This window comes from Exiguobacterium sp. Leaf187 (genome assembly GCF_001423925.1).
In the GTDB taxonomy this organism is placed as follows: Bacteria; Bacillota; Bacilli; order Exiguobacteriales; family Exiguobacteriaceae; genus Exiguobacterium_A; species Exiguobacterium_A indicum.
This window is the reverse complement of sequence record NZ_LMPR01000009.1, coordinates 878,033-1,108,718: the sequence shown is the minus strand read 5'-3', so window position 1 is coordinate 1,108,718 and position 230,686 is coordinate 878,033. Positions and strand designations below refer to the sequence as shown.

238 protein-coding genes, 1 pseudogene and 1 riboswitch (1 of these 240 only partly in view) are annotated in these 230,686 nt (G+C 47.3%); of the genes and pseudogenes, 221 read left to right on the top strand and 18 right to left on the bottom strand.

Annotation, left to right across the window (positions count from 1 at the left end; all coding sequences use genetic code 11):
* Positions 1-1,315: the 5' portion of an aminotransferase class I/II-fold pyridoxal phosphate-dependent enzyme gene (locus tag ASF99_RS10090; RefSeq protein WP_035396697.1), read on the bottom strand. The gene continues 173 nt to the left of window position 1, outside the view; 1,315 of the gene's 1,488 nt are visible here — the first part of the coding sequence; it begins with the start codon at positions 1,313-1,315; the stop codon falls past the left edge of the window.
* A 132-nt stretch (positions 1,316-1,447) separates the two neighbouring features.
* Between ASF99_RS10090 and ASF99_RS10085 the strand changes: the two genes are divergently transcribed.
* The 3 genes from ASF99_RS10085 to ASF99_RS10075 all read left to right on the top strand — a co-directional run bounded on the left by ASF99_RS10085 (position 1,448) and on the right by ASF99_RS10075 (position 3,101).
* Entirely contained in the window at positions 1,448-1,720 is a 273-nt protein-coding gene (locus tag ASF99_RS10085) for a UPF0223 family protein (RefSeq protein ID WP_023468846.1), read from the top strand.
* A 282-nt stretch (positions 1,721-2,002) separates the two neighbouring features.
* Positions 2,003-2,191, top strand: coding sequence for a hypothetical protein (locus tag ASF99_RS10080; RefSeq protein ID WP_023468845.1), 189 nt, complete (start codon positions 2,003-2,005; stop codon positions 2,189-2,191).
* A gap of 124 nt (positions 2,192-2,315) precedes the next feature.
* Positions 2,316-3,101 (top strand): inositol monophosphatase family protein, encoded by a 786-nt coding sequence (locus ASF99_RS10075; protein ID WP_035396699.1) that lies wholly within the window; start codon positions 2,316-2,318, stop codon positions 3,099-3,101.
* Between the two features lie 41 nt (positions 3,102-3,142).
* Here the strand turns inward: ASF99_RS10075 and ASF99_RS17375 are convergent, their stop codons facing one another.
* Complete coding sequence (locus ASF99_RS17375; RefSeq protein ID WP_158581850.1) at positions 3,143-3,313, bottom strand: DUF5325 family protein; 171 nt, start codon at positions 3,311-3,313, stop codon at positions 3,143-3,145.
* A 185-nt stretch (positions 3,314-3,498) separates the two neighbouring features.
* Between ASF99_RS17375 and typA the strand changes: the two genes are divergently transcribed.
* The 3 genes from typA to ASF99_RS10060 all read left to right on the top strand — a co-directional run bounded on the left by typA (position 3,499) and on the right by ASF99_RS10060 (position 6,945).
* Positions 3,499-5,346, top strand: coding sequence for a translational GTPase TypA (typA, locus tag ASF99_RS10070; RefSeq protein WP_023468842.1), 1,848 nt, complete (start codon positions 3,499-3,501; stop codon positions 5,344-5,346).
* A gap of 26 nt (positions 5,347-5,372) precedes the next feature.
* Positions 5,373-5,726: a YlaH-like family protein gene (locus ASF99_RS10065; protein WP_023468841.1), complete on the top strand. Its 354-nt coding sequence runs from the start codon at positions 5,373-5,375 to the stop codon at positions 5,724-5,726.
* A 121-nt stretch (positions 5,727-5,847) separates the two neighbouring features.
* On the top strand, positions 5,848-6,945 hold the full coding sequence (locus ASF99_RS10060) for a PQQ-dependent sugar dehydrogenase (RefSeq protein WP_058713752.1): 1,098 nt from the start codon (positions 5,848-5,850) through the stop codon (positions 6,943-6,945).
* Between the two features lie 43 nt (positions 6,946-6,988).
* Here ASF99_RS10060 and ASF99_RS10055 read toward each other — a convergent pair whose 3' ends face one another.
* Positions 6,989-7,192, bottom strand: a complete 204-nt coding sequence (locus tag ASF99_RS10055; RefSeq protein ID WP_029342171.1) for a YlaI family protein — start codon at positions 7,190-7,192, stop codon at positions 6,989-6,991.
* A gap of 117 nt (positions 7,193-7,309) precedes the next feature.
* On the opposite strand from ASF99_RS10055, the gene ASF99_RS10050 reads away from it, so the two are divergent.
* Complete coding sequence (locus tag ASF99_RS10050; protein WP_023468838.1) at positions 7,310-7,762, top strand: hypothetical protein; 453 nt, start codon at positions 7,310-7,312, stop codon at positions 7,760-7,762.
* 40 nt (positions 7,763-7,802) lie between these two features.
* Entirely contained in the window at positions 7,803-9,119 is a 1,317-nt protein-coding gene (locus ASF99_RS10045) for a PhoH family protein (RefSeq protein WP_023468837.1), read from the top strand.
* Positions 9,120-9,158: 39 nt separating this feature from the next.
* Here the strand turns inward: ASF99_RS10045 and ASF99_RS10040 are convergent, their stop codons facing one another.
* Positions 9,159-9,620 (bottom strand): hypothetical protein, encoded by a 462-nt coding sequence (locus tag ASF99_RS10040; RefSeq protein WP_023468836.1) that lies wholly within the window; start codon positions 9,618-9,620, stop codon positions 9,159-9,161.
* Between the two features lie 123 nt (positions 9,621-9,743).
* Between ASF99_RS10040 and ASF99_RS10035 the strand changes: the two genes are divergently transcribed.
* The 4 genes from ASF99_RS10035 to ASF99_RS10020 all read left to right on the top strand — a co-directional run bounded on the left by ASF99_RS10035 (position 9,744) and on the right by ASF99_RS10020 (position 16,222).
* Complete coding sequence (locus ASF99_RS10035; protein WP_023468835.1) at positions 9,744-10,022, top strand: YlaN family protein; 279 nt, start codon at positions 9,744-9,746, stop codon at positions 10,020-10,022.
* A 70-nt stretch (positions 10,023-10,092) separates the two neighbouring features.
* Entirely contained in the window at positions 10,093-11,364 is a 1,272-nt protein-coding gene (locus ASF99_RS10030; RefSeq protein ID WP_055968672.1) for an FtsW/RodA/SpoVE family cell cycle protein, read from the top strand.
* The gene (locus ASF99_RS10025; RefSeq protein WP_055968671.1) at positions 11,357-14,791 is read left to right on the top strand and encodes a pyruvate carboxylase; all 3,435 of its coding nucleotides are present in this window, start codon (positions 11,357-11,359) and stop codon (positions 14,789-14,791) included. Before ASF99_RS10030 ends, ASF99_RS10025 begins: the two co-directional genes overlap by 8 nt.
* A gap of 75 nt (positions 14,792-14,866) precedes the next feature.
* Positions 14,867-16,222 carry a cryptochrome/photolyase family protein gene (locus tag ASF99_RS10020; RefSeq protein WP_023468832.1) on the top strand — a complete coding sequence of 452 codons (1,356 nt, stop codon included), beginning with the start codon at positions 14,867-14,869 and terminating at the stop codon, positions 16,220-16,222.
* A 46-nt stretch (positions 16,223-16,268) separates the two neighbouring features.
* Here the strand turns inward: ASF99_RS10020 and ASF99_RS10015 are convergent, their stop codons facing one another.
* Positions 16,269-17,162: a COX15/CtaA family protein gene (locus ASF99_RS10015; protein WP_023468831.1), complete on the bottom strand. Its 894-nt coding sequence runs from the start codon at positions 17,160-17,162 to the stop codon at positions 16,269-16,271.
* Positions 17,163-17,487: 325 nt separating this feature from the next.
* Between ASF99_RS10015 and cyoE the strand changes: the two genes are divergently transcribed.
* The 9 genes from cyoE (at position 17,488) to ASF99_RS09970 (ending at position 24,781) form a co-directional block, all read left to right on the top strand.
* A complete protein-coding gene (gene cyoE, locus ASF99_RS10010) occupies positions 17,488-18,420 on the top strand; it encodes a heme o synthase (protein ID WP_023468830.1) in 933 nt (310 codons plus the stop codon).
* 64 nt (positions 18,421-18,484) lie between these two features.
* Positions 18,485-19,516 (top strand): cytochrome c oxidase subunit II, encoded by a 1,032-nt coding sequence (gene coxB, locus ASF99_RS10005; protein ID WP_023468829.1) that lies wholly within the window; start codon positions 18,485-18,487, stop codon positions 19,514-19,516.
* Between the two features lie 35 nt (positions 19,517-19,551).
* A complete protein-coding gene (gene ctaD, locus ASF99_RS10000) occupies positions 19,552-21,420 on the top strand; it encodes a cytochrome c oxidase subunit I (RefSeq protein WP_029342162.1) in 1,869 nt (622 codons plus the stop codon).
* Between the two features lies 1 nt (position 21,421).
* Complete coding sequence (locus ASF99_RS09995) at positions 21,422-22,051, top strand: cytochrome c oxidase subunit 3 (RefSeq protein WP_023468827.1); 630 nt, start codon at positions 21,422-21,424, stop codon at positions 22,049-22,051.
* A gap of 1 nt (position 22,052) precedes the next feature.
* Positions 22,053-22,382, top strand: a complete 330-nt coding sequence (locus tag ASF99_RS09990) for a cytochrome C oxidase subunit IV family protein (RefSeq protein ID WP_023468826.1) — start codon at positions 22,053-22,055, stop codon at positions 22,380-22,382.
* 131 nt (positions 22,383-22,513) lie between these two features.
* Positions 22,514-23,419: a cytochrome c oxidase assembly factor CtaG gene (gene ctaG, locus ASF99_RS09985; RefSeq protein WP_023468825.1), complete on the top strand. Its 906-nt coding sequence runs from the start codon at positions 22,514-22,516 to the stop codon at positions 23,417-23,419.
* Positions 23,420-23,437: 18 nt separating this feature from the next.
* Positions 23,438-23,899, top strand: coding sequence for a DUF420 domain-containing protein (locus tag ASF99_RS09980; RefSeq protein WP_023468824.1), 462 nt, complete (start codon positions 23,438-23,440; stop codon positions 23,897-23,899).
* Between the two features lie 12 nt (positions 23,900-23,911).
* Entirely contained in the window at positions 23,912-24,517 is a 606-nt protein-coding gene (locus ASF99_RS09975) for an SCO family protein (protein WP_023468823.1), read from the top strand.
* A gap of 6 nt (positions 24,518-24,523) precedes the next feature.
* Complete coding sequence (locus tag ASF99_RS09970; RefSeq protein ID WP_023468822.1) at positions 24,524-24,781, top strand: hypothetical protein; 258 nt, start codon at positions 24,524-24,526, stop codon at positions 24,779-24,781.
* 146 nt (positions 24,782-24,927) lie between these two features.
* Here the strand turns inward: ASF99_RS09970 and ASF99_RS09965 are convergent, their stop codons facing one another.
* Both ASF99_RS09965 and ASF99_RS09960 read right to left on the bottom strand, forming a co-directional pair.
* Positions 24,928-25,278: a YugN family protein gene (locus tag ASF99_RS09965; RefSeq protein ID WP_023468821.1), complete on the bottom strand. Its 351-nt coding sequence runs from the start codon at positions 25,276-25,278 to the stop codon at positions 24,928-24,930.
* Between the two features lie 110 nt (positions 25,279-25,388).
* Entirely contained in the window at positions 25,389-26,156 is a 768-nt protein-coding gene (locus tag ASF99_RS09960) for an ATP-grasp domain-containing protein (RefSeq protein WP_231681737.1), read from the bottom strand.
* A 74-nt stretch (positions 26,157-26,230) separates the two neighbouring features.
* Between ASF99_RS09960 and ASF99_RS09955 the strand changes: the two genes are divergently transcribed.
* The 5 genes from ASF99_RS09955 to ASF99_RS09935 are packed head-to-tail and all read left to right on the top strand — an operon-like array spanning position 26,231 to position 29,094.
* On the top strand, positions 26,231-26,698 hold the full coding sequence (locus tag ASF99_RS09955) for a YlbF family regulator (protein WP_217448912.1): 468 nt from the start codon (positions 26,231-26,233) through the stop codon (positions 26,696-26,698).
* A gap of 24 nt (positions 26,699-26,722) precedes the next feature.
* Positions 26,723-26,980: a YlbG family protein gene (locus ASF99_RS09950; protein WP_023468818.1), complete on the top strand. Its 258-nt coding sequence runs from the start codon at positions 26,723-26,725 to the stop codon at positions 26,978-26,980.
* Between the two features lie 46 nt (positions 26,981-27,026).
* A complete protein-coding gene (rsmD, locus tag ASF99_RS09945; RefSeq protein WP_074668417.1) occupies positions 27,027-27,608 on the top strand; it encodes a 16S rRNA (guanine(966)-N(2))-methyltransferase RsmD in 582 nt (193 codons plus the stop codon).
* Positions 27,605-28,096, top strand: a complete 492-nt coding sequence (coaD, locus tag ASF99_RS09940) for a pantetheine-phosphate adenylyltransferase (protein ID WP_023468816.1) — start codon at positions 27,605-27,607, stop codon at positions 28,094-28,096. Before rsmD ends, coaD begins: the two co-directional genes overlap by 4 nt.
* The gene (locus ASF99_RS09935; RefSeq protein ID WP_023468815.1) at positions 28,096-29,094 is read left to right on the top strand and encodes a SepM family pheromone-processing serine protease; all 999 of its coding nucleotides are present in this window, start codon (positions 28,096-28,098) and stop codon (positions 29,092-29,094) included. The genes coaD and ASF99_RS09935 overlap by 1 nt, the downstream gene beginning before the upstream one ends.
* Here the strand turns inward: ASF99_RS09935 and ASF99_RS09930 are convergent.
* Positions 29,067-30,218, bottom strand: coding sequence for a tRNA(Met) cytidine acetate ligase (locus ASF99_RS09930; RefSeq protein WP_023468814.1), 1,152 nt, complete (start codon positions 30,216-30,218; stop codon positions 29,067-29,069). The two genes, ASF99_RS09935 and ASF99_RS09930, sit on opposite strands and share 28 nt — an antisense overlap.
* 156 nt (positions 30,219-30,374) lie before the next feature.
* Between ASF99_RS09930 and ASF99_RS09925 the strand changes: the two genes are divergently transcribed.
* The 35 genes from ASF99_RS09925 (at position 30,375) to ASF99_RS09755 (ending at position 66,782) form a co-directional block, all read left to right on the top strand.
* A complete protein-coding gene (locus ASF99_RS09925; RefSeq protein WP_023468813.1) occupies positions 30,375-30,899 on the top strand; it encodes a YceD family protein in 525 nt (174 codons plus the stop codon).
* Positions 30,900-30,945: 46 nt separating this feature from the next.
* On the top strand, positions 30,946-31,119 hold the full coding sequence (rpmF, locus tag ASF99_RS09920; RefSeq protein WP_012370841.1) for a 50S ribosomal protein L32: 174 nt from the start codon (positions 30,946-30,948) through the stop codon (positions 31,117-31,119).
* Positions 31,120-31,203: 84 nt separating this feature from the next.
* A complete protein-coding gene (locus ASF99_RS09915) occupies positions 31,204-32,013 on the top strand; it encodes a ketopantoate reductase family protein (protein ID WP_055968669.1) in 810 nt (269 codons plus the stop codon).
* The gene (locus ASF99_RS09910) at positions 32,010-32,366 is read left to right on the top strand and encodes a DUF3397 domain-containing protein (RefSeq protein WP_023468811.1); all 357 of its coding nucleotides are present in this window, start codon (positions 32,010-32,012) and stop codon (positions 32,364-32,366) included. The genes ASF99_RS09915 and ASF99_RS09910 overlap by 4 nt, the downstream gene beginning before the upstream one ends.
* A 29-nt stretch (positions 32,367-32,395) precedes the next feature.
* Entirely contained in the window at positions 32,396-33,958 is a 1,563-nt protein-coding gene (bshC, locus tag ASF99_RS09905) for a bacillithiol biosynthesis cysteine-adding enzyme BshC (RefSeq protein WP_055968667.1), read from the top strand.
* Positions 33,959-34,119: 161 nt separating this feature from the next.
* Entirely contained in the window at positions 34,120-35,058 is a 939-nt protein-coding gene (gene rsmH, locus ASF99_RS09900; RefSeq protein ID WP_035396712.1) for a 16S rRNA (cytosine(1402)-N(4))-methyltransferase RsmH, read from the top strand.
* Positions 35,059-35,071: 13 nt separating this feature from the next.
* On the top strand, positions 35,072-35,458 hold the full coding sequence (ftsL, locus tag ASF99_RS09895; RefSeq protein ID WP_055968664.1) for a cell division protein FtsL: 387 nt from the start codon (positions 35,072-35,074) through the stop codon (positions 35,456-35,458).
* A complete protein-coding gene (locus ASF99_RS09890) occupies positions 35,455-37,593 on the top strand; it encodes a penicillin-binding protein (RefSeq protein ID WP_055968662.1) in 2,139 nt (712 codons plus the stop codon). The genes ftsL and ASF99_RS09890 overlap by 4 nt, the downstream gene beginning before the upstream one ends.
* 108 nt (positions 37,594-37,701) lie before the next feature.
* Positions 37,702-39,021: a UDP-N-acetylmuramoyl-tripeptide--D-alanyl-D-alanine ligase gene (locus tag ASF99_RS09885; RefSeq protein ID WP_074668418.1), complete on the top strand. Its 1,320-nt coding sequence runs from the start codon at positions 37,702-37,704 to the stop codon at positions 39,019-39,021.
* Between the two features lie 22 nt (positions 39,022-39,043).
* Positions 39,044-40,006: a phospho-N-acetylmuramoyl-pentapeptide-transferase gene (gene mraY, locus ASF99_RS09880; RefSeq protein ID WP_023468805.1), complete on the top strand. Its 963-nt coding sequence runs from the start codon at positions 39,044-39,046 to the stop codon at positions 40,004-40,006.
* Positions 40,007-40,039: 33 nt separating this feature from the next.
* Entirely contained in the window at positions 40,040-41,386 is a 1,347-nt protein-coding gene (gene murD, locus ASF99_RS09875) for a UDP-N-acetylmuramoyl-L-alanine--D-glutamate ligase (protein WP_035396893.1), read from the top strand.
* A complete protein-coding gene (murG, locus tag ASF99_RS09870; RefSeq protein WP_035396718.1) occupies positions 41,383-42,477 on the top strand; it encodes an undecaprenyldiphospho-muramoylpentapeptide beta-N-acetylglucosaminyltransferase in 1,095 nt (364 codons plus the stop codon). Before murD ends, murG begins: the two co-directional genes overlap by 4 nt.
* Positions 42,478-42,538: 61 nt before the next feature.
* Complete coding sequence (locus ASF99_RS09865) at positions 42,539-43,318, top strand: cell division protein FtsQ/DivIB (RefSeq protein ID WP_023468802.1); 780 nt, start codon at positions 42,539-42,541, stop codon at positions 43,316-43,318.
* Positions 43,319-43,547: 229 nt separating this feature from the next.
* A complete protein-coding gene (gene ftsA / locus ASF99_RS09860; protein WP_023468801.1) occupies positions 43,548-44,852 on the top strand; it encodes a cell division protein FtsA in 1,305 nt (434 codons plus the stop codon).
* A 47-nt stretch (positions 44,853-44,899) separates the two neighbouring features.
* Positions 44,900-46,054 carry a cell division protein FtsZ gene (gene ftsZ, locus ASF99_RS09855; RefSeq protein ID WP_023468800.1) on the top strand — a complete coding sequence of 385 codons (1,155 nt, stop codon included), beginning with the start codon at positions 44,900-44,902 and terminating at the stop codon, positions 46,052-46,054.
* Between the two features lie 84 nt (positions 46,055-46,138).
* Positions 46,139-46,915, top strand: coding sequence for a peptidoglycan editing factor PgeF (pgeF, locus tag ASF99_RS09850; RefSeq protein WP_023468799.1), 777 nt, complete (start codon positions 46,139-46,141; stop codon positions 46,913-46,915).
* Complete coding sequence (locus ASF99_RS09845) at positions 46,902-47,573, top strand: YggS family pyridoxal phosphate-dependent enzyme (protein WP_055968660.1); 672 nt, start codon at positions 46,902-46,904, stop codon at positions 47,571-47,573. The genes pgeF and ASF99_RS09845 overlap by 14 nt, the downstream gene beginning before the upstream one ends.
* A gap of 193 nt (positions 47,574-47,766) precedes the next feature.
* The gene (locus ASF99_RS09840; protein WP_231496839.1) at positions 47,767-48,093 is read left to right on the top strand and encodes a cell division protein SepF; all 327 of its coding nucleotides are present in this window, start codon (positions 47,767-47,769) and stop codon (positions 48,091-48,093) included.
* Positions 48,094-48,095: 2 nt separating this feature from the next.
* Positions 48,096-48,371 (top strand): YggT family protein, encoded by a 276-nt coding sequence (locus ASF99_RS09835; RefSeq protein ID WP_023468796.1) that lies wholly within the window; start codon positions 48,096-48,098, stop codon positions 48,369-48,371.
* Positions 48,368-49,138: a YlmH family RNA-binding protein gene (locus ASF99_RS09830; protein WP_023468795.1), complete on the top strand. Its 771-nt coding sequence runs from the start codon at positions 48,368-48,370 to the stop codon at positions 49,136-49,138. The genes ASF99_RS09835 and ASF99_RS09830 overlap by 4 nt, the downstream gene beginning before the upstream one ends.
* Before the next feature lie 25 nt (positions 49,139-49,163).
* On the top strand, positions 49,164-49,685 hold the full coding sequence (locus tag ASF99_RS09825; RefSeq protein ID WP_023468794.1) for a DivIVA domain-containing protein: 522 nt from the start codon (positions 49,164-49,166) through the stop codon (positions 49,683-49,685).
* 299 nt (positions 49,686-49,984) lie between these two features.
* The gene (gene ileS, locus ASF99_RS09820; RefSeq protein WP_055968659.1) at positions 49,985-52,720 is read left to right on the top strand and encodes an isoleucine--tRNA ligase; all 2,736 of its coding nucleotides are present in this window, start codon (positions 49,985-49,987) and stop codon (positions 52,718-52,720) included.
* 72 nt (positions 52,721-52,792) lie between these two features.
* On the top strand, positions 52,793-53,269 hold the full coding sequence (lspA, locus tag ASF99_RS09815; RefSeq protein WP_023468792.1) for a signal peptidase II: 477 nt from the start codon (positions 52,793-52,795) through the stop codon (positions 53,267-53,269).
* Positions 53,266-54,189 (top strand): RluA family pseudouridine synthase, encoded by a 924-nt coding sequence (locus ASF99_RS09810; RefSeq protein WP_035396726.1) that lies wholly within the window; start codon positions 53,266-53,268, stop codon positions 54,187-54,189. The genes lspA and ASF99_RS09810 overlap by 4 nt, the downstream gene beginning before the upstream one ends.
* 248 nt (positions 54,190-54,437) lie before the next feature.
* Positions 54,438-54,968, top strand: coding sequence for a bifunctional pyr operon transcriptional regulator/uracil phosphoribosyltransferase PyrR (pyrR, locus tag ASF99_RS09805; protein WP_035396895.1), 531 nt, complete (start codon positions 54,438-54,440; stop codon positions 54,966-54,968).
* Between the two features lie 51 nt (positions 54,969-55,019).
* Positions 55,020-56,333, top strand: coding sequence for a uracil-xanthine permease family protein (locus ASF99_RS09800; RefSeq protein ID WP_050677526.1), 1,314 nt, complete (start codon positions 55,020-55,022; stop codon positions 56,331-56,333).
* Positions 56,334-56,456: 123 nt separating this feature from the next.
* Positions 56,457-57,392: an aspartate carbamoyltransferase catalytic subunit gene (locus ASF99_RS09795; RefSeq protein WP_023468788.1), complete on the top strand. Its 936-nt coding sequence runs from the start codon at positions 56,457-56,459 to the stop codon at positions 57,390-57,392.
* Positions 57,376-58,647 carry a dihydroorotase gene (locus ASF99_RS09790; RefSeq protein ID WP_055968657.1) on the top strand — a complete coding sequence of 424 codons (1,272 nt, stop codon included), beginning with the start codon at positions 57,376-57,378 and terminating at the stop codon, positions 58,645-58,647. The genes ASF99_RS09795 and ASF99_RS09790 overlap by 17 nt, the downstream gene beginning before the upstream one ends.
* Positions 58,640-59,728 (top strand): carbamoyl phosphate synthase small subunit, encoded by a 1,089-nt coding sequence (locus ASF99_RS09785; protein ID WP_055968655.1) that lies wholly within the window; start codon positions 58,640-58,642, stop codon positions 59,726-59,728. Before ASF99_RS09790 ends, ASF99_RS09785 begins: the two co-directional genes overlap by 8 nt.
* On the top strand, positions 59,721-62,930 hold the full coding sequence (gene carB, locus ASF99_RS09780) for a carbamoyl-phosphate synthase large subunit (RefSeq protein ID WP_055968653.1): 3,210 nt from the start codon (positions 59,721-59,723) through the stop codon (positions 62,928-62,930). Before ASF99_RS09785 ends, carB begins: the two co-directional genes overlap by 8 nt.
* The gene (locus ASF99_RS09775) at positions 62,927-63,658 is read left to right on the top strand and encodes an iron-sulfur cluster-binding protein (RefSeq protein WP_023468784.1); all 732 of its coding nucleotides are present in this window, start codon (positions 62,927-62,929) and stop codon (positions 63,656-63,658) included. The genes carB and ASF99_RS09775 overlap by 4 nt, the downstream gene beginning before the upstream one ends.
* Positions 63,655-64,587, top strand: coding sequence for a dihydroorotate dehydrogenase (locus ASF99_RS09770; protein ID WP_023468783.1), 933 nt, complete (start codon positions 63,655-63,657; stop codon positions 64,585-64,587). Before ASF99_RS09775 ends, ASF99_RS09770 begins: the two co-directional genes overlap by 4 nt.
* Positions 64,562-65,263, top strand: coding sequence for an orotidine-5'-phosphate decarboxylase (gene pyrF, locus ASF99_RS09765; RefSeq protein WP_035396734.1), 702 nt, complete (start codon positions 64,562-64,564; stop codon positions 65,261-65,263). Before ASF99_RS09770 ends, pyrF begins: the two co-directional genes overlap by 26 nt.
* Entirely contained in the window at positions 65,257-65,892 is a 636-nt protein-coding gene (gene pyrE / locus ASF99_RS09760) for an orotate phosphoribosyltransferase (protein WP_074668419.1), read from the top strand. The genes pyrF and pyrE overlap by 7 nt, the downstream gene beginning before the upstream one ends.
* A gap of 80 nt (positions 65,893-65,972) precedes the next feature.
* Positions 65,973-66,782, top strand: a complete 810-nt coding sequence (locus tag ASF99_RS09755) for a GNAT family N-acetyltransferase (RefSeq protein WP_023468780.1) — start codon at positions 65,973-65,975, stop codon at positions 66,780-66,782.
* Positions 66,783-66,890: 108 nt separating this feature from the next.
* On the opposite strand, the gene ASF99_RS09750 is transcribed toward ASF99_RS09755, so the two are convergent.
* A complete protein-coding gene (locus ASF99_RS09750; RefSeq protein ID WP_055968652.1) occupies positions 66,891-67,862 on the bottom strand; it encodes a zinc-binding dehydrogenase in 972 nt (323 codons plus the stop codon).
* A gap of 2 nt (positions 67,863-67,864) precedes the next feature.
* Complete coding sequence (locus ASF99_RS09745) at positions 67,865-68,356, bottom strand: lactoylglutathione lyase family protein (protein WP_023468778.1); 492 nt, start codon at positions 68,354-68,356, stop codon at positions 67,865-67,867.
* A 104-nt stretch (positions 68,357-68,460) separates the two neighbouring features.
* Here ASF99_RS09745 and ASF99_RS09740 point away from each other — a divergent pair, with 104 nt between their 5' ends.
* The 4 genes from ASF99_RS09740 (at position 68,461) to ASF99_RS09725 (ending at position 71,478) form a co-directional block, all read left to right on the top strand.
* The gene (locus ASF99_RS09740; RefSeq protein ID WP_023468777.1) at positions 68,461-68,775 is read left to right on the top strand and encodes a winged helix-turn-helix transcriptional regulator; all 315 of its coding nucleotides are present in this window, start codon (positions 68,461-68,463) and stop codon (positions 68,773-68,775) included.
* A 19-nt stretch (positions 68,776-68,794) separates the two neighbouring features.
* On the top strand, positions 68,795-69,484 hold the full coding sequence (locus ASF99_RS09735) for a metal-dependent hydrolase (protein WP_023468776.1): 690 nt from the start codon (positions 68,795-68,797) through the stop codon (positions 69,482-69,484).
* Positions 69,485-69,667: 183 nt separating this feature from the next.
* Positions 69,668-70,570 carry a DUF4097 family beta strand repeat-containing protein gene (locus tag ASF99_RS09730; RefSeq protein ID WP_023468774.1) on the top strand — a complete coding sequence of 301 codons (903 nt, stop codon included), beginning with the start codon at positions 69,668-69,670 and terminating at the stop codon, positions 70,568-70,570.
* On the top strand, positions 70,567-71,478 hold the full coding sequence (locus ASF99_RS09725; protein ID WP_023468773.1) for an FUSC family protein: 912 nt from the start codon (positions 70,567-70,569) through the stop codon (positions 71,476-71,478). The genes ASF99_RS09730 and ASF99_RS09725 overlap by 4 nt, the downstream gene beginning before the upstream one ends.
* Before the next feature lie 63 nt (positions 71,479-71,541).
* Here ASF99_RS09725 and ASF99_RS09720 read toward each other — a convergent pair whose 3' ends face one another.
* Positions 71,542-73,233, bottom strand: coding sequence for an Rqc2 family fibronectin-binding protein (locus ASF99_RS09720; protein WP_035396742.1), 1,692 nt, complete (start codon positions 73,231-73,233; stop codon positions 71,542-71,544).
* A gap of 168 nt (positions 73,234-73,401) precedes the next feature.
* Here ASF99_RS09720 and gmk point away from each other — a divergent pair, with 168 nt between their 5' ends.
* The 13 genes and pseudogenes from gmk to ASF99_RS09660 all read left to right on the top strand — a co-directional run bounded on the left by gmk (position 73,402) and on the right by ASF99_RS09660 (position 86,150).
* Entirely contained in the window at positions 73,402-74,019 is a 618-nt protein-coding gene (gene gmk, locus ASF99_RS09715; protein WP_174316772.1) for a guanylate kinase, read from the top strand.
* Between the two features lies 1 nt (position 74,020).
* The gene (rpoZ, locus tag ASF99_RS09710) at positions 74,021-74,224 is read left to right on the top strand and encodes a DNA-directed RNA polymerase subunit omega (protein WP_023468770.1); all 204 of its coding nucleotides are present in this window, start codon (positions 74,021-74,023) and stop codon (positions 74,222-74,224) included.
* 56 nt (positions 74,225-74,280) lie between these two features.
* Positions 74,281-75,471 (top strand): bifunctional phosphopantothenoylcysteine decarboxylase/phosphopantothenate--cysteine ligase CoaBC, encoded by a 1,191-nt coding sequence (gene coaBC, locus ASF99_RS09705; protein WP_023468769.1) that lies wholly within the window; start codon positions 74,281-74,283, stop codon positions 75,469-75,471.
* Positions 75,468-77,792, top strand: a complete 2,325-nt coding sequence (priA, locus tag ASF99_RS09700; RefSeq protein ID WP_055968650.1) for a primosomal protein N' — start codon at positions 75,468-75,470, stop codon at positions 77,790-77,792. Before coaBC ends, priA begins: the two co-directional genes overlap by 4 nt.
* Positions 77,793-77,801: 9 nt before the next feature.
* Positions 77,802-78,191, top strand: a pseudogene (gene def, locus ASF99_RS17610) (peptide deformylase); the annotation flags it as partial.
* 72 nt (positions 78,192-78,263) lie between these two features.
* Positions 78,264-79,184 carry a methionyl-tRNA formyltransferase gene (fmt, locus tag ASF99_RS09695; RefSeq protein ID WP_035396898.1) on the top strand — a complete coding sequence of 307 codons (921 nt, stop codon included), beginning with the start codon at positions 78,264-78,266 and terminating at the stop codon, positions 79,182-79,184.
* Entirely contained in the window at positions 79,181-80,512 is a 1,332-nt protein-coding gene (gene rsmB, locus ASF99_RS09690) for a 16S rRNA (cytosine(967)-C(5))-methyltransferase RsmB (protein ID WP_055968648.1), read from the top strand. Before fmt ends, rsmB begins: the two co-directional genes overlap by 4 nt.
* Positions 80,513-80,530: 18 nt before the next feature.
* A complete protein-coding gene (locus tag ASF99_RS09685) occupies positions 80,531-81,265 on the top strand; it encodes a Stp1/IreP family PP2C-type Ser/Thr phosphatase (protein WP_035396748.1) in 735 nt (244 codons plus the stop codon).
* Between the two features lie 2 nt (positions 81,266-81,267).
* Positions 81,268-83,202, top strand: coding sequence for a Stk1 family PASTA domain-containing Ser/Thr kinase (gene pknB / locus ASF99_RS09680; RefSeq protein ID WP_055968647.1), 1,935 nt, complete (start codon positions 81,268-81,270; stop codon positions 83,200-83,202).
* Between the two features lie 25 nt (positions 83,203-83,227).
* Positions 83,228-84,133 (top strand): ribosome small subunit-dependent GTPase A, encoded by a 906-nt coding sequence (gene rsgA, locus ASF99_RS09675; RefSeq protein WP_023468763.1) that lies wholly within the window; start codon positions 83,228-83,230, stop codon positions 84,131-84,133.
* A 2-nt stretch (positions 84,134-84,135) separates the two neighbouring features.
* Complete coding sequence (gene rpe / locus ASF99_RS09670; protein WP_029342106.1) at positions 84,136-84,792, top strand: ribulose-phosphate 3-epimerase; 657 nt, start codon at positions 84,136-84,138, stop codon at positions 84,790-84,792.
* A 22-nt stretch (positions 84,793-84,814) separates the two neighbouring features.
* Positions 84,815-84,924, top strand: a riboswitch (TPP riboswitch).
* Positions 84,925-84,985: 61 nt separating this feature from the next.
* Complete coding sequence (thiT, locus tag ASF99_RS09665; RefSeq protein ID WP_023468761.1) at positions 84,986-85,546, top strand: energy-coupled thiamine transporter ThiT; 561 nt, start codon at positions 84,986-84,988, stop codon at positions 85,544-85,546.
* A 1-nt stretch (position 85,547) separates the two neighbouring features.
* Entirely contained in the window at positions 85,548-86,150 is a 603-nt protein-coding gene (locus tag ASF99_RS09660; protein ID WP_035396754.1) for a thiamine diphosphokinase, read from the top strand.
* Positions 86,151-86,204: 54 nt separating this feature from the next.
* Here ASF99_RS09660 and ASF99_RS09655 read toward each other — a convergent pair whose 3' ends face one another.
* Together ASF99_RS09655 and rpmB are read right to left on the bottom strand one after the other, a co-directional pair.
* Positions 86,205-87,608: an amino acid permease gene (locus tag ASF99_RS09655; protein WP_023468759.1), complete on the bottom strand. Its 1,404-nt coding sequence runs from the start codon at positions 87,606-87,608 to the stop codon at positions 86,205-86,207.
* Between the two features lie 140 nt (positions 87,609-87,748).
* Complete coding sequence (gene rpmB / locus ASF99_RS09650) at positions 87,749-87,937, bottom strand: 50S ribosomal protein L28 (protein WP_023468758.1); 189 nt, start codon at positions 87,935-87,937, stop codon at positions 87,749-87,751.
* 283 nt (positions 87,938-88,220) lie between these two features.
* Here rpmB and ASF99_RS09645 point away from each other — a divergent pair, with 283 nt between their 5' ends.
* The 11 genes from ASF99_RS09645 to rnc all read left to right on the top strand — a co-directional run bounded on the left by ASF99_RS09645 (position 88,221) and on the right by rnc (position 98,409).
* On the top strand, positions 88,221-88,583 hold the full coding sequence (locus ASF99_RS09645; protein ID WP_023468757.1) for an Asp23/Gls24 family envelope stress response protein: 363 nt from the start codon (positions 88,221-88,223) through the stop codon (positions 88,581-88,583).
* A 25-nt stretch (positions 88,584-88,608) separates the two neighbouring features.
* A complete protein-coding gene (locus tag ASF99_RS09640) occupies positions 88,609-90,282 on the top strand; it encodes a DAK2 domain-containing protein (RefSeq protein WP_369815311.1) in 1,674 nt (557 codons plus the stop codon).
* 100 nt (positions 90,283-90,382) lie between these two features.
* Positions 90,383-91,045: an L-serine ammonia-lyase, iron-sulfur-dependent subunit beta gene (gene sdaAB / locus ASF99_RS09635; protein ID WP_023468755.1), complete on the top strand. Its 663-nt coding sequence runs from the start codon at positions 90,383-90,385 to the stop codon at positions 91,043-91,045.
* A 4-nt stretch (positions 91,046-91,049) separates the two neighbouring features.
* On the top strand, positions 91,050-91,946 hold the full coding sequence (gene sdaAA / locus ASF99_RS09630) for an L-serine ammonia-lyase, iron-sulfur-dependent, subunit alpha (protein WP_023468754.1): 897 nt from the start codon (positions 91,050-91,052) through the stop codon (positions 91,944-91,946).
* Positions 91,930-93,960, top strand: a complete 2,031-nt coding sequence (gene recG, locus ASF99_RS09625) for an ATP-dependent DNA helicase RecG (RefSeq protein WP_035396758.1) — start codon at positions 91,930-91,932, stop codon at positions 93,958-93,960. The genes sdaAA and recG overlap by 17 nt, the downstream gene beginning before the upstream one ends.
* Positions 93,961-94,045: 85 nt before the next feature.
* Positions 94,046-94,615, top strand: a complete 570-nt coding sequence (gene fapR / locus ASF99_RS09620) for a transcription factor FapR (RefSeq protein ID WP_023468752.1) — start codon at positions 94,046-94,048, stop codon at positions 94,613-94,615.
* A complete protein-coding gene (gene plsX / locus ASF99_RS09615) occupies positions 94,612-95,607 on the top strand; it encodes a phosphate acyltransferase PlsX (protein WP_055968645.1) in 996 nt (331 codons plus the stop codon). The genes fapR and plsX overlap by 4 nt, the downstream gene beginning before the upstream one ends.
* 16 nt (positions 95,608-95,623) lie before the next feature.
* The gene (gene fabD / locus ASF99_RS09610) at positions 95,624-96,544 is read left to right on the top strand and encodes an ACP S-malonyltransferase (RefSeq protein ID WP_035396761.1); all 921 of its coding nucleotides are present in this window, start codon (positions 95,624-95,626) and stop codon (positions 96,542-96,544) included.
* Positions 96,541-97,272, top strand: coding sequence for a 3-oxoacyl-[acyl-carrier-protein] reductase (fabG, locus tag ASF99_RS09605; protein WP_035396763.1), 732 nt, complete (start codon positions 96,541-96,543; stop codon positions 97,270-97,272). The genes fabD and fabG overlap by 4 nt, the downstream gene beginning before the upstream one ends.
* Before the next feature lie 70 nt (positions 97,273-97,342).
* Complete coding sequence (gene acpP / locus ASF99_RS09600) at positions 97,343-97,582, top strand: acyl carrier protein (protein WP_029342095.1); 240 nt, start codon at positions 97,343-97,345, stop codon at positions 97,580-97,582.
* Positions 97,583-97,638: 56 nt separating this feature from the next.
* Complete coding sequence (gene rnc, locus ASF99_RS09595; RefSeq protein WP_023468747.1) at positions 97,639-98,409, top strand: ribonuclease III; 771 nt, start codon at positions 97,639-97,641, stop codon at positions 98,407-98,409.
* 70 nt (positions 98,410-98,479) lie between these two features.
* Here the strand turns inward: rnc and ASF99_RS09590 are convergent, their stop codons facing one another.
* Positions 98,480-98,680: a DUF1128 family protein gene (locus tag ASF99_RS09590; RefSeq protein ID WP_023468746.1), complete on the bottom strand. Its 201-nt coding sequence runs from the start codon at positions 98,678-98,680 to the stop codon at positions 98,480-98,482.
* 126 nt (positions 98,681-98,806) lie between these two features.
* Here ASF99_RS09590 and smc point away from each other — a divergent pair, with 126 nt between their 5' ends.
* The 85 genes from smc to ASF99_RS09165 all read left to right on the top strand — a co-directional run bounded on the left by smc (position 98,807) and on the right by ASF99_RS09165 (position 185,025).
* Positions 98,807-102,370, top strand: coding sequence for a chromosome segregation protein SMC (smc, locus tag ASF99_RS09585; protein ID WP_055968643.1), 3,564 nt, complete (start codon positions 98,807-98,809; stop codon positions 102,368-102,370).
* The gene (gene ftsY, locus ASF99_RS09580; RefSeq protein WP_023468744.1) at positions 102,367-103,371 is read left to right on the top strand and encodes a signal recognition particle-docking protein FtsY; all 1,005 of its coding nucleotides are present in this window, start codon (positions 102,367-102,369) and stop codon (positions 103,369-103,371) included. Before smc ends, ftsY begins: the two co-directional genes overlap by 4 nt.
* A gap of 99 nt (positions 103,372-103,470) precedes the next feature.
* On the top strand, positions 103,471-103,791 hold the full coding sequence (locus ASF99_RS09575) for a putative DNA-binding protein (protein WP_023468743.1): 321 nt from the start codon (positions 103,471-103,473) through the stop codon (positions 103,789-103,791).
* 12 nt (positions 103,792-103,803) lie between these two features.
* Positions 103,804-105,153 carry a signal recognition particle protein gene (gene ffh / locus ASF99_RS09570; RefSeq protein WP_023468742.1) on the top strand — a complete coding sequence of 450 codons (1,350 nt, stop codon included), beginning with the start codon at positions 103,804-103,806 and terminating at the stop codon, positions 105,151-105,153.
* Positions 105,154-105,246: 93 nt separating this feature from the next.
* A complete protein-coding gene (gene rpsP, locus ASF99_RS09565; RefSeq protein WP_023468741.1) occupies positions 105,247-105,522 on the top strand; it encodes a 30S ribosomal protein S16 in 276 nt (91 codons plus the stop codon).
* A 62-nt stretch (positions 105,523-105,584) separates the two neighbouring features.
* Positions 105,585-106,094 (top strand): ribosome maturation factor RimM, encoded by a 510-nt coding sequence (rimM, locus tag ASF99_RS09560; RefSeq protein ID WP_023468740.1) that lies wholly within the window; start codon positions 105,585-105,587, stop codon positions 106,092-106,094.
* Positions 106,091-106,819: a tRNA (guanosine(37)-N1)-methyltransferase TrmD gene (gene trmD, locus ASF99_RS09555; RefSeq protein WP_023468739.1), complete on the top strand. Its 729-nt coding sequence runs from the start codon at positions 106,091-106,093 to the stop codon at positions 106,817-106,819. Before rimM ends, trmD begins: the two co-directional genes overlap by 4 nt.
* Positions 106,820-106,931: 112 nt before the next feature.
* On the top strand, positions 106,932-107,285 hold the full coding sequence (rplS, locus tag ASF99_RS09550; protein WP_023468738.1) for a 50S ribosomal protein L19: 354 nt from the start codon (positions 106,932-106,934) through the stop codon (positions 107,283-107,285).
* Positions 107,286-107,389: 104 nt separating this feature from the next.
* Complete coding sequence (lepB, locus tag ASF99_RS09545; RefSeq protein WP_023468737.1) at positions 107,390-107,929, top strand: signal peptidase I; 540 nt, start codon at positions 107,390-107,392, stop codon at positions 107,927-107,929.
* A 147-nt stretch (positions 107,930-108,076) separates the two neighbouring features.
* Entirely contained in the window at positions 108,077-108,940 is an 864-nt protein-coding gene (gene ylqF / locus ASF99_RS09540) for a ribosome biogenesis GTPase YlqF (protein WP_035396901.1), read from the top strand.
* Between the two features lie 51 nt (positions 108,941-108,991).
* Positions 108,992-109,744: a ribonuclease HII gene (locus ASF99_RS09535; RefSeq protein WP_023468735.1), complete on the top strand. Its 753-nt coding sequence runs from the start codon at positions 108,992-108,994 to the stop codon at positions 109,742-109,744.
* 12 nt (positions 109,745-109,756) lie between these two features.
* Positions 109,757-110,623 carry a flagellar hook-length control protein FliK gene (locus ASF99_RS09530; RefSeq protein WP_023468734.1) on the top strand — a complete coding sequence of 289 codons (867 nt, stop codon included), beginning with the start codon at positions 109,757-109,759 and terminating at the stop codon, positions 110,621-110,623.
* Positions 110,620-110,880, top strand: a complete 261-nt coding sequence (locus ASF99_RS09525; RefSeq protein WP_055968641.1) for an EscU/YscU/HrcU family type III secretion system export apparatus switch protein — start codon at positions 110,620-110,622, stop codon at positions 110,878-110,880. Before ASF99_RS09530 ends, ASF99_RS09525 begins: the two co-directional genes overlap by 4 nt.
* 87 nt (positions 110,881-110,967) lie before the next feature.
* A complete protein-coding gene (sucC, locus tag ASF99_RS09520; protein ID WP_023468732.1) occupies positions 110,968-112,128 on the top strand; it encodes an ADP-forming succinate--CoA ligase subunit beta in 1,161 nt (386 codons plus the stop codon).
* Between the two features lie 13 nt (positions 112,129-112,141).
* A complete protein-coding gene (sucD, locus tag ASF99_RS09515; RefSeq protein WP_023468731.1) occupies positions 112,142-113,059 on the top strand; it encodes a succinate--CoA ligase subunit alpha in 918 nt (305 codons plus the stop codon).
* Positions 113,060-113,142: 83 nt separating this feature from the next.
* On the top strand, positions 113,143-113,970 hold the full coding sequence (gene dprA / locus ASF99_RS09510; RefSeq protein ID WP_055968639.1) for a DNA-processing protein DprA: 828 nt from the start codon (positions 113,143-113,145) through the stop codon (positions 113,968-113,970).
* A gap of 47 nt (positions 113,971-114,017) precedes the next feature.
* Entirely contained in the window at positions 114,018-116,114 is a 2,097-nt protein-coding gene (topA, locus tag ASF99_RS09505) for a type I DNA topoisomerase (protein WP_029342082.1), read from the top strand.
* Between the two features lie 3 nt (positions 116,115-116,117).
* On the top strand, positions 116,118-117,422 hold the full coding sequence (trmFO, locus tag ASF99_RS09500) for an FADH(2)-oxidizing methylenetetrahydrofolate--tRNA-(uracil(54)-C(5))-methyltransferase TrmFO (RefSeq protein ID WP_023468729.1): 1,305 nt from the start codon (positions 116,118-116,120) through the stop codon (positions 117,420-117,422).
* A 145-nt stretch (positions 117,423-117,567) separates the two neighbouring features.
* A complete protein-coding gene (locus ASF99_RS09495; protein WP_231496840.1) occupies positions 117,568-118,473 on the top strand; it encodes a tyrosine recombinase XerC in 906 nt (301 codons plus the stop codon).
* Between the two features lie 14 nt (positions 118,474-118,487).
* Entirely contained in the window at positions 118,488-119,039 is a 552-nt protein-coding gene (gene hslV / locus ASF99_RS09490; RefSeq protein ID WP_023468727.1) for an ATP-dependent protease subunit HslV, read from the top strand.
* Complete coding sequence (hslU, locus tag ASF99_RS09485) at positions 119,032-120,405, top strand: ATP-dependent protease ATPase subunit HslU (protein WP_023468726.1); 1,374 nt, start codon at positions 119,032-119,034, stop codon at positions 120,403-120,405. The genes hslV and hslU overlap by 8 nt, the downstream gene beginning before the upstream one ends.
* A gap of 16 nt (positions 120,406-120,421) precedes the next feature.
* Positions 120,422-121,201: a GTP-sensing pleiotropic transcriptional regulator CodY gene (gene codY, locus ASF99_RS09480; RefSeq protein ID WP_023468725.1), complete on the top strand. Its 780-nt coding sequence runs from the start codon at positions 120,422-120,424 to the stop codon at positions 121,199-121,201.
* A 604-nt stretch (positions 121,202-121,805) separates the two neighbouring features.
* On the top strand, positions 121,806-122,168 hold the full coding sequence (gene flgB, locus ASF99_RS09475; RefSeq protein ID WP_023468724.1) for a flagellar basal body rod protein FlgB: 363 nt from the start codon (positions 121,806-121,808) through the stop codon (positions 122,166-122,168).
* 2 nt (positions 122,169-122,170) lie between these two features.
* On the top strand, positions 122,171-122,569 hold the full coding sequence (flgC, locus tag ASF99_RS09470; protein WP_023468723.1) for a flagellar basal body rod protein FlgC: 399 nt from the start codon (positions 122,171-122,173) through the stop codon (positions 122,567-122,569).
* Positions 122,570-122,592: 23 nt separating this feature from the next.
* Complete coding sequence (gene fliE / locus ASF99_RS09465; protein WP_035396905.1) at positions 122,593-122,880, top strand: flagellar hook-basal body complex protein FliE; 288 nt, start codon at positions 122,593-122,595, stop codon at positions 122,878-122,880.
* 28 nt (positions 122,881-122,908) lie between these two features.
* Positions 122,909-124,480, top strand: a complete 1,572-nt coding sequence (gene fliF, locus ASF99_RS09460; RefSeq protein ID WP_023468721.1) for a flagellar basal-body MS-ring/collar protein FliF — start codon at positions 122,909-122,911, stop codon at positions 124,478-124,480.
* 4 nt (positions 124,481-124,484) lie between these two features.
* Entirely contained in the window at positions 124,485-125,492 is a 1,008-nt protein-coding gene (fliG, locus tag ASF99_RS09455; RefSeq protein WP_023468720.1) for a flagellar motor switch protein FliG, read from the top strand.
* On the top strand, positions 125,485-126,210 hold the full coding sequence (locus ASF99_RS09450; protein ID WP_023468719.1) for a FliH/SctL family protein: 726 nt from the start codon (positions 125,485-125,487) through the stop codon (positions 126,208-126,210). Before fliG ends, ASF99_RS09450 begins: the two co-directional genes overlap by 8 nt.
* On the top strand, positions 126,203-127,516 hold the full coding sequence (gene fliI / locus ASF99_RS09445; RefSeq protein WP_035396772.1) for a flagellar protein export ATPase FliI: 1,314 nt from the start codon (positions 126,203-126,205) through the stop codon (positions 127,514-127,516). Before ASF99_RS09450 ends, fliI begins: the two co-directional genes overlap by 8 nt.
* A gap of 11 nt (positions 127,517-127,527) precedes the next feature.
* Complete coding sequence (locus ASF99_RS09440; RefSeq protein WP_023468717.1) at positions 127,528-127,962, top strand: flagellar export protein FliJ; 435 nt, start codon at positions 127,528-127,530, stop codon at positions 127,960-127,962.
* Positions 127,959-128,510, top strand: coding sequence for a MotE family protein (locus tag ASF99_RS09435; RefSeq protein WP_023468716.1), 552 nt, complete (start codon positions 127,959-127,961; stop codon positions 128,508-128,510). The genes ASF99_RS09440 and ASF99_RS09435 overlap by 4 nt, the downstream gene beginning before the upstream one ends.
* Before the next feature lie 10 nt (positions 128,511-128,520).
* On the top strand, positions 128,521-129,657 hold the full coding sequence (locus ASF99_RS09430; protein WP_055968637.1) for a flagellar hook-length control protein FliK: 1,137 nt from the start codon (positions 128,521-128,523) through the stop codon (positions 129,655-129,657).
* Positions 129,641-130,096 (top strand): flagellar hook assembly protein FlgD, encoded by a 456-nt coding sequence (gene flgD / locus ASF99_RS09425; protein ID WP_023468714.1) that lies wholly within the window; start codon positions 129,641-129,643, stop codon positions 130,094-130,096. Before ASF99_RS09430 ends, flgD begins: the two co-directional genes overlap by 17 nt.
* Positions 130,096-130,965: a flagellar basal body rod protein FlgG gene (flgG, locus tag ASF99_RS09420; RefSeq protein ID WP_023468713.1), complete on the top strand. Its 870-nt coding sequence runs from the start codon at positions 130,096-130,098 to the stop codon at positions 130,963-130,965. The genes flgD and flgG overlap by 1 nt, the downstream gene beginning before the upstream one ends.
* A complete protein-coding gene (locus ASF99_RS09415; protein WP_023468712.1) occupies positions 130,962-131,201 on the top strand; it encodes a flagellar FlbD family protein in 240 nt (79 codons plus the stop codon). The genes flgG and ASF99_RS09415 overlap by 4 nt, the downstream gene beginning before the upstream one ends.
* Positions 131,173-131,625, top strand: coding sequence for a flagellar basal body-associated FliL family protein (locus ASF99_RS09410; RefSeq protein WP_023468711.1), 453 nt, complete (start codon positions 131,173-131,175; stop codon positions 131,623-131,625). Before ASF99_RS09415 ends, ASF99_RS09410 begins: the two co-directional genes overlap by 29 nt.
* A 9-nt stretch (positions 131,626-131,634) precedes the next feature.
* Entirely contained in the window at positions 131,635-132,618 is a 984-nt protein-coding gene (fliM, locus tag ASF99_RS09405; protein ID WP_023468710.1) for a flagellar motor switch protein FliM, read from the top strand.
* A 1-nt stretch (position 132,619) separates the two neighbouring features.
* Entirely contained in the window at positions 132,620-133,750 is a 1,131-nt protein-coding gene (gene fliY, locus ASF99_RS09400) for a flagellar motor switch phosphatase FliY (RefSeq protein WP_035396775.1), read from the top strand.
* Between the two features lie 14 nt (positions 133,751-133,764).
* Entirely contained in the window at positions 133,765-134,130 is a 366-nt protein-coding gene (locus ASF99_RS09395) for a response regulator (protein ID WP_023468708.1), read from the top strand.
* The gene (locus ASF99_RS09390) at positions 134,127-134,618 is read left to right on the top strand and encodes a flagellar biosynthetic protein FliO (protein ID WP_023468707.1); all 492 of its coding nucleotides are present in this window, start codon (positions 134,127-134,129) and stop codon (positions 134,616-134,618) included. The genes ASF99_RS09395 and ASF99_RS09390 overlap by 4 nt, the downstream gene beginning before the upstream one ends.
* The gene (gene fliP / locus ASF99_RS09385; protein ID WP_023468706.1) at positions 134,615-135,283 is read left to right on the top strand and encodes a flagellar type III secretion system pore protein FliP; all 669 of its coding nucleotides are present in this window, start codon (positions 134,615-134,617) and stop codon (positions 135,281-135,283) included. Before ASF99_RS09390 ends, fliP begins: the two co-directional genes overlap by 4 nt.
* Before the next feature lie 12 nt (positions 135,284-135,295).
* Positions 135,296-135,568 (top strand): flagellar biosynthesis protein FliQ, encoded by a 273-nt coding sequence (gene fliQ / locus ASF99_RS09380; protein WP_023468705.1) that lies wholly within the window; start codon positions 135,296-135,298, stop codon positions 135,566-135,568.
* Complete coding sequence (gene fliR / locus ASF99_RS09375; RefSeq protein ID WP_023468704.1) at positions 135,565-136,332, top strand: flagellar biosynthetic protein FliR; 768 nt, start codon at positions 135,565-135,567, stop codon at positions 136,330-136,332. Before fliQ ends, fliR begins: the two co-directional genes overlap by 4 nt.
* 4 nt (positions 136,333-136,336) lie before the next feature.
* Entirely contained in the window at positions 136,337-137,428 is a 1,092-nt protein-coding gene (flhB, locus tag ASF99_RS09370) for a flagellar biosynthesis protein FlhB (protein ID WP_023468703.1), read from the top strand.
* A gap of 14 nt (positions 137,429-137,442) precedes the next feature.
* Positions 137,443-139,467, top strand: coding sequence for a flagellar biosynthesis protein FlhA (flhA, locus tag ASF99_RS09365; protein ID WP_023468702.1), 2,025 nt, complete (start codon positions 137,443-137,445; stop codon positions 139,465-139,467).
* A gap of 3 nt (positions 139,468-139,470) precedes the next feature.
* Positions 139,471-140,523, top strand: a complete 1,053-nt coding sequence (locus ASF99_RS09360; RefSeq protein ID WP_055968635.1) for a GTP-binding protein — start codon at positions 139,471-139,473, stop codon at positions 140,521-140,523.
* The gene (locus tag ASF99_RS09355; protein ID WP_035396779.1) at positions 140,520-141,374 is read left to right on the top strand and encodes a MinD/ParA family protein; all 855 of its coding nucleotides are present in this window, start codon (positions 140,520-140,522) and stop codon (positions 141,372-141,374) included. The genes ASF99_RS09360 and ASF99_RS09355 overlap by 4 nt, the downstream gene beginning before the upstream one ends.
* A gap of 26 nt (positions 141,375-141,400) precedes the next feature.
* The gene (locus ASF99_RS09350; RefSeq protein WP_023468699.1) at positions 141,401-143,398 is read left to right on the top strand and encodes a chemotaxis protein CheA; all 1,998 of its coding nucleotides are present in this window, start codon (positions 141,401-141,403) and stop codon (positions 143,396-143,398) included.
* An 11-nt stretch (positions 143,399-143,409) separates the two neighbouring features.
* Positions 143,410-143,838 carry a chemotaxis protein CheW gene (locus tag ASF99_RS09345; protein WP_023468698.1) on the top strand — a complete coding sequence of 143 codons (429 nt, stop codon included), beginning with the start codon at positions 143,410-143,412 and terminating at the stop codon, positions 143,836-143,838.
* Positions 143,831-144,439, top strand: coding sequence for a chemotaxis protein CheC (locus ASF99_RS09340; protein ID WP_023468697.1), 609 nt, complete (start codon positions 143,831-143,833; stop codon positions 144,437-144,439). The genes ASF99_RS09345 and ASF99_RS09340 overlap by 8 nt, the downstream gene beginning before the upstream one ends.
* The gene (locus ASF99_RS09335; RefSeq protein WP_023468696.1) at positions 144,432-144,914 is read left to right on the top strand and encodes a chemotaxis protein CheD; all 483 of its coding nucleotides are present in this window, start codon (positions 144,432-144,434) and stop codon (positions 144,912-144,914) included. The genes ASF99_RS09340 and ASF99_RS09335 overlap by 8 nt, the downstream gene beginning before the upstream one ends.
* 13 nt (positions 144,915-144,927) lie before the next feature.
* On the top strand, positions 144,928-145,701 hold the full coding sequence (locus ASF99_RS09330) for a FliA/WhiG family RNA polymerase sigma factor (RefSeq protein WP_023468695.1): 774 nt from the start codon (positions 144,928-144,930) through the stop codon (positions 145,699-145,701).
* Between the two features lie 13 nt (positions 145,702-145,714).
* Entirely contained in the window at positions 145,715-146,176 is a 462-nt protein-coding gene (locus ASF99_RS09325; RefSeq protein WP_055968633.1) for a hypothetical protein, read from the top strand.
* A gap of 129 nt (positions 146,177-146,305) precedes the next feature.
* Entirely contained in the window at positions 146,306-147,040 is a 735-nt protein-coding gene (gene rpsB, locus ASF99_RS09320; RefSeq protein ID WP_012370721.1) for a 30S ribosomal protein S2, read from the top strand.
* Between the two features lie 82 nt (positions 147,041-147,122).
* Positions 147,123-148,004, top strand: a complete 882-nt coding sequence (tsf, locus tag ASF99_RS09315; protein WP_023468693.1) for a translation elongation factor Ts — start codon at positions 147,123-147,125, stop codon at positions 148,002-148,004.
* 111 nt (positions 148,005-148,115) lie between these two features.
* Entirely contained in the window at positions 148,116-148,835 is a 720-nt protein-coding gene (pyrH, locus tag ASF99_RS09310; RefSeq protein WP_023468692.1) for a UMP kinase, read from the top strand.
* A 1-nt stretch (position 148,836) separates the two neighbouring features.
* Positions 148,837-149,394 (top strand): ribosome recycling factor, encoded by a 558-nt coding sequence (frr, locus tag ASF99_RS09305; protein WP_023468691.1) that lies wholly within the window; start codon positions 148,837-148,839, stop codon positions 149,392-149,394.
* 79 nt (positions 149,395-149,473) lie between these two features.
* Positions 149,474-150,214, top strand: coding sequence for an isoprenyl transferase (locus ASF99_RS09300; protein WP_023468690.1), 741 nt, complete (start codon positions 149,474-149,476; stop codon positions 150,212-150,214).
* Between the two features lie 19 nt (positions 150,215-150,233).
* Positions 150,234-151,034, top strand: a complete 801-nt coding sequence (locus ASF99_RS09295) for a phosphatidate cytidylyltransferase (protein ID WP_023468689.1) — start codon at positions 150,234-150,236, stop codon at positions 151,032-151,034.
* Positions 151,035-151,048: 14 nt separating this feature from the next.
* Positions 151,049-152,203, top strand: a complete 1,155-nt coding sequence (locus ASF99_RS09290) for a 1-deoxy-D-xylulose-5-phosphate reductoisomerase (protein WP_055968631.1) — start codon at positions 151,049-151,051, stop codon at positions 152,201-152,203.
* A 14-nt stretch (positions 152,204-152,217) separates the two neighbouring features.
* Entirely contained in the window at positions 152,218-153,459 is a 1,242-nt protein-coding gene (rseP, locus tag ASF99_RS09285; protein ID WP_023468687.1) for an RIP metalloprotease RseP, read from the top strand.
* A gap of 34 nt (positions 153,460-153,493) precedes the next feature.
* Positions 153,494-155,194, top strand: coding sequence for a proline--tRNA ligase (locus ASF99_RS09280; protein WP_023468686.1), 1,701 nt, complete (start codon positions 153,494-153,496; stop codon positions 155,192-155,194).
* Between the two features lie 147 nt (positions 155,195-155,341).
* Positions 155,342-159,613, top strand: coding sequence for a PolC-type DNA polymerase III (locus ASF99_RS09275; RefSeq protein ID WP_200934663.1), 4,272 nt, complete (start codon positions 155,342-155,344; stop codon positions 159,611-159,613).
* Positions 159,614-159,742: 129 nt separating this feature from the next.
* Entirely contained in the window at positions 159,743-160,210 is a 468-nt protein-coding gene (gene rimP, locus ASF99_RS09270) for a ribosome maturation factor RimP (protein WP_023468684.1), read from the top strand.
* 17 nt (positions 160,211-160,227) lie between these two features.
* Positions 160,228-161,337: a transcription termination factor NusA gene (gene nusA, locus ASF99_RS09265; protein WP_023468683.1), complete on the top strand. Its 1,110-nt coding sequence runs from the start codon at positions 160,228-160,230 to the stop codon at positions 161,335-161,337.
* A gap of 3 nt (positions 161,338-161,340) precedes the next feature.
* Positions 161,341-161,610, top strand: a complete 270-nt coding sequence (gene rnpM, locus ASF99_RS09260; RefSeq protein ID WP_023468682.1) for an RNase P modulator RnpM — start codon at positions 161,341-161,343, stop codon at positions 161,608-161,610.
* Positions 161,603-161,905, top strand: a complete 303-nt coding sequence (locus ASF99_RS09255; protein ID WP_023468681.1) for a YlxQ family RNA-binding protein — start codon at positions 161,603-161,605, stop codon at positions 161,903-161,905. Before rnpM ends, ASF99_RS09255 begins: the two co-directional genes overlap by 8 nt.
* A gap of 15 nt (positions 161,906-161,920) precedes the next feature.
* Positions 161,921-164,092, top strand: a complete 2,172-nt coding sequence (gene infB / locus ASF99_RS09250; protein ID WP_023468680.1) for a translation initiation factor IF-2 — start codon at positions 161,921-161,923, stop codon at positions 164,090-164,092.
* A 39-nt stretch (positions 164,093-164,131) separates the two neighbouring features.
* On the top strand, positions 164,132-164,473 hold the full coding sequence (rbfA, locus tag ASF99_RS09245) for a 30S ribosome-binding factor RbfA (RefSeq protein WP_023468679.1): 342 nt from the start codon (positions 164,132-164,134) through the stop codon (positions 164,471-164,473).
* 50 nt (positions 164,474-164,523) lie between these two features.
* Positions 164,524-165,432 (top strand): tRNA pseudouridine(55) synthase TruB, encoded by a 909-nt coding sequence (gene truB / locus ASF99_RS09240; protein WP_055968629.1) that lies wholly within the window; start codon positions 164,524-164,526, stop codon positions 165,430-165,432.
* A 16-nt stretch (positions 165,433-165,448) separates the two neighbouring features.
* Positions 165,449-166,378, top strand: a complete 930-nt coding sequence (locus ASF99_RS09235) for a bifunctional riboflavin kinase/FAD synthetase (RefSeq protein WP_055968627.1) — start codon at positions 165,449-165,451, stop codon at positions 166,376-166,378.
* Between the two features lie 123 nt (positions 166,379-166,501).
* Positions 166,502-166,771, top strand: a complete 270-nt coding sequence (rpsO, locus tag ASF99_RS09230) for a 30S ribosomal protein S15 (protein WP_023468676.1) — start codon at positions 166,502-166,504, stop codon at positions 166,769-166,771.
* Between the two features lie 138 nt (positions 166,772-166,909).
* Entirely contained in the window at positions 166,910-169,129 is a 2,220-nt protein-coding gene (gene pnp, locus ASF99_RS09225) for a polyribonucleotide nucleotidyltransferase (protein ID WP_035396793.1), read from the top strand.
* A gap of 74 nt (positions 169,130-169,203) precedes the next feature.
* Positions 169,204-170,436, top strand: coding sequence for a M16 family metallopeptidase (locus ASF99_RS09220; protein WP_023468674.1), 1,233 nt, complete (start codon positions 169,204-169,206; stop codon positions 170,434-170,436).
* 59 nt (positions 170,437-170,495) lie between these two features.
* Complete coding sequence (locus tag ASF99_RS09215) at positions 170,496-171,959, top strand: UDP-N-acetylmuramoyl-L-alanyl-D-glutamate--2,6-diaminopimelate ligase (RefSeq protein WP_023468673.1); 1,464 nt, start codon at positions 170,496-170,498, stop codon at positions 171,957-171,959.
* A complete protein-coding gene (locus tag ASF99_RS09210; RefSeq protein WP_029342035.1) occupies positions 171,956-173,215 on the top strand; it encodes a lipid II:glycine glycyltransferase FemX in 1,260 nt (419 codons plus the stop codon). Before ASF99_RS09215 ends, ASF99_RS09210 begins: the two co-directional genes overlap by 4 nt.
* Complete coding sequence (locus ASF99_RS09205) at positions 173,215-173,877, top strand: M15 family metallopeptidase (protein ID WP_023468671.1); 663 nt, start codon at positions 173,215-173,217, stop codon at positions 173,875-173,877. The genes ASF99_RS09210 and ASF99_RS09205 overlap by 1 nt, the downstream gene beginning before the upstream one ends.
* Positions 173,878-174,030: 153 nt before the next feature.
* A complete protein-coding gene (locus ASF99_RS09200; RefSeq protein ID WP_023468670.1) occupies positions 174,031-175,695 on the top strand; it encodes a ribonuclease J in 1,665 nt (554 codons plus the stop codon).
* 68 nt (positions 175,696-175,763) lie between these two features.
* The gene (locus tag ASF99_RS09195; RefSeq protein ID WP_055968625.1) at positions 175,764-177,911 is read left to right on the top strand and encodes a DNA translocase FtsK; all 2,148 of its coding nucleotides are present in this window, start codon (positions 175,764-175,766) and stop codon (positions 177,909-177,911) included.
* A gap of 333 nt (positions 177,912-178,244) precedes the next feature.
* A complete protein-coding gene (locus ASF99_RS09190) occupies positions 178,245-179,258 on the top strand; it encodes a BMP family lipoprotein (RefSeq protein WP_055968623.1) in 1,014 nt (337 codons plus the stop codon).
* Between the two features lie 222 nt (positions 179,259-179,480).
* Positions 179,481-180,200, top strand: a complete 720-nt coding sequence (locus ASF99_RS09185; protein WP_023468666.1) for a GntR family transcriptional regulator — start codon at positions 179,481-179,483, stop codon at positions 180,198-180,200.
* 129 nt (positions 180,201-180,329) lie between these two features.
* Positions 180,330-181,403, top strand: coding sequence for a BMP family lipoprotein (locus tag ASF99_RS09180; protein ID WP_055968621.1), 1,074 nt, complete (start codon positions 180,330-180,332; stop codon positions 181,401-181,403).
* Positions 181,404-181,469: 66 nt separating this feature from the next.
* On the top strand, positions 181,470-182,999 hold the full coding sequence (locus ASF99_RS09175; RefSeq protein ID WP_029342029.1) for an ABC transporter ATP-binding protein: 1,530 nt from the start codon (positions 181,470-181,472) through the stop codon (positions 182,997-182,999).
* On the top strand, positions 182,996-184,066 hold the full coding sequence (locus tag ASF99_RS09170) for an ABC transporter permease (RefSeq protein WP_029342028.1): 1,071 nt from the start codon (positions 182,996-182,998) through the stop codon (positions 184,064-184,066). Before ASF99_RS09175 ends, ASF99_RS09170 begins: the two co-directional genes overlap by 4 nt.
* Complete coding sequence (locus tag ASF99_RS09165) at positions 184,066-185,025, top strand: ABC transporter permease (RefSeq protein WP_035396804.1); 960 nt, start codon at positions 184,066-184,068, stop codon at positions 185,023-185,025. Before ASF99_RS09170 ends, ASF99_RS09165 begins: the two co-directional genes overlap by 1 nt.
* A 130-nt stretch (positions 185,026-185,155) precedes the next feature.
* Here ASF99_RS09165 and ASF99_RS09160 read toward each other — a convergent pair whose 3' ends face one another.
* Positions 185,156-185,404 (bottom strand): ferredoxin, encoded by a 249-nt coding sequence (locus ASF99_RS09160; RefSeq protein WP_023468661.1) that lies wholly within the window; start codon positions 185,402-185,404, stop codon positions 185,156-185,158.
* 230 nt (positions 185,405-185,634) lie between these two features.
* On the opposite strand from ASF99_RS09160, the gene ASF99_RS09155 reads away from it, so the two are divergent.
* The 8 genes from ASF99_RS09155 (at position 185,635) to ASF99_RS09120 (ending at position 193,525) form a co-directional block, all read left to right on the top strand.
* The gene (locus ASF99_RS09155; protein ID WP_055968619.1) at positions 185,635-186,657 is read left to right on the top strand and encodes a helix-turn-helix domain-containing protein; all 1,023 of its coding nucleotides are present in this window, start codon (positions 185,635-185,637) and stop codon (positions 186,655-186,657) included.
* Positions 186,657-188,087 carry a RecQ family ATP-dependent DNA helicase gene (locus ASF99_RS09150; protein ID WP_075642530.1) on the top strand — a complete coding sequence of 477 codons (1,431 nt, stop codon included), beginning with the start codon at positions 186,657-186,659 and terminating at the stop codon, positions 188,085-188,087. The genes ASF99_RS09155 and ASF99_RS09150 overlap by 1 nt, the downstream gene beginning before the upstream one ends.
* Positions 188,088-188,130: 43 nt before the next feature.
* Positions 188,131-188,325 carry a hypothetical protein gene (locus ASF99_RS09145; RefSeq protein ID WP_023468658.1) on the top strand — a complete coding sequence of 65 codons (195 nt, stop codon included), beginning with the start codon at positions 188,131-188,133 and terminating at the stop codon, positions 188,323-188,325.
* 71 nt (positions 188,326-188,396) lie between these two features.
* Entirely contained in the window at positions 188,397-189,281 is an 885-nt protein-coding gene (locus tag ASF99_RS09140; RefSeq protein ID WP_023468657.1) for a MerR family transcriptional regulator, read from the top strand.
* Between the two features lie 58 nt (positions 189,282-189,339).
* A complete protein-coding gene (locus ASF99_RS09135) occupies positions 189,340-189,930 on the top strand; it encodes an adaptor protein MecA (protein ID WP_023468656.1) in 591 nt (196 codons plus the stop codon).
* 139 nt (positions 189,931-190,069) lie between these two features.
* Positions 190,070-191,014: a D-alanine--D-alanine ligase gene (locus ASF99_RS09130; protein WP_023468655.1), complete on the top strand. Its 945-nt coding sequence runs from the start codon at positions 190,070-190,072 to the stop codon at positions 191,012-191,014.
* Positions 191,015-191,148: 134 nt separating this feature from the next.
* Positions 191,149-192,414 (top strand): Glu/Leu/Phe/Val family dehydrogenase, encoded by a 1,266-nt coding sequence (locus ASF99_RS09125; RefSeq protein ID WP_023468654.1) that lies wholly within the window; start codon positions 191,149-191,151, stop codon positions 192,412-192,414.
* A 121-nt stretch (positions 192,415-192,535) separates the two neighbouring features.
* Positions 192,536-193,525, top strand: coding sequence for a YpdA family putative bacillithiol disulfide reductase (locus ASF99_RS09120; protein ID WP_023468653.1), 990 nt, complete (start codon positions 192,536-192,538; stop codon positions 193,523-193,525).
* 52 nt (positions 193,526-193,577) lie between these two features.
* On the opposite strand, the gene ASF99_RS09115 is transcribed toward ASF99_RS09120, so the two are convergent.
* On the bottom strand, positions 193,578-194,546 hold the full coding sequence (locus ASF99_RS09115) for an asparaginase (RefSeq protein WP_023468652.1): 969 nt from the start codon (positions 194,544-194,546) through the stop codon (positions 193,578-193,580).
* A gap of 168 nt (positions 194,547-194,714) precedes the next feature.
* Between ASF99_RS09115 and prsW the strand changes: the two genes are divergently transcribed.
* The 26 genes from prsW (at position 194,715) to ASF99_RS08990 (ending at position 215,782) form a co-directional block, all read left to right on the top strand.
* On the top strand, positions 194,715-195,392 hold the full coding sequence (gene prsW / locus ASF99_RS09110; protein ID WP_055968615.1) for a glutamic-type intramembrane protease PrsW: 678 nt from the start codon (positions 194,715-194,717) through the stop codon (positions 195,390-195,392).
* 19 nt (positions 195,393-195,411) lie between these two features.
* Complete coding sequence (locus tag ASF99_RS09105) at positions 195,412-196,068, top strand: flagellar brake protein (RefSeq protein WP_023468650.1); 657 nt, start codon at positions 195,412-195,414, stop codon at positions 196,066-196,068.
* 76 nt (positions 196,069-196,144) lie between these two features.
* Positions 196,145-196,819, top strand: a complete 675-nt coding sequence (gene cmk / locus ASF99_RS09100; RefSeq protein WP_023468649.1) for a (d)CMP kinase — start codon at positions 196,145-196,147, stop codon at positions 196,817-196,819.
* On the top strand, positions 196,816-197,415 hold the full coding sequence (locus ASF99_RS09095; protein ID WP_023468648.1) for a lysophospholipid acyltransferase family protein: 600 nt from the start codon (positions 196,816-196,818) through the stop codon (positions 197,413-197,415). The genes cmk and ASF99_RS09095 overlap by 4 nt, the downstream gene beginning before the upstream one ends.
* 102 nt (positions 197,416-197,517) lie before the next feature.
* Positions 197,518-198,651: a 30S ribosomal protein S1 gene (gene rpsA, locus ASF99_RS09090; protein ID WP_055968613.1), complete on the top strand. Its 1,134-nt coding sequence runs from the start codon at positions 197,518-197,520 to the stop codon at positions 198,649-198,651.
* A 123-nt stretch (positions 198,652-198,774) separates the two neighbouring features.
* Positions 198,775-200,085, top strand: coding sequence for a ribosome biogenesis GTPase Der (gene der, locus ASF99_RS09085; RefSeq protein WP_023468646.1), 1,311 nt, complete (start codon positions 198,775-198,777; stop codon positions 200,083-200,085).
* A 14-nt stretch (positions 200,086-200,099) separates the two neighbouring features.
* Positions 200,100-201,125, top strand: a complete 1,026-nt coding sequence (locus ASF99_RS09080) for an NAD(P)H-dependent glycerol-3-phosphate dehydrogenase (RefSeq protein WP_023468645.1) — start codon at positions 200,100-200,102, stop codon at positions 201,123-201,125.
* A gap of 39 nt (positions 201,126-201,164) precedes the next feature.
* Positions 201,165-201,341, top strand: a complete 177-nt coding sequence (locus ASF99_RS17100; protein WP_023468644.1) for a DUF2768 domain-containing protein — start codon at positions 201,165-201,167, stop codon at positions 201,339-201,341.
* Positions 201,338-202,072, top strand: coding sequence for a hypothetical protein (locus ASF99_RS09075; protein ID WP_035396816.1), 735 nt, complete (start codon positions 201,338-201,340; stop codon positions 202,070-202,072). The genes ASF99_RS17100 and ASF99_RS09075 overlap by 4 nt, the downstream gene beginning before the upstream one ends.
* A gap of 85 nt (positions 202,073-202,157) precedes the next feature.
* On the top strand, positions 202,158-202,430 hold the full coding sequence (locus tag ASF99_RS09070; RefSeq protein ID WP_012370671.1) for an HU family DNA-binding protein: 273 nt from the start codon (positions 202,158-202,160) through the stop codon (positions 202,428-202,430).
* 140 nt (positions 202,431-202,570) lie between these two features.
* Entirely contained in the window at positions 202,571-203,149 is a 579-nt protein-coding gene (locus ASF99_RS09065; RefSeq protein WP_023468642.1) for a heptaprenyl diphosphate synthase component 1, read from the top strand.
* 22 nt (positions 203,150-203,171) lie between these two features.
* Positions 203,172-203,879: a demethylmenaquinone methyltransferase gene (locus ASF99_RS09060; RefSeq protein WP_023468641.1), complete on the top strand. Its 708-nt coding sequence runs from the start codon at positions 203,172-203,174 to the stop codon at positions 203,877-203,879.
* A gap of 1 nt (position 203,880) precedes the next feature.
* On the top strand, positions 203,881-204,843 hold the full coding sequence (locus tag ASF99_RS09055; protein WP_023468640.1) for a polyprenyl synthetase family protein: 963 nt from the start codon (positions 203,881-203,883) through the stop codon (positions 204,841-204,843).
* A 93-nt stretch (positions 204,844-204,936) separates the two neighbouring features.
* Complete coding sequence (ndk, locus tag ASF99_RS09050; protein ID WP_023468639.1) at positions 204,937-205,353, top strand: nucleoside-diphosphate kinase; 417 nt, start codon at positions 204,937-204,939, stop codon at positions 205,351-205,353.
* Positions 205,354-205,545: 192 nt separating this feature from the next.
* Entirely contained in the window at positions 205,546-206,322 is a 777-nt protein-coding gene (locus tag ASF99_RS09045) for a CheR family methyltransferase (RefSeq protein WP_023468638.1), read from the top strand.
* A gap of 19 nt (positions 206,323-206,341) precedes the next feature.
* Entirely contained in the window at positions 206,342-207,496 is a 1,155-nt protein-coding gene (aroC, locus tag ASF99_RS09040; protein ID WP_035396818.1) for a chorismate synthase, read from the top strand.
* Positions 207,493-208,554 (top strand): 3-dehydroquinate synthase, encoded by a 1,062-nt coding sequence (aroB, locus tag ASF99_RS09035; RefSeq protein ID WP_055968611.1) that lies wholly within the window; start codon positions 207,493-207,495, stop codon positions 208,552-208,554. The genes aroC and aroB overlap by 4 nt, the downstream gene beginning before the upstream one ends.
* Positions 208,545-209,801 carry a 3-phosphoshikimate 1-carboxyvinyltransferase gene (aroA, locus tag ASF99_RS09030; protein ID WP_055968609.1) on the top strand — a complete coding sequence of 419 codons (1,257 nt, stop codon included), beginning with the start codon at positions 208,545-208,547 and terminating at the stop codon, positions 209,799-209,801. The genes aroB and aroA overlap by 10 nt, the downstream gene beginning before the upstream one ends.
* An 11-nt stretch (positions 209,802-209,812) precedes the next feature.
* Positions 209,813-211,099 carry a tetratricopeptide repeat protein gene (locus ASF99_RS09025; protein WP_235515915.1) on the top strand — a complete coding sequence of 429 codons (1,287 nt, stop codon included), beginning with the start codon at positions 209,813-209,815 and terminating at the stop codon, positions 211,097-211,099.
* 28 nt (positions 211,100-211,127) lie between these two features.
* Positions 211,128-211,658 carry a ReoY family proteolytic degradation factor gene (locus ASF99_RS09020; RefSeq protein ID WP_029342003.1) on the top strand — a complete coding sequence of 177 codons (531 nt, stop codon included), beginning with the start codon at positions 211,128-211,130 and terminating at the stop codon, positions 211,656-211,658.
* Between the two features lie 181 nt (positions 211,659-211,839).
* Positions 211,840-212,280 (top strand): DUF2487 family protein, encoded by a 441-nt coding sequence (locus tag ASF99_RS09015; protein WP_023468632.1) that lies wholly within the window; start codon positions 211,840-211,842, stop codon positions 212,278-212,280.
* 104 nt (positions 212,281-212,384) lie between these two features.
* Positions 212,385-212,891 carry a ubiquinol-cytochrome c reductase iron-sulfur subunit gene (locus ASF99_RS09010; RefSeq protein WP_035396830.1) on the top strand — a complete coding sequence of 169 codons (507 nt, stop codon included), beginning with the start codon at positions 212,385-212,387 and terminating at the stop codon, positions 212,889-212,891.
* 3 nt (positions 212,892-212,894) lie between these two features.
* Positions 212,895-213,566 carry a menaquinol-cytochrome c reductase cytochrome b subunit gene (gene qcrB / locus ASF99_RS09005; RefSeq protein ID WP_012370658.1) on the top strand — a complete coding sequence of 224 codons (672 nt, stop codon included), beginning with the start codon at positions 212,895-212,897 and terminating at the stop codon, positions 213,564-213,566.
* Between the two features lie 40 nt (positions 213,567-213,606).
* Positions 213,607-214,398, top strand: coding sequence for a menaquinol-cytochrome c reductase cytochrome b/c subunit (locus tag ASF99_RS09000; protein WP_055968607.1), 792 nt, complete (start codon positions 213,607-213,609; stop codon positions 214,396-214,398).
* A gap of 54 nt (positions 214,399-214,452) precedes the next feature.
* Positions 214,453-215,055, top strand: a complete 603-nt coding sequence (locus ASF99_RS08995) for a DUF1405 domain-containing protein (RefSeq protein WP_055968605.1) — start codon at positions 214,453-214,455, stop codon at positions 215,053-215,055.
* 46 nt (positions 215,056-215,101) lie between these two features.
* Positions 215,102-215,782: a zinc metallopeptidase gene (locus ASF99_RS08990; protein WP_023468628.1), complete on the top strand. Its 681-nt coding sequence runs from the start codon at positions 215,102-215,104 to the stop codon at positions 215,780-215,782.
* Between the two features lie 42 nt (positions 215,783-215,824).
* Here ASF99_RS08990 and ASF99_RS08985 read toward each other — a convergent pair whose 3' ends face one another.
* Positions 215,825-216,712, bottom strand: coding sequence for a YitT family protein (locus ASF99_RS08985; RefSeq protein ID WP_023468627.1), 888 nt, complete (start codon positions 216,710-216,712; stop codon positions 215,825-215,827).
* Positions 216,713-216,882: 170 nt separating this feature from the next.
* Here ASF99_RS08985 and bshA point away from each other — a divergent pair, with 170 nt between their 5' ends.
* From bshA to nth, 13 genes are all read left to right on the top strand, one after another.
* Positions 216,883-218,025, top strand: coding sequence for an N-acetyl-alpha-D-glucosaminyl L-malate synthase BshA (bshA, locus tag ASF99_RS08980; protein WP_055968603.1), 1,143 nt, complete (start codon positions 216,883-216,885; stop codon positions 218,023-218,025).
* A complete protein-coding gene (locus ASF99_RS08975; protein ID WP_235515908.1) occupies positions 218,012-219,145 on the top strand; it encodes a CCA tRNA nucleotidyltransferase in 1,134 nt (377 codons plus the stop codon). The genes bshA and ASF99_RS08975 overlap by 14 nt, the downstream gene beginning before the upstream one ends.
* Positions 219,115-220,086: a biotin--[acetyl-CoA-carboxylase] ligase gene (locus ASF99_RS08970; RefSeq protein ID WP_023468624.1), complete on the top strand. Its 972-nt coding sequence runs from the start codon at positions 219,115-219,117 to the stop codon at positions 220,084-220,086. The genes ASF99_RS08975 and ASF99_RS08970 overlap by 31 nt, the downstream gene beginning before the upstream one ends.
* Before the next feature lie 248 nt (positions 220,087-220,334).
* Positions 220,335-221,174 (top strand): 3-methyl-2-oxobutanoate hydroxymethyltransferase, encoded by an 840-nt coding sequence (panB, locus tag ASF99_RS08965; RefSeq protein ID WP_023468623.1) that lies wholly within the window; start codon positions 220,335-220,337, stop codon positions 221,172-221,174.
* The gene (panC, locus tag ASF99_RS08960; RefSeq protein ID WP_023468622.1) at positions 221,171-222,001 is read left to right on the top strand and encodes a pantoate--beta-alanine ligase; all 831 of its coding nucleotides are present in this window, start codon (positions 221,171-221,173) and stop codon (positions 221,999-222,001) included. Before panB ends, panC begins: the two co-directional genes overlap by 4 nt.
* A gap of 2 nt (positions 222,002-222,003) precedes the next feature.
* Complete coding sequence (gene panD / locus ASF99_RS08955) at positions 222,004-222,387, top strand: aspartate 1-decarboxylase (protein ID WP_029341994.1); 384 nt, start codon at positions 222,004-222,006, stop codon at positions 222,385-222,387.
* A gap of 105 nt (positions 222,388-222,492) precedes the next feature.
* Positions 222,493-225,306 carry an ATP-dependent DNA helicase DinG gene (gene dinG, locus ASF99_RS08950; protein WP_041255512.1) on the top strand — a complete coding sequence of 938 codons (2,814 nt, stop codon included), beginning with the start codon at positions 222,493-222,495 and terminating at the stop codon, positions 225,304-225,306.
* Positions 225,307-225,368: 62 nt separating this feature from the next.
* A complete protein-coding gene (locus ASF99_RS17095; protein WP_012370646.1) occupies positions 225,369-225,539 on the top strand; it encodes a YpmA family protein in 171 nt (56 codons plus the stop codon).
* Positions 225,536-226,003, top strand: a complete 468-nt coding sequence (locus ASF99_RS08945) for a hypothetical protein (protein ID WP_023468619.1) — start codon at positions 225,536-225,538, stop codon at positions 226,001-226,003. The genes ASF99_RS17095 and ASF99_RS08945 overlap by 4 nt, the downstream gene beginning before the upstream one ends.
* A gap of 14 nt (positions 226,004-226,017) precedes the next feature.
* Positions 226,018-227,199, top strand: coding sequence for a pyridoxal phosphate-dependent aminotransferase (locus tag ASF99_RS08940; protein ID WP_055968601.1), 1,182 nt, complete (start codon positions 226,018-226,020; stop codon positions 227,197-227,199).
* Between the two features lie 29 nt (positions 227,200-227,228).
* A complete protein-coding gene (gene asnS / locus ASF99_RS08935) occupies positions 227,229-228,518 on the top strand; it encodes an asparagine--tRNA ligase (RefSeq protein ID WP_174316766.1) in 1,290 nt (429 codons plus the stop codon).
* A 75-nt stretch (positions 228,519-228,593) separates the two neighbouring features.
* Complete coding sequence (locus ASF99_RS08930) at positions 228,594-229,172, top strand: DnaD domain-containing protein (RefSeq protein ID WP_023468616.1); 579 nt, start codon at positions 228,594-228,596, stop codon at positions 229,170-229,172.
* Between the two features lie 4 nt (positions 229,173-229,176).
* The gene (gene nth / locus ASF99_RS08925; protein WP_023468615.1) at positions 229,177-229,833 is read left to right on the top strand and encodes an endonuclease III; all 657 of its coding nucleotides are present in this window, start codon (positions 229,177-229,179) and stop codon (positions 229,831-229,833) included.
* Between the two features lie 39 nt (positions 229,834-229,872).
* On the opposite strand, the gene ASF99_RS08920 is transcribed toward nth, so the two are convergent.
* The coding region (locus ASF99_RS08920; RefSeq protein ID WP_235515907.1) for a DUF3800 domain-containing protein at positions 229,873-230,686 on the bottom strand (814 nt) is incomplete at its 5' end.

Here is a 230,686-nt window from a genome sequence, read left to right as displayed (position 1 = left end):
ATTCAGCCGAAATCCGCCCAACCGCATCGATCAACGGAATCGTCTCTGTCTCTTCATAGAATGCATCACGAGGACTGAGAGCGAGCGCTGGGATGTCTGGAAGAACAATCGAATGATCAGTCGTCTCGGCGGCATTATTTTGATAACGTGCGACAAGTAATGACATCGCATGTAAAAAGGCATCAATCGTCTCTTCTGAGTCGCCAGACGTGATGATGACGAGAATGTTGTTCAAATCAGAAAGTTCAACTTCGATCCGGTGTTCTTCACGTAAGAACTCTTCGACGAGGTGACCAGAAATGCCAAGCCCTTTGACGGAAACAAGCACTTTCGTTGGATCAAAGGCGAACGTCGCACTCGAATGAAGATCGGATTCACCGAAAACAGCGAGATAAGGAAGCTTCGCTAATCCAAAGCGCATCCGTGTCGCAAGTTCAAGTGCCCGACGATTCATCGCTTCACCGTTGATCGCAAGATGACGCCGAGCGCAGTCAAGAGAAGCGAGCAACAGGTAAGATGTCGATGTCGTCGTCAACATCGAGAGCACTGCTTGAACTTTATCTGGAGAGACAAGTCCGCGACGAACGTTCAGGACAGAGCTTCCTGTAAGTGAGCCACCGAGTTTATGCACGCTGGTTGCGGCAAGATCAGCTCCTGCTTGCATCGCAGACAACGGCATATCTTCGTGGAAGGCGATATGGACGCCGTGTGCTTCGTCGACGAGTACCGGAATACCTTTACTATGGGAAAGCTTGACGATGCTTTCTAAGTCACCAGCAACGCCGAAATAGGTCGGGTTGATGACGAGTACTGCTTTTGTATCGGGATGAAGTGCAAGGGCACGTTCTACCGCGCTTGGTGTGATGCCGTGCGCGATTCCGAATGTCTCATCGAATTCAGGGTGAATGAAAATCGGATGCGCACCAGAAAGAACGATAGCTGACATCACCGATTTATGCACGTTCCGAGGAACGAGAATTTTATCATCAGGTCCGACGACACTCATGATCATCGCCATGATGGCCGTTGAAGTTCCTTGTACGGAAAAGAACGTTTCGTCGGCGTGGAAGGCTTGAGCTGCCAATTGATGAGCTTCCTTAATGATTGCCTTTGGATGATGGAGATCATCAAGGGGAGCGATATTGATTAAATCGATATCGAGCGCATTCTGACCGATGAACGATCGAAAGGCTGGATCCATTCCCTGACCATTTTTATGACCGGGAATATGAAATTGAATTGGTTGACGTTTCGCATGCGCGAGTAGCGCATCGAATAAAGGTGTATCGAGCTGTGTTAAGCTTTTTGTTTGCACCAGATTTCCCCCCTTAAAACCGAATAAAAATACAATCAAACAAGCTAACTATAACAAGTTTTCGGACGGTTGCAACTGTTTTATGCTTCTTTTCCGTGTAAAATAGAAAAGTGCAGAAAGGAAGTGGGAATGATGGCATTGAATTATCCGCTCAATTCCGATTGGTCGACTGAAGAAATCGTGAAAGTCATCGACTTCTTTAATTTAGTCGAGCAAGCGTATGAGACAGGTGTTGAACGACAACGGTTGCTCGAAGCGTATCGTGAATTCAAGCAAATCGTCACCTCGAAATCCGAGGAAAAACAGTGGGATCAGTTTTATATGGAAGAGACTGGTTGCTCGAGTTATCGGACGATGCAACAAGCGAAACGTCAGGAAGAACCGATTGTTCGTATGAAGAAATAATTGGATCATGAAGATAAGACTCCTATGCGATCGCGTAGGAGTCTTATCTTTTAATCCGACTGGAAATGTGCGGGAAATGATCAACATTTGTTTAAAGTGGAAAGGAAGCGGCTATATACTACATACAAGACGTTGACCTTACAAATATGTGAAACTGTATTTTTTAAAATTAGATGCTTTACATCTAAGTTGAATCGTACTATTATAGATTCAATCCACTAATAAGTCGCAATTGTCTGACAAATTAAACCTCTGTTTATCCCGCGAAGGAGTGTGGTTACTGTGAAACAAGTGATAGAAGCATACAAGAGAAAAGATGCAGAAAAACGCATTCCTGTATTGCGTCTCGAAATCGATTATGAGCTTGCTACATTACACGATGCGATGGTGGCAAGTGACGCAGAAGCTGTTGGCGCAAGTAAAGAGCGCCTCGAAAAATATCGTCAAGAGATGGTACGTCTTGAAGCTTGATTTCAACGTTCCAATCTCTACCTTATAATAAAATATCAACTCTTCAACCAGCGAACTGTTCGCTGGTTTTCTTTTTTTGTTACTATAGAAGAAGCTGGAAACAACGATGAAGGAGTGAACTCAAATGCAGATTGAGTTGGATGCGATAGATTTGATCAAACGAGCGGGAAAGTACATTCGCGAAAAAATTGATGGTTCGTATCACGTCGAACAAAAAACCGGAAAAAGCGATTTAGTGACAGAGATTGATCAAGCCGTCGAGGATTTATTGATTCAAGGTATTTTAGATCGCTATCCGAATCATCATATTTATGGGGAAGAAGGGCGAATCGCTCGACCTGATACACTCGAAGGCACGATCTGGTTCGTTGATCCGATTGATGGAACGATGAACTTTATCCGTCAAAAACGAATGTTTGCCATCTCGATCGCGATTATGGTGGATGGTGAGTTACGCTATGGATTCGTCTACGATGTCATGGCGGACGAGTTGTTCCATGTCATCAAAGGGCATGGTGCTTATCAAAACGGCATACGATTACCACAAATCGAGGAGCGGAGTGTTAAAGAAGCAATCATCTGTATGAACGCGACCTGGGTGACACCAAATCGTCGAATCAATACGGATCGTCTTGCACCACTCGTACGACACGCGGTAGGTGTACGAGCAATCGGTGCAGCATCACTCGAACTCGCATGGACAGCTGCAGGGCGTGTTGACGGGTATATCACAATGCGTAATATGCCTTGGGATTACGCAGCCGGTCAGTTGTTGATTGAAGAGGTCGGTGGGCGTGTCGGAACGATCACAGGTGAATCGATGTCATTTCTCGAACAAACGAGTGTGCTAGCAGGGAGCCAGACGTTCGTTGAAGATGTGTTGACATTCGTACAAACACAAGAGGATTGAAAAAAGGTTTCTTTCGTCTTGAACGAAAGGAACCTTTTTGCTCATGCTTGTTTTCGTAAACGTGCTTTTAAGACGAACCCAGCACCCATCGTAACAATCATCAAGATGACAGAGGCGATCGTCATCGGGACGTTTTGTTCCGCGATGAAGATGCCGATGGCTGCCATGGATCCTACGGCAAGCATGGCGAGTAATAAAAATAGCAGGCGCATGTTCTTTTCCCCCTCTACCCGTGAGTACGTTAACAGTGTAGCGTGAATGAAGGATAATGAAAAGGCTTTCGGACTGATGTCGAATCTTAGTCATTGCCAATTAGGACTCTACCTGTGCTATACTCTTAAAGTTGACCGAAAGTATGATAAGATTTATTTAAATGAATAGAAAGAGGTACACACCTATGACAACATTAGTACGAAATGATTTACGCAACGTTGCGATCATCGCCCACGTTGACCATGGTAAAACAACATTAGTCGATGAGCTTTTAAAACAGTCTGGTACGTTCCGTACGAACGAACAAGTCGAAGAACGCGCAATGGACTCAAATGACATCGAGCGGGAACGTGGAATCACGATTCTTGCGAAAAACACTGCAATTGATTACAAGAACACACGCATCAACATCGTTGATACGCCAGGACACGCCGATTTCGGTGGAGAAGTTGAGCGGATCATGCGTATGGTTGATGGCGTTATCCTCGTTGTCGATGCACGTGAAGGCTGTATGCCACAAACACGTTTCGTTTTGAAAAAAGCACTCGAGCAAGGACTTCAACCAATCGTCGTCGTCAACAAAATTGACAAACCGATGGTCCGTCCTCTTGAAGTCGTCGACGAAGTCGTTGATCTCTTGATCGACCTCGGAGCTGACGAAGATCAACTCGAATTCCCAGTCGTTTATGCATCGGCAGTCAACGGCTCAAGTTCATTTGAACCTGAATTAGAGAAACAAGAAGATACAATCACAAACGTTCTTGATTTAATTCTTGAGCACACACCAGCGCCTGTCGATAACACAATGGAGCCGCTTCAGTTCCAAGTGACGATGCTTGACTATGATAACTACCTCGGACGGATCGGTGTCGGTCGTGTCTTCCGTGGAGAAATCAAAGTTGGTGATAGCGTTTCGCTTTCAAAACTTGATGGTTCAACGAAGAACTTCCGTGTTACGAAGTTGTTCGGTTACTTCGGCCTAAAACGTGTCGAAATCGAAACAGCAAAAGCTGGAGATTTGATTGCGATCGCTGGTATGGAAGATATCAACGTCGGTGAGACGGTTTGCCCGACTTCACACGTTGATCCACTCCCATTATTACGTATCGATGAGCCAACGCTTCAAATGACATTCATCGTCAACAACTCGCCATTCGCTGGTCGTGAAGGGGATCTCGTTACTTCACGTAAAATCGAAGAGCGTCTTGAAAAAGAACTCGAAACAGACGTTTCACTTCGCATCGAAAACACAGACTCACCGGACCGCTGGATCGTTTCTGGTCGTGGGGAACTTCACCTCGGGATCTTGATCGAAAACATGCGCCGTGAAGGATACGAAATTCAAGTATCGAAACCGCAAGTAATCATCAAAGAAGAAGAAGGCGTCAAAGTCGAGCCATTCGAACGCGTCGTCATCGATACACCAGAAGAGTACACAGGTTCTGTCATGGAATCGATCGGTCTCCGCAAAGGTGAATTGACGAACATGCAAACAATGGACAACGGTCAAACAAAAATGGAATTCATCGTTCCTTCACGTGGTTTGATCGGTTACCGTAACGAATTCCTTTCTGCTACACGCGGATACGGAATCATGAACCACACATTCGAAGAATACCGTCCGTTCATCCAAGCGGATATTGGTGGACGTCGTAGTGGAGTTATGGTCTCGATCGAAACAGGTAAAGCAACTGCTTACGCGATCTCAGCTCTTGAAGACCGCGGAACGATCTTCATCGAGCCTGGTATTGAAGTATACGAAGGTATGATCATCGGCGAATGTAACCGTGATGTCGATCTCGCTGTCAACGTCGTTAAAGCAAAACAATTAACGAACATGCGTGCATCTGCAAAAGATTCAACGAACGTTCTTAAACGTCCACGTGTCTTCTCACTTGAAGAGTCGTTGACATTCTTGAACGAAGATGAGTACTGTGAAATCACACCACAATCGGTTCGTCTCCGTAAACAAGTCTTGAATAAGAACGAACGTGAAAAGCAAGAAAAACGTCGTCGTCTAGGTAAAGATTAAGTCTTGAACGAATAGGGGGACTGGCAATGAATGCACAAGCTGCCGTTGCTTCTGATTTCTCGAAATACGATATTCCGTTCATCGCGAAACTTCTCGGTATCGGAAGTGATCCGAATAACATCGAAGCGGGATTTTATCCTTTAATGATCACTGTCGTCATCTTGACACTTGTCGTCTTTAAGTTAGGATTTGCTAAGGAACTAGCATGGTGGAAATCACTGATCGTCTATCTCTTGCTCGCCGTCTTCTCGGCAGCATTGACGCTTGTCTTCTGGACATGGCCGATTCCTGAAGTACTCTTAGCGATGGTCTTCGTACTTGGTATTTATCGCTTCCGGATGTGGATGGTCAAGCGTGAACGTGAACGGACAGCTTCTTGACGGAAGCATGTCATGAATCAAAAGAACGAATCTCTTCGGAGGTTCGTTCTTTTTTTGAGCCAATTCAGATGCATGATTTAAAGCGTAGCGGGAACTAGAATACTAAAAGGGGGAGAAAACATTGAAGATCAAGTATGTCATATCACCCCTCCTGTTAGCGGGTATTCTGATGGGTTGTACACAAACGTCAGAAGAATCGTCAACAGAGGAAACGAATCAGACGACACAAGAAAACAATCAACAGGATTCAGGTGATCAAGAAGCGACGCAATCATCTCAAGCACAAGAAGGTGTCGTATTTAAAGAACTAAACGCTCCGTGGAATATTGTCCGAGAAGGAGAGGTATTTTACATCACGGAACGAGAAGGAACGATTGTCAAAGGAGAAAAAGATGATTATGAACGGATGCGCCTTCAGCTGAAAGAGGATGTCCTCGCTGAAGGAGAAGGTGGATTGCTTGGGATGGTACTTGATCCTGATTTTAAGGACAATCAGACAGCATACGTCTACCATACGTACGCCAAACAAGGACAAGCGACGAATCGCGTCATTGCGATAAAAGAAGAGGGTGATCAGTGGACGGAAGAACGTGTCTTACTCGATGATATTCCCGGAGCGACGATTCATAACGGGGGACGACTGGAGTGGGGACCTGAGGGCGCACTCTACGTCACAGCAGGAGACGCAGCAAATCCCGAACTAGCGCAAGACATTGATTCATTGGCAGGAAAGATTTTACGCATCACATCTGAAGGGAAACCGTTCGAGGGGAATCAAAAAGGATATGTCTACAGTCTCGGTCACCGGAATCCACAAGGACTTGTTTTCGTCGATGATCAACTGTATGCAAGCGAACATGGGCAAAGTGGGCACGATGAAATCAACCGAATCGAACAAAAGAATTATGGATGGCCGACGATTGAAGGGAAAGAACAAGCAGATGGACTGGTGACGCCGTGGTATGAAGTAGGAGAACAATCTGTTGCACCAAGTGGAGTTGCAACGGCAGAGAATACACTTTATTTTGCAACACTTGTCGGACAACGATTACAAACCATCGATCTAGAGACGAAGCAAGTCAAGACGATCGTCGAAAATCAAGGTCGGATTCGAGATGTCTGGATTGACGAGACATCGATTTACTATATTACAAATAATACGGACGGAAGAGGGAATCCATCGGCAGATGATGATCGACTCGTTCGAATCAATCGATGAACAACAAAAGGTCTGTCAGGGAATTTCCCCGCAGACCTTTTATTTACCAGTGTTTTCGTTTCGTTTCCCAAGTCGGGTATAAATGAAATTGTCCAGAAGCGTGGCGTTCAAGTGTCCGTTCTTCTACGCGTGATCGACACTCATCACAAATGTGGACACGAACAGGTTTATTGCGTAATCGCTTCGCCGTGAAGGACCAATCATCAATCGTTTCACGCTTATCGCAAATCGTACATTTCACTCGCATGCCAGGTCCTCCCTTTTTTTCTTAGTATATCATATTAGAAGATTATTCAGATGTAAAAAAGGGAAACGAGAAGTATATCTCGAAATATCATCACTAAGTCGTAGAGGGGGTGATGTCATGGCAAATAAAGTTGAACAACAGCTCAACTCAGATCAATTAGAAGCACTATCGCAATTACCACTTGTTTTTTTGATTACGCATGATCAATCCAAACATTGGCCCATCACACACGCAATCAGTTGGGTACATGCGACGGATTCGCAAACGGTTCGTTTTACAATCGAAGCAGATTCTCATCTCGTTAAAACATTACGAGAACATCCGGTCTTCACATTGATCTTTTTTGCAGATCAGTCGACGTACAGCTTAACGTGTACGGACGTCAAGGCGTTTACGCCGCAAGAAGACCTTCCGTTGCCACTCGCTTTTTATGAGGGACGCGTTGAGGAGGTACGTGACATCTTGTTTTACGGAGCAGCGGTCACACAACGACCAACTATCGAAAAAACATACGATGAACAGGCAGCTGAACGGTTGGATCAACTCGTTCATCGCATCCTAAAGGCGTAACATTCATCACAAACTCGACTCTAAAGGGGCGAACGATGGAATGAAAAAAATATACGTACTTGATACTAATGTCATGCTTCACGATCCACTTTCTCTTTTCCAATTCCAGGAGCACGACGTCGTCATACCAGCGATCGTACTAGAAGAACTAGATGGAAAAAAACGCAACATGGATGAGGTTGGACGTAATGCACGAGAAACAGCTCGCATTTTAGACCAATTACGAGAAACGGGTCAGCTTCATGCGGGAGTGCCACTCGGAAATGGCGGTATTCTTCGCGTCGATATTGGGGACTCCATTCATGAAGGTTCGCCGTTTACGCATGAATCGAACGATAATAAGATCATTGAACTGGCGTGGTCGATTCATCAGGAACAACAAACCGAAGCGACCCCACGAGATGTCATTCTCGTCTCAAAAGATATCTTAGTCCGTGTCAAAGCGGATGCGTATGGATTAGTCGCTGAAGATTATATGACAGATCATATCGCTGATTTGACCGGTCTTTATACAGGATTCATCGAAGTGACCGTCGATCAGGAATATATTGATGCCTTCTATCAGGACAAACGGCTTTCGGTGGATGTCTTGCCAGAAAAAGTGCAACCGAATGAGTTCGTCATCTTAAAAAGTAACATGTCGAAAGCTTCAGCCATCGCCGTCGTTGATCAGAACCTGCCGATCATTCGGGCACTTTCGATCGATGTCGACCAAGTCTGGGGCGTCATTCCACGAAACGTCCAACAACGGATGGCATTTGAGTTATTATTACGTGACGATGTACCACTTGTGACACTCGTTGGTAAGGCAGGTACCGGAAAAACGTTACTTGCACTCGCTGCGGGTCTCCTGCAAGTGGAAGACGAGCATAAATATAAAAAACTGGTCGTTGCTCGTCCGGTCGTACCGATGGGAAACGATATCGGCTACTTGCCGGGTGAAATGGAAGAGAAGCTTCGTCCGTGGATGCAACCCATCTACGATAACCTTGAACACCTTTTCAATACGGGATCGGGAGACGAACTAGGTAACATTCTCGCCGGAATGAAGACGATTCAACTGGAAGCTTTAACGTATATCCGGGGACGCAGTATGCCGGGACAATTCATCATCATCGATGAAGCGCAGAATTTGACGAAACATGAAGTCAAGACGATTTTGACACGTGTCGGTGAAAACTCGAAAATCGTGTTAGTCGGGGATCCACAACAGATTGATCATCCGTATCTAGATGAGTATTCCAATGGTTTATCCTACGCCGTAGAACGACTTAAAAATGAGAAGATGACGGGACACGTCAAACTCGTCAAAGGGGAGCGCTCGAACTTGGCGCGCCTCGCAGCCGATTTACTATGAAAAAACGTGGTGCGTCTATTCAGGCGCACCACGTTTTCCTTATATGACGGTAACCGTATGAACGGATTTGACGATCCGTTGTCCGTGTAACAGATGAACGGGTCCATCTGCTAATACTTTGCCGTCTTGTGAGAACTGCAGATACACTTCGTCGAGTTGCTCAAGTGGAAGTTCAACCGTTTCTTCGCCTTCAAAACGAATGGCAATCGCATCTGGTAAAAGTTCGGCATTCCGGATGAACGGTGCAAGCGCCATGGCGAATGACCCTTGAAGCGCGGCTTCTTTTTCAGCACGTGTCATCGGACGATTGTGATCCGTACGACTGCCTTCCATGATGCCTTTATCCCACGCAGCCCCCATTTTCGCGTAGTACGCTTCTTGTTCACTTGTGTCGGCTGGTTGACCGATTTTCTCGATTTCCACCTTTCGTTCATCAAAGATCCAGACTGTCGGATCAATCGTCAACTGATGCCGTACTTTACCGTTAATCGGAAAAATCATTTGTTCTACCCCCTAAATGTGTAAGTCCAACAAATCCATTATACCGAAACGTTGAATTGTTGGCGAAAGTAAGGTAAAGTTTAGCTATAACAGGAACGCGTCATTTGATGAGGAGGGATTGGATTGTCAACTGAAATCGAGACAGTTCATCGCCAGCGCGCTCTTGAGCTACTAGAAGCGGATGCACAAAAAATCCGCCGGTTGATCGAGGTCCAGCTTGCGAATTTAACGATGCCACAATGTCCTCTTTACGAGGAAGTATTGGATACACAAATGTTCGGATTATCCCGTCAGATTGATTTTGCGGTACGTCTTGAACTGATTGATGCGGGTGAGGGGAAACAATTACTCGAATCACTTGAACAGCAATTATCTGATTTACATGATGCGGAGACGTGCTGATTTTCTACTCAAACGTGAAATGCGGCGTTTGGGTATTTTTTTTTAGAAAATGAAAAAAGGACGTGTACATATGTTAGCGAAGTTTAAAGAAAAACGAGCATTTTTTGACTATGGTCTCTTCTTTACGATGCTCATCCTCATGGCGATCAGTACGGTCATGGTCTATAGTGCGAGCGTGTGGAACGGTGGGGATTATGCGAATACGTCCTTCTTTGAGAAGCAGTTGATGTTTGATGCGATGGCGATCGCCTTGTTCCTTTTCGTTTCGCAAGTAAATCATGAGGTGTTCCGTGGACCGGTTATTCGCTTACTCCTGTACGCGATTACATGGTTGATGTTGATGGCAACGTTGTTTTCGGCTCCACTCAATGGTGCTCGTGCATGGCTGAACTTCGGTATCTTCTTGATTCAACCGATCGAGCTCTGTAAATTCGTCCTCGTCGTCGGACTTGCGAGTTATTTTGATCAAAAGCACAAAGGGAAGATGGACGGCGTGATTGGGATCGTCCACCACTTCATCCATCGTCAAATCAAAGCGACGTCTCCAGGCCGAAGAATTTTACTTAGTTTCTCGGACTGGATTTTGATTCCGATGGTTGTGTTACTGGCACCATACGCAATCATCATTCGCATGCAACCGGATGACGGCGGATTGTTCATTCTGTTGCTCATCACGGCGATGATTTTATTCGCAGTTGGATTACCGAGTGGTTACATCATGTTATGTGTCATCACCGTACCAATCATCTTCATGTATGCCTGGAACAACTTTTCGGATAATCAGATGCAACGGATTCAGGCAAGTTTGAATCCCTTCCTTGACGCAGAAGGTAAGGGATATCAGCTCATCAACTCCGTCATATCGATTGCACACGGGGGATTATTCGGAGTAGGTCTCGGGAATAGCTTTCAGAAGTATGGTTATTTGCCTGAACCTGAAACTGACTACATCATGTCGATCATCTCGGAGGAACTTGGATTCGTCGGTGTCCTCGTCGTGCTTGGTCTACTGTTCTACTTGATGATTCAAGGGGCGATTATCGCTAACCGGTGTGTTTCTATTTATTCGAGTATGCTTGCGCTTGGGATTTCAGGTATTATCTTCATTCAGACATGTATCAATATCGCGGCGATGTCTGGTCTCTTTCCAGGAACCGGCGTCACCTTGCCATTCATCAGTTACGGTGGGTCATCGTTACTCGTCATGAGTACGATGCTTGGTGTAATGGCGAACATTTCCATGCAAAACAAATATCGAGTGGCTTATCAGAAAGAAGTGCGGACTGCACGTTCGATGAGTGCCACAAGCTCATTAACTAAAGGGGGAGCATCAGTTGACTAAAATCCAGAAGATTCTCGTAGCAAACCGTGGGGAGATTGCGATTCGCGTTTTCCGTGCAGCGACAGAACTCGGTATTCGTACCGTTGCCATTTATTCGCGAGAGGACATGGGTTCTCTTCATCGCTATAAAGCCGATGAAGCGTACCGGATCGGAGAAGGGAAAAAACCGATCGAAGCCTATCTCGATATTGAAGATATCATCGCAACAGCGAAAAAAGCCGAATGTGATGCAATCCATCCTGGTTATGGATTCCTCTCTGAGAATATTGAGCTAGCCAAACGTTGTCGTGAAGAAGGAATCATCTTCATCGGACCGCAAGAAGAGCATCTGTATAAGTTCGGGGATAAAGTACGGGCACGAACGACAGCGATTGAGGCCGGTCTTCCTGTCATTCCAGGAACGGATGGTCCGATCTCATCCATTGATGAAGCATATGCGTTCGCAAAAGAAGCAGGCTATCCACTCATGGTCAAAGCATCGCTTGGCGGTGGTGGACGCGGTATGCGTGTCGTCCGGACAGAAGAAGAGCTCCCAGACATGATCGAACGTGCGAAATCTGAAGCCTTAAAAGCGTTTGGTTCGGATGAGATTTACGTCGAAAAATTAATTGAACGACCAAAACATATCGAAGTTCAAATCATCGGTGACGCCCATGGGAACATCATTCATTTGTTTGAACGTGATTGTTCCGTACAGCGTCGTCACCAAAAAGTCGTCGAAGTGGCGCCGTGTGTGACGCTATCAGACGAAGGTCGACAAAAGATTTGTGACGCAGCCGTCACGTTGATGAAACATGTCGGATACGAAAATGCGGGTACGGTCGAATTTCTCGTGACACAAGATGAATCGTTCTACTTCATCGAGGTCAACCCACGTGTCCAAGTCGAGCACACGATTACGGAGATGATCACAGGCGTTGATATCGTCCAGACACAAATCCGTGTTGCTGAAGGCGAATCGTTACATAGCGACCTCGTTGGTATTCCGCAACAAGAAGACATTAAGATGCTTGGTTTTGCGATCCAAAGCCGAATCACGTCAGAAGATCCGGAAAACGGCTTCTTGCCGGATACAGGGAAAATTAAAGCCTATCGTTCACCAGGTGGTTTTGGTGTACGTCTCGATGGTGGAAATGCTTATGTTGGAGCGGAAATCTCACCATATTATGACTCGTTGCTTGTTAAAATCTCGACGCATGGTTTGACATACGACCAAGCCGTCGCGAAGATGCGTCGAAATTTAAGTGAATTCCGAATCCGTGGAATCAAGACAAATATTCCATTCTTGAGCAACGTCTTGAAGCACCATGCGTTCGTCAGCGGGGATTACAACACATCATTCATTGATGATACACAAGAATTATTCATTTTCCCGAAACGTCAAGACCGTGGAACGAAACTTTTGACGTACATCGGAGAGGTTTCCGTCAATGGATTCCCGGGAATCGGAAAATTGGACAAGCCGCTTGCACGCGACGTCCGGATTCCGAAAAATCTCCCGACAGACTATATACCAGGTGCAAAAGCGATTCTCGATGCGGAAGGTCCAGAAGCCGTCGCAAAATGGTTGGCAGCTCAGGAGAACGTTTTGTTGACAGATACGACATTCCGTGATGCCCATCAGTCGCTCCTTGCGACGCGGATGCGGACGAAGGATCTCGTTGCAATCGCCGAAGCGGAAGCGAAACTGCTACCTGAACTGTTCTCTGTCGAAGCATGGGGAGGCGCGACATTTGATGTCGCCTACCGATTCTTATCGGAGGATCCATGGGTTCGTCTGATGAAATTACGTGAAAAGATGCCGAACGTCCTCATTCAAATGTTGCTTCGTGGTGCGAACGGCGTTGGTTACAAAAACTATCCGGACAATGTCATTCACACGTTCGTTAAGGAAGCGGCGCAGGCAGGAGTCGACGTTTTCCGAATCTTCGATAGCTTGAACAACCCGGAGTCAATCCAACTTGCGATCGATGCGGTCTTGCCGACAGGTAAAATCGCGGAAGCAGCTGTCTGTTACACAGGGGATCTATTCGATGCGAATCGACCGAAATATCACCTGCCGTATTACGTCAATCTGGGGAAACAACTGGAAGAAAGCGGCGCTCATATCATTGCCATCAAGGATATGGCGGGTCTCTTGAAACCGGAAGCAGCCTATGCGCTCGTATCAGCACTTAAAGATGCGGTATCGCTACCGATCCATCTCCACACACACGATGCGAGTGGGAACGGGATTTATACGTATGCGCGTGCGATCGATGCAGGTGTCGACGTCGTAGACGTCGCCGCATCAAGCATGTCGGGACTGACGAGTCAGCCAGCGGGTGGTAGCTTGATTCATGCCTTAAGTGGTCATCCACGTCAACCGCTCGTATCAGCACAGAAGTTTGAACAGATTTCGGATTATTGGCAGGACGTGCGTCATCTGTATCAAGCATTCGAACTCGATATGATCGCACCGAATCCAACGGTCTACGACCATGAGATGCCGGGTGGACAGTATTCGAACTTACAGCAACAAGCAAAAGCGGTTGGACTTGCGGATCGTTGGTCTGAAGTCAAAGAGATGTATGCGCGTGTCAATATGCTGTTTGGCGATATCGTCAAAGTCACACCATCGTCAAAAGTCGTTGGAGACATGGCACTCTTCATGGTTCAACATCATCTGACGGAAGAGGATGTCTTGCACCGTGCAAGTGGACTTGATTTCCCGGATTCAGTCGTCGAACTGATGAAAGGGGAGCTCGGAACACCACCGGATGGTTTCCCGCAAGACGTTCAACAGGCTATTCTCAAGGGAGCTGCTCCGCTGACAGAACGTCCAGGTAAGATGATGGAACCACTCAATTTTGATGCGATCAAACATGAGTTGTTCGAAAAACTTGAACGTCCCGTTACAGAATTTGATGCACTCGCTTACGCGCTCTATCCAAAAGTCTTCATGGACTACAGTTCGTATGTCGCGCGATATGGCGATATCTCTGTTCTTGATACGAATACGTTCTTCCATGGAATGCGTCTAGGGGAGACGATCGAGGTTGAAATCGAACGAGGCAAGACACTCTACCTTAAGTTGATTCAAATCGGTCAGCCAGACGATCATGGTATGCGGACGATCTATTATGAGATGAATGGTGTTCCTCGTGAAGTCGAAGTCAAAGACATCAGTATTAAGGAAAGTTCATCAAGTCGTCCAAAAGCAGATCGAAGCAATGCGAAACAAATCGGTGCATCAATGCCGGGGAGCGTGCTGAAGGTGCTCGTCGAGACGGGTACACGTGTCCGTAAAGGAGAGCAACTCCTCGTCACGGAAGCGATGAAGATGGAAACGACGATCCAAGCACCGGAAGACGGTGAAATCAAAGCCGTCCACGTCAAGGAAGGCGAAGCCATCGCGAGTCAAGACTTACTGATTGAATTCGTATAAGGTCACAAGGAAAAACAGGCGCACGCTCGGCGGGCTGCCTGTTTTTCATTCAATACGTAGTGGGAGAGGATACGATTGAACATTATTTGTTGGGTACGAAGTGATTTTCGATTACAAGATAACCACATGTTGGCACGTGCTGTTGAATTACTAAATGAAAATCCGAAGGCGGCGGTCGAGTTCGTCTTTTGGCTCAATCCGGATTACATCGGAGAATATGAAGCACGGCAACAATATTTCTTCCAAGCGCTCGAGATGTTTTCTGATGCCTGCAAAGAGAAAGAGATGCCAATCCGTTTCATCGAAGGCGATGAACAGGCTTTCTTAGACGCAACTGGTGATGCGGACGTTTTGTTATTTAATGCGGAATATGTCGAACCATTTAAGACGCGAGATGAAAAAATCATTAAAAAGCGTAAAGATCGTCAGACGGAGCGACTACTAGACCGGCATCTTCTTCATCCACATGACATTAAAAAGCAAGATGGAAAGTTCTATAAAGTATTCACGCCATATAAGAATGCATTCATGAAAAAAGACATTCCTGCACCATACGAAGTCAAATGGCAAACGCTGCGGGATCATTATCAAAAGCGTCAGCACGATAATAGTTTCATCAACGCTTATTTTAAAAAGGCAGAGTCGGAAGCTGTCTTCTATCCAGGTGAAAAGCAGGCGAAACAACGCTTGAAGAAATTCATCGAACAATCGCTTGAAGATTACGAAGAGAACCGTGATTTTCCTGCTGTCGACGGTACGAGTTTACTTTCTCGCTATTTACGGACTGGAGAAATCAGCATTCGGACCGTCTATGCGGCTGTTCAGGAGGCAAAAGAATCAAAAGGGAAACAGACCTTCATCACCGAACTCATCTGGCGTGAATTCTATTACATGATTTTAATGCATTTCCCGGAATCAAAACGACAAGCCGTCAATACGCAATATCGGGAAATCGAATGGGAGAAAGATGAAGAGGGCTTCAAGGCGTGGTGTGAAGGCAAGACGGGCTATCCGATCGTTGATGCAGCGATGCGGCAATTGAATCAAACAGGGTGGATGCATAATCGTCTACGGATGATCGTCGCTTCTTTCCTGACAAAAGACTTGTTGGTCGATTGGCAGAAAGGCGAACGATATTTCCAGCAGAAACTCGTTGATTACGAAGCGGCATCAAACATCGGGGGTTGGCAATGGGCAGCATCAGTCGGAACGGATGCCGTCCCGTACTTCCGCGTCTTCAATCCGACGACTCAATCGAAGAAGTTCGATAAGGATGGAGCGTTCATTCGAAAGTATGTCACGGAAATCAAGGATTTATCAAAGCAGTATATTCATGAACCGACTGCTGAGCAACGCAAGGATTATGGCTATCCAGAACCAATCGTCGCACATGACGAAGCGCGAAAGCGTGCGATTGCTCGATTCAAATAATGAAAAAAGGATGTCCCTCAAGTGAGGAACATCCTTTTTTATGACCTTATTGAAGACGACTATTTGCCTTACGCGTTCGGAATGCATGGTACGTCAAGTAAGATAAGACCCCGAAGTAACATGTGATCAAGAAGGCGTGGAGTAACGGCACATACGTTGCATGTCCACCAAGAACGATCCAAGCCCCAGTGGCGACTTGGCACGAGATGAAGAACGTCGCGAACGCCATACCAATCGTTGTCGTCCGATGCTTTAAGCGAATCGCAACGACATGGACGAATAAGGTGAACAGGAACAGTAATCCTGCCATGATTCGGTGAATCATCTGCACCCACGCTTCGAACGTCATGGAAGGTTGAGAACAGACAGGCCAACCAACGCAAGCATATGTAGCCCCGACGTGGCGTACGTAAGCACCCGTATAAACGACGATCAGCGTATAGATGAGTAGACCGTACAAGAGCTTCCGTAAGAATGCTGGGACAGATTCCCTGAATTCCTGACCCGGACGCTCCATGATCAACAGTGTCAAAATCAATAGCGAAGCAAAGGAAATCAAAGAGATTCCGAAATGTAACGCCATGACGAGGTCTGATTGTTGCCAAACGACTGCTCCAGCACCGACGATCGATTGAATCAACATGAAGATGAAAGCAAGAAACGCAAAGATCTTCGTATCTAATCGATCCTTGAAGGCAACGAGCGTCCAGAGACATAAGGCAATGATTAAGAGTCCAACGACTCCAGTCACAGCGCGGTGACTATATTCAATCATCGTTTCAACACTTGGGTTCGTCGGAATGAGTTCCCCGTGACAGAGTGGCCAATCCGTTCCGCAACCATCTCCCGAATCCGTTTTTGTGACTGTCCCACCCATCAGTAAGACGATCATCATCGTAAACGTGACGAAGGCTGAAAACATCGAAAGTTTTCGATTCAAGATTTGGACACCACCTTTCTAAAAAAATACGAAATACATGGATTTCCATAGGTCTAGTATCGCATAAAAAGTACTGAAAGGGTTGCAATCTTTTAGAACAACGCTATTCTAGTATTAGGTAAATATGGTGAACTGTGATGAAAATCACATAGATTTCACATTTTGTTCATTATGTCGAAAGTATTTTCATACGTCACGGTCCTCGATATGTGGTATCTTTTATAGAGAAAAGGGCGTTTCGTGGCATGTCTGTGTTATTTCTGTGAAGAAATTACGTGAAGCTTAGGTGCTAAACGGAAGCAGACGGTGAAAAGGAGGGAACAGCATGGCGAAAGTTACTGGAGAGGCACTGGATATGGCGATCGAGCAAGCAGATCAGCCGACATTCAAGGACTATATTACCCTAGCAAAAATGGGGATTGTTCGTGCCAATCTGATTACGGTCTTCGCGGGGTATGTCGTAGCAGCATCGTACATAACGGATGATGTCCTGTTGTACTTGTGGCAAACCAAGTGGATGTTACTGTGGACGCTTCTCGGGAGTGGATTGGTCATTGCCGGAAGTTGCTACCTCAATAACTACATTGACCGGGACATCGATTACAAGATGGAACGGACGATGGGAAGACCAAGCGTTACTGGGAAGATGGATGGACAGCGGATACTCGCACTAGGACTCGGTATTCTTGCGACCGGTACGGTATTGTTGTTGATCGTCAACCATGTGGCGGCAGTGTTCGGATTGATCGGATCATTCGTTTACGTCGTGATTTATACGATGTGGTTAAAGCGGACGCACACGATCAATACAGTCGTAGGTGGTATATCAGGAGCTGTGCCACCAATCATTGGATTTGCGGCAGTCACTCCGACGCTTCACATTGATGCGTGGATTTTATTCCTCATCATGTTCGTGTGGCAACCACCACATTTCCTTGCACTCGCGATGCGACGGACAGAGGAGTATCGGGCAGCAGGTATCCCGATGTTACCTGTCGTAAACGGATTCGCGATCACGAAACGACAAATTGTATGGTGGATTGCAGTACTCATTCCATCATCACTCCTCTTAGCACACTATGGCATCATCTACATGATCGTCATGGCATTGCTCGGTGGATATTGGCTCTATATGGGACTGAAAGGTCTGAAGATCCAAGATGAACAAGCCGAAATCAAATGGGCGTCGAAGATGTTCTTCTTCTCACTGTTTTATTTCACGGCTTGGATCGTGACGGTCGTACTCGTTTCTCTCTAAAACGATTTGACATAATTCACGTACACCATTACGAAAGACAAAATTGGGGACAAAGAAAGTGGGGATGGTTGTGAAAAAATCAGTAAAAATGCTCTTCCGGCTTCTTCCAATCGGCTTGATGGCACTCATGTTATCAGGTTGTGGAATTCCGGAATTGTCTGCGCTACAGCCTCGCGGAGAAGGCGCTGAGATGCAACTTGAGATCATCAAGCTTAGCTTGTGGGTCATGTTGTTCGTCCTTGCGATCGTAGCCGTCATTTATATTTACGTACTTATGAAATTCCGTCGTAAATCAGGTGATAACACGGTTCCGAAGCAAGTCGAAGGGAACCATACGCTTGAAATCATCTGGACAGTCATTCCGATTCTTCTTTTGATCGTTCTTGCAATTCCGACGATCAAAACAACGGTTGAACTCGCAGATGCAAAAGAAGCGAAGAAAAACGAACAAATCAACGTTACAGCAAACCTCTACTGGTGGGAGTTCGAATACCCAGACAAAGGTGTTTCGACAGGACAAGAACTTGTCATCCCAGTCGGTAAACGTGTTGCTGTTAACTTGACGTCTAAAGACGTCATTCACTCATTCTGGGTACCAGCTCTTTCTGGTAAAACAGATACGAACCCAGGTCTTGAGAACGAAATGTGGTTACAAGCAAAAGAAGCAGGCACTTACTACGGTAAATGTGCCGAGTTGTGTGGTCCTTCTCACGCATTGATGGACTTCAAAGTCGTTGCACTTGAACAAGAGGACTACGACAACTGGTTGAAAGATATGAAAGCTGCGAAAGAAGCAGAGACGAAGCAGCTTGATAAAAAGAATGAAAAGAACTGGACGACTGGCGAGAAAGTCTATGCCCAGAACTGTCTCAGCTGTCATGGTGGCGGGAAAGTCGCACCTAGCTTGACGAACTTCGGTGATCGTCAACGTATCGCGGGTTACCTCGACCATGATAAAGAAAACCTCGAAAAATGGATTCGCGATCCTCAAAAAGAGAAACAAGGTACAAAAATGCCTGGATTCTCTGAAGATCAGATCAGCGATGAAGAATTGAGCGAATTGGCAGATTATCTATTGGACAAAAAGCTCCAATAATTTTTTAAGGGGGAATCATAGTGGGGACACATACTATGGGTATGCCGCAGAAAAAAAGCGGCATCATGGACTGGCTAACGACAGTCGACCATAAGAAAATCGGGATTCTCTACATCATGTCTGGATTGTTCTTCCTTCTAGTCGGTGGCGTAGAAGCCCTAATGATTCGTTTTCAATTGATTAAACCGATGAACGATTTCGTCAGCGGTGAACTCTTTAACCAATTGATCACGATGCACGGTACGACGATGATCTTCTTGGCAGCGATGCCGATGTTGATCGGATACATGAACGCAGCAGTACCGCTTCAAATCGGGGCACGTGACGTTGCGTTCCCATTCTTGAATGCACTTGGTTTCTGGTTGTTCTTCTTCGGTGGAGTCTTGTTGAACCTTTCTTGGTTCTTCGGCGCTGCACCGAACGCAGGGTGGACTGCATACGCACCACTCTCGACGGTACCTGAGTCTCTCGGTGTAGACTTCTACGCGTTGGGTCTTCAGATTTCTGGTTTCGGTACACTTATGGGGGGGATTAACTTCCTCGTTACGATTTTGAACATGCGTGCACCAGGTATGAAACTGATGCGGATGCCGCTCTTCACATGGACAGCATTCGTTGCTTCTGCCTTGATCGTTTTCGCATTCCCACCACTTACGGTTGGATTGTTCCTCTTGACGTTCGAGCGACTCTTCGGAGCGCATTTCTTCGACCCGGCAGCGGGCGGGAACATCGTCATCTGGGAACACCTCTTCTGGATCTTCGGTCACCCGGAAGTTTATATCTTGATCTTACCGGCATTCGGTATTTTCTCTGAAATCATTCCTACATTTGCTCGTAAGCGTCTCTTCGGTTACACGACGATGGTCTTTGCGACGATGTTGATCGGTTTCCTCGGATTCATGGTTTGGGTCCACCACATGTTCACAGTTGGTCTCGGTCCAGTCGCAAACGCGATCTTCGCCGTAGCTACGATGGCGATTGCTGTACCGACAGGGGTCAAGATCTTCAACTGGCTCTTTACGCTATGGGGCGGTAAGTTGACGTTCCCAGTCGCAATGCTTTACTCGGTCGCGTTCATTCCATCATTCCTTGTTGGTGGTATGACAGGGGTTATGCTTTCTGTTGCACCTGCCGATTACCAGTACCATGACAGTTACTTCGTAGTAGCTCACTTCCACTACGTTATCGTTGGTGGGGTTGTCTTCGGTCTCTTCGCAGGTCTTTACTACTGGTTCCCACTCATGTTCGGGAAACAGCTCAACGAATTCTGGGGAAAAATTCAATTCTGGTTGTTCTTCATCGGCTTCCACTTGACGTTCTTCCCGCAACATATTCTTGGTCTTACAGGTATGCCACGTCGTGTCTTCACGTACTTGCCAAACCAAGGCTGGGAAACAATGAACTTACTTTCATCAATTGGGGCAGCCTTCATGGGTGTGTCGACGATCGTTCTCGTCATTTCGATTGCAGCAGCATTGATGTCAAAAGAATATGTAAAACGCGACGTCTGGGGAGATGGACGTACACTTGAGTGGACACTTCCAGTTCCAACTCCAGAGTATAACTTCGCTCAAATCCCACTCGTCAAAGGTTTGGATACGTATTGGCTCGAAAAAATGGCAGGAAACAAAACAGTTTCTGTATCGGAAGAAGTCGGCGATATCCACATGCCGAATAACACGATCTTGCCATTCGTCATGTCAGTCGGTCTATTCCTTGCAGGTCTCGGATTTATTCTTCGCCTAGACTATGGAACTGTTGGTCTCGTCGTTGCCTTGATTGGTCTTGCGATGACATTGATCGCGATGTTCTTCCGTTCTTGGATTGACGATGAAGGATACTACATCCCGAAATCAGTCGTCGAAGAAGATCTACGCCTTGAAGCAGAAAAGGAGGCGAAGTAAGATGGGTCATCATTCAGTACCGAATAACCCGATCACGGGTATTCCGGATCATGTTGAAAAAGCGACACTTGAGGGTAAGAATAAATATGTAGCCTTCTGGTTCTTCCTTGGAGGAGAGACGACTTTGTTCGCCTCTCTCTTCGGGACATACATCGGTCTCCATAACTCCGGTGCAAAAGAAGGATTACGCAGTTATGACATCTTTGAAATGGGTCTCGTCTTCATCATGACGATGCTTCTCTTGACGAGTTCATTAACAAGCGTTCTTGCAATGATGGCAATGAAACGTAATGATGTGAAAAAGATGAAGCTTTGGCTCATCATCACATTGCTTCTCGGTCTTGGATTCTTAAGTGGTGAGATTTATGAGTTTAATCACTACTACCACATCGGTCATACGTTCACGTCGAGTGCATTTGGTTCTGCCTTCTACACTCTCGTCGGTTTCCACGGTGCGCACGTCTTGTTCGGTCTTCTCTGGATCTCAACATTGCTCATCCGGAACTGGAACCGTGGCATCACGGTCGTGAATGCGCCGAAGTACTATGTTTCAAGTCTTTACTGGCACTTCATTGACGTCGTCTGGGTCTTTATCTTCTCAGTCGTCTACCTCATGGGGATGGTGAAATAAGATGGAAAAACACGAACCGCAACTTACGCGCAATCAAATCGAGCTTGAGATGAAAGCAGAACGTGGTCGTGAGACACAACTGCAACTCATCAGTTTCGCACTCATGATTTTCTTGACACTCATCGCTTTCGGTGCTGTCATGGCTGATCTCATGCCGCACTGGGCAGCTGGTGGTTTCTTGATCATCATGGCAATCGTTCAGGTTTACCTTCAGCTTTACATGTTCATGCATATGAACAACAAAGGCAACACATGGATCAAAGTCATGATGGGTCTCGGTGTATTCGTCGCCTTGACGATCGTTGCGACGCTTCGTCTGTTGATCTGGTAAGAAATGTGACCATTCTGCTAACGTTTAGCAGGATGGTCTTTTATTTTGGAATCGTTTTATGAGAAACCTTTACAATGAAATAGGGGAACGGTAATCTTAGTTTGTAAGAGAAAGGAACGGGGTGAAAAAATATGTTAGGCAATTTAAGGGGAGCACTTTCGCAATTCGAATGGACTGTCTTATGGAGTCCGTATTATGCGTTGATACTCGTTGGATTGTATATCCTATATGCTGTCGTGACAGAAAAGTTGCGTCGTCCGGATGAGCCGGAAACAACGCTTGGGCAAAAGTTTTCGATGCTCGCGGCATTGATCGTTTTTTACATCGGTTTTGGAAGTCCGTTAGACCTGCTAGCACATATCACGTTCTCAGCACATATGCTGCAGATGGTATTCGTCTATATGGTCGCACCGCCGCTCTTGTTGATTGCGATACCAGAGTGGCTTTATAAGCGCTTGTTCGATACACCGTATCTTGGAAGAATTCTTCGCTTCTTCATCAAGCCGTTGATTGCACTTGTCGTCTTTAATGCCTTGTTTACGTTCTATCACATGCCATTTATTTTTGATTATGTCTTGACGAACTATACCGTTCACCGTCTGTTCCACGGAACATTGATTTTCTTGAGTATGACGATGTGGTATCCGATCATCGCACCGGTCAATGAGGCGGACAGCCTTTCTGACCTGAAGAAGATGGTCTACATCGTAGCGAATGGTGTGTTGTTGACACCAGCCTGTGCCTTCATGATCTTCAGTCAAAGTTTTCAGTATCAAGCGTATCAGGATCCAGCTACGTTCGCGAAAGTACTCGCTTACTGTATGCCGAACAATGATTTAAGCGGATTGAACCTGGAACGATTGCTCGGAACGACAGATGACTTATTAGAGGACCAACGCTTTGGTGGTGTCCTCATGAAGCTCGGTCAAGAACTCGTGTATGGTCTATTCTTCGGACTGACCTTCTTTACATGGGTGCGCCGTTCAAAAAGTACTGCCGTGGATGAAGGCATGTCCTTCACACCAAAAGCGGATTAAATTGGAGGAAGTTGGAACATGAGTTATTTGCCGTTGATTTGTGTGTCGCTGATTGTCATCAGTGCGATTTTCGTAGCGATTGGCTGGTTTTTGATCGCCCAAACGCGTCGTAACATGAAAGCTCACCAAACCGTGATGACGATTGCAGCTGCACTCGCTTTATTATTCTTCATCATGTATGCCTTGCGGACGATTCTGCTCGGTAACACAGCCTTTGGCGGTCCAGAGTCCGTCAAAGCTTACTACACAGGATTCTTGATCTTCCACATTCTTCTTGCGACATCTGGTGGGGTGCTCGGTTTGATGGCACTCTATCACGCGTATAAGAAGAACTTTGCACGTCACCGTAAAATCGGACCGGTTGCCTCAATCGTTTGGTTTTTGACAGCCATTACTGGTGTGATCGTGTATTGCTTACTATATGTCGTCTACGATCCGGGTGAGACGACGAACGTATTCCGGGCGATCTGGAGTCATTAAGGGGGAGCCAACTTGAAAAAGAATAGTTACTTGACGGTCGCTGCCGTCGTCCTTATCTTAGTTGCGGCAGCCGGGGGATATTATTATTTCTTCATGAAAGAAAAGTTACCTGTCATCGCTGAACCGACACCATTTGAATTAACGAATGCCGTAGACGGAAAATCATTCAATTCGGAAGACGGAAAAGTCAAAGTGTTGACGTTCTTCTACTCGAACTGTCCTGATATTTGTCCGTTGACGTTAAATGATTACCGTAAGCTTGAGAAGAAGCTTCGGAGCGAAGAATTGTACGGAAGTGACGTCGAACTCGTCGCAGTGACGGTTGATCCAAAAGTGGATACACCGAAAGTCTTGAAAAAGTATGCTTCGAACTTTGAAGCAGATGCCAAAGGGTGGAGAGTATTGACGGGAGATCCAGTCGTCATCGATCGTTTGACACGTCAGTTGAATTTCTATTACTCGAAGGCTGAGAGCGGCTTGGTGACACACGGAACACAAATGTTCATTTTGGACCGTGAGAATAAAGTACGGGCGATTTCGTCTATGGCGAAGACACCGGATGAACCGGTCGACTTAGAAGAGGTCATGTCTTCGGTCACACAATTAGCAAAGGAGTGAAGGTAGATGACTTATGAAGAGTACATGCAAGGAGATGTTACCGTCTCTATTCAAGCCATCGAGGAATTACTTGCTTGTGCGATCGAGGATTATGGAATCCATCACTCCCGGATCAAACGGATGGACCGGGAAGAGATTGCATTTAGCGTAAAGGTCAATGCACCGGCAACGTCACTTCACGCACTTTATCTTCATGTACGCGAGCAGCTTGGGATTCAGCTCGGAGACGATGTCGTATCTTATGTACAATTCGTCGCGCGTTAAAAGCGATTTCGCGTGTATTAAAGAATAACAATCAGGTGGACAGAACAGCTAATGATTTCGTGGATGATGCGAGGTCGTTAGCTTTTTTGTTTGGCATGAAAAACAAAAAAATAGAGGCTCCTCATTGGAACCTCTACGTGTGGATCTTATTTTTCGAGTGTTTCGAGCAATGCTGCTAAACGACGTTCGCAGTCTTTGACGATTTCCGGAGGGAACGTCTCATCATACTCGACACCGTGTGGATAGTAATGTTTACCGAGAAGTGGTGTCATCATACGAACGACAGCATGGCGGTCTTCAATCTCGCCTTGGATCGCATAGACAGGAACACGCAGGTAGAATACTTCACCTGTTGATTGTTTTTCATATTTCATGTCGTACATCGCGCGTTCGTAATCCCACTGTCCTTCACGAACGAAGCGGTGATGTTCCATGATTGTTTCGAGAAGACCGAACTTCAGTTCCTTGCCTTCGATGCCATATTGTTCAAACTTCATGTTTGAATCCCCCTATACCCCAGTTTGCTAGTAGATACTAGTCTTTCCAAACTATCATACCATAATGAATGAAACGATGACGTAAAAGATGTGAAGTCATTTTGAAGAATTCATGAACTTCCATATTTTCGTTCGACATATTCAAGAATCGTATCCGGTGCGTGGATACCAAGGTGATTGAGACCTTCCCCACCGAAGAAGACATTGAACTCAAGAACGTACCACTGTCCGTCACGGATGATGAGATCAAAACCAGCGTGATCGATATCGAGCTGTTTCGCGAGAGCGAGCACGAAGTCGATCGCTCCTTGTGGCACATCATCAAAATCAAGGACACCACCTTGAGCGACGTTATTTAAGAACTGAGCACCACCGACGCGCCAGTACGCAGCAAGAACTTGATCGCCGACGACGACGACACGTAAGTCCTTCTCATTCGGAATGTACTCCTGAATGTAGAACGTCTCGTGTGTATCCGTGTATTTCTTCCAGTCTGTTTCATTTTTGATGAGATGGACACCTTGTCCCATGGAGCTACGGACTGTCTTCGCAACGAACGGAAACGAAAATTCACGTAAGACACGTTCGACGGTGAATTCATTTTTTCCATAGATGCCGGTTCGAGGGATGTTATCCGGAATGACGGTTTGAAAAATCCGCGTCATCTCGATCTTGTCATGACCTAAGTGGAACGTAGCAGCCGACGGGAAAATCGGTTTTTTCATTCCGTAGATGATTGAGTGGATTTGCCAGTATTCCGGGAACAGGACGACATCCGCCTGTTCGATTTTTTTCAAGGAATCAAAGTGATAATCTGATTTGGCATGTTCCGTCTTGATTCCAATCGTCCGGAACATATTAAAAGAGAGCAGTTGCATAAAGTTCATTCCTTCCTTCTGAACAAATTATACACAATTCAACAGGCTAGGAGGGAGAGAAATGTTATGATAAGATGGTAAAGTTAAGGAGGAGATTCGTTGTGATATATACCGATAAGACGATTGACCTCATCAACGCAGCGGAAGACCTCATTCGATCTCTCGCTCAAAGTGAAACGGGGCAAGCATATAGATGTGCGAAACAAGCACAGCAAGAGTCAACAGAGGCACAGGCTGTCATTCGCGATTTTCATCAAGTCAAGGAGGACTACGAACTCGTACAGCGATTCGGACGGTATCATCCTGACTATCAGACGATCACGAAAAGGGTCCATGAAGTCAAACGGCGACTTGATTTACAAGAGGAAGTCGCGCAGTTTAAAAAGGCGGAAAAACAACTCGAGACGTTACTCGGACAAATCAGTCTGAAGCTCGCTGGAGAAGTATCACCGCAAATTAAAGTACCGACGGGAAATCCTTTCTTCGATCAAGGATGCGCTGGAGGTTGTTCGACCGGTGGCAGCTGTAGCTGTAGCGGATAACGAAGGTGAAGGGGGTAGGCTGGCGTGATCAAGGAACGAGTGGGACTCATCGTCTATGTCAATGCGATGAAAGCATCCCGTCAATTACGCCGTTACGGGAACGTCTACTTTACGTCTAAACGTGAACGATACGTTCATCTGTATGTCGATTTAGATCAGCATGAACAGGTGATGGAAGTCATTTCGACTCTCCCGTTCGTCGAATCGATCAAACGTTCAGAACGACCGTTCATCACGGAGACGTTCGCGAACAAAAAAGGTAAAATGCCAGAAGAAGCATAATCCATGGAGCGATGAGGACATCCTCGTCGCTTCTTTGTTGAAAGGAATGAAGGAAATGCGAGTCATTTCAGGGGAACGGAAAGGTACACGATTAAAAGCAGTGCCAGGGGATCAAACACGACCGACGACGGATAAGGTAAAAGAATCCTTATTCAACGTCATCGGTCCTTATTTCAACGGAGGACGAGCACTGGATCTGTTTGCGGGGAGCGGTGGTCTTGGGATTGAATCTCTTTCAAGAGGATGCGATGAGGCGGTGTTCGTCGACCAACACCATAAAGCGATCCAAACGATCCAAGATAATTTACGAACGACGCGCTATACGGACCAAGCACGTGTTTTAAAAAAAGATGTAGCGATCGCTTTAACGGAACTCGCATCTGAAGAGCCGTTTAAGTTGATTTATCTAGACCCTCCCTATGCAAAAGAGCGATTGACGGAACATGTCACGTACATAGAGCAACACAATATGTTGACGGACAATGGTGTCATCGTCTGTGAACATGACTCAGCGGTTGAATTACCGGACCAGATCGGACGACTAGAAGTCGTGCGTCGACTTCGTTATTCCGCTGTCATTTCGATTACATTGTACGAATTCATGGAAGCGGAGGAAGACCACGAATGAAACGAATCGCCATTTGCCCAGGTAGCTTTGATCCGATCACGAACGGACATTTAGACATCATCGAGCGTGCCGTTCCGATTTTTGATGAGATCATCGTTGCCGTACTGAATAATTCTTCGAAGCAACCACTCTTTTCTGTCCAGGAACGGATGGAGTTAATTGCCGATGTGACATCGCACCTACCTCAAATCAAGGTGGATTCCTTTAATGGTCTACTGGTCGATTATGCGGCAGAAGTTGGAGCAACCGCGATCGTACGCGGTTTACGAGCAGTTTCGGATTTTGAATACGAAATGCAAGTCGCTTCTATCAACAAGAAGATGAACGATCAAATCGAGACACTATTCATGATGACGAATAATCAGTATTCCTTCTTGAGTTCTTCGATCGTCAAGGAAGCTGCCAAATATGGTGCTTCCGTTGCCGATCTCGTACCGCCTTCCGTCGAAGAGGCGCTACGTCAGAAATATGCGAAAGGAGAACTGTGATGAAAGCTTGGAAACCTGCCTTAGCAGCGATCATCGCTGCCTTGATCGTATTTTTCTTACCACTTCCTTATTTCATCTCCTATCCGGGTGACGCGACGTCGACGGAAGATTTGATTGAAGTATCTGGAGGCGACAAGGAACCGGGAGATTTGATGATGCTGACGATCGCACAACGTCGGGCAACGCCTTACTTTCTCATTGAAAGCTTATTTCTACCGTTCTCCGAAACATCGAGTGTAAGTGATTATCTGTACGACGGCGAGTCGGACGCGCAGTATGAAACGCGTCAGAAGCTGTATATGGAAGAAGCACAACATAACGCAACAATCGAAGCGTATGAATTAGCGGATCAAAAGGTCGATGTCGATTTCGAAGGGGTCTACGTCTCCGGCGTCATTCCCGGTGGTCCAGCCGAAGGGAAACTGAAGGCAGGGGATCGGATTACAAGTGTTGACGGAAAACCGATTACGTCATTTGAAGGTTTCATGAAGACGATTCAAGCAAAAAAAGCCAAAACAGCTGTTCCGATTCAGTTCACGCGTAAATCGGAAGACAAGAAGACGACGATTCGAGTGGATCAGTTATCTAAAGAGGTCAAGCGAGTCGGGCTCGGCATTTACGAACCGCTCCCGATCTCGAACGTGAAGACGGATCCTGAGATCGAGTTTCAGGTCGAAGACGTCGGGGGACCTTCTGCAGGAATGATGTTCACTCTTGAAATCTATGATCAATTGACGCCGGGAGATTTGGCGAAAGGGCATAAAATCGCCGGCACAGGAACCATTGAAGAAGGTGGCAAGGTGGGACCAATCGGTGGAGCGTGGCAAAAGGTGGTCGCTGCAGACGAGGCAGAAGCAGAAATCATGTTCGTACCAGCAGGAGAGAACTACAAAGAAGCAAAACCATCCATCAAAAAACTCGGAACGAACATGAAGCTCGTTCCGATCAAGACAGTCGAAGATGCGATTGATTATTTAGAAGAACTTCCAGCGAAATAAGGAAAGCGACGGTGTTCAAGCAACGCGTCGTAGCGAGCCAATGGCAGTGCATATGCAGCTGTCACTTGGCTTTCTTTCGTTAGCCAAGGATGACTCGTGAAGGTGCTGAATACGGCAGTCCGCGTTTTGATGGTTTTGAGTGCCTGTCGTCCTCGTTCTGAAAAGGCGAGGGGACGAACGAAATCAACATGGTCGTAATCGATCCGTGCGACCTCCTCTGCCGTCGTTGAGGTCAATAGATAGATCAAGGCACGCTGCAGGCTCGTCCGCGTATAACGGCGTGTTTTGACGTAATTCAGAAAGGTGTCGAACGTCGTTGCTTGTTTAGCCCCTTCGATGAGTCGTGGTGCTAACGAAGCGTCGATCCCAGCGATTCGCATCAACTCGGGTACTGGAGTCGTTAGTAGACGTTGTCGAATCCATGGATAATAATGCGAGAAGTTGGCGAAAGAGGCACTTGCTAAGACGTCTTCGGTCTGTTCAGGAAGTGCAAGCAGCTGACCGTGTGTCTGATGATGGGCGCGTATCGCGGTGGCGCTCATGATGTCCCCGGTGGATAAGTCGTGGTAGCCACTTCCAATCCGTTTCGTCGTGTGGAGCGATAGGGTATTTGCGGCGCGAGCGTAATAATAGCCAAGCGTATTGTTCGGTTGTGTCAAATCAAGCGTCTGTGAGACGCTCCTGAATGCTTGACTGGCGGCGTGAGCAGAAGAGAGGCCCGCTGATAATCCATCGTGTAACGCTTGCTTGTATGCAGGTGTCTCTTCGATCTGTTCCGCTGCCGCATGCAGAAAAGGTTCGATGTCTCCACACTCGCTTCCAAACGAAAGCGACTGACAGCCGATTGTCTCGGCAATCGTCACACCACCGAGTGCAAAGCGATCAGCACGCTGGACAGCAAAATAGAAGGGAAGTTCAAGAACGAGATCGATGGCACCGCTCGCGACGGCTGCCTGAGCACGTGTCCATTTATCCGTAAAGGCGGGCTCACCACGCTGCATGAACGTCCCGCTCATGATGGCGACGATGACGTCGGCATCCGTTTCCCGTCGTGCTGTTGTCGCTTGATAATAGTGTCCGTTATGAAACGGATTGTACTCTGAAATGATAGCTGTCATCCTCATGAAAACTTTCTCCTTTGCAAACCGAATTAAGTGCGGTAATATGGATAAAGACGTCCAAAAGTGTTCGTTCTCTAGCGATTTCAGTGTAAAGAAAAAACATTGACAAAACAAGATGTCCTCTCTATAATTCATATTGTTGCAATTGAGGTGATTCGGATGAAATGGTCCCTGATGCAATTGAATAAATTGCGCAATCTGGGTCAACTTCAGGTTAACGAGACGATCGAGCTCAATGAGCTAGTCGCCCTCCATCCGGATATCCGGGCGGTGCAACCTGTGCACGTTCGTGCAAATGCATCGTTTACATCGAATCAATTAATATTCAATCTTCGGATTACCGGCGAAATGACGCTTCCGGATGCCCGGACGCTAAATGACGTCGCTTATCCATTCGAGATTGAATCCATCGAGCCATTCCTGCTCGAGGTCGATGCTGTTTCGAACGAAGCAGATGACATCAACGTGCCGATCGGGAATACGGTCGATCTTCGACCGCTCGTGCAAGAATTGATTTTACTTCATGTGCCAGTGCAAGTGCATGGGGATGATGAAGAGAATCAGTTGGTTGAGGGGGAAGGCTGGACGATTCTTTCTGAAGAAGATCCAGAGGAAACCGAACCAAAAATCGATCCGCGACTCGCGGGTCTCGCTCAGTTCTTTAAAAAAGATCAGGATTCCTGATTTCTGAAGTAAAGGCGAGTGTATTTTTTCAAGGAGGTGGACAACGATGGCAGTACCATTCCGCAGAACGTCGAAAACACGCAAACGTCTTCGCCGTACTCATTTCAAACTCCGTGTACCAGGTATGGTCGAGTGCCCAAACTGTGGTGAAATGAAACTTTCACACCGCGTTTGTAAAGCATGTGGCTCGTACAAAGGTAAAGAAATCGTCAGCAAATAAGCTGATTGATCGGTATAAAAGCGACCTTCGAATCGAGAAATCGGTTTTAAGGTCGCTTTTTTCATGAAAGGGGATAGGAAATAGATGAATGTTGGAATCATTGGCGCGGGTGCCATCGGGTTATTGCTTGCCTCTTATTTATCGGAAGATCATGCAGTCACGCTTTATGTGCGACAAGAACAAGAGGAGGAACGACCAATCATTCGCGATGGACAAGCGAGTCGTCTCGTACGGATCCAGAAGATTGATCGGCTCGAGTCAGAAGACTTGGTGTTTGTCGCGACAAAGTCGTATGATATAAAAAGTGTGATTCCATTCCTTAAACGGCTGACGTGTCCCGTCATGTTCCTGCAAAATGGAATGGATCATTTGAAATGGAAAGAGCAATTGCCGCATGTCTTATTTGGTGTCGTCGAACATGGTGCCATGCGTACTGCACCGTTTGAAGTCCAGCATACTGGAAAAGGACGCATCCGCTACGGGAATCAAGAGGTAGCGAACTTGTCGTCAAAGCAGCTGTGCTTTGAACTTGAGTCAGATATGGAAGCCGTTTTATTGACGAAGCTGTTCATCAACGTCGTCATCAATCCAGTGACGGCTTATTACGGTGTTGAGAATGGATCCTTATTAGAGATGCCTTATCGAGAAGAAGCCCGTCAATTATTTGACGAAATGCGGACGATTTTCCCGCACCATGACATTACTTATTCCGAAATCGAGCGGATCATGAAGAATACGAGCAAAAATCGTTCTTCCATGTTACGAGATCTTGAGTATGGACGACGAACGGAAGTAGAACCGATACTTGGATACGCATTACGTCAGGCGACGACTGCGACGCCACGTTTATCTTTTTATTATGAACAGATCAAACAGAGGGAGGGTCCGCAGTGACAGTCTTCATCATTTTTCCTTTATTCAGCCTGATTGCGTTGTATCTCGTCTTTCTACTTCTATTTCGGAAACATGGGAAGGCCGTTCGATTTGCACTCGACTTTGGAACATTCATCGTTCTGTATGCGATTCATGTTGCATTGATTGCCTTGACCGGAACAAATTACTTAGGGTGGATCGTCATCGTCGTATTGTTGGTGTTTGCGTTGAATGCACTCTGGCAACGAATTCGTCAACTTGATGTTGATTTGAGACAAATGATTCGCCACAGTTGGCGGATCATCATCTTGCTGGCATTACCTGTCCATTTCATACTGTTCGTACTCGGTATTCGTCAACTGTTCATCAGCTGACCAGTTAGGTAAGAAAGAAGGGATTTTGTTTGAAGGTACAACCATTTGAAGCCTTATACGATGATAACTCGTTGATGCATCGTGCTTCACGAGAAGAATTCTTAACATATGTCGACCACTTTGGAGAGAGTGGTTTAGCGTCGAGGAGCCGTTTGCTTGAAGAACGTCACTATCCGCATCTTGCGGCACTGACAGACGAACTCGAACGTCAAAATCCGAACATGACGGAGCGTTTGCGGGAGCGTGTCGCGAAGCTTCGTACGGGTGAAGCTCAAGTTGTCATTACAGGGCAACAAACGGGTATCTTTGGCGGACCATTATATGCCATCTATAAATTGTTGACCTGTCTTAAGGTCGCGAAGCAGGCGGAAACGACACTTGGGCGACCTGTCGTTCCGATTTTTTGGCTCGCGACCGAAGATCACGATTTTGATGAGATTAACCATGTTTACGTTCCGACAGCGGATTATCAAACGCGTAAAATCGCTGTCACACCTTCAGAATCGATTGCCCACTCGGTCAGTCGGCTCTCTTTTGATCAAGCAGCACTTCTTGAAATCATCGAAGAGGCATTCCGAGCAATGCCAGAAACGGTTCATACGAAACAATTAGTTGCGCGCCTGAAGCAACTCGTTGAAGCGTGTACATCGTATGGGATGTTTTTCTCACAATTGATCGGTGAATTGATCGATTTTGATGTCGTCTTCTTTGATGCGGATACACATTCTGTCCGTGAACTCGAGATTCCGTTCTTTGAACGGTTGATTCAAGACAATGCGGAATTTAGACGAGCATTGACGGATGGTATTTCACAGACACAAGAGTTACCGGATACATTCTTGAACGAGGAAGCGGCGCATCTTTTCGTCGATGATCACGGTCGTCAGTTGCTGTATCCGACAGCAGAGGGATTCGAGACAAAACAAGGAAAGCAATATACGGAGCTTGAATTGATCGCGTTGCTGTACGCCAGTCCGGAACGTTTCTCCAACAGTGTCGTCACACGTCCATTGATGCAGGATTACCTGTTCCCGACGCTTGCCTATATCGGGGGTCCGGGGGAGTTAGCATACTGGACACGCTTACGACCGCTCTTTCATCACCTGAATTGGACGATGCCGTTATTGATTCCCCGCATGGGTGGGTTACTCGTGCGCCGTAGCGATGAAAAGCGTCTTGCTAAACTTGAGGTGTCGCTCGAAGAAATCGTCCGATCAGGCGTACCGATTCCGCTCTATTCAGAAGAGAAGATGACAGGACGTATGCAGACGGCAGCGATGCTAAAAGACAGTTTCGTCTCGGAATTCCTCTCGCTCGAACAGAATCTACTGCGGACATCGAGTAAGAGTGAGAAGGTCAAGAAACAGCTCGATCAAGCAATTGCTAGTCTACTGGCAGAAGATCGACGTCAGTTTGACCGACAGACACGGCAATATAAAGAGACGGCTTATCATCTTCTTCCTGATGGAGCGCCACAAGAGCGGATTCATTCTGTCCTCCCGTGGTTGAATCACCATGGTCTTGATTTTGTTCGGGACTTAAGAACAGCCTATGAAGCGAATACGAGTGATCAACTGAAGATTTTCCTTTAAACCTGCTGAAACTAGCAGGTTTTTTTAGTTTTTTAGCGAAAATTACACAAAAGTTAAATAAATCAAGGAAACTGTCTCATTTTCGTAACGTTTTCACGAGAGAATGTGATACATTGAAAAAGAGTAACGTCCTTCAAGGACAGTGAAAGGTGAGGCAGGACATGTTTGAGCATGAAACAGTATTGAAATGGGAGTCGATTGAAGGACTCGCGATTAAACCCGACGGTATTTACGTCGATTGTACATTAGGTGGAGCAGGACACAGCGAAGAGATCGTCAAGCAACTGACGACAGGTCATCTGTACGCATTTGATCAAGATGATGTCGCCCTCGCTCATGCAGCAGAACGTCTCGCGGCGTATGAAGGTCGCTTTACTTTAATAAAGAGTAATTTTGCTTATCTGAAAGAGCAGTTAGCAGCACATGGCGTCGAGAAAGTGGACGGCATCCTATTCGATCTCGGTGTCTCTTCACCACAATTAGACGAAGGGGAACGGGGATTTAGTTACAATCACGACGCACGTCTCGACATGCGCATGGATCAATCTTCTCCACTTTCTGCCTACGAAGTCGTCAATGAGTGGTCGTACAATGATCTCGTACGTATCTTCTTTACATACGGGGAAGAGAAATTCTCGAAACAGATTGCGCGTAAAATCGAAAAAGCGCGGGAAGAGCGACCGATCGAGACGACATTTGAACTCGTCGAATTGATCAAGGATGCGATTCCGGCACCAGCACGACGTAAAGGTGGTCACCCTGCGAAACGGACTTTCCAAGCAATCCGGATCGCTGTCAATGATGAACTGAACGTCTTTGATCGTGCGGTACACCAAGCCATTGATTTATTACGGGTCGGTGGACGTCTATGTGTCATTACGTTCCATTCACTTGAAGATCGCATGTGTAAACAAGCAATCAAAGAAAAATCATCACTACCCGAGCTTCCACCGGGGTTACCGATGATTCCAGTCGAAATGGAGCCGGAACTCCGACTCGTCACACGCAAGCCGATTACGGCGGGTGTTGAAGAGCTCGATGATAACCGTCGCGCCCGATCGGCAAAATTACGAGTTGCTGAAAAAATGAAAGAAACTTGAGAGGAGCATTCCAATGGCAGAACCACTTCGTAAATCGGTCCAAACGGTTCAACCCGTTCGTCAACAACCTGTTCAGGAACCACGAAAGACGGAAGATATCGCGCGTCGCGTCGTCGTCCGTCCGAAGTATCGCTTGTATCCCTTTGAAAAATTCTTATACAGCGCGATGATTGGTGGTCTTGTGTTATTTGGGAGTTTGACGATCAGTACGCATAACGAAGCGTATAATGTGAGCCGTGATTTAGCGAAAGAGAACCAAGTCACACAATCACTCAAAAAAGAAAACGAACGTTTACAACTAGAGGTCACGAACTTAAGCTCTCCGGAACGGATTTATAAGATTGCAAAAGAACAGGGTCTTGATATGCGTAAAGGGAACATCAAGGTGATTCCTAAATGAATCCACTGAAAAAATCCCGTTGGAGAGTAGCCTTTATCATGGTGATATTTGCTACTCTCTTTTTTGTGTTCATTGGTCGATTTTTATACTTGGCGACAACAAAACAATTCCATGGGGAAGACATGATCGCCTATGCTGAGAAAAAGCGATGGGAGTCTCAGGAGACGCTCGGGGCAGAACGCGGTGAAATTTTCGACCGACTCGGTTCACCGATCGCGATCAATGTTCCATCCTATCATTTGATTGGTATTTACCGACTAGGTGGCGTCAAAGATCCGGACGAGACGATCGTCGATTTTAAAAAGACGGCTGAAGGTCTTGCACCGATTCTTGGGATGACGACGAAGGAACTGGAGACCTATTTGATTGAGAACAAAGATCGTTCGCAAATCGAATTCGGAAAAAAAGGAAATGATTTGACGCTCGATCAAAAAGAGAAGATCGATAAGTTGAAACTTCCTGGAATCCGGATGATTGAAGAGCCGAAACGATATTACCCGAATGGTATCTTCTTGTCCGATACACTTGGATTCGTCCAAAAGATCACCGAGGAGAATGGTCGTGTCGCGTTACAGGGACAAATGGGGATCGAAAAACAGTATGACGATGCCTTAAGCGAATCTTACGGGGCACGTGTCTTCGAGAAAGATCGGAGCGGTAATCCGTTGATCCAAGGCTCGTCGCGTGTCTCGAATGAACCGAAGGACGGGTCAAACCTGTACTTGACGATCGATCACCGCATTCAACAGTCGCTAGAGAAACAAATGCAAAAAATGTACAACACGTACAAACCGAAAAATGCGACAGGGATCGTCATGGATGCGAAAACCGGTGAAATCCTTGCCATGGCGGATCGTCCATCGTTCAACCCGAACTTACGTGACATGAAAGATTTCACGAATTTTGCCGTCTCGTCACGCTTCGAACCCGGTTCGACGATGAAAATCTTTACGCTCGCAGCGGCGATTGATGCGGGAGTGTTCCGTCCGAATGAGATGTATAAATCGGGTAGTTATAACTACAAAGGAACGGTCATCAAGGATTATAACGATGTCGGTTGGGGAACTATTCCGATGATTGAAGGAGTCTATCACTCCTCGAACGTCATGTTCTCGAAGTTGACAGCAGAAAAACTTGGGATCGAGCGTTATAAAGAATACTTTAAGAAGTTTCATTTTGACCAACGAACGGGTATAGACATCTCGGGAGAAGTAAACAGTCAATCTGACTTGTCGAAACCATTGAATGCGCTCATTACGTCATGGGGACAATCGACTGCGGTCACGCCGATGCAATTGCTTCAAGGGGCAACGGCAATTGCTGGTGACGGCGAGATGGTCAAACCGCATATCATCCAAAAAGCGGACCATACGGATAAAGCACCGTACCGGGCGAAAACAGAGGTCGTTGGTAAGCCGATTTCGGCAGAGGCGGCAAAAGCGACGCGGGATGCACTTGACGGTGTCGTCAATAGTAAAATCGGAACCGGGCAAATGTATAAGTTGAAAGACTACCGTGTCATCGGGAAGACCGGTACAGCTCAAATTTCTGAGAATGGGAAATACATTCAAGGACAATTCATTCACTCGTTCATCGGTATGGCGCCAAAAGATGATCCGGAATTGATCATGTACATCGCAGTCGATCGTCCTTCGAAAAGTGAATCGTCTGTTTCAGGACCACTCATCATGAGTCCGGTGTTCAAGAGTGTCATGAACACAGCATTGCAATACCGGAGCATTCAACCGGAAACGCAAAAGGACTCGGTGGATGTCAAAGCGGAAATTACGCCAAGCTACATCAAGAAGAGTGCCCGACAAGCGACGGATTTAGCAAAAGAACAAGAGGCTGTTCCAATCATCCTAGGCGATGGTGCTGAAGTCGTTTCGCAGATTCCGTCTCGTGGTCAAGAATTCGTCAGCGGAGAGCGTGTCTTGCTGAAGACAGCAAATACGTTCAAAATGCCGGATTTGACGGGGTGGTCGCAGCGAGACGTCAAAAAACTCGTCAGCTTGTATGACTTGAAGCTTGATGTCATTGGTAAAGGTTTTGTAACCAAACAATCAGCTCGAACTGGTACACTAGTGAGGGAAAATGGAAAGTTAACGGTCGAACTAGCTGAACCTAAAGAATAACGGTGGGGCAAATTTCCTGATTTCTACAGGAAGACGAGGACGAACAGGAGTCATTCGTTGACTTTTGCATTCGTCCTCTTTTGCTGTCATCAAATGGAGGTATATATCATGTTAACAATTACGCAACTCGCTGAATGGTTGCATCTCGATGTGAAAGATGATCGTATCGTTCGTCATTTTGCAACGGATTCACGCGCACAACTTGAAGACGGTCTCTATGTTCCGATTCAAGGAGCACGCGTTGATGGTCATCGATTCCTTGAAGGTGCAAAAAACCAAGGAGCGATCGTCACCTTATGGAAGAAAGGCATTGATCGACCAGACATCGATATCGTCTTTTTAGAAGTCGATGAACCATTGGTTGCCCTGCAACACATCGCAAAACGATACTTAATGCAGATTGCGCCGAAAATCGTCGCCATCACTGGATCAAATGGGAAGACATCGACGAAGGACATGGTCGAGAGCGTACTCAAGACGACGTTTAAGACACATAAGACACAAGGAAACTTCAATTCGGATATCGGAATGCCGTTAACGATTCTCATGATGCCAGCTGATACGGAAGTCGCTGTGCTTGAGATGGGAATGAACGGGTTTGGCGATATTGAATTCCTATCGAATCTAGCTGAGCCAGATATCGCACTCGTCACGAACATCGGCGAATCGCATGCGGAGCAAGTCGGTGGACGCAGTGGCATCGCCAAAGCGAAGCTTGAGATTCAATCCGGACTCAAACCAGGTGGTCATTTATTCGTTGATGGTGACGAACCACTTCTCGCAGAAGTCGAAGCGGAGAAGATCGGCTATCAAATCGGAAATACGTACCGGATCGAAACGAAGGAAGCAACGTTCTTTGGAACGGCCTTTACTTACGATGGCACCGCTTTTCACCTACCAGTGCTAGGGAAACACCAAGTCCGAAATGCAGCATACGCGATTGCGACAGCACGTGCACTTGGCGTGACGGACGCCCGGATTCAAGAAGGGTTCGATGCGGTTGAATTGACACCGATGCGGATGGAACGATTACTCTTTGAAGAGACTGCGGTCATCAATGATGCGTATAACGCGAGTCCGACATCAATGAATGCAGCGATTGAGACGGTCACTGCGTTGGAAGGGTATACGACACGCGTTCTCGTCCTCGGCGATATGTATGAATTAGGGGACCAAGAACGCTTATTACATGCCTCGGTCGGAAAGCGGATTGCGTTACCTGTCTCGCATGCTATCCTAGTAGGGGAGAAAGGCGCGTGGATTGCTGAAGGAATCAGCGACCCGTCTGTTCAAATCCAATTCGCGACAACCGTCGAGGATGCTGCAAAACGATTGCGCCCATTGCTCGGAGAACGAACAATCGTCTTATTGAAAGCGTCACGTGGGATGGCGCTTGAACGGATATTAACCTATCTGAACGAAAACTAATTTTTGAAAAAGGGTGTCTGCTATGATCACATTATTCATCAGTCTTATTCTTGCATTTCTTGTTGTATTACTCGTCATGCCAAAAGCGATTCCGTTTCTACACCAATTGAAGTTCGGTCAGGAAATTCGGGAAGAAGGACCGCAATGGCATCAGGTCAAATCCGGAACACCGACGATGGGTGGAATCGTCATTCTTGTCGCGATGATCGTCAGCGTTCTCGGTGCAGTCGTCATGGGCGATCTATCGACGACACAATTATCGTTACTGTTTTTAACACTTGCGTATGGCGTTATCGGCTTCATTGATGATTACATCAAAGTCGTCAAGAAACGTAACCTTGGTCTGAATTCAAAACAAAAATTACTTGGACAAATCGTCGTCGGATTGTTATTTGTCTGGTTGAGTGGTGGATTTACAAGTGACGCGACGTATCTATCGATTCCATTTACCGATTTTGAGCTTGATTTCGGTATCGTCTATCCGTTTGTTGCCTTGTTCTGGTTAGTTGGTTTCTCAAATGCAGTCAACTTGACGGATGGATTGGACGGTCTCGTATCATTTACAGCGATTCCAACATTCTTGTTCTTCGGATTATACAGTTGGTTTATCGCAGATGAAGTAGGCGCTGCTTGTTTTGCTTTCTCAGCGGTCGGTGCCTTGATCGGATTCCTATTATTCAATGCGCACCCAGCGAAGATCTTCATGGGAGATACAGGGTCACTTGCACTTGGAGCTGCACTAGCAGGTCTATCGATTGTCTTAAAACTGGAATTACTACTCGTCTTAATCGGTATCGTTTTCGTTGTCGAGACATTATCAGTCATTCTACAAGTCATCTCCTTTAAGACGACAGGAAAACGAATTTTCAAAATGAGCCCAATTCACCACCACTTCGAAATGGTCGGTTGGAGCGAATGGCGGATCGTCGGTACATTCGCAGGAATCAGCTGTTTGATGGCATTCATCGCCTATCTATTCGTGTAATAAAAAAGAAGAGAGAAAGTGAGCGATTCAACAATGGAACAACGACAATGGAATGATCAAAAAGTGCTCGTTCTCGGAACGGCGAAAAGTGGAATCGCAGCAGCTCGGTATTTAGCGAGTGTTGGTGCAGAAGTAACGGTCAATGACGGGAAAACGCCGTCCGAGAGTGATCAAGCGACGCTTGCATCACTCGATGTTAAGACGGTCTACGGTGAGCACCCGCTCACACTACTCGATGACATCGATTTGATCGTCAAGAATCCAGGAATTCCGTATCACATCGATCTGCTACAAGAAGCCTTACGACGCGACATTCCGGTTTGGACAGAAGTAGAACTAGCGTATCAAGCAACCGATGCGACGTGGATTGCCATCACAGGATCGAACGGGAAAACGACGACGACGACGCTGGTCCATGAGTTGTTGAAAACCGGTACGCGGCGTGTACATTTGGCAGGAAACATTGGATTCCCGGCAATTGAAATCGCATGTCAGGCGAAACAGGACGATATCATCGTCATTGAATTATCAAGTTTTCAATTGATGGGGATCGAGCAGTTCCGACCATATACGGCAGCATTTTTGAATTTATCACCAGCACATCTGGATTATCATGGTGATTTTGAATCGTATGGCGAAGCGAAAGCCCGGATCTTTAAGAACATGAAAGAAACGGATCGTCTTGTCTTGAATGCCGATGATGCGTCCGTCAATGCACTCGGAAAGACAGCTGAAGTAACGCCACTCTTGTTCTCTCGTCGTCAATCGGCGTATGCAGAAATCATGAACGATACGTTGACAATCAATGGGACGAGTATCTTACCTGTTAGTGAACTAGCTCTCGGTGGTGGGCATAATGTCGAGAACGTTCTCGCAGCCTTAACACTCGTCGAACCGTTTAACTTAGCATTATCTGACGTTCAACATGTTCTACGGACGTTTGGTGGTGTAGAGCACCGGACACAGTTCGTCGGTGAAATTGCTGGTCGAAAAGTTTACAACGACTCAAAAGCGACGAATAATGTGGCAACAGAAGCGGCGTTGTCTGGATTTACGGCACCCATCATCTGGTTATGTGGCGGACTCGAGCGTGGAGCGGATTTGACACCGTTACTCGATGCAATGAAGCATGTCAAACATGTAATCGGACTTGGTGAGACGGGTCATCGATTCGGAACGCTTGCGTCAGAAAATGGCTATGCGTCAACCGTCGTTGAGGCGATGGATGAAGCCGTGAAAGTAGCGTTTGAAGTGTCACGACCCGGCGACATCATTCTTCTGTCACCAGCATCTGCAAGTTGGGATCAATACAAGACATATGAAGAGCGCGGCGATCATTTCGTTCGTGCCGTACATGAAGTAGGAGGAACAACAGTATGAAAATCGTCGTCTCTGGAGGCGGTACAGGCGGTCACATCTATCCGGCACTCGCTATGATCCGGGAGCTCGAACAACGCATGCCGTGTGAGGTCCTCTATATCGGAACAGAAAATGGTCTCGAGGCGGATATCGTTCGTCGTGCGGGAATTCCATTTGAATCGATTGAGATTTCTGGCATCCGTCGTTCCTTGTCGTTCGAAAACGTCAAGACTGGTATCCGGTTCGTCAAGAGCGTCCGGCGTGTTCGTCGACTACTGCGTCAGTTCCAACCGGATATCGTCGTCGGTACAGGTGGGTTCGTTTGTGGACCGGTATTGTATACGGCTGCAAAAATGGGTTTCAAGACACTCGTTCATGAACAAAACAGTCTACCTGGTATCACGAATAAATTTTTAGCTCGGTATGTGGATCGTGTTGCACTCTCTTTTAAAGGGTCTGGACATCACTTCGGTAAGAATGAAGCGAAGACGGTTTTAATCGGAAATCCGCGTGCTTCTGAAGTGGCAGAGCTCAACATCAATCCGCTTGAAGAGCGACAACGTTTCGGTTTTGAGGAAGGACGTCCTCTCGTCGTCATCTATGGCGGTAGTCGTGGCGCACCTGCAATCAACGAAGCAGTCGTCGATATGATGCCAAAGGTCGAGCAAGCAGGCTGGTCGCTCCTCTTCGTTACTGGTCAAATTCATTACGATACGATTATGTCACGCGTTGGTTCCTTACCAGAACGCATTCAACTTCGCCCATTCGTATATGATTTACCGAACATCTTAAAAGCAAGTCAACTCGTCATTTCACGTTCGGGAGCAAGCACATTGGCAGAACTGACGACACTCGGCTTACCGAGTGTGCTCATCCCGAGTCCTTACGTGACGGAAAATCACCAAGAGGTCAATGCCTCATCACTCGTCGAGACAGGTGCGAGTCTATTGATTCGTGAACAAGAGCTAACGGGTGATCGGTTGTTTGAGGCATGCGAAAAAGCGTTAGCACAACAACAAATGATGTCTGAAGCGGCGCTTGCGCTCGGTATGCCGAACGCTTCACGGGACTTAGTTGATGAATTGTTACGACTGACAGGACAAAAAAACTAAACTATTGCAGGAAAAGACCGATAGGGAAATGAATTGTTACGTTATAGAGGGGGAATGAGACGTGAGGGAACGGAGAGCGGTTGGACGACCACAAGAGGACGAGAACGTCCGCAGCCTCGAGGATAAGATACCTTATATCCGTGAACAACGTCGCAAAAAAGCCAACCGGAGGCTCATCTATGTCCTGATTCTGATTGGTCTATTGGTCGGTGTCGTTTTTTATCTACAGTCGAGTTATTCTCGGGTCGCTCGATTTGATATTGATGGTAATCTTAATGTCAAAACATCAGATATCTTGAAGGCATCAGGAGTTAAGGTGAATGAGACACACGCCTTTAATCTATCAGAGGAAGACATTCTTGAACGAATCGAGAGGGTTCCAGGCATTCAGGAAGCAACGATGCAAAAACAGTTTTTGCATCAATATCGCGTGACGGTGACGGAAGAGAAAGAGATCGCTTACGCAAAGGATAAACCAGGAGACCGGATCGTACTGGCGGACGGAACGATCATTCCCGGAAAGTCGAAGGAAGAATTGTTCGATGCACCAATTCTGACTGGATTTACGGATCAATCATTAAATCGGTTGACGAAGGAACTCGTTAAGATCGAGCCGAAAGTACGTAGTCGGATCTCTGAAATCGTCGCAAACGATAAGACGGACAAGGGTGGTCTGAAATTATTCATGACGGATGGGAATACGGTGTTACTCAGTACATCATCCTTTTCAAATTCCTTGAATGAATACGTAAAGGTCATTTCTGCCTTACCAAAAGGAAAGACGGGAACGATTACAATTGATGGCGGTATCTATTTCAAGCCATATAAAGGAAAAAAATAGAAGATTCGTAAAGGGCTGACGAATAAAAAAACAAACGTGTGTTTTCATTCGTCGACCTTTGTTCGAATCGTCATCAAATCGTAATCTATTCGAACGCTAAGACGGGCAATAACTTCTTTTCGTAAGTATTTATATAGTGTAGACTTAAACGAGAAGAAGCCTGACTCATTCCTAGAATATAATTAGGAATAAAAAGGATTAGTATTATGAAAGTGGAGGTGTCACTCCCATGGAAACGAAAGGTACGATTGCCGCGCTCGACATTGGGACATCGGAGGTGAAACTCATCGTCGGTGAACTACTTGGTGGAACGCTGAACGTTCTTGCTGAAGGTTCTGCACCATCCGCGGGTGTTAAACGAGGTGTCATCGTTGACATCGATCAAACGGTACAAGCCATTAAACAAGCGGTTACGGAAGTGGAACGTACACTTGGTGAACCAATTGGTGAAGTATATGTCGCTATTTCCGGTGAACACATTCAAGTGAAGGATTGCCAAGGGATGACATCGATCAAAGGTGAGGACAATGAAATCACGGATGATGACGTGAAAGACGTTCTGCATTCTGCGATGGTCATGCGAATTCCGAACGAACTCAGTGTCGTCGATGTCTTGCCGAAGACCTTTACGGTCGATCAGCAAACAGAAATCACTGATCCGAGAGGAATGATCGGTTATCGTCTCGAAGTAACAGGGAAGCTCATCATCGGAGCGAAGACGATCCTACATAGCATTAAACGTTCCATTGAACGGGCTGGTTTAGAGCTTGCTGGATATGTGCTGGAGAGTTTAGCGGTATCTAGAATCGCAGCATCGATTGATGAACTCGAACTCGGTGTCGGAATCATCGATATCGGTCATGAGACGACGACACTTTCCATCTACGAAAAGAATGATCTCGTCTACTCGACGACGTTGCCATACGGTGGTGATCATCTGACACGTGATTTGACGTACAAGATGAATTGTAAATATCAAGACGCGAAACTTGCTAAAGAAGAATATGGTGTTGCGCTTGAAGCACTCGGGGATCCGGAAGAGAAAGTTTCCTACGTCACGATCAACGGCGAACATCGTTTCGAACCACAATCAGAGATTGGATTCGTTTTAGAAGCACGACTTGAGGAAATCTTCGAGATGATTCAAAAACGAATGACGCAAGCAGGATACGCTCACATGAATAGTGGCTTAATCTTATGTGGGGGAAGTTCTTCATTACCGGGAATCGATCAGCTCGGAAAACGAATCTTCAAGCAGAGCGTCAATGTCTATCAACCTGCTAGTCTTGGTATTCGTCATCCGAAGTATGCCGTCGCAGCCGGTATGTTACGTTATGTGCTCTCAAGAAGCGCCGTATCGAAATCAGGTTTCGACCGGGCGGAAGAGAAGGAAGCCGTAGCGCACGGACATGAACAGGATGCACTGCTCATGAACGAACAGACGTCACCTACGCGAAACGAACGGCCAACACGTGAACAGCCTCCGAAAGAGAAAAAGTCATTCAGTAGTTTCTTTGAGAAATTCTTTGGTTAATGCCTACAAAAAATCCAATGAGTAAAAAATATTAGGGGGCCCTTTTTATGTTGCATTTTGATGAAATGATGGACCAAGTAGCAAAAATCAAGGTCATCGGTGTAGGTGGTGGCGGTTCGAACGCCGTCAACCGAATGATTGAACACGGTGTCCAAGGCGTAGAATTCATCGCAGTAAACACGGACGCGCAGGCATTGAACATGTCACAAGCTGACGTAAAACTACAACTCGGTGCTAAATTGACACGTGGTCTCGGTGCGGGTGCCAATCCGGAAATCGGTAAAAAAGCGGCGGAAGAGAGCCGTGAGCAATTAACAGAAATCCTTTCAGGCGCTGACATGGTCTTCGTCACAGCTGGGATGGGTGGCGGAACTGGTACAGGAGCTGCTCCTGTCATCGCGGAGATTTCAAAAGAAATCGGTGCATTGACAGTCGGCGTCGTCACAAAACCATTTATGTTCGAAGGACGTAAACGTATGCAACATGCTGTTTCAGGTGTCCAGAACTTCAAAGAAAAAGTCGATACGTTGATCGTCATTCCGAACGATAAGTTACTTGAAATCGTTGATCGGAACACACCAATGCTTGAAGCGTTCAAAGAAGCAGATAACGTCTTGCGTCAAGGTGTACAAGGTATCACTGACTTGATCGCCGTACCTGGTCTGATCAACCTCGACTTCGCCGATGTGAAGACGATCATGACGGAAAAAGGTTCTGCTTTAATGGGTGTCGGTGTCGCGACAGGCGAACACCGCGCGACGGAAGCAGCGAAAAAAGCGATTTCGAGTCCGTTGCTTGAGACCTCGATCGAAGGCGCGAAAGGTGTTCTGATGAACATTACAGGTAGTGCGAACCTTAGCTTGTACGAAGTGACGGAAGCCGCACAAATCGTTCAGAGTGCAGCTGATGAGGAAGTCAACTTGATCTTTGGTTCTGTCATCAACGATAACCTAGAAGATGAAATCATCGTTACAGTCATCGCGACGGAATTCGAAAACGAACCACTCGATTTCGAAATTCCATCCGCTCAAGAAATGATGAAGAATTTATTGAAGAAAAAACAAGCGACTCCACCACCAACAGAGGAGTCAAAACCACAAGTCGAAGAGACACCTGTCAGCTCGAATCCCGAACCGGCTAAAGAGCCAGATGTCGAAGAAACGATGGACATCCCATCTTTCCTTCGCCGGAATAATCGTTGATCGATGTTCCAGTGACACGACTGCTAAACGATGAGGTGTCGCGAAAGCGGCGCCTCTTTTTTTAAAATCAAAGGAGGCATGAACATGTTTGGACAATGGATCAAATGGGATACACCGACAGGTACCGTACGTGCCGCCTTTACGACGAAGTTCGCTGCCCCTCATGAAAACGGAAATTTAGGGTTACATGTCAACGATGATCGCGACGGTGTCATCCAGAATCGACAAGTCATCGCACGTCAGCTTGATCTCTCGCTCGAGAACTCGATTTGGGCACAGCAAGTTCACGGAAATCACGTCGAACAGGTGACGACACTTGACTCCGGGCGCGGTGCTTTGGATTACGAAACAGCGATTCCGGGTACAGATGGATTGGTGACGACCGATTCGAATGTCTTATTGATGATGCTCTTCGCTGACTGTGTGCCGCTTGTCTTCTGTGATCCGACGACAGGAATCATCGCGAATACGCATGCCGGCTGGCGCGGAACCGTTGGCAATATCGTCGAGGAAACAGTCAAGCAAATGGAACGTGCGGGTGCGAGTCGTTCATCGATTCAAATGGTCATTGGTCCATCGATTCGTGATTGTTGTTACGAAGTCGATCAACCGGTCATCGATGCAATCGATGCGCTTGAACTCGATGAGTCTCCTTACATACGCAAGGAAGATGGAAAAGCGATGTTATCGCTACAAAAAACGAATGCTGCGCTAGCTGAGCGTTGTGGAGTCGGTGATGTCCTTGACTCAGGTCTATGTACACACTGTCAGGCGGAAGATTACTTCTCTTATCGCCACGGTGACCACGGTGGGCGCTTTGCAAGTTTGATCGTAAAGGAGTCATTGGATGTCAATTCTTGATAATGTACAAGAAGTTACAAAACGAATGGAACAAGCGAGTGAAAAGAGTCCTTCTGAAAAGCAGGTACAGTTGATTGGTGTGACGAAATCAGTCTCAAGTCAAGTTGCTTCTGAATTATTAGCAGCTGGCGTGACCCATCTCGGAGAAAATCGTCCGGACGGATTGCTTGAAAAACAGGCAGAGCTCGGACGAACTGCTTGTACGTGGCACTTCATTGGTACACTACAAACGCGTAAAGTTCGTCAAATCATCGATGCCATTGACGTGTTGCATTCCCTTGACCGTCTTCATTTGGCGGAAGAGATCAATAAACGAACAGACCGAATCATTGATTGTTTCATCCAAGTCAACGTTTCTGGGGAAGAATCGAAGCAAGGCATCGCGCCTGAGGATGTACCATCGTTCTTACACGAAATCGGTCAATATCCCGCGATTCGTGTCATCGGACTGATGACGATGGCACCGTTGACGGAAGATACGGCGCGTATCCGTGAGGTATTCCGTTCATTAAAAACATTGCAAGAAGAGGTCAAGGCGAAAAAATTGTCGTATGCTCCATGTACGGAGTTATCTATGGGAATGTCATCGGATTTTGAAATCGCCATCGAAGAAGGGGCGACGTTCGTCCGAATCGGGACGACGCTCGTTCACACCTAAACGAGAAGAAGGGAGAATGGATATGGGTTTTAAATCAAAAATGCAAAATCTATTTCTCGGCAACAGCGACGATTTAGATGAACTTGAATATGAAAATGATGCTACAATAAATAAAGGTAGAGGTGCTTCACAACAAGAGTATGAAGAGTATTACGAGGAATCTACCCCAAGTGTTACTCAAAAGGAGGACAGCGTGAGACAATCGAATATCGTGCCGCTTCATGCGACGAAAAAAACGAAATCGCAAGTCATCTTGAGTGAACCACGTGTCTTCAACGAAGCCCAGGAAATCGGGGAACATCTTCGTCAGAACCGTGCTGTCATCGTCAATATGCAGCGTATGTCAAAAGATCAATCACGACAGATGATTAATTTCTTATCTGGTGTCGTCTTCGCTCTCGATGGAACGATTACGACGATCAGTCAGAATACCCTCCTCTGTGTTCCGAACAACGTCGAGTTAGCTGGTAGCATCTCGAATCTTCTTGGAGAAGATGATATTAATCATAAGGGGTGGTAAGTATGGATTCTCAAGTGATGTACGCAATTGGTCGTACATTAAGTACGTTATTACAGTATTACAGTTACGTCATGATCGTTTATATCCTGCTTTCGTGGTTCCCGAATGCCCGTGATTCTAAATTCGGACAAGTGCTCGCGATGTTAGTCGAGCCATTCCTAGCGCCCTTCCGTCGTATCATCCCGCCTATCGGGGGCATGCTGGATATCTCGCCGATTGTAGCCTTCCTCGTCTTGAACTTGGCTCAATCGGGTATCCGAGCAATCTTTTTAGTATGAGCGTATACGATCATTATCGTGGAAGCGAGCGGGAATTCGTCGATTCAGTCTTGAACTGGATTGATCATGTGGAAGCGACCTATACGTTCAAATTAACGGATTTCCTAGATCCACGTGAACAACAAATCACACAAGAACTCGTCGGTTCGAAATGCGCCCTCTTTTTTGAGGGCGGTTTCGAAGGCGCTGAACGTAAACGGGCAATCCTCGCACCAGATTATTATGAATACAACGCGGATGACTTTGACATTTCCATCTATCGCATTCATTATCCTACTAAATTCGTTGAACTTTCTCATCGTCAAGTCACCGGTACATTATTGAACGTCGGATTGAAACGAGCCAAATTCGGCGACGTCATCATTCAGGATCAAGTACAGTTTGCCGTCGCGGACGAAGTCGCGACCTATATCGAAGCAAACGTCGAACGAGCAGGGAAGACGAAGATTCGTCTTTCGCGCGTAGACGCAGAAGATCGCTTGAAAGTGAAGGATCAAGAGTGGGAAGAGACACTTGGGTTTGTCAGCTCACTTCGGTTCGATACGGTCGTGAGTGAAATTCTCGGCTTCTCACGTCAAAAAGCACAGGCGCTCATTAAACAGGGTGAGAGTAAAGTGAATTATAAAGTAGTGGATGATTCGAGCTTCATGCTAGAAGAAGGCGACTTACTTTCCTTGCGTGGAACAGGACGCGTCAAGTTGATTGCAATCCTCGGATCAACGAAACGTGATCGAATCAAACTACAATACGGTATTTTAAAAGGATAAGATAAATGCGGAGGAGGAATTCATCATGCCATTAACGCCACTCGATATTCATAATAAGGAGTTCACACGAAAGTTTCGCGGCTATGACGAAGATGAAGTGAACGAATTCCTAGATCAAGTCATCAAGGATTTTGAATTGTTGTTACGTGAGAACCGTCAACAACAAGAAGTCATCCAAAACATGCAAGCGCGTGTCGACTACTTCAGTTCGATGGAAGAAACGTTGAATAAATCGATCATCGTTGCACAGGAAGCGGCTGAAGAAGTCAAAGCCAATGCTTCAAAAGAAGCGAGCTTGATCCTAAAGCAAGCAGAACGTGAAGCAGAGCAGTTGCAAGATGCGGCGCAACGCCGGGCACAACGGACAGACTTCGAAGTCGAGCAAATGCGCAAAAAAATCGAACTCTATCGTAATCGATTCAAAGTATTGATCGATGCGCAGATGGAATTATTGACGAGCCATGACTGGGATGCGTTTGATTTCTCTTCTCGTGGAGCGCTTGACGATGTTCCAGCAGTTGCGTATAATGACGACGATGTCGTATAAATAAAATCAATGACAAGGACACGTCGCATCTTGGACGGTTGACAGCGAATCGGGGGAATGGTGGAAGCCCGAGCAACGAAAAAGATGAGGTATCCCCTTGGAGTGCAAGACTGAACGTTCGCTGAACAGTAAGTCATGCCGGCTCACTCCCGTTATCGAGTTCTTAAGCGGTCCTGCGTCGTCAAAATGGCGAGCAGGATTAGTAGGGTGGTACCGCGAGTTCAGCCAAGCTCGTCCCTATCTCAGGGATGAGCTTGGCTTTTTTTGTACTTTTAAAGCGAAAGGTGAGAGATGGTCAGATGGATTACAAAGAAACCTTATTGATGATGAAAACGGAGTTTTTAATGCGAGGCAACTTGCCAAAACGTGAACCAGATATGCAAGCACGATGGGAAGAGATGAATCTCTACGCTGCGGTCCAGGAAAAGAATGCTGGAAAGCCAACGTTCATCCTCCACGATGGTCCTCCGTATGCGAATGGTGACATCCACATGGGTCACGGATTAAACAAAGTCTTAAAAGACATCATCGTCCGCTACAAATCGATGAATGGCTTCCAGTCTCCATACGTGCCTGGTTGGGACACACACGGATTACCGATTGAAACAGCACTTCAAAAAGCCGGTGTTGATCGTAAATCGATGACGGTCGCAGAATTCCGTGAATTATGTGCGAAATATGCGCTGGAACAAGTCGATCACCAACGCGAACAATTCAAACGTCTCGGCGTTCTCGGTGACTATGACAACCCATACATCACTCTTCAACCAGAATTTGAAGCAGCTCAAATTCGTTTATTCGGCGATATGGCGAACAAAGGCTATATCTACAAAGGGAAGAAACCGGTCTATTGGTCACCGTCTTCTGAATCGGCATTAGCTGAAGCAGAAATCGAATATCAAGATAAACGGTCAGCTGCCATCTATGTCGCGTTCCAAGTCATGGACGGAAAAAACATCTTAGAGCCGACGGATCATTTCGTCATCTGGACGACGACACCATGGACGATTCCAGCGAACCTCGGAATCTCTGTCAGTGCGGAACTGACATATGCGCGGATCGAGTATCAAGGAAAAGGCTATATCGTAGCGGAAACACTCGTTCCTGAAGTCATCGAAGCACTCGGATGGGAAGACGCAACAGTCGGACGTATCTTTAATGGTGCGGACTTCGAATACATGAAAGCAAAACATCCATTGTACGACCGTGAATCACTCGTCATGCTTGGCGATCACGTTACAGCGGAAGCGACAGGTGTCGTGCATACGGCTCCAGGTCACGGGGAAGATGACTTCCGTATCGGTCAAGCGTACGGTCTTGACGTTCTTTGCCCAGTCGACGATAAAGGGGTCATGACAGCAGAAGCGCCTGGATTCGAAGGCATGTTCTATGAGGATGCGAACAAAGAAATCGGTCTTGCACTCGAAGAAGCAGGCGCTCTCTTAAAACTGTCGTTCATCAAACACTCGTATCCACACGACTGGCGGACGAAAAAACCGGTCATCTTCCGGGCAACGCCACAGTGGTTCGCTTCAATCAAAGACTTCCGTGCGGAAATCCTTGATGAGATCAAAGGTGTCCAGTGGGTACCAGAGTGGGGAGAAACACGTCTCCACAACATGTTCAAAGACCGCGGCGACTGGGTCATCTCACGTCAACGTGCTTGGGGCGTTCCGCTTCCAATCTTCTATGCTGAAGATGGAACAGAAATCGTCACACCAGAAACGATTGATCATATCGCGAATTTATTTGCAGCTCACGGATCAAATGTCTGGTATGAGCGCGAAGCAGTCGACTTGCTTCCTGAAGGATTCACACATCCAGCAAGCCCGAACGGTATCTTCAAAAAGGAAACTGACATCATGGATGTCTGGTTCGATTCTGGTTCATCACATGCCGGTGTCCTTGCGACACGTCCTGAATTGACACGTCCAGCGGATCTCTATCTTGAAGGATCTGACCAATATCGTGGTTGGTTCAACTCGTCGCTATCGACAGCCGTCGCAACGACAGGAAAAGCACCATACAAAGCGGTCGTCAGTCACGGATTCGTTCTGGATGGTCAAGGTCGCAAGATGTCGAAATCGATCGGTAACACGATTGCACCGATTCAAGTCATGCAACAATTTGGAGCAGAGATCCTTCGCTTGTGGGTGGCATCAGTCGATTATCAAGCTGATGTCCGAGCATCGATGGATAACTTCAAACAAGTCTCAGAATCATATCGTAAAATCCGGAACACGGTTCGTTTCCTCCTCGGAAACTTGGATCAATTCGATCCTGCGACGCACCGCGTCGCATTTGAAGACTTACCAGAGTCAGATCGTTTCATGCGGACGAAACTGGACCAACTTGTTGGAAAAGTAAAAGCGGCTTATGATGCGTACGACTTCATGTCGGTCTATCAATTGCTCCATAACTTCTGTGTCCTTGATTTGTCGTCGTTCTACCTCGATTACACGAAAGATATCCTGTATATCGAAAAAGCAGACGCGACATCGCGTCGTGCGGTTCAGACGGTCATGTATGATACAGTCGTTGCCTTGTTGCAATTGATGGCACCTGTCTTGCCACACACAGCAGACGAAGCATGGGAATTCGTACCAGCTGTTGAAACGAAGAGTATCTTCCTGACAGACCTTCCGAAAACGGTCGAAGTCTCAGAAGAAGGACTTGCCCTCATCGAGAAATGGAACGCGTTCCTGACATTCCGCGATGATGTCTTAAAAGCACTCGAGGAAGCGCGCGTTGAGAAACTCGTCGGTAAGACACTCGAAGCGAAACTCTTGCTTGCACCGAAGGAAGAGACGAAAGCCTTGCTCGGAACAATCGATCATCTTGAGCAGTTACTCCAAGTCTCACAACTCGAATTCGTTGAAACGGCGGATAAGATGTATGAGACGACCGGCATCACGGTTCAAAAAGCTGACGGTGAAAAATGTGAACGTTGTTGGACATATTCGACGGAACTCGGACAAGATCCGGCTCATCCGACTCTTTGCCCACGTTGTACTGAAGTCGTCAATTCTTTATAATGATACAAAGGGAGGGGCGACTGCGACTTCGCAGGACGCCCCTCATTATTTTTGGATGCGGAGGACAATAGGATGTGGCTTTACTTAGGGATTGCTGCTTTACTCGTTGGAATCGACCAGTTGACGAAATGGATTGTCGTTCAAAATATGACGATCGGTCAAGCCATCACGGTCATTCCGGATTTCTTTTATCTCAACTCGTATCGGAATCGAGGCGCTGCGTGGGGCATGCTCGAAGGTAAATTCGGCTTTTTCTTCATCGTTACGGTCGTCGTCGTCATTGGATTGATTTACTTCCTCTACAAGGAAGGCACGAAAAATAAGGTATTTGCTTGGAGCATCGCGTTATTGCTCAGTGGTGCGATCGGAAATTTCATTGATCGAATGGCACGAGGAGAAGTCGTTGATTTCTTCCACTTCTTCCCGTTCGGCTATAATTTTCCGATCTTTAATGTCGCAGACGTCTGTTTGACGTTTGGTGTCATCACGATGCTAATTAGCGTCATGTTCGAAGAACGGTTGACTAAGAAAGGAACGATGGATAAATGAATGAAGTAGAAACATGGTCCGTGCAAGCGGATGGAGCGACAGGGCGCATTGATAAATGGCTCGCAGAACAAAACGATTGGTCGCGTTCGCAAGTACAGGAATGGTTGAAAGCGGGGCGCGTCGAAGTCGACGGTCGTGTCGTCAAACCGAACTATAAATTATCGGGAACGGAATCGATTGAGGTCCATATCCCGGAAGCAGTGGAACTCGAAATCTTGCCGGAAGACATCCCACTTGATGTCGTCTATGAAGATTCGGACGTCATCGTCGTCAACAAACCAAAAGGGATGGTCGTCCACCCGGCGGCAGGGCATGTCTCAGGAACGCTCGTCAACGCCTTATTACACCACTGTCAAGATCTCTCAGGCATCAATGGCGTCAAACGTCCAGGAATCGTTCACCGAATCGATAAGGATACGTCAGGTCTGTTGATGGTCGCTAAGAACGACTTAGCGCATGAATCACTTGCACATCAATTGAAAGAGAAGACGACGGAGCGTCTTTATATCGCGCTCGTACACGGTGAAATCCCGCACGAACTCGGAACGATTGAAGCGCCAATCGGACGCGATAAGAACGACCGTCAACGGATGACGGTAACGGATAAGAATTCAAAGTCTGCCGTGACCCATTTCCGTGTTCTTGATCGGTACGAGGGCTTTACGGTCGTTGAATGTAAACTTGAAACAGGACGGACGCACCAAATCCGTGTCCACATGCGTTATATCGGTTTCCCGCTTGCTGGTGACCCGAAATATGGTCCACGCAAGACGATGAAAATGAACGGTCAAGCCTTGCATGCTGCGGTTCTCGGTTTCGAACACCCACGGACAGGTGAGTGGATGCGGTTTGAAGCACCGCTCCCAGAAGAGATGACATTTGAAATCGGTCAATTGAAAAAACTTGAATTAGAGTCTTGACGTTTTTCTAATAAAACGGTAGAGTATCACCTAGAGAGCGATGCGAGACATCCTCTACTGACACTTCGGTCGTCCGAGTGACGATCCTACCTAACTAGTATCACCTTTAATCGAGTCCGGAGAGGCTGCGAAAGGGAGAACCTACCACGATTGTGTGTAGGCATGCATACATGACGTATGCCATGATTCTGTCTTCGATGACCTTCTGCGGATTTCCGCAGAAGGTCTTTTGTATGAAAGGAGAAAACATGAAACCAGCCGTCATCTTAGATGAAGCCGCGATCGGACGTGCACTGACACGGATCGCCCATGAAATCATCGAACGTAACAAAGGAATTCATGATTTGATGATTGTCGGAATCAAGACGCGAGGCGAGACACTCGCTCGTCGACTTGCGAAGCGCATCGAACAAATCGAAGGAAAACCGGTCTTACTCGGTGTCGTCGACATCTCAATGTACCGGGATGACTTGTCGAAACGAAGTTTAGAACCAGAAATCAAAGGTTCTGATTTACCGGAAGACATCACCGGGAAAATCGTCGTCCTCGTTGACGACGTGCTCTACACAGGTCGCACCGTTCGCGCCGCGATGGATGCGCTCGTCGATCACGGAAGACCGAGTATGATTCAACTTGCTGTCCTCGTCGACCGCGGACATCGGGAGTTACCGATTCGACCAGATTTCATCGGTAAGAACGTCCCGACATCCCGCGAGGAACAAGTCGTCGTCGCGCTCGCCGAAGTCGATGAAGCCGATCAAGTATTCATTAAACGCTAAAATTCAAAACCTTTAAGGTGGTCCAGAGAGACCAGAAAGGGAGTCATCCATATGGCAAAACATGCCGCAGTACTTGATGTACAAGAAGTACCTACTCACCCTCTAAACTGGCTGATGCTCAGCTTACAACACGTCTTCGCGATGTTTGGTGCGACCGTGCTCGTCCCGCTCTTAACGGGACTCAACACATCGGTCGCGCTCGTCGCAAGCGGAGTCGGCACACTGATTTTCCTCGCCGTCACCCGCTTCAAAGTACCCACATATCTTGGTTCGAGTTTTGCCTACATCGCCCCAATCATCGCCGTCAGTGAGCGGTGGGGTGTCGAGGATGCCTTAATCGGCGGAATGGTCGCTGGACTCGTCTACGGACTCGTCTCACTCCTCATCCGCTACACGGGAGCTGCTTGGTTGCTTCGCTTACTCCCGCCGGTCGTCATCGGACCGGTCATCATGGTTATCGGTTTATCGCTCGCCCCGACCGCTGTCAACATGGCGATGAACGGAGCGGATGGTAAGTACAACGGACTGTACTTCCTCGTTGCGATGGTCACACTCGGCGTCACACTCCTTGCGATGACGTACTTAAAAGGAATGTGGAGTACGATTCCGATTTTGTTCGGGATCACAGTTGGTTATCTCGTTGCGGCATCGGTCGGAATCATTGATTTCACACCACTCCAACAAGCAACGTTCTTCCACGTGCCGGACTTCACGATTCCGTTCTTGAATTACACACCATCGTGGAATACAGCCGCGTTGCTTCTGATTGTTCCCGTGACGCTCGTCACACTGACGGAGCACATTGGCGAACAAAAAGTGACATCACGGATCATCGGGCGCGAGACGCTCCTCGATCCAGGGATGCACCGGACCGTACTGGGTGACGGGATCGCGAAGACAGTCGCTTCGATGCTTGGCGGACCACCGGTTACGACGTATGGTGAGAACAACGGTGTCATGTCGATCACTCGTGTCTACAGTGTCTACGTCCTCGGTGGTGCGGCGGTTCTTGCGATCAGCTTCGGATTCCTCGGATATGTCGAAGGATTCATCAAGACGATTCCGACACCGGTCATGGGTGGAATCAGTATCCTCTTGTTCGGAGTCATCGCGTCGAATGGTCTCCGGACGCTGACGGAAAGTAAGATCGATCTTGCCGATAAACGAAATCTGACGATTACAGCCGTCATTCTCGTCACAGGTATCGGAGGCGCGGCGCTCAAAATCGGCAACTTCTCTCTCGAAGGAATGGCACTAGCGACGATTCTTGGAATCATCCTGAATCTAGTTCTTCCGAAAACGACAGAGCAGGTCGAAGAAACAACGGAAACCTCTACAACTCAATCGGTAGCTAACAACTTTTAAGACGTTCCGAGAGAACGATAAAGTGAAGGCCATGAAAAGATGCAGGGAATCACTCTGCCTTCTTTCGGCGCACCTTCACTTAGAAGGTGCGCCTTTTTCATGACCTGAAGAGGAGTGAATGATATGAAGACGATCCTAAAAACCCGGCATTTCGTCAACCTAGAAAGTTTATCCACGACAGAAATCAATTCTTTGATTGAACGCAGTCTCGCTTTTAAACGAGGCGAGCCAGCACCAGATTTTTCCGGTAAGACACTCGTCAATCTGTTCTTTGAAAACTCGACGCGGACACGCTCTTCCTTTGAGATGGCAGAGCATCGTCTGAATATGCATCTACTGCCGTTCGAAACGGCGACTTCCTCCGTGCAAAAAGGAGAAACGTTACGCGATACATGCAAGACACTCGAAGCAATCGGCGCAGATGCTTTGGTCATTCGTCACGGAGCAACCGGATATTACGAAGAACTGATGCAGACGCTCAATATTCCGATCATCAATGCGGGAGATGGGAGCGGTCAACATCCGTCTCAGTCCTTACTCGATTTGATGACGATGGTCGAAACGTATGGAACGGTCGAAGGAAAAGTCGTCGTCATCTGTGGGGACTTACAACATAGTCGCGTCGCCCGATCGAACGCTGACATCTTAAAACGACTCGGTGCCATCGTCTATGGATCAGGACCTATTGAGTGGTACGACCCTGCGATGGGCATACCGTATCTTCCGATGGATGAAGCCGTCGAGCAGTGCGACATCTTGATGTTACTGCGTGTCCAGCACGAACGGCATGACGGGACGACGCGATTTGATCCAGCAGTCTACCACACAACGCACGGATTGACAGATGAGCGGATGAACCGTCTGAAGCATTCCGCGATCGTGCTTCATCCGGCACCGGTCAATCGGGGAGTCGAGATTGCCGACGAACTGGTCGAACATCCGCGATCGCGGATTTTTGAACAGATGAAAAACGGTGTCTTTGCACGGATGGCGATTCTGGAATGGTGCTTTTCAACGAAATCAATCAAAGGAGACGATGCAGATGACAACACGAATTGAGAATGCGAGATGGTACGAGGCGGGACAAGTTCGAACGGGAGATATTCGGATTGAAGCCGGGAAAATCACGGATTTAGCAGCAACACCGCAAGCGAATGAAACGGTCATTGATGCGTCCGGCTTATTCGTCGCACCAGGATTCGTTGACATCCATGTCCACCTGCGGGAACCGGGTGGCGAACATAAGGAGACGATTGCGACCGGCACGGCAGCGGCGGCAGCGGGTGGATTCACGACGATTTGTCCGATGCCGAACACGCGCCCCGTACCAGACGATCGTCAAACACTTGATGCGTTGTTCCAAAAGATTGAAGAGACGGCGTCCGTTCGGGTTTTGCCTTACGCGGCGATTTCAAAAAATCAACTCGGACAAGAACTCGTCGCGTTCGACCAATTAACAGATGCCGTCGCGTTCACGGATGACGGTGTCGGCGTCCAGACGGCAGCAGTCATGCGGACAGCGATGCAACAAGCGGCACGGCTCGGGAAAACGATTGTTGCCCACTGCGAAGATGATTCGTTAAAAGCAGGATGTGTGCATGAGGGAAACTACAGTCGACGGGAAGGACTACAAGGTATTCCGTCGCTTGCTGAGAGCATCCACATCGCACGTGATGTCCTGATTGCAGAAGAAACCGGCTGTCATTATCACGTTTGTCATGTCTCGACGAAGGAATCGGTCCGTGTCATCCGTGACGCGAAACGAGCAGGGATCCGGGTGACGGCAGAAGTCACACCGCACCATCTGGTATTGATCGATGAAGACATACCGAATCAGGACCCGAACTTTAAAATGAATCCTCCCTTGCGGAGTGAAGCAGATCGCCAAGCATTGCTCGAGGGGTTAGCGGACGGAACGATTGATTGCATCGCGACTGATCACGCTCCCCATGCGGCAGAAGAGAAGGCACTCGGTATCGAACGCGCCCCGTTCGGCATCACAGGGTTCGAGACGGCCTTCCCACTCCTCTATACGAAGCTCGTCGCTGAAGGAGAGATGACACTTGAGACACTGATCCGGAATTTGACGGACAAGGCAGCAGCCATCTTTGAACTTCCTTACGGGAGACTCGAAGTGGGGGCGGAAGCAGATTTGGTTTTGCTTGATCTAGAAACGGAGCGTACCGTATCACCGGAACGATTCCGTTCAAAAGGCAAGAACACACCGTTCGCAGGAGAACGGTTAAAAGGATTCCCGGTCATGACGCTCGTCAAGGGAGAAATCGTATTCAAGGAGGACACAGCACATGCGTAAACGGACACTGATACTAGAAGATGGGATGACGTTTGAAGGAACGGCGTTTGGCTCAGATACGACAACAACAGGAGAGGTCGTCTTCCAGACCGGAATGACAGGGTATCAGGAAATGTTATCGGATCCATCTTACTGCGATCAGATGATCGTGTTGACGAACCCGTTGATCGGAAACTACGGGATTAACCGAGAAGATTATGAGACGACGCGTCCGCTCGCTAAAGCACTGATTGTACGTGAACATTGTCAGACGCCGTCGAATTTCCGGAGTGAGATGTCGCTCGATGCAGCACTTCAAGATCTTGATATTCCAGGATTAAGTGGAATCGATACACGTCAATTGACACGGCATATCCGTTCGAAAGGTGTCATGCGTGGACGACTCGTTGATGGTGAGTTCGATTTAGCAGCAGAACTGGCTCATCTTCAAAATGCACCTATCGAGACGGATCAAGTCAAGCGAGCCTCAACGGAACGAGCGTACATCATTCCGGGTGCTGGACCGCGAATCGTTCTCGTCGATTTCGGTGCGAAGCTCGGAATCGTCCGCGAACTCGTCAAACGCGGCTGTGAAGTCGTCGTCGTGCCCTACGACGTCAGTGCAACGGAAGTCTTACGCTATCGTCCGGACGGTGTAATGCTATCGAACGGACCAGGGAATCCAAAGGATGTCCCAACGGCGATTCCGATGATTCAAGAATTGACGGGAAAAGTCGTCATCTTCGGCATCTGTCTCGGTCATCAGCTGATTGCACTAGCGCACGGGGCGGATACGTTCAAGCTCCCATTTGGTCACCGAGGGGCGAATCATCCAGTCCAAGATATCCGGACAGGTCGCGTCGATATCACGTCGCAAAACCACGGGTATGCCGTTGACGAACAGTCCTTACACGATACCGTGCTTGAAGTGACGCATCTTGCGATCAACGACGGAACGGTCGAAGGAATCCGTCATACAACAGCAGCGGTCTTCTCCGTCCAGTACCATCCGGAAGCATCACCTGGTCCAATGGATGCGAACGGTCTATTCCAACAGTTTTTAGAAGAAATCACGAAACAACAGGAGGTCTCTCATGCCTAAACGTCAAGATATCCAGAAAATTCTCGTTATCGGGTCCGGTCCTATCGTGATCGGACAAGCAGCTGAATTCGACTACGCTGGAACACAAGCGTGTCAAGCCTTGAAGGAAGAAGGATATGAAGTCATCCTCGTCAACTCGAACCCAGCAACGATCATGACGGATCCAACGGTCGCTGATCGTGTCTACATCGAGCCCCTCCAAGCAGAGTTCGTCTCACGGATCATCCGCAAGGAACGTCCGGATGCCTTGCTTGCGACACTCGGAGGTCAAACGGGTCTGAACTTGGCTGTCGAACTGGATCGTCTCGGTGTCCTTGCTGAGTATGGTGTCGAGTTACTCGGTACGAAATTGTCAGCAATCGAAGAGGCAGAAGATCGTGATTTGTTCCGTCAACTGATGTTTAAACGCGGGCATGGTGTGCCGGACAGTGAAATCGTGCATACGCTTGAAGAGGCACAACAATTCCGGCAACAGATCGGTTTACCGATCATCATCCGTCCGGCGTATACGCTTGGAGGAACGGGCGGTGGAATCGCCAACACACCAGAAGAGTTCACGCGAATCGTCGAAGGGGGACTCAAGGCAAGTCCGGCAACACAAGTACTTCTAGAAAAATCAATTGCCGGGATGAAGGAAGTTGAGTTCGAAGTCATGCGCGATGCGACGAATCAGGCGATCATCGTCTGTGCGATGGAAAACTTCGATCCCGTCGGTGTTCATACTGGAGACTCGATCGTCTTCGCTCCGACACAAACGCTATCGGATCGCGATTATCAATTGCTACGAAACGTCTCGCTCGATATCATTCGTGCACTCGGGATCGAAGGTGGATGTAACATCCAGTTCGCACTGGATCCGACGAGCTTCGACTACTATGTTATCGAAGTCAATCCACGTGTCTCACGCTCGTCCGCACTCGCGTCAAAAGCGACGGGTTATCCAATCGCAAAACTGGCTGCGAAGATTGCCGTCGGGTATGCCTTGTCCGAATTAAAGAACCCGATCACCGAGACAAGTTTTGCTTCCTTCGAACCGGCACTCGATTATGTCGTCGCCAAGATTCCGCGCTGGCCGTTCGATAAATTCGAAACGGCAGACCGGACACTCGGCACACAGATGAAAGCAACTGGTGAGGTCATGGCAATGGGACGGACGATGGAAGAGGCCTTACTAAAAGCCGTTCGTTCGCTCGAGATCGGTACAGCGGATCTGTATATGCCACGCTTCATCGAAATGGCAGACGATGCCTTACAACAAGCGATTCGCCAAGCGACGGACGATCGACTCTTCGCCTTGTACGCGGGCTTCGTCCGCGGTTACAGCGTCGAACAGATTCATGACTGGACGGCGATTGATCGCCTGTTCCTTGAAAAGTTGCACCATATTTGGCAGCTCGAGCAATCGGTCGCAGCTGGTTTGACACCTGAACTACTCCTGCATGTGAAGCGGTATGGATTCAGTGACCCGATGCTCGCCCGGATCACCGGACAAACGGAAACGGAGATTCGCCGGATGCGTGAAGCCCAAGCGATTCACCCGGTCTATAAGATGGTCGATACGTGTGCGGCAGAGTTCGCATCCGACACGCCGTACTACTACGGGACATACGAACGCGAAAATGAAGCGATCGCGACGAACCGTTCTTCGATTCTCGTCCTAGGATCGGGACCGATCCGGATTGGTCAAGGCGTTGAGTTCGATTATGCGACAGTCCATTCGATTCAAGCGATTCGTCAAGCCGGCTACGAAGCAATCATCGTCAACAACAATCCGGAAACGGTGTCGACCGACTTCTCGATCTCCGATCGGCTTTACTTTGAACCACTGACGACGGAGGACGTCCTGGAAGTCATCCGAAATGAACGTCCGCTCGGTGTCATCGTCCAGTTCGGTGGACAGACAGCGATCAACTTAGCCGAGTCATTAGCAGCAGAAGGTGTAAAAATCCTCGGGACATCGCTTGAGGATCTCGACCGGGCTGAGGACCGGAAACAGTTCGAAGCAGCATTGACGGCGCTCGACATTCCACAGCCACCGGGTAAAACGGCCGTGACAGTCGAAGAAGCGGTCACGGCAGCGGCGTCACTCGGTTACCCGGTTCTCGTTCGTCCATCGTACGTCCTCGGCGGTCGGGCAATGGAAATCGTCTATGCTCAAGAAGAACTGGAACATTATATGAAACACGCGGTCATCGCTTCACCGGAACGACCGGTCCTCGTTGACCGCTATCTGACAGGAATCGAACTCGAGGTCGACGCAATCTGCGACGGAACGGATGTCGTCATTCCAGGCATCATGGAGCACATCGAACGTGCCGGTGTTCACTCGGGTGACTCGATTGGTGTCTATCCGCCACAACGTGTCTCCCAAGACATCAAGGACCGGATCGTCGACTACACGACACGGATTGCGAAAGCATTCGGCATCAAAGGCTTACTCAACATCCAGTTCGTCTACGCGGACGGCGCTCTCTATGTCCTTGAAGTCAATCCGCGTGCTAGCCGGACGGTGCCATTCATCTCGAAAGTGACGGGACTTCCGGTCGCGCGTCTCGCAACGGACATCATTCTCGGTGAGACACTCGCTTCTTATGGATTAACAAGTGGTGTCCTACCGGAAGAACCACTCGTCTCGGTCAAAGTACCGGTCTTCTCATTTGCGAAGCTTAAAGAAGTTGATCCGACACTCGGACCGGAAATGAAATCAACCGGTGAAGTCATCGGAACGGACCGGACGCTCGAAAAAGCGCTCTATAAAGGGTTGCTCGCATCAGGGATGGCGATTCCAGAGCACGGTCGTGTCCTCTTGACAGTCGCAGATCCAGATAAAGCAGAAATGACGGATCTCGCACGACGCTTTGCCTCACTTGGATTCACGTTACTTGCAACGGAAGGAACGGCAGCGTACTTGACGGAGCAAGGATTACCGGTCCAGACGGTCGGCAAAATCGACTCGTCTTCCGAATCGATGCTCGACGTGATTGAAAAAGGGGAAATCGAATACGTCATCAATACGATGAGTCGGGACTCGCAAGTCACGAAAGATGGCTTCATCATTCGCCGGGCAGCAGCCGAGAATCAAGTCGTCTGTCTGACATCACTCGATACGGCGGAAGCAATTCTACGTGTCATCGAAAGTCGCTCATTTGAAGCCAGTGCGATCCAAGCCTTCACACATGAAAAGAAAGTGGTGATCCAATGAAGCAACTCTTGACGGTCGTCTCTCGACGAACGGTAGCTCAAGGTGCGACAGAACTCGTCTGTCGCCTTGAGCAACCTCAGGTCATCGCGCCAGGGCGATTCATGCATCTTCGCGTCGGGCCACTCTTACGCCGACCGATCTCGATTGCCCGGGTCGACCATGATTTGATCACGTTTCTCTTTAAAGAAATCGGACAAGGAACAGCAGAACTGGCTTCTTTGCGTCCGGATGATACGATCGATGCCCTCGGACCGCTTGGAAACGGGTTTCCGATTGCTGCTATCCATCCAACTCAACGCGTCGTCCTCGTTGGTGGGGGGATCGGTGTACCACCGCTGTATGAGACGATGCGCCAACTTGTCGCCCGGGGTGTGACATGTGAAGCGATTCTAGGATTCGATACGGCAACAAGTGTTTTTTACGAAGCGGAATTCCAAGCGCTCGGTAAGACGACGGTCACGACCGTCGATGGGACGCATGGTATAGCAGGATTCGTCACGGCTGCCTTACATCCGGAAAGCTACGATGTCCTACTCGCCTGCGGACCGGAACCGATGCTGAAGTCACTACAGCAACAACCGATTGAACATAAGTATCTGTCGATCGAAAACCGAATGGGGTGCGGGATCGGAGCATGCTTTGCCTGTGTCTGTCAAACACCGACGGGCGGGTACGTCAAGACGTGTTCCGATGGTCCAGTCTTTCGGGCAGAGGAGGTCGTACTATGACGGAACGATTGCGTGTCGAGTTGCCGGGACTCTCTTTAAAAAATCCGATCATGCCGGCATCCGGATGTTTTGGGTTCGGTGAGGAATATGCGAAGTTGTATGATTTATCAGAGCTTGGGGCGATCATGATTAAAGCAGCGACGGGTGAAGAACGCTACGGAAACCCGACGCCGCGTGTCGCAGAGAGTGGGATGGGGATGTTGAATGCAATCGGTCTCCAAAACCCGGGTGTCGATGGCATCCTAACGAATAAGATGCCTTTCCTCGAGACGTTCGATACGGCGATCATCGCCAATGTCGCGGGTTCGACACCGGAAGAATATGAGCTCGTCGCAGAGAAAATGAGTCAGCATCCTGGCATTCATGCACTGGAATTAAATATTTCTTGTCCGAACGTCAAATCGGGTGGAATTCAATTCGGAACGGATCCGTCGCTTGCTGCTGAATTGACACGACGTGTCAAACGGGTCTCGACTAAACCAGTCTACGTCAAATTATCACCGAATGTCACCTCGATCGTTGAGATGGCACGTGCCGTCGAAGCAGCTGGTGCAGATGGTCTGACGATGATCAATACACTCGTTGGGATGCGAATCGATGTCCGGACGGGGCAGCCGATCCTTGCCAATCGGATTGGTGGATTATCCGGTCCATCGATCAAACCGGTTGCGATTCGGATGATTCATGATGTCGCGCAAGCCGTTTCGATCCCGATCATTGGCATGGGTGGCGTGATGGAGGTCGATGATGTCCTCGAAATGATTTACGCTGGAGCTTCGGCTGTTGCCGTCGGTACCGCAAACTTCGTCAATCCATACATCTGTCAAGAATTGATTCAGCAGTTACCGGAACGCATGGACGAACTTGGTATTGATCATATTTTAGACATCAGGGGGAAAGCATATGAATCAACTTTACATCGCGCTTGATTTTCCGACCGAAGCAGAAGTCTTTTCGTTTCTCGAACGGTTCGAAGCGACAAGACCAGCTGTGAAAGTCGGGATGGAATTGTTTTATGCAGCAGGCGGAACCTTCGTCCGAAAACTCGTCGAGCGCGGACATGCGGTGTTCCTCGATGTCAAAGTCCACGACATTCCAGAAACGGCACGTCGGACGATGCGTATCATCGGACAATTAGACGTCGAACTGACGAACGTCCATGTTGCTGGTGGGAAAGAGATGATGATCGCAGCCCGAGAAGGACTGCGTGAGACGAACGCTGAGACACAACTGATTGGCGTGACTCAGTTGACATCGACGGATGAAGCGATGTTACGCGATTTAAAGATTGAAGGAGTGATGCCGGCAGTCGTTCGTGAATATGCGCAACTCGCAGAAGCAGCAGGACTAGATGGTATCGTCTGTTCAGCACTCGATCTTCCGGAACTAGTTTCAGCTTGTCGGACAGATTTTCGATTCGTCACACCCGGCATTCGTCCGACGAACAGTCAAGCGGATGATCAAAAGCGGGTCGCGACCGTTCTTGACGCTCGTCAAAATGGAGCGACGGATTTAGTGATCGGTCGTCCGATTACGCGTGCAGAACATCCAGAACAGGTCTATCTGATGTTACTTGAACAATGGAAGGGGCAATTCTCATGGTAAATCCAATCGCTAGTGCGTTACTCCGTATTGAAGCCGTCACCTTATCGCCAAACGATCCATACACATGGGCAAGTGGACTTCGTTCACCGATTTATTGTGATAATCGTTTGACGCTCTCGTACCCAGAAGTTCGTTCCTTGATTGCAGATGCACTCGCTGAGAAAGTGAAGGGACTTGCAGTCGATGTGATTGCTGGAACTGCGACGGCAGGTATTCCACACGCAGCATTCGTCGCGGAACGACTAGGATTACCGATGGTCTACGTACGTAGTGGCAACAAGAAACACGGTAAAGGGAATCAAATCGAAGGTGTCATTCAACCTGGACAACGTGTCGTCGTCATCGAAGACTTATTATCGACGGGGATGTCTGCAATCGAAGCGGCGCAAGCTCTGCAAGCGAAGGGAGCAAATGTCATTCGCATTCAAGCGATCTTCTCGTACGGGATGGAGCGCTTGTCAAACAATCTCCGCGACGCAAAGATCGAAGCGGATGCATTACTGACGTTCGAAGCGTTACTCGAAACCGCACAACAACAAGGTGATATTACTATAGAAGAGCAAAAACAGTTGGCGGATTGGTCGAAAGATCCAGTCGCTTGGAGCGAACGTTTTACAGCGAATGTCTAAAATCGATAGATTCCGTCGGACGACCTACGATTTCTAGTGAATGTTTTGGTACACTAGAAAAATAAAGGAGGTCGTCGACTATGGTGACGCATTATCGTGATTATGAACAGTTCAAAAAGGTCGTCCTCCCGTTTTTGCTTGAACGTCCGGATACCCATCAGTTGATTCTTGGCATATTAGAACGTGGGGATGAACCGCTCTTGATGGCAACGGCACAAGAAGACGATCATCGTCTCGTCATATTGCAAACGATACCGGAGCAAGCCATCGTCGCAGGTGATGTGTTCTCGCAAGAAGGAATCCGAAAGCTCGCGCGAATTCTTGATAGTCCAGGATTCGTCGGAGAACAGGCCATCTTAGCGCCGCTTTTACTCCCACATTCCATGTATGAGGTACATATGGAACAAGGGATGTATGCACTGACAGAGGTCGAGATGCCGCTTGTTCCGGAAAACGTCGTCTTCCGACCGATTTCGGACGATGAAAGACAACAAGCCTTAGCATTTGCGTCCGGATTTTTACATGAAGTTGAAACGCGACCTTCTGAGCGACAGCTTACGCAACTCCATCAGTCGATGACGCGCCACATCCAGCAAGGAAGCTTGTTCGGACTGTTTCGTGGAGATATGCTTGTCGCGATGGCGGCAGCAACGCGTCCGACGCAAACTGGGATTACGATTTCTTACGTCTATACGCCGAAAGAACTGCGTGGAAATGGGTATGCCTCTTATCTCGTCGCCAAACTATCTGAACATCTACTAAAGTCTTATCCGGTCGTGACGCTCTACACCGATTGGTCGAACCAGACAGCGAATAAGATCTATCAGCATGTCGGTTTCGAGTTAGTCGGGCGATCCTTACATATCAAGAAACAAGAGCGCTATCGATGAATATCGAGCCACTTGTTTCTTGGACATGTCTAGACATTGATATGTACAACAACAGCCGATCATCCTGTTATCTAAGGACGATCGGCTGTTTCATGTCAAACTGAGAAATCAATTGAATGTAGCGATGATTTTACCACGGACATGGCGTTCAGATAGACGTTGCAATCCTTTGACGATGTCCGCTGCTGGAATCTCTTCTGTGACGAGTGGATCTAGTTCTTTTGCTGCGACGAGTTTTAATAACTCGCTTGCCATATGACCGAGGTTTCGGATGGCACGGTCATCTTCGCTTGCATAAGCAGCCGCGAGTGCTACTTCATGGATCGAAGGGGAGAGCGTGAACGGCTTGACGACCGACTGATCGGGACCACCGGCGATGAAGGCAAGTTGCCCCGAGAAGGCAAGACGTCCGAGATCCGCTGTTGCTTCATCTCGACCGACCGTATTAAAAATCAAGTCAGCGCCGCGACCATTCGTCCAATCGCGGATGACATCCGTGACATTTTCTTTTTTGTAGTCGATTGCAAGATCGGCACCGAGTCGCTTGACCCACTCGTGGTTTTCCGTCGAAGCAGTCGTTGCGACTGAAAGACCCAGGCGTTTTGCGAGTTGAATGCCGATGCCACCAACACCACCTGCACCAGCATGAATGAGGATCGTCTCTTTTCCTGTCGTGTTCATCTTCTGAATGATGGCTTCATAGGCCGTCATGCCTGCGCAAAGAATCGCAGCGGCTTCAGCGAATGAGATGTCTTCCGGAATCAGGGCGAGGGCACGTGTATCGACGAGTGCATATTCAGCAAAAGCACCATCGCGTTGCAGGTTCGTATGAATTGCTACGCGATCGCCGATTTTCACTTCTGCGCCGGGTCCGATTTGTTCGACGACACCAGCTAGATCGACGCCTGGAATATGCGGGAACGTCCAAGCTGGATTGTTAGTCGCCTTATAGTCGACGGGATTCAGTGCGACGGTCTTGACGCGAATCAAAGCTTGACCTTCTCCTGGCGTCGGCGTCTCGACCTCTTCAAATGTCCATTGACCAATGGCTGTACCTGAGTGATTTAACCATGCTTTCATGTTTAATACGCTCCTTCCGAATACGTGAGTTCATACGAGTGAGAGTAGATTTCGACGAGGTTACCGAATGGATCCTCACAGTAGACCATTCGATACGGCTTGTCTCCCGGATAGTATTCGCGGATTGGCATCCGTTGTTTGCCACCATGGGCAACGATTTTTTCGACGAGTCCTTCGACGTCTGGATCTTGAATCGCATAATGGAAGATGCCTGTTTTCCAGAATTCGAAGTTATTTTCGGGTTGTTCATTGTTCGGGAACTCGAACAACTCGATGCCGATGCGGTCACCCGTCGCCATGTGAGCAATCCGGAACTTGTTCCATCCTGCACCAAAAACATCCGTACACATGACACCGATGGCAGAGTCATCTTCGAGGACATCAGACGGTTCCATGATGATATACCACCCCATCACCTCTTGATAAAAACGGACGGCTTCGTCGAGATTCGGTACAGAAAGACCGATGTGCGAAAAATTACGTGGATACGTCATGCTTAACACTCCTTTTGCAAAATGATTTACGCATACTCTAACTTACGCTACACTCGATTGCATAGTACGCACTTTGAAGTAACTACTGTGGAGGAGAGAACAACATGTCGACAGAACAATTTCCGGTCAATCGGGCGCTCGCCATCATCGGCGGAAAATGGCGTCCACAATTATATTGCACGTTAGAGAACGGTCCGAAACGTTTTTTAGAGTTACAACGTGCCATTCCCGGGATTTCTCGGAAAGTCTTGACGGATCAATTAAAAGAACTCGAACGTCTCGGAATGATCGAGCGGATTGAGTATGATGAAGCCGTCTTACATGTCGAATACAAATTGACAGAAGCGGCATTTACACTGCAACCAGCCATGAAAGGTTTATGTGCATGGGGGGAAGGGAATCAATTATCCGAATCCTAATCGAGAGGCAGTGAATTAGATGAAGCTAACTTATCATGGACAGTCAACAGTAACGATTGAAACGAATGGTCACCATCTCGTCATCGATCCATTCTTTAGTGGTAATGAAAAAGCGACGACGAATCCAGATGACGTCAAGGCAGATTTTATTTTGTTAACCCATGCCCATGCCGATCATATGCTGGATGCAGAGCGAATCGCGAAAGCCACGGGAGCAACAATCATTGCTACGCATGAACTGGCGACGTATCTGAGTTTCAAAGGACTCAACGTTCATCCGATGAATCTCGGCGGACAGTTTGAATTCCCGTTCGGTAAAGTGAAGATGACACAGGCGTTCCATTCATCAAGTATCATCGATGAGGAAAAACAGACGATTACGTATATGGGGATGCCAGCTGGATTCTTGCTGACAATCGAAGGCAAAGAAATCTATCATGCAGGCGATACGGCACTGTTCGGGGATTTAGCCCTTTATGGCGCTCATCACGAAATCGATTTAGCCTTCTTACCAATCGGTGATAACTTCACGATGGGTCCGGATGATGCGTTGATCGCTGCAGATATGTTGCAAGCGAAAGCCGTCGTACCAATCCACTACGATACATTTGATTTAATCAAACAAGATGCGAACGCCTTCTGTGAAAAGATTGAAGCGCAAGGTCAAACGGGCCATCCACTCGCGATTGGCGAGTCACTCGAATTATAATCCGTTCTTAAGCAAAGGAGAGGAACCGTCATGGTTCCTCTCCTTTTTGTCGCCGTTTTTCTGACTTCCTTCCTTCTTCCGCCCGATGGCGAAACGGTGAACTTCTTCTATGATAAGAAAGGGGCTGTTGACAGCCGATTCGGATATTCGGAATAATGGAAGACATGAGATGGAGGGGCTGACATGGAAGAACATAATAGTAGGAGTGTGCGAAAACGAAAACAATCGTCGTTCACACGCTTAAAAAATAAACAAAAACAAAAGATGGATGCACGATTGAACCGGATTGGAGAAAAAGGACCAGTGAAACGGCCAATCTACTTATACGGTGGTGTCATTCTCGGACTTGTCGTCATCTATTCGATCACATTGCTCGTCTCAACGGAATTGTTATCGCGCGGCGAGTCATTTAAGACGACGAATCGCTATAAATCTCTCGCCATCGAGGCGCCGCACGCAACGGTACAATTCGTTCGAAGCACAGACGGAAACGTCCAAATCAAACTCGTCGATAGTGCGTCGAGTGGGAAGCGACTGAAAATCAGTACATCGACGAATACGGTGACGGTGACAGGACGAGATGGTTGGCTGTCTCGACTTGGCAATCGTCCGAGCGAGAAAACAGCAGACTATACGATTCAAGTAGGATTACCAAGTTATATGAACCGTGTTGATGTCGATGCCGGTACACTGAAAGGGATGGGCATCTACGCAAAAACGATCGAGATGGATGGAGAAGCGATGAGTCTCGATAAAGTAAAAGGTGATGAGATTACACTGAATGCAACACGTGCGATTTCCGTCAAGGAAATGGACGCCGTACATGCGCAGGTGACAGGCGAGAGTGTCTCGCTGGCAGACTATATGGCGAAGTTGAGTCTTGACGTCACGACGATTGACGGCGCGACGAAATTGAAGCCAGATAAATCAGCCGGTACGATTACGATCGACACGGGAGGCGATATTAAAGCCTCTGATCGATATACGAAACAAAAGAATAAGGATGAGACGATTTATGAACTGTCGAAACAAGAAAAACCGGAAGTGACAGTCAATAGTGAAGTCGGGCAGGTGACGCTCGAGTGAAATTAAAGTTTCGGATTGGACTTCGAACGATTAAGACTGGCATCGCGGTAGCTCTTGCACTCAGCATCTCTTGGTATGTATTTGATATTTATTCAGGAATGGGGGCTGTCGCAGCCATCGTTGCGATGCAACCGACAATCCATCGTTCATTTAAAATCGTCTTTAATCGAATTTTCGGAACGGTACTCGGACTAATGTGTGGACTCGCCATCGTTGCGACACTTGGTGCCAATCCGCTGACGATCGGACTCGCCGTCGTCGTCTCACTCGTCCTCAATTCGATGATTGGACGAACGGATATGTCGACGTTCGCTGCCTTTGCGATCGTCTTGATGTTCGAGAGCCCGACCGCCGACTATGTCCACTATGCCTTATCACGATCGTTGCTGACTGTCGTCGGTGTGTTATCTGCCGTTCTCGTCAACTACATCGTCTTCCCACCACATTATGAAGACCGCTTGCTATTACTCGTCAAAAAAACGACGCAACAGTTGATGGAAGATTGGCGAACCCTTGTGCAAGATGATGGACGCTTGCTTGCCGTCCGTAAACAAATCCTCAAACATGAGGAAATGATGCTGATGCTTCAAGAGGATCAAAAATATCCATTGGTGGCAAGCGGTCAAAGTGAAGCGTTCATTCGACTGAAGGAGCTTGTCGATCTTGAAGACAAGTTGCTCGTCTTGCTTGAAAGCATTGCTAGTCACCGGGATATCCCGATGACAGAAGAACAGGAAAAGACGCTCGGTCAGGAAATTGATTTCTTACTCAGCCATCATTACGATGTCATCTTCTCCCACGAACGAAAACAGGCGATGTTCTCATTCGATCAAGAATTAAGCGAAGCGAAGGATATCATCCATGGGCATTTGCTTGATTACCGGGAACAGTTAGAAAAAATGAAGTGAAGATGAAAAAGCGCTGTTTCTCCTAAGTAACATTTAGGAAAAACAGCGCTTTTTTGTGTAGCGTCATTGACGTAAGGATTGGACGACATCTGGATCAGGTGTGACGTAAAGAGTTGTTTGATCCGTGTAGATGACGAATCCGGGCTTTGCACCACTCGGTTTTTTGACATAACGTAGTTCCGTGAAGTCGACCGGGACTTGGCTCGACTCACGTGCTTTCGAGAAATAAGCCGCGACGATCGCTGCTTCCTTCAACGTCGTCTCGTCCGGTGCATCACTTTGAATGATGACGTGCGATCCCGGGATATCCTTCGTGTGTAACCACGTATCGGACCTGCGTCCGAACTTGAACGTCGCGTAATCATTTTGTTTATTGTTCTTTCCTACGAAGAATGGAAGACCAGTCGAAGAACGGTATGCTTCGAGTTGTGGGAGCTGCGGTTTCTTTTTCTTCTTTTGTCGTTCGCGCAGATAACCTTCTTCGACGAGTTCCTCGCGCATTTCCCGGATGTCTTCTGGGGATGCGACATCGAGTTGCGCAAGTAAGCCTTCGAAGTACGCAATCTCAGCTTGGTTCTTCTCGAGCTGACGCGCGACTTCGACTTTGGCGGTTTTTAATTTGTTGTACCGTTTGTAGTAGCGCTGCGCGTTCTCATTCGGTGAAAAGCGAGGATCGAGCGAAATCGTTATCTCAGCGCCGTCTGGGTCATAGTAATCGACGACTGTCGCTTCCTTCATCCCGCGTTCGAGCTGATACAGATAGGTCGTCAGTAATTCCCCTTTATGTTTCCACTCATCCATCCGTAACGTCGCTTCTAAATCTTTTTCGAGTTTCGAGCGTTTTAGAATATTTTTATCATATTCACTTTTGATGAACCGTTCGAGATCGGCTGCTTGTTGTTTGACGCGATCGCGGTTCGCCTTTTGATGGAAGAAGGCGTCGAGGACTTGACCACTCGTCTCGAACGTCTTCTCATCGATGATGGATCCTTCCGTCAAGCGGATAGGGGCGAAACGTTCCTTCCCGCCATCCATCCGTTGCAACACATAAGGACCATCGAGTTCCTTCAGGACTTCTTGAAAGGCAGACGCGAGAGTCGTCCGGTTGGCTAGACCTGCTCGCGAGACGATCTCTTTTGCGATTTGCGGGGACAGACCACTGAAGAGACCAAGTAACTGACGATCGAGCTTCCCAGCGTTCCAGTCAATCCGGTGAAGCGCCTTTTCGATATCTCCTGTGAGCGGATCAACTTTATCCTGTGCCGGCGGAAGCTGGTATGTCATCCCTGGCATGATCGTCCGGAAGGTATTTTGACTGAGTGGTAAGTGTTTGATCGCATCGAGGATCTTATCTTGTCCATCGGTCAAAATGATGTTCGAGTGACGTCCCATCAATTCGATATAGATTTTTTTCGCTTCCTCATCGCCAAGTTCGTTCCGGGAGCGGACGCGCAAGACGATGATCCGGTCGCGTTCGAGTTGTTCGATTGACTCGATGAACCCGCCTTCGACATGTTTACGGAGCATCATACAGAAGAGTGGGGGTTCACTCGGGTTGCTGACCGCTTCCGACGTAATGTGCATTCGTGCATACATGGCATTCGCAGAGGCGAGCAATAATACGTTTTTTCGCTCGGCCCGGACCTGGAATACTAAATCCAATGTATACGGTTGGTATACCTTATTGATCCGTCCTCCGACGAGCGGTTGGAGTTCTTCGACGACGCGTGTCGTCATCAATCCGTCAAAAGCCATACGATTACCTTCTTTCTTGATTTCGTTCTCACTTTCTAAAGGTAACAGAAATGGCATCGTTATGGTATGATAAAGCAGTCGAGCTAAAAAAGATGACTTGCGAACTTCCCGTCTCTACTGCTAATATGAAACAATGTGAAGTTTGTGAGATGGAGGGGTTTTGAAGTGATTTTCAAAGAGCGTGGCTTATTACTCGTATTATCAGGTCCAAGTGGTGTCGGAAAGGGAACGGTCTGTCGTGCCTTGCGCGAAGATCAGGATAACGATCTGCATTACTCGGTATCCTGTACGACGCGCCAACCGCGTGAAGGAGAAGTAGATGGTGTCCACTATTTCTTTAAATCGCGTGAAGAATTCGAAGAGATGATTGCGAACAATCAACTCTTGGAATATGCTGAATTCGTAGGGAATTATTATGGAACGCCTGTCGAATGGGTAAACCAGATCCTAGATGAAGGAAAAGACGTCATTCTCGAAATCGAAGTTCAAGGGGCCATGCAGGTCAAAGAACATTTTCCGGAAGCTGTCTTCTTATTCCTTGCACCTCCAAGCCTCCAAGAATTGCGGAACCGCCTCGTAGGGCGTGGAACGGAATCGGAGGAAGTCATCAAGCAACGTCTTCTCGTCGCTAAGGAAGAGATCGAGATGATGGATGCGTATGACTATGTCGTGACGAACGACGAAATTCATAAAGCCTGTGATCGAATTCAAGCGATCGTCACAGCGGAACATTGCAGTCGGGAACGTGTCGCGTCCCTATATAAAAAAGCCATGGAGGTTAAGTGATATGTTATATCCATCAGTTGATAAGCTTCAAAAGAAAGTGCCATCGAAATATACGATCGTTACAGTTGCCGCTAAGCGTGCGCGTCAAATCCAAGACGGGAAACGCGTGAGAGTCACGAACCCAAAATCGCATAAACCGGTCGGGAAAGCTTTAGAAGAGCTTTATTTCGAAGAAGTATCCGTCACGAACCAACCGCAAGACTAATTTTGAAGCAGCCACTTGTCATCGTGGCTGTTTTTTTCAATAAGGAGGACACCTACATGTTAACCAACCGAAACATTCTACTGTGTGTCGGCGGTGGAATCGCTTCCTATAAATCAGCAGCACTCGCTTCAAAACTCGTCCAAGCAGGCGCACACGTTCAAGTCGCGATGACGCGTAATGCGCAACAATTCGTCGGTAAGACGACGTTTGAAGCACTGACGCGAAAAGCGGTCTATGATGACGTCTTCATCGAGCATGATCCGTCAAAAATCGCCCATATCGATTTAGCGGACGAAGCGGACTTGATCGTCGTCGCACCAGCGACCGCGAACTTGATTGCAAAACTCGCGCACGGGATCGCAGATGACTTCATTACGACGACGATCCTTGCAGCAACGTGTCCCGTCATCGTCGCACCGGCGATGAATGTCAACATGCTCGAACATCCGGCGACTGTCCGCAATATCGAACAACTCAAGCAGGATGGTGTCCAGGTGATTGCACCGGGAGTCGGAAATCTCGCATGTGGTTGGGTCGGAAAAGGTCGTTTACCGGAACCAGAAGATTTGGTCGCAACACTCTCAACGTTCTTTGAAGAAAAATATCTAGCTGGGCGAAAAGTTTTGATCAGTGCAGGTCCGACCGTTGAACGGATTGACCCGGTTCGTTATTTGACGAATGATTCTTCAGGGAAAACTGGAATTGCGCTAGCAGAGGCGGCACGAGACGCAGGAGCAGATGTCACGCTCGTCCATGGTCCCCTTCGGATCGGATTACCGACCGGGATGGCGACGATTGCTGTTGAATCAGGGGAAGAGATGCTTGAAGCCATGTTACGTGACTATGAGACGCAAGACATCGTCATCATGTCCGCTGCCGTAGCTGACTATCGACCGTCTGTCCAGTACGATCAGAAGCAGAAGAAAATTCACGGACCATTGCGGATTGAACTCGAGGAGACGACGGATATTCTGAAGACGCTCGGTGAGCAGAAACAACATCAGGTATTAGTTGGATTTGCAGCGGAGACGACGGACGTCGAGACGTTCGCGAAACAGAAACTCGTCCGAAAGAAGGCGGATTTCATTGTCGCGAATGATGTCTCTCGTTCTGACATCGGATTTGTCAGCGACGAAAATGAGGTCGTCGTCTTCGGGAAGAATGATTCCGTCACGCGATACGATCAACAATTGAAATCGACGCTCGCTAAAGCGCTCATGCGCCAATTTGCGGAGGCATTGGCATGATAGCTGAAGTCATCGTCGATGTCGCAGCGGCCACTGTCGATCGTCCATTTGATTATGCCGTGCCGGAACTTTGGCAGGAGCTGATCGTTCCCGGGATGCGCGTCGAGGTTCCGTTCGGTCCACGTGCGTTGCTTGGGATCGTCGTCGGGACGAAAGCCACATCTGATCTGACGAACGTCAAATCGATCGTTCGTGTCTTAGATGAGACGCCGACCTATACGCAGGAATTACTCGAGCTGTCGGCTTATCTATCAGAAACGACATTGTGTTTTCAGGCGACGGCACTGCTTGCGATGCTGCCGGCTGCCTTGAAGGTGAGTTATGATAAACTGGTCATAGTCGAGTCGGGCCCACTTCGGGCATATCATGGTAAGAAAATGAGTCAATTACCAACGGAAGTCCAACAAATCATCTTAACAGCGGCGAAACAAGCTGACGTGACGCTTCAACCGGTCATTCGTGAGAAAAAGACGTCTAAGACGGATAAACGGATTCGTCTCCTCGAGGAACAGGCAACTTTTACGAAACAAGCGAGCCAACAAGTGGCACTTTACTCGTATATCCAAGAATTTCCGAATGCGCTTTGGAGTGAAATCAAGCAGGCGACAGGCGCAACGAGCGCAACATTGAACGCCCTCGAGAAAAAGGGCATCATTGAAGTCGAGACGATTGATGTACGGCGAAATCCTTACGAGCATCTCGTCCAAGACATCTTTGTGCCGTCTTCTTTGACGGAAAAGCAACAGGAAGCCGTCTCGGCGATAACAGCTGAAGCGGAGACCGGAACGTTTTTGTTACATGGCGTAACAGGAAGCGGTAAGACAGAAGTCTATCTTGAATCGATTCATGCACAACTCGAACGCGGTAGACAAGCGATCTTGCTCGTCCCTGAAATCAGTCTGACACCGATGATGGTCAAACGGTTCAAACGTCGTTTCGGAGAACGGGTCGCTGTCTTGCATAGCGGTCTATCGCTCGGAGAAAAGTATGATGAGTGGCGCAAAATCGCACAAGGTGAGGTTGATGTCGTCGTCGGTGCACGATCCGCCGTGTTCGCACCGCTGACGAATATCGGAATCATCATTCTCGATGAAGAACATGAAACAACCTATAAACAAGAAGAGAATCCGCGCTATCATACGCGTGATGTCGCAAAATGGCGTGCGGCCTATCATCGATGTCCTGTCGTGCTCGGAAGCGCGACGCCGTTACTCGAGACATATGCGCGGGCACAAAAAGGGGTCTATCGTTACTTACCGCTTCGTGAACGATTCGGTGGAGAACTGCCTCCGGTCGACATCGTTGATATGCGTAAGGAACTTGAACGGGGCAATCGGACTCCGTTCAGCCTCGCGCTCATCGAAGGCATCAAAGAACGAATCGAGCGTGGGGAACAGACGGTATTACTTTTGAACCGTCGTGGATACACGACCTTCGTCTTATGTCGGGATTGCGGGGAGACGCTTCAATGTCCGCATTGTGCCGTCAATTTAACGTATCATCAACATGAAAATCGCTTAAAGTGCCACTATTGTGGATTTGAGGCAGCGATGCCGAAAACTTGTCCGTCCTGTGAATCGACGAAGATTCGTCAGTTCGGAACGGGGACACAAAAGATCGAGGAAGAGTTGGCGCATTTGATTCCGGAAGCGCGCATTATCCGGATGGATCAAGATACGACGTCTCGTAAAGGCGCACACGAGAAGTTACTCGATGCCTTCGAGCGTAAGGAAGGAAACATTCTTCTCGGGACACAGATGATCGCAAAAGGTCTCGACTTTCCAAATGTCACGCTCGTTGGGGTGCTCGCTGCCGATGCGACGCTCGGTATTCCGGATTTTCGGGCAAGTGAGCGAACATTTCAGTTGATCACGCAAGTGTCGGGTCGTGCCGGGCGGGGGCAACTCGCCGGACAGTCGATCATCCAGACCTATAATCCGGAACACTACGTCATTCAGACGGCAAAACAGCATGATTTCGAAACGTTCTATAAGCGGGAGATGCAGTTGCGCAAACTCGGGGGACACCCTCCATTCTGGTTCCTTGGTCTGATCACGGTCTCGGCGGCACATCCACTTGAAGCACAAGCAGAAGCGCAACAAATCGCTTCCGAGCTGCGGGCTTTCGAATCGGAGGATTTAGTCGTCAATGGACCGTTCGATGCGCCACTTGCTCGACTGAAGAATATGTACCGACAACAGGTCTTAATTAAACATAAAGGGCAGGAAGATGTCCGGACACATCTTCGTGATATCTTAGCCCGTCGTCAAAAGTCAAAAACACAAGTCGCGATCGACTTGAATCCATTTGTATTCATGTGAGGTGTCTGTATGTATAAAGTAGTAGAAGTACCCAACGATGTATTACGACAGGTGTGTGAACCTGTCACGAAGTTCGATAAAAAACTTGGTAAGATGATCGACCGGATGTTCGATACGATGTATGAATATGATGGTGTCGGCTTAGCGGCACCGCAAATCAATCAACCGATCCGTGTTGCGGTCGTCCATACGGATGATGAGACCGGACCGATCGAGCTGATCAATCCGGAAATCATCGAAGCCGACGGTTCACAAATCGATGACGAAGGATGCCTCAGCATGCCCGGCATCTTTGGTCCTGTCGAACGGTTCGACCGCATCGTCGTCAAGTCGCAGGATCGACTCGGACGAACGGTCAAAATCAAAGCAAACGGCTTTTTTGCACGTGCCATCCAGCATGAGATGGATCATTTAGACGGTGTCCTGTTCACGGATAAACTCGTCGAGCAAGAAAAACCGCGCGTCGTCTTCATGGGGACGCCTGAGTTTGCGGCAGGAACACTGCGTGAAGTGATCGATGCCGGATATGACGTCGTCGGTGTCGTCTCACAACCCGATAAGCCGGTCGGACGAAAACGGGAAGTCAAACCGACACCAGTGAAACTCGTCGCGATGGAGCACGATATTCCTGTGTTGCAACCGAAACGGATTCGCGAGGATTATCAAGATGTTCTCGATTTAAAACCAGATCTCATCATCACGGCAGCTTACGGTCAGATCGTACCGACGGTGATTTTGGAAGCACCACGTTTTGGGGCGATCAATGTCCATGCGTCACTCTTACCGAAATATCGTGGCGGTGCACCGATTCATCAAGCAATCATCGATGGTGAAAAAGAGACAGGCGTGACGATCATGTACATGGTCGATCGATTGGATGCCGGTGATATGTTGTCAAAAATCATCGTTCCGATTGAAGAGAACGATACAGTTGGAACGATGTTTGAAAAATTAGCGGACGCAGGAGCGCGTCTGTTGCTTGAGACGTTACCGCGTTTGTTCGCAGGTGAATTGACACCGGAAGCACAAGTCGAGGCAGAAGCGACGTTTGCACCGAATATCTCACGTGAACGGGAACGGCTTGATTTTACGTTACCGGGTGAGACACTCTATGATCAAATCCGAGGAATGAATCCTTTCCCAAGTACGTACACGATGCTTGGTGATGATCGATTGAAAGTCTTTTTCGCGACGAAAGTCAAAGGAACGGGACGACCAGGTGAAATCATTGCTTTAGAGGCGGATGGTCCCGTCATCGCGACAGGTTCGGAAACAGCGTTGAAGCTGATCGACTTACAGCCGTCCGGAAAAAAACGGATGGATGGTGCCACGTTCATGCGCGGGATCGGTCAATCGCTTGAACTCGGACAACAAGTAGGTGAGAACGCATGAACGTACGTGACGCAGCAGTAGCGACACTAATGAAAATTGGTCAAGGTGGTGCCTTCTCGACAATCACAGTTCACCAGATGCTTGAAAAGCGTGCTATCTCAGCAACGGATGTCGGCTTGTTCACAGAACTCGTCTACGGGACGCTCAGTCGTGAATTGACACTGGATTATATTTTGGAGCCGTATCTAGCGAAACAGAAAAAACTTGATCCGTTCATGCGTCCATTATTACGGATGAGTGTGTATCAATTGTTTTATCTTGATCGTGTACCGGATCATGCCGTCATCCATGAAGCTGTCGAGATTGCTAAAAAACGTGGGAAAGTCCACGTCTCGAAAGTCGTCAACGGAGTGCTCCGGAATGTATTACGGGCGGGAATGCCCCATTTCTCTGAGATTGAGCCTGTTGCAAAACGAATCAGCATCGAAACGAGTCATCCGCAGTGGCTCGTCGAACGCTGGATTGAACTGTTTGGTCCGGAAGAAACGCTTCAAATCTGTCAATTGAATAACACACCTGCACCGGTCACGGTTCGCATCAATCGGACGAAGACGACGCGAGAGGAAGCGATCGAGCTTCTACTCGACCAAGGTGTGACGGCAAAACCATCTACGGTCGCGCCAGATGGTCTCGAAATCGAACGAGGAAGCGTTCAAAAAACGGATCTGATTGACCGTGGGTATCTTTCTCTGCAGGATGAGAGCTCAATGCTCGTCGCCCGTGCACTCGGTGCAGAAACATCTGATCATGTACTTGACAGCTGTGCCGCACCTGGTGGGAAAGCGATGCATATTGCTGAAGGTTTGACGACGGGAACACTACAGGCACTTGATCTTCATCCACATAAGATTAAATTGATTGAACAGCAAGCGACACGATTAGGTCTTACGACTGTTCAAGCAGAAGCGTTAGATGCTCGTAAAGCAGGAGACCGCTTTGAAGTAGAATCGTTTGATCGGATTCTTGTCGACGCACCTTGTTCAGGACTCGGTGTCATTCGAAGAAAACCAGATATCAAATGGACGAAACGCCCGGAACAACTCGAGCAACTCCCGAAAATTCAACGAGATATTCTGACATCTGTCTTACCACTCGTTAAAAAGGGTGGAACCTTTGTCTATTCGACTTGTACGATTGATCCGACCGAGAACGAGGATCAGACAGCGTTCATTCTCGATCAAGGATTTGAATTTGATACATCCTTTGCGGCACGGATGCCGGAATCCGTGCGACATCTGATTGGGGATCGAGCAGAACTCAAGTTGTTACCGACGACAGTCGGAACGGACGGCTTCTATATTGCCGCGTTTAAAAAACGAGAAGATTGACACGAACGGAGGACTGTCATGGAGTTAGCTCACCTTTCGACTACTGGGAAAGTCAGGACTAAAAATGAGGATACGGTATTACTCGTCGGGAACGCTGAACGTGGTCTTGCCGTCGTTGCGGACGGTATGGGAGGTCATGCTGCTGGCGATATCGCAAGTGCAATTGTTCGCGAGGTATTTGAAGCATCCTTTTCACTCATGCCAAATCGTCCGATGGAATTGTCTGAATGGATAGAACAACGTGTAGCCGAGGCAAATGCCCGGATTCTTCAGTTTTCAAAAGAAGAGCAACTTGCCATCGTCGGAACGACCATTGCCTGCGTATGCTGGGTCGAGGAGTTGCTCGTCATCGGTCATGTTGGGGATAGCAGAGTCTATGCCCTTGAAGGTACGGCGTTAAAACAATTGACGGATGATCATTCTTACGTCAACATGTTACGACAAATGGGGGAACTTTCGGATGAGGAAGTCGAAAATCATCCACGTAAGAATGTCATCACACGGTCGGTCGGCTCGAACGAAACAGTCGAAGTCGACATTCAAGTCAGAGATGCTCCAGACTATGACCTCGTCCTCGTCTGTAGTGACGGGTTGACCGATGAAGTGCCAGATGATGTCATCGAACAGATCATCTTACAGGATGAGCCGCTTGATGAGATCGTTGGACGATTGGTGAAAGAAGCGAATGCTCGAGGAGGCGCGGATAACATTACGATTGCCGCCATCCGGTTCAAAGAAAGAAAGAGGGTCTGAATATGCGATACGGAGATCGATTAAATGACCGCTACCGCATAGAACGGCTAGTTGGAAGTGGCGGGATGGCGAATGTCTATCAAGCCTATGATGAGATTTTAAAGCGTCATGTTGCCATTAAGATTTTACGGACTGAATTTTCGCATGACGAACAGTTCATTCGTCGATTCGAACGTGAAGCGCATGCTGCTACCAGCTTGAATCATCCAAACATCGTTGCCGTCTATGATGTAGGCGAAGAAGATGCCATCTATTACATCGTCATGGAGTATATCGATGGTATGACATTAAAAACATTTTGTGAAAATCAAGCATTACCTGTGCCGCAGGCCGTCGATATCATCGCTCAAATTTGTGATGCGATTGATCACGCCCATGCACACCGGATCATCCATCGCGATATCAAACCGCAAAACATGTTGATTCGAGAAGATGGTACCGTCAAAGTAACGGATTTCGGAATCGCTGTGGCGATGTCGAATGCGACGCTGACGCATACGATGTCCGTTCTTGGGTCCGTCCATTACTTTTCACCGGAACAAGCAAAAGGTAAATTTGCGGATGAGAAGTCGGATATCTATTCGCTTGGTGCTGTCTTATACGAACTCGTCACAGGACAAGTCCCATTCGAAGGTGATTCACCGGTTGCGATCGCTTTAAAGCATCTGCAAGATACACCGCGTCGCCCATCCGTCTTGAATCCGAAAGTGCCGCAAGCACTCGAGAACTGTATCATGCAGGCGCTTGCAAAAGCACCGCATGACCGTCAACAGTCCGTCGCAGCGTTTAAGGTAGATATGGTGACGGCGTTGTCTGACGAACGGGCAAATGAAAGCATCCGTGGCGCAGAAGAGGATGAGATGGAAAAGACAATGGTTTTATCACCTGTCCAAGTGCCAGAAGAATCAAAAGCGGAACTAGAATCACCCGCCGTCGCAACTGTTCAACCGAAAACACCGGAAAAGAAAAAGAAAAAACGCTGGTGGATCATCCTCTTGTTACTCCTTTTACTGGGTGGGGCGGCTACGACGTTCGCGATGTGGCCGGATCCAACGGTCACCGTACCATCTGTCGTCAAGACGGATGGAGACGATGCGGAAACGAAGCTTGAGAAACTTGGATTTATCGTCGAGACAACGGAACGGAGTAGCGATACGGTCGAAGAAGGCGATGTCATCAGTCAAACGCCTCGTGAAAAAGCACAGGTCAAGAAGGGCTCGACAGTCAATTTGGTCGTTTCTACTGGTAGTGCTCCGGTTGAGGTACCGGATGTGACGGATGAAGCTGAAAAAGAAGCAATTGCAACGCTAAAAGAAGCAGGATTCGCAAAAGTCGAAGTCGAGCGAGAGAAGTCGGATGAGATCGATCGAGGAAATGTGATTCGACAGTCAATTTCTGCTGGAACGGAGGTCATTGCGAAAGAACAAACGATTACGATTACTGTATCTGAGGGGACGTCTTCTTTCGAGTTGAAGGATTTGACGAATTTATCGAGTGATGAAGCAAAAGCTTATCTCGATAAAGTAGGATTAGACGGAACGTTCGAACAAGAATTTTCTAGCGATGTCAAACTCGATCAAGTCATCCGTCAGTTCCCGCAAGCTGGCGCACAAGTCGAGCCGAACGACTCCGTGACGGTCTTCATCTCTAAAGGTGAGGAAGAAAAAACAGTGACGGCGACGTTCCCTGAAAAGGTCGTCTATGATGCTGTTAGTGAAGATGAAGAAGAGGCTCCGCCGAAACAAGTCATCCGAATCGAGACGGAAGACGCGAAAGGGAAGCGGACCGTCATCGAGGAATCAATTGATCAAGATGAGACATTCGACGTGCCATTAACGATTGATCCGGGTGAAGAAGGCAAAATTACGATCTATAAAGACGATACGGTGTATCGTTCAAAAACCATCACGTACAATCAAGCAAAAGACGCACAATGAATGTGATAAAAAAGGAGTGCATAGGATGACGGAACAACGCATCGAAGAGAATCGAGAAGGAACGATCATACGCCTGCAGGGCGGCTTTTATGATGTCATGACACCAGAAGGAGAAGTTCGTTCACGAGCAAGAGGAAATTTCCGAAAACGCGGCATCAGTCCAGTCGTCGGAGATGAAGTCGTGCTTCATATCGAAAGTGAGACCGGGTACATTCTCGAAGTGAAGGAGCGGGACAACTTTTTAGTACGCCCGCCTGTCGCGAATATCGATCAAGCGTTGCTTGTCGTCTCGGCGGCAGAACCTGATTTTTCAGCGCATCTACTCGACCGATTTCTCGTCTTGATCGAAGCGAAGGAAATCCAACCCGTCATCCTGTTAACGAAGATGGATTTACTTGACGAAGTCAAAGGACCGGCTGTCCGAGAGGCGATTGCCGCTTACCGGAAGATTGGGTATACGGTCATCGAGACATCAAGTGAGACGTTGACGGGTGTTGAGCAAGTCCGTCCGTTACTTGCTGGAAAAACGAGCGTTCTCGCCGGACAATCCGGTGTCGGGAAAAGTTCATTGCTCAATGCACTGGAGCCCTCTCTTGATTTAGAAACAAGTGCGATCTCGAAATCACTCGGACGCGGACGTCATACGACGCGCCACGTCACATTAATGCCGCTTGCCGAAGGATTGATTGCCGATACGCCAGGTTTCTCGAACCTCGATTTTCCGTATGATATGGAAATCGAGGATGTACGGTGGAGTTTTCCTGAATTCGTCGCTGTACAAGATGATTGTAAATACCGAGGTTGCTTGCATTTGAATGAACCCGGTTGTGCCGTCAAGGAAGCCGTCGAAGCCCAAGAAATCATGTCCTCTCGTTATGAGAACTATGGTATGTTTATAGACGAAATCAAGAATCGAGCCCGGAGGTATTGAAGATGATTAAAATTGCACCATCTATCTTATCAGCAGATTTTGCGAATCTTGAGCGTGATGTCAAAGCAGTCGAAGCAGCAGGCGCGGACTATATCCATTTTGATGTCATGGACGGTCAGTTCGTACCGAACATCTCATTTGGATTACCTGTGCTTAGCAGCTTACGTCAAAAGACGGATATGATTCTCGATGTCCATTTGATGATCGACCAGCCAGAACGTTTCGTTGAAGATTTCGTCAAGGCAGGGGCTGACATCGTGACGTTCCACGTCGAAGCGACGAATCATGTCCATCGTGTCTTGCAACAAATCAAAGCAGCGGGCGCAAAGGCAGGAGTCGTCTTGAATCCCCATACGCCATTATCAACGATTGAACACGTCCTTGAGGATGTCGATATGGTTTTATTGATGACGGTCAATCCGGGCTTCGGTGGACAAGCCTTCATCGAGCGTGTCATGCCGAAACTCGCAGCACTTGCGCAAATGAAAGCAGATCGTGGTCTGACATTTGAAATTGAGATTGACGGTGGCGTCAATCCGGAAACGGCAAAGCTTTGCATCGATAACGGTGCGAACGTTCTCGTCGCAGGGTCAGCAATCTACAATGCACCAGATTATGCGGAAGCGATCACTAGCATTCGTCAAGGGGCTGCCGTATAATAAGAACGAGAAAACGAAATATGATGACCGCAAGGGGTGTCGCTTGAAAAGCGGCTGAGAGGAGTCTTTTAGACTTTAACCCTTCGAACCTGTTCCGTTCAAACGGACGTAGGGATGTGGCGCACGCAGGCAGTACGGCGTTCGTCGTACTGCCTTTTTGCGTCCTCTCGTACAATGAAGGAGGAAAAATAGCATGAAACGGTTACAAATGATGATGGAAATTGCCATCTTCGCCAGTCTCGGAGTCGTCTTTGATTTACTGATTCCATTCAAAATGCCACAAGGAGGCTCAATCAGCTTAGCGATGTTACCGATCTTCGTCATGGCATTTCGCCACGGTGTCGTTGGAGGGGTCGTTACGGGAGCGCTTGTCGGTACGATTCAATTGATGTTCGCTCCACAAGTCTTGACGATCGTTCAACCGATGCTTGACTATACGATTGCGTATGGTGTCGTCGGATTAAGTGGTCTGTTCGCGCGTCAAGTCAGACTAGCCGCGCGCAATGGACAAAAGAAAAGCTTGATGGCGTTCGTTCTCCTGGCGACGTTATTAGGCGCAGGACTCCGTTATATCTGTCATGTCATCAGTGGAATCGTCTTTTTTGCCGAGTATGCCGAAGGTCCAGTCGTACCGTATTCATTGATTTATAACGCGACATACATGGTACCGTCTTACGTTCTTTGTGGTGTCGTTGCGGGTCTTTTATTCACGACTGCGCCACGCTTACTACGTTATTCGGCACGAGGCGTCTGAGATGCGGGCGATTCTCGTCTGTGCCGGTCCGCGAGAAGAAGCGCCGGATTTACGGACGTTTTGTCAGCCAGGTGATTTTATCGTCGGTGTTGACGGTGGTGTTCAGACGATTGAATCGTTTGGGCTGACATGCGACCTGACGATTGGTGATTTTGATTCGCTTGGTTATGTACCAGAAGGGGCAATCGTTCATCCGGCCGAGAAAGATGAAACGGATCTCGAACTGGCACTTCGTACAGTCTCAGAGAAGAAACAGTTTGAGGATACCTTCATTATCGGGGCGACAGGTGGGCGGCTCGACATGACCGTCCAAAATGTATATTTATTGAAGCGATACCCAGAGGCACGACTCGTGACGAAACGAGAAGAGGTACGATACTTGGCTGAGGGAACGTATGCAGTCGAAGCAGGGAGCTATTATTATCTTTCGTTCATTCCACTCGTACCATCGACTTTAAGCTTATCCGGAGTCAAATATCCACTTGATGCACATCCAGTACCGGTCGGAGGTTCCTTGACCGTCAGTAATGAATGGTGTGCGTCAGAAGCGAAGGTAGAGCTCCATCAAGGAGAACTATTGATGATGCGGACGCTTAAGGAATAGCGCAATCATAGGAAAGAGGCCGTGGATGACTCCGCGACCTCTTTTTGTGTGAAATTATTCTTCGAGTTGAGAAGGGGCGACACGGATGTCGCTTTGAGCGGATAGATGTTTTCCTTTGACGAAGAGATGATAACTTCCCCACATGACAAGGAAGAAAGGAACACCAATGTATAGAGCGATTCGTTGATCCGCTTGAAACGCAAGACTGACGAGGACGACGACGTTAAGTGTCAACGAAATCAGTGGTAACACCGGATAGAGTGGTGTCTTGAATTTCAGTTCGGATACATCGTGTCCGTTTCGGACGAACTGACGACGAAATGCAAGCTGAGAAGCAGAGATCGAAATCCAGCCGACTTGAGCCCCGAGTCCGGCTAAGGACAAGAGCCAAATGAAGACGGTATCTTCTGCGAAAAATGCGGTCAGAAGCGATAACATCGCGAACATCATCGTAAAGAGTAAAGCACGCATTGGCACACCACGTGCATTGACGTAAGATAATTTCTTTGAAATCATCCCTTCTTGCGCCATTGCCCATAACATCCGAGTCGCCGCATATAATCCGGAGTTTCCGACGGATAATAGTGCCGTCAAGACGACGATATTCATCAAATCAGCAGCGTACGGAATGCCGATCGCATCAAAGACCATGATGAACGGACTGCTGACTCCGCCAGCCGTCTCATACGGAATTAATGCACCAACGATCGTAATCGATAAGACGAAGAAGATGAACGTCCGCCAGACTGTATTGCGGATCGCTTTTGGAATCGATTTTTCTGGCGTGTCGGACTCCCCAGCCGCAACACCGATCAATTCCGTTCCTTGGAAGGCGAAGTTGACGGCGATCATCGTCGTCAAGACACCAAGAATCCCGTTTGGAAACCAACCGCTTGCCGTAAAGTTAGCGAATAACGATGTTGGGCGATCTGCTTCCATCGGTAACCAGCCGAACCAAGCAGCGCCACCTAAAATGATGAAGAATAGGATCGCGAGGACCTTCAAACTCGAGAACCAGAATTCAGCTTCACCGAATGCTTTGGCGGAGACGGCATTCAGACCGAACAGCAAGACCGTAAAGGCGGTACACCAGACGACGACGGGTACATTCGGAAACCAGCGGTCCATTAAACTGCCGGCAGCTGTGATTTCGAGTGCCACCGTCACGGCCCAGCCGAGCCAATAAATCCAACCGACGGCAAAGCCGATCCCTGGTCCGATGAAGCGGGTCGTATAGGTCTGAAATGACCCCGAGACCGGCAGATAGACCGCTAATTCCCCTAGACATAACATTGTCAGATACATGATGGTCCCACCCACGATGTAACTGAGGACCGCCCCGAGAGGTCCTGCTTGTGAAATCGTTAATCCTGACCCTAAAAATAAGCCTGTTCCGATGATTCCGCCAAGTGAAATCATGAACAGATGTCGACTCGTCATCTCTCGTTTGAGTTGCATGATGACTTCCCCCAATTCTGACAAAATAAAGTACGTTCCTATTGTAAGCGTTTTCAATAAAAGCGACAATTAGTTTATGAGAAAAATAAATGAGGGCATAAAAAAACCGGAAGGGAAGATTCCCATCCGGTGGTTGCGCCTTATACGCGTTCGACTTTACCTGATTTAAGAGCTCGAGCTGAAACCCAAACCTTTTTCGGCTTACCGTCGACGAGGATACGTACTTTTTGTACGTTGACTCCCCAAGTACGTTTTGTTTTGTTCAATGCGTGTGAACGGTTGTTACCCGACTTTGGCGATTTCCCAGTAACGTAGCATTTACGTGCCATGCGTTCCGCCTCCTTTTATGTTGTTTTGCGTTCGTCCTAATAGACACTTTGCTATCTTAGCATGGTGTCAGGGCGGTTGCAACATAAAAAAAGTAGCTGACAAGAAAAAAACTTGACAGACAACCTCGAAATTTAAAATAATGGATGAGGATGATGGTAAAAGTTCATTTGACCGCTACTATTTTTCACTTATTCATTGTATAGTCAGTACGGCGACTTTTCAATAGTAGGTCCTTATAGTAGAATTATGAGAAGAATACAATATTCAAAGGGGGCTACTCAGGTGGCGATCGAGATGAAAACGACCTATGGAAAGATTGATGTAGATAATGATGTCGTCGCGCAACTTGCGGGCGGCGCGGCAATGGAATGTTTTGGTGTCGTTGGTATGGCATCCCAGTCTCAAATCAAGGATGGTCTTGCTGAACTCTTAAAACGTGAGAACTTTGCACGCGGTGTCATCGTTCGACAGGCTTCAGAGCAGGTCCATATCGATATGCATATCATCGTAAGTTATGGAACGAAAATCTCAGAGGTGGCGAATAACGTACAGAGTCGCGTGAAATACACGCTCAGTCAGGCACTAGGTCTTGACGTGACATCTGTGAACATCTTTGTCCAAGGAGTCCGCTTGACGAATGTCTAAGGCGGGAATAGAGGAGGAAACTTTAGTGAGTGTAGATCGTTTAACAGGAGCGCAGTTAGTCAAGATGATTCAAAATGGCGCGGCGAATCTCTATCAAAATGCAGATTTCGTCGATTCATTGAACGTCTTCCCTGTGCCAGATGGTGATACGGGAACGAACATGAATTTGACGATGACTTCAGGTGCAAAAGAAGCAGGTAAATCAACTTCGGATTCTGTATCGGAAGTCGCAAACGTCTTCGCACGTGGATTATTGATGGGGGCGCGCGGAAACTCTGGCGTCATCTTAAGCCAATTGTTCCGTGGATTCTCGAAATCAATCGAAGGCAAAACAACGATTGATACGAAGGAATTCGCAGATGCGTTACAAAAAGGTGTCGATACTGCATACAAAGCAGTCATGAAACCCGTTGAAGGAACAATCTTGACGGTTGCCCGTGAAACAGCTGTCGCTGCTATCGCACAATCTGAGACGACGACGGATTTCTTAGAGTTGATGCGTCAACTCGTCGAAGCTTCGAAAGTATCGCTCGACGGTACACCAGAACTTCTTCCGGTATTAAAAGAAGTAGGCGTCGTTGACTCTGGTGGTCAAGGTCTCGTCTGTATCTATGAAGGATTCCTCGCAACACTCGAAGGAAAAGAACTCGACAAGCCGCATGCACCTGTCATGGAAGCACTCGTCGAAGCAGAGCATCATAAAACGGCTCAAAGCTTCATGTCGACAGAAGAAATCCATTACGGTTACTGCACGGAAATCATGGTTCGTTTCCAAGATGACAAGCTTGCGAATGCACCGTTCAGCGAAGAAGACTTCCGGAACGAATTAGCGGAATTCGGTGATTCGTTGCTCGTCGTAGCGGATGAAGAACTCCTTAAAGTTCACGTCCACGTTGAAACACCAGGAGAAGTCATCACAAAAGGACAACGTTTCGGTGAACTCGTCGCTGTTAAGATTGAAAACATGCGTCAACAACACTCGACGATCCTTGAAGAAGAAGGTGCGAACCAAGTCACTCCAGTCGCTGCACCGAAGGCAAAAGCGAAAGCAGCCCTCGTGACAGTCGCAATGGGTGAAGGAATCAGCGAACTCTTTAAATCACTCGGTGTCAGTGTCGTCATCGAAGGCGGACAAACGATGAACCCGTCGACGGAAGATATCGTTAAGGCGATCGAGGATGCACACGCTGAACACGTTTATGTCTATCCAAACAACTCAAACATCATCATGGCCGCTGAACAAGCAGCATCTGTTGCGAATTGTGGTGTGACGGTCGTGAAATCAAAAACAGTTCCACAAGGTTTAGCAGCAACAATCGTCTATAATCCAGAAGCGACTGTCGAAGAGAACGAAGCGCACATGGCAGATGCGATTGCAGCCGTTAAGTCGGGACAAGTCACATATGCCGTACGTGATACGAACATCGATGGTGTAGAAATCAAGAAGGACGACCATATGGCGATTGCTGAAAAACAAATCGTCGCTACGGACGCTTCAAGTCTTGGTGCAGTCAAGAAACTCGTCGATACACTCGTCACTGAGGACGACGAAATCATCACGGTTCTTTACGGTGAAGGCGTCTCGACAGAAGAAGTTGACGCACTCGTCGCGTACATCGAATCGGTCAATCCGGATGCTGAAGTGGAAGTCCACGACGGCAAACAACCACTTTATTCGTACATTTTAAGCGTCGAATAAAACCATCATACTGAAAAAGGGCGACTAGCCTTTTCACGAATCCCACCATCTGCGATAATAGAGGTGGGATTTCGTTTGTTTCATAGAGAGGGGAAAAGAAATGAAATATCGTAGCGTCTTTGACATCATCGGACCAGTCATGGTTGGTCCATCGAGCTCGCATACAGCAGGGGCTGCACGGATTGGATTGATGGCGGGTAAATTATTCGGGGAAACGCCTACTGTCATCCACATCACGTTTTACGGTTCATTCGCGGATACGTATCGTGGACATGGAACGGATGTCGCCATCATCGGCGGTGTTCTCGGATACGATACGTTTGACGACCGGATTCCACAATCGATCGATATCGCGAAGTCGAAAGGGATTGAGATTCATTTCGAGACGAGTGAAGCGTTGACGGATCATCCGAATACGGCTCGTGTCCATTTGACGAATGGAGTAGAAGAGTTTGAATTGGTTGGTATTTCAATTGGTGGGGGAACGATTGAAATCACGGAATTAAATGGTGTACCGCTTCGTTTGTCCGGTGGGGGGCCGGCACTCGTCGTCTTGCACCATGACCGCTTTGGTGCGATTGCAGCCGTGACGAGCATTTTGGCTGATTACGAAATCAACATCGGGCATATGGAAGTGTCACGGCATGAAAAAGGAAAACAAGCACTCATGGCAATTGAGATTGATGACCGGATAACGGCAGAAGTGTTGGAAGAAATCGATCGGTTACCTCAAGTCGAGCGTGCCGTCATGATGGGAGAGTGAAGACATGTTTAAATCCGTAAAAGAACTCGTCGCCATCGCGACGGAACGAAATATTCCGATTTCGGAAGTCATGATCGAGCAAGAGATGACGGTTCGTCATTTAGAGCGAGATGAAGTCTATGCGATGATGGAACGAAACCTACAAGTGATGGAAGAAGCAGTCGCTCGTTCACTTGATGGTGACGGTGTCCAGTCGGTGACAGGACTGACCGGTGGGGATGCTGTCTTGCTTCAACGATACCGTGCTTCAGGTAAAGGTTTGTCAGGAGATTTGCTACTTGATGCCGTCAGTAAAGCAATCGGAACGAATGAAGTCAATGCTGCGATGGGAAAAATTTGTGCGACACCAACGGCAGGGAGTGCCGGCGTCGTACCAGGTACACTATTTGCTGTCAAAGATCGGTTAAACCCAACGCGTGAACAGATGTTACGCTTCTTGTTCACATCCGGTGCGTTTGGTTTCGTCGTCGCGAACAATGCATCGATTTCTGGAGCGGCTGGTGGCTGTCAAGCAGAAGTCGGTTCGGCAACAGCGATGGCAGCAGCTGCCATCGTTGAGATGGCGGGCGGAACACCGGATCAGTCAGCGCATGCTTTTGCGATCGCGCTGAAGAACATGCTTGGACTCGTCTGTGATCCTGTTGCAGGACTCGTCGAAGTGCCATGCGTGAAACGCAATGCGATGGGTGGGGCGAATGCTGTTGTCGCTGCCGACATGGCACTCGCTGGAATCACGTCACGGATTCCGTGTGATGAAGTCATCTCAGCCATGCATGAGATTGGTCAGATGATGCCGTCTGCGCTTCGCGAGACAGCAAAAGGTGGACTCGCGAATACGCCGACGGGTCGCTGGCTCGAAGCGAAAATCTTCGGAGAGTTATCGAATGAATCCATCACGTGACGTCAAGACATTAAAAGGTGTCGGACGGGATTTAGCGAAAAAACTAGAAGAGATGAATATTCTCACCGTTGCGGACGTGCTCGAGCACGTCCCGTTTCGTTATGACGACTTCGTGACGGGAAGTCTAACGGAAGCAATCCATGAGGATAAAGTCAAGTTCACGGGTCAAGTCCAGTCTGAACCACTTGTGCGCTATTACGGCAAAGGAAAAAATCGTTTAACGTTCCGTTTGCTCGTTGAAGAACGGTATAGTGTGACCGTAACGATGTTCAACCGGGCATTCTACAAAGACCAATTGCAACTTGGAGCAGAAGTGACGGTCAGTGGCAAGTGGGATTTACACCGGATGACGATCTCTGCGACGGAATTGCAATTCGGGGCAATCGAAGGCGAATTGACACCCGTTTACTCGCTCCGGGGTGACATGCGGATGAAGACATTCCGACGCGTCGTCGACTTGGCGTTCAAGGAGACTGAGGCATTAGCTGAACGAATCCCGGATAGCATCCGGAAGACGTATCGGTTGCAAGACCGGATGACGATGTTGAAGTCGCTTCATTTCCCAACGAATCGACAAGAGTTAACGGCTGCTCGTCGCAGTTATGTCTACGAGGAGTGCCTCTATTTCCAACTGAAATTACAGGCGTTACGTCTTGGACGACGGAAAGGTCAAGGGATTGCCTTGCCTTTACATGAAACGGATATTGCCAATTTCATCAAGAGCCTGCCGTTTCCGCTGACAGGTGCACAGCAACGTGTGACAAAAGAGATTCTAGACGACATCGGTCGCGGCGAACGAATGAATCGGTTGTTGCAAGGAGATGTCGGAAGCGGAAAGACCGTCATCGCAGCCATCGCCTTGTTCGCGACGGTTCGTGCCGGAAAACAAGGTGCCTTGATGGTGCCGACCGAAATTTTAGCGGAACAGCATGCAGCGTCGCTGGCCCCATTGCTTGAACCACTTGGGATCCGAGTCGGTTTACTGACGAGTTCCGTTAAAGGGAAAGCGCGTGCACACTTGCTCGAAGCTCTTGTAACAGGAGAGATCGACGTCTTAGTCGGAACACATGCGCTGATTCAAGACACCGTCCAGTTCAAGGCATTACACCTCGTCATCACCGATGAACAACATCGCTTCGGTGTCGAACAACGGAAGCGGTTGCGCGCGAAAGCTGAACAGGCAGATGTATTATATATGACAGCGACACCGATTCCGCGTACGCTTGCGATATCGGTCTTTGGAGATATGGATGTTTCGATCATCGATGAGATGCCGGCGGGACGAAAGGAAATCGAGACCTACTGGGCGAAACCGCAACAGATGGAACGCGTTTTCGGATTCGTCGAGAAAGAATTGTCGCAAGGTCGACAAGCCTACGTCATCACGCCATTGATCGAGGAATCCGAATCACTCGAAGTTCAAAATGCGATCGAATTACATGCGACATTGACCGAGCGGTTCAAGCCCTATCATGTCGGTTTGATGCATGGGCGCTTGACTTCTTCAGAAAAAGACGAGGTCATGCAGGCATTCAAGGAGAATACTGTTCAAATCCTTGTTTCAACGACGGTCGTCGAGGTCGGCGTGAACGTTCCGAACGCATCGATCATCGTCATTCATGATGCAGAACGCTTCGGTCTTGCGCAATTACACCAATTAAGAGGACGCGTTGGTCGAGGCGATGCCCAGTCTTACTGTATTCTAATCGCCGATCCCTCTTCCGATACGGGAAAAGAACGGATCAAGACGATGACGGAGACGAACGATGGCTTCAAGCTAGCGGAAAAGGATTTAAAACTGCGCGGAGCCGGAAATTTCTTCGGTACCGAACAAAGTGGATTACCGCGCTTCGTCTTGACCGATCCGGCGCTCGATATACAAGTCATGGAAACTGCGCGACAAGATGCAGTCCGATTACTGCGATCGGACGCCTTTTGGCAAGCGCCGGAATACGATGTCTTGCGTGACTATATCGAACGACAAGGGCTACTTGAAGGAGAAAGAATCGAATAATACTTGAAAGTGAACAACAAGGGATATATACTACTATTAGTACCAGGTAATAATAGTGGTCATCCTTCTTGTGGGAGGAACATACATGCGGGTACCTAAAAAAGAGAGACAACAAGAATTATTACAGACGATCGAGCAAAATCCGTTCATCACGGATGAAGCGCTGGCGACACGATTCCGTGTCAGTATTCAGACGATTCGTCTCGACCGGATGGAATTAAAGATTCCGGAATTACGGGAGCGAATTAAACACGTCGCGACCGAACGGCTGGATGATGTGCGTACGTTGACTGAAAATGAAGTCATTGGTGATATGATTGACCTGAAACTCGATACATCTGCGATCTCGATCCTTGAGATTTTGCCGGAACATGCGTTTAGTCGGAATGCAATCGCCCGCGGACATATTTTGTTCGCGCAGGCAAACTCGCTTGCGATTGCGCTCATCGACGATGAACTCGCGTTGACGACACGTGCGAACGTTCAGTTCACACGCTCCGTTCATGTCGGAGAACGCGTCGTTGCGAAGGCGTTCGTCAGTTCCCATCGTCAAGATGGGCGTTCTGACATCACGGTGGAGAGTTATGTCGGTGAAGAATGTGTCTTTATCGGTGAGTTCACAGTGTATCGAAGTAGTAAGGAGGAATCGAAATGATTTTAGCAGTTGACGCTATGGGGGGCGATCACGCACCCCGTGCCATCGTAGAAGGGGTCGTTGCCTATTTGGCAGAACGTCCAAACGAAGACATCGATATCCGACTAGTCGGAGATGAGTTGAAATTACGCTCATACACAATCGAGGATCCGCGCGTGACGATCGTCCACGCGGCATCCGTCATCACCGGAGAAGACGAACCGGTACGTGCGATTCGCCGCAAGAAAGATAGCTCACTCGTTGTGGCTGCAAACCTGGTGAAATCAGGAGAGGCAGATGCCTTGATTTCAGCAGGCAACACGGGAGCGCTCATGACTGCCGGATTGTTCGTCATCGGTCGAATCGAAGGAGTTGACCGTCCTGCACTGGCCCCGACTTTCCCGACACGTAATGGGAAAGGTGTCGTCATCTTAGATGTTGGCGCCAACCCGGATGCGAAGGCAGAGCATCTGCTCGATTATGCCATCATGGGGTCTGTCTACGCAGAACAAGTTCGCGGCATCACACGTCCAAAAGTCGGACTCTTGAATATCGGATCAGAAGCCGGTAAAGGGAATGCACTGACGAAGGAAACGTATCCGCTACTTGAGACAGCACCGATTCATTTCGTTGGGAACGTCGAGGCGAGAGAAGCGATGAGCGGTGACGTCGATGTCATCGTCACGGAAGGTTTTGCCGGCAATACGTTACTTAAAAGTACTGAAGGGGCAGCCAGTATGATCATGGGTGTCATGAAGGAACAATTCATGAGCTCGTGGACATCAAAGCTCGCCGCTCTCGTACTGAAACCGAAGTTGAAAAAAATGAAGCAGTTGCTCGCCTATGAAGAATATGGCGGTGCTGGACTATTCGGGATTGCGGCTCCGGTCATCAAGGCGCATGGTTCAAGTAATGCTTACGCATTCAGCCGAGCGCTCGTTCAAGCGGAAAAGATGGTCGAACAAGAAGTCGTTGCCAAAATCGTTCAAGCGAAGGCAACAAAAGCACGTTAAGAAGGAGTGAGACGAGATGGGGAAAACAGTTTGGATGTTTCCGGGACAAGGGTCACAAACGCCTGGAATGGGACAGACGCTCATCACGCAAGACGAGACACGCCAAGCACTCGCTGACCTCGGAACGCGAATTGGTCTGGATCTGACGACGCTGATGACGACAGGGACGAAGGATGAATTGAAAGCAACAGATATCGCTCAACCAGCCATCGTCGCACACAGTGCATTACTCGCACAGCAGTACGCAGCACAAGGACATACACCTGATTTCGTACTCGGACACAGTGTTGGAGAATATAGCGCGCTCGTCGCAGCTTCTGTCATCACACCGTCTGAAGCCGTCTATCTCGTCCGCGAACGCGGAAAACTCATGAATCAAGTCACGGGTGGAACGATGGCGGCGGTCATCGGCATGAATGATGTCGAGGCAGCCCATCACGCGGTCGAATCGATTGCGGCGACGGGAGAAATCGTTCAAATCGCCAACTACAACTGTCCTGGGCAATTCGTCATCTCCGGACAAATCGCAGCGGTCGAATCCGCTACAGCGAAGTTAAAAGAGCTCGGAGCAAAACGTGTCTTACCGCTTGATGTATCAGGTGCGTTCCATTCGTCACTCATGACACCATTCGCACCACGATTCGAAGACATTCTCGTCTCGTCACCGTTTGAAGCGGCGAAGACGAAATTCATCTCGAACGTCGACAGTGCGTTCCATGATCAACCAGACGAATTGATTCGTTTGCTCGTTCAGCAGCTCTACTCACCGGTTCGATTCGAATCATGCGTTGAGCGTCTGATCGAAGAAGGTGCGGATACATTCATCGAGTTTGGTCCATCATCTCCGTTGAGCGGTCTCGTGAAACGAATCAAAAAAGATGCGAAGATCATCAGCATCACGACACTTGAGCAATTGGAAGCGGAGGGAATTCGTTGAGTAAAGTAGCACTCGTCACTGGCGCGTCACGCGGCATCGGAGCTGCCATCGCGAAGCGATTGGCAACAGATGGTTTCCGTGTCGTCGTCAACTATGCAGGAAGCACGGACAAGGCGGAAGCAGTCGTCCGTGAAATCAAGGAAGCAGGCGGAGAGGCACTCGCGATTCAAGCGAATGTCGCTGAAGCAGATGCTGTCAAACAGATGATCAAACAGACGATCGACACGTTCGGTCAACTGGATTGTGTCGTCAATAATGCCGGCATCACGCGTGATGGTTTGCTGATGCGCATGAAGGAAGCGGATTTCGATGCTGTCATCGATACGAATCTGAAAGGTGCGTTTCTCGTCACGCAAGCTGCGACACGTCCATTGTTAAAAACAAGCGGTCGTATCATCAACATCGCATCAGTCGTCGGTATTTCCGGAAATCCAGGGCAAGCGAACTATGTCGCAGCGAAAGCGGGTCTGATCGGGCTGACGAAATCCGTCGCACGTGAACTCGCGAGTAAAGGTGTCACAGTCAATGCCATCTGTCCAGGCTTCATCGAGACGGACATGACGGATGAATTGACGGAAGAACAGCGGAACCTGTCACTCGGGCAAATTCCGTTGAAACGCTTCGGTCAAACGGACGATATCGCTTCACTCGTCAGTTTCATCGCTTCAGATGAAGCGCGATACATCACAGGACAAACTCTTGCCGTCGATGGCGGCATGACGATGTAACACAACTAACGGTAGTACTTTGCCAAATCGGCAATCATCTTATATACTCAACTCATGGAGGGATTTTAAAATGACAAAAGAACAAATCTTAGTAGACGTACAAGAAGCAATCGCAGAAAAATTAGGAAAAGAACAAAGTGAAATCACACTTGATAAATCGTTCAAAGACGACCTCGGTGCTGACTCTCTCGAAGTCATGGAACTCGTCATGGACTTAGAAGACAAGTTCGAAATCACGATCGAAGATGAGCAAGCAGAAAACTTGAAGACTGTCGGCGATGTCGTCAACTACATCGAAACACAAGTCTGATCATTGAAGCTGACCCACCGCAATTTGCGGTGGGCTTTAGCTGTTTAGGAGGAACTATGACGAATCAAAAAGGACGTCGTGTCCGAAAAGGACCCTATGTAAAACGACGCAAGGATGCTCGGACGCTCGCTCAAATCGAGCAGAAATTCGAAGCGTTACAAGAGCGCCTGAATATTACGTTTTCTAATGTCGAGCTATTAAAACAAGCCTTCACGCACTCTTCGTTCGTCAATGAACAACGCGAGTCTGAAGGGGATAACGAACGCCTAGAATTTTTAGGGGACGCTGTCTTAGAGTTGACGGTGTCACGCTATCTATTCGAACACTACCCGGAACGTTCCGAGGGGGAATTAACGAAATTGCGAGCGGCAATCGTCTGTGAACCGTCACTCGTCCAATTTGCGAATCACTATCAGTTTTCCGATATGATTCTGTTAGGTAAGGGGGAAGAACTGACCGGTGGTCGGAATCGTCCAGCCTTACTTGCGGATGTCTTCGAATCCTTCATTGGCGCCTTGTATCTTGACCAAGGCATCGAAGCAGCCGAACGATTCCTCGCCGAAGCGGTTTTTCCGAAAGTGGCGACAGGCTTTTTTGAAGAACAGACAGATTTCAAGAGTCAATTGCAGGAAGCGATTCAACGTGTCGGCTTAGGTGTCATCGAGTATGAAATCATCGAGGAGCGCGGTCCGGCGCATAGTCGGGAATTCATCTCGCGTGTCCAAGTCGCGGATGAGCTGGAAGGGATCGGGACAGGCCGATCGAAAAAAGAGGCAGAGCAACAGGCAGCAAAACAAGCCTTACTTGAATTAAAGAAACAGTTTTAAGCAACAAAAGGCCGACCATCTCTCGAATGCGTGAGAGATGATCGGCCTTTATCGTGTGAAGTTCGCTTGATTAGACAGTCTTAAGGGATTTCAGTTCGTCGACGATCGCGTCGACCTCTGCCAGTGATAACGAGTCGCGCATCATGACGAACTCATAAATCTCTTTTAAGTCCTCATTTTTTGAACCGTCGAATTGTTCTGCTTTAATGACCCCTTTGTTGATGATGTTCAATTTATCTAAGATCGCTTCAATCATTTGTTCAATCGTCATCGTGTTATTCGCTCCTCTTCTTCTTGTTTCGCGTGATACTACCTTAAAACCTATCATGTTGCTAGCGTTTCGGCTATGGTAAACTGAAAGAAATTCAAAAGAAATTTAAACATACGGGTGATCAAGATGTACTTAAAACGAATTGAAATCAATGGCTTCAAATCATTTGCCAGTCGAACTGAACTAGAATTCCTTCCGGGTGTCACGGCAGTCGTCGGACCGAACGGAAGTGGGAAATCAAATATATCGGATGCTGTCCGTTGGGTACTCGGAGAACAATCTGCGAAGTCACTTCGTGGGGCGAAGATGGAAGACGTCATTTTTGCCGGCAGTCTGTCTGAACACCGGAAACAATTTGCCGAGGTGACGCTCGTCTTAGACAACGAGTCGGGAACGGTTGCGTTGCCGTATCAGGAAATCAGCGTCACGCGGCGTGTCAGCCGCAACGGAGACAGCGATTATTTTTTAAATAAAAAACCATGTCGCCTGAAGGATGTTCTTGATCTGTTCATGGACACAGGCTTGTCGCGAGATGCTTTTGCAATCATCGGACAAGGTCGTGTTGAACAAGTCATCTCCGGTAAACCGGAAGAACGTCGTGCTGTCATCGAGGAAGCAGCAGGCGTCTTAAAGTATCGTCATCGCAAGAAGCAAGCCGAGCGGAAATTAAGTGATACGGAAGCGAATCTATCACGTGTCGATGATATTTTATATGAACTCGGCGGACGAATCGAGCCGTTACGTGAACAAGCGGCGCTCGCGAAAGAGTATCTCGTCGCTCGAGAACGGCATGATGTCCTCGAGCGTGGTATCTTAGCGCATGAAATCACGACGTATCAGACGGAGCTCGAAACATTGGCGCGTGACATCGCACAATGTGAAGAACGCCTTGCGTCTCAAAAGACGACTTACGAAGAGACCGTCGTGTCCCGAGAGAATCAAGAATCGGCGCTTGAAGAAGAACGACAACAAGAAAACGCGTTGCAGGAGCAACTTCGACATGTCTCGACGCGATTGGTTGAGATCCAAGGTGCCCTTAACCTAGCGAAAGAGCGTGAAAAACACGGGACCGAGACGAAAGAGCGACTCGAACAAGAGGTTGCCGTCGTCGAAGAACGCGTCAAGGAACTGGAACTTGAACTGACCGCTTTACAGGAACGCCAAGCAGAAGTCGATCAGGAAGCAAAACGGATCACGGCTGAGCGAGAACGAGCCGATCAAGCGCTGACACAAACCGATCGTGATTTTGATAAGGAAGCCGAAGTATTACGTTCGGAAGCCTTTGAAGTGGCGAGTCGATTAGCTGCGACGAATAATGCCTATAATCGGGCGAAGCAAGATCTCATGCAGGCAGAAGAACAACAACGTTCATTTACGGCGGACAGCGGTACGAAACAATCGACGCGTCGTCAACTCGAGGAAGACGTCGCTCGACTAGAGGCGGATGTCGCTTCGATCCGGACGAAGTTGGACCAAGCAACGGAAGAAGAGACGACGGCACTTGCAGCACGAAATGAACAACAACATGCGTTACGCCAAGTCGAACAGTCCGTTGCGGATTTAGAGCGACGTCGGCATAAGACGGAAGACCGAATTGAATTCCTTGAATCCGTCAAAGCCGACTATAGCGGTTATTTCGGTGCTGTGAAGACGATTTTAAAACAACGAGATCAGCACCCAGGTATCCACGGAGCGGTCGCGGAGTTGATTTCGGTTCCGGCGCGCTTTGAAGCGGCAATCGAGACAGCGCTTGGTGGTGCGATGCAAAACATCGTCGTTGATACCGATGCGACAGGACGTCGTCTGATCCAGGAGCTTCGGCGGTTAAATGCCGGTCGAGCGACGTTCATGCCGCTCGCCTCACTCCAAGCACGCGAAGTCAATCGTTCAGTACGAGAACAAGTCGGTGGAATGTCTGGGTTCGTCGGGATCGCAAGTGATCTCGTGACGACAGACGAGACGTTGACGAAATTAAAGATGAACTTGCTCGGTACGACACTCGTCGTCGAGTCACTTGAACAGGCGAACCAAATCGCCCGTTCGACAGGACATCGCTATCGTCTCGTCACGCTCGAAGGAGATGTCGTCAACGTCGGCGGTACGATGACCGGCGGAAGTCGGAAAAAAGGTACACCACTGTTCAGTCAATCGCGCGAACTTGACGAGTTAAAAGAGGGACTGACGCGCGGACAAGCGGTCATTCGGGAGCAGATGCGCCGCTTGGAAGATCTGAGAGCGGCGATCCAGACTCTTGATGCTACGGCTCGGACACGGACAGAAACGATTCAAGCATTACATGGGCAACTCGAACAATCGCGCGATACGTTAGCAGATGCGAACCGTCATCTCGCTGTCATGACGTCTGAATTGTCGGTTGAAGATCGACAGATGGCACGTGTACTCGAACAAGAACAGGAAGCACGTCGGATCATCGAGACGTCGGAAGTCGAGATCGCAAAATGGACGGAGCGTCAAACAGAGCTCAGACAAGCCTTAGATCGTCTTAAGGATGCGCAAGCCCGTGGTGCCGTCACGATGGACGAACTGAAGAAGGAACAAGCGGAAGCAGTTCTCGAAGAGCGGACGATCCAAATGAAACAAGCGCAGCTTTCGCAAGAGATCGAACGCCTGACGGAACAGGTCAGTCACGCGAAGCTTGAACGTGGTCATAAACGCCGTGACTTGCGTCATGTCCTTGAAGGATTCGACGAAGCGAAGATTGATGCCTTGCACGCGGAACAGCGTGAACAGGAACAGGAACAACAACGGGTCGAGACCGAACTCGCCGCGATCGGACAACGGATTCAAGTACAAGCAGAATCCCTGCGCTTGATCCGGATCCGCGAAGCGAAAACGAAGGACGATCAACAAACGACGAAACAGGCACTCGAGCAACTACGACTCTCGCAAGGGAAAACGAGCACGCGTCTTGAGACAAGACAAGAAATGCTGGAAGAGATGGGATTACTGCTCGAACTGATTGCACCACTTGATCTATCGTATGAAGAGGCAAAAGAGGAAATTCATCTGCTCAAACGCCAACTCGAAGAAATCGGCATCGTCAACATCGGTGCGATTGAGGAATTCGCAGAGGTAGATGAACGGTTTACGTTCCTATCCGCGCAACGGGATGATCTCGTCGCTGCTAAAACCGATCTCTATGGCGTCATCGAAGAGATGGACCGAGAAGTCATTCGATTGTTCCGTCAAACGTATGATGCTGTCCGAGAACACTTCCGGGAAACATTCCGCGAGTTATTCGGGGGCGGTGAAGCCGATCTAGTCCTCGTTGACCCGAGTGATCTGTTGACGAGTGGAATTGATATCGTTGCGAAACCGCCTGGTAAGAAGCTGCAGAATTTGTCGCTCTTGTCCGGTGGAGAGCGTGCCTTGACAGCAATCGCCTTATTATTTGCGATTCTAAAGACACGTCCTGTCCCGTTCTGTGTCCTCGATGAGGTCGAGGCGGCGCTTGACGAAGCGAACGTCGCGCGATTCGGCGAGTTCGTCCATCAGCTAGCACGCGAGACACAGTTCGTCATCATCACCCATCGGAAAGGAACGATGGAGGCGGCAGATGTCCTTTACGGCGTCACGATGCAGCAAAACGGGATATCTGAAGTGTTATCCGTTAAACTAGAAGAGGCACGACGTACATTAAGTGAAGAACCAAAGGAGATTAAACGATGAGTTTCTTTAAAAAACTGAAAGACCGCTTGACGACTTCGACACAAGAAGTCACGACTAAATTTACGGAAGGCTTGACGAAGACACGCGACGGATTAGCGAGTGCCGTCAATGATCTCGTCTACCGCTTCCGTGAAGTCGATGAAGACTTTTTCGAAGAGTTAGAAGAAGTGTTGATCCAAGCCGACGTCGGTGTGACGACGACGATGGATTTGGTCGAGGAACTAAAGACAGAAGTCAAACGACGTAACGTCAAGGATCCAAAACAAGTCCGGGATGTCCTCGTTGAAGTCGTCGCGAACATGTTAGTCGAAGAAGAAGAGACAGCCCTTGATCTTGATCATGAGCTGAATGTCATCCTCTTCGTTGGTGTCAACGGGGTCGGTAAGACGACGACGATCGGAAAACTTGCGAACCGCTTAAAACAAGAAGGCAAGAGCGTCATGTTAGCAGCGGGGGATACGTTCCGGGCTGGTGCGATCGATCAACTGCAAGTCTGGGGCGAACGCTCCGGTGTACCGGTCATTCGTCAAGGCGAAGGCTCCGATCCGGCTGCTGTCGTTTATGACGCCGTCCAAGCAGCGAAAGCACGTAAGGTCGACGTCCTGATTTGTGATACGGCAGGACGCCTACAAAACAAGGTCAATTTGATGAACGAGCTCGAAAAGGTCAAACGCGTCATCGAACGTGAAATTCCTGGTGCACCCCATGAAGTATTGTTGGCGCTTGACGCGACAACAGGGCAAAACGCGATGGTGCAGGCAAAAGCCTTCAAACAAGCGACGAACGTCAGCGGAATCGTCTTGACGAAGCTTGATGGCACAGCAAAAGGCGGGATTGTTCTTGCGATCAAGAACGAGCTGAATCTACCGGTGAAGTTCGTGGGTCTCGGTGAAAAGATCGATGATTTACAACCATTTGACGCAGAACAATTCGTATATGGACTGTTCGGCGATGTCTTTGAAGAAAAAGAAAACGTCGACACGGAAGAAAGCGCGGAATAAGCGACGTTTCATGTAAAGAAAAAAACTTGACAACACACTGTGAGGGCTGTACTATACTATCTGTAAAGGAATTTCACTTAACATTGCGGAGGTGCTCAAATGACACTTGATAAAACGAACCGGATGAATTATCTGATTGACTTTTATCAGGAGCTTTTGACGCCAAAACAACGGAATTACATGTCACTCTATTACTTAGATGACTTTTCCTTAGGTGAGATCGCCGATGAGTTTGAAGTCAGCCGACAAGCAGTCTACGACAACATAAAACGCACGGAAGCCATGCTCGAGCAGTATGAAGAACGACTATCGCTGTTCAAGAAACACGAACGGCGAAAGCAGTTACTCGATCAGCTGAAGCAATGCGACCTTCCGGGTGAAGCCCTAGTGATCATTGAGACATTGGAGCAATTAGAGTAGGAGGCATTCTTAATGGCATTCGAAGGATTATCGGAACGGCTTCAAGCCAGTCTCGCTAAAATGCGAGGTAAAGGTAAGATTTCTGAAGCAGACGTCAAAGAGATGATGCGCGAAGTTCGCTTAGCGCTACTCGAAGCCGACGTCAACTTCAAGGTCGTCAAACAATTCGTAAATGATGTAAAGGAACGCGCCGTCGGACAGGATGTCATGACGTCTTTGACGCCAGGACAACAAGTCGTCAAAATCGTCCACGATGAATTGACGAATCTGATGGGTGCAGAAGTGTCACCATTGACGCTTGCGAACCGTCCTCCGACCGTCATCATGATGACCGGTCTGCAAGGGGCAGGTAAAACAACGACAACGGGTAAACTTGCCAATCATTTACGTAAAAAACATAATCGTAGTCCTTTGCTTGTTGCGGCGGATATTTATCGTCCGGCAGCAATCAAACAATTAGAGACACTCGGAAAACAATTGGAGTTACCGGTCTTCTCGATGGGAGATCAGGTTAGTCCACAAGAAATCGTTACCGGTGCACTCGATTATGCAAAAGAGCATCATCACGATATCGTGTTGATCGATACGGCAGGTCGCTTACACGTCGATGAGGAACTGATGCAGGAACTCGTTGATGTTAAGGAGATCGCCAAACCGCATGAAATCTTCCTTGTCGTCGATTCGATGACGGGTCAGGATGCCGTCAACGTCGCAGAGAGCTTCAACGAGAAGCTTGGCGTAACGGGAGTCGTTCTGACGAAGCTCGACGGAGATACGCGAGGTGGTGCAGCACTCTCCATCAAGGCAGTCACCGGAGCACCGATTAAGTTCGTCGGTCTTGGAGAGAAGCTCGATGCCATCGAACCATTCTATCCCGAGCGGATGGCGTCTCGGATTCTAGGCATGGGAGACATGCTGACACTGATTGAAAAAGCAGAGTCACAAATGGACGCTACGCGTGCCAAAGAGTTAGAAAGCAAAATGCGCGATGCATCGTTTACATTCGATGATTTCATCGAGCAGTTGCAGCAAGTGAAACAGATGGGTCCACTGGACGAACTGTTGGGAATGATCCCTGGGGCAGGTAAAGGGAAGATGAAGGGGTTGAAAAACGCCCAAATCGATGAGAAGCAACTCGTGTATGTCGAAGCGATCATCCAATCGATGACGAAACGAGAGCGGACTGAACCTGAAATCTTGAATGCGAGCCGTCGGAAGCGGATTGCCCGTGGTAGCGGACGCAGTATCCAAGAAGTCAACCGCCTCATTAAACAGTTCGAAGACATGCGGAAAATGATGAAACAATTTTCCGGACAGATGGGCAAAGGGAAAAAGAAAGGCTTTGGTCTTCCATTCTTTTAAAAGTCTTTTCTCTTTTGCTGTAACGTTGTATACTAATGAAGTTGTCAATTTGACTAAACGAAAAAATCATTTATTATTTGGAGGGACTTACGAATGGCAGTTAAAATTCGTCTTAAGCGCATGGGCGCAAAAAAATCACCTTTCTACCGTGTGGTAGTAGCAGACTCACGTGCACCACGTGATGGTCGTTTCATCGAGCAAATCGGATACTACAATCCAGTTGCTAAACCAGAAGCAGAAGTTAAAATCAACGAAGAGCTAGCTCTTAAATGGCTCTCTGAAGGTGCTAAACCTTCGGACACAGTTCGTAACCTCTTCTCACAAGCTGGTATCATGGAGAAATTCCACAACGCGAAACTCGCGAAGTAAGACGTTAGGAGGTGAGCGAAAGCTTACCTCCTTTTTTTAATTCAAGAAAGGAAGTGAAACGAATGGAATGGTTGGAAATTGCGAAAATCGCCAACACGCACGGTCTAAAAGGGGAATTGAAGTTACTTGCAAGCACGGATTTCCCGGAAGAACGCTTTAAGGTCGGAAAAGAAGTCTTTCTCGGCTCTGAAGGCACGTATACACCGGTAACGATCAGTGGCTACCGGAAGCATAAACAATTCATCATGGTGACGTTCAAAGGCATGCATCATATCAATGACGTCGAGAAGTACAAAGGATTGAAACTCTATGTCCATGCAGAAGACTTACAGGACTTAGACGAGCATGAATTTTACTATCATGAGATCATCGGTTGTACGGTTTATGACGGTGAGACGAAAATCGGAGTCGTATCCGACATTCTCGAAACGGGCGCAAATGACGTCTGGACGATCAAACGTGACGGAAAAAAAGACGTCCTGATTCCGTATATCGAACAAGTCGTCGCTTCCGTCGACGTCGAACAGAAACGCATTCAGATCACGCCGCTTCCGGGACTGATCGAAGAATGAACATCCGTGTATTGACGTTGTTTCCAGAAATGTTTTCAGCGCTTGACCATTCGATTGTCAAGCGAGCGCAAGACGATCAACACGTCATACTTGAAACCATCAATTTTCGAGATTTTTCAACGAATCGACATGGTAAGGTCGATGATTATCCGTATGGTGGAGGAGCGGGCATGCTGTTGACACCTCAACCCGTCTTCGATGCGATGGCAAGTCTACCGGAACGAAAACGACGAATCATCGTCATGACACCGACCGGTAAACGGTTTTCGCAACGAATGGCGGAAGAGTGGGCAAACGAAGAAGAATTGGTCTTCTTATGTGGTCACTATGAGGGGTTTGATCAGCGAATCCATGATCAGTTGGTGACGGATGAGGTCTCGCTCGGAGATTTCGTCTTGACGGGAGGAGAACTCGCTGCGATGACGATGATTGACGCCGTCGTCCGCCTCTTACCGGACGTCCTCGGTGCGTCTGCGAGTCACGAAGATGATTCCTTCTCAACAGGACTTCTCGAATACCCGCACTATACACGTCCGGCAGAATATAAAGGGTACCGAGTACCCGATGTTTTGTTATCAGGCAACCATGCCCGGATTGAAAAGTGGCGACGGGAACAGTCGCTGAAGCGGACATATGAGCGGCGCCCTGATCTTCTCGTGGATGCATCGTTAACGGATGAAGATCAGCGTTATTTAGACTCGATTTCAGGATTGTCAAACGACTGAATCTATGATAAGTTAAAACATGTGGCAAAAGCCACCCATTAACGATGTTCCGCTGTCGGATGCTTGAAGCAAATGAAGATAAGAACATTGGTGAAAAAAGGAGAAATCATTCATGAACACACAACAATTGTTCCGTGAACTTACACAAGAACAAATCAAGTCAGACGTCCCTGCGTTCCGTCCTGGGGATACAGTCCGTGTACACGTTAAAGTCGTCGAGGGTACGCGTGAGCGTATTCAGCTCTTCGAAGGCGTAGTCATCAAACGTCACGGTGGCGGCATCAGTGAAACATTCACAGTCCGTAAAATTTCTTACGGAGTTGGCGTTGAGCGTGCTTTCCCGCTCCACTCACCACGTGTTGCACAAATCGAAGTCGTTCGCTACGGTAAAGTCCGTCGTGCGAAACTTTACTACCTCCGTAACCTTCGTGGTAAAGCGGCGCGTATTAAAGAAATTCGTCGTTAATCATGTGAAAAAGTGGCTTGTCTCCGGACAAGCTTCTTTTTTTTGCTGTTTATGCGTATACTAGTCCTTAGGAAGAAATTGCGTTTATCAAGGGAGTGGAATTCGTGAAGGAGTTATTCAGTTGGGTAAAGGCGCTCGTCGTAGCGCTCGTCATCGCGTTCATCATTCGAACGTTTCTGTTCGTACCCGTCATCGTTGATGGGGAATCGATGATGCCAACCTTACACAATGCGGATCGAATGATCGTCAATAAGATCCCATACTATTTTAATGAACCAGAAAGAGGCGATATCGTCGTCTTCCATGCAACGGAAACACGAGACTACATCAAACGGGTCATCGCTGTTCCGGGAGATACGATGTATTACAAAGATGATACATTGTATGTCAACGATAAGAAAGTCGCCGAACCGTATTTGAAAGAATACAAAGCCCAGATGAGTGGTGTGCCATTGACGGAAGACTTCACGCTTGAAGAGCGAACAGGAGAGACGACTGTTCCAAAAGGAAAAGTATTCGTCATGGGAGATAATCGTCAAAATTCAAAAGATAGTCGTGATATCGGTTTTGTGGATGAAGATCAAATCGTCGGAACGACGAACTTCGTCTTCTATCCATTCAATGATGTACGCTCTGTCGATTAAAACGAACGAAGATGAGACGCTTGCCGTTAAAAGTAAGCAGCTCATCTTCTTTTCTTGTCTGAAGTTGCGTATACTAGGGAGTGGATGTTTTTTCATGTATCGTATGATCAGCAAGAAGTCCAGGAATATATGAACGAGGTGAAGGATATGACGATTCAATGGTTCCCCGGTCACATGGCCAAAGCACGTCGGGAAGTCACAGAAAAACTAAAGTTGATCGATGTGGTGATCGAACTCGTCGATGCCCGTCTTCCGATGTCGAGCCGTAACCCGATGGTCGAACAGATCACGGCAGGTAAGCCGCGACTGATTGTCCTCAACAAGGCGGATATGGCGGATAAACGAGTGACGGAGCAATGGATGCAGGCATTACGAGCAGATGGTGTTGATGTCGTTGCGGTTGACGCGAAGCACAATAAAGGATTGAATCAAATCCATGAGGGTGCTTTACGACTAATGAAAGAAAAACACGCACGGATGCGGGAGAAAGGGCGGAATCCGAGTGCGATCCGTGCCTTGATCATCGGCATTCCGAACGTCGGGAAATCGACGCTCATCAATCGACTTGCTGGCCGAAATATCGCTATCACGGGTGACCGTCCGGGTGTGACGAAACGCCAGCAGTGGATCAAGATGAAGACAGGTGAGATGGAATTACTTGATACACCAGGTATCCTCTGGCCGAAGTTCGACGATCAAGTCGTCGGATATCGGTTAGCAGCGACAGGAGCGATCAAGGATGACATCTTAAACATCGACGATATCGCACTATTTGCCCTTCGTGAGCTAAAGACACGTTATCCGGAGCAGTTACGTGAGCGCTATCGACTCGACGAAGTATCGGGAGAAGCGGTTGATGTACTTGAAGCAATCGGTAAAAAACGTGGTTTCGTCTCAGGTGGCTATGTCGATTTCGAGCGGACGAGCGAAATGCTCCTGCATGAGCTACGAACGGAAAAGCTCGGTCGGGTGACGCTTGAAACAGTCGAAGAATGGGAAACGCATGCATAACGGACTTGGACATCCTTTGATGTCCAAGTTTTTTTCAAAGGAGCAGGATGTATGAAGATAGCAGAAGTAAAAGAACGATTGCAAAAAGCAACACTAGAAGAATTTATTCAATTGAAGCAGGAACTGGCTTCAGATACGCGAAAAGGGGTGCATACGCTGTTTCGTCAGACAGAACGACGATTTGCACTCGAAGAGCAGCAACGGATCGATTTCAAGAAACGACTCGCATTTGAAGACGAGTATCGTCAGCAAGGATACGTTCGAATTGCAGGAGTGGACGAAGTCGGGCGAGGTCCACTAGCTGGTCCAGTCGTCGCAGCAGCGGTCATCTTACCAGACGGATTCTATCATCCAGGACTAACGGATTCCAAACAGATGAGTAAAGTACAGCGGCAAGCGGCACTGAAGCATTTGCAAGAAGTTGCTGAGATTGCGATCGGCATCATCGAACCGGCTGAAATCGACGAAATCAATATCTATCAAGCATCGAAACGGGCAATGCAAGACGCAGTTCGTCAACTCAAACCAGATGCCTTACTTGTCGATGCGATGACACTCGACGACGATACACCACAACTCTCTCTTATCAAAGGAGATGCGCGGAGTGTCTCCATTGCTGCTGCAAGTGTCGTTGCGAAAGAGACACGAGATGCGATGATGGAACAATACGCGATCGAGTATCCGGGATATGGATTTGAAACACACGCAGGTTACGGAACACCCTTACATTTACAAGCGCTCGATACACTGGGCGTCACACCGATTCACCGGAAAACATTCCGTCCTGTCAAAGAACGTCTTTAGGAGGAATCGAGCATGCAAATCGAACATCGCGCCTTACTTCCATTTAAAATCATCGATCATGCGAACCTACCGTTACGGGAAGGCGCAAACATCGTCGGTAAAGTTTTAAAGCTGTTGCCGGACGGATTAATGGAACTCCAAGTCGGTCAACGCGTCTTGACGGCAGGGACGACAGCTGAACTAAAAGAAGGGAACATGTATCGCTTTCAAGTCGTTTCAGCAGAGGGACAACCGGTTTTAAAAATCATCTCGACCGAGTCTGTTCCGCAAAAGTCGGCTCTCCCCCAGTTACTCGACTCCTTTTTACAACGCCAGACGGTACCGACTGCGGAAACACGGGAACTCCTAAGGCAAATTGGTCAACCGGTGACGGAAGGAGAAGCGAAGCAGTTAAAACACGCCCTTACCGAACTCGTTCAACTGGCAAAGGGTGATGAGACAGGTCGAACGCTTGATCGAAAGACGAGTGATCAGATTTTAGCGCAACAACTCGTTCAAGCAACGAACGAAGCAGGGAAAGGAGTCTATTTATTTCAATTACCTCAATTTGGACCGTTCGAAGATGTGGATCTCATGATGGAAGCACCGTTCGAACGGACGTTTGATCCAAATCATGCCCGTGTCGTCTTATATCTTCAATTACCGACGCTCGGTGAGGTCGCTGTCGACGTCTTGATCGCAGACCGGAATGTTTCGATTTCCGTCTTTCATCCGAATGCGCACGTCAATACGTTCATGCAAGCCTACACACCGCAAATTCAGACCCGTCTTGAGGAACAAGGCTATGCATTGACGCGATTCGATTGGGTCGAACAGACGAAAGAGCGCGTACCGCATGATATCTCAACGCGTAACGGAAGGGTGGATCTTCATATATGAAAAAAGCAATAGCTCTATCATACGAAGAACAGATGCATGCCCCAAAAGTCGTTGCTAAGGGATCGGAACACATCGCAGAACGGATTTTAGAAGAGGCATTAAAACATGATATTCCGATCCGGCAGGACGAAACGTTGATGACGTTACTAAATGCTGTTCAAGTATCAGAACAGATTCCGGAAGAATTATACGGTGTCATTGCCGAGTTATTTGCCTTTTTATATCGTCTCGATCAAGATGAAATTCTGAAAAAATAAAGCTTTCGGTCGATAACGATAGACAGCGCTTCCAATTTTAACTACAATGAAAGAGCCGAAACTAAAGGGGTTAAGGGGGATTTTTTCATGAATGTACATGAGTATCAGGCAAAAGAATTACTTCGTTCGTACGGTGTACCCGTACCAAACGGAATCGCAGCCTTCACCGTCGAAGAGGCGGTCGATGCATCAGAACAATTATCAGGCCCGATTAAAGTCGTCAAAGCTCAAATTCACGCGGGGGGACGCGGTAAAGCAGGTGGCGTCAAGCTTGCGAAATCGCAAGAAGAAGTGAAAGAATATGCGACGGAGTTACTCGGCAAAACGCTCGTCACGCACCAAACAGGTCCAGAAGGAAAAGTCGTTCAACGTCTTCTCGTCGAAGAAGGGTGTGCGATTGACAAAGAATACTATCTTGGAATCGTACTTGATCGTGTGACAGGACGTGTCGTCATCATGGGATCAAGCGAAGGTGGTATGGACATCGAAGAGGTAGCGGAAGCGACACCAGAAAAAATCATCAAGGAAGTCGTCGATCCTGCAGTTGGTCTTCAAGGATTCCAAGCGCGTAAACTTGCGTTCGCAATGGGTGTTCCTGTGAAGCTCGTCAACAAGTTCGTCGGCATGGTCACGAAACTCTACAACTTCTTCGTCGACAAGGATTGTTCGATCGCAGAAATCAACCCACTCGTTACGACGAAGGATGGCGAAGTCCTCGCACTGGATGCGAAGTTGAACTTCGACTCAAATGCATTGTATCGTCATGCGGACATCGTGGCGTTACGTGATGAAACAGAAGAAGATCCACGCGAAGTCGAAGCATCAAAGAGTGATTTGAACTACATCGCGCTTGATGGAAACATCGGTTGTCTCGTCAATGGTGCTGGTCTTGCCATGGCAACGATGGATATCATCAAACACTTCAGTGGTGATCCTGCGAACTTCCTCGATGTCGGTGGTGGTGCGACGAAGGAAAAAGTAACAGAAGCCTTCAAACTGATCTTATCGGATGAGAACGTCAAAGGGATTTTCGTCAACATCTTCGGTGGAATCATGAAATGTGATGTCATCGCAGAAGGTATCGTTGCGGCGACAAAAGAAGTCGGTCTCGAATTGCCACTCGTCGTTCGTCTTGAAGGGACGAACGTTGATGCAGGGAAACAAATTCTCAAAGATTCAGGTCTAGCGATTACAGCAGCTACATCAATGGCAGACGGCGCAGAAAAAATCGCTGCGCTCGTGAAGTAAGGGGGAGCTAAAGATGAGTATTTGGGTGAACGAATCGACGAAAGTCATTATTCAAGGGATTACTGGTAACCAAGGGATGTTCCATGGTGAACAGATGATCGACTACGGCACAAACCTCGTAGGCGGTGTCACACCAGGAAAAGGCGGTACGGAAGTACTCGGTGGTGTTCCTGTCTTTGATACGGTCGCGCAAGCGGTCGAAAAAACGGGTGCGAACGCATCGATCATCTACGTACCACCAGCATTCGCAGCGGATGCAATCATGGAAGCAGCAGATGCGAACATCGCGTTGATCATCTGTATCACGGAAGGTATTCCAGTTCTTGATATGGTCAAAGTAAAACGTTACCTCGAAGGCAAACCAGTTCGTCTCATCGGACCGAACTGCCCGGGCGTCATCACTCCAGGTGTCGCGAAACTTGGTATCATGCCAGGATACATCCATACACCAGGTCATGTCGGTATCGTCTCACGTTCTGGGACTTTGACATATGAAGCTGTCCATCAATTGACGACTGCTGGTATCGGTCAATCGACAGCTGTTGGTATCGGGGGTGACCCGGTCAATGGAACGGACTTCATCGATACGCTCAAAGCATTCAATGAAGATCCAGAAACAAAAGCCGTCATTATGTTAGGGGAAATCGGTGGAACAGCTGAAGAAGAAGCGGCTGAGTGGGTCAAAGCGAACATGACGAAACCAGTCATTGGTTTCATCGGTGGTCAAACAGCTCCTGCCGGCAAACGGATGGGTCACGCAGGTGCGATCATCTCTGGCGGTAAAGGAACAGCTGCTGAAAAAATCAAGACACTCCGTGCAAACGGAATTGAAGTGGCAGAAACACCAGCTGTCATTGGTGAGACGTTAATCCGTGTCATCAAAGAAGCAGGGATCTATGACGAGTGCGTGACGAACAGCACAGTCAAATAAATCAAAAAAAGAAGCTGTCCTGATCAAATCAGGACGGCTTTCTTCTATATAAATAAGAAGCTTAAATAAGGAGCGCTGATCTCATGAAACGTGAACTGTATGTCCGCTTCGCCATGTGTCAGGTACCGTACACGATCGTCCGATTGATTGAGCAATTCGGAATCGTTCCCAGTCATGAATTACCCGTTTCGACGCGTCTTCGAAAACGGTATGAACAAGCATTACAGCTTGATTGGATCGAAGAGTCGATTCTAGTCAAAGGAGATCCACTGTTTCCGACTGTGTTACTGACGATCCCTCAACCGGTCTATGCCCTCTTTTACCGCGGTGATCCGTCCCGCTTAACACTTCCACGCGTCAGTATCATCGGTAGTCGAACCCCCTCACCGCACCATCTTTCCCGTATGCGTTTCTTGCAACCCTTCTTTCATCCAGATCTCGCCACCGTTTCCGGAGGTGCCTATGGTATCGATGCCCTCGTCCATCGCTTGTCCTTAAAACATCAGCAGATAACGATCGCAGTTCTTGCTGGCGGACTTGATCGCCTATATCCTACTTCCCATGCTACTCTTTTTGAACGTATCCTCTCGAACGGTCTTCTTCTCTCCGAATATCCACCCGGAACTCCTATTCAAAAATTTCAATTTCTAGAACGGAATCGAATCATTGCTGGATTATCTTCATCATTGATCATCGTCGAAGCGGCGAAACGAAGCGGTACGATGAATACTGCCAGTCACGCGCTTGACCAAGGAAAAGATGTCTATTGTTTGCCGGGTTGTCCAACTGAATCGTTCTTTTCCGGAACGAATCAATTGATCGCAGAAGGAGCGATTCCACTCCTTGATCCGGAAGAAGTTTCAAAAAGTATTCGGCTGAACGTTGACAAATGGGAATCGAGACTACTATGATAAGTGAGATTAAAATACGAGTACGCCTCTAATAGGGAGCGATTGCAATGGCAAAATATCTAGTAATCGTCGAGTCACCCGCTAAGGCAAAAACCATTAAACGTTATCTCGGATCCAACTATACCGTGAAAGCGTCGATGGGGCACGTCATTGACTTGCCGAAAAGCCAAATGGGAGTCGACGTCGAACATGACTATGAACCGAAATATATCACGATCCGTGGTAAAGGTCCGGTCTTAAAAGAACTCAAGACAGCTGCGAAAAAAGCACAAAAAATCTATCTCGCAGCCGACCCCGACCGTGAAGGGGAAGCGATCGCATGGCATTTAGCTAAAGCATTAGGCGTTGATGAATCAACGGAGTGCCGCGTCGTCTTCAATGAAATCACGAAAGATGCCATCAAGGATTCGTTCAAGCGACCACGCAAGCTCAACTATGATCTTGTCGATGCGCAGCAAGCCCGTCGTATCTTGGACCGCCTTGTTGGTTACAGCATGAGTCCGTTATTATGGAAGAAGATTAAAAAAGGGTTATCTGCGGGACGCGTTCAATCCGTTGCCGTCAAGATGATCATCGATCGTGAACAAGAAATCAATGCGTTCATGCCTGAAGAATACTGGACGATCAAACTCGAACTCGATGCAAACGGTGAAAAGCTCGAAGCGAACTTCTACGGAGTCGATGGCAAGAAGCGTGAACTTCATTCGCAAGAAGAAGTCGATCAAATCTTGAATCAACTCTCAGAAGACTTTACAGTTGATTCCGTCACGAAAAAAGAGCGGAAACGGAATCCGGCGTTACCGTTTACGACGAGTTCTTTGCAACAGGAAGCAGCACGTAAGCTGAACTTCCGAGCGAAGAAGACGATGATGATCGCACAACAGCTATACGAAGGAATCGAAATTGGAAAAGAAGGTACAGTCGGTTTGATCACGTATATGCGTACCGATTCGACACGGACGTCAGATTCGGCGAACCTCGAAGCACACGGGTTCATTGAGCAGGCGTACGGAAAAGAATACATCGCAAGCGAGAAACGTAAAGAAAAAAAATCAGCGAACTCACAAGACGCACACGAAGCGGTTCGTCCAACTTCGACGATGCGCGAGCCGCAACTCGTCAAATCGTATTTATCGCGTGATCAGTTCCGCTTATATAAACTAATTTGGGAACGGTTCGTCGCAAGCCAGATGGCGCCAGCGATTCTCGATACTGTCAAAATCGATCTCGTCTCGAACGACGTCACGTTCCGTGCGAACGGGTCGACCGTTAAATTCCCGGGCTTCATGAAGGTCTACATCGAAGATACGGACGATGAGGCGGTTTCAGACGTCAAGGAAGGACTACTTCCTCCACTCGATGAAGGGGAAGAGTTGAAACAATCAGCAATCGAACCGAAACAACACTTCACACAACCACCACCACGGTATACGGAAGCACGTCTTGTCCGGGCGATGGAAGAGCTCGGTATCGGTCGTCCGTCGACGTATGCGCCGACGCTCGATACGATTCAAAAGCGGGGTTACGTGACGCTTGAAGAGAAGAAATTCTTACCAACGGAACTCGGTGAACTCGTCATCGATATGATCAGCGACTATTTCCAAGAGTTCATCACTGTCCAGTTCACGGCAGACATGGAAGCTTTACTCGATGCGATCGAAAAAGGTGACATGCAGTGGACGGAAGTCGTCGATCCAATCTATAAGTCCTTTGCAAAGCGTCTGACACGAGCAGAAGCAGAAATCGAGAAGATTGAAATCAAAGATGAACCGGCTGGAGAAGATTGTGAAGTCTGTGGTCACCCGATGGTCATCAAGATGGGACGTTATGGCAAGTTCATGGCGTGCTCGAACTTCCCAGAGTGTCGTAATACGAAACCGATCCAAGTCGAGATCGGTGTGAAGTGTCCGACATGTGGAACGGGCGACATCGTCGAACGTCGTAGTAAAAAAGGACGTTTGTTCTACGGTTGTTCGAACTATCCGGAGTGTGAGTTCGTCTCATGGGATAAACCGGTCGAAGAACCATGTCCGGTATGTAGTAGTATGATGGTACAAAAGAAAATCAAGAACGGTGTGAAAGTAGAATGTACATCTTGTGGACATCATGAAACACGCATCGATCAGGAGCAAGAGGAGGAATGACCGTTGAAACGTGTAACGGTAATCGGCGCGGGACTTGCAGGTTCTGAAGCAGCATGGCAACTTGCAAAACGCGGCGTACAAGTAGATTTATATGAAATGCGGCCTGTCAAACAGACACCCGCGCACCATACAGACCAATTCGCTGAACTCGTCTGTTCGAACTCACTTCGAGCGAACCAGTTAACGAACGCAGTTGGTGTCTTAAAGGAAGAGATGCGTCAGCTCGATTCCTTGATCATGAAAGCAGCAGACTTAGCGAGCGTTCCAGCAGGTGGAGCACTTGCTGTCGATCGGCACGACTTCGCAGGATATGTGACGGAAACGTTGAAAAACCACCCGAACGTTACCGTCCATCATGAAGAAATCGAAGCGATTCCAGATGGTCCGACGATCGTCGCGACGGGTCCGTTGACGAGTGCGGCATTATCGGAATCACTTAAACAATTCACAGGTGAAGATTACCTATACTTCTTCGATGCAGCGGCACCGATTCTCGATGGAGACACGATCGATCGTGAGAAGGTTTACCTGAAATCACGATATGATAAAGGCGAAGCTGCCTACTTGAATTGTCCAATGACGGAAGAAGAATTCCAGCTCTTCTATGATGAGCTGATCAATGCGGAAGTCGTTCCATTGAAGGAATTTGAAAAAGAGATTTACTTCGAGGGCTGTATGCCATTTGAAGTTCTCGCTTCACGCGGACCGAAAACACTCTTGTTTGGACCGATGAAGCCAGTTGGACTTGAAGATCCGAAGACAGGCAAACGACCATATGCTGTCGTTCAATTGCGTCAGGATAACTCAGCTGGAACATTGTTCAACCTTGTCGGCTTCCAGACACATTTGAAATGGGGCGAACAAAAGCGGATCATTCGCTTGATTCCTGGTCTTGAGAATGCAGAAATCGTCCGTTATGGTGTCATGCACCGTAACACGTTCGTCAACTCACCGAATTTATTGAAACCAACGTATCAGACACGTACACGTGACGACTTGTTCTTTGCTGGTCAAATGACAGGTGTCGAAGGGTACGTCGAGTCAGCAGCGTCCGGTTTGACGGCAGGAATCAATGCGGCACGTCTCGTCAATGAGGCGGAACCGGTTACGTTCCCGCAGGAAACGATGATGGGTGCGATGTCGCACTATATCACGACGACGGAAGGGAAGAACTTCCAGCCAATGAATGCCAACTTCGGATTGGTACCAGCACTCGTCGGTCATCCGGTTCGGATGAAAAAACCTGAGAAGTATGCGCTCTACGCAGAGCGAGCACTTGAAGCAATCAAAGATTTCACGGATATGTGATTTTTGATGGGGAGAAAGGCGTGATTTAGCGCTCTTTCTCCCCATTTCTTAATTTGTCATAAAAGCGTGATAATTTCGTTAATTTTTCGGTTTTTGGTCTATTGTCAGACTACTTGGTCTGTGCTATGCTAAGGGCGATTCGAGAATGAAATGGTCAGAAGGGGGCGCATTCATGGGGATAGACACTGCTTTTGAGCGACTGCTAGAAGATTTCATGCGGTATGTTCATATTGAACGTCAATTATCTCCGAATACAGGTCGCTCTTATGATCAAACACTTCGACAATACGCCGCTTTTTGCCGCGATCATCAGTTACGATCGATTGAATTGGCAAGTGCACGGCGTTATTTGTATGCTCTTTACGATCAGGAGCTGGCGCGGGCGACGATTGCACAAAAAGTTTCCTGCCTCAAACAATTTGGTCGTTTTTTGACACGTGACACCGATGAGCCTAATCCCTTCGATGGATTAAAAGCACCAAAACGACAACAAGGACTTCCGACATTCCTCGTCCCAACGGAATATGAACGTTTCCTCGATGCCTTTCGATCGAGTGATACGCTTGGCAACCGGAATGTGGCGTTAGTAGAACTTTTATATGCGACGGGTATGCGGGTCAGCGAGGTCGTTCAACTGGATCTTCGTGATCTCGCGACTGATCACTCCTACGTCCATGTGTATGGAAAAGGTGGGAAGGAACGCATCGCACCAATCGGAACCTTTGCTAAAGATGCATTAGAACTGTACTTACCATCACGAGATCCAGTCGCAGGTCATGAGCAAGCGTTGTTCTTGTCTCATTCAGGGCGTCGATTGACGACGGATGCGATTCGGAAAATCATGAAAAAAGGGGAACAACTCGTTGGGAAACATGTGACACCACATGCGCTTCGTCATAGTTTCGCGACAGATTTACTGGAAAGAGGCGCCGATTTGCGAGCGGTCCAGGAGTTACTTGGACACGCATCGCTGTCGACGACCGGTCAGTATACACACGTAACGACGGAACGATTACGACATGTTTATCAACAAGCACATCCTCGTGCCTAAGGGAGGAAACATTGATGTTTCATGCAACGACGATTTTTGCGATTCAACATAACGGACAATCCGCGATGAGCGGAGACGGACAGGTGACTTTCGGAAACCAAGTCATCATGAAGAAAAGTGCGAAAAAAGTACGGCGCCTCTATGGTGGCAAAGTCATTGCCGGATTTGCTGGAAGTGTCGCGGACGCGTTCACACTCTTTGAAAAATTCGAAGCGAAGCTTGAAATGTATAACGGGAACTTACAACGGGCAGCAGTTGAGCTGGCGAAGGAATGGCGAGGCGATAAGATGTTGCGTCAACTTGAAGCACTCTTACTTGTCATGGATGGAACACATCTCTTACTTGTATCCGGAAACGGGGAAGTCATCGAACCGGATGACGGCATTCTCGCAATCGGTTCAGGTGGTAATTATGCGCTTGCAGCAGGTCGCGCGTTAGCTCGACATGCAAGTCATCTCACAGCAGAGGAGATCGCCCGCGCAGCGCTTGAGACGGCTGGTGAACTCTGTGTCTTTACGAACGATCAAATCATCCTAGAAACGATCGGAGGCAATGACCATGCATGAATTGACGCCAAGACAAATCGTCGAGAAGTTAAATGAACATGTCATCGGACAAGCGGATGCTAAACGTGCGGTGGCGATTGCTTTACGTAATCGGTACCGTCGACAATTACTCGATGCATCGATGCGGGATGAAGTCACACCGAAGAATATCCTGATGATCGGACCGACCGGAGTCGGAAAGACTGAAATTGCGCGACGCCTCGCGAAACTCGTCCGTGCGCCGTTCGTCAAGATTGAAGCGACGAAGTTCACGGAAGTAGGGTACGTCGGTCGTGATGTGGAGTCAATGGTGCGGGATCTCGTGGAAGCGTCTCTACGTCTTGTCAAAGATGAGAAAAAAGAAGCGCTCAAAGATCGAGCGGAAGCAGTGGCGAACGAACGAATCGTCGATGCGTTATCTGGTAAAAAAGCGTCATCTGGTCTCGGTGGTGGAACGAATCCGTTTGAGATGTTGTTTGGAGGGAACCAGAAGCAACAAGAGCCGGATACATCGGAAGCGACAGCCGACCGTTCGTTACTTCGTCAGCAATTACTGACAGGGCAACTTGAGGATCGCATGATTGAGGTCGATGTTGAAGAACGCCAAGTGGATTTATTCTCTGGGCAACAAGGCATGGAGGGACTCGCGAATCTTCAGGATATGCTCGGACAAGTCATGCCGAAGAAAACGAAGAAGCGTCAGCTCACAGTCAAGGAAGCACGACCAATCCTGACGGCGGAAGAAGCGGAGCGGTTGCTCGACTTGAACGAAGTCCATGACGAAGCGGTTCGTCGCGCAGAACAGATGGGGATCATCTTCGTCGATGAGATCGATAAGATCGCGACAAAAGGACATGATTCAGCTGGTGTTTCACGAGAGGGTGTTCAACGAGACATCTTACCGATCGTTGAAGGATCGACGATCGTTACGAAATATGGTCCAGTCAAGACGGATCACATCTTGTTCATCGCTGCGGGTGCATTCCATATGGCGAAACCATCTGATCTGATTCCTGAACTCCAAGGTCGTTTCCCAATTCGTGTCGAACTCGATAGTTTGACAGAAGATGACTTTGTTAAGATTTTAACTGAACCGAATCAAGCATTACTCAAACAATATAAAGCATTATTAGGGGCAGAGCACGTTCATGTCACCTTTACAGAAGAAGCCATTCGTGAAATCGCGCGGATTGCTGCACAGGTAAACGATGAGACGGATAATATTGGAGCACGACGCTTGTATACGATCATGGAGCGCGTCCTTGAAGAATTATCCTTCGAAGCAGCAGACATGCCGGAGACGGATGTGACGATCACGCCACAATACGTGACGGAACGAGTTGGAAAAGTAGCAGATGATCGAGACTTAAGTCAGTTCATCTTATAAAGTGGAGGAAGAAAAAATGAATTTATTGGCGAAAACGCGGAAGCTGAATACGATGTTACAACAAGAAGCGAGCACACATGTTGATTTCAAGGTCATGGCTGATCGACTCAGCGAAGTCATGGAATCGAACACATTCATCGTAAGTCGGCGCGGTAAGTTACTAGGTATCGCAATCAAGCAACAAATCGAAAATGACCGGGTCCGTGGTTTCTTAGAAGAACGTCAATTCCCGGAAGATTACACGAAAAAATTATTTAACGTCACGGAAACGACAGCAAACATTGCCATCGATAGTGAACATACGGCATTCCCAGTCGACAACCGTGATACGTTCGAAACGTCGAAAACGACGATCGTACCGATCATCGGTGGTGGCGAACGCCTTGGTACACTGGTTCTCGGTCGTATGGTGGAAGACTTCAACGAAGAAGACCTCGTGCTTGCAGAGTATGGTGCGACAGTCGTCGGGATGGAAATCCTTCGTGAGAAGGCACATGAGGCGGAAGATAAAGCACGGAAGAAAGCGGTCGTTCAGATGGCGATCAATTCGTTGTCTTATTCAGAACTTGAAGCGATTGAACATATCTTCGAAGAGCTGGAAGGAAATGAAGGACTACTCGTCGCTTCCAAGATTGCCGATCGCGTCGGTATCACGCGTTCTGTCATTGTCAACGCACTGCGTAAACTCGAAAGTGCAGGCGTCATCGAGTCGCGTTCACTTGGAATGAAAGGAACTTACATTAAAATTTTGAACGACAATTTCCTTTATGAGTTAGAGCGTATTAAATCGAACTAAAAAAATAATGAGATACAGCGTATTTTTCGTTAATCGTTTTTAACGTCTGTATTAGATAAGCGATTCTTCTTCAATGTGAGAAGAATCGCTTTTTTTGTTAAAGACGATTTCTTACAAACATCCATCAGGTGATAGAAGAAGCAATGCAGATCCACTCTTCTTTAAATGGTTATCGTAGAGTATCAATGAAAAATACCAAGAAAAGGGGTGGATAAAAAAGTTAAAAGAGAAGGAACTATTTTTATATTTATTCAAAGAAATTACAATTTGGTGTTTTTTTCATTCTGTATTAGATGTATAATCAATTCTGTTGCTCATGAATGAAATATTTTAAATCTTAGTTTAGACATTTTCTGTAAATCATAAATTAGTCCATTTTTATTAATTAAACTTTTTTCTATTCGTAGATGCATAGGTAATATTTATCATTTTTGAACAAAATGGTAATTAAAGGTGAAAAATGAACATCTCATTACCCTTTTTTTAAAATTTATCCTTTTCAAACATTGACCTATTTGTTTCAATTATTTCAGATATGTTACTAATGACTTACTAGTTTTAATATTCTTCAATTCCAAACTATTCATAGATGGAGGGCGGATAAATGGATTGGTTAGGTTCCGATTATTCTTTACTCACTAAAGCAGTCAATCGTACTGTAGATTCTCAAAAAGTAATATCTAAAAATATTGCGAATGTTGATACACCTGGATACAAAGCACAACGTTTAGTGTTTTCGGATGTACTAGACTCTCAAATGAAAATGAGTCTAAAGCGTCATGCTCAAATTGATGCGCAAGGTTCGATCGTTGAGCAATCGACTTCTATGCGTAACGATGGAAATGGTGTCGATATTGATTTTGAGATGTCTGAATTATCACGCAATCAAATCGAGTATGAGGCATTAGTAGAACAGCTGAATCGGAAATTTTCAGGAATCCAATCAGTAATTAGAGGAGGCAGATAAAAGTGAGTATGTTCGGTGGATTTCATACTTCTGCATCAGGGTTAACTGCACAACGTCTCCGGCTTGATACGGTTTCAGCAAATATTGCAAATGCTCAAACGACACGGGGAGAACTTGTAGATGGTCAATGGCAACCCTACGCTCGTAAATTAGCAGTGCTTAAGGAAACGGCTAACGGTGTAACGGTTAGCGAACTTCGAAAAGATGAAGAGCCTTTTAAATTAGAATACAACCCAAGTCATCCGGATGCAGACGAGCTTGGATACGTCAAAATGCCGAATGTCGACATTTTAAAAGAAATGGTCGATATGATGGGCGCGACACGATCTTATGAAGCAAACGTGACAGCTCTTAACGCGACGAAAGCAATGCTTGTTAAAGCGATGGAGATCGGTAAGTAAGAATGAAGGGATGATGAATGACCATGGCAATTCAAGCAATTCAGGGATTACAACCCATTCTTCAAAATCAAATGACTCCTAAAACAACACCAAGTGACTTTAGCGAAGTGTTAAGTCAAGCAATGAATGGATTAAATGCGACACAAAGCGCTTCATCTCAAGCACGAGTAGATTTGGCGACGGGAAAGTCAACAGATCTACATAATATTATGATTAAAACAGAAGAAGCATCTCTCTCTATGCAACTCGCCATTGAGGTCCGTAATAAGGGCATCGAAGCATACCAAGAAATGATGCGTATGCAACTGTGAATGTTAAGGAAAGCGTGGGAGATGTTGAATGAACGAAGGATTAAAAGCAAGATGGAACACCATTAATACAACGTGGAAATCATGGTCACTCGCTAAAAAGGCGATGATTCTTGGAAGTATTATCGTCGTTTTAGCAGCGTTGATCGTCGCTATTCTCTGGTTATCTAAACCAACGATGACACCCCTTTATTCAAAATTATCACCACAAGAAGCCGGACAAGTGACGGAAAAACTAAACGAGGACGGTATTCAGTCTGAAGTTGTTAGTGAAGCTAATGGCGTGACCATTCTTGTTCCAGAGGCGAATGTTGAGAATTTGAAAGTCGAATTAGCAACAGCTGGTATTCCAAAGTCTGGTCAAATTGATTATTCCTTCTTTAGTGAAAACGCGGGTTTCGGAACGACGGATAAAGAAATGAACATCTTGGAACGCGACACGATGCAGACGGAACTCGAAAACTTGATTACACAAGTCAATGGAATCGAGTCAGCTAAAGTCATGATTACGCTCCCAGAAAAGAGTGTCTTTTTATCGGATGAGAAAGAATCTTCAACAGTATCGGTCGTATTGACCTCTAGCGCAGGTAGTAACTTGAATAATCAAACGGTTCAAGGTCTGTATCATTTGATCGCTAAAAGTATTCCAAATCTTAAAGAAGAAAACATTACGATCATGGATCAGTACTTCACGTACTATGAACCGGGCAATGCGACGCAGACAGCAGGTGGAACAGATCCGATGGCGCTTAAAAAAGCAACAGAGAACGATTTACGGAAACAGATCCAACAAATGCTTTCCGTTGTTCTTGGACCGCAAAAAGCACTCGTATCGGTCACAGCGGACGTAGATGTTACGAAACGTCAGGAAGAACAAAAATTAGTAGAACCAGTAGATCCAGATAAAATCGAAGGAATCGTCACATCTGCTGAAAAAGTAGCTGAAGCATACACAGGTGCAGCGAATCAGGGAACTGCTGGGACTGGCGAAAATGAAACAATCAATTTCCCGACAGGAAATGGTGAAGCTGGAGATACGAGTGAAAAAACACACGATATTATTAACTATGAAGTAAATCGAATCACGAAACAGATTTCTGGGGCACCATATGAAATTCGTGACTTAGGTATTCAAATCATAGTAGAACCACCAAAGGGTCAGACACAAATTGATCCGCAGTTACAAACGGACTTACAGACGATGATGTATTCTATCATTCGTACGTCCATTACAAAACAAGATGCTAAAACGACGTTAACAGATGCGGAACTGACAAATAAAGTAGTTGTCATGTCTCGACCATTTGCTAACACGACAACTAAACAGACCGCTACTTCAGAAACAATTCCGATGTGGGTTTGGTTTGCATTAGGTGCAGCAGCTTTAGTCATCATAGGCATGATTTTCTTCATGGTTCGTAAACGTAAAAAAGAAGAAGAGGAAAGCTTAGAGGAATGGACACCGATTGAAACAGAAATTCCTGAGTTATCGACTGAAGATAATAGCAATGAAGCACAAAAACGAAAACAACTAGAAAAATTAGCAGCGTCAAATCCAGACGAATTTGCAAAACTGCTTAGAACTTGGTTAGCGGAGGATTGATCCTATGAAGAAATTAGAGATGAATAGTCGTGAAAAGGCTGCCGTCCTAATGATTTCATTAGGTCCAGAAGTCGCGGCGAACGTATATAAGCATCTAAGTGAAGAAGAGATGGAATGGTTGACGTTACAAATCTCAAGCATGAAACGAATTGACCCTGAAGATAAAGCAGGTGTTCTGGATGAATTTCATGATTTAGCAATGGCACAGAACTATATCACGCAAGGTGGTATCGGTTTTGCGAAATCCGTATTAGAAAAAGCTGTTGGTGAAGAAAAGGCGATGGAATTGATTCATCGCCTCACATCAACACTTCAAGTACGTCCTTTCGAGTTTGCACGAAAAGCAGATTCAAAACAATTATTGAATTTTATTCAAAATGAACATCCGCAAACGATTGCTCTAGTCCTTGCTCATTTGGATCCAGCGAAGTCAGGACAAATCCTTTCTGAGCTTCCGGCAGAGGCACAGTCGGATGTAGCGAGACGAATTGCTACGATGGATCGAATGAATCCGGAAATCATTAGTGAAGTTGAGTTGATTTTAGAACGTAACCTGTCTCAAGCAGGAATGCAAGACTATGCTCAGTCAGGCGGGATTGAAGCAGTGGTTCAAGTGTTGAATGGTGTTGACCGAACGACAGAACGAACGATTTTGGATACGCTTGAAATTCAAGATCCTGAACTCGCTGAGGAAATTAAAAAGCGGATGTTCGTATTTGAGGATATTGTCACATTGGATGCACGTGCAATTCAACGTATCATTCGTGAAGTTTCAAATGAGGATCTTCTTTTAGCATTGAAAGTATCATCTGATGACGTCAAAGACATGGTGTATCGAAATATGTCTCAGCGGATGGTCGAGTCGTTCAAAGAAGATATGGAGTTCATGGGTCCTGTTCGATTACGCGATGTCGAAGAAGCACAAAGTCGAATTGTCGGTATCATTCGTCGTTTAGAAGATATGGGTGAGATCGTCGTCGCACGCGGTGGAGGAGATGATATCGTTGTCTAACGTCATTAAACGGCAGAGTGTCTTGTCGAAATCGCAGCGTTTGATTCATCAGCCAGTAGCATCGTCTGAAAACGTTGATCATGACAGTAATCTCGTTACGATTTCCTATGAAGAAGAATGGTTAGAACGTCAGAATCAATTGACACTTTTAGAAAAGCGTTTGATGGAAGAACACGAATCAAGACTAGCGCAATTGGAAGAAGAAAAATTAAGAACGCTCGAGGCGGCAACGCTGCAAGGGTATGAAGCAGGGTTTGTTGAAGGACAATCAAGCGGCTTCGCAACATATGATAAGGCAATGTCTGACTTAAATGCGTTAAGTGAGAAATTAGAGCAACGTTTTCAAGAGAAACTTATGATGATGGAACATGATCTATGTGTAGCTGCTCTTCAAACGACGCATTTATTTCTAGAAAATCTATTAGATTCTGATGAAGAGACATTGTATAAGATGATTCATAAACTATTGATTCAGTTTAGAGATCGCGAGAAATTATTTGTATATGCATCGCCTCAAGATTTTGAACGCTTAGTCATGATGGAAGATAAGATTCAATCTATTCTCGGAGCGACAGTCAGTGTCCAACTCCGGTTAGATCCAGAATTGTCACCACGTGATTTTAGAATCGATTCTGAAAATGGAGCGATTACGGGTGGGTTACACTCCAGTTTTAAACATCTTGAGAAAAAGATTTTTGAGGTGTTGACGGATGTATAAAGTTCAACATTTGCAAGAAGCGATTCAAGACATTAAATTTGATGATCTGCTTCGACATTCAGGTAAAGTAGTCCAAGTTATTGGTTTGATGATCGAATCGAGAGGACCTACTGCTGTATCAATTGGAGAGCGCTGTTTTATTCAATTGAACGCACACCATGAAATTGAAGCAGAGGTCGTTGGCTTTAAAGAGGGGCATGTTCTACTTATGCCTTATGGTGAAACGACAGCAATCGCTCCAGGGTCCATCGTTGTTGCTTCAGGTAAACCGTTACACGTTCCTGTAGGCGAAGAGTTGATAGGTCAAGTGTTAGATGGACTAGGCAGACCATTAGACGGTGAAAACCTAGAGCATTTAAAAACAACATCCATTGTTAGAAAGCCACCAAGTCCGCTTAGTCGCCCACGTATTAGCGAAGTACTCTCAACTGGGATACGAGCAATTGATACGTTATTAACAGTAGGTGAAGGACAGCGTGTTGGGTTATTTGCAGGATCAGGCGTCGGAAAGTCCACACTTTTAGGAATGATTGCGAAACGGTCAACAGCGGATATCAACGTGATTGCTTTAATTGGAGAGCGTGGACGTGAAGTCAAAGAGTTTATCGAAGCGGAGTTAGGTGAGGAAGGAATGAGTCGGTCGATCATCGTTGTAGCAACGAGTGATCAATCGCCCCTTGTACGACTTAAAGGTGCTTACACTGCAACAGCGATTGCTGAGTACTTTCGGGATCAAGGGAAAAATGTCGTCCTGATGATGGACTCCGTTACACGATTTGCAATGGCACAACGTGAAATCGGACTAGCGACAGGTGAACCTCCCGCTTCAAAAGGATATACACCAAGTGTCTTTGCGCTACTCCCACAACTTTTGGAGCGAAGCGGTAAGACTGAAAAAGGCTCGATCACAGCATTCTATACCGTCTTGGTTGATGGGGATGATATGAATGAACCGATTGCAGATGCTGTACGCGGAATTTTGGATGGTCACTTTGTACTGGATCGGAATTTAGCGAACAAAGGACAATATCCTGCGATTCATGTATTACGCTCCATCAGTCGTGTCATGAATCAAATCACTTCAGAAGAGCATAAACAAAAGGCCATCGTTTTTCGTCAGCTTCTCTCTACTTATTTAGATGCGGAAGATTTGATTAACATTGGAGCGTATAAAAGCGGAACAAATCCAGAAATCGATCGGGCCATTCAAATCTATCCACAACTCATCGAATTTCTAAAACAGTCTGTCCATGAAGTGAGTGACTTAGATGCCGCAATTGAAAGACTATTTCAGATTATTCCATAAGGGGAGCGGACATGCGAACGATATATGAACGAATCATTCCGCTCGCTGAAGCGGAAAAGGATCGAGTCTCAAAAGAAACAGCTGAAAAAAAGATGCGTTATGAAGAGGAAATGCAGAAGCTGTATCAACTGTTGGTCCGGTACGAAACGTTTTTGAAAGAACAGGATCAAATCGGACGGATTGAGTTGGTTGATTCACAATATCGTGAAAGAGCCAGGGATGTAGTGAAGCAACAAATCGAGAGACAACAGTTGTTCGTCACGCAAGCTAAGAACGTTTATGAAAAAGCGCAATTGGCATTAAAAGAAGCCATGATCGAAGAGAAAAAATTCACCAAACTACAAGAAAATCATTTTATTGAAGTACGACGAGAACTTGCAATAGTAGAACAAAATCAACTAGATGAGCTATCTCTTCTACATTTTAAAAGAGGTCAAACGATATGAGTGAACAAAAGACGTCAAAGCAGTGGATATTACCATTAGTGATCATCCCGTTTATCATCATCTTGCTGACAGCATACTTCGTGTTGAATTATGCGAACGGAAGACCATTATTATCTTTACCGTTCGATACAGAAAAAACAGCAAAATCTACTGCTACCTCTAATGACCAAGAGTTGGTCAAACGTTTAAAAGTAGCAAACAACGAAATTAAGAAATTACGCAATGAAAAAGAAGAACAAAAGCAAACGTTGCAAGTGAAAGAACAAGAAATCACGAAACTAATCTCAGAACGGGATCAGTTAAAAAAAGCATCAACTCCTGCTGCTTCAACTACTTCTACGAGTGAGAAGAAAACTAAGAAAACACCAGTATCTGATGTATATGCAGAAATGTCACCTAAAGAAGCGGCGTTAATCTTTAATGAACTCAGCCCAACTGAAGTGGTTTCGATCATTGAAAACATCGATGCAGAACAGCAAGCTGCAATCATTGCCAAAATGGATGCCAAAAAAGCAGCAGCATTAACTCAATTATTAGCTTCGGAATAGAGGTGAGATCATGAATATTTCAGATCTTCAAATGAATCCGGTACAAGGAACAGCGATAGGTACCGATGAGATGGGGAACGCAACAGATGCAACAGGTAAGTTTGCGACACTTTTACAATTTCTAACGAGCAATGAGTTGACTGTAAATCAAGGAATACCGGATGTATCACTAAAAGATTCGGAACGTGTAGATGTAGATGGAAAATCTGAAAAGGCTGTATTGCTTCAAAATATCCAGTCGCTTATGGATCATCCAGAAATGATTTTAGAAGTGCTGGAGCAACCTGAGGTCAGTAGCCTTCCAATTCATTCGGTGAAGCATCGAGAGATTGTTCAGATTTTAAAGGCGATTCAAGAAGGAAATATCGAATCTGCTGTTCAGCTACTCGATCAATCATCCATCACTCCCGCTCAAATTAATGCGTTAATCGGAAATGTATTACAGAAACAGAATCAGCAATTGAAGCCAGAAGTAAATTCCGTGCAAAGTATTGGAACGGCTCCAGTAGAAGAAAACATGGAGAAGTTGATTTTACCCGTCAAAAATGAACTGACGCCGTCAAAAGAAAAGTTCATGGAAACGGGTCAGAATAAAATAGTGAATGTTATTCAGAAACAAAGTCAAGAGCCCTCCTCAGCACTGGAACAAGATATTAAAGCGAATACAGCAGCACCGGCAGTAAGTGTAAATCGAATGAATCATGTGCTCCTTTTCAATAGCGTGAATCGCACAGTTCCATTTTTACCGGTCGATGAGCAAATTATGAATCGAATCGAAGCGGCGTTAAAGCAAGCACCTTTTATAAACGGTAAAGATGGTTCTTCAAAAATCTCTATTCGTTTATATCCTGAACAGTTAGGTGAACTAGTCGTTCAAGTAGATCGAAAAGGAAATGAACTTACGATTAAGCTTTTCATGGCGAATGAGCAAACGAAGCAATTGATCGAACAACAACTCGGAAAACTACATACGACACTACATCAACAGAGTCCGGTTGTGAAAATCGAAACAGGTATCATTGCGACTGCTGCAAGAGAATTTGAACAAGGATTCTCTTCAGAACGACGTGAACAGGAAAAACAGGAATCTTCTTCACATCAGCAAGAAGAAGAGCGAGAGGAGGAAGAAGATGACGGAAGGGATTAAAAATGACGGTTCTTCGTTTCAGTTACCTGAAAAAAAGCAAACCGTATCCAACAACTCGATGGATAAAGATATGTTCATGAAAATTTTAATCGCCCAGTTATCGAACCAAGATCCAACAGCTCCGATGGAAGATAAAGAGTTCATTGCCCAAATGGCTCAGTTTTCTTCGTTAGAACAGATGCAATCGATTGGAAAAGGGATGGAAACGATGATCCTAAATCAGCATGCGGGTGCGTTGATGACGTACAGTAACCTGATTGGGAAAGATGTCAGTTATACACCGTCTGCTAACGCTGAGGATGAAACGTCTTCAACGGAAGAGACAGCAACTGTACTAAGTGTCAAACGAGATGGTGTGGATGTCATCGCTGAATTATCGAACGGTAAACGGGTCAGTGTGTATGACCTGACGCAAATCAAATCTAAGGAGGAAAAATAATGTTACGTTCAATGTATTCAGGAATCAGTGGGTTGAAAAACTTCCAAACGAAATTGGATGTCGTCGGTAACAACATCGCAAACGTCAATACATTCGGTTACAAAAAAGGGCGTGTTACGTTCAAGGATTTAGTTAACCAATCTGTCGGATCTGCTTCTGGTGCGGGTGGCGGCGTCGGGGGAACGAACCCGAAACAAGTCGGTCTTGGGGCATCGATGTCAACAGTCGATAACGTCTACAACCAAGGAGCACTTCAAAATACCGGTCGGACGCTTGACGTCGGGATTTCTGGTGAAGGATTCTATCAAGTCATGACAGCGGAAGGTATTCGCTATACGAGATCTGGAAACTTTTATACGGATTTAGACGGAAACATCGTTACTGGTGATGGAAACTACGTTGTTGGTACTGGAACAGCTGCTGTTCCAACAGGTCCTGTTCCTAATAACTTACCGAATGGTTCTGTTCCACCTGCAGCGCCGACTCCAGGTTATCAAAAATTAAAAATCCCTACTGATGCACGAAACTTATCGATTGGGAAAGATGGATTAGTCACTTATGTAAATAATACGGGTGCGCTAACTACGGTAGGGTATATTACATTAGCAAACTTCCCTAACCCAGGTGGTCTTGAAAAGTCTGGTGTAAATTTATTTGCTTCTTCTCAAAACTCTGGTGCAGCAGCAACCGGAACCCCTAGTACAAACGGTCTCGGTCAGTTGACATCTGGAACACTCGAGATGTCAAACGTCGATTTGTCAGAAGAATTTACGGAGATGATCATTGCGCAGCGTGGTTTCCAGGCAAACACACGAATCATTACAACGAGTGACCAAGTGTTAGAAGAACTCGTCAATCTGAAACGATGATTCAGTTAACGACGTTACGGAAAACACCATTAGTCATTAATGCCAGCTTGATTGAATCCATTCGTTCGACTCCTGATACGACAATTCACCTCATTGGTGGACAAACGTATGTCGTACAAGAATCGATGGAGGAAGTGACGGAGGCAGCAATTCAATTTTATCGTCAAATCGGATTGACCGGTTTGACGAGTGTAAGGAGGATCGATGATGGCGGAAGAAGAGAAAAAGAAAAGTAAGCTTAAATTACCATTGATCATGGTCATCGTTGCTCTCATGATGGTTGGAGCTGGGTACATGGTAATGAAATATTTGATTGCTCCAGATGAAACGAAAGCAAAAGTAGAACAGCCGACTGGAGAAGAGCTTGATGCACGTAGTCTTCAGACTGATGATTTGACGACGAACATCTCAGACGAACGTTTCTTGAATGTACAATTTACAATCGTAACCGATGACCAAAAAACACGGGATGATTTAGAATTACGTAAATTCCAAATTAACAACATCATTCTTGGGGATTTATCTACCATGAAAAAATCGGATTTAGATTCGAAAGCCGACATGGAGAAACTGGAAGAAAAATTACGTGTCCAGTTCAAAAAACTCATCCAAGAGGGTGATGTCCAACGTGTCTACACTACGAAAAAAATCATCCAGTGAGGTGGCAGCATGAGCGAAGTATTATCACAACATGAAATTGACGCCTTGCTATCAGCTATTTCAAGTGGAGATATGGAAGTTGAGGAAATCAGGAGTCAAGAAGAAGAGCGGCGCGTTAAGGTATATGATTTCAAACGTGCCCTTCGTTTCTCTAAAGACCAATTACGAAACTTAACGCGCATTCATGAGCAATTTGCTCGAGTGCTAACGACTCATTTTTCAGCTCAGTTAAGAACATATGTCCAGTTCACAGTGAATACAGTGGAACAACTGCCCTATGATGAATTCATTCATTCTATTCCAAATATGACATTAATCAATTTGGTCAACCTTCAACCATTAGACGGGAAAGTCATTTTTGAAGTGAACCCAAATATTGCGTATGCAATGTTAGATCGTCTGCTTGGTGGACCGGGCGAAGGAATGAACAAAATTGAGAACTTAACTGAAATTGAAACACGTATTTTGACGCAGCTGTTTAAACGAGCATTTGTGCAATATGGAGCGGCTTGGGAATCGATTACAGAATTAGAAGCTGAATACGATGATCTTGAGATCAATCCACAATTTCTCCAGCTCGTCTCTCCAAATGAAACGGTTATTCTTGTGTCCATTTATGTAACGGTCGGTGAAGTGAGTGGCACATTAAATGTATGTTTACCTTTCGTCACATTAGAACCGATTTTACCTAAACTATCCAGTCATTTTTGGATGCAACAAGATAAGCGTAAGTCAATCAATGATCAAGCGTCTGAACATATGCAGACTCAATTAATGAGTTCTGTCGTCGATTTGAAAGCAGTGCTTGGCCAGACGGATCTGTCGTTTGGTGAGTTGTTACACCTCGAAGTTGGCGACTGTCTATCCCTGAAGACACGTACATCTGATCCGGTTGAACTGTTCGTCGATGATCGTAAAATGTTCAAGGCGCGACCAGGTCTAAATGGGAAGCATCTCGCTTTACAAGTCATACAACGAATTGAGGAGGAATAACATGAGCGATATGCTTTCGCAAGATGAGATCGATGCTTTATTAAGAGGAACACCATCTGATTCTGATGATGCAAGCGATACCCAATCGGATGAAGAAGTTTTAGATGAGATGGAAATCGATGCGCTTGGAGAAGTAGGGAATATTTCATTAGGAAATTCAGCTACCGCTTTATCCGCATTGTTGAATCAAAAAGTAGAAATTACGACGCCACATGTTCGAATGATTACGATGGATGAATTAAGAAGTCGTTATCCCATTCCGCATGTTGCCTTACGCGTTGGATATACAGAAGGTTTTAAAGGTGAAAATGTCCTCATCTTAACACAACGGGATGCCTCCATTATTGCGAATTTAATGATGGGCGGAGATGGTGTCATTGATGAAACTGCTGAGATGGAGCCGATTGCGCTTTCAGCTGTACAAGAAGCAATGAACCAAATGATGGGAGCTGCCGCTACATCGATGTCCACGGTATTCTCCATGAGAATTGATATCTCACCTCCAGCTGTTGAAATTTTTGATTTTTCGCAAGAGAAAAGTATCGTAGATAGTTTCTCTCTTTGGGACAGTATGGTCATCATTGAGTTCGATTTGAAAATCGGGACATTGATTGATTCGAAAATCGTACAGTTGGCACCGCTCGAGTTTTCTAAACAACTCATTCAAAAGTTGTTCTTAGCAAGCACAGAAGTATCAAATGAGCCTTCACCGGTTCAACCTGCGGCACAAACTCAACCTAAATCGTCACCAGCCGTTGAAGCTTCTCCACCGCCAGCAAAACCTGCTCCAGTTCAGGAACAAGTAGTGAAAGAAAGTGTTGCTGTCAGTCCTGTCCAATTCGGTCAATTAAGTGATGCACAAGTAGACGGTACGCCGGCTAATATTGGTATGTTGTATGACGTACCGTTGAACGTCACGGTTGAACTAGGACGTACACGACGATCGGTTAGAGATATCCTAGAACTGACGCAAGGTTCCATCATTGAACTTGATAAATTAGCAGGTGAACCAGTAGATGTATTTGTAAACAACACGTTGATTGCAACCGGAGAAGTTGTAGTCATTGAAGAAAACTTCGGAGTACGCATTACAGAAATCGTAAATACAAAAGAACGTCTTCGGATGTTCTAAGGAGGAACTATAAAATGAGTGCAAAAGTATTAATCGTAGATGACGCTGCTTTCATGCGAATGATGATCAAGGAAATTTTATCGAAGAATGGCTACGATGTCGTTGGCGAAGCGGAGAATGGATTAGAGGCTGTTTCAAAGTATAAGGAATTAACACCAGATCTCGTCACACTCGATATCACGATGCCAGAAATGGACGGAATCTCTGCTTTAAAGGAAATTAAAGCAATTAATCCGGCTGCTAAAGTCATCATGTGTTCAGCAATGGGACAACAGTCAATGGTTATCGATGCTATTCAAGCAGGTGCTAAAGATTTCATCGTTAAACCGTTCCAAGCAGATCGTGTACTAGAAGCGGTTTCGAAAACTGTCTCGTCATGAAAAAAGTGACTTTGCTGATTTGTCTGCTGTTTTTGCTTTCGGTTCCCGTAAGTGCAGAAACAGTCGAAGAAAAATTAAATCCAACTCAGAACGATGCACCGGCGACTCAGCAAGTCGATGAGAGTCCTTCCATGGCGTTGACTATTTTTAAAGGAGTCGTCGTTCTTATCGTCTTGATCGGCGGATTCATCCTTGTGACACGATTCATTCACGAACGAACGCGAGGTGTCAGACATTCCGGACGATTGACCCATTTAGGTGGAGTACCACTCGGGAAAGATCGATCGGTTCAGTTAGTCAAGATACAAGATAAGATTTACGTCGTCGGTGTCGGTGAAAACGTACAATTATTAGATACATTGGATGATCTGGAAGGATATGAACCAACGGATTTTGAAGAGTCTTCCCCGAAATCCTCACCTTCGCCGTTTCTTGAGACGTTTAAACAACAACTCGAACAACTGCAAAAGAATCGAGGTCGCTCATGAATACGATTGAGAATCTGATATCACTTGATACTCCGTCAGGAACAGCGACATCGATTAAGCTACTTGTGTTACTGACGTTGTTATCACTTGCGCCGTCACTGCTCATTTTGATGACCTGCTTTACGCGTGTTGTCGTTGTGTTGTCTTTTGTCCGTTCTGCTCTTGGAACACAACAGACGCCACCAAACCAGCTCCTCGTTGGACTCGCTTTGTTCATTACATTATTCGTTATGTCGCCTGTCTTATCTGAATTAAACACGACGGCCTTAAAACCATATATGGCAGATAAAATCAGTCAAGATGAAGCGTTTGATAAAGCGGGAGATACGATGAAACGGTTCATGTCGAAACACACGCGAACAAACGATTTAGAGTTGTTTTTAAAGTACGGTAATTATGAAAAACCAGAAAAAATTGAAGATATTCCACTTGTCGCACTTGTTCCAGCTTATGCGATCAGTGAATTAAAAACGGCCTTTCAAATCGGGTTCATGATCTTCATACCTTTTCTTGTCATCGATATGGTCGTCTCAAGTGTCCTGATGTCGATGGGAATGATGATGTTGCCACCGGTCATGATTGCGTTACCGTTTAAATTATTGTTATTTATTTTAGTTGACGGCTGGCACCTGATTGTTGAATCATTGCTCGTCAGTATGCGTTAGGGAGGGATCCGAATGACTCAAGAAATGATCATACAGCTTGCAAGTTCTGCCGTCTGGACATTACTCAAGGTATCGGCTCCCTTGCTACTCGTCTCGCTCGTCGTAGGTCTGCTCGTTAGTATTTTGCAGGCGACGACGCAAATTCAGGAACAGACGTTATCGTTCGTTCCAAAGATCGTTGCCGTATTTTTAGCACTCGTCTTTTTTGGTCCTTGGATCATGCAGGAGCTACAGACCTTTACGATTGATCTATTCAAACAAATCGCTGAGGTTTCCCGCAAATGACGTTACTTTCTTTCTTGAGTGTATTTTTACTCATCTTTGGTCGGATCGTCGGATTTCTCGTTGCAGCTCCGTTGTTTTCTTCAAAGCAACTACCAGCACAACATAAATTAGCATTGGCGGCAGGCCTAGCTTACTTTGCAAGTTATGCCGTCAAAACAGATGTCCGCGTAGAAGATTTCGATTTTTTCTTTCGAATGGGAACGGAAGTTTTAGTCGGTCTAGCACTTGGGTTACTTGCCAGTTTTTTATTGTATGCGCCACAAATTGCCGGTTCCATCATTGATTTGCAAATGGGGCTTGCAATGGCTTCCGCTTATGACCCGATGTTTGGTGGACAGTCACCTATCGTTGGTCGTTTTTATTACATGCTGACATTACTCGTCTTGCTCGCTTCTGATATGCACCTGATTTTACTTGACGGCATCTACACGAGTTTTCAAATCTTTCCACCAGGTAGCCTGATTGCGGTATCGGGCGACGCAGGAATGAGCCTTGTCATCCGTGTCGTTGGGCTTGCGATGTTGACTGCCTTACAAATGGCGATGCCACTTGTCGTTTCACTCTTTTTAGTGGATCTCGCGCTCGGTTTCCTAGCGAAAACGGCTCCCCAATTCAACATTTTTGCGATTGGTTTTTCCGTCAAACTATTGATGGGATACGCGATTCTGTTTTTATTAGCAGGAGCGACGATCACAGGAATCGGTCGATTCGTTCCATTACTACAAGATGTACTTGCAGATGCCATTCGATTACTAGGAGGTTGAGGACATGCATTCATATCGATTACGCCTTGACCTTCAGTACTTCGCTGGTGAGAAGACGGAGAAGGCGACACCTCGAAAGCGGGATGATTCCCGCAAGAAGGGGCAAGTCGCAAAATCAGCGGATCTGACAAGTAGTTTTATGTTATTCGCGATGTTCCTCGTCCTCTATTTTTTTGGTCCATTTCTAGGACGACGATTCGTCCTCGTTCTACAAGATGGTCTAAGTGCAAGTCAAGTGTTGCAGGCTGTTGAGGAGGGACGAATTGAACAGATTTTAGTCGAGATGCTGATTCAAATGGGAATTCTCGTCGCACCGTTCTTTTTAACAGCGGTCGTCATCGGTGTTCTCGGGAATTTTGTTCAAATTGGTGTACTTTTGAGTGGCGAGGCGATCCAACCGAAACTGGATCGGATTAATCCACTACAAGGCGTCAAACGAATTGTTAGTGTCAAAGCGCTCGTCGAATTTTTAAAATCGGTCTTTAAACTGCTTGTCATCGGTGTGACGAGCGGCACGGTCTTATGGAATAACAAGGTCGAAATTTCACGGTTGACTTCGGAACCAATCGGTGATGCATTAGCTATCATTGGTCATTTAACATTTTTACTCGGTTTATCTGTTAGTATCGCTTTGATTGCATTAGCCATTTTGGACTTCGCTTATCAAAAATTTGATTTCGAGAAGTCGATCCGAATGAGTAAACAGGATTTAAAAGATGAGCATAAAAACACAGAGGGTGACCCTCAAATCAAAGGGAAAATCAAACAACAACAACGGGAGATGGCGATGCGGCGGATGATGCAAGAAATACCAAATGCCGACGTCGTCATCACGAACCCAACCCATTATGCGGTAGCGATTCAATACGATGACGGAAAACATATGGCACCGATTGTCGTTGCTAAAGGCGTAGATGCTGTCGCGTTCCGGATTCGGGAGAAGGCGACAGCAGCTGATGTCCCGATTGTTGAAAATCGTCCGCTGGCGCGGGCGTTGTTCGCTCAATCAGAAATTGGTATGGCAGTGGATGAAACGTTCTATCAGGCGCTCGCTGAAACACTCGCCTTTGTCTATCAACTGAAACAAGCAAAATGAAAGGATGAAGCATCATGAGTATATCAACACGAGATTTAACGGTTCTGCTAGGCGTCATCATGATCGTCTTCATGCTCGTCATTCCACTGCCCGCTATCATGCTCGATTTTTTAATCATCATCAATATTTTAATTGCCTTGATGGTACTACTCGTTGCGATGAATGCCAAAGAGGCACTTGAGTTTTCTGTATTTCCGACATTGTTACTGATCGTTACGCTGTTTCGTCTTGCGCTCAATGTCTCAACGACACGGGCGATTTTATCAAACGGAAACGGTGGCGAAGTCATCGAGGCTTTCGGTAGTTTTGTTGTCGGAGGTAACGCGCTTGTCGGCTTCGTCGTCTTCTTGATTCTCGTCTTAATCCAGTTTCTTGTCATCACAAAGGGTTCAGAACGAGTCTCGGAAGTCTCGGCACGTTTTACGCTCGATGCGATGCCAGGGAAACAAATGGCGATCGATGCTGATTTGAACTCCGGCATGATTGACGAATTGCAAGCCCGGACTCGTCGCCAAAAAATTCAGTCGGAAGCGGATTTTTATGGTGCGATGGATGGGGCGTCGAAGTTCGTTAAAGGAGATGCAATCGCAGGCATCATCATCGTCATCATCAACTTGATTTTCGGGATGATCATCGGTGTTGTCCAGCAGGGTTTACCGATGATGGAATCCGTCAATTTGTATACGTTGCTAACAGTTGGTGACGGTCTTGTCAGTCAGATTCCAGCCCTTTTGATATCGGTTGCGACCGGTATTATCGTCACACGTTCAACGTCTGATGGAAATCTTGGAGAGGATGTCATCGGTCAATTGACACGGACACCACTCCTCGTTGGAATTGCAGCAGGAGCGATCTTCTTACTTGGACTGTTCACGGCGATTCCGGATTACGTCACGATGCCGATCGCTGCACTGTTTGGATTCTTTGCTTGGCGAATGAAGCAGGCGACGAAGACGATGCAAGAAGAAGTTGCTGTCGAAGAAGCACCAAGCGAAAATTTACGATCAAGCGAATCAGTTATTTCCTTACTGAATGTTGATACGATTGAATTCGAATTCGGTTATGGTTTGATTCCGCTTGCTGATGAAGCGCAAGGTGGCGATTTACTCGATCGTGTCGTCATGATTCGTAGGCAACTAGCTCTTGAACTCGGATTCGTTCTTCCGACCGTTCGGATTCGGGATCACTTACAGTTATCACCGAATCAGTACCGGATTAAGATTCGCGGAAGTGAGATGGCAACCGGCGAACTGTTACTTGATCATTACTTAGCGATGAGTCCGGGTGTCGACGATCCAGAGATTCGAGGGATCGAGACAGTTGAACCGGCATTTGGTATGCCGGCACTCTGGATTGATGAACAGACACGGAGCCGAGCAGAAATGTCAGGCTATACGGTCGTTGATCCACCATCTGTCGTTGCTACGCACTTAACAGAACTCTTAAAGAAACATGCTGCTGAATTACTTGGTCGAGAAGAAACGAAACAATTGGTCGATCATTTAAAAGAATCTCATCCGATTTTAGTGGAAGAAGTTACGCCGCAACTACTTTCGATTGGGGATTTGCAAAAAGTGTTCGTTCAATTACTAAAAGAGAAAATATCGATTCGAAATTTACCTTTAATTTTTGAAACGCTTGCTGATTATGCCGCAGTAACCAAGGATAGTGAATTACTAGCAGAGTATGTTCGCCAATCCTTATCACGTCAAATCACTGAACAAGTCATGCAAGGAGAGGTGTTACACGTCGTAACAGTCTCAAGTGAGATGGAACTCGATATCCAGTCGGCGATCCAGAAGACAGAGTTTGGTAATTATTTAGCGCTTGATCCCGAAAAAGCGAGTCGCTTCATCGAAACGCTGCAAGAACGGACGATGGAGTTTGAACGCTATGGCGCACATCCAATCATTCTGACTTCTCCAAGTATTCGAATGTTCGTTCGTCAGTTGACGGAACGATACTTCCCGGATATTCCGGTCTTATCGTATAACGAATTGATGCCGACGATCGAAGTGAAGAGTATTGGGGTGATATAAGCAATGATAGTGAAAAAAATCGTAGCAGATACGGTGGCTGAAGCAATGGAGCGAGTTAAACAGGAGTTAGGCGAAGAAGCTATCATCTTGAATACACGGCATATAAAAGTCGGTGGTATTTTCGGGGTTTTTGCAAAACGAAAAGTAGAATTGGTCGGTTCGGTGGATGAACATGTAGAGGATAAAAGGACTGTTAAAGTAGAACAGCCGAATAGAGTGAACCTTCATGTAAACCAAATAGAACAGCGATCAATCGTAGAACGCCCTACAATTATTACGACAGGGGAAAGACCATTACCAAGAGAACTAAGACAGTACGCTAAGTTACTTGCGGAGCCAGCGTTGAATCAGTTGGCAGAACACCTACACGAGAAACTTGTGTCAACTTATTATCAAACGCAGCAAGCTGAATTGAACACGGTATTACTCGAAGAGGTTCAAGCGAAGATTCGGACGAAAACGACGCATTCGAAATTCATTATGTTAACAGGTCCTACAGGTGTCGGAAAGACGACTACGATTGCAAAACTAGCAGCACATTTTACATTAACAGAAAAAAAACGAGTCGGTCTTATTACGACGGATACATATCGGATATCTGCCATTGAACAATTAAACACATATGCAGATATACTAGGTATCCCGATTCATGTTGCATACGATCTGAATGACTTTGAACAAGCGAAAGAAGCATTACAATCATGCGATATCGTTCTGATTGACACAGCGGGTAGGAATTTCCTTGATGTCGGGTATGTTGAACAATTAAAAAGTCGGCATACTTTTGAAGAGACGGATGTATTTCTCGTACTCAGTCTGACTGCGAAATATCAAGATCTACTTCGTATGTATGATCGCTTTCAATCCGTACCTGTATCTGGAATTATTTTCTCAAAAGCGGACGAGACAAGTGAATTATGGTCAATCGTTGGTCTCGCGGAAGAAAGTGATGTACCCATCTATTGTATAACCACTGGTCAAGAGGTACCTGAAGATATCTTGTTTAGTTCTGTAGAAGAGATATCCCAGATGATCGTCGAGAGAGGAATGGGATGATGCAAGAAGATCAAGCTCGAGTCCTACGCTCTAAGTTATCCGTAAATGAAACTAAAACGATTGCTATTGTTAGTGGTAAAGGTGGCGTTGGGAAAACGAACGTCGCTGTCAACTTAGGTGTTGCTCTATCTCTTCAAAACAAGAAGGTACTTATTATCGATTTAGATATCGGTATGGCCAACATTGGTATTTTACTCGGTAAATCTTCTAAGTTATCACTGATGGAATGTGTGAAGAAAAGAGAATCACTACAACAGTCAATTGTAGAATATTCACCAACCCTTCAGTTCATTCATGGGGGAAGTGGATTTGCTGAATTGACGAATTTCACGAGTGATGACATTACCTTTTTATTACGTGAATTTCGATTCTTCTATGAATATGATTATGTATTACTTGATCTAGGTGCCGGTGCTAATCATCAAACGTTTGATTTCATTGGTAGTGCAGATGAAGCATGGCTAGTTGTTACACCAGAACCTACTTCCATCATGGATGGGTACGCGTTTGTAAAATTAGCCCATCATCATGCGAATGAATTGCCTGTTTCCGTGATTGTTAATCGAGCTACGAATGGTGAAGAAGCTCTTGAAACATTTGATCGGCTCGAATTAGTCAGCTCTCAATTTTTAAGAAAATCACTACGTTTCATTGGTTTTCTACCTGAAGATCAAACAGTAGTGAAAGCGGTCAAAGCCCAAATGCCATTTTATATCATGGATCGAAAAAGTCATGTCAGTTGGCGAATGGATCACATTACTACTTCATTGACGGGTGTTCGCGTAAAAGAACGAAAGTTTTTAGATCGATTATTAAGTCGGCTAAAGCATGGGAAAGATCATGTCCATTAAGTTGGAAATAAAGGAGGAAATCATTCATGGACTTAAATGAATATGTAGGATTGTTCCTTGATGAATCAATGGAGCACCTTCAAGCAATCAATACAAGCTTATTGGATTTCGAACAACGTATGGATGACGAAGCTGTCATTGATCAAATTTTCCGGTCAGCTCACACACTCAAAGGAATGGCAGGAACGATGGGGTATGATGCTATCGCTGACTTAACGCATGAAATGGAGAGTGCTCTCGATTTAGTTCGCTCTAAAAAACAACCAGCTACTTCCGAACTGATTGATGTATTATTCGTCGCGGCAGAACAACTTGAAACGATGGTTGAAGATATTAGTCGAGGCGGAAAAGGAAAGTTAGATGTAACGGAGACGGTTAATCGATTGAAGCGATTCATTCAACCGAATGATGTACAAGTTGAAACGAATGTTCTACCTACTACGCAACAGAATTTTGAATGTGATGTCTATTCAAAAGCGGTTGTCCAACAATCGATTGCAGCAGGCTATCAAGCATACGTGTTATCAGTCGAACTATCAGCTGATGTCATCTTAAAAGCTGCTCGCGTTTATATGGTGTTTGATCGTCTTCAATCACTGGGGGACGTCATTTTATCAAATCCGACTTCAGATGACTTAGAGCAAGAACATTTTGATACATCATTTGAGATTTTATTCGTAACACAAAGTGAAAAAGAGACGATTCGAGAAGCAGTTGAAGCCGTATCAGAAGTGGCGAATGTTTCCATCGTCCCTTTTGAGACGACGTCAGAAGCAGAAGTTGCCACTTCTACGTTGCAACAAGAACCTGTTACTGAAGAGATTCAAAAAGAGGCGACTTCTACGACGAGTGAACCAATGGATGTCACTGCACCAGTCGCTTCAAAAACGATCCGTGTCAATCTTGAACGGATTGACCGCCTCATGAACTTATTTGAGGAGTTCATCATCGATCGAGGTCGCTTAGAACGAATTGCGGCAGAAGTAGGTTCTCCTGAATTGACGGATACTGTTGAGCGAATTAAGCGTGGGACGAACGAATTACAGTCTCTCGTATTGACTTTACGTATGATGCCAATTGAACAAGTATTTAATCGTTTCCCACGAATGGTACGTTCTGTATCGAAAGATGTCGGAAAACACATAAAACTTCATATCACTGGTGCTGAGACAGAGTTGGATCGAACAGTCATCGATGAGATCGGAGATCCATTAGTTCACTTGATTCGTAATGCAATCGATCATGGAATCGAAAACAAAGCGGACCGAATTCTTGCTGGAAAACCTGTTGAAGGGAATTTATCATTACGCGCCTATCATTCGGGAAATCGAGTCTTCATTGAAATCGAAGATGATGGTGCTGGAATTAACCACGAGCGCGTCACACGAATCGCGATTGAAAAGGGGCTAATTACGGAAGAAGAGGCGGCACTATTAACAATTGAAGAAGCATCGATGTTATTATTCGCTCCAGGTTTTTCGACAGCAGAAACGGTGACAGATTTGTCCGGGCGAGGTGTAGGACTCGATGTTGTGAAATCCAAGATTGAATCTCTTGGTGGGGAAGTATTTGTAGAAACACGTCGTGGTGAAGGTACTATTTTCCGAATTAGTCTACCACTTACGTTATCTATCATTTCAGCAATGTTGGTTGAACTTGGTAAAGAAACGTATGCTATTCCGTTGACGGCAATCATCGAGACAACATCATTAAGAAGCTCTTCGATCTTACAGGCGCATCGCGAGAAAGTATTCGATTTCCGTGGACAATTGGTTCCATTGATTTCGTTAAATGAAGTCTATGGATTGCCGCAACATGAGGCGGAGGCTTACTCCGTTGTTGTTGTTCGTAGTGGTGAAAAGCTGGCAGGTTTAATCGTTTCTGAATTGATTGGACAACAAGAAATTGTCATGAAGCCGCTAGGTAGTTATCTCGAAGGTATTCGGGCTATTTCCGGAGCAACTATACTTGGCGATGGGCAAGTGGCATTAATCATTGACAGTAACGCTCTATTACGAAAGTGAGGGAATTGAAGATGGAACAAAAGTGGGTTGTTTTTCAACTAGAAGAGAATTCATATGGGATTGACGTACAATCTGTTCGTTCAATTGAACGTCTCATTCCCATCACACGAATTCCAAATGCTGCTTCTTACGTTAAAGGTGTAATTAATTTGCGTGGAGTCGTAACACCTGTGATTGATTTACGTTCACGTTTAGGTTTTGACGTAATCGAAGAAACAGAAGAAACACGGATCATCATTGCAACACTTGAGCACGGAGACGCTGGATTCATCGTTGATCGAGCGAATGAAGTCGTAGAATCTTCTGAAGTTAGAATCGAGCCTTTGGGCGAACAAAAACAGGAAGATGCATCTTACCTAACGGCAGTCGCAAAAGGAGAAGACCAACTGTTTTCTTTAATCGAACCAAATCGATTATTTGAGGATATCGTTCATGCTTAATTCAGATCAAAAAGATATTTTCAGAGAAATTGGAAATATCGGAGCAGGTCATGCTGCTACAGCATTGTCTACACTTTTAGGGAAACCAATTGAAATCGAAGTGCCTTCTGCCGAATTAGAATCGTTTACAACGATCATAGATCGTGTGGGCGGTGCAGAAGCTTACACGGCTGGCGCATTGTTACGGTTTTCAGGTGATATTCGAGCGACCTTGCTTTTTTTGATGCCACTCCATGATGCAGAAAAGTTAATTGGACAGCTAATGAAATCTGAATTCCAATTTTTCTCTGATTCTCATGAAATGGGGGTTTCTGCCTGGGAGGAAATCGGGAATATACTAATTGGGGCATATGCACGATCGATTTCAGATTGGTTGGATTTGTCCCTCCAAGTCAGTGTTCCTGCTTCTGCATTTGATATGGTTGGCGCACTTCTCGAGGTGGCATTGCTTGAATCTTCAACACCGGGAAATATGGCTTTGTATATCGACACTCATCTTTCTAGTGCCGGGAATGAATTGACTGGACACTTGCTTCTCCTTCCAGAAGCAAATGCGTTTCAGACAGTTTTTCAGCGATTGGGTGTGGACATTGATGGATGAACTCATACGTATTGGAATTGCAGAATACGCAATCAGCAAACAGCCTGTCATTCTTCGCACTGCTGGTCTTGGTTCTTGCGTTGGGGTCGTCATCTATGATCAAGAGCGAGGGTTATCAAGCATGGCACACGTGATGTTGCCAGATTCGGCCATTAGTCGTAATCGCGAGGCAGAAATCGGTAAGTTTGCAGATACTGCTATTTTAGAAATCGTAAAACGCTTACGAGCAAATGGTGCATTACGCTTACGTGCTAAGATTGCTGGTGGTGCACAGATGTTCCAATTCAAATACGAACATGAATCGATGCGAATTGGAGAACGAAACATTGCGTCCGTCAAAGATATGTTACAAAAGACAGGAATCCCACTCGTTGCAGAAGATGTAGGTGGCACGAATGGGCGGACGATCGAGTTCCACTCAAAGTCAGGACGTCTCGTTATCCGGACAGTAAATGTCGGGACGTTGGAAATATAGAGGAGGAATGGTCATGCGTGAGGAATTACAACAACTTTGGGATCGATGGCTATCGACACGTGATATCACGGTAGCAGATGAATTACTTTTGAATTACGAGCCTCTCGTTCAGTATCATGTTCAACGACTAAGTGCAACATTACCTAAAAGTGTCGATCGGGATGAATTGAAAAGTTTAGGGATGATGGGATTGTACGATGCTCTTCAAAAATTCGATCAAAATCATAATAATAAATTCGACACGTATGCCGCCTTTCGGATTCGAGGAGCAATTTTAGACGGATTGCGAAAAATCGATTGGTTACCACGTTCTTTACGAGAAAAAGCAAAGCGGGTCGAAGCAGCTGTTGAAATACTAGAGCAATCTCTTCAAAGAACTCCGACGATTGAAGAAGTATCTTCGATTGTAGAAATGTCTACAGATGAAGTGAAGAGTGCGTTAGCTGAAAGTTATTTTGCAAATATATTATCGATTGACGAAGCCGTCACTTTACAAGATGAAGGGAAAGCAATGACCGTTTCCTATCTAGACCCTGATACTGCGACTCCGGAAGACATGTTATTAATGCGTGAGTTGATTGCTAAATTAGCAGAGGAAGTTAAAGAGCTGTCAGAAAAAGAACAACTCGTCGTTTCCTTGTTCTACTATGAAGAATTAACATTGACTGAGATTGGCGAAATCCTTGAATTGTCAACATCTCGAATTTCTCAAATCCATTCTAAGGCTCTCCGTAAATTAAAAAATGCATTGGGAAGTGCCTACTTAGCAGATCGTGTCGCAATGTGAAAGGAAATCAATCATGACAGTCGTGTATATACTCTTAGCAGCTCTTATATGCTACGCACTACTTGTGCTGTTTCGTCAGCAAGCGGATTTAAAAGATCGTATATCCCGTTTAGAGCTTGAAAAAAGCGAAACAGAGCAAGTTTTATTAAGCTTTATGGAGCAAGTAAATGAAATGACCGAGCAGAACGTAAAATCTGAGGTATCATCTAATCCTATAAATGAAACATATCAAAATCCATCAATAGAATCAGTTTTACCTGAGGAAAATGTTGTACAAAATGAACGAGCTGAATCATATATTGAAACACCAGTTCCTTCTGAAGTACAGAACGAAGAACAGGTCTTAACAGATGTGGAGCAGGCTTTACGCGAAGGAACAGATCTTGAGACACTTGCTCGTTCTTTGAATCGGGGAACGGGTGAGGTCGCTTTAATTGCTAAACTTTCTCGTCAAACGAAGGTTGCTCCTCGTTAATCTTTATGCTATATTAGTCTACGGTGTTAATTACGCACGCATGTATCGCCAGCTGCGGTGCCTTTAATAGGTTAGCTGGACAGACGATCATCGCGGAGGACATCCAAAACCCAAAAGGAGGAATTCATCATGGCAGTAATCTCGATGAAACAATTGTTAGAAGCTGGTGTACACTTCGGTCACCAAACACGCCGTTGGAACCCAAAAATGGCGAAATACATCTTCACAGAACGGAACGGAATCTACATCATCGACCTTCAAAAAACGGTCAAAAAAGTAGACGAAGCATACAACTTCATCCGTGAAGTAGCGTCTGAAGGCGGAAACGTTCTTTTCGTTGGTACGAAAAAACAAGCTCAAGACACTGTGAAAGAAGAAGCGATCCGTGCAGGTCAATACTTCATCAACGAACGTTGGTTGGGTGGAACTCTCACGAACTTCTCTACAATCAAAAAACGTATCAACCGTTTGAAACAACTCGAAAAAATGGAAGAGAACGGTACATTCGAAGTTCTTCCTAAAAAAGAAGTCATCATTCTTAAAAAAGAAATGACTCGTCTTGAGAAATTCCTCGGCGGTATCAAAGATATGCCAGGCGTTCCGGATGCACTCTTCATCGTTGACCCACGCAAAGAGCGTATCGCGATTGCAGAAGCACACAAACTCAACATCCCAATCGTTGCGATTGTTGATACGAACTGTGATCCAGACGAAATCGACTACGTCATCCCAGCGAACGACGATGCGATCCGTGCAGTCAAATTGCTCACTGGTAAAATGGCTGACGCAATCCTCGAAGTTAAACAAGGCGAAGATAACGTAGCACCTGAAACTACTGAAGAAGTAGTAGCAGACGCTGAGTAATTCGTGATGCCAGGTGATAAAGGGAATCGACCTTTTATCACCTTTTTTTTGAAACTAAGGATGTTATAAGGAGGAATATCGAATGGCTATTACAGCAGCAATGGTTAAAGAACTTCGTGAAAAAACAGGTGCAGGTATGCTCGACTGCAAAAAAGCACTCGTTGAAACTGACGGTGACATGAACGCAGCAGTAGATTTCTTGCGTGAAAAAGGGATCGCTAAAGCAGCAGCAAAAGGCGATCGTATCGCAGCTGAAGGGTTGACTGCAGTTGCAGTTGACGGCAACAAAGCGGCACTCGTTGAAATCAACTCAGAAACAGACTTCGTTGCGAAAAACGAACGTTTCCAAACACTCGTTCAAAACATCGCAGACGCTGTTCTCCGTAACGGTTCTGAGACAGCAGAAGCTGCTCTTGCTTCTGAATACGAAGCAGGCAAAACAATCGACACATACATCTCAGAAGAAGCTTCAACAATCGGAGAGAAAATCTCACTCCGTCGCGTAGCGCTCTTCACAAAAGCAGATGATGCAGTCTTCGGTTCTTACCTCCACATGGGTGGTCGCATCGGTTCAGTCGTCGTTATCGAAGGTACAACAGACGAAACAGTTGCAAAAGACGTTGCAATGCACATCGCAGCAGCACGTCCACTTTACGTTGACCGTACTTCTGTCACAGAAGAAGAAAAAGCACGTGAAGAAAAAGTCCTCACTGAGCAAGCATTGAACGAAGGAAAACCAGCTAACATCGTTGAAAAAATGATCGTTGGTCGTATGAACAAGTTCTTCGAGGAAATCTGCCTCGTCGATCAAACGTTCGTTAAAGATCCAGACTTCAAAGTTGGTAAATATGTAGAATCTAAAGGCGGTAAAGTCGTGTCATTCGTACGCTTCGAAGTTGGAGAAGGTATGGAAAAACGCGAAGAGAACTTCGCTGAAGAAGTTATGAACCAACTTAAAAAATAAGAATCGGGATCATCCTGATGACAAGAGAAGGAACACGTATGCTTCAATCCACTTTCGTGTGGAAGTGGTTCGTGTTCCTTTTTTACGGAATTTAGCAAGGGGGACATAGTCATGCAACCGAAATATAACCGGATTGTGTTAAAATTGAGCGGAGAAGCGCTCGCAGGAGATCAAGGGTTTGGGATTAATCCTGTCATCGTCAAATCCATCTCGGAACAGATTCGCGAATTGATTGAATTAAATGTTGAAGTAGCGGTCGTTGTCGGAGCTGGAAATATTTGGCGTGGTAAAACAGGTGCAGAACTTGGGATGGACCGGGCCAATGCCGATTATATGGGGATGCTAGCGACAGTCATGAACTCGCTTGCGCTTCAAGACAGTTTAGAAGATGTAGGTGTTGAAACACGTGTTCAAACATCGATCGAGATGCGCCAAGTAGCAGAACCATATATTCGTCGCCGTGCAATGCGTCATCTTGAAAAAGGACGAGTTGTTATTTTTGCAGCAGGTACCGGAAATCCTTATTTCTCAACTGACACAACGGCTGCTCTTCGTGCAGCAGAAATCGAAGCAGAAGTCATCTTGATGGCGAAAAACAATGTCGATGGTGTGTACTCAGCGGATCCGAACGTTGATCCAGAAGCGAAAAAATTCGAGACGCTCTCTTACTTGGATGTCTTAAAAGATGGACTCCAAGTCATGGATTCTACAGCTACATCACTTTGTATGGACAATGACATCCCGCTCATCGTCTTCTCGTTGATGGAAGAAGGTAACATCAAACGTGTCGTCATCGGTGACGAAATCGGGACAATCGTAAGGGGGAACTAATATGTCAAAAGAAATCTTAAAACAAGCCGAAGAACGGATGGAAAAAGCACATCTTTCACTTAAGAAGGAACTTGCGACACTCCGTGCAGGTCGTGCGAACGTTGCGATTTTGGATCCCGTTCAAGTCGAATACTATGGTTCACCAACACCGCTGAATCAAGTAGCGAATGTCAACACACCAGAGGCACGCCTAATCTTGATCACTCCTTGGGATAAGTCAATGGTGAGTGAGATTGAAAAAGCGATTCAACGTGCTGATCTTGGTCTTGCACCATCATCTGATGGTACGGTCATCCGTCTTGCGATTCCACCATTAACGGAAGAGCGTCGGAAGGAACTGGTTAAACTCGTCAAGAAGTATACGGAAGAAGGCAAGGTTGCCCTCCGTAACATTCGTCGTGACACGAACGAACAGTTGAAGAAACAAGAAAAAGATGGTGCATTGACAGAAGATGATCTACGTGGTTATACAGAAGATGTTCAGACGTTGACAGACAAGTTCGTCAAACAACTTGATCAAACGGCAACGGAAAAAGAACAAGAAATCATGGAAGTATGACGCGACGGATCGTCATGTGGGGGACTCTTTGTCACACGAAGAGTCCCTTTCTTCATAATTGAGAGAGGAGGAAGTGCGAATGTTTCAATGGTTGAATCAGACGAAAGAAACCGAAACCTATGAACGGGTGCCAGAACATGTTGCGATCATCATGGATGGAAATGGACGATGGGCAAAAAAACGTGGGCTTCCGCGAATTATGGGACATCGTGAAGGGATGAAATCGATTCGAGAAGTCGTTCGAGTTGCAAATGAGCTTGGTATCAGAAGCTTGACACTATATGCCTTTTCAACTGAAAACTGGACGCGTCCAGAAGAAGAAGTTAATTTTTTGATGAAGCTCCCAGCTCAGTTTTTAGAATCAGATTTGAAAGAACTCGATGCCCAAAATGTTAAGGTCGAGGTAGCAGGTGAAGTATCTCGCCTCCCTCATTTCACGCGTGAGGCGGTCGAACAAGCGAAACTGGATACGCAACACAATACAGGACTTCGTCTGATTTTCGCTCTGAATTATGGAGGACGCGATGAACTCGTGCAAGTCATGCAAAAACTGGGCGCACAGGTTCAGGCAGGAACATTGTCACCGGATGCGATTACACCGGAGACGATCGAGCGCGAGCTAATGACAGGATCCGTAACCGATGTCGATTTCGTGATTCGAACGAGTGGCGAACAACGGTTATCGAACTTCTTACTTTGGCAAGCGGCGTACGCAGAGTTTTATTTTACAGATGTCTTGTGGCCAGAGTTTCGTCGGGATGCTTTCTTGGCAGCAATTGAAGATTACAATCAACGGACACGCCGATTTGGCGGCGTCTGATTAAATGAGGAACTAGCTTATGAAAACTCGGATTATCACAGGGATATGGGCAGGCGCCATCTTTTTGGCGCTTTTGTACATCGGTGGACTTCCCTTTTTAGCGTTTATGGCAGTACTAACGATTCTCGGTTATACCGAGCTCGTCCGGATGCGACAATGGAGCGGCTCGCGCATTCCACGGATTTTATTCGGGATCGGTACGTTATTACCATTCGTCGGTATCTATGAAGAGGCAGTCGATCGGACACTCCCAATCGGACTTTCACCAATCGCTTGGGCAATGATCATTTTATTGATCGGTCTCTTTTGGAACGTGTTTTCGAAAAATGTCTTTACGTTCGATGATGTCGCCTTTTTACTGCTGACTGCGGTTTATGTTGGTGTCGGTTTTGCATCGTTCGCCTACATCCGCTTACTCGAACATGGATTAACGTGGTCGCTCTTGATCATTCTCTTGATCTGGTTTACGGATTCAGGGGCGTACTTCGTCGGGAAACGATTTGGTAAGAATAAACTGTGGCCGTCAATCAGCCCGAACAAAACGATTGAAGGGGCAGTCGGTGGCGTGCTACTTGCCATCTTACTCGGTGTCGTGTTTGAAAGTATCGAACCGACAGTCGGTTTTGGGAAAGTCATTGTCCTTGCCATCATCGTTGCCGTCGTTGGACAACTTGGTGACTTGGTCCAGTCCGCTTACAAACGCCATTATGGTGTAAAGGATTCTGGAACGTTACTACCGGGCCATGGTGGTATTCTAGATCGATTCGACAGCATGATGATCGTCTTTACGGTCCTCGTCGTACTCGATATCTTTGCTTGAGGAGGCGCTTCATTATGAAGAAAATCAGTATCATCGGTGGAACGGGATCGATTGGTACGCAGACGCTTGATGTCATTGCGGCTAATCCAGATCTTTTTGAATTGACGAGTTTTGCATTTGGTCGCAACACGACGGTCGCCGTACCGTGGTTGAATCGTTTGCAACCGATGCTTGTCGGAGTTCAAGATGAGACAACACGTCAAGAACTCGAGCAGCAGTTGAGTTATCAGCCGACGATCGTCATCGGTGAAGAAGGATTGCTTGATGTCGTGACGCATCCTGAAGTCGATACAGTCATTACAGCGGTCGTAGGAGCTGTCGGCTTACGTCCGACGCTTGCCGCGATCGAGGCGGGTAAAACGATTGGTCTTGCGAACAAAGAAACACTCGTCACGGCAGGGCACCTTGTCATGAAGCTCGCGCGCGAAAAAAACGTGACGATTTTACCTGTTGATAGTGAACATGCGGCAATCTTCCAATGCTTGAACGGGGAGCGGCGAGAGGATGTGCGTCAAATCATCTTGACAGCATCAGGCGGAAGCTTCCGTGATCAATCACGGGAAGATCTGGCAGACGTGACGGTCGAACAAGCACTGGCGCATCCGAACTGGTCGATGGGAGCGAAAATCACGATTGATTCGGCGTCGATGATGAACAAAGGGTTCGAAGTCATTGAAGCGCACTGGTTATTTGATGTCGACTATGCGGATATCGATGTCGTCATTCATCGTGAATCGATCATCCACTCGATGGTTGAGTTCAACGATGGTGCCGTCATGGCGCAGCTTGGTATGCCCGACATGCGGGAGCCGATTCAGTACGCTCTTACATATCCGTCCCGCCTTGAAATTCAAGGGGGAGAACGGTTAAACTTAAAGGAAATCGGACGCTTACACTTTGCTGATGCATCATTTGATCGTTATCCCTTGTTACGACTTGCTTTTGAAGCGGGTCAAGCCGGTGGGTCGATGCCATCAGTACTCAATGCTGCGAACGAACAAGCGGTGGACCGTTTCTTAAAAGGGGACATTCGCTTTTTAGAAATCGAAGCGAGCGTCGAGGCGGCGCTTCAAGCTCATGAGCTTATCGACGAGCCTTCCTTGGATCAAATCCTTGAAGCCGATCGATGGGCGCGTGAGTTCGTATCGTCTCTTACATTCGCTAACTAAGGATGGGATAAGTAATGACGACCTTTATTTCAATCGTACTGATGTTCGGTGTACTCGTCGCCGTCCATGAATGGGGTCATCTCGTAATGGCGAAGAGGGCAGGTATTCTCTGTCGGGAATTCGCGATTGGATTTGGACCGAAGATCTTTTCAGTGTTTAAAAATGAGACGTTGTATACGGTGCGCCTGTTGCCGATTGGCGGTTATGTCAAGATGGCGGGTGAAGAACCTGAACTCGTTGAGATCAAATCAGGTCAAACCGTCGGATTACAGTTAAAGGACGGTGTCATCGAGACGATTTATTTCGATGCAGATCAGCCACAAGTCGACCAAGTCGTTACTGTCGAGCGGATTGACTTGTTGCGTCAACTCGAACTCGTTGGGTTACAGGATGAGACCTCGGTCCGATACCCTGTCTCCCCGACAGCATTTCTTGTCGAAGGTCAGACACGGACACAAATTGCGCCGTATGATCGCACATTTGGTTCGAAATCCGTTTGGAAACGCGTCCTTGCGATTGCTGCAGGACCGTTCATGAACTTTGTCCTCGCGTTCGTCATTTTATTCGGTCTTGCCTTATATAATGGCTCTCCGACAGGGGAAAGCGTCATCGGTACAGTACAAAAAGGTTCACCTGCCGATCAAGCAGGACTTGTTGAAGGTGACCGGATCATCTCAGTCAACGGACAGGATACAGCCAAATGGACGGATTTACGTGCTGGATTCCAAGATCGTGCTGGGAAAGCGACAGAAGTAAAATATGAGCGTGATGGGAAAGAGACGACAACTGAAATCACGCCAAAAGTGCAACAGCAAGGAGAACAGAAGGTCGGCATCATCGGTGTTACGAATGAGACAGAAAAATCATTCGGAACAGCACTACAAACGGGCGTTTCAGAAACATGGCGGATGTCGACGCTCATCGTCGGAGCGGTTGGAGATCTCGTGACCGGTGTCGTTGGCGTCGATCAATTATCAGGGCCAGTCGGGATCGTCAAGATGACCGATCAGGTCGCAGATAGTGGGTTCTCGATGCTCTTGACATGGACTGCACTGTTGTCCGTTAACTTAGCAGTCTTCAACCTATTGCCACTTCCAGCACTTGACGGAGGACGCTTGCTGTTCCTCTTCCTTGAAGCCTTACGCGGTAAACCGGTCGATCCTCAAAAAGAAGGATTGGTTCATTTCGTCGGTTTTGCGCTTTTGATGTTACTCATGCTCGTCGTTACTTGGAACGACATTCAAAAATTCTTTTAATTAATCACTCAGTCAAAGGAGTTCGTGACTCATTATGAAACAATCAAAACTATTCATGCCAACGTTGCGTGAAGTACCATCTGATGCAGAAGCCATCAGTCACCAACTCTTGCTTCGTGCAGGATTCATGCGTCAAAATGCCGCTGGAATCTATTCGTATCTCCCACTCGCAAAACGGGTTCTCGCAAATATCGAGACAATCATTCGCGAGGAATTAGAGGCAGCGGGTGCGCAAGAATTACTGATGCCAGCAATTCAACCAGCTGAACTATGGGAAGAAACAGGACGCTGGGATATCTATGGACCTGAATTAATGCGCTTGACGGATCGTCATGATCGCCGGTTCGCGCTCGGAGCGACGCACGAGGAACTGATCACTTCAATCGTTCGTGATGAATTGAACTCGTATAAAAAGTTACCGGTCAATCTCTTCCAGATTCAAATGAAATACCGTGACGAACGTCGGCCACGTTTCGGTTTATTACGTGGTCGTGAGTTCATCATGAAAGATGCCTACTCGTTCCATTCGTCACAAGAGAGCTTAGACGAAGAGTATCAAAACATGTTTGATACGTATTCGCGGATTTTCTCACGTGTGGGTCTTGAGTTCCGTCCAGTCGTCGCTGACTCGGGTGCAATCGGTGGTAGTGGAACACATGAGTTCCATGCGTTAGCAGCAATCGGTGAAGATACGATCGTCTACTCGGACCAATCGGATTATGCAGCGAACTTAGAGATGGCAGAGTCGATTGATGCCTATCCGAAGCAAGACAAAGCACCAGAAGCACTTGAAGAAGTGCATACAGCAGATGCGAAGACGATCGAAGCGGTCAGTGCACATCTGAACTTACCAGCAAATGAATCGATCAAGACCGTCATCTTCAAGACGGAACAAGGGCTTGTCATGGCACTCGTCCGAGGCGATCACGAAGTCAACGATATCAAATTGAAAAACTATCTGGGCGCACTCGACATCACGATGGCGAGCGACGAAGAGATTGAAGCAGCGCTTCACTCAACGCCTGGAACACTCGGACCGATCGGGGCAGACATGAAGATCGTCGCCGATTACGCGGTACGTGCCTTGACGAACGCTGTCTGTGGTGCAAACAAAGCAGAAACACATTATATCCATGTCGATCCAAGCCGTGATTTCGAAGCAGACTATACGGACTTGCGCTTCGTCGAAGAAGGTGACGCGTCACCAGACGGAAACGGAAACGTCAAATTCGCACGTGGCATCGAAGTCGGTCAAGTCTTCAAACTCGGAACACGTTACTCTGAAGGAATGGGAGCGACGTTCCTCGATGAAGGCGGTAAAGCACAACCACTCATCATGGGATGTTACGGCATTGGTGTCTCGCGGACATTGTCGGCAGTCGTCGAACAACATTATGATGAGCGCGGAATCATTTGGCCAAAAGCGATCGCACCATACGATGTCCATTTGATTGTCGTCAATGGTAAAAATGCAGAACAGCTTGAACTCGGAGAAACACTATACCGGGAGTTGACAGCTGCAGGATTCAGCGTCCTGCTTGACGACCGAAAAGAACGAGCAGGCGTCAAATTCGCCGATGCGGATTTGATTGGTCTACCGGTTCGCTTGAACGTCGGCAAAAAAGCGGCAGAAGGAATCGTCGAATTAAAAGCTCGTCGCGGTGGCGATGCAGAAGAAATTGGACAAGAACAAGTCGTTGAGGCTGTTCGTTCACTCTATGAAGGTTTAGAATAAAGAATGGAGACGGTCACTTTTCATAAAGTGACTGTTTTCTTGTCTCACACCCATTCGCCCCTTGGGCAATCCGCAAGAGGAGGAGGAGTTGCTGTCACGGTGTGAAGCGATCAGACAGCACAATTGCGAGTGGATACACAACAACGCATGTCACTGTTGCTGAGTGACTTGGAATTACCGAACGGTATCATTGAAGAATACTTTAACGAAGCAGTTCTTGAGAAGCTTCGCGTCAATAAAGCAAAAGCAACCTGGACATTTGAAATCCGCTTGCCACACGTTTTGCCCCAAAACGTCTATCAACTCTTTACGAGTCGTTTGATAAGTCGGTATCAGCAATTCGCCGAAGTCAAGGTCATCCTATACGCGGATGGTCGACCAGACGAACGCCTGTATCATGATTACTGGCCATATGTCGTGCAAGATCTCGCCGACGTTTCATCGGCGATGCGGACACAACTCGGACGTGTCTTACCGGAGTTCAAAGAACAGAAATTATTCATTCCAGTCCGGAGTGAACCGGAAGCAGGATTCTTAAAAAGTAGCTTATGTGGGGAATTGCAGTTACTTTATAGTGCTTACGGATTCCCGAAATTCAACTGTGAACCGATTGTTCAAATTAACGAATCGAAACAAGAAGCGTTGCGCAATCAGGTGAAACAGGAAGACATGGAAGAAGCAAAGCGGATGCTCGAGTTGCAATTCAAACGGGAACAATCGCGGGATGACGATGAAGGACCGGTTGAGATCCGGATCGGGAAACCGATTCAAGATGAGATTGTCCCAATCAAGACGATCCAAGATGAGGAACGACGGATTGCGATTCGTGGTCTCGTCTTCTCGGCAGAGAGTCGTGAACTACGAAGTGGAAAGACAATCTTTACGTTCAAAATGACGGATTATACGGACTCCCTCGTCGTCAAGATGTTTGCGCGTGACGAAACAGACGTCAAGATACTCTCTGCGATCAAAAAAGGGATGTGGATTCAAGCGGCAGGTCGCGTTGAGTTCGATACGTTCCTGCGCGATCTTTGTATGATGATTGCCCAACTGTCAGAGGTGAAGATGGAAGCCCCTGCTGACCCTTGGGCAGGCGAGAAGCGTGTCGAGTTACATGCGCACTCGCAAATGAGTCAAATGGACGCCGTCATGAACGTGACGAAATACGTTGAACGCGCGGCGAAATGGGGTCATCCTGCTGTTGCGATCACGGATCACGCGGGTGCCCAAAGTTTCCCGGATGCCTACTATGCCGGAAAGAAAAACGATATCAAGGTATTGTATGGAATCGAAGCGAATGTCGTCGATGACGGGGTGCAAGTCGCCTATCATCCCGTGGACCGTAACTTAGATGACGCGACATTCGTTGTCTTTGACGTCGAGACGACGGGTCTATCGGCGATGTACAACAAGATCATCGAACTTGCAGCCGTCAAGATCCACGACGGTGATATCATCGATAAGTTCGAAGCGTTCGCGGATCCGAAGCATCTATTGTCGGCGACGACGATTGATTTGACAGGAATCACCGATGATATGGTCCGCGGAAAACCAGACCCGGAACAAGTCGTCAAGGAATTTATGGACTGGGTCGGCGATTCGATTCTCGTTGCCCATAATGCCTCATTCGATATCGGATTCTTGAATGCGACACTCCGTTCCGGTGGACACGATGAATCGGTCTTGCCAGTCATTGATACGCTTGAGCTAGCCCGTGTTTTGATGCCGACGCTAAAAAACCATCGATTGAACACACTCGCGAAACGATTTGACATCGAATTGACGCAGCATCACCGCGCCATCTATGACGCGGAAGCGACAGGCTATTTGATGGTCAAATTGCTGCAAATGGCAGATGAGATGTTCGACATGAAGACACACGCTTCGCTCAACCGGGAGATGGGGAAAGATATCTCGCGGGCACGGCCATACCACGCGACGGTCTATGCGAAGAACCGGACGGGCTTGAAGAATCTGTACCAATTGATTTCGATTGCTCACACGAAACACGTGCACCGTGTCGTCCGCACACCACGCTCGCAACTCGTCGCGCATCGGGATGGATTGATCATTGGATCAGCTTGCGATAATGGCGAGGTGTTTGATGCTGCCTTGAACAAGTCGGACGAAGATTTAGCAAAAGTGATGCAGTTCTATGATTTCATCGAGATTCAGCCACCCGCAATGTATGGTCATTTGATTGAACGGGAAATCGTTCAGAATGAACTCGAACTGCGCGAACTGATCAAAAAGATCATCCGCGTCGCGGAAGAACATGATATCTTACCAGTCGCGACAGGGAATGTGCATTACCTCGATCAACATGACGCGACGTACCGGGAGATCTTGATCCGGACGCAAGGTGGAGCGAACATGCTGAACATGCGAAAACAATTGCCACCGGCACACTTCCGGACGACGAAGGAAATGATGGATGACTTCAAGTTCCTCGGACCGGATGTGTCGGAACGTCTCGTCATCACGAACAGTCAAGCCGTCGCGGAACAGTTCGAGAACATCGACATCATTCCAAAGGATCTCTATACACCGAAGATCGAAGGGGCAGATGAAGAAGTACGGAACTTGTCGTACGATATGGCGCACCGGATTTACGGCGACACGTTACCGGAGATCGTCGAAGCCCGCCTCGAAAAAGAGTTGAAGTCGATCATCGGTCACGGATTCGCCGTCATCTATCTGATTTCCCATAAACTCGTTAAAAAGTCGCTTGACGACGGCTATTTGGTCGGTTCACGAGGATCGGTCGGATCAAGTCTCGTTGCGACGATGACCGAGATCACGGAAGTCAATCCATTGCCACCGCATTACGTCTGTCCGAATTGTAAGGAATCGGAGTTCTTCGATGACGGTTCCGTCGGTTCGGGATTCGATTTACCGGATAAGTCTTGTTCGAAATGTGATGTCCCATTGTTTAAGGATGGTCATGATATTCCGTTCGAGACGTTCCTCGGATTTAAAGGGGATAAAGTACCGGATATCGATTTGAACTTCAGTGGAGAATACCAGCCACAAGCACACGCCTATACGAAAGTCCTGTTCGGTGACGATTACGTCTACCGTGCCGGAACGATCGGTACGATCGCTGAGAAGACAGCGTATGGCTACGTCAAAGGGTATCAGTCGGAGAATGAGTTGACGTATCGGAATGCGGAAGTCGATCGTCTCGTCAGTGGTGTCACCGGTGTCAAACGGACGACCGGACAACACCCGGGTGGGATCATCGTTGTACCGGACTATATGGATATTTACGATATTAGTCCGATTCAGTATCCGGCAGACGATATGGGTTCTGAATGGAAGACGACACACTTTGACTTCCACTCGATTCACGATAACTTACTCAAACTCGATATCCTCGGTCACGATGACCCGACAATGATCCGGATGCTACAAGATCTGTCAGGACGTGATCCGAAGACGATTCCGGTCGATGACCCAGAAGTCATGAAAATCTTCAGTTCGACGGAATCGATCGGTGTAACGCCGGAACAGATTGATTCAAAAACAGGAACGCTCGGCATTCCGGAGTTTGGAACAAAGTTCGTCCGCCAAATGTTAGAAGAGACGAAACCGACGACGTTCTCAGAGCTCGTTCAGATTTCAGGACTCTCGCACGGAACGGATGTCTGGCTCGGAAACGCCAGCGAATTGATCTACAACGGAACGTGTGAACTAAAAGACGTCATCGGTTGTCGAGATGACATCATGGTCTACTTGATCTACGCCGGTCTTGAACCGTCGCTTGCCTTTAAAATCATGGAGTCGGTCCGAAAAGGGAAAGGACTCTCGATTGACATGGAAGAGGCGATGATCGAGAACGATGTACCTCTCTGGTATATCGATTCTTGTAAGAAAATTAAGTACATGTTCCCGAAAGCCCATGCTGCCGCCTACGTCTTGATGGCTGTCCGGATTGCTTACTATAAGGTCCACCATCCGATGTATTACTACGCTTCGTACTTTACGGTTCGTGCGGGTGACTTTGATATCGGTGCGATGAATAAAGGCTCTGCTGCCGTTCGGAAAGTCTTGCAAGACATCAAGGATAAAGGATTTGAAGCGACGGCGAAGGATAAAGGGCTGTATACGGTTCTTGAAATCGCGCTTGAGATGATCGAACGTGGCTTTACGTTCCAAAAGGTCGATCTCTACCGCTCAAGTGCAACGGAATTCCTCATTGACGGAGATACGTTGTTACCACCGTTTAATGCCGTGACAGGTCTCGGGACGAATGCAGCGAAGCAGATCGTCGAAGCACGTAAAGGCGGCGAATTCCTCTCGAAGGAAGACCTCCAAAAACGCGCTAAGTTATCGAAATCGATCATTGAGACGCTCGATAACCTAGGCTGTCTCGAAGGGTTACCGGACGAGAATCAGCTCTCCTTGTTCGACTTGTAAGCCCTTAGGAACACTTGCTTTGAGCGCTTTCCTATGCTATATTGAGTGAGGAAATGTTTTTTATACTACGACTTGGAAGGAGTAGGGGGACCTGCTCCTTTCTTGTTTGTTTTTTGAAGGAGGATGAAGATGACGAACGTAACGGAAAAGGTCGAAGCGCTCGCAAAACCAATCGTCGAACGAGAGGGGATGGAGCTAGTCGACGTTGAATTCGTCAAAGAAGGGGCGGATTGGTTCCTACGTGTCTCCATCGACAAAGAGGGTGGCGTGGATCTTGAAGACTGCGTCAAAATCAATGAACAGTTATCGGAAGCATTGAATGACAATGATCCGATTGACGAGCCGTATTACCTCGACGTCGCTAGTCCAGGAGCGGAACGTCCACTGAAGAAAGACGAGGACTTCGAAAAGGCGATTGGGAAACATGTGTACATCAAAACGCACGATCCAGTAAAGAATGCGGTTGAATTCGAAGGAACGTTGCTCGCGTACACACCTGAGATGCTTGAAATCGAAGTGCGTGTCAAAACAAGAAAATTGAAAATTGAGATACCGGTCGACAAGATTTCACTTGCGCGACTTGCGGTAATGTTCTGACGGAAAGGAAGAGAACGATGGGACCACAGTTACTCGAGGCGATCAATCAAATCGCGAAAGAGAAGGAAATTGACAAGAACATCATCATCGATGCGCTCGAACAGGCATTGATTTCAGCGTACCGACGCAACTTCGGAAAAGAATCGGAGGCTGTAAAGGTCGAATTCGACCAGCAGACAGGAGACATCCGTGTCTTCGCGCTTAAGGAAGTCGTCGAACGATTGACACAACCAGAAGAGCAACTTTCGCTTGAAGAAGCGCACGAGATCGATCCGACATATGAACTCGGCGATTTCCATAAAGTCGAAGTGACGCCAGGCGACTTCGGTCGTGTTGCAGCACAAACGGCGAAACAGATCGTCACACAAAAAATGCGTGAAGCAGAACGCGAACGCATCTACAATCACTTCGCGGATCGTGAAGATGAGATCATGACAGGTATCGTCGAGCGTCAAGATGCACGCAACTTGTACGTCAACCTAGAAGGTATCGAAGCTGTCTTGACGACACACGAGCAAATGCCGAACGAGCGTTTCGGGATTCGTGATCGCATCAAGGTGTACGTCACGAAAGTTGATCCAATGGTCAAAGGATCAGGGGCATCGATTCTTGTATCACGGACACATCCAGGTCTCTTAAAACGTCTCTTTGAAATCGAAGTACCAGAGATTTCAAGTGGCGAAGTCGAAGTCAAGTCTGTGGCGCGTGAAGCGGGCGACCGTTCGAAAATCGCAGTCGCGGCGGATGACATCGATCCAGTCGGTGCATGTGTCGGACAAAAAGGGGCGCGTGTTCAACGCATCGTCAATGATTTAAACGGGGAAAAAATCGATATCGTCCGTTACTCGGATGATCCGAAAGAATATGTCGCGAACGCACTCAGCCCAGCTCAAGTCGTTGCGGTCTATGTGAACGAACCAGCGAAAGCGACAATCGTCGTCGTTCCAGATTTCCAATTGTCGCTTGCCATCGGGAAACGTGGTCAAAACGCGCGTCTCGCAGCGAAATTGACAGGATGGAAAATCGACATCAAGAGCGAGTCTGAAGCGGAAGCAATGGATCTCGAAGATGTCTTCGCGACGGAAGAGCCGGCAGTAGAAGCGGTCCAAGTCGAAGGCGAGGAATAATTCGTGCAAAAAAAGGTACCATTACGTAAGTGTGTCATCACACAAGAAATGAAACCGAAAAAAGAATTAATTCGTGTCGTCCGGACACCTGAACAAGAGGTCGTCATCGATTTAAATGGTAAGATGAATGGGCGAGGTGCCTATTTATCGAAAGATGCGGCAGTCATTGCGACGGCGAAGAAAAAACGGACGCTTGATCATCATTTGAAGGTCAAGACGACAGATGCCTTATACGATGAATTGCTTGAAATCGCGGGAGGTACAAATGAGTAAATGGGAATCCCTTCTCGGTCTCGCGAATCGAGCTAGAAAAGTGACGACGGGAGAAGAACTCGTACTGAAAGAAGTACGAGGAGGACAAGCGAAGCTTGTTCTTTTAGCAGCAGATGCGGGGGCTGCCACGCGTAAGAAAGTCACAGATAAATGTACGAGTTATCAGGTTCCTTACCTAGAAGTCGCCGACCGGACGATTCTCGGTCAAGCATTAGGAAAGGATGCGCGTGTTGTCGTGTCAGTCAATGAAGCCGGATTTGCGAAAAAGCTAACTGAACTCCTCTCGAACGACTAATTGGAGGTGGATCCTTTGGGTAAGCGTGTATACGAATTCGCCAAGGAACAAAACGTAACAAGTAAGCAGGTCATCACCCAGCTCGAAAAGCTGGAGAAACCAGTCAAGAATCATATGGCAGTATTAGATGAACAGACAGTACAGCAACTCGATCAAGTATTTAATCCCGAAAAATATCGGGCTCAAAAGACGGAGGCTCCAAAACAAGTGAAATCAGATAATAAACCGAACCGACCAGGAAGTACAAACAAACCAGCAGGTAACCAATCACGTAACAGCAAAGGCGGACGCCCAGAATTCGGCAACCGTAACAACCGTGGCGGCAAACGTCGTCCGAACCAAAAGAAAGCAGAACCACGCAAACTTGAAGTAGCGGATCCGAACTCGAAGTCGAGTCAACGGAAAGCAGCTCGCCGAGCGCAAGAAGAGGCGATGGCAAACGTCGTTCAATACTCTGACAACTTGACAGTCGGTGAACTCGCTGAAAAAATGGCGAAAAAACCGAATGAACTGATCATGAAATTGATGGGTCTCGGTGTCATGGCGACGATCAACCAAGATCTTGATGACGAGACAGTCGAACTGCTCGCGACAGAGTTTGGTTTTGAAGTCGAAAAGACTGTCCAAGTCGATGAGACGGACTTTGATCAATACGAATTGAACCTTGACCAGTACGAATTGTCTGAGCGTCCACCGGTCGTTACGATCATGGGACACGTCGACCACGGTAAAACGACATTGCTCGATTCGATCCGTAACACGAAGGTCACTGCAGGCGAAGCCGGCGGGATCACGCAGCACATCGGTGCTTACCAAGTTGAGATTGACGGCAAGAAGATCACGTTCCTTGATACACCAGGTCACGCGGCGTTCACGACGATGCGTGCACGTGGAGCAGATGTCACGGATATCGCGATCATCGTCGTTGCAGCCGATGACGGTGTCATGCCGCAGACGGAAGAAGCGATCAGCCACGCGAAAGCAGCTGGCGTTCCAATCATCGTCGCTGTCAACAAGATGGATAAAGAGGGTGCGAACCCTGACCGTGTCAAACAAGAATTGACAGAGTTCGAACTCGTTGCAGAGGACTGGGGCGGCGATACGATCTTCGTACCGGTTTCAGCTCTTAAAGGAGACGGCATCGACGAATTGCTCGAGATGATCCTTCTCGTCTCAGAAGTTCAAGAATACAAATCAACACCAGACATGAACGGTCGCGGAACAGTCATCGAGGCGAAACTCGATAAAGGACGCGGTCCAGTCGCTACACTTCTCGTTCAACACGGAACACTTCGCGTTGGTGACCCGATCGTTGTCGGTCACACGTTCGGTCGTATCCGGGCAATGGTCAACGATATCGGTCGTCGTGTCAAAGAAGTCGGACCATCGACGCCAATCGAAATCACAGGTCTAAACGATGTTCCGAAAGCGGGCGATCAATTCTTCGCATTCGAAGATGAGAAAAAAGCACGCCAAATCGGTGAAGCACGTTACCAACGTGAAATCGAAGCACAACGTCGCGATTCAGCGAAAGTTAGCTTAGAAGATCTCTTCGACCGCATCAAAGAAGGCGAAGTCAAGGACCTCAACATCATCATCAAAGGTGATGTCCAAGGTTCAGTTGAAGCCTTAGCCGGTTCATTGAAGAAAATTGATGTCGAAGGTGTTAAAATTAACATCGTACACTCAGGTGTTGGTGCGATCACGGAAGGTGACGTCATCCTCGCCTCGGCAGCAAATGCGATCATCATCGGATTCAACGTTCGTCCGGATGGTAACGCGAAATCAATGGCGGATCAGGAGAAGGTTGAAATTCGTCTTCACCGGATCATCTATAACGCGATTGAAGAAATCGAGCAAGCGATGAAAGGTCTCCTTGATCCTGAGTTCGTCGAGAAAATCATCGGTCAAGCTGAAGTCCGCGATGTCATCAAAGTATCGAAAGTCGGTACGATCGCGGGTGGATATGTCACGGAAGGTAAGTTAACGCGTGATGCAGGTGTCCGTGTCGTTCGTGACAGCATTGTCATCTACGAAGGAAAACTCGATACACTTCGCCGCTTCAAAGATGATGTCAAAGAAGTCGCTGCTGGTTACGAGTGTGGTATTAAGATCGAACGTTATGATGACGTAAAAGTCGATGATGTCATCGAAGCGTTCATCATGGAAGAAGTCAAACGGAAGTAACAGAACGGAATCCATTCTTCCGAACTGGAGGGAACAAACATGAGTTTACGCTCGAATCGTGTCGCCGAACAGGTGCGTAAGGAAATTACGCAACTGCTCATCAAGGATGTCAAGGATCCACGCGTCAAGCCGATTACCGTCACAGGTGTCGAAGTGACAGGAGACTTGCAACAAGCGACGATCTTCTATTCAGTCCTCGGTGACGAAAAAGCACGTGAGGATGCGCGCATCGGTCTTGAAAAATCAAAAGGCTTCATGCGTAAGGAAATCGGATCGCGGATTCGTCTGCGGAAAACACCTGAACTATTGTTCGAGGTCGATTCTTCTGTCGAATACGGATCACGCATTGATGAGTTGCTTCGGAATTTGAACAAAGATTAACACCTAAGGCAACCACGCGTGTGGTTGCCTTTTTTCAAGGAGGACATCACGTGGAACCCATCGGAGTATTACCACTAGATAAACCAGCCGGCATGACGAGTCATGATTGTGTCTTTCGTCTACGTCGCTTGTTTCAGACGAAAAAAGTCGGACATACAGGGACGCTTGACCCAGAAGTAACAGGTGTCTTACCGATTTGTCTCGGTCGAGCGACGAAACTTGCCCGTTTCATCACGGATGAAGGAAAACGTTACGCGGCGGAAGTGACGATCGGTTTTGCAACGACGACAGAAGATGCACACGGAGAGATCGTTCGTGAAACACCGGTCGAACCCGAAAGTATTACTGAAGAGGCGATCGCTGATATTCTGTGCGCCTTGACAGGAGAGATCGAACAGACGCCACCGTATTATTCAGCAGTCAAAGTGAACGGGAAGAAACTATACGAATATGCACGAAAAGGGATTGAAGTCGAGCGACCGACACGGATCGTCCGTATCGATCGATTGGAACGGACATCGGACCTTGTGTTCGAAGATGGTCTTTGTCGCTTCCGCCTTGATATCGCATGTGGAAAAGGGACCTATATCCGGACACTAGCAGTCGAAATCGGAGAACGACTCGGTTATGCGGCACACATGAGCGACTTACGCCGGACAGGTTCTGGTGCGATTGCTGAGACGGACACCGTCACACTCGAGACACTCGAATCGTATGAGACAGTCGAAGAGCGGATGCAACACGTCCTTCCGATCGAACACGTCATCCAAAAATGGCCACGATTGACGGTTGATGCAGCAACAGCGCAACGTGTCTTGAACGGAGCAAAGCTGACAAGCATTCCAGTCGAATTCGAGCTGTTTACTGTCTATAATGAAGAGGACGTACCTTTAGCGCTATATCGACGTCTTCCAGAAGAACAGGTAGCACGCGTCGAGGTCATGCTACAAATCGATTAAGATCGGAGAGAGCATAATGGACATCATACATTTGACATATCCGGAACAGCCTCAAAAAGCCCCTGCTGTCATCGCACTTGGCTTTTTTGACGGTGTACATCTCGGACATCAGCAAGTCATCGCAGCAGCACGGAAAGAAGCGGAGGCTCGTCGCCTGCCTTTGGCTGTCATGACCTTTGATCCACATCCGAAACAAGTACTTGGTAAAGGGGATGAACCGGTCCGCTACATCACGCCGCTTGAACGTAAATTAGAGAAAATCGAACGCCTTGGTGTCGATCGTGTTTACGTCATTGAGTTCACGATTCCTTTCTCGGAATTGTCACCGCAAGCTTTCGTCGATGAATATCTGATTGCGTCCGGTGCAGAGCATGTCGTCGCTGGATTTGATTATTCCTATGGTCGCTTCGGAGCTGGCAAAATGACGACGCTTGATTTTCATAGTCGTGGCACGTTCACGCACACCGTTGTAGCAGAGTTCCAAGAAGAAGCAGAAAAAATCAGCTCAACCCGGATTCGTCGTTTACTTGCTGCAGGAGAAGTCGAACCGGCTGCACGTTTACTCGGAGAACCCTACCAAATCAAAGGCACGATCATTCACGGTGACGCACGCGGTCGACAAATTGGCTTCCCGACAGCCAACATGCGCCCAGAATTCGCCTACGTCATACCGAAACTTGGTGTGTATGCGACATTCGTTCGCTTAGCGGACGGTCGTCGATTCAAAGCGATGACGAACGTCGGCAGACGCCCGACGTTTTATGAGACGGGAGACGTCAGTATTGAGACACATCTTCTTGACTTTGATGAGGATCTTTATGGTCAAGAATTGACGCTTGAATGGATTGCTTATTTACGCGATGAAAAAGCCTTCAATGGTATCGATCAATTGAAAGAACAGTTGACACGAGACCGCGAAGAGGCAAATACACGATTAAGCGTTTGACAGTACGGACAGGGTTCGTTATGATAGGTCAGTACGATTACGTACAGCCGATTCACTTGGCATCTGGTCTCACCATCCGATGCTCGGGAATACGGTCATTCATAAGATGGAGGTGGAGTGACAATGGCACTCACAAAAGAACGTAAAAACGAAATCATCGAAGCATATGCTACGAAACAAGGCGATACTGGTTCGCCGGAAGTACAAGTTGCTGTTTTAACTGAACAGATCACAACTTTGAACGATCACTTACGTACACACAAAAAGGATCACCACTCACGTCGTGGTCTCTTGAAAATGGTCGGTCGTCGCCGTAACTTGCTCACATACCTTCGTAACAAGGATGTTGCACGTTACCGTTCGTTGATCGAGCGTCTTGGTCTCCGTCGCTAATCCCGACGAGAACGAGGTAGGGAAGCAGGAGCATCGTCTCCTGTTTCTTTTTTTTGCCGATTCATGGACTTTTTGCGCAAGAACCTACATAATTAGATTTGAATGAAAAAACGGATAGCAGTGAGAGGAGATTTGTGCATGTCACAAACAAAACAGACGTTTTCGACCGAACTCGGTGGACGTCCATTAACGATTGAAATCGGTCAATTAGCAAAACAAGCGAACGGAGCAGCATTGATTCGCTACGGCGATACAGCCGTTCTTGCTACGGTCGTTGCATCAAAACAACCGAAGGACTTAGATTTCTTCCCATTAACAGTGAACTATGAAGAAAAATTATATGCGGCAGGGAAAATCCCAGGTGGATTCCTTAAACGTGAAGGACGCCCTGGAGAGAGCGCGATCTTGACTTCGCGTCTGATCGACCGTCCGATCCGTCCATTATTCCCGGACGGTTTCCGTCACGACGTACAAGTCGCGACGACGGTCCTTTCGTCAGATGCTGATAATTCACCAGAAGTCGCTGCGATGATCGGGGCTTCGATTGCCCTTTCGATCTCGGATATTCCATTCGATGGTCCAATCGCAGGCGTGACGATCGGTCGCGTCGACGGAGAGTTCGTCGTGAACCCGACTTCAGCGCAAATGGAAGTCAGCGATATCGACCTTCAAGTTGCCGGAACAAAACATGCCGTCAACATGGTCGAAGCAGGTGCGAAGGAAGTATCGGAACAAGCAATGCTTGAAGCGATCTTGCTTGGACACGATGTCATCAAGGAAATGATCGCTTTCCAAGAGGGGATCGTCGCACAAGTCGGTAAAGAGAAGTTCGAATATACGGTATCAAGCTTCGATGAGACAATCGTCAATCGCCTGAAAGCAGAAGCATTGGCAGAAGTCACACAAGCAGTTCAAGTCGAAGAAAAACAAGCACGTGACGTTGCCATCAACGAAGTCATCGCAAAATACATCGAGTTGTATGCAGCTGACGAGTCAGTCACAGCAGAACAACTAGCAGAAGTATCAGGCGTTCTCAACAAGTTCGTCAAAGACGAAGTCCGCCGTCTGATCACAGAAGATAAAATCCGTCCAGATGGTCGTGGTCTTGCTGAGATCCGTCCACTTGATTCAGAAGTCGGTCTCTTACCACGTGCACACGGTTCAGGTTTGTTCACTCGCGGTCAGACACAAGTCTTGTCTGTTGCGACACTCGGTGTTGCGGGTGACGCTCAAATCATCGATGGACTGGGTCTGAAGGAAGAGAAGCGTTTCATGCACCACTATAACTTCCCGCCATTCTCAGTCGGGGAAGCACGTCCGATGCGTGCACCAGGTCGTCGTGAAATTGGTCACGGGGCACTTGGAGAACGCGCACTCTTACCAGTTCTTCCGAATGAAGTCGATTTCCCGTACACGATTCGTCTCGTGTCAGAAGTCCTTGAGTCGAACGGTTCTTCATCACAGGCTTCAATCTGTGGTTCGATCCTTGCCATGATGGATGCTGGTGTTCCACTTAAAGCACCTGTCGCTGGTATCGCGATGGGCTTGATCATGGAAGGCGACAATTACTCGATCTTGACAGATATCCAAGGGATGGAAGATCATCTCGGAGATATGGACTTCAAAGTCGCTGGAACTCACGAAGGTGTCACAGCTCTGCAAATGGATATGAAAATCGGCGGAATCACGCGTCAAATCCTCGAAGAAGCACTCGAGCAAGCACGTCTTGGTCGTCTGCACATTCTTGAGCATATGCAAACGGTCATCGCTGAACCACGTGTCGAATTGTCACAATACGCACCAAAAATCGTCACACTCAAAATCAATCCAGATAAAATCCGTGATGTCATCGGACCTGGTGGTAAAGTCATCAACGGTATCATCGATGAGACAGGCGTCAAGATCGACATCGATCAAGACGGAACCGTCTTTATCGCTTCGACTGATCAAGCCGGCATCGATCGTGCCCGTCAATTGGTCGAAGATATCGTCCGTGAAGTCGTCGTCGGTGAAGAGTTCGATGGAACAGTTCGTCGTGTTGAGAAATTCGGTGCATTCGTCGAATTGTTCAAAGGAAAAGACGCACTCGTCCACATTTCGGAACTCGCACTTAACCGTGTCGGTCAAACGGAAGATGTCGTCAAACTTGGAGATAAGCTAAAAGTCCGTGTCACGGAAATCGATGACAAAGGACGCGTCAACGCTTCACACAAAGTCCTGCTCGTCGAAGGCTTAAGTGAAGAAGATCGTGCTGCATACGAAGAAAAGAAAAAGACAGAGCGTGAGAACCGCCCGCCACGTCGGGATCAGGGTTCACGCCCACCACGTGACGGACAACGTCCACCACGTCGTAACTAATGAATCCAAGGTGGCTCGACGGTGCAGAGAATGCAACGAGAGCCACCTTGTTTCCTATATTTGGAGGAATTACTATGATCGAACGGATACAATTAGAAAACGGAGTTCGACTGATCGTTGAACGGATGCCGGAAGCACGCAGCGTCGCGACCGGAATCTTCATTCAAGCAGGAAGTCGGACGGAACAGATCGAGGAGCATGGTATCAGTCATCTCATCGAGCATATGATGTTTAAAGGAACAAAACGCCATACGGCAAAAGAGATTGCGGTTTACTTTGACCGACTTGGTGGAAATATTAATGCGTTCACGAGTAAGGATCAAACGTGTTATTACGTCAAGACACTAGATGAACATGCAGGCGAAGCCTTTCACGTATTGGCGGACATGTTCCTTGAATCGACGTTTGACGCGGATGAACTGGAAAAAGAGAAAAAGGTCGTCATTGAAGAGATCAAGATGTACGATGACACACCGGATGATCTCGTCCATGAGTTATTAGCTGTTGCGGCTTACGGAGAAGATGTCATGGCTCGACCGATTCTTGGAACGGAAGAGAGTGTGCTTCGGATTGATCGTGCGATGATCGGACGATATCTCGAAGAAGCGTATGCTCCGGATCAAATCGTCATTTCCGTTGCCGGAAACGTCTCAGACGAGTTGATTGCGCAGATTCAAGAGCGGATGTCGATTCTCGAATCACGATCGAAGACACGCGAGACGACAGAGCCAAGGTTACAAAATGGTGTGATTCGTAAGGAAAAGGATACGGAGCAGGCTCATATTTGTTATAATTTCCGTGCGATTCCTTCTGCTGACCCACGTTTGCCTGCCCTCGCCTTACTCAATAATGCATTCGGTGCGACGATGTCGAGTCGCTTGTTCCAATCCATCCGAGAGGAACGCGGTCTTGCCTATTCAGTCTTTTCCTATTACACGACGTTTGACGATCATGGAACGTTCACGATCTATGTCGGCACGTCTCCGGAATCGGTCGAAGAGGTCGAACAGGTCCTCGCTGCTGAAATCGATCGCTTGAAGCGGGATGGATTATCGACGAAGGAACTCGAAGATGGGATTGAACAGCTGAAAGGTTCTCTGATTCTAGGCAACGAAGGCACATCGAGTCACATGAATCGAAACGCCCGAAATGAGTTGCATCTACATCGCCATCCATCACTTGAAGAAGTGTTAGCGGATGTCGAACGGATTCGTCCATCGGATATCGAAGGGCTGATTGAGCACATCTTTTCGGAGGAACCGGCAAAGGCCTATATTCTTCCGGCAGACGAAGAAGAGGAAGCATGATAGCAGAACGGAATAGATGAAACATATGAAATGACGATGTCGAGAAAGAAGGAATACCGTTGAATTTAGCTGAATTGATTCAAGTCATACAGACGCAAAAAATCGAACGAATGGTAGAAGTGGACGTTACGTCCATTACGACCGATTCACGGGATGTTAAACCGGGAACATTGTTCGTCGCCATCAAAGGATATACTGTTGATGGACACGACTATGCTAAACAGGCGGAAGCACAAGGAGCGGTCGCGATCGTTGCGGAACAACCGGTCGACGTGTCGATTCCTGTCATTCTTGTTCGTAGTACATCACGTGCCATTGCCGAGTTGGCTGGCAAATTCTATGATTATCCTTCTGAAAAGATGCGGATGATTGGTATTACGGGAACGAATGGGAAAACGACGACGACGACGATCGTCCGTGATATATTAGCGCACCTTGGTCGGAAGACGGGCATCATCGGTACGGTTGAAGTCAAGATTGGTGACCGCGTCGTGCCAAGTCGCAATACGACACCACAAAGCTCCGAGTTACAAGCCTTTCTGTATCAGATGCACGAAGAAGATGTCCAAGATGTCATCATGGAAGTCTCTTCACATGGATTAGAGCTTGGTCGGGTAACGGGTGTCGATTACGACGTTGCGGGATTCACGAATCTGACGCATGATCACCTTGATTTCCACAAAACGTTTGAAAACTATGCGCGTGCCAAAGGATTGTTGTTTGCACAACTCGGTCAACGGCTGTCGACAGAGAAAGTCGCGGTCTTGAATGCGGATGATCCGACGAGTGAGCTGTATGAGATGATGACAGGTGCTCGTGTCATGACATACGGCATCGACAACGCAGCTGATCTTCGAGCAACAGCGATTGAACAGTCGCTTCAACAAACGACGTTCACGATGCTGTACAAGGAAGAACAAGTCGATGTCACGGCGAATTTCATCGGTCGCTTCAACGTCTACAATCTGTTGCTTGCGACAGGGATCCTCTTATCTTGCGGATATGAGCTAGCGACGATTGCAGGCGCGATTTCAGCAATCCGTCCGGCAAAAGGTCGGATGCAACGCTTGCCGATTGAAGGATATAACGTGTATGTCGACTATGCGCATACGCCTGACGGCATCGAACAGTGTCTGAAAGCACTCGTTGACGTACCGAAGGAAAAGATCGTCTTCCTGATTGGGACAGGTGGAAATCGCGATGTGACGAAACGACCAAAGATGGGCGAACTCGCTTCGACGTACGCAGGAACCGTTGTCATCACAACGGATGATCCACGATATGAAGCATATGAGTCGATTACATCCGGCATCGCCAAAGGGATGACCCACGATCAGTTCGTTGAAATCGGTGATCGGGAAGAGGCTGTGCGTTACGCAGCACGACTCGCACGACCAGATAATATCGTCATCTTAGCCGGTAAGGGCCATGAAAAATATCAAATCATTGGGGATGAGAAATTCCCGCTCGATGAGGAAATCATCGTCAAAGAGATGATACGGCAAATGGAGGAACAGAAGTGACTTATCAACCAATCGTTGTAACCATAGATCAATTTGAAACATTCGTAAAAACACATCCCAAAGGCGACTTACTCCAGCTTCCAGCATGGGGAGAAGTCAAAAGCGCGACAGGATGGACACATGAACGGATCGCGGTCGGAACGGCTTCCGGTGAGATTGCCGGAGTTGGTCTTCTTTTGTTCAAGAAAGTACCGAAGCTACCGTTCACGCTTTGTTATGCACCGCGCGGTTTCGTCGTCGATTATACGGATACGGACGCACTTCGCGCCCTTCGTGACGAAGCGATTCGTGTCGCAAAACAACAGAAGGCAATTGCGATTAAATTTGATCCAAACGTCGAGCGGGAAGAATATCCTGGTCTGTTGCAGGAGATGCAAGGACTTGGCTTTAAACATAATGGCTTCGGTGGCGGTTTTGACTACGCGCAGCCACGCTTTACGATGGAGACGAGTCTTGTAGGGACAGAAAAAGAGATCTTCGACGGTTTCCATTCGAAGTTCCGCTACAACGTCCGCCTTGCTGAACGCAAAGGTATCGTATGCGAACAAGCGGATCGTGAAGGGCTAAAGACATTTGCGAAACTGATGGTCGAGACGGGCGAACGGGATGGTTTCTCGATCCGCGGTCTGGATTATTTCGAGAATCTGTACGATCATCTCCATCCAAAAGGTGATGCGGTCTTGTTTTTGACGAAACTCGATGTCGTACGTGCGCTTGAGAATACAGAAGCCTTATTACTTCAAGCCGATAAGGAACTCTCGAAGATTCATCGTCAGCTTGAGAAAGAGACGGCTGAGAAAAAGTTAAAGAGCTTAAACAATCGCTTGGAGCAGACGACAGCACAAATCGAAAAAGCCGAGAAGTCGAAGACGGAACTGATGACGATTGCTGCCAAACATCCAAACGGTGTCATCCTGTCTGGTGGTCTTTTGACGCTTGCTGGTCGTCGCTCGTATTACTTATACGGCGCTTCATCGAACGAGTACCGGGAATTCATGCCGAACCACTTGATGCAGTGGACGATGATGCAATATGCGAAAGAACATGGTGCGCTCTCCTATGACTTCGGTGGAGTCAGTGGTTCGACAGACCCGGATGATCATTACGCGGGACTCTATGCCTTTAAATCTGGTTGGGGTAGCCGGATGATTGAAAAAATCGGTGAGTTCGATTATGTACTCAATCGTCCGCTCTATCTGTTGCTTGAGACTGGGTTACCGATTTTACAAAAACTTCGGAAGAAGCTTCGCCGCTGATGAAACGGGGAACAATCTTCGGTTGGATCGTATTTTTATTGACGATGTTTGCGATTGGATTGTTTCTTGCGGCATCCATGAATCGGATGCCGACGATTTTAATGGATCAACCGGAGCTCGGGATTGATAGTTGTCCACGAGATGTAGCGGGGGAAGATCGCTTAATTAATGCAAGCGAGACGAACCTGAAGCGTCTCCACCCAGCTGTCGAAGCAGGGGCAAAGGATCTGATCCGTGTTGCGCATTCGTGCTACAATATCGATATCAAGATTACGCAAGGATACCGCTCGATTCAGCAACAGAACGCGCTTTATGAACAAGGACGTTCTAAGGCAGGGGAAGTCGTCACGAATGCACGTGGTGGTGAATCGATGCACAATTATGGACTCGCTGTCGATTTCGTTCAGCTCGTGAATGGAGAGATTTCATATGATCTTGAGTATGATGGGAATCGGTCAGGGAAAAGTGATTGGCGTGAAGTCGCGGATATCGGAAAAGCGCTCGGTTTTGAATGGGGAGGCGATTGGAAACGATTCGTCGACTATCCTCATTTTGAGATGACGTTCGGGTATTCGCTCGACGAACTGAAGGCTGGTGAACGTCCAAGCCGTTCGGAAAAAGCGAAACGAACGGAAGAAGTCGAAGATTTGTTGAATACGTGATCAACGTCATTCCTGGAGTAATGTGGCAGGAATGACGTTTTTTTTAGATTTCCTAGTCCGATTGTTGGCAGATTGTGAAAATTCGGCTAGAATAGTGATAGTGATAAGTGGACGGCTCACGAAAAGTGAATATGAATTATAGGAGGTCATGTTGTGTCAAAGAAGAAGACGGAAAAAGTAAGCGTCTTTGCTCTTGGTGGCGCCGGTGAGATCGGGAAGAACATGTACGTCGTCGAACTCGACGAGGACATCTTCGTCATCGATGCCGGATTAATGTTCCCAGGAGACGAGATGCTTGGAATCGATAAAGTCATTCCAGACATCAGTTATTTAAAAGAAAACAAAGAGCGGATTCAAGGGATTTTCATTACCCATGGTCACGAGGATCATATCGGGGCACTCAGTTACGTCTTGCGTGACTTAAAAGTACCGGTTTACGGAACGCGTTTGACGCTCGGTTTGATTGAACACAAATTAAAAGAAGCCGGTTTATTGAAAAAGGCAGATCTTCGTCCAATTGATGCCAAGACGAAATTAACCGTTGCAGGTCATTTTATTACGTTCTTCCGGGTCAACCACTCGATTCCGGATGCAGTCGGGGTATGTATTCAAACATCTCAAGGTGCGATCGTCCATACAGGGGATTTCAAGTTCGATTACACACCAGTTGATGGAAAACAGGCGGATTTCGGGAAGATTGCAGCAATTGGTCAACGGGGAGTGCTTTGCTTACTGTCTGACTCAACGAATGCAGAGCGACCAGGGATGTCTGGATCAGAATCGATCGTCGGTTCTGAACTGAACGACGTCATCTATGAGGCACCAGGTCGTGTCATCGTCGCTTCATTTGCTTCGAACATTCATCGTCTACAACAAGTGTTTGCGGCAGCAGAAGCGAACAATCGAAAAGTAGCGGTCGTTGGTCGTAGCATGGTCAATAACGTCGAAGTGGCACAGCGTTTGAATTACTTACGCTTCAAACAGAAAACATTGATTGATCTATCTGACATCAACCGCCTCGACGACAACCAAGTCGTCATCTTGACGACAGGATCGCAAGGTGAGCCGATGGCAGCCTTGACACGAATGGCGCGTAACGCACATAAGCAAGTCAATATTCGCTTGAACGATACGGTCGTCGTTGCGGCTTCGCCGATTCCGGGTAACGAAAAGTCGGTTTCGAAAACGATCGATCTTTTGTTCCGTGCTGGTGCGAATGTCATTTACAACCAACGGAAAGTACACGTGTCCGGTCACGGTCATGCGGAAGATCTGAAGTTGATGCTCAACTTGATCAAACCGAAATTCTTCCTACCGATTCACGGAGAATTCCGGATGCAAAAGGCACACAGTCGTCTCGCACAGACGGTTGGCGTCAATGCGAACAACATCTTCATCATCGAGAATGGGGATGTCGTTGAGTTCGAGAAGCGCAAAGCACGGATGTCACGCAAAGTGAACGCTGGAAACGTCTTGATCGACGGAATCGGTGTGGGTGATGTCGGAAACATCGTCCTTCGTGATCGTCGCTTGTTATCGCAAGACGGTGTCGTCCTTTGTGTCATTACGATCAGCCGGAAAAACAAAACGATCGTATCGGGACCAGAAATCATCTCTCGCGGATTCGTCTACATGCGTGAATCAGAGGATATGATCAACGAAGCAAACCGAATCGTTGCGAAACAACTACAAGGTAAATTAAATGGAGAATTGGATTGGACGGAGATGAAGTCGTTGATTCGAGATAAACTGAGTGCTTATCTCTATGAACAGACGAAACGCCGCCCGATGATTCTTCCAATCATCATGGAGATTTAACAAACGAGCGGCTCAGATTGACCAATACCTGGTCCACTGAGCCGTTTTTTTATCAGGAGGGATGACGTATGGCGACGACGAAACGAAAACCTGTACGAAAAAAAACGCCGCCACGGAAACGACCGGCAGCGAAGAAACAACGTCAGCCGATTGCGTATCGTACATATGCGACCATCATCGCAATCGTCTCATTATTAGCTTTCGTTCTCGCTTTCGGGGAGTTCGGGAAAGTCGGACTGACGCTAGCCGATGGAGGAGAGCGGTTAATTGGTCAGTTCGGTTCCTTATTATATGGTGGAATCGGTGCTGTGCTACTTTTACTCCTCTCGAATGCGTCGCGTGCTCAAAAATGGGCATGGTCGATGTTACTGATGGGTTCAGTCGTCTGGATTGATCTATTGCTCGGAGCACCACGTGGTATTCTCAATGGATGGCTCTATCAAAACGCAGCTTATTATATTTCGAGCGTGGGTGCCTTCTTGATTGGTCTGTTCTTCATCGGAACGGCCGTTCATATACTAAACCCATCGTTTTATGGAGAGCTGTGGCTTGGGCTCCGAGAACGTGCAGAAGAGTTTCGCAATCGTGAACGGACACCACGTCCTCGTGTCGAAAAAGAGTTGAAAGCGAAACCGGTTCGTGAGAAAAAAACGAAGACATTGCGACCAGCAACTGTCGAGGAACCGATCGAAACGGAACAAGAAGCAGAAGATCCTTCCGTCAACATTCAAGACGTTCCGATCATCGGTTTCACGGATCATGTTGAACCGCAAGCAGCGGAGACACAAGGACCGTTGACGATGACAGAGACACCTGACGGTTATCAATTGCCGTCGCTTGATTTGTTAGCAGAACCAACATCAAAAGACTTGTCCGGTGAGAACAAACGACTGAAGGACAATGCGACGAAATTGATTGCGACCTTAAAGTCGTTCGGGATCGGAGCAAAAGTTTTAAAGATTCATCTCGGACCTAGTGTCACGAAGTACGAGATTGAACCAAAACAAGGAATCAAGCTGAGTCGAATCACGGGACTCGCCGATGACTTAGCGCTAGCGTTAGCCGCAAAAGATATCCGGATCGAAGCACCGATTCCGGGTAAAGCGGCTGTTGGAATCGAGGTGCCGAACCGTGAAGTCGCCATGGTATCACTTCGAGAAGTACTAGGAGCGGAGAGCGTCCAATCGGACAGCGATCGTTTGCTCGTCGCACTCGGACGAAGCATTTCTGGTGAGACGGTGACAGCGAAGTTGAATAAGATGCCACACGTCTTAGTTGCCGGTTCGACGGGTTCCGGTAAATCGGTCTGTATCAATGGGATGATTGTCTCGATATTGATGCGGGCACGACCGGATGAAGTCCGCTTGATGATGATTGACCCGAAAATGGTCGAATTGAACGTCTACAACGGCATTCCGCACCTCTTAGCGCCCGTCGTCACCGATCCTAAAAAAGCGGCACAGGCATTAAAACAGGTCGTCTCGGAAATGGAACGCCGTTATGAGATCTTCAGTCAAAACGGAGCGCGCAACATCGAAGGCTACAATGCACTCATTGATAAGATGAACGCAGAGGAGAAAGTGCATCAACGATTACCGTACATCGTTGTCATCGTCGATGAGTTAGCTGACTTGATGATGGTTGCGTCAAACGAAGTCGAAGATGCGATCATGCGACTTGCACAAATGGCGCGAGCAGCAGGAATTCATATGGTCATTGCGACGCAGCGTCCGAGTGTTGACATCATCACCGGTGTCATCAAGGCGAATATCCCGTCGCGAATCGCATTCAGTGTATCGAGTGCGACTGACTCGCGGACGATTCTTGATACGGGAGGCGCTGATAAATTGCTCGGACGAGGAGATATGTTGTTACTTGGTAACGGCATGAACAAACCGGTCCGCGTACAAGGAGCCTTTTTATCGGACGAAGAAGTCGAGAAGGTCGTCAATCATGTCATCAGTCAGCAAAAGGCACAGTATGTTGAAGCGATGATTCCAAAAGATGTACCAGAGGGCGAAACAGAGGTCGACGATCCACTATACGATGAGGTCGTTCAGTTCATTCTGACACAAGAGACGGCATCAACGTCGATGATTCAACGAAAGTACCGCATCGGTTACAACCGAGCTGCCCGTCTTATTGATGCGTTAGAAGAAAACGGTCTGATTGGTCCATCTGAAGGATCTAAACCACGTCGCGTTATGGGACGTTAATCGAGTAGAAAGGAAGTCGTGGAATATTCCAAGGCTTCCTTTTCTTTTCTAAAAAAATGTATAGAGAAGACTCGGTATCTCGAAAAAAGAAAAGACACATAAAAAAAAAGACATGATGATTTTGTGTAAATAGAAATTACTGGAAAAAATAATAAATGCATCAAAAATAAAATCGCTTTCATGAAAATAGTTGTCAGACGTCTGTTGATTTTCAGTAGTGTTTTTGGCATACTCAGTCATATGAGTGACCGACCTTCAACACGAGGGCTGGGAGCGGATTTTTCACAAATAGATAATGAAAGCGCTCTCATAATTGCAGAGGAGATGGATGAAATGAAGAAGAAACAGGTAATCGTATCGATGATGTCAGTAGCGACGGTTGGTCTTGCTGCTTGTGGTGGTTCAGGTGAGAAAGCCGATCAAAAAGATCAATTCTCTGTTGCGATGGTAGCCGATAAGGGTGGGATCGATGATAAATCGTTCAACCAATCCGCTTGGGAAGGTCTGCAAGCATACGGTAAAGACAACAAACTTCAAAAGAATGAAGGGTTCTCTTATCTACAATCTAAATCGCAACAAGATTATCAGCCGAATCTATCACGTCTTGCTCGTGGGGGAGAAGATTTAGTTTTCGGAATCGGGAACACGTTCAATGAGGATATCAAAACAGTTGCTGATCAATTCAAAGACACACAATTCGCAATCATCGATAACGTCGTTGAAGGAAAAAACGTCACGTCGATCACATTCAAGGAAAATGAAGGAGCGTATCTTGCTGGGATCGTTGCTGCAATGGAGACGAAAAAAAATCATATCGGTTTCGTTGGTGGGATGAAGATGGACGTCATCGAGCGTTTCCGTGCCGGTTTCGAAGCAGGTGCTAAGTCCGTCAATCCGAAGATTAAAATCGATGTCCAATATGCGGAAGACTTCGCAGCTCCAGAAAAAGGTCAAGCGATCGCAGCTGGAATGTATGGTAAAGGCGCAGATATCATCTTCCCAGCAGCAGGTGGTACAGGAAACGGTGTCTTCACAGAGGCGAAGAACCGTAAGAAAAACGGTGAAAACGTCTCAGTCATCGGTGTCGACCGAGACCAAAAAGAAGAGGGTATGCCGGAAGATGTTACATTAACTTCTGTCATCAAACGTGTCGACCGTGCAGTCGAAGATACAGCAAACGCAGCGAAGGACGGTAAACTCGAGGGCGGCAAAACGATTCGTTATGGTCTGAAAGAAGATGGCGTTGATATCGTACCATCTGAAAAGATTTCGAAGAAGACGTTGACTGCGCTTGAGAAAGCAAAAACAGATGTCGTTTCTGGAAAAATCGAAGTACCTGAGCAATAAGCGTTGAAAAAAGAAGGGGCATTCTTAGGTAGAATGCCCTATTTTCTTCCATTATTGATTGCGTTATGAAAAGGGTTACAAAAGCGCCAGAAGTCAGACTTCTAACCTGTTACAAAATGATTGCAGGATTGTGTTGGGCGTCATATACTTATCTTGGCTGGAGTTCTCATACGTCAGAAGTCTGAGCACTGGTTACAACTAGATAGAGGATGGAGATGCGTCATGTCGATTAAATTAGATCATCGTTTGCTTTATTTACGTGTGATTGAAAAGATCAAGTCTGACATCGATGACGGCGTTTACAAGGAAGGCGAGAAGCTCCCTTCAGAGTTTGAACTTTCAAAGCAACTTGGCGTCAGTCGAGCTACTCTTCGAGAGGCTTTACGAATTCTTGAAGATGAGAACATCGTCATCCGTAAACACGGTGTCGGTACGTTTATCAATGCAAGACCACCGTTTACTTCTGGAATCGAAGAATTGTACAGCGTAACAGAAATGATTGCGCGAGCAGGTATGGTTCCGACATCAGAAGTGTTATCATCCGAGATGGTCCAACCGACTGAGCGCGACCGAGAGCGTTTTCAACTTGGTCCGGATGAATTGGTTTATCGAATCGAACGAATCCGACTCGCAGGGGATGTTCCTGTCGTCTATTGTATCGATAAGATTCCAAGCCATTATATTAAAAATGAAGAGCAGTTCACCTCTTCGACATCATTATTTGATGCTTTAGAAAAAGAACTTGGACGACGTGTCACGCATGCCGTGACGCACATCGAGCCACGTATTGATCCGAAAATCGCTGAACAATTACATACGGACCAACCTTTGCTCGCGTTGCGTCAAACGCATTATGATGAGCTCGACCGTTCCGTTCTTTTTTCAGCGAACTATTTCCGAGCAGATAAGTTTGATTTCCACGTCATCCGTAAACGTGTGTGAGCCATTGTTTTAGGATGAATACTGAAAGCGCTTTCCGTCATAACCTACGTAACGCTCCTCATCGCCAGCCTCGGGTGCTAGACGTAGTCTTGAACTTTGTATGACCATATTCGAAAGGGGATTTTCCAGATGAAAAAGAAGTCACTTCTCGCATTAGCAGCAACAGGTTTAGCAATGAGTTCGGTCCTTGCAGCATGTGGTGGCAACGACGATTCAAAAGATTCAGGTAGCGGCAGCAAATCAGACGGCTTTAAAGTAGGTATGGTTACAGATACAGGCGGTGTTGATGATAAATCATTCAACCAATCTGCTTGGGAAGGTATCCAAAAGTTCGGAAAAGACAACGACTTAAAAGAAGGTACTGGTTACAAATATCTTCAATCTGCAAAACAATCGGATTACCAACCAAACCTTCAGCAATTAGCTCGTGCTAAATATGACTTGATCCTCGGTATCGGGTTCTTGATGGGGGAAGATATCGGTAAAGTAGCGGATCAATTCAAAAAGAGCAACTTCGCACTCGTCGATATGGTCGTTGACAAGCCAAACGTAGCGTCAATCGTCTTCAAAGAAAATGAAGGATCGTTCCTCGTTGGTGTCGTTGCTGGTTTGACAACGAAATCAGATAAAGTCGGATTCGTCGGCGGCGTTAACTCTGACTTGATCAAGAAGTTCGAAAGTGGATTCAAAGCAGGTGTTAAAGCAGTCAACCCTGATGCTGACATCGAAGTTCAATATGCAGAAGACTTTAATGCTGCTGAAAAAGGACAAGCAATCGCTTCAGGTATGTACGGTAAAAAAGTCGACGTCATCTATCATGCAGCTGGTGGTACAGGACAAGGGGTATTCACAGAAGCGAAAAACCGTAAGAAAAACGGTGAAGATGTTTGGGTTATCGGTGTAGACCGTGACCAAGTCGAAGAAGGTATGCCTGAGAACGTCACATTGACGTCAATGGTTAAACGTGTTGATACAGCAGTTGAACAAGTCGCTAAAGATACGAAAGACGGCAACTTCCCTGCAGGTAAAGTCGTTGAGTTTGGTCTGAAAGACGGCGGTGTTGATATCGCACCTTCAAAAGACAACGTTTCGAAAGAAGCGCTCGACAAAGTCGAAGAGTACAAAAAACAAATCATCGATGGCGACGTTAAAGTCCCAGCGACAGACGACGAGTACAAAGAATACGAAGCGTCACTGAAATAATAATGAAAGCGGGGGTCGCTAGCATTGCGGCTCCCCCTTTTAAACTAAACATGGGAGTGGATTTTCTTGGAATACGTCATTGAGATGCTAAACATCAGAAAAGAGTTTGGCAGTTTCGTCGCAAATGATAACATCACGCTCCAGCTTCGGAAAGGTGAGATTCACGCTTTACTTGGTGAAAACGGTGCCGGAAAATCGACGCTGATGAACGTCTTATTTGGTTTGTATCAGCCTGAGGCTGGAGAAATTCGTGTACGTGGTGAAAAAGCCAATATTACGAGTCCGAACGTCGCGAACGATCTTGGAATCGGTATGGTGCACCAACACTTCATGCTCGTTCAAAATTTCACTGTTACTGAAAACATCATTTTAGGTGCAGAGCCACGTGCCGGAATTAAGATCGACCGTGCAACTGCACGTGAGAAGGTACGCCAGATTTCTGAACAGTATGGTCTTGCTGTTGATCCTGATGCAAAAATCGAGGATATCTCAGTCGGAATGCAACAGCGTGTTGAAATTTTAAAGACGTTGTACCGTGGTGCAGACATCTTGATCTTCGATGAACCATCTGCTGTCTTGACACCACAAGAGATCAAAGAATTGATTCAGATCATGAATCGCTTGATCGCAGAAGGAAAGTCGATCATCCTCATCACGCACAAACTGAAGGAAATCATGGAAGTAGCTGATCGCTGTACGACGATTCGCCGTGGTAAGTATATCGGAACGGTCGATATCGATGAGACGATGACACAGTCGCGTCTTGCTGAAATGATGGTAGGTCGTGAAGTCAACTTTAATGCGGAGTATTCCAAGGCAACTCCACAAGAACTCGTTCTCGACATCAAGGATCTAGTCGTCAAGGACAGTCGCGGCATCAAAGCCGTCGATGGATTAAATCTCGACATTCGTGCCGGAGAGATCGTCGGAATTGCCGGAATCGACGGAAACGGGCAAACGGAATTGATTGAAGCCATCACTGGTCTCCGTAAAGCGGATAGTGGAGAAATCTTCCTCAACAATAAATCGATCAAAAACTTGAAGCCACGTAAAGTGACGGAATCAGGTGTCGGTCACATTCCGCAAGACCGTCATAAACATGGACTTGTCCTCGATTATTCAATCGGACATAACATGGTCTTACAAACGTATTACAAACAACCGTATTCAAAAGCAGGCATCATGAACTATAAACAAGTCATGGAAAAAGCAAAAACGCTCATCGAGAAGTTCGACGTCCGAACTCCAAGTCCAGAGACGTTTGCTCGTGCCTTGTCAGGTGGTAACCAGCAAAAAGCGATCATTGCGCGTGAAGTCGATCGTTCACCAGACCTATTGATTGCAGCACAGCCGACACGTGGTCTTGATGTCGGAGCAATCGAGTTCATTCATGAACAGTTGGTTCTTGAACGCGAAAAAGGTCGCGCTGTCTTGTTGATTTCATTCGAACTCGAAGAAATTCTTCAAGTATCAGATCGGATTGCCGTTCTTTATGAAGGAAAAACAGTTGCCTTCTTGGATCCAAAAGAAACGAATGAGATCGAGCTTGGCTTCTTGATGGCCGGCGGTAAGAAAGAGGAGGTAGGTCATTCATGAAGTTAGAGCGTTTTTACGGCATCCTCATTCCGATTCTTTCCATCATCCTTGGAATGGTCGTCGGGGCGATCGTCATGGTCATCGGCGGGTATGATCCGATTGCCGGTTTTGATCAGTTATTCTATGGTATTTTTGGCGAACCATACAGCATCGGTGAAACATTGCGAGCAGCAGCTCCGTTGATCTTTGCCGGTCTTGCTGTCGCATTTGCTTTCCGAACTGGACTCTTTAACATCGGGGTTGAAGGTCAGGTTCTCGTCGGGTGGATGGTCGCAGTTTGGATCGGGATTGAGTTTGATCTACCGATGGCGATTCATTTACCGCTTGCTCTAATTGGAGCAGGTTTAGCAGGTGCACTTTGGGCATCGATTCCTGGTATCTTAAAAGCGAAGTTTCATGTGCATGAAGTCATCACGTCAATCATGATGAACTATATCGCATTGTATGTGACGAATGATATTTTACGTCATGTCATCGGTATTACGAACGAGCGGACGGAGTCAGTCAAGGAATCAGCATCCCTTGCTTCACCGTTCTTACAAGAGATGACGGATTTTTCACGATTGCATAACGGGATTTTCATCGCAGTCATCGCTGCCCTCGTCTTCTGGTTCATTTTGTGGAAAACAACGCTTGGTTATGAACTCCGAGCAGTTGGATTCAATAAAAATGCTGCAGAGTATGCAGGGATGGGCGTTAACCGAAACATCATCTTATCGTTCGTCATCTCAGGTGTGTTCGCAGGTCTCGCTGGAGCGATGGAAGGTCTTGGGACGTTCCAAAACATGACATTGAACGCGTCCTTCACAGGTGTTGGATTCGACGGAATCGCGGTTGCCTTGTTAGGTGCGAATAACCCGATCGGTGTCGTTCTCGCGGCGTTACTGTTTGCAGGACTCAACATCGGTGGTCTGTCGATGCAACAGATTGGTATTCCACCGGAACTGATCAAAATCATCATCGCATTCATCATCATCTTCGTGGCTTCGGGTTACGCGATTCGTCTCGTCATCGAGAAGTTCACGGTTAAGAAAGAATCTAAAAAAGCGAAAGGAGCCGGTCAATAATGGGCTTTCTTGAAGTACTTTATATCATCGTGCCAATCGCACTCGCCTATTCGGCTCCATTAATCATTGCAGCACTTGGCGGCATTTTCAGTGAGCGTTCTGGCGTCGTCAATATCGCGTTAGAAGGATTAATGGTCATGGGTGCCTTCACAGGTGTCGTCACAGCATTGACTTTATCGAAAATGGGCTTGGGTGCTGCGAGTCCTTGGCTTGCGATGCTCATCGCGATCGTCGTTGGAGCAGTTTTCTCACTGTTCCTTGCGATTCCAGCAATCCTATTCCGAGCAGACCAAACGGTTCTTGGAGTAGCAATCAACTTGCTTGCGGTTGGTCTTGCGATCTTTCTTGTCCGGGCACTTTACAGTAAAGGACAGACGGATTCGATTCCAAACCGGATTTCGAAAGAAAATGTACCATTCTTGTCTGATATTCCAGTCGTGAAGATGTTCTTCGCGAACGTCTACTACACATCGTATATCGCGATCGTTCTCGCGTTCGTCGCCTGGTACATCATCTTCAAGACACCATTTGGTCTTCGTTTACGTTCTGTCGGGGAACACCCGATGGCAGCGGACACGATGGGAATCAACGTCACGAAGATGCGTTTCATCGGTGTTATGATCTCTGGTGGTTTCGGTGGTCTTGCTGGTGCTGTCTACGCGACGTCGATTTCATTGAACTTCAGTGTGACGACGATTCTCGGTCAAGGCTTCCTCGCGATTGCGGCGATGATCTTCGGAAAATGGAATCCACTCGGTGCCATGGGGGCAGCCCTCTTCTTCGGGTTCGCTCAAGCGATTTCGATCATCGGTCAGCAATTGCCGTTACTCGATCAAATTCCACAAGTGTATCTGTTGATTGCGCCGTATTTATTGACGATCTTAGCACTTGCTGGTGTCGTTGGTCGTGCGGATGCACCAAAAGCTGTCGGTGTACCGTATATCAAAGGAAAACGCTAAATTTTTACTAATCATAGACCGGATGTTGCCAATTGGCGATGTCCGGTTTTTTTAGATAATCGATAGATTGAATGAGAAAAAGTCCAATAAAAAAAAGATGCTTCGCGAGGAAACATCTTTTTTTATTCACTTATTCGAATTTTAACGCATCGCCATCGAACGATTCATCTGCTACTTTGATTGAATCCGTCGGGCAACCTTCGAATGCATCAATCATATCGTCGAATAATGCTTCTGGAATTTCGGCAGTACCATTGTTATCATCAAGAATGACATACGCCAAACCCTCATCATCATAATCATAGATATCTGGTGCCGCTGCTCCACAAGCACCACAAGCGATGCAAGTATCTTTGTCGACAATCGTAAATTTAGCCATTGAACGGTCTCCTCTCTATACGAAAACATTATTGAAACACGCTGTTCTCATCTATATGTCATTGTATCGGACTCATCGTTGCATTTCAATGACGAAGCGTAAGTGACAACAGAAAATGTATATATCATCACATGCCCGCAAATAGTATGTCTAAAACGTAACGAAAAGAAAAAGGATGGGAAATCATCTTCAAATTGATAAACAATTTACATTAGAAGGGAGCGTGACATATGGAGGTTTCTTTACTCGAGCGTATTTTTCTGGAATCGATTCAGCGCCTTCGAAATGAACGATCAGACCGGAGTCTTTATCATGTTTTTCAAGGAAAGAAATCAGCGACTTCTCTGCAAGATGCCCATTTTTATGATTTGGAATCGGTGTTCGGTACTGTATTAGTCAGTAAACAACGATTCGAAACAATCTTGGCTGAACTCGCGCAGAAGAATTGGATTGAGCGGCAAGAGACCTTGCGACTGACGCACGAAGGCGCACGACTAATAAATCAAATGGATCGTGCGATCATTGATCAACTAGGTGGAGAACTTCGTGGTTATGCTGAGATGATGTGGAAACGACTCAGCCTTTTGGTTCAAACGATGATTTGTTTAGAAGCAAAACAGCCGTTCATTCCTGTGCAACAGGAAACCATCGTCCGTGAATGGGTAAAAAGTGTTCTTCCGATCATCTCAAATCGAGCAGAATGGTTACATGATATGCAGCAAGAGTTGATATTTCTCCTTGAGCGCTTATCAGAACGAGATGCGACATTAATTAGTTACCGCTTGTCTGGCGTGCAAGCAGGATGGTCTTATCCACAATTAGCTCAAATGATGAAAACAGATGTGGAGACTGTCCAATACGAATTTACGATCGCTTGGCGAAAGTGCATCGATGACTTGGAAAAAACACCACTTTTAAAGCAAATAGGCGCTGATCTACACACGACAAAAATGACGCAGTCTGCGAAAAAAACATGGGAGTTATTGCAACAGGGGTTAACCGTTGAAGCGGTTGCGATCCGAAGACGATTAAAAAATAGTACGATGGAAGATCATCTCGTTGAGATTGCGATGTATGCTCCTTCGTTTCCGCTGGATCATTTTGTCACGCCATCTCAGCAAGAAGAGGTACGACAGATTGCACAGCGACTCGGAACCTACGCGCTAAAGCGAATCAAGAGTGAGATGCAATCCGATATATCTTATTTTCAAATTCGATTGGTGTTAGCACGTAGTAAATGGGAGGGAATGTAATGGAAGCGTTATTGCATCGTCATTTTGGTTACGAAGCATTTCGACCAGGGCAACGCCAAATCATCGATGCCATCCTAAACGGAACAGATACACTAGCAATTTTGCCGACAGGTGGAGGAAAGTCTGTCTGTTATCAATTTCCTTCTTATGTACAAAATGAAGGGCTGACGTTGATTTTGTCTCCGTTACTCTCGTTGATTGAAGACCAGGTCATGCAAATCAAGCGCCGAGGAGAGCGATCTGTCGCTAAATTAACATCTGTCGAGACGCGAGAAGAGAAAGAACAGATTTTATCTGTACTCGAACATCTACGATATCTTTACTTATCACCGGAGCAACTCGCGCTGCCGCAGATTCGGGCTCGGCTAAAACAGGTAAAGATTGCGCTCTTCGTCGTAGATGAGGCGCATTGTATCTCCCAATGGGGTCACGAATTTCGACCGGAGTATGCAAGGCTTGGTCACATTCGACAAGAACTCGGCCTTCCACCATGTCTCGCCTTAACGGCAACAGCAACTCGTGCTGTCGAGCAAGATATTCGAACACAACTGCGTATGCATGAGCCACAAATCATCCGTCGTTCTGTCAACCGACCAGAAATCCAATATGTTGTCGATCGCGTTGATCGAGAAGAAAAAGATGCGGCAGTTGCTCGGTGGATGGAACGCATCGTTCGCCCATGCGTCATCTATACGACGACCCGTAAAGAAGCGGAACGAATTGCTGGAATCATTGACGGTGCGACCTATTATCATGCTGGGTTGACGATAGAAGATCGCCAACTTGTTCAACAACAGTTTCTTCATGATGAGATGGACTGTCTCGTGTGTACGAGTGCGTTCGGAATGGGTGTCGATAAAGGTAACGTCCGAACGGTCATTCACTATACGATGCCTGCGACGATTGAAGCCTATATGCAGGAAGTCGGACGTGCTGGTCGTGATGGTAAAGAGGCAACGGCGATTTTACTCTACGCTGCTCAAGATGAACAATTACAGACGTACTTGATCGACACGCAATATGCACCCGTCTTATGGATCGATCAATTGCAACAAGGGATGAATCAAGGCGAATCCTATGCCAAGATGGAAAGTCGTCTTCGTCTTAATCCGGAAGATCCGGCATATCGATTACTCAAATCGCAACTCGAGAACGGGTGGTCGAAGGAACGCATCATCCAGTGGCAAACGGAACGTAAACAATTAAAAAGACAAGAGGTCAACCTGATGATGGACTACATTCATCGGAACGAATGTCGCCGTACGATGTTGTTGCATCATTTTGATGAGCAGGCAATCGTACAACCACGGTGTTGTGATGTGTGCGGAACGATTGAATGGGAAAATCCGGTGAAGAGAAAGACCCATCAACCGGTAGATTGGAAAATGCGTTTAGAACAAGTCTTTTTTTCATCACTAGATTCGGTGTAAACTAGACAATATCGTTATATTTTTCAAGAAAAGGTGATAAACATTGAGTAAACAAGATCAACGACGGTTGCATCAGAACGAAGAGGATCAGTCATTGCCACCGCGTTCTTCGCGTATCGAACACGTTCGTAACGAGCGATTGAAACAACCGTTTCGAAAAAATCCGCTAGCAATCACGCTGACGGTACTCATGATCACGATCATCATCGCCTTCGTCTCCATCGGTTTCATGATGTAAGGGCACATTGTGAACGGAGATTTTTTTCCTTTCAGCGTATACTAGAAAGGAAGGGGAAGGAGGCACGATGCATGGATCGTGGGAAATATAATATCAAAGCAGTCGCTGCGTTAGTGGGACTCAACCCGACGACCATTCGTGCTTGGGAGCGGAGATATCAGGTGCTCGATCCGGATCGAAGTGAATCCGGACATCGCATTTATAGTGATAACGACGTCGCGAAATTACGCTGGATCGTCGATAAACAAAAAGAGGGATTGTCTGTCTCTAAAGCAATCCAGTTGTATGAGATGCCTGTTAATCGGGCTGAGGTACCGCACGATTATGGAGTCGAACTGCGAGATCAGTTGTTCCAGGCATTGACGAACTTTGAAGAACGACATGCGCACGACATTATGAATAAAGCATTCTCGATGTTTAGCTTCGATAAAGTCATTCAGGACATCGTCGGTCCGCTCTTACATGAGATTGGAGTGAAGTGGGAGTCGGGAGAGATTACGATTGCGCATGAGCATTTTGCGACGGCATTTCTAAGAGCTCGCCTCTCGACACTGTCGTTACAGATGCCGATCAATCCATTTTTACCGCGAATCGTCTGTGTCTGCGCGCCGGAAGAAGAACACGAACTTGGGCTACTTTTCTTCACGCTTTACTTACGTCAATCTGGATTTGATGTCATTTTCCTCGGTTCCGGTATACCGGTTCAGGACTTAGTGACTGTCACGCATCAGTTGCAACCGAAAGCCGTTATTCTTTCCTGCACGTTATCCGATCATTTACCGTTACTTGATGAAGCGTTAGCACGTCTAATGTCTGATTTTCCGGATCTTGAGATTGGTCTTGGTGGTTATGCGGTCGATCAGCTCCCGGAACGATATGGTCCACATTTACTTGGTGCAGACGATCAATCTTGGAAAAGTTGGTTAAGTCGACTCACTCCGACAACTGGTGTATAGTATGGTTCATAACGAACGGAGACATCTGTGTTTCCGGTTTTGACTGGAGGAGTCTATTATGAGGTTTGAACAAATGAAACAAGGACACCTTCGTGTCTTCATCACAAAGCAAGAGTTATCGCTTCACGACGTCCGACCAGAAACGTTGGCTATCGGGAAGGGACAAGCTTTATTGCGTAATCTATTAGAAGAAGCCGAATCGAATTTTGGTTTTCAAGCAGCGGGAACACTCGAATTTTTCGTTACATTCTTTCCAAATGACGGGATGCTCGTTGATGTACGTCGTGAAGGCGATTTGCCAGAAGAGATGAACGAGGAGTTCGATCAAGTCGAAATCCGCATGACAGTCGATATCGTCCATCACGTCTTATATGCTCTACACTCGCTAGAAGACGTCATTCAAGCGAGTCATGGATTATTGCGACATATGCCTCGGACAGAGACAGGTGGTAGCCTCTACTTCTTCGAGGGAAGCTACTATCTCTATTTCCAAGAACGAATGAATGAGGCGCTCGAGCAGACGGTGACGACGATTTTGTCTGAATACGGTGAGCCGAGCCCGAAAAGTCCACTCGTCATGGCGGAGTATGGGAAAACGATTCAGGCGGAACATGCCGTCGCAACGATAGCCGAACAGTTTAATATGTAAAACATCAGGTGCGACATTCCATTATAGGGGGATGCCGCACCTTTTTGTCTTCTGCTGGAAGTGGCACCATTTTGTATTTTTTCATCGTCAGAAGGATGGTATGATAATCATTGAACGTAAGAAGAAGGAGTGAAGTAGGATGAAAGTGGCAGTATTATACGGTGGGACTTCAGGAGAACGGGAGGTTTCATTAAACAGTGGAAAGTCGATCATGGAAGCATTAAACAGTAAAGGGCATGAGGTCACGGCTGTTGATTTCCATCCTGATCAAGCGCATGAACTCTTCCAGCTGGATGTAGATGTGGCTGTCATCGCTCTTCACGGGAAAATTGGTGAAGATGGACGCGTACAAGCATTGCTTGAACTGGCAGACATTCCATATACAGGTTCAGGTGTGTTAGCGTCAGCGCTTGCGATGGATAAGGCACGTTCGAAAGTTCACTTTGATAAAGCAGGCATTACGATCGCCCGTGATGTGCTGTTAGAGCGTGGAGCTGATATCGAAGCGAAAATCGCAGAGTGGGATGGTCAATTTCCTTGTGTCGTCAAACCAGCACAAGAAGGCTCATCAAACGGATTGACGATTGCTCAAGACGAGAAGATGTTACGTGAAGGAATCGCGAAGGCGTTCGAAGCGGACGATGCAGTGCTTGTTGAACAATTCATTAAAGGGCGTGAAGTGACAGTCCCGGTCGTCGGTCATAAAGGGGCAGAAAAAGCACTACCTGTCATCGAGATCATTCCGAAGAACGCCTTTTATGACTATGAATCCAAATATGCCATCGGTGGTTCGGAGCATATTTGTCCTGCTGAACTGGATGAAGCAACGACAGAAAAACTTCAAGAATGGGCTGTTAAAGCGCATCAAGTCCTTGGCTGTGCAGGATACTCGCGATCTGATTTCCTTGTGCCGGAATCCGGAAATCCAGTCATCTTGGAGACGAATACACTTCCTGGTATGACTTCGACTAGTCTATTCCCGGACGGTGCACGAGCAGTGGGAATTGAATATCCGGAATTGGTCGAATATTTCATGGAACTTGCGATCGAACGACATCGTCAAACAAAACAACCAAATCAATGATATCCTAGGAAAAGAAGTGAGAAAGCGCTTACAAATATAGGCGTAACCCCTTTCATTACGTTCGAGAAAAGAGTATACTTTATCCGAACAAGGAAACGGCATAGGGGATGCCACTTATGGGGAGGAACGTTGGAATGATCACTGACCAACAACATGCGAATCATCGCAAGAACGTACTGGAAGCGACACAAGAAATCGTCAAGGAGGCACTAGGGAAACTTGGTTATCCAGACGAGATGTACGAATTACTTAAAGAACCACTCCGGATGTTGACAGTCCGGATTCCGGTACGGATGGATGATGGTTCGACGAAAATCTTCACAGGATATCGTGCGCAACATAACGATGCCGTTGGACCAACGAAAGGTGGAATTCGTTTCCACCCGAACGTGACGGAAGTCGAAGTCAAAGCATTATCCGTCTGGATGAGTCTGAAGGCAGGTATCGTTGACTTACCATACGGCGGCGGGAAAGGCGGAATCATCTGTGATCCACGTGAGATGAGCTTCCGTGAAATCGAACGTCTCAGCCGTGGGTATGTCCGTGCTATCAGTCAAATCGTTGGACCGACGAAGGATATTCCAGCACCTGACGTCTTCACGAACTCGCAAATCATGGCATGGATGATGGACGAATATAGTCGAATCGATGAATTCAACTCACCTGGTTTCATTACAGGGAAACCGCTCGTCCTCGGTGGCTCACACGGTCGTGAGACAGCGACGGCGAAAGGTGTCGCAATCATGATTCGGGAAGCGGCTGCTAAAAAGGGTATCTCGCTCGAAGGCGCACGTGTCGTCGTTCAAGGATTCGGCAACGCCGGAAGTTTCTTATCGAAATTCATGTATGATTTAGGTGCAAAAGTCATCGCGATCAGCGATGCGTACGGGGCACTCCATGATCCAAACGGTCTCGATATTCCATACCTACTCGACCGTCGTGACTCGTTCGGTACCGTGACGACATTGTTCAAAAATACGATCTCGAATAAAGAATTGCTTGAACTTGAATGTGATATTCTTGTTCCGGCAGCAATCGAGAATCAAATCACAGAAGACAATGCGCACGATATCAAAGCAGCGATCGTCGTTGAAGCGGCTAACGGTCCGACGACGAACGAAGCGACGAAAATTCTCGCTGAACGTGACATTTTGATCGTTCCGGATGTTCTTGCTTCGAGTGGTGGCGTAACGGTTTCTTACTTCGAATGGGTACAGAACAACCAAGGATATTACTGGACGGAAGAGGAAGTACACGAGAAACTTGAAAAAGTACTCGTGAACTCGTTCAACCAAGTCTATCAGACAGCGCAGACGCGAAATGTCGACATGCGACTTGCCGCTTATATGGTAGGTGTCCGGAAGATGGCGGAAGCATCTCGTTTCCGTGGCTGGGTCTAATATTAAGATGAACGTCCGCTTCTTCTTTACGAAGAGCGGGCGTTTTGCATTGCAATTTCTTTCGTCTATGGTAGAGATTTGCTAAGATATAAAAAAAGCAACCGGAAGAGGAGATATTCGAATGTTAGATTGTATCGTAATCGGTGCAGGACCGTGTGGGTTATCGGCAGCGATCGAAATGCAAGATCGGGGACTAGACGTCGAAGTGCTCGAAAAGGGAAATATCGTCGAAGCGATCTATCGTTATCCGACGCATCAAACGTTCTTTTCAAGTAGTGAGAAGTTAGAAATTGGTGGTATACCGTTTATCAATAAAGAATTAAAACCGCGACGTCTCGACGCGCTCGTCTATTATCGAGAAGTCGTCAAACGAAAACAGTTGACGATTCGTCCGTTTGAGACGGTTGAGCGGATTGAACGTCAAGCGGATCATTTTATTATCCATTCGGAGCGTTCCGGGGAAAAAAGAAGCCGAGAAGCTCGCTCCGTCGTGCTTGCGACAGGTTATTATGGTTTACCGAACCGAATGGATGTTCCTGGAGAGGAATTACCTCATGTCTCGCACTACTTTACGGAAGGACATCCGTATTTTGATCAAGATGTCGTCGTTATCGGTGGAAAAAACTCGAGCGTCGATGCAGCGATTGAACTTGAAAAAGCGGGAGCACGTGTGACAGTCCTTTACCGTGGACCGGAGTATAGTCCATCCATCAAACCATGGGTGTTGCCGAACTTCGAATCTCTCGTTCGTTCGGAAAAGGTCAAGATGATTTTTGGAGCGTCAATCGAAGAAATTACGGAGCAAGAGGTGGTTTATCAAATAGATGGAGATAAACAGACCGTCCGTGCTGATTTTGTGTTTGCGATGACAGGTTACACACCCGATGTCGGATTGTTCGCTGACACAGGCATTACGATTGATCGTAAAACAGGTATTCCAAGTCATGACGAAGAGACGATGGAGTCGAATGTCCCGGGCATCTATATCGCAGGTGTCGTGGCAGCAGGATTTGACGCCAATAAAATATTCATTGAAAATGGACGTTTTCACGGTGCAAGCATTGCCAATCATCTCGTTGAACGGTTACGTGGTGTATCGATACAAGCCTAAACAAAACCTCTTGATTTGGAAGGAAAATTTCCGAATCAAGAGGTTTTTTCATTTATTCAACGCGGAATGATTCTTCGAGTTCTAGTTGCGAAGCATCGATTTCAAGTTCGACCATCAGTTTAAGCCGCGCTTTTTGTGAATTCAGTCCATTTGAGAAAATGACGCCGAGTTCTTTTAATTGTTGTCCGCCACCCGTATATCCGTAGACGTCTTGAACGATTCCGTTGAAACAACGGCTGACGATGACGATCGGCATGACGGTAATCAATTCAGCGATCGCATCCACGATACTTGGTGGTACATTTCCTTGACCGAGGACTTCAAGGACGAGTCCATCATAGCCGAGTTGTTTCACAGCAAGTAATAAGTCGGGTTCCATACCGGCATAGACTTTGAGAACGGCGACCCGTTTTGAGAGCGAAGTCACCATGTGTGTTTGTTTTAAGAGCGGTGTATTGAATAAGTAGACATGATCCTTCGTTACCATCCCAAGGTTTCCGAAATGAACGGATTTGAACGTATCGACGGATGACGTATGCGTTTTTGTGACGTTGAATGCCGAATGAATTTCCCCGTTGAAGACGACGAGGACACCTTTTCCGCGCGCAGCTTCACTGACAGCGACACGAAGTGCCGTAATCAGATTAAACTCACCATCGGATCCGACCTCATTGGAAGAACGCATAGCTCCTGTCAAAACGATCGGAACAGGTGCGCCAAGCGTCAAATGTAAGAAATAAGCCGTCTCTTCCAGTGTGTCCGTGCCGTGAGTGATAACGACGCCGTCGTAATGTTCCTTCTTGAGCTCACTCTCGATGAAATGGGCTAGACGCAACATGATGTCAGGTGTCATGTGCGGAGAAGGTAAGTTTGCGAAGTGACGCGTCGTGATGTTGGCAATATCTGTTGCTCGCGGGAGTGAAGCATCGAGTGGATTGATATCATTTGGTAAGACATGACCAGCATGATCCTGTGCCATGGCGATCGTTCCACCCGTATGAATGAGTAATAATGATTTCATGCTAAAGGGTCCTTGTCTACAGACAGAAGACCTTCACCTACTTTCTATGACGGATTCGGTTCGTTCTCCCATATTGTAACCTTTTTCCCTCTTGAAACAACGAGGACGTTTTCTTTTTTCCAAGAAACCTTTATTCTTATAAATGAGGAAGAAAGGGGGAGAGGAAGCGTGGTTCAAATCGTTTTCTCCGGAGTTGCCCCAGGCATCGCACTCCTAACTTATTTTTATCTCCGTCACGAACATGAGTCGGAGCCAGTCGGCTATATCCTTCGAAGTTTCATTTTCGGTATTTTACTGGTCTTTCCCTTGATGTTCATCGACTATATCGTCCAGACCGAATTTGGTGGGCGTGAAGAGGTGCAGTTGATTCGAACAGCCGTTACGGAAGAATTCGCCAAATGGTTTGTCGTCTTTTATACGGTCTATATTCATCAACGGTTTAATGATTATTACGACGGGATCATCTACGCGGTAGCCTGTTCACTTGGGTTCGCAACGCTTGAGAATATTTTATATCTGATGGTGAATGGAACTGTCGAACATATGCTCTTCCGGGCACTCTTACCCGTATCTGGGCATGCATTGTTTGCTGTCATCATGGGATTCTTCATGGGGATGGCGAAATTCTCGCCTCATCCTTATCGTTGGCTATCCCTTTCGATTGCGCTTCCGGTATTTGCGCATATCTTATTTAATTTGTTAATATTGGAAAATGGTGGTATATCTTTTTTGCCAATCGTCTTTATGGTTATCTTATGGACGATTGGATTATTTCAAGTACGAGGTGCCAATCGTTTGAATCGACGATTTAAACGGAAAAAACAACATTCAGATGGTTTCGAATAGAGAGTAGGAGCGGAGTAACATGATGGAAATCGGGGATTTGGTAATGCTTTCGAATAGTGAGGATCGACAAGGTCGCTCAAAAGTGACGGCCGTGACGAACCGTTTGATTTGGATTGAAGCGCCGAGTGAGGTCGCGACACTTAAAACATTCATCTTGTCAGAGCAAGAAGAAGTTTCATTTTATTTTTTCAAGGAGAAAGGCAAATTATTTGGATTTGATACGGTCGTCGTTGAACGACAAAATGATCCACTTCGTGGTCAACGTTATGCTTTGAAACGACCAAAGGATGATCAAATCGAACGCATCCAACGACGTCAGTTCGTTCGAGTGCCGCAAATACTCGATGTCGCTGTACATCCTCATAAAGCGCATTTCGAGCCGTTTACGACGGTGACGCTTGATTTATCGGCTGGTGGAATGATGATCTTGTCAGATCAATTACCGATTGCAAAAGATGAAGAAGTGGAGATGACATTCATCTTACCTACGGGTGATGGTGTATCAAGTACACTAGACGTCGTGGCTGAACTTGTTCGAATCGATCGACGGGAAGAAAGGTATGAATTAGCCTTCCAATTTACGATGATTCCCGACAGAAGTCGTGAACTTGTATTGCGTCACTGTTATCAAATGCAAATGAAAAGTTCAAGAAGGGGCATGAATCCATTCACCTGACCGCATTTTTTTGCTATGATAACGTTCGGAAGAATGAATCCCTATCAATCATAGGGAAGATGGAAGGATTGGATGGATGATGAAAAAGATTCAAATCGCTTTAGATGGACCAGCGGGTGCTGGGAAAAGTACGATCGCAAAACAATTGGCAGCACGCCTTGACTATGTATACATTGATACAGGAGCTATGTACCGGGCCGTGACGTTGGCAGCACTTGAACAATCGCTTGATCTCAATAATGGGGAAGCGCTAGGAGAATTAATGAAATCGCTTGATATTCGTTTAACACCAGGCGAAAACGGGCAACGTGTCTTTATTGGTGATCGCGAAGTGACGGATGCGATTCGTTCCATCGAAATCACGAATAATGTCTCGTTCGTCGCTCGTCAAAAAGAAGTCCGGGCTGCACTCGTCACGGCACAGCGAAAATTAGCTGAACGCGGCGGAATCGTCATGGATGGACGTGATATCGGTACAGTCGTATTGCCGGATGCAGAATTAAAAGTCTTTTTAACGGCAACTGTGGAAGAGCGTGCAGCTCGAAGACATCGTGAAAATATCGCGCGTGGAATGGACAGTGACATCACGATTCTTCAAGAAGAGATCGCACTGCGTGATAAGCGCGACAGTGAGCGTGAAGTCTCGCCATTACGCCAAGCTGACGATGCACTATATCTCGATACGACAGAGATGACGATTGATGAAGTCGTCGTCCGATTGATGGAGCTAGCAGAGGGTGTCCTAAAATGAAACGTCAAGATACCATTTACCGGATTGCGCGGTTTGTCGTCTGGGTCATTGCGAAAACAGTCTTCCGATTGAAAGTGACTGGGCAAGAGAACATTCCGAAAGACGGTTCCTTACTTGTCTGTGCCAACCACAGCTCGAACTGGGACCCAGTCTTCCTCGTCAGCGCGATTCCGCCAAAACGCGCGGTTCGTTACATGGCAAAAGAAGAACTGTTCAAAGTTCCTGCCTTAAAACAATTAATGATTGCGGCAGGAACATATCCTGTCGGTCGCGGTCAAGGCGATCGTCAAGCTTTGAAACGGACGATTGAGCTCTTGAATACGGATGAGACGGTCGGTATTTTCCCAGAAGGAACGCGATCTGCGCCAGGTGAATTCACATCAGCACAACCAGGTGTCGGCTTCTTTGCGTTACGATCGAATGCTCAGATTTTACCGATTGCAATCATCGGATCATACCGCCCGTTCAAACGGATGCATGTTGCGATCGGAAAACCGGTTGATATCTCGGATTTACGTGACCAGCGGGGCGCGGCGAAATCGATTTCTGACCGAATCATGGACGAAATCAAATCCGTCTACTTCAATCACGCTTAATACCTTGACAAATAGTCAGAATTGTAAGAAGTTAGAAGCAGGATAAACGCATTGACATGTGTCAGGCGTTTCTTGTACTCATCGTGAGGAGGTTGTTTTGGAATGGTCGAAGAAATGAAAGATATGCCTGATTTTGAAATTCATCGGGACCAGGTAGTTACCGGAATGGTCGTGAAAATTGAAGACAAGCAAGCACTCATTGATATCGGATATAAAACAGAAGCCATCTTACCGATCAGCGAAGTATCGAGTCTTCATCTCGATGATATTCGCGGCGTGCTGAACGTCGGAGATGAACTACAAGTGAAGGTCAAGAAAATCACGGATGAAGAGGTCGTCGTCTCGAAACGAGAAATCGACGCGCTCAAAGCGTGGGAGCAAGTAGAAGAGAAGTATAAATCAGGTGAGATCTTTGAAGTTGTCGTCAAGGACATCGTCAAAGGTGGACTCGTCGTTGATATCGGTGTCCGCGGATTCATTCCGGCGTCACTCGTCGAACGGCATTATGTCGAGGATTTCTCGGATTACATCGGTCGTTCGATCGAAGTCAAGGTCGTTGAACTCGATCAAGAGAAGAACCGTGTCATTCTCTCGCATAAAGCGGTCGTTGAGGGCGAATTGAACGCGAAGAAAAAAGAGACACTCGAAAATTTAAAAGTAGGTCAAATCCTCGAAGGTACAGTCCAACGTTTAACGGACTTTGGTGCTTTCGTTGATATCGGTGGCGTCGACGGTCTCGTTCATATCTCGGAGATGGCACACCACCGTGTCGAACGTCCTTCGGATATCGTCACGGAAGGTCAAAAAGTCGAAGTCAAAGTACTTGGTGTCGACCGTGATACGGAAAAGGTGAAGTTATCGATCAAGGAAACACAACCTGGTCCATGGCAACAAATGGAAGGGAAGATCGAAGCTGGCGATATCGTCAAAGGACGTGTGCGTCGTCTCGTTCAGTTCGGGGCTTTCATTGAACTTGCGCCACAAGTAGAAGGACTTTTACACATTTCGCAAATCGCGAACCGTCACATCGGTTCACCTTCGGAAGTACTCGAAGAAGGACAGGAAATTGAGGCGAAAGTACTCGAAGTGCGTCTTGATGAGCATAAGATTTCGCTATCAACACGTGTCCTTGAAGAGGAAGAATCATCCGCTGACGATTATTCGGATTATACGAATCAATCAGAAGGATTCTCAGTCGCTGACTTGACTGAAGACGATTCTGATCAGAAAGAATAAGTAATGACACAAAGCGGACACAAGCGTGTCCGCTTTTTATATGCGGTTTGTTATGGTATATGACAGTTTGATTTGATACAATAGAACGGCTATGAAGCGAGAGAAGAGAAAGAAGGTGTTGGGATGGCAATTCCAGTCGTGGCGATCGTAGGTCGCCCAAATATCGGAAAGTCGACGATTTTTAACCGGGTGATTGGAGATCGGGTTTCAATCGTAGAAGACAAGCCAGGCGTTACCCGCGACCGTATTTACGGAACTGGAGAATGGCTGAATCGTCATTTTCATTTGATTGATACAGGTGGAATCGAAGTCGGGGATGAGCCCCTACTTCAAATGATGCGTCATCAGGCGGAGCTCGCCATTGATGAAGCGGATGTCATCATTTTCATGGTGAACGGACGCGAAGGAATTACAGCAGCGGATGAGGAAGTCGCGAACATGTTATTCCGTTCGAACAAACCGGTCGTCGTCGCTGTCAACAAAGTCGATAACTTTGAAATGCGTGATTTAATGTATGAATTTTACTCCCTTGGATTCGGAGACTTGTTCCCGATTTCTGGTACACATGGTCTTGGTCTCGGTGATTTACTTGACCGTGTCCTTGAACTCGCACCAGATAAAGAAGAATTAGAATATGACGAAAGTACGATCAAGTTTGCCTTGATTGGTCGTCCGAACGTCGGGAAATCAAGTATGACGAACTCGATTCTCGGTGAAGAACGTGTCATCGTCTCAAACATCGCTGGTACGACACGCGATGCGATTGATACACCGTTTACACGGGATGATCAAGAATACGTCATCATCGATACGGCCGGGATGCGAAAACGCGGGAAAGTCTATGAATCAACAGAACGTTTTAGCGTCATGCGTGCTCAAAAAGCAATCGAACGGGCAGATGTCGTCTGTGTCGTTCTTGATGGTGAAGAAGGCATCATCGAGCAAGATAAAAAAGTGGCGGGATATGCGCACGAAGCAGGTCGCGCGGTCATCATTGTCGTCAATAAATGGGATGCTGTCGAAAAAGATGATAAGACGATGAAAAAGATGCAAGAAGAGATCCGGGAAGAATTCCGTTTCCTTGACTATGCACCGATCGTCTTCGTCTCAGCAAAAACAAAACGTCGTTTGCAGACGTTGTTACCGGTCATTCAACAAGCAGCACACAGTCATGCACAACGGATTCAGACAAGTGTCTTGAACGATGTCATCGTTGACGCGGTCGCGATGAACCCGGCGCCGACAGATAAAGGGGTTCGTCTTCGGATCAACTATGCGACTCAAGTCGCGTCACGTCCGCCAACGTTCGTCTTGTTCGTTAATGATCCAGAATTGCTGCATTTCTCTTATAAACGATATCTTGAGAACCGGATCCGGGAAGCATTTGACTTCACAGGTACACCAATCCGGATTTTAGCCCGTCAAAAACAATAATGAGGTGAGTCAGTATGACCAAAATCGCAGTCATCGGAGCAGGGAGCTGGGGAACAGCCCTCTCGCTCGTCTTAGCTGATAATGATCAAGAAGTCATTCTTTACGGTCGTGAGCAAATGAATGTCGACCGTATCAATGAGCATCATGAAAATACGCAGTTCTTGCCAGGTGTTGCGTTACCAAAAGCATTAAAAGCAACGACGGATCTTAAAGAAGCGGTCGAAGGGGCGACGCATATCTTGATCGTCACACCATCCTCTGCGATTCGAGCGGTTTCTCGTCAACTAAATGAGTTGCTGACGGAACCTGTCGTTTTGATCCATGCATCGAAAGGAATCGAGCCAAAGACACATCTTCGGTTGTCAGAATTAATCGAAGCAGAGGTCGATCCAGCGAAGCGTAAAGCGATTTGTGTCTTGACGGGTCCATCCCATGCTGAAGAGGTCGCATTACGTAAACCGACGACGGTAACGATTGCTTCAGAAGATTTAGAAGAAGCAGGTCGTGTTCAAGAGCTGTTCACGAATGAAAACTTCCGTGTCTATCTGAATGCGGATATCATTGGCGCAGAACTCGGTGGTGCTTTGAAGAACATCATCGCGCTTGCCGCCGGGATGACGGATGGTCTTGGTTATGGTGACAACGCGAAAGCTGCTTTGATAACGCGTGGAATGGTCGAAATGGCGCGTCTCGGTACGATGCTTGGAGCTAAACCGATGACGTTTACTGGATTGACGGGAATGGGTGACTTGATCGTTACTTGTACATCGGTCCATAGTCGCAATTGGCGTGCGGGGAATGCCATCGGTCGCGGTGAAAAGTTAGAAACGGTGCTAGAAAACATGGGAATGGTCGTCGAAGGTGTTCGTGCGACACAAGCCGCCTATGATTTAGCGGAGACGAAGCAGTGCGAACTGCCAATCACTTCTGCGTTATACCACGTTCTTTTCGATGGTCATACGCCGGAAGAAGAAGTCAAAAAGTTGATGCAACGACCACAAAAAAATGAAATCGAGCATCTCTTCACGACGAAAGATTAACGGAGTGGGGTGGAAACCTTGAGTCCAGGATTAATAAAAATGTGGATCTCGTTCGCTGGCATCGGACTCTTTGCGATCAGTGTCTTGCTGGTCACGGTCAGTCGGACGAAATTGAAAGGGATATGGCAGATTCTCGTATCGACTTTGGCATTCGTCTGTTTCATCGTCGCATCGATCATCATGGTGTTCATCGTCATGGCGGGACCAAGCGCATGAAGAAGTGGTTCGTGATCCTCATGCTCATTCCGGTGACGTTGTTATCAGGTTGTCTATTTCCAGACAGTCAGAAACCGTCGAACCGCGTACCGTATCCGCAACAGTTACGTACCGTACAGGATGCTGTCGATGCGTATCAAAAAGACACGGGTGTTTTGCCCATTAAGACGATGGAAGCGGACACTCCGCTCATGGAGCGTTATCAAATCGAATTAGGGCGGCTCATTCCGCGTTATATGAGTGACCCACCATCAAACAGTTTTGAAGGTGGCGGAACATTCATCTATCTGTTAGTTGATGTCGACACGAAACCAACTGTTAAGTTGATGGATTTACTTGTTGCAGAAGAGTTACAGAAGCTCCAAGTTCGGATTGATGCGTATCGGAAGAAGAACGAAAAGTATCCGTTTAAAGGATCGTTCGGAAAAAACCAGTTTACGCTTGACTATAAAAAACTATTCATCAAAAAAGAACCGACTGTCCCAAGTCCGTATTCAGATGAAAAGTTGTCAATCTATGTCGATGGTCAAGGACGCCTCTTCATCAACTATTTACCAGAGTTGAAGAAAGCTGTTCAAACTGCGAAGAAAAAGCCGAAAGTCGGTCAAGATATTCGGTATTTGCTCTATGAAGATCAACCTTTTGTTCCTGCCTATTCTCAAAGCTACACGATAAACGAAAAAGGCGAACCTGTGTTTTCAGAGAAATCGAGCGAAGAATCTGAAAATTGAACGTTATTTACACGAAAATGTTGTAATAGCAACGTTTATGGGGTATGATTACCCTCGAAGAAGTGATTGGGAGGGGGTGAAAGTAATGAACAAAACTGAACTCATTCAAGCAGTCGTCGAAAAATCAGGTCTTACAAAAAAAGACGTGACGAAAGTTGTTGAATCAACATTCGAATCGATCACTGAGACACTTCAGTCTGGAGAAAAAGTCCAATTGATTGGATTTGGTAACTTCGAAGTCCGTGAGCGTGCAGCCCGTAAAGGTCGCAACCCACGTACGAAAGAAGATATCGAGATTCCAGCAAGTAAAGTACCTGCCTTCAAACCAGGTAAAGCATTGAAAGATGCTGTGAAGTAATCCAGCTACATAGTCGCCCGAGATTTTCTCGGGCGGCTTTTTTGTGGACATTCAGAAGCGTGAAAGCCCGCCGATTATGGTATATTAAAAAAGAAGAACGTCCATCAACGAGATGGCACTGGAGATCGGGGGGTAAAAGCATGGAACAACATGAGCTGCGCGTGGATGAAATCATCACTGCACTCACCACTAAACAAACGACACGATTGGCTCGACATGTGGATTTCCCTTCCATCGATCGTGAACAGATCAGTTGGTTGATTGATGTCGCTCAACATGACACGCTGGATACGGAAGCACTCGTCAAAGCGATTCATTTCGCACAAGTAGCGCTACGTCTGCATGAGCGTGTCAATGAAACCCTACGCGGTTCGAAGGAGCGACAGTTGCTTGTATTAGCAGGAGATTTATTCTCGAGCTACTTTTTCGAACAGCTAGCTGGGTTACCAAAAGAGATTCTCGTTTCACTCGGACGGACGATTCAACGGGTCAACGAGGCAAAGTGTGCCCTTCACGAAATGAATTATGCATCGACGGAAGAACGAGTTCTCTTATGGTTAACAGCAGAGTTCGGATTAATGCAAGGACTCGCAGCAATCACGAAACGAGAATGGCTGACACGACAGGGGCGGCAGATCATTCAACAACAGGCAGAACAATTGGATCTGGTCGCACAGAAATTACTGTTATCGCATCTCGAGCAGATGGCGGTAGCATGAGATCTTGGAAAGGGTGAGCGGTGTGCAGGCAAAAGATAAAGAAAAAAAAGTATATGAAGTGTTTCAATCGATATCAACGAACTATGATCAAATGAATTCAGTCATCAGCTTCCGACTGCATAAACTATGGAGACGCGAGACGATGCGCCGGATGCAAGTCTTCCCGGGTGCTAAATGTCTCGATCTTTGTTGTGGAACAGCGGACTGGACGATTCAACTAGCGAAAGCAGCCGGTCCGACAGGTGTCATCAAAGGACTTGATTTTTCAGAGAACATGCTAAGAGTCGGCGTGGAGAAGGTAGAAGCACTCGATATGAAAAACATCGAATTGATTCACGGAAATGCGATGGATCTACCGTTCGGTGATAACTCGTTCGATTATGTGACGATCGGGTTTGGTCTACGAAACGTACCGGATTATCTACAGGTCATCAAAGAGATGCATCGTGTCTTAAAACCAGGTGGAACGGTCGTCTGTCTCGAGACGAGTCAACCGACGGCACCGATTTTCCGCGAGGCATATTCATTGTATTTCGGAAAAATCATGCCACAAGTCGGGCGATTGCTTGCGAAATCATACGATCAATACAACTGGCTACAAGAATCGACGGAAGTGTTCCTCGACCGCGTCGAACTGAAACAACTCTTCGAACAGGCAGGCTTCATGCAAGTGGAAGTCAAGGCATTCGCGGGTGGGGCTGCTGCGATGCACCTTGGGAAGAAGTGGTGAGATGTCACTGCATTCCATATACCGTGATGTCACGAAGGAAGTTAATTTAGTCGATCGTTTTCTGATCAGTCATATCGCTTCTGAGGAACCAACGATCGATGCGGCAGGAAAGCAACTGTTGAAGGCTGGTGGAAAACGGATTCGACCGGCATTCGTATTGTTAGCGTCTAAATTCGGTGAAGCAGATCGGGATGAGCTGATTCGTGTGGCGGCCAGTCTTGAGCTCGTCCATATGGCATCACTCGTTCATGACGATGTCATTGATGACGCGGAACTACGACGAGGGAAACCGACTGTCATGCAATACTTTGATGAAGAAGTCGCACTGTATTCCGGGAACTATCTGTTTGGAGAGGCGATTCGATTGATTGGTGAAGTCGGAAAGCCGGAACTTGTCCAAGTGATGGTCCATACGATGCGTGAAATTTGCGAAGGTGAGATTGAACAAATCTATGACCAATATGATTGGGAACAGTCGATTAAACGCTACATCAAACGGATCGAACGAAAAACAGCCATTCTCATCGAAGCGAGTTGTCACCTAGGTGCCATTGTTGCGAACTGTTCTGCAGCCGATACGAAAGCGTTACGGTTGTTTGGACGAGATATCGGACTTGCGTTTCAAATTGCTGACGATTTGCTTGATTTCACAGCGAATCGCACAGAACTTGGTAAGCCCGTAGCAGAGGATTTGCGTCATGGACACAAAACATTACCTGTCTTTTATGGTGCAGAAGATGCTGTCTTTTATGAACGTCTTTCAAAAATCGAGAGTATGCCAACACATGAAGAAGTCGCACCTTTATTGTCGTTTCTTCAAACTTCAGGAGCTCTTGAACGAACGCAACAAACAGTCGATCATTACATCCATCGTGCCATCAAACGTCTCGAACCATTACCTAAATCCTCTGCGAAGCGATCGCTTGAAGAAGTCGCGCGCTACGTTGGAAAACGAAAAGGTTGAAGATTGTCAAAAATTTCTTGCTGTTCTTCTTAAAAGCCAGTAAACTGACTATGTAAGCGCTTTTCTAAAAGCATTTCATAGGGGGAACTAGAGATGGAACAGACATTTTTGATGGTCAAACCGGATGGCGTAGAACGTGGATTGATTGGGGAAATCATTGGACGGATCGAACGCAAAGGATTCATCATTCGTGAAATGAAAATGATGAACGTCACAGAAGAGTTAGCAAAAGCACATTACGAAGAGCATGCGGAGAAACCGTTCTTTGGAGAGTTGGTCACTTTCCTCACATCAGGTCCTGTCGTTGCACTTCGTGTCGAGGGTGCAGACGTCGTTGCCGTCTCGCGTTTGATGATCGGGAAAACAAAACCACTTGAAGCAGCACCTGGAACGATCCGTGGTGATTTCGCGAACACGATGAGTGAGAACGTCATCCATGGTTCAGATAGTGTCGAGAGTGCGGAGCGTGAGCTTGCCCTCTGGTTTCAAGGACAGCCAGTCAACGCGTAATTCATGAATAGAAAGACAACGGGGAAGGGATTCGATTTGATCGAATCCCTTTTGTCGTGTTCTTGTAAAACGGAATGACCCAATTGTCGAATTGCTTTTTGGAATGCCTATAGCTTTATGCTACTATAGAAAATAAGTTGAACCGGTCATGGAGATGACCATTCGATATCGAGAGTGAGCGAGGTGTGCCAATTGGAAGATTATGAACTTTTTATTCAACGATTCAAGACCAAATCAGGGATTGATCTCGGTCAGTATAAAGAAGCACAGATGAAACGGCGATTGACGGCGTTACGTGACAAAAAAGGATATAGTACATTTGCTTCTTATATGCAGGCAATGGATAAGGACACATCGTTATACGACGAGTTTTTAGATCGAATGACGATCAATGTCAGTGAATTTTTCCGTAATCCGATTCGTTGGCAACAATTGGAACAAGATATCTTACCGATCCTAGAGTCGCGAGCACATGGACGAATCCGGACGTGGAGCGCAGCTTGTTCGACCGGAGAAGAACCATACTCCCTTGCGATGATTTTAAGTGAACGGCTCGATCCATCCGCCTTTACGATTCAAGCAACAGATTTGGATGAACTCGTCCTAGAAAAAGCCAAGCTTGGTCGATACGGAGCTTCTGCATTGAATGAAGTCGTCGAAGCGCGTAAAAAGAAATACTTCATTGAGCAAGAGCAAACGTTCGAAGTCGTTCCGGAAATCAAACGACTCGTTCGTTTCAGTAAACATAATCTGTTAGGAGACCGGTACGATACGGGGTTTGATTTAATCATCTGCCGCAACGTGCTGATTTATTTTACAGAAGAAGCGAAAGCGCACGTCTATCGTTCGTTCGTCGAGGCCTTAAAGCCAGGCGGAATCTTATTCGTTGGTGGAACGGAACAAATTTTCCAACCCGAACGGTTTGGGTTAAAGATGAAACAGAGCTTCTTTTACGAAAAAATCGGTTGATCAGGAAGGGATGAAGCGAATGCGTTACATGACAGCAGGAGAATCACATGGAAAAGGATTGACCGTCATCATCGATGGGATGCCAGCAGGACTCACGATTGATTTCGAAGCCATCCAGCGTGAAATGACACGTCGCCAAGGCGGATACGGACGCGGACGACGCATGCAAATCGAACAGGATCAAATCGATGCGCGTGGCGGGATCCGTCATGGATACACGACAGGATCACCGATCAGTTTGTTCATCGAGAATAAGGATCATACGCACTGGACACAAGTCATGCAAGCGGAACCGCTCGAAGAACAGTTGGAGCGCCCGCGGACGTTGACGCGTCCACGCCCCGGACATGCGGATCTCGTTGGTGGATTGAAGTACGGTCATCGCGATTTACGCGATGTACTAGAACGTTCTTCCGCTCGTGAGACGGCAGCACGTGTTGCCGTCGGCGCCTTCGCTAAACAATTACTGAATGAACTCGGGATTGAAGTGTTCTCGCACGTACGGTCGATTGGTGGCATCGATGCACCGTGGAAAGATCCCGTCGAACATCAGGAAACGATTGACGCTTCACCCGTTCGCTGTGCTGACGAACAAGCAGGGCAACGGATGATGGAGGAAATTGATGCGGCCAAAAAAGAAGGGGATACACTCGGCGGTGAAATCGAAGTCGTCGTGACGGGCATGATGCCAGGAGTCGGATCCTTCACTCAAAACGATTTAAAGCTCGACAGTCGAATTGCGCAAGCTGTCATCAGCGTCAATGCGATGAAATCAGTCGGTTTTGGTGACGGATATGAACTCGGTCGTCGCAAGGGGAGTACCGTCCAAGATGAAATCGTTCATGATGCATCCGGCTATCATCGGCGGACGAACCATCTAGGCGGAATCGAAGGTGGAATGTCGACAGGCATGCCGATTCGCGTCCAAATTGCGATGAAGCCGATTCCGACGCTCTATCGTCCACTACAATCAGTCGATATCGAGACGAAGGAAGCATTCACGGCACAAATCGAACGAAGTGATGCCTGTGCCGTTCCGGCCGCATCGGTTGTTCTAGAAGCCGTCGTCGCGTTTGAGATTGCGGTCGCTATCCTTGAAATGTTCGGGACATCGACACTCGATCGCCTTCAGGCTGCCGTCGCTGCTTACAAAGAGGAGGTCCGGACGTTTTGATCGAATTTGATATCCGGTTGAACACGTCATATCCAGTACTTATCGGAAATGGGGCATTAGCCCGGTTATCGCATCTTTCCGCGCTGAACGAGGCGGACCGCATCTGGGTCATCACGGATGAAACGGTACATCACTTGCAGATGGATCGATTGCAGAATGCGTTAGCGGATGTATCACCGTCGATCGACGTTCATATCAGCACTGTTGCGCCTGGGGAGCACAGTAAGTCGCTTGCCGTTTATGGCGCTATACTCGAAGAAGGGGTTCGGTATGGGATGACACGTCATAGCCTGATCCTTGCGTTTGGCGGTGGAATGATTGGTGATTTAGCGGGATTCGTCGCGGCAACCTTTTTGCGCGGCATCCCGTTCATTCAAATTCCGACGACACTGTTAGCGCACGATTCAAGTGTTGGTGGAAAGGTTGGTCTTAACCTCTCCTTCGGTAAAAACTTAGTCGGTGCATTTTATCAGCCAAGTGGTGTCGTGTATGATTTAATGCTCCTTCAGACATTACCAGACCGGGAATGGCGAAGTGGCTTCTTTGAGTTAGTCAAGCATGGGTTCCTTGCGCGACCATCATTTGCGGATTCGTTACTCGATATTTCGCTGGATGCTGTCAAAGGACTCGATTTGGAAGACTGGCTCGCACGGGGGATTAATGTGAAACGGGATATCGTCGAGCAAGATGAGACGGAGCAAGGGATGCGTGCCTTCTTGAATTATGGACATACATTCGGTCATGCCGTTGAATATGCGAGTCCTGGTCTTGCGCATGGCGAGGCCGTAGGGATCGGACTTGTCTTCGTCAAGTTCTTAGAAGGAAATGACGAACAGGCGAAGCAGCTCGGGCAATTGCTCCATCGTCTTGGAACGGAATTACCGGATCGACAATCGTTTAAGACCTATCTTGAACTGATGCGTCGCGACAAGAAGAACCACCAAGCAACGATTCGATTCGTCCTTGAAAAAGAAGGGCGCTTCATTTTAGAAGCGATCAGCGAAGAACGATTGCGCCAAGCATTCAATCAAACAGTGAGGTGTCTAGAATGGGCTTAAGAGGAACAGTACAAGTACCTGGCGATAAATCAATGACGCACCGTGCTTTCCTGTTCGGCGGAATCGCCGAGGGAACGACACGTGTCAGAAACGCACTTGAAGGGGCCGATTGTCTTGCTTCACTAGAAGCGATGCAGGCGCTCGGTGCACAAATCGATCGAACATCAGAGGAAATTCGGATTACCGGAACGGATACGTTCCAAGAAGCGACGATCGATTGCGGAAACTCGGGGACGACGATTCGTCTCTTGAGCGGTATCCTAGCAGGCGGTCAAGCGACATATGCGCTCGATGGCGACGCTTCCTTGCGCAGACGTCCGATGAAACGGATCACGGAACCGCTTGCCTTATTCGGAGCGAACATCACAGGTGAGACGGCGCCGCTTCACATCACAGGAACGCCGCTTGTCGGAACGACGTATACGTTGCCAGTCGCAAGTGCACAAGTGAAAAGTGCCGTGTTGCTCGCAGGTCTGCATGCGACGGGTGAGACGACAGTCATCGAGCCGATCCTGTCACGCGACCATACGGAACGGATGTTGCCGCAGTTCGGTGTTGACGTAACGATCGATGAACGCGAGGATGGTCGGCACATTCGTGTTCAAGGTCCTGTACGCTTACAAGCAACGTCACTCGACATTCCAGGCGATCCATCGTCAGCAGCGTTTTGGTGGACGGCAGCAGCAATCGGGCAGGATAGTCGCATCACGACGACCCACGTCTTGATGAATCCGACACGGATCGGTTTTTTACAGACGTTACGCCAGATGGGTGCAAGTGTCGAAATCAATCATCGCTCAGAAGACGGTGGAGAGGAGACGGCAGATGTGACCGTCGAGACGACATCATTACAAGCAATCACGGTCGAAGGTGATCAGATTCCATCCTTGATTGATGAGATTCCGTTACTCGCTTTGCTTGCGACGCAAGCGGAAGGACGAACAATCATTCGCGATGCACAAGAGCTTCGTGTCAAGGAAACGGATCGGATCGAGACCGTCGTGACGGCATTACAGCGTCTTGGAGCGAATATCGAGGCAACGGATGACGGCATGATCATCGAAGGACCGACACCTCTGCAAGCAGCGGAAGTCGACAGTGCAGGTGATCACCGGCTTGCGATGATGTTGACGATTGCGGCGACGATCAATCCAGAAATTATGGTTCATGGACGCGAAGTAGTTGAAGTCAGCTACCCAACGTTCTATGATGATTTAAAGAAACTTCAATCCGACCAATCTGAGTAAGCAAGAGGCGGATGACAGAAAGTGGGGCGTTTGCCTTGAATGAACAACTATTGAATGGCATCATCGAAGAATTGGAACACGGTCACACCTCAGAAGCGTTAGCAGCATTAGAAAAACTCGAAAAGACAGGAACGGATGAGGACCGCCTCGCCGTAGCCGATCTCTATATCGAACTCGGATTGTCTGACCGGGCGGTCGATCTCTTGGCGCCACTTTACGTCGAATATGCGGGTAATGCGGGAGTCGCCTTGTTACTAGCAGAGTGTTATATCGATTTGGATCGCGAAGAAGAAGCAATCTCCGTCCTCGAGCAGGTCGACACAACAGACTCGGAATATGGTCCGCGTTCTCTCGTATTACTCGCTGACCTCTATCAGTCGCAAGGTCTTGACGAAGTAGCGTTAGCGAAACTGAAGGAAGCGCGTAACCTTGCACCGGACGAACCGTTACTGGCATACGGTTTGGCTGAGCTCTACATGACGCTCGGTGCGTTTGATCAGGCGGTACCGTTATTCGCCGAAATCGCGGAGCGACCAGAGTTACGTGCTGAATTGCCGCTCGATGCCCTTTACGCGGAATCACTCGCGATGACAGGACAATTTGAAGATGCGATTCCACTGTACGAACGTGCTGTCGCAGAACGCTCCGACTTGCATACACTGTTTGGTCTTGCGATGACGGCTCACCGTGTCGGTCAACACCAAAAAGCGGTCGAGACATTCCAGCAATTGATTGCACAGGATCCGGACTATACGTCGGCGTACGTACCATACGCGGAAAGCCAAGCCGAACTTGGTTTGACAAAAGAAGCGCTGAACGTCATCAAACAGGGAATGGAGCGCGACGATTACAATGATGAGTTGCGGACGATGGAAGCCTTGTTCCTTCTAAAACTCGGCGATCGCGCTGGAAGCGTCCAAGCGCTGCGTGAGGCGCTTGCCTTGAATCCGGAATCAATCGTCGCAGCGGAACGCTTGCTGTCGTTGCTTGCTGAAGACGAGGACCACGAAGCGATGATCGAGACGATCTCTGCCATCGAAGAACACGTCACGGCTCCGATTCTAACATGGTACCGGGCACGCGCTTTGTATGCCTTAGAGGAATACACACAAGCGATGGAGAATTATGCGATAGTCGAAGGTGCATTCACGGAAGATGCGCTCTTCTTGAAAGAGTATGGATTCGCACTCGTCGAGGAAGGACGGCGTGAAGAGGGACAACGTCTTCTCCGCCGCGCTGCTAAGTTGACACCAGAAGATAACGAACTTGTCGACTATGTTGAACGAATGGATGGATGACTTCACGGGAGAAGGGAGTAGGATTGAGATGATAGAGAGAAAGCAGCGATTCTTACGCCGCATCTTGACCTATTACACGTTAAAGCGACGGGAAGCGAAATGGATCATCGATTATTGGCTGCGCAATGAGGCAAAACTCGAGCAAGTACACTTCGTTCAAAATGCGACATTCGCTCCGAAGGCAATCATCATGACGACATACGGATTCGACGCAGAACCGTTTCTCTTCAAAAAAGGGGATGTCACGACGTTAGATCCAGAAAAAGCGTATCATGACATCCGCCTGACATCGGAAGATATCTATATCGAGTTGAACTTCCAAGGTATGATGATGGATGACGAGTATTTGTCTTTACTAGAAGAAAATCCGTTTCGCCCAGAAGTTGCTGTTGAACCGCGCTTAGCGGATGAAGCGACACATTTCATCGCCGTCACGGTCAATCGGCAGGAAGAAGAACGTTTAGTCCGCTTGATTGATGAAGCGCTGGATGCACGCGATCAACATCGATTCCACTCTCTTTCCGAACAGTTACGGCTCGTTCGAAGTCAACTTCCTTAACAGAAGGACTCTATTGCCCAGCAGAGGTAGTAGGGTCCTTTCGTATGTGAAGATTTGTGCAAAATATGAAGAAAAATAGAGTGGAATTTCATAAAACGTTCACATTAAGAGAGTAGGAGGAAATGCGGATATGATACATTAAATGTGACGAATTGTAAGTACGAAGAAAGGGGGAAATGACTTGCGTTTCAAACCATCCGACGTACAGCGGACACGAAGCGAGCAAGCGTACATCGATACGCTGATCGTGCCTTTGCTTCCGGTCGGTTTCGATGAGGCGATGCATGCTTACGCGGAATGCGCAGACATGACATTGACGGTGGCGTCCGAAGTCGAACGCCAGCTATCCGGACGGGCGTTGCTCGTTCCTGCTCTGACCTATATCGATGCACCGTCGATCGAACAGTTGGAAGGATGGCGTCAAGCGGCTGCTTCCGGGCAATTCCGTTTCATCACCTTCATCACTGCTGATTTAAGGTGGAAGGAGACTGCCGCCGAAGAGATTATCTACGTGCCACGTCTAGCTCTTGAGACGATGAGTCGTGACCAACAAGGTCAGATGGTCGGGAATTTCGTAGGACAAGTTCTCGAACAGTTAGGAAACCGTTGGACCGCGCTATGAAGCGGTTGACGCAATGATTTTATTAAGATACTATTACCATGTGAGAAATTTGTGTGAAGTACTGTCGTCTTGGGGCACAGCGTACATCACAAGGGGGGATCGAGATGGCTCAAAACGGGTCTAACGTAACACGTCGTCAGTTCTTGACGTATACATTGACAGGCGTCGGCGGTTTCATGGCTGCGACAATGGTCATGCCGATGGTCAACTTCGCAGTTGATCCAGTCCTGAAGAAATCAGGAGCAGGCGATAAAGTAAAAGTAATGAAGTTGTCGGATATCACGACAGAACCAAAACGGGTCGACTTCAAGAAACAAACGCAAGATGCGTGGTATGAGTTCGAAGAAACATTGTCTGCTTGGGTGTTCAAAGATGATAAGGGAGAAATTTTAGCCCTCTCACCAATTTGTAAACACTTAGGTTGCCAAGTCAGCTTCGGCGCAGATCCGACGCACCCGGAGCAATTCTATTGCCCATGTCACTTCGGACGGTATACGAAGGATGGCACGAACGTACCTGGTACGCCTCCGACGAAACCACTCGATGAGTATGAAATGCAACAGAAAGATGGTTACCTCTACCTTGGTAAACCAGTCGAAAGAGGTGCGTAAGCGATGATGCAAAAAATCTATGATTGGATCGATGAGCGCGTTGACATTACGCCGCTTTGGCGAGATATCGCCGATCATGAAGTACCGGAGCACGTCAACCCGGCACATAACTTTTCAGCTTTCGTTTATTGTTTTGGCGGATTGACGTTCTTTACGATCGTCATCCAGATTCTTTCGGGGATGTTCTTGACGATGTATTACGTACCGGACATCATCAACGCACACGCGTCCGTCTACTATCTTCAAAATGAAGTCGCACACGGACAAATCGTTCGTGGTATGCACCACTGGGGTGCGTCGGTCGTTATCGTAATGTTGTTCCTACATACATTACGTGTCTTCTTCACTGGTTCATACAAGAAACCACGTGAATTGAACTGGGTTGTCGGAGTGCTCTTGTTCTTCGTCGTCTTAGCTCTCGGTCTGACAGGATACCTATTGCCTTGGGACATGAAAGCGTTGTTCGCGACAAAAGTTACGATTCAGATTGCTGAAAGTATTCCGGTCATCGGTGGTATCGCGAAGACCCTCCTTGCGGGTGGAGAAATCGTCGGCGCAAGTACAATCGCTCGATTCTTTGCGATTCACGTCTTCTTCCTTCCTGCAGCATTGTTCGTCTTGCTCGGGGCCCACTTCATGATGATCCGTAAACAAGGGATCTCTGGACCACTTTAAACCGACTATCATCTAGACAACAAAAAAGGGGGAGAACACGATGCATCGTGGTAAAGGAATGAAATTCGTCACCGATTCACGGGTGTCGATCAACAACCGGATGCCGAACAAGTCGAAAGACTACTCGGAATATCCAGGTCGAACGGAAGCGTTCTGGCCAAACTTCTTACTTCGCGAATGGATGGTTGGAGCGGTCTTCTTGATCGGCTTCATGACATTGACAATCGTAGAAGCAGCACCACTTCAAAACATTGCCGATCCGACGAATACGTCGTACATTCCACTTCCGGACTGGTACTTCCTATTCCTCTATCAGCTCTTGAAATACCAATTCGCTGCAGGTCCATACATCTTGATGGGAACGGTCATCCTCCCAGGTCTTGCGTTCACAGCACTTCTCGTCGCGCCATGGCTCGACCAAGGTCTTGAACGTCGTCCTGCGAAACGTCCGATCGCAGTCAGCATGATGCTCCTCGCAGTCGTCTCGATCGTCTTCTTGACTTGGGAATCTGTTCAAACGACTCACTGGGATACAATCCATAAACAAGGTGAATTGACGATGAACGAAGGACCAAAAATTGATACATCGGCTAAAGGATTTGAAATTTATTCGAATCAGTCATGTGTCAACTGTCACGGTAAGAACCTCGAGGGTGGAGCAGCAGCTCCGGCACTCGTTGGTACGAAAAAGACAGAAAAAGAAATTTATGATATCGCAGTCAAAGGTATCGGTTCGATGCCTGCTGGTCAGTTCAAAGGATCAGATGCCGATCATAAAGAACTCGCGAAATTCATCGCTTCATACGGTGAAGGCGGCGAAAACAATAAATAAGCCAAAAGCCGGGGGAGCAATCCTCCGGCTTTTGTCGATGATGAGGTGAAACGATTGCAAGGTATTTTGACATTACTCCGACATAAAGCCGTACTCTGGATTGTCGGGTTGATCAACTTAGCAGGCACATTATACGGTTACTACTGGTATGAACCACAACTTGCGACATCGAAGTGGTATTACTATCCGTTCATTCCGGATAGCCCGACTGCATCCCTGTTCTTTACGATCATCGTCTTTCTTTGGATTTTCGGACGACGTTCCCGCTTGTTTGAAGCGCTCGCGTTCGTGACATTGATCAAATACGGGGTCTGGGCAGTTGTCATGAATGCGTTGATGTTGAATCAACTCGGAACGGAGAATTCGTTCTTAACAGCAATGGCACTGATGTTGATGGTATCGCACGGAGCGATGGCGTTCCAGGCGTTGTTATACAGTCCGCTAATGACGTTTCGTGTCAAGGAACTCGTCCTCGTCGCCATCTGGGTCATCCACAACGATGTCGTCGATTATGTTCTTGGTCAGTGGCCGCGTTACCCGGCACTTGCGGAGCATATCCAGTGGATCGGATATGGTTCCTTCTGGTTGACCGGAATATGTCTTTTGATGGGATATCTGCTCGTCGCGCGCGATTCAATTGACAATAAGATCACTTGAACATAAAATAGACCTATAATCAAAAAAAAGAAAGGAACGATGTCTCGTGGCAAACTATTTGATCTATCTCGCGATCATCATCATCGTCCCGATCTGGGCTCAGATGCGGGTGCGGAGCACCTATAAAAAATATCAAGATGTTCCGATTCAGAGTGGGGTGACGGGAGCGCAGGTCGCAGACTTCATCATGAAGCAGAACGGCATCACGAACGTCCGTCTTGAGCCAATCGGTGGAACAATGTCCGACCATTATGACCCGACGAACAAAGTCGTTCGTTTGTCGGAAGACGTCTATTACGGTTCGACGGTCTCAGCCGTTTCGATCGCAGCGCACGAAATCGGTCACGTCATTCAAGATGCGACGGATTACAACATGATGCGTGTCCGTCACCGGATCGCACCTGTCGCGTCGATCACATCGAACTTATCGTTTCCACTGTTGTTGATCGGTCTGTTCGCTGGTTTCAGTGGTCTTGCGATGCTTGGTGTCGTCTTGATGCTTGGTGCCGTCATCTTCCAACTCGTCACGTTACCGGTCGAGTTTGATGCCTCAAATCGAGCGATGGCGCAGTTGACGGAGCATGGTATCATTGATGCCGAAGAAGAACGTGGTTCACGTCGTGTCTTGAACGCAGCGGCTTGGACGTACGTGGCAGCAACACTCGTTGCTGTTGCCGAGTTCCTTCGTCTCGCACTGCTCGTCTTCAACCCGTCAAGTGATGACTAAAACGAAAAACACGGATTGCTCGTTTGAGCGATCCGTGTTTTTTTACGTTTCTTTGATTGGGACCCGATTTTCGTCGAACGTGAAACCTTCTCCTGTTACTTCATAGACATCATGCAACGTGATGAAGGCGTGCTGGTCGACACTTTTAACGAGCGTCTTCAAGCGATTGATCTCATTGCGAGCGACGACGACGTACAGTACTTCGAGATCCCGTCCAGAGTAACCGCCTTTTGCGATCAGACGGGTCGTGCCACGATTCATCGTCGCATGAATACCGTCGGCGATTTCCGTCCGGTGATCACTGATGATCATCGCTGCTTTACCGGCATACGTGCCCTCTTGCATCCAATCGATGACGCGGGCACCGACGTAGACGGCAAGTAACGTATACATTGCCTGCTTATAATCGAGATACGTCAAGGATGCGACGATGACGAAGAAATCAAAGACTAAGAACGTTCGACCGATCGACCAACCGAAGTAGCGCTTCGTCAAACGCGCGATGATATCGACGCCACCTGTCGTACCACCGTTGTTGAAGATGATGCCAAGACCAACGCCGATGAAGACACCGGCAAAGAGCGCAGCAAGCACCATATCGTCGCGCAGGTCGATGACGAGTGGTGAATACTTGGCAATCAATCCATACCAGAAGGAAAAACTGAATGTACCGATCAACGTGTAGACGAAGGTCGTCCGACCAAGAATCTTATAACTGACGAAAAAAAGTGGGACATTCAACACTAAGTTTGTGATCGATGGAGACCATCCGAACAGTCCTTTTAAGATCAAGGTAATCCCAGTAAAACCGCCTTCTGCTAACTCATTTTGAACGTTAAAATGATAAATACCAAAAGCAAAGATGAATGATCCGATCAAAATCCAGAAAATGTTCTGGATCCGAATCGGAAATTGGAATGGAGGTGCCATTTCCGTATGCTCCTTTCAAATCAAGACTCTTTCTCTAGGGTAACGGCACGGTCGGAAAAAGACTAGCTTTTCCTATAAAAATCAGTCGAAAAGTGATCAGTATGGTCATTCCGATTGATATTGCTTAGAATAGAGACGAATAGAAGTCATAAAGAGAGTGTGGTTTTATCATGAAAAAAGCAATTGGGATTCTTTGTTATCCATCCGTCGGCGGGAGTGGGGTCGTCGCGACGGAGCTTGGTATGAAATTAGCGGATCGTGGACATGATGTCCACTTCATTACATCGAGCATGCCGTTTCGCTTGACGGAATATCGGCCAAACATCACGGTCCACTTGGTTGAAGTCAACCAGTATTCCGTTTTTAAATATCCACCATACGACATTACGTTAGCGTCAAAAGTCGCAGAAATCATTGATTTATTCGATCTCGATGTCATCCATGCCCATTACGCCGTTCCGCACGCGGTCTGTGCAGATCTCGGGCGAAACATGGCAAAGAAAAAAGGTGTCGCCGTCGTGACGACGTTACACGGAACGGACATCACCGTCATCGGGCAAGATTTAGAGATGCAACCGGCAATCCGGTACGGCATCGAACGATCAGACGCGGTCACGGCCGTCTCCGAGAGTCTAGCGATTGAGACGAATGCGACGCTCAACGCACACTACGACATCGATGTCATTGCGAACTCGATTGATGAGAGTGTCTATTATCCGATGCGGGATGAACGCTTGAAGCGGCATTACGGCATCGAAGCGGACGAAGTCGTCGTCATTCACATCTCGAACTTCCGACCGGTCAAACGAATCGATGATACGCTTGCGGCGTTCGCCATTGCAGCGAAAGACCGGAAGATGCGTCTGTTGCTCGTCGGGGATGGTCCAGAGATGGGACAAACGAGACGTCGCTCAAAGGAACTCGGCATTTATGACAAAGTGATCTTTGCCGGTAAACAGGAACACGTCGCGCAATTGCTCGCCATTAGTGATATTCATGTCCTGTTGTCTGAAAAAGAAGCGTTCGGGCTCGTCGTTCTTGAGGCGATGGCAATTGGCGTCCCGAGTGTCGTCTCGACAGCAGGTGGCTTACCGGAAGTCATACAAGACGGCGTAACCGGATATATCGTTCCGACCTACGATGTCAAAATGGCTGCGGCACGAATCGGTGAACTCGCGGATGATCCGATGTTACGGGAACGGATGGCAGAAGAGGGCATTCGCGATACGCGTCGTCGTTTTGATTCGAATGAGATTGTTCGTCGTTATGAACAAGTCTATGAACGGGTGTGTGCGCGTCATGAACTTGCTTGAAGGCGCACATCATATCATTCAGACGATCGAGGAGGCCGGTGGTGAAGCGTATATCGTCGGTGGTGCCGTTCGTGATATGTTGCTCGACCGGACACCAGGAGACTATGATTTAGCGAGCTCGATGTTACCGGAACAGATCATCGATTTATTCCCTGTTGTCATTCCGACAGGACTCGAGCATGGAACCGTGACGGTCGTTCTCAACCACGTGCCGTACGAGATCACGACGTTTCGCTCAGAAGCAACGTACAGCGATCGCCGGCGACCGGACGAGGTGACGCTTGGCGTTAGTTTGGAAGAGGATTTGACCCGGCGTGACTTTACGATCAACGCGATGGCACTCAGACCATCAGGTCGTGTCGATCTGTTTGGAGGAGCGCGTGACATCGAAGAGCGGATCATCCGGACGGTCGGCGAACCAGCCGAACGTTTTAATGAAGATGCACTTCGAATGATGCGGGCGTTCCGCTTCATGAGCCAACTGGATTTCTCGCTTGACGAAGCAACTGAACAAGCAATCGTTAAACTCGCTCCGCATCTAGCGGCCGTTGCGATTGAGCGGATCGCGATCGAGTTCGAGAAGCTCTTACTTGGTCCTGGAAAACAGCGGGCGTTACAGGCGATGCTCCGGACAGGAATCGAACGCTACCTTCCCGGCATGACTTCAGAAATCGTCAAAGGACTCGCGCAGCAGTCGTTTCAGGGTGTTTCAAAGGATGCCGTCTGGACACTCGTACTCGATGCCGGTCTCGCGAAAGATCAATTGACGCGCTGGAAACGATCGAAACATCAAGTGCAGCTCGCAACGCGTTTAATACCTCTGTTACACCGACCGTTACAAGACTGGGATCGTTATCGATTGTCGGACGAGGAACTGATGATCCTTCGGGAAATGACCGGAACGGATTATCCAGAGCGATCAGACTTACCGATTCGCAGTCGTAAAGAGCTCGCTGTCGACGGAAAAGACATGATCCGCCTCGGTCTTCAAAAACAACAGATCAAAGAAGCACTTTTGCATTTGGAATACAGTGTCGTCACGCGCGCTTGCCTAAACGACCGCGTGACATTATTGAAGGAGGTAGAGCGATGGCGCACTCAGTCCGAGAACAAATCTTGATCGCACTTCGTCAGCGAACGTGGTACTCCGGACAGGAATTAGCAGAGACACTAAATATTTCACGTACCGCTATTTGGAAACATATGCAAACCTTGAAGGAAGAAGGATACCAGATCATCTCGAATAAAAAACAAGGCTATCAATTAGTCGATGAAGGCGATTTGCTGACACCGATTGCGATTGAACAATGGTTAACGACAGCGCGCCTTGGTCGCCACATCCTTCATTTCGAAGAACTGGACACGACGCAGCGGATTGCACATGAGCAAGCGCAACAGCAAGCGCAGGAAGGAACACTCGTCGTATGCGATCACCAGACGAATGGACGCGGACAGCTAGGGAGAACGTGGCATGAGGCGAAAAATGAGGGCATCGCGATGAGTCTACTCGTCCGACCAGATGTACCGATGCACCAAGCAGGTCAATTAACGCTCGTAGCAGGTATTGCACTTGCACAGTCTCTCCGGACATTCGATGTTCCGGTTACGATTAAATGGCCGAACGACATCTTGATCAACGGTCGTAAGGTGGCAGGCATCTTGACGGAAATGCAGACCGAGGCGGACCGAATCAGTTCAGTCATCATTGGCATCGGCATCAATGTGCATCACGAGCAGTTTCCGGAAGGGATCAAAGACCGTGCTACCTCGCTCGTCCGAGAATCAGGAAGAACTTTCCGACGTGCGGAGGTCGTCGCGACGTTTTTGAATCGATTTGAACGACTATACACACAGTGGCTCGAGCTAGGATTCGGATCTTTCGTCTCCGAGTGGGAAACACTCGCAGATCGCTTACATGAACGAGTGACGCTACGGACACGTCAGATGACCGCTTCCGGAACATTGCTCGGTATTGACGAGACGGGCACGATTCGGATTGAGACGGAAACGGGGGAAACCCGTTTCCATTCGGCAGAGCTGATTTACTGGGAAAAAGAATAAAGGTTTGAATCAGACGGTTTGCAGAGAGCTTTTCCCGTCATGTATAATAAAGCCACGGATGGTATCCGCTTGCCGGAACCATACCGAATTGACAGGTGCCAGTTTTAGCTGTTTCAACTGCCTTGATCTTAACGGACAGGGACAGAAGGACGATATTCAATTATTCCGCCTTCTTTTCCGCATGCATTTATTTTGGAGAAGAAGGCGTTTTCCTTTTGTCCTCCCTACACACGTAAGGAGAGAACACGATGCACACAATGGGTCCAATACTCAAAAAACAACAAGCTGGAGAGAAGCTCGTCATGTTGACGGCGTATGATTATCCTTCAGCAAAACTATCGGAGGCAGCAGGAGTTGATATGTTGCTCGTTGGCGATTCCCTCGGAAACGTCATCCTCGGCTATGACTCAACGATTGCCGTCACGGTCGACGACATGGTTCATCATGCGCGTGCGGTACGCCGCGGCGCACCACAGACGTTCATGATCGTCGATATGCCGTTCGCAAGCTATCACGGTTCATTTGATCGCACGCTTGAATCAGCGGCGCGTATCTTTCAAGAGTCGCAGGCAGATGCCTTGAAGCTGGAAGGGGCAGGGGAGATCTTAAAGACGATTCGTCGTTTGACGGACGCTGGGATGCCTTGCGTCGCGCATCTCGGATTAACACCACAATCCGTTGGTGTCCTTGAAGGATTCAAAGTCCAAGGGAAATCATTAGAAGCAGCCGAACAACTGATTGCAGACAGTTTGGAAGCAGAGCGTGCCGGAGCGAAGATGCTCGTCCTCGAATGTGTGCCGCATCCGCTCGCGAAACGCATTCAAGAGCTCCTCTCGATTCCGGTCATCGGCATCGGTGCCGGTGCAGACGTCGCCGGTCAAGTACTTGTCTATCATGACATCTTGACGTATGGTGTCGGTCGTTTACCGAAGTTCGTCAAAGCGTACACGGACTGGAATACTTCAGGAACGGAAGCAATCGCTGCTTACGTCAAAGACGTCAAAGCCGGTGCTTTCCCTGAACTAGCACACTCGTTCCAGATGGACGAAGAACTGATTGGTGCGCTTTATGGAGGGACTAAGGAATGAAGATCATTCAGGACGTCCAGACGTTACGCGAATGTTTAGCGGGAGCCGGTTCAATCGGTTTTGTACCGACGATGGGATTCTTGCATGAAGGGCATGCCTCCTTGCTCAAACAAGCACGACAAGAGAATGATGTCGTCGTCTTGAGTATTTTCGTCAACCCGACACAATTCGGACCAAACGAAGATTTGGATCGTTATCCACGAGACGCGGAACGCGATCAGAAAATCGCGGAGGCAGAAGGGGTCGATTATCTGTTCTATCCGACGAACGAGACGATGTATCCGCTGGATATGGCCCGTGTTACGGTCCGCTCCGGTGATGATGTCTTATGCGGCGCATCACGACCAGGACATTTTGATGGTGTGTTGACGGTCGTCAGCAAACTATTGAACGTCGTCCGTCCAACCCGTGCTTATTTCGGCTTAAAGGACGCACAACAGCTCGCATTGATTGAAGCGTATGTCGCTGATTACTTCGTTCCGGTTGAGATCGTCCGTTGCCCGATCATTCGCGAAGCGGATGGTCTAGCAAAATCGTCACGCAATGTCTATCTTTCGGAAACGGAGCGGGCGCAAGCACCAGGAATTCAGCAGGCGTTGCAACAAGCGAAACAAGCACTCGATCAAGGGGTGCCTGTTGAAACGGTTCTCGAGCGGACGCGCGAAGCACTTCGATTCGAAGGGACGACAATCGATTACGTCGAAGCCGTCGACTACCCGTCACTAAGACCCGTCACTGAACAAACGACTACGATTCTCTTAGCAGTCGCCGTGCAGTTTGCATCGGCGCGCTTGATCGATAATTTACTATATACGAGAGGAGCATGACGATGTTACGCACATTCATGCACGCTAAACTACACAAGGCCCGGGTCACCGAGGCGAACTTACACTATGTTGGTTCGATTACGATCGATGAGGATTTACTCGATGCTGTCGGGATTCTTGAAAATGAAAAAGTCCAAGTGACGAACAATCAGAACGGTGCACGGATTGAAACGTATGCGATTAAAGGTGCTCGTGGTTCAGGTGTCATCTGTTTGAACGGTGCGGCAGCACGCCATTTCCAAGTCGGGGATGAGGTCATCATCATGGCGTACGCGCAACTATCGACGGAAGAAATCGCGACACATGTTCCAAAAGTGGCTGTTCTAAATGAACAGAACGACATCAAACAAATGTTGTCTCAAGAAATCGCCCACACGATCTTATGAAATTTTAGAGACCCGATCATGTCAGCGGGTCTCTTTTTTTGTTAAGATGAAGAATGAAATGCCATCCGGTCATGGAGAGGATGGATAAAAGGTGGAGGATCAGTGTTGAAGAAAAAGTACGTCGTAGTCGACCTGGAAACGACAGGTCATTCCATAAAGGCTGGCGATGAGATGATTGAGATCGGCATGGCGGTCATTGAAGATGGACAGTTGACAGAACAATTGTCTGCCTTCGTGCGTCCGACCCAACCGATTCCTCCATTCATTTCCCAGTTGACGGGCATCACGGATGAGGATGTCAAAGAGGCCGAGACATTCGATGTCATCGCACCGCGTGTCTTATCATTGCTCGACGGTGGTGTCTTCGTCGCACATAATGTGCAGTTCGATTTAAACTTCTTAAACGATGCGTTAGAAGAGGAAGGATACTTGCCGTACACAGGTCCTGTCATCGATACGGTCGAACTCGCACGAATCTTACTTCCGACAGCAGAAAGCCACGCGCTGTCGCATCTGTCAGAGTCATTACAACTTGCCCATCAAGAGGCGCACCGGGCAGGGAGTGACGCTTCGGCGACGGCTGAATTGTTGCTTGAACTACTCAAACGACTACATACGTTGCCGCTTGAGACATTGAAGCACTTAAGACGTTTATCACCACGCCTGTTCAGTGCCATCGAAGAGGAAATCGACCATGCGATTCGTTTAGTCGGCATCGAGGAGGATTCACAGTTTGATCGTTTCCGTAAAATCGCTTTGAAAAAGCGCCAGACGATAGAGCGGTTGGCACATCCGCCCGTTCTTGAACCGTTCGGACCATTTGTTGATGAATTGAACACCGTTACGTTCCCTCGTCTATTCGAAGGATATGAAGAGCGACGTGGGCAGCTCGAGATGATGCGTCATGTCTATCAATCGCTCGATCAAGAAACACCGTTACTCGTCGAAGCGGGAACAGGAACAGGAAAATCGCTCGGTTATCTTGTTCCGGCAGCGCATTACGCACTTGAACATGAAGTCCCGATTGTCGTCAGTACGCACACGATTCAATTGCAGGAGCAACTATTCGCGCGTGATTTACCGCTCTTGCGTCAACTGTTCGATGCGCCGGTCCAGATTGCATTGCTTAAGGGACGGAGTAACTATATTGATTTACGGAAATTCGAATTTTTCTTGAATGATCAAGAGGATGCTTATAACTTCACGCTCGCAAAAGCAATTCTACTCGTCTGGTTGACGGAGACGGAAACGGGAGATTTAGAAGAAGTCAGCTTACCAGGCGGTGCAGCGCAAGGCAATATCGGGATCAAACAGTTGATCCAGTCTGATAGCCAATCGCAACTCGGGCGGTTTGACCCGTGGTACAGCCGGGACTTCTTCCAACATGCGATTCGCCAAGCAAAGGATGCAACGATCATCGTCACGAACCATGCCTTGTTGTTTAGTGATCTGCAGTTCGAAGCCGGGGTCTTACCGAAAGGAAGTCCGTTGATTCTTGACGAGGCACATCAAATCGAAGAGGTCGCGAGCCATCATTTTGGTCTCGTCTTTGATGGACATACGTTTGATCGTCTGTTCCGACAACTCGGGTATTCGTCCGATAAAAAATTATTACACCGCTTGCTCGATCTGTCGGAAGAATGGGACATCGCAGAGATGGTCGAAGCCCATAGTGAGACGGTCGATGAGGCACTGACGACGTTGCTCGAAGAGGCAGACGGTCTATTGATGATTATTCAAGCATACGGGCTCGAACTGGCTTCCCGCAAAGCACGACGGGAAGGAATGGTCAGCATTCGCTTCAAGCGACTCGACCGTTCGATGCGTGCCGTCCAGGAAAGTGCCAAGCGGGTTGAATTGGTGTTGCGGCGTTTGCGTCAAGCAATCCGGGCGATTCATAAACTGTTCCATGAACACCGGGAGCAGATGAGTTATCGCGAACGTTCACTCGTCGCAGATTTAAAAGCGATCACGTCACAAATCGAAGAAGCGGAGCTCGCCATCTTCGAGACGATGCTTGCCCCGCACGATGAGACGGTATCTTGGATCGAGACGTCTGTTAAGAACCGGAAACTAACACGGGTCTACACACAACCAATCGACATTTCAGAGCGACTGCGACGCGATGTCTTTTCGAAACGGACGTGTATCCTGACGTCTGCGACGCTGACTGTCTCGAACAAGTTCCAGTTCATTGAGAACCGTTTAGGGCTCGATGCGTTCGAGACACGTCGTTTCGTCGTTCCGTCGCCGTTCGGATATGCCGATAACGTGCGATTAATGATTCCGACGGATCTCCCGCTCCTACAGGATGTACCATTGCCGGAATTCGCAGAGACGATTGCGGAAGCCATCTTACAAATCGCAGAGGTGACGGAAGGACGGATGCTCGTCTTGTTTACCTCAAATGACTTGCTAAGACTGACGCATGAAGCGACGAAACCGCTGTTACCTGAACGGTTTACGTTACTCTCGCAAGGGGTCACGCAAGGTTCACGGCAACGACTGATGAAACAGTTCAAGCAACTCGACGCCTGTATCTTGTTCGGGACGGCTAGCTTTTGGGAAGGGGTCGATATCCCAGGAGATGATCTCAGTTGTCTCGTCATCGTCCGACTACCGTTCGCGCCACCGGATCAACCGATCGTCCAGGCACGCTCGGAACGGATCGAAAAACTCGGGAAATCATCATTTTTCGAATACAGCTTACCGCAAGCGATCATTCGCTTTAAGCAAGGCTTTGGTCGCTTGATCCGGACGACGAACGACCGAGGTGTCGTCTTCGTACTTGATCGCCGGATTGAGACGACGCGTTATGGAAAACGGTTCGTCACGAGTCTGCCGAAAGTGCCTGTTTTATCAAAACCGCTTGATGAACTGACGGCAGAACTAGAATTGTTCTTGAATGATGGCGATTAAGTCTATTCAGATAAACCCTATCGCATTATAATAGATAGAGAAAAATGAGGGAGGACATACAGATGGATTCAAAAATTGAAACACTTGCGACCGTCAAAGTGAACCGCCATGACGATACGTATAAAATCGTCGACTTGTTGAATCGGACACTGAAAACGGAAGATTTAATGTTCGGTCTTGCTCTCGATGAAAAAGACAAGGAGCAGATGGTCTTTACCATCTACCGCACATGAAGTGGAAAATCACGCTTGGTCTGCTAAGTGCACTCATCCTTTTGACTGTACTTGGCACCGCCGTTTATCAGGTGACGATCGCTGAGGCAAAAGACCGGGAACAGAGCGTCGCCGAACAAGCAGAGGCGCGTCTGAAAAAAGAACTCAAACCAACGGACGTCCGGTTCGAATCAGTCTTTAACGGGAAACGTCAATATGTCGTTTTTACGATGAAGCAGAATGGACAGGCGGTACGGGCGTTCGTTCCGAAAAAAGGAACGATTGAGACACGACCAGTTGCTGATGGTATTGCCATCAAAACGGTCATCGCGGATCATCCGGAACTAGGAGACATCGTGTCTGCTAAGTACGGCTTTGAGGATCGTGCCGTCATCGAGATCGTTTCAAAGACGACGACAGGCTATGATTATTCGTATTACACGTATCAAGAAGGTTCTTTCATCAAACGATTACGAATCAAGTAAAGGGAGTGGGCGACATGTTATCGAAACGCGTACGACAATTGACACCATCTACGACGCTAGCCATCACAGCGAAAGCCAAGGCACTACGTGAAGAAGGTCAAGACATCATCGGTTTAGGTGCGGGAGAGCCCGACTTCAATACACCGGAATTCATCATCCAAGCAGCATTCGAGGCAGCAGAAGCGGGCGATACGAAGTATACGCCGTCTGGCGGAACGGTTGCCTTGAAAGATGCGATCATCGAAAAGACACGCCGTGACTTATGGATGCCATACGAACGCTCAGAAGTCATGGTCGCTTCAGGCGCAAAGCATGCACTATCAACGTTGTTCCAAGCGATTCTCGATCCAGGCGATGAAGTCATCGTCCCAGCACCATACTGGGTCAGTTATCCAGAGCAAATTAAACTCAGTGACGGCATACCGATCATTTTAGAAACGGACGAATCGTCTCGCTTCAAAGTGACACGGGAATTGCTCGAGCAACACATTACCCCAAGAACGAAAGCACTCGTCTTGAACTCACCATCGAATCCGACAGGAATGGTCTATTCGAAAGAAGAGCTCGAGATGGTAGCAGATGTTGCGATCAAGCACGATCTACTCGTCATCAGTGACGAGATTTATGAAAAGTTGCTCTATAACGGTGCGACACATATTTCGATCGCGTCCTTGCCAGAGATGCGCGAACGGACGGTCATCATCAATGGTGTCTCGAAGTCCCATGCGATGACAGGCTGGCGGATCGGGTATGCAATCGGACCGAAAGAGATCATCTCAGCGATGACGAACTTAGCGAGCCATTCGACGTCGAACCCGACATCGATTGCGCAAGCAGCATCGGTTGCTGCGTATGCAGAAGGCGATGCACCGGTCGAAGCGATGCGTGTCATCTTTGAAGAACGACTTGAAAAAATCTATGCACGACTCATCGAGATCGAAGGATTAACGTGTCTGAAGCCGGAAGGGGCATTCTACTTGTTCCCACATGCAAAGCAAGCTGCCGAGATGTGTGGATTCGATAATGTCGATGACTGGTGTACAGCTGTTTTATCTGAAGCGAAGGTCGCCTTGATTCCAGGTTCAGGATTTGGTGCACCGGACTATGTCCGCCTATCTTACGCGACGGATCCGGCACGTGTCCTAGAGGCACTCGACCGGATTGAAGGATTCATCACGGCACATACAGCCGTTTAATAGAGAGAGGATGTTGACTGTTGAAAGCAATGATTCGGGATGTAAACAAATATGTAGGAGAAGAAGTGACGATCGGGTGTTGGTTAGCAAACAAACGCTCAAGCGGTAAGATCGCCTTCCTCCAACTTCGGGATGGCTCTGGATTCATGCAGGGTGTCGTCGTCAAAGAAACAGTCGGCGAAGACTTATTCAAACAAGCAAAAGGCTTAACGCAGGAATCATCACTATGGGTGACAGGTGTCATCAAATCAGATGGCGGTCGGACAGCGATCGGTCATGAAATGGAAATTTCAAAAATCGAAGTCATCCATGAAGCAATCGATTATCCGATCACACCAAAAGCACACGGAACGGACTTCTTAATGGATAACCGTCACCTCTGGTTGCGTTCAAAGCGCCAGCATGCGGTCATGGTCGTTCGAAACGAATTGATTCGTGCGACGTACGAATTCTTTAACCAAGAAGGATTCATCAAAGTGGATCCGCCAATCTTGACAGGTAGCGCACCAGAAGGAACAACAGAATTGTTCCATACGAAATATTTCGATGAAGATGCGTATCTTTCACAATCGGGTCAGCTTTACATGGAAGCGGCAGCAATGGCACTTGGAAAGGTCTTCTCGTTCGGTCCAACGTTCCGTGCTGAAAAATCAAAAACACGTCGTCACTTGATCGAATTCTGGATGATGGAGCCTGAGATGGCATTTCACGATCACGAGATGAACCTCGAAGTCCAAGAAAACTATGTTTCGCACCTTGTGCAATCAGCACTGAAAAACTGTCGTGCAGAACTTGAGTTGCTTGGACGTGACTTGACGGTCCTTGAAAACATTAAAGCACCGTTCCCGCGCGTCAAGTACACGGAAGCAATCGATATGCTCAAGGAGCAAGGATTCGATGATATCGAATTCGGCGATGACTTTGGTGCACCACACGAGACAGCAATCGCAAACAGCTTCGCACGTCCTGTCTTCATCACGCATTGGCCAAAAGCAATCAAACCGTTCTACATGAAAGAAGATCCGGAAAACCCAGACTTCGTCTTGTGTGATGATTTGATTGCCCCTGAAGGATACGGGGAAATCGTCGGTGGTTCACAACGTGAAGAAGATCACGAAAAACTCCTCGCTGAGATGAAGAAACATGGTCTTGACGAGACAGGTGCTTATAAATGGTATCTCGAAACACGCCAATACGGTTCTGTTCCACACAGTGGCTTCGGTCTTGGTTTAGAGCGGACAGTCGCTTGGATCACAGGTGTCGAGCACGTTCGGGAAACAATTCCGTTCCCACGTTTGCTAAACCGCCTCTATCCATAAGCAGTAAGGAAAAACATCGACCCATCGTCTCGACGGGTCGATTTCTTGTTTAGACTAGAGAATCGAGGAAATACGATGAATCATAATTTAGTGCAATTATTCGAGGAAGGGACGGTCGTCTTACCGAAACGATTGTTCACCGAGGCAAAACGGTTAGGCATCAGTTTTGTCGAGTTCACATTGATTGGTCAACTGTTTGCTTGCCGGGCAGAAGGTATGGAGATGCCGTCACCGGAAGAGTTAAGTAATCGACTTGGACTATCCGAGACGGAAACAATCGAGACGACACTCGGTTTATTACAAAAAGGATTATTGGCAATGGAGAACGTCAATGGGTCTGAACGTTATTCGCTTGTTCCGCTTTACGAAAAGCTGATGGCACCACCGGAACAGGAAGCACCGAACTTTGATACGATCAACCCGTCCGTCTTCCAACAATTCGAACGGGAACTCGGGATGATGTCACCGTTTCAGATGGAGCAGATCATTCAGTGGTTGACGATCGAGAACATTTCGGAAGAGCTAGTGCTTGCCGCACTTCGAGAAGCAGTCTATCATAATGTCCGCAAAATGACCTATATCAATCAAATTCTGCGGACATGGGAACGTGAAGGGATCAAGACGCTTGAGGATCTCGCAGGGCGGGGAGGTTAAGGAGATGTTACGAAAGGCAGAAATCGATCGGATTGAAGCAACGTTAGAAGAGATGTTTCCGGATGCATTTTGTGAGTTGATTCATCGCAACCCGTTTGAGCTGGTCGTAGCGGTTGCACTCAGTGCACAAGCGACCGACGTACTTGTCAATCAGGTGACGCCTGGGTTGTTCGCAGCGTATCCGGATCCTGCTTCGCTTGCTGCGGCACCCGTTGAGGAAATCGAGGATAAAATCAAACGACTGGGATTGTACCGAAATAAAGCCAAAAACATCAAAGCGCTTGCGGCACAACTCCTTGCGCAACACGACGGAGAAGTCCCGACGGAACGCGCCGGGCTCGAAGCCTTACCTGGCGTTGGACGCAAGACGGCGAACGTCGTCTTGTCTGTCGCTTTCGATGTACCGGCATTTGCGGTTGATACGCATGTCGAACGTGTTTCGAAGCGCCTCGGGATCTGTCGCTGGAAGGATAATGTCACGCAGGTTGAAGCGACACTGATGCGTCGCTTCAAACGGGAGCGTTGGTCAAAGCTTCATCACCAATTCATCTTCTTTGGACGTTATCACTGCAAGGCACAACGTCCGAACTGTGAAGCGTGCCCGTTACTCGACATGTGTCGAGAGGGGAAAAAGCGGACAAAAGGACTAGCTACACCATAAAAAAAGTGGATCCGATACCGGATCCACTTTTTTTGCATATCATCCATTCCAAGGAGTATCGGACCATTCACGACGCTTTTTCGTGATCGGTACTTTTTTGAATCCCCAGTTTCGGAAATCTTGGTCCGGACTATCACGGCGAATGTAAATCTTATCTTTGATGGCTTTAAAAATCCGGTTTTCGTCCCCATAATGGACAAACCGGGGTTTTACCTCGATGACACCACGACGAACGCGAGATAAAGGTAAGCAGACCAAGTCGGCAATCTCAAGACCAGATTGGTAGAGGTCGCTGTCTTTTTCAGCAAAGATGAAGCCTTTGATTTTTTGACGACTTTTTTCGACGTCGAGATGGACCGTTCCCGAATTGAAGATATCGAAGAACGCCTTTTGAATGAGCAAGTTTTGATAATCATCACGGCTTTCAAGAACAACACGCGCACTCGTTGCTTCTGTCTCATCGAGGAAGGAATAAAACGACTTCATCAAATGAGCGAAGGCAACGACATACGGATCCTTCGGTGTCGAGAAGAAGTCTTGTAGCTTCTGTTTATCGACTTCGACGCTGACGATCGTACAATCAATATCAACTAAAAATTCCGGCAAGGCGATCCAGAAATGTCGTAACATATCGATCGTGATGCCATCTTCTTTACCGTACGGATGCTCCGCTTTTAAAATCTCCTTCAAATGAAGCGGAATATGTGGATCTTCAAAAACTTTTGCCTTAAAATCCATCAAACGTTGACGAAGCGGACTTGGTTCACCGGTCTCATCCGAATCGATGGCATATTTATATTCCATCAAGACACCCGTTAAGTTGAATTGTGTATTCCCTTTCGGTGTCCCAGTT

Coding starts and splice junctions, on each gene's coding strand:
- ASF99_RS10085 (WP_023468846.1), top strand. CDS start 1,448: ATGGCATTGAATTATCCGCTCAATTCCGATTGGTCGACTGAAGAAATC.
- ASF99_RS10075 (WP_035396699.1), top strand. CDS start 2,316: ATGCAGATTGAGTTGGATGCGATAGATTTGATCAAACGAGCGGGAAAG.
- ASF99_RS17375 (WP_158581850.1), bottom strand. CDS start 3,313: ATGCGCCTGCTATTTTTATTACTCGCCATGCTTGCCGTAGGATCCATG.
- typA (WP_023468842.1), top strand. CDS start 3,499: ATGACAACATTAGTACGAAATGATTTACGCAACGTTGCGATCATCGCC.
- ASF99_RS10065 (WP_023468841.1), top strand. CDS start 5,373: ATGAATGCACAAGCTGCCGTTGCTTCTGATTTCTCGAAATACGATATT.
- ASF99_RS10055 (WP_029342171.1), bottom strand. CDS start 7,192: ATGCGAGTGAAATGTACGATTTGCGATAAGCGTGAAACGATTGATGAT.
- ASF99_RS10050 (WP_023468838.1), top strand. CDS start 7,310: ATGGCAAATAAAGTTGAACAACAGCTCAACTCAGATCAATTAGAAGCA.
- ASF99_RS10045 (WP_023468837.1), top strand. CDS start 7,803: ATGAAAAAAATATACGTACTTGATACTAATGTCATGCTTCACGATCCA.
- ASF99_RS10040 (WP_023468836.1), bottom strand. CDS start 9,620: ATGATTTTTCCGATTAACGGTAAAGTACGGCATCAGTTGACGATTGAT.
- ASF99_RS10030 (WP_055968672.1), top strand. CDS start 10,093: ATGTTAGCGAAGTTTAAAGAAAAACGAGCATTTTTTGACTATGGTCTC.
- cyoE (WP_023468830.1), top strand. CDS start 17,488: ATGGCGAAAGTTACTGGAGAGGCACTGGATATGGCGATCGAGCAAGCA.
- coxB (WP_023468829.1), top strand. CDS start 18,485: ATGGTTGTGAAAAAATCAGTAAAAATGCTCTTCCGGCTTCTTCCAATC.
- ctaD (WP_029342162.1), top strand. CDS start 19,552: ATGGGTATGCCGCAGAAAAAAAGCGGCATCATGGACTGGCTAACGACA.
- ASF99_RS09995 (WP_023468827.1), top strand. CDS start 21,422: ATGGGTCATCATTCAGTACCGAATAACCCGATCACGGGTATTCCGGAT.
- ASF99_RS09990 (WP_023468826.1), top strand. CDS start 22,053: ATGGAAAAACACGAACCGCAACTTACGCGCAATCAAATCGAGCTTGAG.
- ctaG (WP_023468825.1), top strand. CDS start 22,514: ATGTTAGGCAATTTAAGGGGAGCACTTTCGCAATTCGAATGGACTGTC.
- ASF99_RS09980 (WP_023468824.1), top strand. CDS start 23,438: ATGAGTTATTTGCCGTTGATTTGTGTGTCGCTGATTGTCATCAGTGCG.
- ASF99_RS09970 (WP_023468822.1), top strand. CDS start 24,524: ATGACTTATGAAGAGTACATGCAAGGAGATGTTACCGTCTCTATTCAA.
- ASF99_RS09965 (WP_023468821.1), bottom strand. CDS start 25,278: ATGAAGTTTGAACAATATGGCATCGAAGGCAAGGAACTGAAGTTCGGT.
- ASF99_RS09960 (WP_231681737.1), bottom strand. CDS start 26,156: ATGCAACTGCTCTCTTTTAATATGTTCCGGACGATTGGAATCAAGACG.
- ASF99_RS09955 (WP_217448912.1), top strand. CDS start 26,231: ATGGTAAAGTTAAGGAGGAGATTCGTTGTGATATATACCGATAAGACG.
- rsmD (WP_074668417.1), top strand. CDS start 27,027: ATGAAGGAAATGCGAGTCATTTCAGGGGAACGGAAAGGTACACGATTA.
- coaD (WP_023468816.1), top strand. CDS start 27,605: ATGAAACGAATCGCCATTTGCCCAGGTAGCTTTGATCCGATCACGAAC.
- ASF99_RS09935 (WP_023468815.1), top strand. CDS start 28,096: ATGAAAGCTTGGAAACCTGCCTTAGCAGCGATCATCGCTGCCTTGATC.
- ASF99_RS09930 (WP_023468814.1), bottom strand. CDS start 30,218: ATGAGGATGACAGCTATCATTTCAGAGTACAATCCGTTTCATAACGGA.
- ASF99_RS09925 (WP_023468813.1), top strand. CDS start 30,375: ATGAAATGGTCCCTGATGCAATTGAATAAATTGCGCAATCTGGGTCAA.
- rpmF (WP_012370841.1), top strand. CDS start 30,946: ATGGCAGTACCATTCCGCAGAACGTCGAAAACACGCAAACGTCTTCGC.
- ASF99_RS09915 (WP_055968669.1), top strand. CDS start 31,204: ATGAATGTTGGAATCATTGGCGCGGGTGCCATCGGGTTATTGCTTGCC.
- rsmH (WP_035396712.1), top strand. CDS start 34,120: ATGTTTGAGCATGAAACAGTATTGAAATGGGAGTCGATTGAAGGACTC.
- ftsL (WP_055968664.1), top strand. CDS start 35,072: ATGGCAGAACCACTTCGTAAATCGGTCCAAACGGTTCAACCCGTTCGT.
- ASF99_RS09890 (WP_055968662.1), top strand. CDS start 35,455: ATGAATCCACTGAAAAAATCCCGTTGGAGAGTAGCCTTTATCATGGTG.
- ASF99_RS09885 (WP_074668418.1), top strand. CDS start 37,702: ATGTTAACAATTACGCAACTCGCTGAATGGTTGCATCTCGATGTGAAA.
- mraY (WP_023468805.1), top strand. CDS start 39,044: ATGATCACATTATTCATCAGTCTTATTCTTGCATTTCTTGTTGTATTA.
- murD (WP_035396893.1), top strand. CDS start 40,040: ATGGAACAACGACAATGGAATGATCAAAAAGTGCTCGTTCTCGGAACG.
- murG (WP_035396718.1), top strand. CDS start 41,383: ATGAAAATCGTCGTCTCTGGAGGCGGTACAGGCGGTCACATCTATCCG.
- ftsA (WP_023468801.1), top strand. CDS start 43,548: ATGGAAACGAAAGGTACGATTGCCGCGCTCGACATTGGGACATCGGAG.
- ftsZ (WP_023468800.1), top strand. CDS start 44,900: ATGTTGCATTTTGATGAAATGATGGACCAAGTAGCAAAAATCAAGGTC.
- pgeF (WP_023468799.1), top strand. CDS start 46,139: ATGTTTGGACAATGGATCAAATGGGATACACCGACAGGTACCGTACGT.
- ASF99_RS09845 (WP_055968660.1), top strand. CDS start 46,902: ATGTCAATTCTTGATAATGTACAAGAAGTTACAAAACGAATGGAACAA.
- ASF99_RS09835 (WP_023468796.1), top strand. CDS start 48,096: ATGGATTCTCAAGTGATGTACGCAATTGGTCGTACATTAAGTACGTTA.
- ASF99_RS09830 (WP_023468795.1), top strand. CDS start 48,368: ATGAGCGTATACGATCATTATCGTGGAAGCGAGCGGGAATTCGTCGAT.
- ASF99_RS09825 (WP_023468794.1), top strand. CDS start 49,164: ATGCCATTAACGCCACTCGATATTCATAATAAGGAGTTCACACGAAAG.
- ileS (WP_055968659.1), top strand. CDS start 49,985: ATGGATTACAAAGAAACCTTATTGATGATGAAAACGGAGTTTTTAATG.
- lspA (WP_023468792.1), top strand. CDS start 52,793: ATGTGGCTTTACTTAGGGATTGCTGCTTTACTCGTTGGAATCGACCAG.
- ASF99_RS09810 (WP_035396726.1), top strand. CDS start 53,266: ATGAATGAAGTAGAAACATGGTCCGTGCAAGCGGATGGAGCGACAGGG.
- pyrR (WP_035396895.1), top strand. CDS start 54,438: ATGAAACCAGCCGTCATCTTAGATGAAGCCGCGATCGGACGTGCACTG.
- ASF99_RS09800 (WP_050677526.1), top strand. CDS start 55,020: ATGGCAAAACATGCCGCAGTACTTGATGTACAAGAAGTACCTACTCAC.
- ASF99_RS09795 (WP_023468788.1), top strand. CDS start 56,457: ATGAAGACGATCCTAAAAACCCGGCATTTCGTCAACCTAGAAAGTTTA.
- ASF99_RS09790 (WP_055968657.1), top strand. CDS start 57,376: ATGACAACACGAATTGAGAATGCGAGATGGTACGAGGCGGGACAAGTT.
- ASF99_RS09785 (WP_055968655.1), top strand. CDS start 58,640: ATGCGTAAACGGACACTGATACTAGAAGATGGGATGACGTTTGAAGGA.
- carB (WP_055968653.1), top strand. CDS start 59,721: ATGCCTAAACGTCAAGATATCCAGAAAATTCTCGTTATCGGGTCCGGT.
- ASF99_RS09775 (WP_023468784.1), top strand. CDS start 62,927: ATGAAGCAACTCTTGACGGTCGTCTCTCGACGAACGGTAGCTCAAGGT.
- ASF99_RS09770 (WP_023468783.1), top strand. CDS start 63,655: ATGACGGAACGATTGCGTGTCGAGTTGCCGGGACTCTCTTTAAAAAAT.
- pyrF (WP_035396734.1), top strand. CDS start 64,562: ATGAATCAACTTTACATCGCGCTTGATTTTCCGACCGAAGCAGAAGTC.
- pyrE (WP_074668419.1), top strand. CDS start 65,257: ATGGTAAATCCAATCGCTAGTGCGTTACTCCGTATTGAAGCCGTCACC.
- ASF99_RS09755 (WP_023468780.1), top strand. CDS start 65,973: ATGGTGACGCATTATCGTGATTATGAACAGTTCAAAAAGGTCGTCCTC.
- ASF99_RS09750 (WP_055968652.1), bottom strand. CDS start 67,862: ATGAAAGCATGGTTAAATCACTCAGGTACAGCCATTGGTCAATGGACA.
- ASF99_RS09745 (WP_023468778.1), bottom strand. CDS start 68,356: ATGACGTATCCACGTAATTTTTCGCACATCGGTCTTTCTGTACCGAAT.
- ASF99_RS09740 (WP_023468777.1), top strand. CDS start 68,461: ATGTCGACAGAACAATTTCCGGTCAATCGGGCGCTCGCCATCATCGGC.
- ASF99_RS09735 (WP_023468776.1), top strand. CDS start 68,795: ATGAAGCTAACTTATCATGGACAGTCAACAGTAACGATTGAAACGAAT.
- ASF99_RS09730 (WP_023468774.1), top strand. CDS start 69,668: ATGGAAGAACATAATAGTAGGAGTGTGCGAAAACGAAAACAATCGTCG.
- ASF99_RS09720 (WP_035396742.1), bottom strand. CDS start 73,233: ATGGCTTTTGACGGATTGATGACGACACGCGTCGTCGAAGAACTCCAA.
- rpoZ (WP_023468770.1), top strand. CDS start 74,021: ATGTTATATCCATCAGTTGATAAGCTTCAAAAGAAAGTGCCATCGAAA.
- coaBC (WP_023468769.1), top strand. CDS start 74,281: ATGTTAACCAACCGAAACATTCTACTGTGTGTCGGCGGTGGAATCGCT.
- priA (WP_055968650.1), top strand. CDS start 75,468: ATGATAGCTGAAGTCATCGTCGATGTCGCAGCGGCCACTGTCGATCGT.
- fmt (WP_035396898.1), top strand. CDS start 78,264: ATGGGGACGCCTGAGTTTGCGGCAGGAACACTGCGTGAAGTGATCGAT.
- rsmB (WP_055968648.1), top strand. CDS start 79,181: ATGAACGTACGTGACGCAGCAGTAGCGACACTAATGAAAATTGGTCAA.
- ASF99_RS09685 (WP_035396748.1), top strand. CDS start 80,531: ATGGAGTTAGCTCACCTTTCGACTACTGGGAAAGTCAGGACTAAAAAT.
- pknB (WP_055968647.1), top strand. CDS start 81,268: ATGCGATACGGAGATCGATTAAATGACCGCTACCGCATAGAACGGCTA.
- rsgA (WP_023468763.1), top strand. CDS start 83,228: ATGACGGAACAACGCATCGAAGAGAATCGAGAAGGAACGATCATACGC.
- rpe (WP_029342106.1), top strand. CDS start 84,136: ATGATTAAAATTGCACCATCTATCTTATCAGCAGATTTTGCGAATCTT.
- thiT (WP_023468761.1), top strand. CDS start 84,986: ATGAAACGGTTACAAATGATGATGGAAATTGCCATCTTCGCCAGTCTC.
- ASF99_RS09660 (WP_035396754.1), top strand. CDS start 85,548: ATGCGGGCGATTCTCGTCTGTGCCGGTCCGCGAGAAGAAGCGCCGGAT.
- ASF99_RS09655 (WP_023468759.1), bottom strand. CDS start 87,608: ATGCAACTCAAACGAGAGATGACGAGTCGACATCTGTTCATGATTTCA.
- rpmB (WP_023468758.1), bottom strand. CDS start 87,937: ATGGCACGTAAATGCTACGTTACTGGGAAATCGCCAAAGTCGGGTAAC.
- sdaAB (WP_023468755.1), top strand. CDS start 90,383: ATGAAATATCGTAGCGTCTTTGACATCATCGGACCAGTCATGGTTGGT.
- sdaAA (WP_023468754.1), top strand. CDS start 91,050: ATGTTTAAATCCGTAAAAGAACTCGTCGCCATCGCGACGGAACGAAAT.
- recG (WP_035396758.1), top strand. CDS start 91,930: ATGAATCCATCACGTGACGTCAAGACATTAAAAGGTGTCGGACGGGAT.
- fapR (WP_023468752.1), top strand. CDS start 94,046: ATGCGGGTACCTAAAAAAGAGAGACAACAAGAATTATTACAGACGATC.
- plsX (WP_055968645.1), top strand. CDS start 94,612: ATGATTTTAGCAGTTGACGCTATGGGGGGCGATCACGCACCCCGTGCC.
- fabD (WP_035396761.1), top strand. CDS start 95,624: ATGGGGAAAACAGTTTGGATGTTTCCGGGACAAGGGTCACAAACGCCT.
- acpP (WP_029342095.1), top strand. CDS start 97,343: ATGACAAAAGAACAAATCTTAGTAGACGTACAAGAAGCAATCGCAGAA.
- rnc (WP_023468747.1), top strand. CDS start 97,639: ATGACGAATCAAAAAGGACGTCGTGTCCGAAAAGGACCCTATGTAAAA.
- ASF99_RS09590 (WP_023468746.1), bottom strand. CDS start 98,680: ATGACGATTGAACAAATGATTGAAGCGATCTTAGATAAATTGAACATC.
- smc (WP_055968643.1), top strand. CDS start 98,807: ATGTACTTAAAACGAATTGAAATCAATGGCTTCAAATCATTTGCCAGT.
- ftsY (WP_023468744.1), top strand. CDS start 102,367: ATGAGTTTCTTTAAAAAACTGAAAGACCGCTTGACGACTTCGACACAA.
- ASF99_RS09575 (WP_023468743.1), top strand. CDS start 103,471: ATGACACTTGATAAAACGAACCGGATGAATTATCTGATTGACTTTTAT.
- ffh (WP_023468742.1), top strand. CDS start 103,804: ATGGCATTCGAAGGATTATCGGAACGGCTTCAAGCCAGTCTCGCTAAA.
- rpsP (WP_023468741.1), top strand. CDS start 105,247: ATGGCAGTTAAAATTCGTCTTAAGCGCATGGGCGCAAAAAAATCACCT.
- rimM (WP_023468740.1), top strand. CDS start 105,585: ATGGAATGGTTGGAAATTGCGAAAATCGCCAACACGCACGGTCTAAAA.
- trmD (WP_023468739.1), top strand. CDS start 106,091: ATGAACATCCGTGTATTGACGTTGTTTCCAGAAATGTTTTCAGCGCTT.
- rplS (WP_023468738.1), top strand. CDS start 106,932: ATGAACACACAACAATTGTTCCGTGAACTTACACAAGAACAAATCAAG.
- ylqF (WP_035396901.1), top strand. CDS start 108,077: ATGACGATTCAATGGTTCCCCGGTCACATGGCCAAAGCACGTCGGGAA.
- ASF99_RS09535 (WP_023468735.1), top strand. CDS start 108,992: ATGAAGATAGCAGAAGTAAAAGAACGATTGCAAAAAGCAACACTAGAA.
- ASF99_RS09530 (WP_023468734.1), top strand. CDS start 109,757: ATGCAAATCGAACATCGCGCCTTACTTCCATTTAAAATCATCGATCAT.
- ASF99_RS09525 (WP_055968641.1), top strand. CDS start 110,620: ATGAAAAAAGCAATAGCTCTATCATACGAAGAACAGATGCATGCCCCA.
- sucC (WP_023468732.1), top strand. CDS start 110,968: ATGAATGTACATGAGTATCAGGCAAAAGAATTACTTCGTTCGTACGGT.
- sucD (WP_023468731.1), top strand. CDS start 112,142: ATGAGTATTTGGGTGAACGAATCGACGAAAGTCATTATTCAAGGGATT.
- dprA (WP_055968639.1), top strand. CDS start 113,143: ATGAAACGTGAACTGTATGTCCGCTTCGCCATGTGTCAGGTACCGTAC.
- topA (WP_029342082.1), top strand. CDS start 114,018: ATGGCAAAATATCTAGTAATCGTCGAGTCACCCGCTAAGGCAAAAACC.
- ASF99_RS09495 (WP_231496840.1), top strand. CDS start 117,568: ATGAAATGGTCAGAAGGGGGCGCATTCATGGGGATAGACACTGCTTTT.
- hslV (WP_023468727.1), top strand. CDS start 118,488: ATGTTTCATGCAACGACGATTTTTGCGATTCAACATAACGGACAATCC.
- hslU (WP_023468726.1), top strand. CDS start 119,032: ATGCATGAATTGACGCCAAGACAAATCGTCGAGAAGTTAAATGAACAT.
- codY (WP_023468725.1), top strand. CDS start 120,422: ATGAATTTATTGGCGAAAACGCGGAAGCTGAATACGATGTTACAACAA.
- flgB (WP_023468724.1), top strand. CDS start 121,806: ATGGATTGGTTAGGTTCCGATTATTCTTTACTCACTAAAGCAGTCAAT.
- fliE (WP_035396905.1), top strand. CDS start 122,593: ATGGCAATTCAAGCAATTCAGGGATTACAACCCATTCTTCAAAATCAA.
- fliF (WP_023468721.1), top strand. CDS start 122,909: ATGAACGAAGGATTAAAAGCAAGATGGAACACCATTAATACAACGTGG.
- fliG (WP_023468720.1), top strand. CDS start 124,485: ATGAAGAAATTAGAGATGAATAGTCGTGAAAAGGCTGCCGTCCTAATG.
- fliI (WP_035396772.1), top strand. CDS start 126,203: ATGTATAAAGTTCAACATTTGCAAGAAGCGATTCAAGACATTAAATTT.
- ASF99_RS09440 (WP_023468717.1), top strand. CDS start 127,528: ATGCGAACGATATATGAACGAATCATTCCGCTCGCTGAAGCGGAAAAG.
- ASF99_RS09435 (WP_023468716.1), top strand. CDS start 127,959: ATGAGTGAACAAAAGACGTCAAAGCAGTGGATATTACCATTAGTGATC.
- ASF99_RS09430 (WP_055968637.1), top strand. CDS start 128,521: ATGAATATTTCAGATCTTCAAATGAATCCGGTACAAGGAACAGCGATA.
- flgD (WP_023468714.1), top strand. CDS start 129,641: ATGACGGAAGGGATTAAAAATGACGGTTCTTCGTTTCAGTTACCTGAA.
- flgG (WP_023468713.1), top strand. CDS start 130,096: ATGTTACGTTCAATGTATTCAGGAATCAGTGGGTTGAAAAACTTCCAA.
- ASF99_RS09415 (WP_023468712.1), top strand. CDS start 130,962: ATGATTCAGTTAACGACGTTACGGAAAACACCATTAGTCATTAATGCC.
- ASF99_RS09410 (WP_023468711.1), top strand. CDS start 131,173: ATGGCGGAAGAAGAGAAAAAGAAAAGTAAGCTTAAATTACCATTGATC.
- fliM (WP_023468710.1), top strand. CDS start 131,635: ATGAGCGAAGTATTATCACAACATGAAATTGACGCCTTGCTATCAGCT.
- fliY (WP_035396775.1), top strand. CDS start 132,620: ATGAGCGATATGCTTTCGCAAGATGAGATCGATGCTTTATTAAGAGGA.
- ASF99_RS09395 (WP_023468708.1), top strand. CDS start 133,765: ATGAGTGCAAAAGTATTAATCGTAGATGACGCTGCTTTCATGCGAATG.
- ASF99_RS09390 (WP_023468707.1), top strand. CDS start 134,127: ATGAAAAAAGTGACTTTGCTGATTTGTCTGCTGTTTTTGCTTTCGGTT.
- fliP (WP_023468706.1), top strand. CDS start 134,615: ATGAATACGATTGAGAATCTGATATCACTTGATACTCCGTCAGGAACA.
- fliQ (WP_023468705.1), top strand. CDS start 135,296: ATGACTCAAGAAATGATCATACAGCTTGCAAGTTCTGCCGTCTGGACA.
- fliR (WP_023468704.1), top strand. CDS start 135,565: ATGACGTTACTTTCTTTCTTGAGTGTATTTTTACTCATCTTTGGTCGG.
- flhB (WP_023468703.1), top strand. CDS start 136,337: ATGCATTCATATCGATTACGCCTTGACCTTCAGTACTTCGCTGGTGAG.
- flhA (WP_023468702.1), top strand. CDS start 137,443: ATGAGTATATCAACACGAGATTTAACGGTTCTGCTAGGCGTCATCATG.
- ASF99_RS09360 (WP_055968635.1), top strand. CDS start 139,471: ATGATAGTGAAAAAAATCGTAGCAGATACGGTGGCTGAAGCAATGGAG.
- ASF99_RS09355 (WP_035396779.1), top strand. CDS start 140,520: ATGATGCAAGAAGATCAAGCTCGAGTCCTACGCTCTAAGTTATCCGTA.
- ASF99_RS09350 (WP_023468699.1), top strand. CDS start 141,401: ATGGACTTAAATGAATATGTAGGATTGTTCCTTGATGAATCAATGGAG.
- ASF99_RS09345 (WP_023468698.1), top strand. CDS start 143,410: ATGGAACAAAAGTGGGTTGTTTTTCAACTAGAAGAGAATTCATATGGG.
- ASF99_RS09340 (WP_023468697.1), top strand. CDS start 143,831: ATGCTTAATTCAGATCAAAAAGATATTTTCAGAGAAATTGGAAATATC.
- ASF99_RS09335 (WP_023468696.1), top strand. CDS start 144,432: ATGGATGAACTCATACGTATTGGAATTGCAGAATACGCAATCAGCAAA.
- ASF99_RS09330 (WP_023468695.1), top strand. CDS start 144,928: ATGCGTGAGGAATTACAACAACTTTGGGATCGATGGCTATCGACACGT.
- ASF99_RS09325 (WP_055968633.1), top strand. CDS start 145,715: ATGACAGTCGTGTATATACTCTTAGCAGCTCTTATATGCTACGCACTA.
- rpsB (WP_012370721.1), top strand. CDS start 146,306: ATGGCAGTAATCTCGATGAAACAATTGTTAGAAGCTGGTGTACACTTC.
- tsf (WP_023468693.1), top strand. CDS start 147,123: ATGGCTATTACAGCAGCAATGGTTAAAGAACTTCGTGAAAAAACAGGT.
- pyrH (WP_023468692.1), top strand. CDS start 148,116: ATGCAACCGAAATATAACCGGATTGTGTTAAAATTGAGCGGAGAAGCG.
- frr (WP_023468691.1), top strand. CDS start 148,837: ATGTCAAAAGAAATCTTAAAACAAGCCGAAGAACGGATGGAAAAAGCA.
- ASF99_RS09300 (WP_023468690.1), top strand. CDS start 149,474: ATGTTTCAATGGTTGAATCAGACGAAAGAAACCGAAACCTATGAACGG.
- ASF99_RS09295 (WP_023468689.1), top strand. CDS start 150,234: ATGAAAACTCGGATTATCACAGGGATATGGGCAGGCGCCATCTTTTTG.
- ASF99_RS09290 (WP_055968631.1), top strand. CDS start 151,049: ATGAAGAAAATCAGTATCATCGGTGGAACGGGATCGATTGGTACGCAG.
- rseP (WP_023468687.1), top strand. CDS start 152,218: ATGACGACCTTTATTTCAATCGTACTGATGTTCGGTGTACTCGTCGCC.
- ASF99_RS09280 (WP_023468686.1), top strand. CDS start 153,494: ATGAAACAATCAAAACTATTCATGCCAACGTTGCGTGAAGTACCATCT.
- ASF99_RS09275 (WP_200934663.1), top strand. CDS start 155,342: ATGTCACTGTTGCTGAGTGACTTGGAATTACCGAACGGTATCATTGAA.
- rimP (WP_023468684.1), top strand. CDS start 159,743: ATGACGAACGTAACGGAAAAGGTCGAAGCGCTCGCAAAACCAATCGTC.
- nusA (WP_023468683.1), top strand. CDS start 160,228: ATGGGACCACAGTTACTCGAGGCGATCAATCAAATCGCGAAAGAGAAG.
- ASF99_RS09255 (WP_023468681.1), top strand. CDS start 161,603: ATGAGTAAATGGGAATCCCTTCTCGGTCTCGCGAATCGAGCTAGAAAA.
- rbfA (WP_023468679.1), top strand. CDS start 164,132: ATGAGTTTACGCTCGAATCGTGTCGCCGAACAGGTGCGTAAGGAAATT.
- ASF99_RS09235 (WP_055968627.1), top strand. CDS start 165,449: ATGGACATCATACATTTGACATATCCGGAACAGCCTCAAAAAGCCCCT.
- rpsO (WP_023468676.1), top strand. CDS start 166,502: ATGGCACTCACAAAAGAACGTAAAAACGAAATCATCGAAGCATATGCT.
- pnp (WP_035396793.1), top strand. CDS start 166,910: ATGTCACAAACAAAACAGACGTTTTCGACCGAACTCGGTGGACGTCCA.
- ASF99_RS09220 (WP_023468674.1), top strand. CDS start 169,204: ATGATCGAACGGATACAATTAGAAAACGGAGTTCGACTGATCGTTGAA.
- ASF99_RS09205 (WP_023468671.1), top strand. CDS start 173,215: ATGAAACGGGGAACAATCTTCGGTTGGATCGTATTTTTATTGACGATG.
- ASF99_RS09195 (WP_055968625.1), top strand. CDS start 175,764: ATGGCGACGACGAAACGAAAACCTGTACGAAAAAAAACGCCGCCACGG.
- ASF99_RS09190 (WP_055968623.1), top strand. CDS start 178,245: ATGAAGAAGAAACAGGTAATCGTATCGATGATGTCAGTAGCGACGGTT.
- ASF99_RS09185 (WP_023468666.1), top strand. CDS start 179,481: ATGTCGATTAAATTAGATCATCGTTTGCTTTATTTACGTGTGATTGAA.
- ASF99_RS09180 (WP_055968621.1), top strand. CDS start 180,330: ATGAAAAAGAAGTCACTTCTCGCATTAGCAGCAACAGGTTTAGCAATG.
- ASF99_RS09170 (WP_029342028.1), top strand. CDS start 182,996: ATGAAGTTAGAGCGTTTTTACGGCATCCTCATTCCGATTCTTTCCATC.
- ASF99_RS09165 (WP_035396804.1), top strand. CDS start 184,066: ATGGGCTTTCTTGAAGTACTTTATATCATCGTGCCAATCGCACTCGCC.
- ASF99_RS09160 (WP_023468661.1), bottom strand. CDS start 185,404: ATGGCTAAATTTACGATTGTCGACAAAGATACTTGCATCGCTTGTGGT.
- ASF99_RS09155 (WP_055968619.1), top strand. CDS start 185,635: ATGGAGGTTTCTTTACTCGAGCGTATTTTTCTGGAATCGATTCAGCGC.
- ASF99_RS09150 (WP_075642530.1), top strand. CDS start 186,657: ATGGAAGCGTTATTGCATCGTCATTTTGGTTACGAAGCATTTCGACCA.
- ASF99_RS09140 (WP_023468657.1), top strand. CDS start 188,397: ATGGATCGTGGGAAATATAATATCAAAGCAGTCGCTGCGTTAGTGGGA.
- ASF99_RS09135 (WP_023468656.1), top strand. CDS start 189,340: ATGAGGTTTGAACAAATGAAACAAGGACACCTTCGTGTCTTCATCACA.
- ASF99_RS09130 (WP_023468655.1), top strand. CDS start 190,070: ATGAAAGTGGCAGTATTATACGGTGGGACTTCAGGAGAACGGGAGGTT.
- ASF99_RS09125 (WP_023468654.1), top strand. CDS start 191,149: ATGATCACTGACCAACAACATGCGAATCATCGCAAGAACGTACTGGAA.
- ASF99_RS09120 (WP_023468653.1), top strand. CDS start 192,536: ATGTTAGATTGTATCGTAATCGGTGCAGGACCGTGTGGGTTATCGGCA.
- ASF99_RS09115 (WP_023468652.1), bottom strand. CDS start 194,546: ATGAAATCATTATTACTCATTCATACGGGTGGAACGATCGCCATGGCA.
- ASF99_RS09105 (WP_023468650.1), top strand. CDS start 195,412: ATGATGGAAATCGGGGATTTGGTAATGCTTTCGAATAGTGAGGATCGA.
- cmk (WP_023468649.1), top strand. CDS start 196,145: ATGATGAAAAAGATTCAAATCGCTTTAGATGGACCAGCGGGTGCTGGG.
- ASF99_RS09095 (WP_023468648.1), top strand. CDS start 196,816: ATGAAACGTCAAGATACCATTTACCGGATTGCGCGGTTTGTCGTCTGG.
- rpsA (WP_055968613.1), top strand. CDS start 197,518: ATGGTCGAAGAAATGAAAGATATGCCTGATTTTGAAATTCATCGGGAC.
- der (WP_023468646.1), top strand. CDS start 198,775: ATGGCAATTCCAGTCGTGGCGATCGTAGGTCGCCCAAATATCGGAAAG.
- ASF99_RS09080 (WP_023468645.1), top strand. CDS start 200,100: ATGACCAAAATCGCAGTCATCGGAGCAGGGAGCTGGGGAACAGCCCTC.
- ASF99_RS17100 (WP_023468644.1), top strand. CDS start 201,165: ATGTGGATCTCGTTCGCTGGCATCGGACTCTTTGCGATCAGTGTCTTG.
- ASF99_RS09075 (WP_035396816.1), top strand. CDS start 201,338: ATGAAGAAGTGGTTCGTGATCCTCATGCTCATTCCGGTGACGTTGTTA.
- ASF99_RS09070 (WP_012370671.1), top strand. CDS start 202,158: ATGAACAAAACTGAACTCATTCAAGCAGTCGTCGAAAAATCAGGTCTT.
- ASF99_RS09065 (WP_023468642.1), top strand. CDS start 202,571: ATGGAACAACATGAGCTGCGCGTGGATGAAATCATCACTGCACTCACC.
- ASF99_RS09055 (WP_023468640.1), top strand. CDS start 203,881: ATGTCACTGCATTCCATATACCGTGATGTCACGAAGGAAGTTAATTTA.
- ndk (WP_023468639.1), top strand. CDS start 204,937: ATGGAACAGACATTTTTGATGGTCAAACCGGATGGCGTAGAACGTGGA.
- aroC (WP_035396818.1), top strand. CDS start 206,342: ATGCGTTACATGACAGCAGGAGAATCACATGGAAAAGGATTGACCGTC.
- aroA (WP_055968609.1), top strand. CDS start 208,545: ATGGGCTTAAGAGGAACAGTACAAGTACCTGGCGATAAATCAATGACG.
- ASF99_RS09025 (WP_235515915.1), top strand. CDS start 209,813: ATGACAGAAAGTGGGGCGTTTGCCTTGAATGAACAACTATTGAATGGC.
- ASF99_RS09020 (WP_029342003.1), top strand. CDS start 211,128: ATGATAGAGAGAAAGCAGCGATTCTTACGCCGCATCTTGACCTATTAC.
- ASF99_RS09010 (WP_035396830.1), top strand. CDS start 212,385: ATGGCTCAAAACGGGTCTAACGTAACACGTCGTCAGTTCTTGACGTAT.
- qcrB (WP_012370658.1), top strand. CDS start 212,895: ATGATGCAAAAAATCTATGATTGGATCGATGAGCGCGTTGACATTACG.
- ASF99_RS09000 (WP_055968607.1), top strand. CDS start 213,607: ATGCATCGTGGTAAAGGAATGAAATTCGTCACCGATTCACGGGTGTCG.
- ASF99_RS08985 (WP_023468627.1), bottom strand. CDS start 216,712: ATGGCACCTCCATTCCAATTTCCGATTCGGATCCAGAACATTTTCTGG.
- bshA (WP_055968603.1), top strand. CDS start 216,883: ATGAAAAAAGCAATTGGGATTCTTTGTTATCCATCCGTCGGCGGGAGT.
- ASF99_RS08975 (WP_235515908.1), top strand. CDS start 218,012: ATGAACTTGCTTGAAGGCGCACATCATATCATTCAGACGATCGAGGAG.
- ASF99_RS08970 (WP_023468624.1), top strand. CDS start 219,115: ATGGCGCACTCAGTCCGAGAACAAATCTTGATCGCACTTCGTCAGCGA.
- panB (WP_023468623.1), top strand. CDS start 220,335: ATGCACACAATGGGTCCAATACTCAAAAAACAACAAGCTGGAGAGAAG.
- panC (WP_023468622.1), top strand. CDS start 221,171: ATGAAGATCATTCAGGACGTCCAGACGTTACGCGAATGTTTAGCGGGA.
- panD (WP_029341994.1), top strand. CDS start 222,004: ATGTTACGCACATTCATGCACGCTAAACTACACAAGGCCCGGGTCACC.
- ASF99_RS17095 (WP_012370646.1), top strand. CDS start 225,369: ATGGATTCAAAAATTGAAACACTTGCGACCGTCAAAGTGAACCGCCAT.
- ASF99_RS08945 (WP_023468619.1), top strand. CDS start 225,536: ATGAAGTGGAAAATCACGCTTGGTCTGCTAAGTGCACTCATCCTTTTG.
- ASF99_RS08940 (WP_055968601.1), top strand. CDS start 226,018: ATGTTATCGAAACGCGTACGACAATTGACACCATCTACGACGCTAGCC.
- asnS (WP_174316766.1), top strand. CDS start 227,229: ATGATTCGGGATGTAAACAAATATGTAGGAGAAGAAGTGACGATCGGG.
- ASF99_RS08930 (WP_023468616.1), top strand. CDS start 228,594: ATGAATCATAATTTAGTGCAATTATTCGAGGAAGGGACGGTCGTCTTA.
- nth (WP_023468615.1), top strand. CDS start 229,177: ATGTTACGAAAGGCAGAAATCGATCGGATTGAAGCAACGTTAGAAGAG.